This is a genomic window from Marinobacter alkalisoli (genome assembly GCF_045449795.1).
Lineage (GTDB): Bacteria > Pseudomonadota > Gammaproteobacteria > Pseudomonadales > Oleiphilaceae > Marinobacter.
Window position 1 is genome coordinate 1 of the sequence record NZ_JBJJLB010000042.1, and the last position, 230,686, is coordinate 230,686.

Here is a 230,686-nt window from a genome sequence, read left to right on the forward strand (position 1 = left end):
CCTTCAAGATTCCCGGGAGGCGCTCCTGCCGGCTGACCCCAGACTCTTTGCGGGGATTCTATGAAAGCCAGTGATTGCCTCTTTGATGCTCATCCCGACTGGTTGGCCCATACACTCGCCAACTGCACTAATCCGCTTCCCGAAATCAAAACCCAATTGCCAGATGGCACTCGCGCCCTTCGTCGAGCTACTGGAGTTCTCGAACTCTGCCCTCCGGAAGACCGTCCTAATCCCAACCATGAGGCATTGATCATCTCTGCCGGGGTCCACGGCAATGAAACCGCGCCTATTGAGGTGTTGAACGGTCTGGTGACGGAGTTGCTGAACGGACAATGGGCGCTGGCCTGTCCGGTGCTGCTGATTCTGGGCAATCCGCCAGCGATGGTGTCCGGTGACCGGTTTGTCGATGCGAATATGAACCGGCTGTTTCATGGCGCTCATGGAAAAGATGCTTACCAGGGGTTGCCCGAGGCGGCCCGGGCGCAGTTTCTGGAGGAGGTTTGTCGGCAGTTTGCGACGCTGCATCCCAACAATCTGTTTCACTATGATTTGCATACGGCGATTCGGCCATCCCGGCGGGAGAAGTTTGCGTTGTACCCGTTTGTGACGGGGCGGGAAGCGCCCAAGGCGCAGTGTGATTTTTTGCTGGAGGCCGGGGTTGAGACGTTGCTGCTGCAGCACCGGGAGGGGACGACGTTTTCGTCGTTTTCGTCTTCTGTGCTGAAGGCGGAGAGTTTCACGGTGGAGCTGGGGAAGGTCCGGCCCTTTGGTCAGAATGATCTGAGTCGGTTCACCGGCATTGGCGATGCCCTGCGTCGTCGTATGAGTGGACTACCACCGGTTCCACCCAGGCCGCCTCACGATTACCTGGCCATCTTCGAAGTGGTGCATGAGATCATCAATACTGGCGACAGTTTCCGTTTCCACGTTCCGGATGATGTGTCCAATTTCACCGAGTACGCTCCCGGAACGTTGATCTGGGAGGATGCGGAAACGGAGTATCGGGTGGGGCCTTCGCCGGAGTCGATTGTGTTTCCCAACCGGAATGTGCCGGTGGGGCAGCGGGTCGGGTTGCTGATCAGGCCCCGGCAAACGCTCGGGGCCTGATTCCGCCTGTAGTCGTTTATGCCGGTGCGTTCTCGGGTTCGGCGACCCGGCAGCGGATGACCTTGCTGCAGACCGCGGGTATGACCAGCAGGGTCAGCACGGTGGAGGCCAGCAGGCCGGAGATGATGGCCCAGGCCATAGGCGGCCACAGTGTGGAGCTGGAGAATGCCAGCGGCAGCAGGCCAGCCACAGTGGTCGCGGTGGTCAGCAGGATCGGCCGCGTGCGCTGTTCCACTGCGGTGCGTACTGCCTCACGAATGCCCTCGCCTTTTTCCAGTTGTCGGTCCATCACGTCCAGCAGCACGATGGCGTTGTTCACCACGATGCCCACCAGGGCAATCACCCCAAGCAGCGACTGGAACCCGAACGGCGATCCGGACAGCACCAGGCCGGGGAAGATGCCAACGGTCGCCAGCGGTACGGTCAGCAGGATGATGCCCACGCGGCGGAACGAATTGAACTGGATCAGCAGGAAGAACAGCAACAGCAAGATGCCGATCGGAGCGGTTGTCAGCAGGGCATTGTTGGCATCGTCGGAGCCCTCCGCGTCACCGCCCATATTCAATCGCGTTCCCGGCGGCAGCGGGTTGTCTTCCAGTGCGGCTTCCAGCCCCTGCAGGGCTTGACTGAAGCTGTATCCGGTCAGCAGGTTGGCGGTGACGGTGTTCATTCGCACGCCATTGCGCAGGTAGCGCGCTGCCGGCTCCCAGGACGTTTCCACCGACGTCACTGCCGACAGGGGCACGGCGTCGCCCTGATCGTTGTAGATGTTGATCGACAACAGGCGTGACAGCGACAGGCCGGTACCCTCCCTGGATCGCAGCACCAGGGGGATAGGATCTTCCTCCTGGCGGTACTGCTCTGCGACCACGCCAAAACTCTGCCCATAAAGCCCCTGGGCAACATCAGAACGGTTGATACCGTATCGCGCTGCACTCGCGTCATCCACGTTGATAGCAATGCTGGGTACGCCAATATCCAGATCGTGACGCACGTCCACCGTGCCTTCGACTCGTCGCAAAGCCGAAAATACCCGCTCCACGGCTTCCGCTCTGGTGTCATCGTCAGCATGATAAACCCTGACTTCCACCGGTGCGGCGCGGGGCGGCCCCTGCCCCAGGATACCCACCGACAGGTTCAGCTCCGGCAGATGACTGTTGGCGTATTCGCGGATCCACGGAATCAACTCGGTGGTGTCGGCCAGCGTCGGTGTCGACACCACGGTGCGACCCCGGTTAGGCGCCTGGGGTGAACGTTGCAGGTTGTAATAGAAGCTCGGTCCGGTAAATCCGGTGAAGCGGTGAATCCGCACGGCTTCCGGTCGCTCACGGATGGCCCGCTCAAGATTGGCAGCCACGGCGGAGGTGCGTTCCTGGTCAGTGCCTTCCGGCATATAGAGTTCCACGATCACCTGCGGTCGGTCGGCGTTGGGGAAAAACTGCTGCTTCATAAACGGCGTCAACGCCAGGCTGATAAGCACCAGAACCAGGCCCGCCAGCATCAGCTTCCCGGGCATGCGATAGACCAGTCCACCAAGGAACCGGGCCACTCCCACCAGACGTCCCTGCCCTACGGCTTTGCGAGGCTTGAGGAATCGCGCAGCCAGCAATGGCACGGCGGAAATGGCTAACAGATAGCTGACCGACAGCGTCAGCATGATCATCACCGGGACGCCCCGGGTGAAGTCCGCGGTTCCACCCTTGGACAATAATAACGGCGCAAAGGCCGCCAGCGTGGTCCCGGTGGAGGCGCCGAGGGGGCCGGCCAGCTCACGGACCGATTGTCTGAGGGCATCGAGCCGGCGCATGCCATTATCCAGATACCCCTGGATGCTCTCGACGATCACGATGGCGTTGTCGATCAGGATACCGAGGGAGATCACCATGCCAATTACGGCGATCTGATGCAGCACACCACCGCCCAGGTCATACAGGCCAATACTGATCAACGCCACCATCGGCAGGATGGAGGCCACCAGAATCCCCATGCGGATGCCCATGCCGGTAAATACCACGGCAACGATAATAAGCACGGACAACACCAGGCTCCAGGCAAGATTATCCAGGCGCTGCTCCACCTTGTCGGGCTGGAAAAACATTTCCCGTAACTGGTACGGAGCAAAATCACCACGTATGGCGTCCAGCCGTTCCCTCACCCGCTCACCGAAGCGAATGGCATCGGTGGAGTCTTCTTCCATAATGACGGAAACCAGCACTACCCGCTCACCGTCAAACCAGGTTTCGGGCTGCCGTGGTTCTTCCGGCCCGCGCCACACCTCGGCGGCAGCCGCCAGTGGTACCTGTGAGCCGTCCGGGAGTTCGATGGGGGTCGCGCGTATGGCGTCGATATCCGCAAATTCGCTGTTGGGCAATACCGACATGCGACGGCCATCCACCACGACAAAGCCGCCGGGAATGGTCTGGTTTCGCCGTGACAGGGTTTCCATAACCCGGGCTGGGGAGATACCCAGGCGGAACATGGCGGCGTCGTCCAGGGCCAGGGTGATCTGCTCGTCGGCATCCCCCTCCAGTTCAATCCTGGAAACACCGGGGATGTCCGCCAGGTTCCGCTTCAGGCGTTCAGCCACCTTGCTCAGTTCGGTCACCGAGGTGGAGCCGCCCACCGCCAGCACGATGGCGGGGATATCGATCAAGCGGTCGTCCAGGGACATCTGCCCGACATCATCGGGGAAGTCGAGCCTGGCCCGGTCCATGGCCTGACGCACCCGGTCCCAGGCAGAGTCGGTGTCGTATATGGTGTCGTTCAGGCGAACCTGGACGATGGCGACCCCGGTTCGCGCGGTGGCCTGGGTGAAGTCCACTTCTTCCACCTGCCGCAACTCATCCGCCAGGGGATTCAGCACCAGGCGTTCCACTGCATCCGCACTGGCGCCCGGATAGTTCACGGTCACCATCCCGGCACGATAGGGAAACGACGGATCTTCCTGCCGGGGCATGGTGCTGTAGGCCGCAATGCCCAACAGGCACAGCATGACCACCACCATGCCCAGCAAACGCTGGCAGTTCAGCAAGCGGGAAGCCATCAGTGCACCTCCACGGCGTCACCATCGGTTATCCGTGTCATGCCCGCGTATATGACCTGATCGCCCGGCGCAAGGCCTTCGGCATCCACCACCACGCGTTCGCCGATCACCCGCTGGACACTGATTGGCACGCGGTGCGCAATGCCATCCGCCACTCGAAACACACTGGCACCGCTGGGGGATTTCATGACGGACAACAGGGGAACCGTGGTGGCCACCACCTCGGTCGGGGTGATGCCCACTTCAACCGGTTCTCCCGGCTCCAGGGTATCAGCGGGCAGGCTCACCAGTACCGGGTGCAGCTCGCCCCGCATGCCCCCTGCCTGTGCAATTTCAACAATGGAACCGGTTTCCGGCGCCCGGTTCCGGTCCTGTACCGACCATACCGGTAACAGTTGCCCCAGGCTGACGTGGCTCAGCATGTAGGCCGGCACCCGGACCTCCACTTCCCGCCCTTTGGGGGAAGACAGCCTGATCACTGGCTGGCCGGCAGCTACAAACTCATCCCGCTCAACCAGCACCGCCTCCACCCGACCGTTAAACGGCGCCTTCAGCACACTTTCTTCCAGTAAGCGCGACGCCTCCGCCAGGGAAGCGCGGGCGGTCGCGACACTGGCCCGCAAGCCATCACGGCGGGCAGCGAGCTGCTCAAGGGTCTGTTCGGAAACCACCCCCCGTTCGTGCAAACGGTTGGAACGCTCCCACTCCCGTTTGGCCTGGTCGTACTGGGTATTCAGTTCGTCCAGCCGGGCCCGCGCCGAATCACGGGCCGGCTCCAGGGCCGGGTTATACACCCGCGCCAACAAATCACCCTCGGAGACTTCCTGCCCCAGCTCCACATCGCGCTCACGCAGGGTTCCGCTTACCTGGAACGTCAGGGTGGCTCTCTGGGTGGCACGGATAATCCCGGAAAACCTCAGTGGAATTCCCTCGGTCTGGCCGCCCGCCACTTCCGCCGTTCGAACGGAGACAGCCTGAACAGCGCTCCCGGGTGAAGTTTCCTGGGATTTGCAGCCCGCCATGATCAGCACGACGGCCGCAATCAGAAAAGGTTTGATGATGATTCTATTCGGATTCATGGCCGGCCCTTCCTTCCGTGTTTGTAATGTTTGTCTGCCCCGGAATCCCTGCAAGCAATCGTTGCTATAAGACATAATGTCATTCTTTGACAAATTGTCAATAATCAGTTTTTATCTGTCATAAGGTATGATGACAGTGCAGTTTCCACCGACCGGACACGAGAATGAGCGAGAAGTTGAAAACACGCAGGGAGCGGGAAAAGCAGGCCCGTTACGACGCCATCCTGGATGCCGCTGAGTTGGTATTCTCGGAAAAAGGTTACGACCGCACGTCCATGGACGACATCGCCCGCACTGCCAGCCTGAGCCGGGCGTTGCTGTACGTGTACTTCAAGGACAAGGCGGCAATCCAGCGCAGCATCATATTGCGTGCAGGGGAAAGTCTGTGCCGCCGTTTCGAGCAAGCGCGGGATACCGCCACCACGGGCCTGGCACAGATCACTGCAATGGGTGAGGCCTACTACCAGTTTTACCTGGAAGAACCGGATTATTTTTCAGCACTGACCAAGGCCTCCACCGCCATGACAGAGGCCGATGAACAACAAGCCATGGACATGATGTGCTCGGAATCCGGGTTGATGGAGCTTATGGAAGGGGCCATCCGCCTGGGTCTGGAGGATGGCACCCTGAATCGCGACCGGATTCGCAATCCCGAGCAAACCGCACTGTACCTTCGCGGCGCCCTCCATGGCGTGATCCTGTTGTGTCAGAGTGAAATGGCGGAACGGGAAGGCGACGAATCCCCGCACGCGCCTACGGATTTCTCCGCAGACGCATTGATTCGTCACACGATGGACATGCTGACTTCTTCTATTGCCTCTTAAGAATATTGTCGGATTAGCCGCAGGCGTAATCCGACAAAACAACTCAAATCTGAAAGTCGTAGATGGACCCCAGCCCCAGAATACCGGTCAGTTCGTCCAGGGCCTTGCGGACTTCATCCAGCAGCATCGGGTCCGCCAGATCTTCCGTCGCCAGCTCTTCACGGTAATGGGCTTCGACCCAACTGGTCAGGCGCTCATACAGAGCATCGTTCATCAACACGCCGTGATGCATGGCTTTCAGTTCGTCGTCGTTCAGCGCAACTCGCAAACGCAGGCACGCCGGGCCGCCACCGTTGCGCATGGACTGTTTGACGTCAAACACCTCCACCGAGGTGATCGGGCCATCGCCTTTTATCAGGTCATCCAGATAACGGCTGACAGACGGCACCTCACGGCACTCTCCCGGAACCGCCAGCAACATGCCGTCGTTGGTATTCAGCAACTGGCTGTTGAACAGGTACGATTTCACCGCATCCTCAATGGGCACTTCGGTGCTGCTGACGCGTACTGCCTGCAATTCGGCGCCGGTTAACCGGCTTTGGATATCCGCCAGCACCTGCTCCTCCTCCAGAAAGGCCATTTCGTGGTAGAACAGGGTGTTGGCGTTGCCCACGGCAATCACATCGTTATGGAACACGCCGGCATCAATGGCCGCCGGATTCTGCTGCGCAAAGACCACGTGGCTATCATTCAGGCCGTGCAGGCGGGCAATGGCCCGGGAGGCCTCCAGGGATTGCCGCGCTGGGTACTTCACCGGCGCCGGAGCCTGTTCGTTGAACGCCACCTGACCGTAGACGAACAATTCTACGCCCGGCTCACCGTAACGGCTGCACAGACGGGTATGGTTGGCCGCTCCTTCATCGCCAAAGTGGCTGACCGAAGGCAGGGCCGGATGATGGGCAAACCAGGCATCATCCGCAAAAATGGATTTCAGTACCCTGCCGGTCACCACATGCTCGATGGAACGGTGGAACTTGGCACTCAGGTTGGCCGGCGTGAAGTGCACCCGATGGTCGGAGGTATCGGCGCTGGGTGACACGGTGGCCGCGTTGGCGGTCCACATCGCCGACGCAGACGATGCCGCAGCCAGAATTGAGGGATTCTCCCTGGCAACAGCTTCCAGCACGGCCTTATCTGATCCGGTGAACCCCAGTGCCTTCAGGGTGGGAATGTGGGGCCGCTCGTGGGGAGGCAAAACGCCCTGAACGTACCCCCGGTCCGCCAGCCGCTTCATTTTGGCCAGGCCCTGAAGCGCTGCCTCTTTGGGGTTGGACGCAGCATTCACATTAGACTTGGATGCCACGTTACCCCAGGACAAGCCGGCGTAATTGTGAGTGGGGCCAACCAGACCATCGAAATTGGCTTCTACCGCGTGCTTGGGCATGTGTCAGTCCATCAATCGTTGATTAATCAAAGCTCAACCCGGGCGCCAGGCTGTCCGGTACCTCACTCTTCTTCGCTTCCAGCGAGGCCATGGGCCACGCGCAGTAATCCGCCGCGTAATAGGCGCTGGGGCGATGGTTGCCGCTGGCGCCCACACCTCCGAAAGGCGCCGCGCTGCTGGCGCCGGTCAGCGGGCGGTTCCAGTTGACGATACCGGCCCGCACTTCATCCGCTAACCGCTCATAGAGTTTGCGATCGTCGGTGAGAATACCGGCGGACAGGCCGTAACGGGTATTGTTGGCCAGCTCCAGTGCCTCGTCAAAACTCTTGTAACGATAGACCGTCAACAACGGACCGAAAAACTCCTCGTCACTCACGTCCAGACCAGTCGCATCCAGGATACCAGGAGACAACAGGCCGGTATCAGGCTTGAGCTGCTTCATCTCCAGTAGAGAACGGGCGCCTTTTTCAATCATGTTGCCCTGCGCCGCCAGCAGTTTCTCTGCCGCTTCGGCGGAGATGACGGAACCCATGAACGGCTGCGGTTCGGCATCAAATTCACCCACCTGAATACGGGCGGCGACTTCCGTCAATCGCTCAATAAAGCGATCCCCTTTTGTACCCTTGGGAACCAGCAAGCGACGGGCGCAGGTACAACGCTGCCCCGCCGACAGGAACGCGGACTGCAAAGCATGATGAACAGCACCGTCCATGTCAGCCACATCCTGAACAATCAGTGGGTTGTTGCCCCCCATCTCCAGGGCCAGGATTTTCTCCGGCTGACCTCCGAACTGCTCGTGCAGCAAATGGCCAACCGTGGAACTACCGGTAAAGAACAGGCCATCTATGCCCGGGTGACTGGCCAGAGACTTACCGGTTGCCGCTGCGCCCTGCACCAGATTGATTACTCCGTCCGGCGCGCCTGCGCGCTCCCACATTTTCACCGTAAACTCAGCCACCCCCGGGGTTAACTCGCTGGGCTTGAAGACAACGGTGTTACCGGCCAGCAAGGCAGGCACAATATGGCCATTGGGCAGGTGCCCGGGGAAATTGTAAGGGCCGAAAACCGCCACCACGCCATGGGGCCGATGACGCAACACCGCCTGACCGCCGGCGACTTCGGACTCCGAATGGCCGGTGCGCTCATTGTAAGCTTTCACGGAAATGCCGATCTTGCCGATCATCGCCGCTACTTCCGTGCGGGACTCCCACAGCGGTTTTCCGGTTTCCTGGCCGATCAGGTGAGCCAGTTCTTCCTTGTGCTCCTCCAGCTTCTCTCCGAATGCTTCCACCAGAGCCTTGCGTTCAACGAACGACTTGCGGCGCCACTTTACAAAGGCATTGCGAGCCTCGCGAATGGCTGCATCCACATCCTCCAGGCTGGCGCTTCCACCCTCCCATACAGTGTCCCCGGTAACTGGCTGGATCGACTCGAACTGACGGCCGTGGCCTTGCAGCCATAACCCATCAATAAACAATTCACCTGTCAGGTTTGCCATAACGTGCACCTCCCGGTACTTGAATCTTGAATGTGCTGTCTTTTAACGGGGCGAGACGAACCTGATCTCCGGATTCCACCAGCAGGATGTCCGCAACCTCTCGGGACAAAGTGACAGTATCGGGTCCGATACACTCCGCGGGTATGGTGGTTACCCGAAAGTCCCGGAACGAGACGTTGGACACCATTACCCGCCCTGACTCCGCCACATCCAGGTCCATTGGCTTATGGCTGATCAGCACGTGCCGGCTCACAGTCTCCCTGACGGTGCGGATGTTATGGACAAAGGCCTCCACCACGGGCCCGCCATCGAAAATATCCACCAGGCCGTTAAAGTTGAACCCTTCCGCCTGCAACATTTTCAGAGCCGGCGCAGTGTTGTCGTGAACCCGACCCACCACGGCACGGGCCGCGTCCGGCAGCATCGGTAGGTAAATCGGGTACTTCGGCATCAGCTCCGCGATAAAGGATTTGTTGCCCAGCCCCGACAACATGTCCGCCTCGCTGAACTCCATATCAAAAAACTGGCTGCCCAGGGCATCCCACAGTGGGCTACGCCCCTGCTTGTCCGACACGCCACGCATTTCCGCAAACACCTTTTCCGAAAAATGCTTGTGGAAGCTGTCCAGGTACATGAAGCGACAGCGCGACAACAGCAGCCCATTCCCGCCGCCCCGGTGGCTGTCGGACAGCAACAACGAACAGATTTCAGTGGTGTCGGTCATGTCATTGGAAAGATGCAGCGTGGGTGTGCGCACGTGCACCCCCATCTCCCGCGAGGCGTTGACCGTCACGCTAAGCCGGTAGTTATAGAACACCTCATCCAGTCCCACCCGTGCCTGGATGCCGCTGATACCGACACAGCGCCCGATCTCGGTGTCCTCCAGGGCGAACAGGTACAGGCCCGCTTCGGGGGCACACCGCTGGTTAAAGGTTTCCCTGGCGTGGTTAATCTTGCGCTCGAGCAACGCCCTGTCGGCAGGCAGGGTAGTTAACCCCTTTCCCGCGTTCTGGGCCATGTCGTACAACGCATCCAGATCGGATTCCTGCAACGGACGGATTACCAGCATGGACGCCTCCCTGAACGTGTGAACTTCCGGATGGTCATAGCGGTGCAATCCTCACGTCATCGCCGGAGCTGCACTCCAGGTTTTTCCAGGTTTTCACCGGCACCCTGATTTCCTTCCTGAGGGTTTCCCCGACCGGCGTCAAGGTGCAGCGGAACGTGCCCCCGCGCCCTGCGGAAATCAGACAGGTATCGCCCTCATCATCGTGGTTGGCATGGAGCACGGCGCGATGGCTGGTGACCACGGTTCTGAGGCTGTCCGTACGGGCCTCAAGCACCGGGCCGGCATCGAAGATATCCACGTAGCAACCAGCACTGAAGCCTTCATGCTGCAGCAGTTCGTAGGTAGGCCTGGTGAGTTCATGGGGTTGGCCGAGCGCTTCCTGGGCGGCACTGGACAGCAGGGTGACGTAGACCGGGTTCGGCGGCATCAGCTCCGCAATAAAGGTCTTGCTGAGCAGGCCTGAGTGCTGGTCCGCGGTTTCAAAATCCATGTTGAAGAAATGCCGACCGAGACTGTCCCAGAACGGCACTTCTCCGCTGCTGGTCTGGACACCCTGGATTTCCACCACCATGCGACCGCTGAACCACTCCCGGTGCTCGGCGATAAACATCAGGCGGGCACGGGACAGCAGCTCGAAGGCCTCGGTGCCTCTCAGCGTGGGATCGATGGCGAACGCACACAGCAGTGAGGCGTCCGTCAACGCGTGGGACGGGTACAGCACTTCGACCCGCCGGGAAACCCCCAGTTCGTGGGACGCGTGAATCAGCGCATCCCGGCGGTAGTTGTAGAAAGGCTGACCATTACCGGCTCTGGCATCGATACCGGCCACGCCATGAATTCTGCCGGTGTCAGTGTTCTGAAGCACAAACAGAAAGCGCGCGGACTCGCCAGATCCGCTTTTTCCAGCGAAGGAGCGAACGGAATGTTCAATCTTGGCCGCTAACGCGTCTTCCTGTTTTGGCAGGGTCGACGAAAGCCTGGCCCCCTGCTTGCCGGAGATGCCCAGTACACCTTGCAGGTCATCCATTTTAACCGGACGGACCAACCACATAAGGCCTCCCTTATTAATAGCTGACTGTTTTGCAGGCGGTGTTATTTATCGGTCTTGGTCACCTTCTTTACGGCCGCCTCAAAACGCGCCAGGGCATCCTCGATATCAGATTCCGGAATGATCAGGGACGGCGCCAGCCGAACCACATTGGCGCCGGCAATCAGCACCATCACACCTTCGTCCAGACCCGCGTTCAGGAACTCCTTGGCCTTGCCCTGCCACTTCTCGGTGAGAACGCAGCCCAGCAACAAACCGGCCCCGCGAACTTCGCTGAACACGCCGTAACGCTCGCCAATTTCCATCATGCCTTTACGCAAGTGCTCGGAGCGGGCTTTGACGCCTTTGAGAATCTCCGGCTGGCTGACAGTGTCGATGACCTTCTGGGCAACGGCACAGGCAAGTGCATTGCCGCCGTAGGTGCTGCCATGGGTGCCGACACCCAGGCTCGCGGCCACTTTGGCGGTGGTCAGCATCGCCGCCACCGGGAACCCGCCGCCCAGGCCCTTGGCGCTGGACAGGATGTCGGGAATCACGTCATACATTTCATAGGCATAGAGGTAACCGGTACGGCCGACACCACTCTGCACTTCATCGAATACCAGCAGAGCATCGTTCTCGTCACAGAGCTGGCGCAGGCCTTTCAGGAACTCGGGGTCTGCAGGCATAACACCACCCTCACCCTGGATCGGCTCCACCACGATGGCGCAGGTTTTCTCCTTGGAGATCAGCTCGCGGACCGATTCCAGATCATTAAACGTGGCATGCTGAATACCACCGGGTGCCGGTTCGAATCCTTCCCGGTATTTCGGCTGACCACCCACGCTGACCGTAAATAGGGTGCGGCCATGGAAGGAACTGGTGAAAGAGATGATCTCGTTCTTTTCAGGACCGAAATGTTCCCAGGCATAACGACGGGCGAGCTTGAACGCAGCCTCGTTGGCCTCCCCGCCGGAATTGGCGAAAAACACCCGCTCGGCAAAGGTCAGATCACACAGGGTTTTGGCCAGGCGAAGAGCGGGCTCGTTGGTCATGACGTTGGACAGGTGCCAGAGCTTCTCGGCCTGATCCGTCAATGCACCCACCAGCCCGGGGTGGGAATGGCCAAGGCAGGTCACAGCAATGCCGCCCTGAAGATCCACGAATTCACGGCCTTCCTGATCCCAGATACGGGAGCCTTCCCCGCGCACCGGAATAATCGAGCCGGGAGCGTAATTGGGTACCATGACTTCATCAAACAGTTCGCGACTGACGGGTTCTCTGTTCATCGGGTCGGGTTCTCTCTAAAACGGTTCAAAGATAGAAAGCTGTATTTATCATACGCCACTCAGGGCATGAGCACATCCGCCCGGGCAACACCTGACTGTTACCTACTCCTCTCCCACGTGTCAGAAAATAATATCAATTCCGGCGATCCGATCACGATCCGTGACTTCCAACTGACGCCCCCGACATCAGGGGAAGCGAGCGTTATAGCACTCAGATCAGTACTTTTGGAGGTCATAATGCAACGTTACTCTGAACTGCGAATCGCAGATGCCTGTAAAGCAACGAATTACGTGTATAGACATTCGTCTAATTAATGACCAAATTTATTTGAAATGTCACAGATTCGTAACTACTTTGAAGTGGGTCCAACAAAAATAATGTGTGGAGACAACAACGATGCAAAGCAACAAACTGAGAATGGCAATTCGTGCAACGGCAGCAGCAGCGGTATTGGGGGTAGCTGGACAAGCCGGAGCAGTCAGTTTCAACGCTGGCGACTACGAAATGAGCGTATACGGCTACGGTCGTCTTAACGCTTCCTACGACATTGACAGCGATCAGTCACTGAGCACGCGTTCCGGCTCATACGCTGGCCTCGCCAACAATGATGATGCAGCAGACGGCCACTTCGGCGCGGACGCCTTCCAGAGCCGTATCGGCGTAACTACCATGACACCTCAGGGTGTCAAGATTAACGTTGAAGGTGACTTCCGCGGCAGCGGTGGCGGTTCACTGCGCCTTCGTCATGCCTATGGTGAATACAACGGCGTGCTGATGGGTCAGACCTGGTCCAACTTCGGCAGCTTCGTTGGTAACACCTCAACCCTGGACTTCGACTCCCTGCCCGGCCTCGCCGGCTTCCAGGCTCGTAGCGCCCAGGCACGTTACACCTCAGGTCCGCTCTCCGTTTCCCTGGAAGAGCCGAATAGCTCTTTCCTCTCAGAAGCGGCTAACACTGCTCAAAAGGACAGCTTGCCAGCGCTCACAGCTCGCCTGCAGGATTCAGCCGATGGCCTGTCCTACTCAGCGGCCGTTCTGGCTCACCAGGTAGGCTATGACACCGGTGACGATGACGAGAGCACTGTTGGTTTTGCTACCTTTGTTGCGGCCAAAATGGCGCTGTCAGACATGATCACCATCCAGGGTACCGTCAGCTACTCAGATGGTGCCAACAGCTATCTGTATCGCTCAGGTGAGAACTTCGGTGCCGCAAGCGCCTACGTGGATGGAAGTGGCGATGTAGAGTCCATTTCCGGTTACGGCGGCTCTGTCGGTGCCGGCTTCAACCTCGGCGGCGGCCGCAGCATCAACATTGGCTACGGTATCGTTGAAGTGGATTGGGATGATGCCGAAGATGATCTCGGTGCCGCTGCAGTAGCCGGCGAGAGCGAAACCAACTCAGCCGTTATGGCCAACTACCAGTGGACTCCGGTACAGAACGTCATGATGGGCGTTGAATACCAGTTCCTGCAGCGTGAAAACGTCAACGGCGACGACGGCGATGCCAACCGCCTCCTGTTCGCTGCCCAGTACAACTTCTAAGTTCCTTTAGAAGTTAACTCAGGAGAAACCCCGGCCCAGCGCCGGGGTTTCTTTTGGGCGCCCCATCCAGGATCAACCGCACCAAACCGCAGCATCCCCCGCAGCCCTTCCTTCAGCGATAAACCCAATTTTCCCTTCTATTCAGCAGCCTGCAAGCACTCTTGTCTTTTGGCATATCTGATGCAGGTACATCTATTGAAGTCAGAGTGACGGACCACACTCCGCCACTGTTTTAATCCAACAGAGGTGACACCATGAAAACATCAACCGACTACAGCCTGCTCTTCGAACTGACCCACCCCTTCGAAGCCGCCGTCATACAGGATCTCCGCGACTACTTCGAAGGAATGTACTTCGCAAATTAAAAGGACTCCCCTCCCAAGGTCTTCAGGGTGTGGGTGGGGGTGTCTGGCAAAAAACACCGCCTGTCTGAGCGCAGCGAGTTCAAGCGGAGTTTTTTGCAAGACACCCCCACCCGCGCCCTACCACCAAAGAAAGGCTTACTCCCCGGCCCGCAACCGAGTCCGAACCCCACGCGAAGCCATCACCCCAATCACCTCCATCAAAGAAAGCACCCCCCGATCATGGGTACGCGGCGCCTTGCCCTTCCCCATACGGCCAAGCTGCCGGGTATACCAACTCACTTCCATCAACGCCATATCGTCAATCAAACGAATACCCGTCCTGATCGGCTTCACCGCACTGGTAAACGACTCACCAGCCATAATCCGCTTCGGACAATCCGGCTCCACCGCCAGCGGACGCGCGATACCCACCAGGTCCGTAGCACCAGAGGCAATGGCATCCGCCATCCCCGTTTCCGTACGGAACCCACCGGTCACCATCAACGGAACATCCACCCGCTCTCGCACCTTCTCGGCAAACTCCAGGAAATACGCCTCCCGCGCCAACGTGCTCTCTTTCACCTCACCGCCTTCAGCGCCCTTGGCCATCGCCGGATTCTCATAATTCCCCCCGGAGATCTCCACCAGATCAATCCCCTGATCCGCCAGCACCTCAATCACCGCCAGGGATTCTTCCTCGGTAAAACCACCCCGCTGGAAATCCGCCGAATTCAGCTTAATGCCCACATTAAAGCCTTCCCCGGTCACCTCCCGAATCGCCTTATACACTTCCAGCACAAAGCGCATCCGATTCTCAGCCGAGCCACCCCACTCATCCGTCCGCTGATTGTGATGAGGCGACAAAAACTGACTCACCAGATACCCATGGGCACCGTGAATCTGCACCCCACTGAAACCCGCCTTCTCCGCAATCGCCGCACTTTTCGCGAAGCGCCGGATAATGTCCTCAATCTCCGGCCCGGTCAGCGCCCTGGGGGTTGCAAACATACTCCGCATTTCTTTGCGAAACGGCACAGCACTGGGAGACACCGGATCCCGGTTCAGCATCTTCGGACTCTGCTTGCCCGGATGGTTCAGCTGCATCCAGATCTGATTACCCCCAACCTTCCCGGCCTCCGCCCAAGCCTTCAGCAACGCCAGATCCCGCTCATCCTCCAGCACCACATTCTGCGGCTCGCCAATGTGCCGGCGATCCACCATCACGTTTCCGGTAATCGACAGCCCGGTACCGCCCTCGGCCCAGGTGCGGTACAGCGTCACCAGATCCTGGGTGACCCGGTTATCAATGGTGCCCAGGGTCTCGCTCATGGCGGACTTGGCAAAGCGATTGGGAATAACGGAGCCGTTCTTGAGGGTAAGCGATTGCGAAACGATGTCGGCGGGTTTCATGGAGGCCTCTGTAGTAACCATTCGGATGACTGTAGAGGCGATGTTGGATAGTAATCAGGGTTAGAGCATTGGCCCTTATGACAGCGTGGGCGTGTAGTTGCGAACTGTTTCCAGAACTCTGGGAGCCAGGCCGGTGAGGCACTGTTGAAATAACTCGTGGTAAAAACGAGAGAGGCGGGTAATACGCTTCAGGACTGTTGAGGGCCATGGACGGCCCGAAACAAGCGCACATGGATGTGCTCGTAGCGTGTCCTGAAGCGTATTACCCGCCTCTCGCCGCCCCACAACTCACAGGCTGGGGGCGGATCTCCCTGCTTTCAAAGCAACAGGGACCGAATATCCCCAAGAAGCTGACTCAGCAGCGTCGTGAACCGCGCCGCGTCTGCCCCGTTCACCGCACGGTGATCGTAGGACAGCGACAGCGGCAACATCAGCCGCGGCTGGAAATCCTTGCCATCCCAGACCGGCTTCATCGCCGCCTTGGACACCCCAAGAATCGCCACCTCCGGCGTATTCACAATCGGCGTAAACGCCGTACCACCGATACCACCCAGACTGGTAATGGTAAAGCAGGCACCCTGCATCTCCGCCGGCTTCAGCTGCTTGTCCCGGGCCTTCTGGGCCAGATCCGCACTTTCCGCGGCCAGCTCCCAGAGCCCCTTCTTGTCCACATCGCGGATCACCGGCACCATCAGCCCGTGAGGCGTATCCACCGCAATCCCGATATGAATGTACTGCTTACGGATGACCTCCTTGCGCTCCATGTCCAGCGACACATTGAACTGCGGCAGCTCCGCCAGCGCCGTGGCACAGGCCTTCAGCAGGAACGGAAGCGGCGTCATCTTCACACCCTTCTTCTCGCCGGCCGCTTTCTGCGCCTTGCGGAAGTCTTCCATGTCAGTGATGTCCGCATCCTCGAACTGGGTGACATGGGGCACGTTCAGCCAGCTACGCTGCATGTTGTTGGCCGTAGCGAACATCACGCGCGACATGGATTCACGCTCGATGTCACCGAACTGGCTGAAGTCCGGCAGTTTCACGCCGGGAATGCCGGCACCACCGCCGCCTGCCACCGTGCTGCCCTGCTGCGTCTGCTGCAGCTGGCTCTTCACATAGGCCTGCACGTCATCTTTCAGGATGCGGTTTTTCGGGCCAGAACCCTTGATGCGGGTCAGGTCCGCGCCGAATTCGCGGGCCAGCTTGCGCACCGCCGGGCCGGCGTGAACCTTGGCGCCGGGTGTGGGCGGCTCGTAAGTCGCAGAAGCCGGCTCAGACTTCGGTTCCTCACTCTTGCCTTTCGACCCGGCTTTGCTTTCCTGCTTGTCGCCGCCGGAAGACTCTGCCGGTTCAGAAGACGCTTCCTCCTCGCCGCCCTCTTCACTGCCTTCTTCCACAACGGTCATTTCGACCAGGTCATTGCCTTCGGAAAGCTTGTCGCCTTCCTTCACCAGAATCTTCCCGATCTTGCCGGCAAAGGGAGACGGGATCTCCATAGTGGCCTTGTCAGACTCCACGGTAACCAGCGGATCATCCGCCTCAACCTCATCGCCCTCGCTGACGTTGATCTCGATCACCGGTACGTTATCGAAGCCATCCAGAGCCGGAACCTGAACGGTTTCCTTGCGGGAACCGCCGGATTTCTTCGGTGCCGGCTTTGCCTCTTCCGCTTTGTCTTCCGACTTGGCTTCGGCTTTTTCGTCCTTGCCGGAGCTGGCTTCTTCACCTGCGTCTTTATCGTCATCCGAACCACCGGCGTCGCCGCTGGCTTCCATCATGCCGACAACGTCGCCTTCCTTGACTTTGTCACCCACCTTGACGGTGATTTTGGTGATCTTGCCGGCACCGGGCGACGGCAATTCAACAGACGCCTTGTCAGACTCTACCGTCAGTATCGGATCTTCTTCCTCAACCGAATCCCCCTGGCTGACGAGAACTTCAATAACCTCGACCTCGTCTGCACCGCCGAGATCCGGAACCTTGATTTCCTGTTCACTCATGGCGGTCTCCTTAGCTCAGCACCGGGTTCGTTTTGTTGCGATCGATTCCGTACTTGCGCATGGCTTCGAGAACCACGTCCTCCTTGATCTCACCATCCCGTGCCAGAGCCGACAGCGCGGTAACCGCCACGTAATAGCGATCCACTTCGAAGTGACTCCGCAGTTTCTCGCGGGTGTCGCTGCGACCAAAACCGTCGGTACCCAGGGTCAGGTAGGTTTTGGGAATATAGGCACGCACCTGCTCGGACAACAGTTTGATGTAATCCGTGGACGACACCACCGGCCCCTGCTGTTTCTCCAGGCACTGGGTGATGTAGGCCTTCTTGGGCGTGTCATCCGGGTGCAGGCGGTTCCAGCGCTCAATGTGCAGACCCTCGCGGGCCAGTTCGTTAAAGCTGGTCACGCTCCAGACATCGCTGGCTACGCCAAAGTCTTCCTTCAGCAGTTCAGCAGCGGCACGCACCTCGTTGAGAATGGCGCCTGAGCCCAGCAACTGAACCCGCGGGGTTTTCTTGCGCCCTTTGGTTTCAACGGAATCCAGCAGGTACATACCTTTGATGATCCCGTCTTCCACCTTCTTGCCTTTCGGCATGGCCGGCTGTTCGTAGTTTTCGTTCTCGATGGTCAGGTAGTAGAAGACATTCTGGTTGTCCTCAAACATCTCCTTGATGCCATGCTGGATAACCACGGCCATCTCGTACCCGTAGGCCGGGTCGTAAGCCTTACAGCTGGGAATGGTCTGCGCCAGGATGTGGCTGTGGCCGTCCTGATGCTGCAGGCCTTCACCGTTGAGCGTGGTGCGCCCGGCGGTACCACCAACCAGGAAGCCACGGGCCTGAATATCGCCAGACGCCCAGGCCAGATCGCCCACACGCTGGAAGCCGAACATGGAGTAGAAGATGTAGAACGGCACCAGCGGGAAGTTGTTGGTGCTGTAGGAGGTCGCTGCCGCCATCCAGGCCGCCATGGAACCATCCTCGTTGATCCCCTCTTCAAGGATCTGACCTTTCTTGTCTTCCTTGTAGTACATGATCTGGTCACGATCTTCCGGCACATACTTCTGGCCTTCCGACGTGTAGATACCCAACTGGCGGAACATGCCTTCCATACCAAAGGTGCGGGCTTCGTCCGGCACAATCGGGACCACCCGCTTGCCAATGCGCTTGTCCTTGGTCAGGGCCGTCAGCAGGCGCACAAAGGCCATGGTGGTGGAGATTTCACGGCCATTGGAGCCATCCAGCAATGCCTTGAAGGTGTCCAGCGGCGGCGTCTGCAGTGGCTGGCAGTCCTTGCGGCGCTTGGGATAGAAACCACCCAGTTCCTGTCGGCGCTTGTTCATGTAGACAATTTCCGGGCTATCCGGCGCCGGACGATAGTACGGCACTTCCTTGAGCTCTTCGTCCTTAAGCGGCACGGCAAACCGATCACGGAAGGCCTTGAGCTGCTCGATATCCAGCTTTTTCAGGGAGTGCGCGGTGTTCTGTGCCTCACCGGCGGAACCGAAACCATAACCTTTGATGGTATGGGCGAGGATCACCGTGGGCCGTCCGCCATTGTTGTGAATGGCGTGATGGTAGGCCGCGTATACCTTATAGGGATCGTGGCCACCGCGGTTGAGCTTGTTGATGTCCTCGTCGGTGAGGTTTTCCACCAGCTTGGACAGCTCCGGATACTTACCAAAGAAGTGTTTGCGGGTATAGGCCGGACCGTTGCTCTTGAAGTTCTGCAGGTCACCGTCCACGGCTTCATCCATCACCCGCTGCATCAGGCCGTCCTCGTCCTTCTCGAACAACGGATCCCACATACGGCCCCAGACCACTTTCAGCACGTTCCAGCCAGCACCACGGAACACGCCTTCCAGCTCCTGGATAATCTTGCCGTTGCCCCGCACCGGACCGTCCAGACGCTGCAGGTTGCAGTTAACAACAAATATCAGGTTGCTCAGGTTCTCACGGCCGGCCATGGAAATGGAGCCCAGGGTTTCCGGCTCGTCGCACTCGCCGTCACCGATAAAGCACCACACCTTGCGGTCGCCCATATCGATCAGCTCGCGGCTGTGCAGGTACTTCATCACGTGGGCCTGGTAGATGGCCTGAATCGGGCCAAGGCCCATGGATACCGTGGGGAACTGCCAGTAATCCGGCATCAGCCAGGGGTGCGGGTAGGAGGACAAGCCATTGCCATCCACTTCTTCCCGATACTTGTCCAGCTGTGCTTCGTCAAAGCGGCCTTCCAGGTAGGAACGGGCGTAAATACCCGGCGCCGAATGCCCCTGGAAATACACCAGGTCCGACTCCCGTTTTTCATCACCGCCGTGGAAGAAGTAGTTAAAGCCGACATCGTACAGCGTGGCCGCCGAGGAGAAAGAGGACACATGCCCGCCCAGCTCACCCGGGCGCTGATTGGCTCGAAGCACCATGGCCATGGCATTCCAGCGGATCAGTGAACGAATACGGCGCTCCATAAACAGATCCCCAGGCATGCGAACTTCCTGGGTTACGGGGATGGAGTTACGGAATGGCGTGGTGATCGAATACGGTAGCTCGGTGCCGTCGCGGCTGGCTCGTTCGGAGAGCCTTTCCAGAATATACTTGGCGCGGTCCACGCCTTCCTGTTCAATAAGAGATTCCAGTGCATCAAGCCATTCACTGGTCTCGATGGGATCATCGTCCTGGTACATCAAACCCTCCCCTTGGCATCAAAAAGGCCGCTCGGGCCACGATCAGCGGCCTGGCGCCTGCGGTGTTATTCGCTGCGGTGTATTGCAGAACCTGTTGTTTTGGTTATTTCCGCCTGACTAGTGTCATCAAGCATAGAACAGCTTGGCCAACTTTACTGCCCGGACGCCTTTGTAGTAGCGGCTTTTGGCCAAAAGGTATGAGCCCGGCCTGAAACTGCTCAGATTTCGCTCGTCATTATGTAGTTTTTTTACTACAAAACCAGATAGACATGCAACATTAAAGGCTATTTAAGGATTACCAAAACCTTTTCTTGCGATTACTTACGTAATAATGACGGGTTTTCGAGCATCAAACAACCAAGTCTAGACCAAGGTCGTAGTATTCCTATCAGGGGGTAACCTATCCTTATCACGCTAAAAGAATCACCAGCCTGACATTAATGACTTTTCGCCTCACTTCGATGACTTTCCACGAATTTCCCAGAAATTACTTAACAATCCCCGCCATTAGGCCAGGATTTTTTAATTAGACCTGAAAATAAATATCGATTTATGTATACTTGCCTGCCCGTTTTTTAACCAGAGGAGCGTTGGCAACGCCCATCCTCCTGACATTGGCATTCAACCAGAGGGCGATCTATGAACTCCATCGTCACGTTCCCGAACCGCATCCCGACTGCCGAGTTCGAAGAGCGGCGCTTCAAGGTCTATACAGACCGCCAGCTCGACAAGATTGAGGTTATCCAGAATCTCCCTGAAGACACCCTGTTCGAGATGAAGGTCGTCGCCAGCGTACTGCCGTTCCGGGTCAACGAGTATGTAATCAACGAACTGATCAACTGGGACAAGGTACCTAACGATCCGATCTATCAACTTGTCTTCCCGCAAAAAGGCATGTTGAAGGACGAACATTTCGAACGTATGGCAAAGATGCACCGGGAAGGTGCCGACAAGAAAGAAATTCAGGCCGTTGCCAAGGAAATCCGTGACGAGCTGAACCCGCATCCCGCCGGCCAGATGGAAATGAACATGCCGGAGCTGGATGGCGAGGTTCTGGACGGCGTACAGCACAAGTACCGTGAAACCGTTTTGTTCTTCCCGGCCCAGGGGCAGACTTGCCACTCCTACTGCACCTTCTGCTTCCGCTGGGCGCAGTTCGTCGGTGACAAGGACCTGAAAATGTCCAGCACGGAAGCCGAGAAACTGCACGGCTACCTGCAGGAGCATACCGAGGTCACTGACCTACTGGTCACCGGCGGCGATCCCATGGTGATGAAGACCAAAAGCCTGGTGCAATACCTGGAGCCGCTGCTGCAGCCGGAATTCGACCACATCCAGACCATCCGCATCGGTACCAAGGCCCTGACCTTCTGGCCGTATCGCTTCGTGACCGACAAGGACGCGGATGAGCTGATCGACCTGTTTGCCCGCCTGGTCGACGCCGGCAAGCACGTGGCGATCATGGCGCACTACAACCACTGGCAGGAAATCACCACCGACATCGCCGAAGAAGCGATCCGTCGCATCCGTGCCACTGGCGCCGAAATTCGCGCCCAGGGCCCGCTGATCAAGCACGTGAATGACGATGCCGAGGCGTGGGCCAAGCTGTGGAAGAAAGAAGTGCAGCTGGGCATCATTCCCTACTACATGTTTGTGGAGCGGGACACCGGCGCGAAAAACTACTTCGAGGTGCCGCTGGCCGAAGCCTTCCAGATCTACCGCGAAGCCATGAAAAAGGTCTCCGGCCTGGCCCGCACCGCCCGCGGCCCCAGCATGAGCGCTGGCCCCGGCAAGGTAGAGGTACAGGGCATCACCGAAATCAATGGCGAGAAGGTTTTCGTTCTGCGCTTCCTGCAGGGCCGCAACCCGGACTGGGTACAGCGCCCGTTCTTCGCCAAGTACAGTGAGACAGCCACCTGGCTGCATGAACTGGAACCGGCACTCGGGGAAGAGAAGTTCTTCTTTGAGGATGAGTACGAGCAGATGAAGAAGGGGAATGGCTGAGGCCAGCCCCTATCTCTCCTGAATTGAAGGCGCCGCTAGTCCGGCGCCTTCATGTAGTCCCGCGGCGAACAGCCTGTCCAGCGTCGAAACGCGCGACTGAAATTAGTGACATCTGAATAGCCCAACAAATCCGATACCTGACCAATACTTTTCTGCCGGATAGCAAGCAGGCGCCTGGCATGTTGCTGCCGGATCGACTCCACCAATTCCCGGAACACCACACCCTCGGCCTGTAACCTGCGCTGCAACGTTCGCGGAGTCACATTCAGCTTTTCCGCTACCTCCTCCATGGAAGCAAACCCCAGCTCTTCATCAAACACCAGATCCCGCACCTGTTGCACCAGCGAGCGCCCGCCACCCAGCCGCCCGAGCTCTTCCTTGCACTGCTCCCGGGCAACCCGCGCCGCCACCGGGTCCGCCATGACCAGGGGGTAGTCGAGAATCGATGCGTCGAAGATGAAGCCATTGAAATCACCGCCAAAAATGAGCGGCCCCGCGATCAGGTGCTCAAAACGATCCATGTAGGGCGGCTCTGGAAAACGGACCACCCCCTTCCCCTTGAGCCTGCGGCCGGTGAGCGCCTCCCCCATGGCGGCAAACCCGGTGAGAAGGAACTGTGCCCCCACCTCCCCGAGCTGGTAGCGCCCATCCCGCTCACTCAGTGTGAGACGAACCTCGTCACCCTCCCGATCGAGGGACAATGTCAGGTTGGACGATGGGACGGCGAAATAGGCCTGGGCGATATCGAGCGCTTCGCCCAGCGTTTTTGCCACCATGGCAGCCTGCCCGATCACTCCATGACACGACACCTTCATCTGTAATCCCAACAGGAAACCGATGCCGGGCTCACCGGTGAGCGAGATAGCCCGCTGGATAAGCCGTGAAAAACTTTCTCTCGGCAGGCGGAAGCCGCTGCGCAGCAGGTCTTCCAGTGCAAGCCCCTCCTCCGACAACAGCTGCTCCACGGTGACATTCCACCGCTCTACCACGTCTATCAGCAGCAGAACGTAGGTCCCTGGAACAGTAGGCTGACTGGAAACAATGGAAACGGTTGTCATTGTAATGTCGTCTAATGATCGTTTTTTGTCGTGCAATCATACCCGGATTCGGTATGGAGACGGCCACAATAGCATCAGATAACACCAGGTACAGGTGCCTGGTTGCCAACCCTAACCGTTAAAAAGGTCAAATCCATGTCTGTTGATCCAAACACCATGACCGATGCGGAGAAAACCGATTACATCCGCAAGACCATCCTTGAAGAGGGTCGCGCACTTCGCCGCCGCCATCCGTGGCTTGAGAAACACCAGAACCTGATCGGCGCAACGATCATGATCGTTTCGCTGCTGGGCATGATCGCCAGCGGAACGCTCTACGTCATGGGCCACATACCCTGGTGGGCGTGCATTCCGGCAACGGCCATTTTCGCTTCCTTCATTCATGAGCTGGAACACGACTTGATCCATCTGATGTACTTCAAGAACCGCCCCTGGGCCAACGATCTTATGCTGGCGCTCGGCTGGCTGGCACGGGCCAGTACCGTCAATCCCTTTGTACGGCGCAAGCTTCACCTGCACCACCACAAATTCAGCGGCACCGAGAGCGACCTGGAAGAGCGAGGCATTACCAATGGCGAGCGCTGGGGTTTACGGCGCCTGTTGATGACCGGGGACAACATGATGGCGGTATTCCTCCGCCCGTTTACCATGCAACGCGCCGTGCGCCAGTACATCCGCTCCCAGAAGCCCGCATCACGGGGCGAAGCCAGAAAAATGAGCCTGCAGCAGATGTTCGCCTATGCACCGCTGGGCAACATTTATTACCTGCTGTTTCATACCTGGGTGGTCGCCCATGTGGTCCTGTTCACCGCCCAGATCAGCGGCAACCCGCTCACCCTGTCTGCCGAGCTGTCAGCGGCCATGAGCATTCTGAACACCTTTGCCGTGGTGTACATGCTGCCGTCTTTCCTGCGCACGTTCTGCCTGCACTTCATCAGCTCTAACATGCACTACTATGGCGATGTTGAAGCCCGAAACGTGATGCAGCAATGCCAGGTCCTCAACCCCTGGTGGCTGATGCCGATGCAGGTTTTCTGCTTCAACTTCGGCAGCACCCATGCGATTCACCACTTTGCGGTGCGGGAACCTTTCTATATCCGGCAATGGACGGCACCGGCTGCCCACAAGGTGATGCGAGAGATGGGGGTTCGCTTTAACGACTACGGAACTTTCCTGAGGGGGAACCGCTTTTACACGGAAGCTTCTGCAGAGAAGCGCCGGGCAGCGNCGTGAGCCCAACAAGGGCTCACGCTGCCCGCACAGATCAATGCATCAGAGTATACAGCTTACGCCGATAGGTCCGCACATCCGGGTTGTTGTTGCCCAGCTTGTCGAACAGCTCGATCAAGGTGGTTTTGGCGACCTCGTCCTTGTATTTGCTGTCCGACTGCATCAGGCGGATCAGCAATTCCATCGCCTCGGCGTTGTTTTCCCGCAGGATATGGTGCAGCGCCAATTGATGCAGGGCATGGGGATCTTTCGGATCCTGCTCCAGCGCCATTTCCAGATCCTTGACGGGCGGCAACTCCGCGGACTGCTTCAGAAACTTGATGCGGGCCGCCAGCTGCTTGGCCTGGAATTGCAACTTCTCTTCCGGCGGAAGGCTCTCAAGCACCTGCTCGGCGGTTTCCAGATCACCCATTTCCGCTTTCAGCTGCGCCAGGTCAATCAGGACCTTGAGGTCCTCCGGATCTTTCTGGTTCATTTCCGTCAGGATCGCCAATGCGCCCTCGACGTCGCCACCTTCCCAGAGGCGGTGAGCTTTTTCGTAGGGATCCTCCTCAGGGGCTTCCACGTGCTTGTCCAGCACCTTGCGAATCTCACTCTCCGGCAGCGCGCCATTGAAGCCGTCCACGGCCTGGCCGTCTTTTACAAGGATAATGGTCGGCAGGCTGCGTACGCCGAGCGACCCCGTCAGTTGCTGCTGCTCGTCTGCATTCACCTTGGCCAAAAGGAAAGCGCCCTGATACTCCTCCGCCAGCTTTTCCAGCACCGGCATCAGTTGCTTGCAGGGTGCGCACCATTCCGCCCACACATCAACGAGGACAGGAGTGGTTGAGGAGGCTTCCATCACTTTCTGTTGGAAATTCTCCATGTTGGCTTCAAAGATGTAAGGCGAATCGCTCATCAGTAGCACCTGAACAGGTTGGGAAAGTTCGTTGAGTTTGCCATGGTTGTGGGGGCAAACCGTCGGATTTCAAGGTTTACGCACATCTTAAGGGGACATCCTTGAAATACCCTTAACCGACGTTACATAACCTAATATGTGAGACATCGGGGCAATAGCCTCTCCTGCCAAACTTTCCGAATGGATGCTTGCACGGTATGAATGAAGACAACCGTAACGACTCTCTGGAAGAATTCGAGGAAGACGTCACCGAGTACATTGGTAAAGACGAGAACAGTAAGAACCTGGCTCTGCCCCAACAGATGATGCCCCGGCGCATGTACGTACTGCCGGTGTCCAACCGTCCATTCTTCCCGGCCCAGGTCCAGCCGGTGGTGGTCAATCTGGATCCCTGGAACGAAACCCTCAAGCGTGTGGGGGAAACCGACCACAAGGTTCTCGGCATCTGTTTTGTCGACGGCCCGGACCCTGAACGCAACATCCCCGCCAGCGAAGAGCTGGAAACCATGGGCTGCGCCGTCAGGGTTCACCACGCCCAGCAGGAGAACGGCAAAGTGCAGTTTATTGCCCAGGGCCTGCAACGGTTCCGCATTGTCCAGTGGCTGAGGCGCAAACCGCCTTACCTGGTGGAGGTGGAATATCCCAATGAGCCGGAGGAGGAGGCCGACGAACTCAAGGCTTACACCCTCGCCATCATCAGCGCCATCAAGGACCTTCTGCGCACCAATCCGCTGTATGGAGAAGAGGTAAAGCAATACCTGTCCCGCTTCGGTCCGGACGACAGCTCCCCCCTGGCCGATTTCGGCGCCTCGATGACCAGCGCCAAGGGACAAGAACTCCAGGAAGTGCTGGACACCGTTCCCCTGCTCCGCCGCATGGAAAAAGTGTTGCTGCTCATGCGCAAGGAACAGGAGGTCGCACGGCTGCAAGCGGAAATCAGCGAGGAAGTAAACGACAAGGTGCAGAAGCACCAGCGCGAGTTCTTCCTGCGGGAACAGCTGAAAGTGATCCAGCGTGAACTGGGCATGGCCAAGGACGATAAGACCGCCGACGTGGAGCGCTTCCAGGCCCGCATGGAAAAACTGAGCCCGCCTGATCAGGTCAGCGAACGCTTCAACGACGAGATCGAAAAATTGCAGGTGCTGGAACAGGGTTCACCGGAGTATGGCGTCACCCGTAACTACCTGGACTGGCTGACCCAGGTACCCTGGGGACAGACCTCCGAGGACCACTTCGACCTCGCCGAAGCCCGACGGATACTGGATCGTGACCATGACGGACTGGATGACGTCAAGAATCGCATTGTCGAATTCCTTGCCGAAGGCACTTTCAAAGGCGAAGTCAGCGGCTCGATCCTGCTGCTGGTCGGGCCTCCCGGCGTGGGCAAAACCTCCATCGGCCATTCGGTGGCGGATGCCCTTGGCCGCAAGTTCTATCGCTTCAGCGTCGGCGGCATGAGGGACGAAGCCGAGATCAAGGGCCACCGCCGCACTTACATTGGCGCCATGCCTGGCAAATTTGTACAGGCGCTCAAGGACTGCAAAGTATCCAACCCGGTGATCATGCTGGACGAGATCGACAAGATCGGCGCGTCCTTTCAGGGTGACCCCGCCTCTGCCCTATTGGAAACCCTGGATCCGGAACAGAACCGCGAGTTCCTGGACCACTACCTGGACGTTCGCATGGATCTGTCGAAAGTCCTCTTCATCTGCACAGCCAACCAACTGGACACCATTCCCCGCCCCCTGCTGGACCGGATGGACGTGATCCGGCTGTCCGGCTACATCGCCGAGGAAAAGCTGGCCATCGCCAAGCACTTCCTGATACCCCGCCTGCTGAAACGGGTGGGATTGTTGAAAAAACAGCTGAACATCAGCGATGCGGCGGTGAAACAGGTCATTGAAGGCTACGCCCGTGAAGCCGGGGTGCGGAACCTGGAAAAGATGCTGCACAAGATTATCCGCAAGGGCATCGTGCGCTTACTGGACAATCCGGACACACCCGTAAAAGTTGGCGTTGCGGACCTGGCGACCTACCTCGGCCAGCCTTCTTTCCGCAAGGAAAAATCCCTCAGGGGCACCGGCGTGGTCACAGGCCTGGCCTGGACCGCCATGGGGGGCGCTACATTGAGCATCGAAGCGTCCCGCATTCACAGCTCCCAGCGCGGCTTCAAGCTGACCGGGCAACTCGGGGACGTGATGAAAGAGTCGGCGGAAATCGCCTACAGCTACGTGTCGTCGAACCTCAAGCGCTTCAAGGGCGACCCCACGTTCTTCGACAAATCCTTCGTGCACCTGCACGTACCGGAAGGGGCAACACCGAAGGATGGCCCCAGCGCCGGCGTCACCATGGCCACGGCCCTGCTGTCCATTGCCCGCCGGGAAGCGCCACAGCAGAACATCGCCATGACCGGCGAGCTGACGCTGACAGGACAGGTACTACCGGTTGGCGGTATCCGCGAAAAAGTCATCGCTGCCCGCCGGCAGAAAATCAATAACCTGATCCTGCCGGAGGCCAACCGTGGGGATTACGAGGAATTACCGGACTACCTGAAGGAAGGCCTGACAGTGAATTTCGCCAAGCAGTATAGTGATGTGTTTCAGGTGTGTTTTGGCGACAAACCGAAGAAGGGGGCCTCGGTGCATTGATGGATAGGATGGATAGGATGGATAGTTTGTCGGATTACGCTTCGCTCATTGTGCCGTTCACCGGTAAATCCGACCTACGTGGCTGAATGTCTGATCGGTCTCGGGGTGGGATACCTTTTCTGCCGGGATAAAGGTGTCTGAGCGCAGCGAGTTCTTTTCCCAGAAGAAAAGGTATCCCACCCCGGGGCCAGCCCCCGATATCAGGCTTTCTCCTTCCAGCCGTCGTCCTTCAGCACCGGCCCTACATCAAGCACCGGCGAAGCATCGATATCGTCAGCGTCCATCATGTTGGCCACCCGCTGAAGCGACGCAATGATCATGGTCTGCTCCCACTCGTGCAGACTCTGGAACTTCTTGATGAAATCCTCCTGCAGAGGCTGAGGCGCACGGGCCAGAATATCCGCGCCACCCTCGGTCAGGTGCGCATGCACCTTGCGCTTGTCCCGCGTACTGCGGACCCGATAGACCAGTTGACGATGCTCCAGGCGATCCAGGATGGTGGTCACCGTCGCCTGACTGAGGCTGACCTTGTCAGCAATCGTGCCAATGGTCACTTCGCCCAGATCGCGGATCGTCCGCATGATCAGCAGTTGCGGCCCGGTCAGGCCCGCGTGCTTGCTCAGGCGTTTGGAATGCAGGTCAGTTGCACGGATAACACGTCTCAATGCTACCAGTACCTGTTCATAGTTGTTCACGGCACTACTCCGATCCGGGCCCGCTGCCCCATTCTGGTTGAAATCGGAGGCATTGAGCTGTTTCGAGTAAAGCACTTTGTTACCCGCCATCGGCTGAAGCCTCACTGTTCCTGCACGTCATTTATTTATACCACTAACTATTAGAGGTCTTTACTCCTGCAATTGCAAGTCGGCGTTTTTACCCATCCTGTCGGTCTTCCTGCATTTTTTCCGCCAGCCACTATGCTAAGGTCACTGTTTTCAGCAATCCCGTACACGGACAAGGTTCAATGACCACGCATTTTATCCGACAGACACTTCTGGCAAATTCCCGGCTCCTGCCTCTACTCGCAGGTTTCCTGCTCACTGCGCTCATTGCCACCAGCGCCCAGGCACAGCAACCCACGGAGCCGCCCGATGACCTCAGCGCAGAAGATGTTGAACAGCGCATTGAGACTCTTGAAAAACCCATGTACACCCCGTTCGTGGAACTCTATCTGCTGGAAGAGAGCAAAGCCCTGCGCAAGGAGATGCAGAACACCCGGGCGGAACTCATTGAAAAGGTGGTGGACAAGGAACTGTCCGTTGCCGACAAGACCATGTCCTACGCCACCGACACGGTCACTTACTTCTTCTATCTGATTGCCGGCGCTACCTCGATTCTGGTGGTCATTGGCTGGAACTCCATCCGGGACATGCGTAATCAGCTCACCAGCCTGGCCGAAAAACGGGTCAACGAACTGGTGGTTGAATACGAAAAACGGCTGAAGTCCATCGAAGAGCAGCTGCAGCAGAAATCCGACATTATCCACCAGAACCAGGCAGAAATTGAGCGCACCAACGAAGTGCACTCCCTGTGGCTGAAAGCCAGCCAGGAAACGTCCCAGCAGAACAAAATTTCCGCCTACGACCACATCCTCGATTTACGCCCGGACGATGTGGAAGCTCTGAGCTATAAGGCCGATGCAGTGCTGGAAATGCAGGAACCGCTGTGGGCCATCAGCCTGTGTCAGCGCGCCCTGAAGCTGGCGCCGGACAACGGCCACGCGCACTATCAGCTGGCATGCGCCTACGCCGAAATCGGCCGCTGGGAAGACGCTGTCGCCACCCTGAAGAAGGCCATCGACATTTCCGAGGCCTATCGCGACGATGCCTCCGTGGATCCCAGTTTCGAGCAACTACGGGACCACGACAGCTTCAAGACCCTCATTTTCCCGGACACAGAAGAGAACCACCTCGACGATTAATCCGACACCGGCACAGTCTTTGCTCCTGTATTTTCAAGGCTTGATGTTCCTGAGCAAAGACTGGCCCAACCCGCTTGACAAGCAGCGAGGTGTGGTGTTTGTTTAACTATCTGAGAACATAAGAATAACCCTGAACAAAACAGGACGGACCCAATGAGAACTTCAGTAAAGAAACTCGTAACCGCTGTTAGCACCTCCATTGCCCTGATGGGCGCTGGCCACGCCACCGCTGAAATCAAGGTTGGTATTGCCGGACCGATGACCGGCCCCGTTGCCCAGTACGGCGATATGCAGTTTTCCGGCGCCCGCATGGCGATTGAGCGCATCAACGCCGCAGGCGGCGTCAACGGCGAAATGCTGGAAGCCGTGGAAGTGGACGATGTCTGCGATCCAAAGCAGGCGGTCACCGTGGCGAACCGCCTGGTGAACGAGGGCGTTCGCTTTGTGGTCGGCCACCTGTGTTCCAGCTCCACCCAGCCGGCCTCTGACATCTACGAGGACGAAGGTATCCTGATGGTGACCCCGGCCTCCACAAGCCCGGACATCACCGAACGCGGATACGAACTGGTATTCCGCACCATCGGCCTCGACAGCATGCAGGGCCCGGTTGCCGGGGAATACCTCGCCAGCCTCAACCCCGAACGTGTCGCGATTGTCCACGACAAACAGCAGTACGGTGAAGGCATTGCCACGGCAGTTCGTGACACCCTGAAGAACGCAGGCGTCGAAATCGCCATGTTTGAGGGCATTACCGCCGGTGACAAGGACTTCTCGTCCCTGATCACCAAACTCAAGCAAGCCGATGTCGACTACGTCTATTACGGTGGCTATCACCCGGAACTGGGGCTGATCCTGCGCCAGGCAGAGCAGGCAAAGCTGGATACCGTCTTCATGGGCCCTGAAGGCGTGGGCAACAAAGACATTAACACCATCGCCGGCGATGCCTCTGAAGGCCTCCTGGTCACGCTTCCTCCCAGCTTCGACCAACAGGAAGAAAACCAAGATCTGGTCAAGGCCTTCGAGGACAAAGGCGAGGATCCCTCCGGTCCGTTCGTGTTGACCTCCTATACCGCGGTGCAACTGATTGCCGAGGGCATTGAAGAAGCCGGCTCAAAAGACCCCTTCGATGTCGCCGAAGCCCTCCGCAGTGGCTCCTACGAGACCCCCATCGGCACTGTTGAGTACGACGAAAAAGGCGACATGAAGTCATTTGAGTTCATTGTGTACGAATGGCATTCAGATGGCAGCAAAACTCCGGTAAACTGAGCCGAAATCGTTAAAAAACGGTAATAATGAGAGCACCTTCTCACCGCGATCCGGGAGAAGGTGTTTTTCTAGGCTCCTGTTGATCCTTCCCGCACCCGCGCCGGCACCCCGGAGCGTCAGGTGTGGCCAGTGGAGGGGGCAGGCTTTCGGAGTCCCATAACAATGCAAGATCTCCTTTATTTCCTGCAGCAGCTCATTAACGGGCTGACGATCGGGAGCACCTATGCCCTGATCGCCATCGGCTACACGATGGTTTACGGCATCATCGGCATGATCAACTTTGCCCATGGTGAGATCTACATGATCGGCGCCTACACCGCACTGATCGCCATCACCGGGCTTGCCGCCCTGGGTATTGCCTGGCTTCCACTGATACTTATTGTTGCGCTGGTCTGCGCGATGATTGTCTCCAGTTCCATGGGCTGGGCTGTGGAGAGAGTCGCCTACCGGCCGGTTCGTGGGCGCCACCGGCTGATTCCACTGATCTCCGCCATCGGCATGTCCATTTTCCTGCAGAACTACGTCCATCTGGCCCAGGGCTCCCGCAATATTGGCTTTCCAGCTCTGATTGAAGGCGGCTTCCGCTTCGGCAGCGCGGACTCCTTTCAGACATCGATCTCCTACATGCAGATTACGATCTTCATCACCACGCTGATCTGCATGACCCTGCTGTCCCTGTTTATATCCCGCTCTCGTACAGGCCGCGCCTGCCGCGCCGTCTCCCAGGACCTGGGTATGGCCAGCCTGCTGGGCATCGATACCAACCGCATCATCTCCGCCACCTTTGTCATCGGCGCTGCGCTGGCAGCGGTCGCCGGTCTGCTGCTGGGCATGTATTACGGTTCCATCGACCCACTGTTCGGGTTTATTGCCGGGCTGAAGGCGTTTACAGCGGCAGTACTGGGCGGCATCGGCAGCATCCCTGGCGCCATGCTGGGCGGCCTGATCCTCGGCGTGGCCGAGAGCATGACCTCCGGCTATCTCAGTGGCGAATACAAGGACGTGGTGTCTTTCGGACTGCTGATACTCATTCTTCTCTTCAAGCCTACCGGGCTCCTCGGTAAACCGGAGGTGGAAAAGATCTGATGGCTGCACATAATCTGAAACACGCGCTGTTCTGCGCCATTGTCACGTTGATCATTGCATATCCAATTCTTGGCTTTAACCTGGTCGCCTCGGGAACCAATATCATTCTGGAGGGGGCAACTACCCGGACGATGATCTCGGTTCTGCTAGCTGCGGTGGTGGTCTTTCTTTTCCAACTGTTCCGCGACAACATCATGGGATTGCTCGGCAAAGCCCCGGCACTCAACCCCCTGACCAATCGCCAGCCCATGGAACAGAGCAAACGCCTGAAGCTGGAATCCACCTTCCTGACGCTGATCATCATCGGGGCATTGATCTGGCCGTTCTTCATGTCGAGGGGCGCTGTCGATCTGGCCACTCTGGTGCTGATCTACGTCATGCTGGCGCTGGGACTCAACGTGGTGGTCGGGCTCGCCGGGCTGCTGGATCTGGGCTACGTGGCCTTCTATGCGGTCGGTGCCTACACCTTTGCCATGCTGTCCCAGTATTACGGGGTCTCCTTCTGGTTTGCACTCCCCATTGGCGCACTGCTGGCCGCCCTGTTTGGACTGGTACTGGGGTTCCCGGTACTCCGGCTCAGGGGGGACTATCTGGCGATTGTGACGCTCGGGTTTGGTGAAATCATCCGTATCCTGCTGAACAACATGACCAGCCTGACCGGCGGCCCCAACGGCATCGGCGGCATCCCCGACCCCACGCTGTTCGGCATGGAGTTCGGTCGCCGGGTGAAGGAGGAAGGCAACACCTCGTTCCACGAAACCTTCGGCATTGCCTACAGCAGCGAGCACAAAATCATCTTCCTGTACCTGATTGCCCTGGTGCTGGCCGTAATTACCGCGCTGGTCATCCGCCGCCTGATGCGCATGCCCGTCGGTCGCGCCTGGGAAGCCCTGCGGGAGGACGAAATTGCTGCCCGCTCGCTGGGACTGAGCCGTACCGCCGTGAAGCTGTCCGCGTTCACCATCGGTGCGTTCTTTGCCGGGTTCGCCGGGACCGTATTTGCTTCCAAGCAGGGCTTTATCAGCCCGGAATCGTTCGTCTTCCTGGAGTCCGCCATCATCCTGGCCATCGTGGTACTCGGCGGGATGGGCTCGCAGATCGGCGTTATCCTCGCCGCCATTGCCGTCACCATCCTGCCGGAACTGGCCCGGGAGTTTTCCGAATTCCGGATGCTGATCTTCGGCGCCGCCATGGTGCTGATGATGGTCTGGCGCCCTCAGGGTCTGATGCCCATGCGCCGCATCCATATCGAGCTGCAAAAACAGGAGTAACGGACGATGCTTGAAGTACAGAATCTGTCCATGCGCTTTGGCGGACTCCTGGCGGTCGATCAGGTTTCCCTGGACGTTCAGGAACACGAAATCGTATCCATTATCGGCCCCAATGGGGCCGGAAAAACCACCGTGTTCAATTGCATGAGTGGCTTCTACAAACCCAGCGGCGGCAAAATCCTGTTCGAAGGCAGTGAAATTCAGGGCAAACCGGATTTCCGGATTTCCCGCTTGGGAATGGTCCGCACTTTCCAGCACGTGCGCCTGTTCAACCGGATGACCGTGGTGGAGAATCTGCTGGTCGCCCAACACCGGCACCTGAACACCAACCTGATCTCAGGCCTGCTGAAAACACACAGCTACCGTGAGCGGGAACAGAAATCCCTGGATCGTGCCAGCTATTGGCTGGACCGGGTTGGCCTGCTGGACATGGCCAACCGGGATGCCGGCAACCTGGCCTATGGGCAACAGAGGCGACTGGAAATAGCCCGTTGCATGGTCACCGAACCCAAGCTACTGATGCTGGACGAACCTGCGGCCGGCCTGAACCCGGCGGAAACCCGGGAACTGAACCAACTGATCGTCAGCCTGAAGGAAGACTACAACGTGTCCGTCGTGCTCATAGAGCACGACATGAGCCTGGTGATGGATATTTCCGACCGGATCAACGTCATAAACCAGGGCCGCCCCCTGGCCAGTGGCACGCCGGACGAAATCCGCAACAACGACGACGTCATCAAAGCTTACCTGGGTGAGGCCTGAACCATGTCAATGCTAGTACTAGAGGATGTCCATACCCACTACGGCAAGATCGAAGCCCTACACGGGGTGTCCGTCGAAGTTAAGAAAGGTGAGATCGTTTCGCTGATCGGCGCCAATGGCGCTGGCAAGACAACCCTGTTGATGACGGTATGCGGCAACCCCCAGGCCACTTCTGGCCGGATCATTCTGGAAGGGCGGGATATTACCCGCGAACCCACCGCCACCATCATGCGTTCCGGCATTTCAATCGTACCGGAGGGGCGGCGTGTTTTCTCCGGCCTGACCGTAGAGGAAAACCTTCATATGGGGGGATTCTTCAACACCAAGGCCGAAATCCGCAAGAGCCAGGATCACGTCTATGAACTGTTTCCCCGCCTGAAAGAGCGCGAGCACCAGCGTGCCGGCACCATGTCTGGAGGGGAACAACAAATGCTGGCAATCGGTCGTGCGCTGATGAGCAAGCCCAATATGATCATTCTGGACGAGCCTTCCCTGGGGTTGGCACCACTGGTAATCAAGCAGATCTTCGAGATCATTGGTCACTTGAGGGAAGAAGGGATCACCGTGTTTCTGGTGGAGCAAAACGCTCACCAGGCACTGAATCTGGCTGATCGGGGGTACGTCCTGGAAACCGGCAAGATCCGGCTGCACGACACAGGGAAGAATTTGCTGGCCAATCCGGATGTTCAGAATGCTTATCTTGGTGGCTAGCTTAAACCAGAAAAGCCGGAGCGTGACAACACACTCCGGCTTTTCTGTATTGGGCAATCAATGCAGTGCTTACTTCACACTCTTGATGGTGCCCTTGTAACCTTCAACAGTTACATCAATGGTGCCGTACACTACGTAGTCGTTCTTCTTGACGGTGTAGCGAGGAGCCACAATCACGTCAGCACCGGATGCAGAGATGGCGTTGTAGGCAGCTGCTGATTTAACAGCGGATACCGGGTCCAGACCACCCAGACCAAAGGCGCTGCCGCCACCGTTACCGTATTCCATGCCGTCCGCAAATTCGTTGTCATCACTCATGGTGAAGAACAGAACCTTGGTGGCGGAAGACTGGCCGGTAATTTTCTCGCCAACTTCGATATCGGCCTTGATATCAGTAGCTACGGAACCGTTGAGCGGAACCGGGCTGGAGCTGACGTTCAGGGAGGAGCAGCCGGTCATTGCGCCGGCCAGCAGCAGGCTGGATGCGATAAGTGCTTTTTTCACAGAATTATCTCCATGTGTGTGTGTAAGCCTTCATGGCTGCGCGCACTATACCCAAAGAATCTCTATATAACAATATTGATCATTTTTTATTTTCATTAGCTCTTTTTAGAATATGAACACGTGATCATATTTTTACTCTTTCCGGGACAAATCAATAACTCACACCTCTGTAAACTTGCCTTCCACGGATTTGGACTATACTCAACGGAACGGTCAACCTGTCTCCACGGGAAATCAGTCAGGGCCGTTACCGTACCGGCACCAAAAAGGCGTACACGCCGGCGCGGCAAGCGACGAAAGCTCGACCACAACAAGGAGTGGATAATGAAAAAACTGATCGCAGGTGCAATTCTTCTGGGTGCTTCATCCATGGCTTTTGCTCAGCCTGGTTGCGGCGTAGGTGCCATGATCTGGAAGGGCCAGTCCGGCATTGCCCCTCACGTTCTGGCTGCCACCACTAACGGCACATTCGGTAACCAGACCTTTGGTATGACCACCGGTACGCTGGGCTGCCAAACCAACCAGTCCGTTCAATCCATGGCCATGTACATGGACAGCAACATCGACAAGGTTGCCCGTGACATGTCTCGCGGTTCCGGCGAGAACCTGGATACCCTGGCAGTCCTGCTGGGCGTAGACGAAGCGGACCGTGATTCGTTCCGCCAGATCCTCCAGGACAACTTCGCAACCATCTTCCCGAACTCCGAAACCACCTCCGGCGAAGCGGTAGACGCTATCGTAGCGCTGCTGGAAAAAGATGAGGCTCTCAGCAAGTACGTGGCTGCCTGATCTTTACACATCAAGGGACCCACTGCGCCAGGGACGGCGCACTTCCCTGACACCTCCATCCGCCCAACCCGGATTCGACTGACTATTCATGCGCACTACGCTTCAGTACGGGCTGGCCTTGATCTGGCTGGCAGCAACAGGCACCCACACATTCGCCGCCCCCTTACCCGACACCGGACAGCTGCACGAACACCCCGACTGGCTAACCCTGATCCACTACCAGCCCAACCGGTATTCCGACGGATATACCAGCCAGGCTGACGATGATGCCTTTTTCCTCAGTGAGAACGGAAAGCACTCCCCCAAAGCCGAATTGCAAGCCACTGCGGAAGCCATCACCAAACCCGGCGAGGGTGACAACCACGCCCGCTGCCGTTTCCCAGCCAGAGACCGCTGGCTCAGAGAACAGCTGGAGCTGCCCCGAAGCGAGATCGACTGCCCCGGGTACGATGAGTGGAAAGACACCCTGAATACCGAAACCGTCACCCTGGTGTTTGCCGCTTCCTACCTCAACAGCCCGTCCTCCATGTTTGGTCACACCTTTATCCGCCTGGACCCGCCCCAGGACGACGAGGAAACCGATCTGTTATTGGCTGACACCATCTCCTACGCGGCTGATGCCGCGGCCCACGACAGCGAAATCCTGTTCGCCTACAAGGGTATTTTTGGCGGCTACCCCGGCATTACCTCCATCAAACCCTATTACGAGATGGTTCGCCTGTATTCCGACATCGAACACCGGGACCTGTGGGAATACCAGCTCAACCTGACCCAGGACGAGGTTGACGTCATGCTCGCACACGCCTGGGAACTGCGGGAAATCAACTTCGATTACTACTTCTTCGACGAAAACTGCGCCTATCGGCTGCTGGCACTGATCGACGTGGCGCGACCGGGCACCGACCTGCTCGACGAAGTGAGCACTCACGCCATCCCCTCCGATACCGTGCGCTGGGTGGTGGACAAGGAACTGGTACAAGAAGTGAAATACCGGCCCTCCGCGGCAACCAGCGTGACCCATTCACTGGACAACCTGCCTGATGACCACCAGACGCTCGCCGCAGCGATTGCCAACGGCTACGTCGCCGTGGATTCCAGGGAAGTCGAGCGACTGCCCGACGAAGAAAAAGCCCACCTGCTGGATGCCACCTACGATTACGTGCGCTACCAGAGTGAAGCCGAAGCCTGGCCACGGGAGCACGCGGCGCCACTGTCCCACGACCTGCTGAGAACCCGCAGCCAGATACGCGATGTACCCGCCCCGGAAAAACCACCCGAGCCGGAAGTACGGGACGATCAGGGCCACGACACCTTCCGCTTCAGCCTCGCCGGTGGCCGGATGGGAGACCGCAACTTCAGTCAACTGACCCTGCGACCGGCCTACCACGATGTCCTAGACCCGCCCGCCGGATACCGGGGCGGTGCCCAGCTTCAGTTCCTGCGACTGGATGCCCGCTATTACACGGACAACGACGAACTGCAGCTGGAACAGCTCATTGGCGTGGAAATCCGCTCCCTGTCGCCCCGCAACCAGTTCTTCTCGCCACTGTCCTGGCAAGTCGGCTTCGGCGGACGCCGCACCGACACCGAAACCCACCGGGTCTTCACCCCCTACCTGGAAGGCGGCGCCGGTGGCAGCTGGAACCTCGGCGCAAATATACAGGCCTTTGCCCTGGCCACCGCCGACCTGGAAATCGACGACGACCTCAGCAAAGGCTATGACGCCGCGCCGGGGGTTGATCTCGGACTGCTGCATCAGAACAACCGCTTCAGCCTGATGGCCGGGGTAAAAACCAAAGCCTGGATCGTCGGCAACCAACACCGCCAGGATCAACTCTACACCAGAGCCGGCTGGCACATCGGACGGGACTTCAGCCTGTTCGGCGAATACAGCCGGGAAGACCACTACGACAGGTACCGCACCACATGGCAACTGGGACTGCACGCCTACTTCTGAAGGCGCTCACCGGCGTCGGCCTAACCGTGACACTGCTGCTGCAAACCGGCTGCAGCAGCGTGTTCTTCTATCCGGACAAAGTCACCTACATCACCCCGGACAGGCTCAACCTGGAATACGAAGACATTTTCCTGGACACCGCCGACGGCGAAACACTCCACGGCTGGTGGCTGCCCGCAGACGCCCCTGAGAGCACTGCTAAAGGCACAATTTACTTCCTGCACGGTAACGCCCAGAACATCAGCAGCCACCTGATGAACGTCGCCTGGCTGCCCGAGAAAGGCTACAACGTCTTCCTCATCGACTACCGGGGTTATGGCCGCTCCACCGGTGCACCCGACATAGAAGGCACCCTGCACGACAGCGAAACCGGCCTGCGCTGGCTGGTGGAACAACCGCAAACCGAGGGCGGGCCGCTTTTCCTCCTCGGCCAGAGCCTCGGGGGCGCGCTGGGCATTGCCCTGGCCAGCGAATGGGTACAACGGCAGGAGCAACCGCCCCTCGACGGCGTCATACTCGACGGCACCTTTTCCGGCTTCCGCGGCATTGCCCGGGAAAAGCTCGGCAGCTTCTGGCTGACCTGGCCGTTCCAGATACCACTGAGCTGGACTATTACCGACGACTATGAAGGCGTGGACCATATTGGACATATGAGAGCGGTGCCGGTGATGGTTATTCACAGTGTGCGGGATGGGATTATTCCGTTTCACCATGGGGAGGCCTTGTTTGAGGCGGCGGAAGAGCCCAAGGAATTCTTGCCAACGGATACGCCCCATGCGGCTACGTTTGTGATTCCGGCTTATAAAGAGGCTGTGCTTGGGTTTATGGAAGGGAGTTCTGATTAGCCTATACCGATTGTCGGATTACGCCTGCGGCTAATCCGACCTACTGCTACGTTTAGAATACACTGGTGAAGTATGGGCAGGGGTTGGGCCTCTCTTTTCAAAAGTCTTGAGGGCCAAGGATGGCCCGAAAGAAGCGCACATGGATGTGCTCGTAGCGTCTTTTGAAAAGAGAGGCCCAACCCCTGCATGCACCCAAACCCGAAACAATAAAAAACCCGCCAATCCAGAGGAAAGGCGGGTTTTTATCAGGCCCGAAAACTATCAGGCGGAGAAATCGGTCGGCTCGTCGCCTTCCTTGATTTCCTTCATGGACAGCTTCACGCGACCACGGTTGTCCACATCCAGCACCTTGACCAGAACTTCCTGACCTTCGCTCAGCTCGTCAGTCACATTCTCGATCCGGCGCTCGGAGATCTGGGAAATGTGCACCAGACCATCCTTGCCAGGCAGGAGGTTAACGAAAGCACCGAAGTCCACAATGCGCTCAACGCGACCCTTGTAGATAGCACCAACCTCGATCTCCGCAGTGATTTCCTTAACCCGGTTAACCGCCGCCTGGGCCGCTTCCTGGTTGTCCGCGTAGATCTTCACGTTGCCGTCGTCATCCAGATCAATGGAAGCACCGGTTTCGTCGCAGATGGCACGGATGGTAGAACCACCCTTACCGATGACGTCACGGATCTTGTCCGGGTTGATCTTGATCGCAGTGATGCTCGGAGCGCGGGCAGACAGCTCTGCACGCGGCTCGGAGATCACCTTGTTCATCTCACCCAGGATATGCAGACGCGCCTCGTGGGCTTGCTCCAGGGCCAGTTCCATGATCTCGTCAGTGATGCCGTTGATCTTGATATCCATCTGCAGGGCGGTCACGCCCTCTTTGGTACCGGCAACCTTGAAGTCCATGTCACCCAGGTGATCCTCATCACCCAGGATATCAGTCAGAACCGCGAACTTGTCGCCTTCCTTGACCAGACCCATGGCGATACCGGCCACCGGCGCCTTGATCGGCACACCGGCGTCCATCAGTGCCAGGCTGGAACCACAGACCGAGGCCATGGAGCTGGAACCGTTGGATTCGGTGATCTCGGAAACCGCACGGATGGCATACGGGAATTCCTCCAGGGTTGGCATAACCGCCAGAACACCACGCTTGGCCAAACGACCGTGACCAACCTCGCGACGGCCCGGAGTACCCACACGACCGGCTTCACCTACGGAATACGGAGGGAAGTTGTAGTGGAACAGGAACGGATCCTTACGCTCACCTTCCAGGGCATCAATGGTCTGCACATCGCGGGAGGTACCCAGCGTAGTGGTCACAATGGCCTGGGTCTCGCCACGGGTGAACAGGGCAGAACCGTGAACGCTGGGCAGAACACCCACTTCGATTTCAATCGGACGTACGGTTTTATTGTCACGGCCATCGATACGTGGCTTGCCATCGATCACCTGGTTACGGACGATGGACTTTTCCACCTTGCCAAAATACTTTTTGACTTCATCCGCGGCTGGCTGGCCTTCTTCTTCGCCCGCCAGCTTCTCAACCAGCGCGCTCTTGATCTCGCTCAGGCGCGCGTAACGCTCCATCTTGTCGCGAATGTTGTAAGCTTCCTCGATGGCTGCGGACGCCTCAGACTTGACGACATTCAGCAGCTCGGTATTCTCCGGCTCCGGCTGCCAATCCCAACGCGGCTTGCCGGTTTCAGCGGCAAATTCCTTGATCGCGGTTACAGCAGTCTGCATTTCCTGGTGACCATACAGCACGCCACCCAGCATCTGGTCTTCGGTCAGGCCCTTGGCTTCGGATTCCACCATCAGAACCGCATCCTCAGTACCGGCAACAACCATATCCAGCAGGGAGGTTTCCAGCTCTTCGAAGGTCGGGTTCAGGAAGTAGCCACGCTCGTTGGTGTAACCCACGCGGGAGGCGCCGATCGGACCGTCAAACGGAATGCCGGAAATGGACAGCGCGGCAGAAGCCGCCAGCATCGCGGCAATATCCGGATCCTGATTCTTGCTGGAAGACATCACCGTGGTAATAACCTGGACTTCGTTCATGAAGCCGTTCGGGAACAACGGACGGATCGGACGGTCGATCAGACGGGAAGTCAGAGTCTCTTTCTCGGAAGGACGGCCTTCACGCTTGAAGAAACCACCCGGAATTTTACCAACCGCGTAGGTCTTCTCGAAGTAGTTGACGGTCAGCGGGAAGAACGGCTGACCCGGTTTCGCTTCCTTGGCGCCAACAACCGTGCCCAGCACGGAAATATCGTCAATGGTGACGAGGACGGAACCGGTTGCCTGACGGGCAATACGGCCGGTTTCCAGAGTGACGGTCTTGCCGCCGAGCTCAAAGCTTTTCTTTACGGGATTCAGATCCACGGTAACTCCTGAAATTCTCTTGTCCAAATTGACTCAGCCAACCCGCCCCTGCGGGGTGACCGTTATGGCCACAGGATGCTCGTAATGTGATCCGAAGGGTAACCCGCCTGAAAGCTAACAGGCTGTTGTAAAACCCCGTGCACTGACAACCGTTCCCTACGGGAACCTCAGGCCGGGCTTTTCAACAACCTGCTATCAATTTCGGCTTTCCATTACGACAGGGAATCCCTGATGATCACTGACAAACCCACTGCAGCATTGCTGATCTGAGAAAAGCACAACTGGCGGAGCGCACAAGGCACCCCGCCAGTTGATGGCCAGTCCGGTCCGACGTCGGACCGCTGGCCGTCAGGTCGTTTGACGACCGGATTAGCGACGCAGACCAAGGCGCTGGATGAGATCCAGGTAACGGTCGGCGTTTTTACGCTTGAGGTAGTCCAGCAGCTTACGACGCTGGTTTACCATCCGGATCAGACCACGGCGGGAATGATGATCCTGCTTGTTGGTCTTGAAGTGATCCTGCAGTTTGTTGATGTTGTGGCTCAACAGTGCAACCTGCACTTCAGGAGAACCGGTATCACCATCACCCTGCTGAAAATCCTTAACGATCTGTGCTTTCTCGTTGGCAGAAAGTGCCATAACTCACCTCATGGTTTGCGATGCTAATGAATACGGCCGAACCACGCATCTCTACAGCCCGGCTAGCCAGCGTCCGCGATTGATCACCGCGTCAGCTGCTCTTCACCAGTCGGCGAGGCACCAGTTTGGTGTCCTCCCCTTCCGGGAATGCTTCCGCCAACCCGATGAATCGTTCATTGCCGTACAGGCGAACGAACCCATCAACGGGCTGACCCGATATTCTAACTGGTTGTCCGTTAATTATCGATACCAGTGGCTGGCCGCTCAGTTCCTGCTCCGGGAACATCGACAGGGCCGCATCCGGAGCCACCAGCAGGCCATCCAGACTCTCACCACGTTCACGCATTGCTTCAAGCAGATCGACGGGCCTGGCATCCGCCAGGGTAAATCCCGAAGCCATGGTACGGCGCAATGCGGTCACATGGGCACCGCAACCAAGCGCCTCTCCGATATCCTCAACGAGTGAGCGGATGTAGGTACCCTTGGTGCAGCTGACCGCGATATCCAGTTCATCTTCGCGCACGCCCAGCAGCGTCAGCTCGTAGATGGTGACCGGACGCGCAGGGCGCTCCACTTCAATGCCCTCACGGGCGTATTCATAGAGCGGACGCCCCTTGTGCTTGAGCGCCGAGTACATCGACGGCACTTGCTGGATATCACCACGAAACGGTTCCAGCACCGGCTCCAGGGTCGCGGAATCCAGGCCAGCGGGCACGGGCTTTTCCTCAACCACTGCGCCTTCGCTGTCACCGGTTTCCGTGCGCACGCCCAGCTTCGCCGTGGCGATATAGGACTTGTCGCTGTCCAGCATCATCTGGGAGAACTTGGTGGCTTCACCAAAGCAGAGGGGAAGGACACCCGTCGCCAACGGGTCCAGTGCGCCGGTATGGCCGGCCTTGGCCGCACCAAACAGGCGCTTGACCTGCTGCAGGATGCCATTGGATGTCACATCCAGAGGCTTGTCGATCACCAGGATACCGTTAACGTCACGGCCTTTGCGTCTGCGACTCAAGCGTCTCGCTCCGGATCATCCGAGGAAGTATCGTCATCGGAGACCGCAGGTTTGTCACCCACAGCCTGCCGAATCAGGTTGTCCATTTTGCGGCTGTAGCCCTGAAGCGTGTCGAAGTGGAACCTCAGCTGCGGCATGACCCGCAACTTCATGGCGCGACCCACCTGGCCGCGCAGGAATCCGGACGCCTTATTCAGAACCGCCAGGGATTCCTTGACCTCCGGAGACTGCTCCGTCAGCTCTTCAGTGGACAGCAGGGACACATAGATATCAGCGTAACCCAGGTCACGGCTCACCTTGACGGCATTGACCGTGACCATGCCAATCCGCGGGTCTTTGACCTCCCGCTGGATCAGCTGGGCCAGTTCGCGCTGCACCTGATCGCCGATGCGATCAATACGACTGAACTCTCTTGGCATCAGGCCCCCGTGGACTCGAGCTTGCGCTCGACTCTGACACGATCGAAGACTTCGATCTGGTCTCCGACTTTGACGTCGTAGCCCTTAACACCGATACCACATTCCATGCCGTTACGGACTTCCGGTACGTCATCCTTGAAGCGACGCAGGGATTCCAGCTCACCTTCAAAGATAACCACGTTGTCACGCAGCACACGGATCGGCTTGTTACGGTGTACGGTACCTTCAGTCACCATACAGCCCGCCACCTGGCCAAACTTCGGTGAACGGAAGACGTCACGCACGTCCGCAATACCGATGATGTCTTCACGGAACTCGGGCGCGAGCATGCCAGTCAGGGCCGCTTTCACATCATCAATCAGGTTGTAGATGATGCTGTAGTAGCGCAGGTCCAGACCTTCCTGTTCAACCAGGCGCTTGGCCGCTGTGTCCGCACGAACATTAAAGCCAAAGATCACGGCGTTGGTTGCCATTGCCAGGCTGATGTCAGTCTCGGCAATACCACCGACACCGGACGATACGATTTTGACCTGCACCTCGTCGTTACCAAGATCCTGCAGGGCTTTGGAAATCGCTTCCAGGGAACCACGTACGTCGGTCTTGAGGACCACATTGAGGGTTTTGACCTCATCCTTGCCCATGTTCTCGAACAGGTTCTCGAGCTTGGCCGCCTGCTGGCGCTGCAGACGCTGCTCACGCTCGCGGGTCTGACGGAACTCGGCCAGCTCTTTGGCCTTCTTCTCATCGGCTACGGCAAAGAACTCGTCACCGGCATCCGGAGTACCGTTCAGGCCGAGAATCTCGACCGGAATGGACGGCCCGGCTTCCTTGGCCTGCTTACCGGCCTCGTCAGTCATGGCGCGAACCTTACCGAAGTAAGAACCGGCTACAACCATGTCGCCCTGACGCAGGGTGCCGTTCTGGACCAGAACGGTCGCAACGGAACCACGTCCACGCTCGAGGCTGGATTCGACGACCACGCCTTTCGCCGGCGCATCCGGAGACGCTTCCAGTTCTAGGATCTCGGCCTGCAGCACCAAAGCTTCCAGCAGGTCGTCGATGCCCAGGCCGGTGTGGGCGGAAACCGGAACAAACTGGACGTCACCGCCCCAGTCTTCCGGAATCACGTCCATACCTGCCAGCTCGGTCTTGATGCGGTCCGGATCGGCGGCTTCCTTGTCCATCTTGTTGATGGCGACAACGATCGGTACGCCAGCAGAACGGGCATGCTGAACCGCTTCCTTGGTCTGCGGCATGACGCCATCATCCGCCGCTACCACCAGAACCACGATATCGGTGCACTGGGCGCCACGGGCACGCATAGCCGTAAAGGCTGCGTGGCCTGGGGTATCCAGGAAGGACACCATGCCGTGATCGGTTTGCACATGGTAGGCGCCGATGTGCTGGGTGATACCACCAGACTCGCCGGACGCTACTTTGGTACGGCGGATGTGATCCAGCAGCGACGTCTTGCCGTGGTCAACGTGACCCATGACACTGACGACCGGCGCACGCTTGGCCTTTTCCTTGCCCTCGAAGGAGAATTCACTGAGAACCTCTTCTTCAAACGCATCCTCACTGACAGTTTTCGGGGTGTGTCCCATCTCTTCAGTCACCAGGACCGCGGTTTCCTGATCCAGTGGCTGGTTGATGGTGGTCATCACACCCATGCCCATCAGTGTCTTGATTACGTCTGCCGCCTTGACCGCCATACGCTGGGCAAGGTCGCCAACAGTAATGGTCTCGGGAATCTGTACTTCTCTAACCATTGGTTTGGTCGGCCTCTCAAAGCCGTGGCGCTTCTCTTTGGGTTTCTTTTTCGCTCGCAGTGGCTTGCGCAGCGTGGTGTCTTCCTCGTCCTCATTGATAACCAGAGGCTCTTCAACCGGACGGTTGCGAGGTCCGCGGTGACCCGCAGACTTCTTCTTCGGTTTGCCCTCATCCGGCTCATCACCGCGCTCGCGAACCTTTTCCTTTTTCTTCTTCGGCTTGCGGTCTTTGCCTTCGCCTTCTTCAGGCGGCGGAATCGGCATGTCCTCAGGTGCGGGAATGGAAACTTCTTCCTCTTCCTTCTTCTTCGGCTCTGCCTTCGCCGCAGGCTTGTCAGCGACCGGAACCGATTCTTCGGTTTGCGCTGTTTCCGCGGTCGTCGCTTTGCCGGCTTCCGGCTGGGCTGCCTGCTCTGCCGTGACTTTCGGCGCTTCCTGTGCAGCTTCCTGCGGTGCAGGCGCTTCTGCTGCCGATTCTTCCGGCTGGGGTGCTTCCGACTCCGGCGCCACTTCAGCGCGCTTGATGTACGTGCGGCGCTTGCGGACTTCTACATTCACTGTCTTGGCGCGGCCAGCTTTGAGAGTGGTGGTGGTTTTACGCTTCAGCGTAATCTTGTTCGGCTCTGTGCCACCATCACCATGGTTCTTTCTCAGATAAGCCAGCAACTGCTGCTTCTCATCGCTGGACACAGAGTCGTTCTCGGAGCGGGCTTTCAGGCCCGCCTCCACGATCTGCTTCAGCAAACGATCCACGGGAGCGCCTACGTCTGCGGCCAGTTGTTTTACCGTTACTTCAGCCATACAGGTCCTCCTCCCGAATTAGGCCTGGTCTTCAAACCAGGGGGCGCGCGCAGTCATAATCAATTGTCCTGCACGCTCTTCATCCATACCTTCAATTTCGAGCAAGTCATCAACTGACTGCTCGGCGAGATCTTCCATGGTACGAATTCCCATACCCGCCAGCTTGAAGGCCAGGCTACGGTCCATACCGTCCATATTGAGAAGATCTTCCGCGGGCTCAGAGCCCTCAAGCGCCTCTTCACTGGCCAGGGCCTGGTTCAACAGGACATCCTTGGCACGACGGCGCAGCTCAGTGACGGTGTCTTCATCAAATCCGTCAATGGCCAGCATTTCTTCCATGGGGACGTACGCCACTTCCTCAATGGACGTAAACCCTTCCTCGATCAATACGCCGGCAAACTCCTCATCCACATCCAGATTGCTGGTAAAATGCTCAAGCAGGCGATTGTATTCCTGCTCCTGACGCTCACCCGCTTCCTCTTCCGTCATCACGTTCAGAGTCCAGCCGGTCAGCTCGGTGGCCAGGCGCACATTCTGGCCGTTACGGCCTATGGCCTGGGCCAGGTTATCTTCCGCTACAGCCACTTCCATGGTGTGACGATCTTCGTCCATCACGATGGAAGCCACTTCGGCGGGTGCCATGGCATTGATCACCAATTGTGCGGGGTTGTCGTCCCACAGCACGATGTCCACACGCTCACCGCCCAGTTCGTTGGAAACCGCCTGTACGCGGGAGCCCCGCATACCAACGCAGGCACCTACCGGATCAATACGGCGATCATTGGTTTTCACTGCGATCTTGGCGCGGGAACCGGGATCACGGGCAGCGCCGCGAATCTCGATCAGGTCCTCGGCAATCTCCGGAACCTCGATACGGAACAGCTCAATCAGCATCTGCGGATCGGTGCGGCTCAGGATCAGTTGGGGGCCGCGATGATCGGTGCGAATTTCCAGCAGCAGGGAACGAACACGGTCCCCCATGCGGAAAGTTTCCCGCGGAATCAGATGCTCGCGGGGCAGCAACGCTTCGGCGTTGGCGCCCAAATCGACGATGACGTTGTCCCGGGTTACCTTCTTGACGGTGCCGGATACCAGCTCGCCAACACGGTCACGGTAGCTATCAACAATTTTAGTGCGCTCAGCTTCGCGAACCTTCTGGAAAATGATCTGCTTCGCCGCCTGGGCGCCAATCCGGCCAAAAGCCACAGATTCGATCTGTTCTTCGTGGATATCGCCCGGTTTCAGCGCAGTATCAATCTCTTCCGCTTCCTGCAGGGTCAACTCGGTACCCAGGGCCGGCACGGCATCGTTATCGACAACCAGCCAGCGGCGGAAGGTGTCGTATTCGCCGGTGCGACGATCGATGGAGACCCGGATATCGGCCTCTTCATCTTCGTAACGTTTTTTGGCAGCGGTGGCGAGCGCCAGCTCAATTGCTTCAAAAATGACATCCTTCTCGACACCTTTTTCGTTCGAGACGGATTCAACCACCAGCAAGATCTCTTTACTCATTGGATTGCCCTGCCCTTAAAAATAAACTTTGCGTCCACCGACTTATTCAAAAACCGGAACGATGTTGGCTTTCTCGATACTGTCGAACGGCAACAGGTACTCGTGATCGTCGACTACGATTACGATGTCATCGCCCTCCACGCCCTTGATCAGGCCCTGAAACTTGCGACGCCCTTCAAAAGCCATTCGCAACTTCAACTGGACCCGATGACCGGCGAAAGCCTCGTACTGCTCAGGACGAAACAGCGGTCGATCCATCCCCGGAGATGATACTTCCAGGGTATATTCAGTCTGGATGGGATCTTCCACATCCATGACGCCGCTTGCCTGCCGACTGACTTTTTCACAGTCATCTACGCCGATGCCGTTTTCGGCATCGTCAATAAAAATTCTCAACAGGGAGTGATGGCCCTGCGAGCGAAATTCAATGCCCCAGAACTCGTATCCCAGGCCTTCAACGACCGGCCGCAGTAAGTCTTCCAGTTGCTTTAGCTTGGCTGACAAGGTTTTACCGTCTCCATCTCTTGATTTTCCGGACCCCGGAAACAAAAAAAGGGCTGTTGATCAGCCCTTTTTATGCACCAGGGCCTGATGCGCCAGGCCCCTTAATCAAAAAGCCCCGAACGAGTGGGGCCTTTTGTTGCAAGAACTCGCAGGAAACAAACCCATTCTACCGTTTCCTGCTGACAGACACCTGGCCTGTCAGAAGCGGACTGAACACCGTACAGAGCCCGCTCCAATATCCGCCGGAGTATAGAGACGCCGGCCAGACTGGTCAAGGACTGACCAAAAAAAACGGCCTGGAAAATCCAAGCCGTTTTTCTTCTATATGGTGCCCAGGGCCGGACTCGAACCGGCACGGCTTTCGCCACTACCCCCTCAAGATAGCGTGTCTACCAGTTCCACCACCTGGGCAACAACCTTACTCAAGCTCGGGAAGCTCGTCTTCACTTGAAGACTCCCCGCTCTCGGTTTCGCTTTCCTCCATATCCACCGGAGCATCAGACGCCTCGGAAGATTCCTGGACCACCGGAATCCCGGCTTCTCCAGCAACTTCTGCGCGCTGCTTGGCGAAAATGGCCAGCGAAAAACTCGTCACAAAAAACACGACCGCCAGCAAAGTGGTCATGCGAGTCAGAAAGCTACCGCTACCCTGACTGCCAAATACTGTCTGTGAAGCTCCGCCGCCGAAGGCTGCGCCGGCATCGGCGCCCTTACCCTGCTGGATCAGCACCAGACCCACCAGCGCCACCGCGATAACCACGTGCACAACGACAACCAGTGTTTCCAACCAATCCATATCGACTCTCGCGAACCTTTAACTTTCAGAACCTGCCGGCATTGCCTGGCAGATACTCACAAAATCTTTTGCTACCAACGATGCCCCGCCGATCAGACCGCCGTCTATATCCGGCTCGGCAAAAAGAGCGGCTGCATTATCCGCTTTTACACTGCCGCCGTAAAGCAGGGATATCTCTTCCGCTGGCGCACCCATGTCTTCCAGAACCTTGCGGATCGACCGATGCATCGCCTGGGCATCATCCGAGGTGGCAGTCTTGCCGGTCCCTATAGCCCAAACCGGCTCGTAGGCAACCACAATGCTCTGCCAACCGTCTCCGGATACACCCGCCAGACCTTTGCGAACCTGAGCGGATACAATCTCTTCCGCCTGCCCGGCTTCACGCTCCGCGAGGGTTTCGCCCACACAAACAATGGCGTTCAGTCCCTGCGACATCAACTGGGCTACCTTGTCAGCAACCGTTGCGTCGGTTTCAGCAAACAACTGCCGGCGCTCAGAGTGACCAACCAGCGCGTAGTGACATCCGCAGTCTTTCGCCATGACGGCTGACACCTCACCGGTGTAAGCCCCGGATTCCCAGCATGCGACGTTCTGCACACCAACCGAAATCCGATCACCCGCCAGAGACTTCACATCCCGGACATACAGGGCGGGAGGAATAATAACAGCCTCCACACCATTATCAAGAGATGACACCTCTGACCGGACATAGCCAACCAGGTTTTCCACCAGGTCTGTCGACCCGTTCATCTTCCAGTTTCCGGCTACGATCTTACGGCGCATAAAAGCCCCCGAATTCAAGGGAGGGCGAACTATACAGCAGTCCACCCGACCAGACAACTCTCCCGCCCTACAAACTCAGGCGCGGGAATTCTCGACAACCACCGCAAGCTCTTCTGCTACGCGGGTGATTTCTGCGGCATTCTGACCTTCGGCCATCACCCGGATCAACGGCTCGGTGCCAGAAGCTCTCAGCAGAACGCGACCGGCAGCCCCAAGGTCAGCCTCGGCCTTTTGCACGGCAGCGGCGACATCTTCCCGTGCCAGGGGATCAAAACGCTGATCCACCCGCACATTGATCATCTTCTGGGGCAGCTTGGTCATACCCTGACGGAGCTCGGACAAAGCCTTGCCGGAACGGCGAACAGCCAGCAGCACCTGAAGCGCCGAGACAATGCCGTCACCGGTGGACGTACAATCTCTTATCACCATATGCCCTGAACTCTCGCCGCCAAGCAGCCAGCCCTTTTGGAGGAGGCGCTCCATGACGTAGCGATCCCCTACCTTGGCCCGCTCAAATGCGATGCCTTGCTCCTTCAACGCCAACTCTACCCCCAGATTGGTCATCAACGTACCAACCACGCCACCCTGGAGGGTTCCCGCCGCATGCCGCTGGGAGGCGATAACATAGAGCAACTCGTCCCCATCGACCTCGGAACCGTCACGATCAACCATCAGCACCCGGTCGCCGTCACCGTCGAAGGCAATCCCGAGATCCGCCTTCCTGTCCAGAACCGCTTGCTTCAGAGCTTCCAGATGGGTAGATCCGACGCCCTTGTTAATATTGAGACCATCGGGATCAGCACCAATGACCGAGACCCTGGCACCAAGTTCACGAAACACCTTGGGAGCAACATGGTAGGTTGCGCCGTGGGCGCAATCCAGTACTACATTGAGCCCCTCAAGGGTGAATTCATTGGGCACCGTGCTTTTACAGAACTCCACGTAGCGCCCCGGCGCATCATCCACACGGAACGCCTTGCCCAGGTCTGCGGCATCGCACACCCTGATCGGTTCATCCATCCAGCGCTCAATTTCCGCTTCCAGTGCGTCATCGAGCTTGGTGCCGTTGGCAGAGAAAAACTTGATGCCATTGTCATGGTGGGGGTTGTGGGAGGCACTGATAACGATACCCGCAGACGCGCGAAAAGTCCGGGTCAGGTAGGCGATAGCGGGCGTAGGCATCGGCCCCAGCAACTTGACATCAACACCGGCGGCGGACAAACCCGCCTCCAGCGCGGATTCAAACATATACCCGGACAATCGCGTATCCTTGCCTATCAGCACGCTGTTCCGCTGCCCTGCCCGCTTGAACGCCTGGCCGGCAGCCCACCCGAGATGCAACATGAATTCGGGGGTAATCGGGGCATCCCCCACACAGCCACGAATTCCATCCGTGCCAAAATATTTTCTGTCGGTCATCGACCAGCCTCCTTCATGGCCGTCACTACCCTGACGGCGTCCGCGGTTTCCCAGACATCGTGGGCGCGGATAATGGATGCGCCCTTCATGGCGGATATTGTCGCGGCAGCAAGACTTGCCGGCAACCGCTCATTCACTTCGCGACCAGTAATATGGCCCAGCATGCTTTTTCGGGACACACCCACCAGCAAGGGATGCCCGAGAATATGAAGCTGCTCCAGAGAGTTCAGCAACTGCAGATTGTGCTCAAGCGTTTTCCCGAACCCAAAGCCGGGATCAAGAATAATGTTGTCTGGCCGCACTCCCGCCGCCTCTGCCACGCCCATTCGCTCCGTCAGGAACGAACTGACCTCCCGGCGCACATTACGGTACTCGGGGTTGTCCTGCATGGAATCAGGCTCACCCTGGATATGCATGATACAAACCGGAATACCCGCTGCGGCGGCCACTTCCGGCGCGCCATCGCGCTGCAGTGCCCGCACATCATTGATCAGGCCAGCGCCCAACTTGGCGGCTTCAGCCATGACCTCAGGGGCGGAGGTGTCCACCGAGATAACGGTATCCAGCTCCCGGGCAATCGCCTCCACCACGGGGCAGACCCGGTCCAGCTCTTCAGCCACCGATACTTCGGTTGCCCCAGGCCGGGTCGATTCCCCACCAACATCGATAAAAGCCGCGCCATCAGCCACCATCTGACGGGCGCGGGCGAGCGCGGCGTCCGGTCGATTAAAGCGCCCACCATCGGAAAAGGAATCCGGCGTAACGTTAAGAACACCCATGACATGGCAGCGGGACATATCCAACACCCGGCCGGCGAAATTCATTTCCATAGGTCATCCATTCAAGCAGCACACAAAAACAAACGCCGCCCGAAAGGGGCGGCGTCGTCAGATAAAACAGACTGTTATCAGGTTAGCCGCCGTCAGTGTTCGCCGGCGGGGCGACCGACACCCGGCTGCTTCCCGTCATCCGAGCCTTTCGACGCAGGCGCCGACTCTGGCTCGTCAGAGGACACACCACCGGTCGGACCGCTGTCTCCCCAACCTTTCGGCGGACGAGGCTCCCGACCTTCCATGATGTCGTCAATCTGATACCGGTCAATGGTTTCGTACTTCATCAACGCATCGGCCATCAGGTCCAGCTTGTCGCGGTTTTCAACCAGTAGCTGCTTCGCCTTCTCGTAGCACTCATCAATGATGTTGCGAACTTCCTCATCGATGCGTTGCGCCGTTTCAGGCGAGTAAACCGTCTGAGCCTGGCCCGCAGAACGGCCAAGGAACGGCTCTTCGGAGTCAGTATCATACTGCAGAGGCCCCAGCTTCTCGGACAGACCCCAGCGGGTGACCATGTTACGAGCCAGGCTGGTCGCACGCTCGATGTCGTTAGAGGCGCCGGTGGTCACGCCATCGAAACCAAGCGTCAGCTCTTCGGCAATACGACCACCGAACAGGCTGCAAATAGAGCTGATCAGAAAACGCTTGCTGTGACTGTACTTGTCCTCTTCCGGCAGGAACATGGTGACGCCCAGGGCGCGACCACGGGGAATAATGCTCACCTTGTAGACCGGGTCGTGCTCCGGCATCAGGCGCCCGACAATCGCATGTCCGGACTCATGGTAAGCCGTATTCCGCTTTTCCTTTTCACTCATCACCATGGACTTACGCTCGGCGCCCATCATGATTTTGTCCTTGGCGAGTTCAAACTCCTCCATGGACACCAGGCGCTGATTACGGCGCGCTGCAAACAAAGCAGCCTCGTTCACCAGGTTGGCCAGATCGGCACCGGAGAATCCAGGGGTACCACGGGCAATCAGAATCGGTTCCACACCGTCCGCCAGCGGTACTTTTTTCATATGCACCTTGAGGATCTGCTCACGGCCGATGATATCCGGCAGACCGACCACAACCTGACGGTCAAAACGGCCCGGGCGCAACAGCGCGGGATCAAGCACATCCGGGCGGTTGGTCGCGGCAATGACGATAACGCCTTCATTGCCCTCAAAGCCGTCCATTTCCACCAGTAACTGGTTCAGGGTCTGCTCGCGCTCGTCGTGACCGCCGCCCATACCAGCGCCACGGTGACGACCGACCGCATCGATCTCGTCGATGAAGATAATGCAGGGGCTCTGCTTCTTGGCCTGCTCGAACATGTCACGGACACGGGACGCACCCACACCCACGAACATTTCCACAAAGTCGGAACCAGAGATGGAGAAGAACGGCACCTTGGCCTCACCGGCGATGGCCTTGGCCAGCAATGTCTTACCGGTACCCGGCTGTCCAACCATCAGCACACCCTTGGGAATACTGCCGCCCAGGCGCTGGAATTTGCTTGGATCCCGCAGGAAGTCCACCAACTCCTTGACGTCTTCCTTGGCCTCATCAACACCGGCCACATCACCAAAGGTGGTCTTGATCTGATCCTCGCTCATCAGCCGAGCCTTGCTCTTGCCGAACGACATGGGGCCTTTGCCGCCACCACCGCCTTGCATCTGCCGCATGAAGAACACGAACAGCGCGATGATAATCAGAATGGGGAAGGCAGCGACCAGCAGCTGAGTCCAGAGGCTCTGGCGCTCCGGCTCCTTGCCGATAACTTCTACTTGATTTGCCAGCAGGTCATCCATCAACTTGTTGTCGGACACCTGGGGTCGGATAGTCTGGAACTGGGAGCCGTCTCCACGGGTACCCTGAATCTGCAAACCATCAATGGTGACCTGACGGACCTGTCCGTCCTGTACCATTTCGACAAACTGCGAATAATTGACCTGTTGTCCGCTGGTGGTGGGAGTAAAGTTCTGAAACACCATCAGCAGTACGGCGGCTATAATTAGCCAGAGAACCAGATTTTTTGCCATATCGTTCAAGGATCGTCACCTGTGAATTGAAAGGTTGACCGTCTTCAGGGAAACCTTTTTGAACACCTTACACCAATTGTACGCCGCTCCACCACAATCAGCCCATCCGTATCAGCCACAGAGTTCACCGGACACCCGGGCCAACGAGACTTCACGAATCAGCCTCTGAAGCCCTTGCAGACCTGATAGATCTCCCGGGATCTTGCCCTGGAGGAATCGGGCTTGCGACTTACAACCGTATTAAAGCTCTTCCGCATATCAGCCAGCAGCGCATCAAAACCCTCGCCCTGAAACACCTTGGCCACAAACACTCCCCCGGGCCGAAGCACCTGTTGAGCCATATCCAATGCCAGCTCAACCAACCCCATGGCCCTGGGAATATCAACGGCAGCCATACCACTCATATTGGGCGCCATATCGGAAATTACAACGTCTGCCTTTCGATCTCCCAGAATTCCCAACAATTCTTCCAGCACCGAATCCTCGGTGAAATCGCCCTGGACAAAGTCCACACCGGCGATCGGATTCATCGGCAAAATATCGCTGGCCACCACAATACCCTTATCCCCGACACGCTCCATCGCCACCTGGGACCAGCCACCCGGGGCTGCACCCAGGTCCACAACGACCTGACCAGGTCGGAACAGCCGGTCCTTGTCGTCCAGCTCAATCAGCTTATAGCTGGCACGGGAACGATAGCCATCTTCCTGGGACTTTTTGACCCAGACATCATCGAAATGTTCCTTGAGCCAGCGATCACTGGTTTTTGAACGGGCCAAAACAAACCTCCGGAATAAAACAGCAGCAGATGCGCAACGGAACGTCCTGGTACGTGGTAATGGTCATTTCTCCGCCGTTCCGATCTGTTACAATCCGCCGATTATACGATTTTGGCGGCCATTACGCCGCTGACGTTTTGTTAATTGCATCCATTAAGAGATTACATCATGAGCCTTTCACCGGAACAGCGCCGGGAGTACCGGGGCATCGCCCACAACCTGAAGCCCGTCATCATCGTTGGCGACAAAGGCCTGTCCGAGGGGCTCCAGGAAGAGCTTGAGCGAGCCCTGAACGACCACGAGCTGATCAAGGTCAAGATTGCCAGCCCCGACCGGGAAGTACGCCAGGAAGCCATTACCCAACTGTGCAAGGACTCCGGAGCCGAACTGGTCCAGACCATTGGCAAGATCGCGGTCATCCTGCGCCGCGCCAAAAAGCCCAACCCCAAGCTGTCCAACCTGCTTCGCAACAAAAGCTGAGCACACGGAAGCAACAAAAAAGCCGGCAACGAACACTCGCTGCCGGCTTTTTTCATGGATGGAGCCTCAGATGTGCTCTACGTCCTCGATTTCATACTCCACAGTGCCAGACGGCACGCGAATGGCGACAACGTCACCCTCGCTCTTACCAATCAGCGCCCGCGCAATCGGTGAGGAGATCGAGATCTTGCCAGCCTTGATATCGGCTTCGTCTTCGCCACAGATCTGGTAAACCACCTGCTCGTCGGTGTCGACATTCAGCAAATGCACCGTCACGCCGAAGATCACCTTACCGGTATTCTCGATGGTGTTGACGTCAATTACCTGGGCCGCGGACAACTTGCCCTCAATCTCCTGGATCCGACCCTCGATAAAGCTCTGCTGCTCCCGGGCAGCGTGGTATTCCGCGTTTTCCTTAAGATCGCCATGCTCACGGGCATCGGAGATGGCAGCAATCACCCTCGGGCGATCTTCGGACTTCAGCTTCTGAAGCTCCTCGCGGAGGCGGGTTTCACCCGCCTTTGTCATGGGTACTCTGTCAGCCATAATCTTACTTTCCTGCGTGTAGATCCTGAAGGCGGCGAACGGTGCGCTCGGGGCCAAACTTGATGGCCCGACAGAATGCTTCGCCACCCGCCAGAGTCGTTGTATAGGTTACCTTGGACTGCAAGGCGGACTGGCGAATCTGCGCCGAGTCGGAAATGGCCTTGCGCCCTTCGGTGGTGTTAATGATCAGTTGAACCTTGCCGTTCTTGATGGCATCCACAATATGCGGACGGCCTTCACGGACCTTGTTCACCCGCTCGACCTCGATACCCGCCTCTTTCAGGGCTTTTGCGGTACCAGTGGTAGCAATGAGCTTGAAGCCGGCATCCACCAGATCCTGTGCAACCTCGGCAGCTCCGGGCTTGTCCACATCCCGCACGGACATAAAGGCAGTACCCTGGTCCGGCAGGCGCTCGCCAATCGCCAGCGCAGCCTTGGCGAACGCTTCGTCAAAGCTGTCACCGATACCCATCACTTCACCGGTCGATTTCATTTCCGGGCCGAGGATCGGGTCCACCGCCGGGAATTTATTGAACGGGAACACGGATTCCTTCACGGCGTAATAGGTCGGCACAATCTCCTGAGTAAAGCCAAGTTCCGCCAGGGATTTACCAGCCATGACCCGTGCGGCCACTTTCGCCAATGACACACCAATCGCCTTGGACACGAACGGCACGGTGCGGGACGCCCGCGGGTTGACCTCGATCACGTAGATCTTGCCGTCCTGCCAGGCCAGCTGGACGTTCATCAGACCCACAACATCAAGCTCAATTGCCATCTTGCGGACGGCTTCGCGCATTTCGTCCTGCACGTCTTTTGGCAGGGTATACGGCGGCAGCGAACAAGCGGAATCACCGGAGTGAACCCCGGCCTGCTCAATGTGCTGCATGATACCGCCAATCACCACTTCCTTGCCGTCGGAGATGGCATCAATATCCACCTCAATGGCGGCATTCAGGAAGTGATCCAGCAGTACCGGGCTGTCATTGGAAACCAGAACCGCACTGCGCATATAGCGCACCAGCTCGTCCTCGTCATAGACGATTTCCATCGCCCGGCCACCCAGCACGTAGGACGGACGCACCACCAGCGGATAGCCAATTTCACGGGCTGCCAGGATACCTTCCTCGTGGCTGCGCACGGTGGCGTTCTCGGGCTGCAACAGCCCAAGGCGACCAATCATCTGTTGGAAACGCTCACGGTCCTCGGCGCGGTCAATGGCATCCGGGCTGGTGCCGATGATCGGCACGCCAGCCGCTTCCAGACCGCGGGCCAGTTTCAGCGGCGTCTGCCCGCCGTACTGGACGATCACACCCCTGGGCTTCTCGACGTTGATGATTTCCAGCACGTCTTCCAGGGTGATCGGTTCGAAATACAGGCGATCAGAGGTGTCGTAATCCGTTGACACCGTCTCCGGGTTACAGTTGATCATGATGGTTTCATAGCCATCTTCACGCATGGCCAGGGCCGCGTGAACACAACAGTAATCAAACTCGATACCCTGACCAATACGGTTCGGCCCGCCGCCAATGACCACGATTTTATCGCGATCGGAGGCGTCCGCCTCGCACTCTTCCTCATAGGTGGAGTACATATAGGCGGTATCAGACGCGAACTCGGCGGCACAGGTATCCACCCGCTTGTAGACCGGGCGGATATTGAGATCGTGGCGCAGCTTGCGCAGGCTGACCTCGGAAATGCCCAGCAGCTTGGCCAGACGGGCATCGGAGAAGCCCTTGCGCTTGAGGCGGAACAGAGTATCGCGGTCGATATCGGCCTTGCCGGCGGATTTCAGCGCCTGCTCTTCGCGGATCAGGTCTTCAATCTGTACCAGATACCAGGGGTCGACGTGGGTATTGTTGAATACGTCCTCGACCGTCATACCGCACCGGAAAGCGTCGCCGATGTACCAGAGACGCTCCGCGCCAGGCACATTCAGCTCCTGCGTCAGGGTTTCCTGTCCGTCGGTCGTCGCACAATCCACTTTCTCCTCAAAACCTTCAGAGCCTACCTCCAGGCCACGCATGGCTTTCTGCAGGGACTCTTGGAAGGTGCGACCAATCGCCATGACCTCGCCCACAGACTTCATCTGGGTGGTCAGGCGCGCGTCGGCCTGGGGGAACTTCTCGAAGGTGAACCGCGGAATCTTGGTGACCACATAGTCGATGCTGGGCTCGAAGGACGCTGGCGTGACGCCACCGGTGATTTCATTGCGCAGCTCGTCCAGGGTGTAACCAATGGCCAGCTTGGCCGCGACCTTGGCAATCGGGAAGCCGGTGGCTTTCGATGCCAGTGCGGACGAACGGGACACCCGCGGGTTCATCTCGATCACCACCATGCGGCCGGTATCCGGGTTGATACCGAACTGCACGTTGGACCCGCCGGTTTCCACACCGATTTCACGCAGTACCGCCAGCGAGGCGTTCCGCATGATCTGGTATTCCTTGTCGGTCAGGGTCTGGGCCGGCGCCACGGTGATGGAGTCACCGGTGTGTACCCCCATGGCATCGAAGTTCTCGATGGCACAGACGATGATGCAGTTGTCGTTCTTGTCGCGGACAACTTCCATCTCGTATTCTTTCCAGCCGATCAGTGACTCGTCGATCAGCAGCTCGTTGGTCGGGGACAGATCCAGACCACGGGTACAGATTTCCTCGAACTCATCGCGGTTGTAGGCGATGCCGCCGCCGGAGCCACCCATGGTGAAGGACGGACGGATAATGCACGGAAAACCGATATCATCAGCCACTTCCCAGGCTTCCGCCATGGAATGGGCGATGGTGGCGCGCGGACACTCCAGACCGATCTTCTTCATGGCCTTATCGAAGCGGTCGCGGTCTTCGGCCTTGTCGATGGTGTCAGCGTTGGCGCCGATCATCTCCACGCCGTGCTTTTCCAGCACGCCGTGCTTCTCCAGATCCAGCGCACAGTTCAGCGCGGTCTGGCCACCCATGGTGGGCAGAAGAGCATCCGGCTTTTCCTTCTCGATGATCTTTTCGACGGTCTTCCAGGTAATCGGCTCGATATAGGTGGCATCGGCCATTACCGGATCGGTCATGATCGTTGCCGGGTTGGAGTTAACCAGGATGACCCGGTAACCCTCTTCCCGCAGGGCCTTGCAGGCCTGGGCTCCGGAGTAGTCAAACTCGCACGCCTGACCGATCACAATGGGGCCGGCGCCCAGGATCAGAATACTTTTAATGTCGGTACGTTTTGGCATCTCTTGGTAAACCTGTCAGCAACTTAAAAATTCTTGCATCGCAATTTGCGGCGCCCGTTTCACTCAGGAAGCGTTAACCGGGAACAAACCCGGAAGCTTATCGGGCTTCCATCAACCGGATAAATTCATCAAACAGCGGCGCCACGTCATGGGGGCCGGGGCTGGCTTCCGGATGGCCCTGGAAGCTGAAGGCCGGCTTGTCGGTACGGCGAATGCCCTGCAGGGAATCGTCAAACAGGGATTTATGGGTCGCCTCCAGGTTCTCCGGCAGGCTGGCCTCATCCACGGCGAACCCGTGGTTCTGGCTGGTGATCATCACCGTGCCGTCTTTCAGGTTCTGGACCGGGTGGTTGGCACCGTGGTGGCCATGCCCCATCTTGATCGACCGGGCGCCGCTGGCCAGGGCCAGCAACTGATGGCCAAGGCAGATACCGAAGACCGGAATCTCGGTTTCCAGCACTTCGCGGATCGCGGTGATGGCGTAGTCGCAGGGCTCGGGATCACCGGGGCCGTTGGACAGAAAAATGCCGTCCGGATTCATCGCCAACACTTCGGAGGCCGGAGTCTGCGCCGGTACCACGGTGATGTCACAGCCTCGCGCCGCCAGCATGCGCAGGATGTTCAGTTTGACGCCATAGTCCCATGCCACCACTTTGAAGCGGGATTCAGTGCGCTCACCGTAACCTTCTCCCAGAGTCCATTCGCTCTGGCTCCAGGTCCAGGTTTTGCCGGAGGTGACTTCTTTCGCCAGGTCCATGCCTTTCAGGCCCGGGAAGGCGTTAGCCAGCTCCAGCGCCCGATCAGCGGTCGCACCTTCACCGGCCACTACCGCGCCGTTCTGGGAGCCCTTGTCGCGGAGGATCCGGGTCAGACGGCGGGTATCGATGTCTGCAATGCCCACGATATTGTTTGTTCGCAGGTACTCGTCGAGGGTGCCGGTGCTGCGCCAGTTGCTCGCGATCAGGGGAAGATCACGGATGATCAGGCCCGCGGCCTGGACGCGGTCTGACTCTACGTCTTCTTCGTTCACACCGGTGCTGCCGATGTGCGGGTAGGTCAGTGTGACAATCTGGCGAGAATAGGACGGATCGGTCAGGATTTCCTGGTAACCGGTCATGGCGGTGTTAAACACCACTTCGCCGCTGGTTTCTCCCTCAGCGCCAATGGCGGTGCCGTAAAACAGGCTTCCGTCTGCGAGTGCAAGGATTGCAGGTGTGCTCAAGGCTTGTATCCTCATCGAGTGGCGTATAAGTTCGTCACGAACAGGAACGCAAGCGCAAATTCAGGTCGCAAAAAAGCGAGAGGGAGTCTCAACTCCGTCCCGCTTTTTTGTTTCCCCGGGAACGTTTTCGGTTCCCTGACATTTTCAAAGCTACGCTTGGTGCAGTTAAACCGCCTTATTGTAAAAAATATGGCGCTTTATGTCCATCTGAAATCTGCCTCGTAATCCGACAACCCAATCCTCACTTCAACCCCAAAACATCCTGCATATCATAAAGCCCTGCCGGCTTGCCCTGCAGCCACAACGCCGCCCGCATGGCACCCTTGGCAAAGGTCATGCGACTGCTGGCCTTGTGGGTTACCTCGATACGCTCACCTTCGGTGGCAAACAAGACAGTATGATCACCGACCACATCGCCGGCGCGGATGGTTTCAAAGCCAATCTCCTTGCGGGTGCGCTCGCCGGTAAAGCCTTCGCGGCCATACACCGCGCATTCCTTCAGGTCACGGCCGAGGGCATCGGCAACCACTTCGCCCATACGCAGCGCCGTGCCTGACGGCGCATCTTTCTTGTGGCGGTGGTGGGCTTCGATGATTTCCACGTCGTAGTCATCACCCAGCGCTGCCGCGGCGGTGCGCAGCAGGTTGAGGGCCACGTTGACACCAACACTCATGTTGGGCGCAAACACCACGGGAGTGGACTCGGCAACCACGGCCAGCTGCTCTTTTTCAGCATCCGTCATACCGGTGGTGCCGATCACGATCATCTTGCCGTTGGCTTTGCAGAACTCGGCATTTTCCAGGGTCAGGTCCGGGAAGGTGAAGTCGACAAGCACATCAAAGTCGCCCTTCACGTCCGCCAGACTGCCAGCCAGGGTCACGCCGGTTTTGCCAATGCCACTCAGTTCTCCGGCATCCGCACCGATCAGCGAGCTGCCCGGCTCGACGACGGCTGCGCCGAGCTCCAGGCCTTCGGTGCCCTCAACGGCTTCGATCAGAACCTTGCCCATGCGCCCGGCGGCGCCGATGATTGCTACCCTCATGTCATCTGTCCTCAGAATTTCATTTCATCAAAGAAACTTTTCACACCCTCAAACCAGGAGGTTTTCTTCGGAGCATGATGAGTGCCGTTGGTGCCGTCCAGAGTTTGCTGAAATTCTTCCAGCAGCTCTTGCTGACGCTTGGTCAGGTTGACCGGGGTTTCCACGATCGCGCGGCAGAGCAAATCACCTGCCGGACCGCCACGAACCGGGCTGACGCCCTTGTTGCGCAGACGGAAAAGTTTTCCGGTCTGGGTTTCCGGCGGAATCTTGAGCTTCACGCGGCCATCCAGCGTCGGCACTTCCAGCTCTCCACCGAGGGTAGCATCCACGATGCTGATGGGCACTTCGCAATACAGGTTGCGGCCATCACGGGTGAAGATGGAGTGCTCGCGAACGGCAATTTGCACATACAGGTCGCCAGGGGGACCACCATCAATGCCCATTTCACCTTCGCCAGAGAGGCGAATGCGGTCGCCGGTATCCACGCCGGGCGGAACCTTGACGGAAAGGGTCTTCTCTTCCTGCACCCTGCCCTGACCATGACAGGCCTTACAGGGGTTCTTGATGACCTGGCCCGAACCACGACAAGTGGGACACGCCTGCTGCACCGTGAAGAAACCCTGCTGCATGCGAACCTGCCCCATACCGTTACAGGTGCCACAAGCTTCCGGGCGGGAACCTTTTTCCGCACCGCTGCCATCGCAGGTATCGCACTCTCTGTGGCCCGGGATGCGGATCTGGACGGTCTTGCCTTTGACCGCTTCTTCCAGATCCAGCTCCAGGGTGTAACGAAGGTCGGAGCCACGGGTATTGCGGCCACGGCCTCCGCCACCGAAGATATCCCCGAATACGTCACCAAAGATATCGGAGAAGCTGGCGCCGCCGCCTCCGAATCCACCGCCGGCCTGGCCATCAACGCCCGCGTGACCGAACTGGTCATAGGCGGCCCGTTTGGATTGGTCCGCCAGTATTTCGTAGGCTTCGCTGGCCTCTTTGAACTTGTTCTCGGCGTCAGTGTCGTCCGGGTTACGGTCGGGGTGATACTTCATTGCGAGCTTGCGGTAAGCCCGCTTGACTTCCTTCTCGTCCGCATCCCGGGAAATCCCGAGAATTTCGTAATAATCGCGCTTGGCCATGCTTTAAAACCCTGTTTTTAAAACGCGGAAAACGCGGGAGAACCCCCGCGTTTTCCAACTGCCTGATGTACGTCAGAATTTACCGCTTGTCGTCGTCTTTGACTTCTTCGAACTCAGCGTCGACTGCGTCGTCAGAAGACTGGGCCTGGGCACCTTCTTCCCCGCCAGCCTGCTGCGCCTGATCAGCCTGATCTGCGTACATTTTCTGAGCCAGCTCGGAAGACACTTCCGTCAGCTTCTGGGTCTTGGCCTCAATGTCCTCTTTATCGGAACCGGCCAGTGCTTCTTCCAGCTCCTTGATAGAGGCCTCGATGGACTCTTTCTCACTGTCGCTGACCTTGTCACCGGCATCGGTCAGGGTCTTGCGAACAGCGTGCACCATCGCGTCACCCTGGTTACGAACCTGCACCAGCTCTTCGAACTTGCGGTCTTCCTCGGCGTTGGCCTCGGCATCGCGCACCATCTTCTCGATTTCGTCATCGTTCAGACCGGAAGAGGCCTTGATCACGATGGACTGCTCTTTACCGGTCGCCTTGTCCTTCGCGGACACGTTCAGGATACCGTTGGCGTCGATATCGAAGGTTACTTCGATCTGCGGCACACCGCGCGGCGCCGGCGGAATGTCGGCCAGGTCGAAACGACCCAGGGACTTGTTCTGCTGCGCCTGCTTGCGCTCACCCTGAACCACGTGGATGGTCACTGCAGTCTGGTTGTCATCCGCGGTGGAGAAGGTCTGCGACTTCTTGGTCGGGATGGTGGTGTTCTTGTCGATCAACGGTGTAGCCACACCGCCCATGGTTTCAATACCCAGGGTCAGCGGCGTCACGTCCAGCAGCAGAACATCTTTCACATCACCGGACAGCACGGCAGCCTGGATAGCAGCACCCATGGCAACGGCTTCATCCGGGTTAACGTCCTTACGGGCTTCCTTACCGAAGAAGTTCTTCACCTTTTCCTGAACCAGCGGCATGCGGGTCTGACCACCAACCAGGATCACCTCGTCGATTTCGCCAACCTTGACACCGGAATCGTCCAGCGCGGTGCGGCACGGCGCGAGACTGCGCTCGATCAGCTCTTCCACCAGGGATTCCAGCTTGGCACGGGTGACCTTTACGTTCATGTGCTTGGGACCGCTGGCGTCCGCCGTTACGTACGGCAGGTTGACGTCGGTCTGCTGGCTGCTGGACAGCTCGATCTTGGCTTTCTCGGCGGCCTCTTTCAGGCGCTGCATGGCCAGCGAGTCGCCGCGCAGGTCGATACCGCTGTCTTTCTTGAACTGATCGGCAAGGTATTCGATCAGCTTCATGTCGAAGTCTTCACCACCCAGGAAGGTGTCACCGTTGGTGGCCAGCACTTCGAACTGGTGCTCACCGTCCACGTCGGCAATCTCGATGATGGAAATATCGAAGGTACCACCACCCAGGTCGTACACAGCCACGGTACGGTCACCGCTCTTCTTGTCCAGGCCATAGGCCAGGGCCGCAGCGGTCGGCTCGTTGATGATCCGCTTCACGTCCAGACCGGCGATCTTGCCGGCGTCCTTGGTGGCCTGACGCTGGCTGTCGTTGAAGTAGGCCGGTACGGTGATAACCGCTTCAGTCACTTTCTCGCCCAGGTAGTCCTCGGCGGTCTTCTTCATCTTCTTGATGACTTCCGCAGACACCTGCGGGGGCGCCATCTTTTCACCCTTTACTTCCACCCAGGCATCGCCATTGTCAGCCTTGGTGATCTTGTAGGGCACCATCTTGATATCTTTCTGAACCACATCGTCTTCAAAACGACGACCGATCAGACGCTTGATGGCGTACAGGGTGTTGTTCGGGTTGGTGACCGCCTGACGCTTGGCAGACTGACCTACCAGGGTCTCACCGTCTTCGGTGTACGCGATGATCGACGGGGTGGTGCGATCACCCTCAGCGTTCTCGATAACCTTGACCTTGTCACCATCCATGATGGCAACACAGGAGTTCGTGGTTCCCAGGTCGATACCAATAATCTTGCTCATTGATTCACTCCAATTCGTTTGTTCGATCCGATTGCGACATCGCCAATCCGATGTCAGCCAAAACTGTTTCGGGCTGTCAGCCCCGGCAATTCATTCCGGCGCCGCCTGTTTACTGCCTATATTGGCGCCTTAATTCACTTTTCAAGCCTGTTCATCGATTTTTGGTGCGTCCTCGGCCTTGGCCACCACCACCATCGCGGGCCGAACCAGGCGCTCGTTCAGGGTGTACCCCTTTTGCACAACCGCAACGACGCTGTTCGGCTCGGCGTCCGGCGCCGGCACCATGGACATGGCTTCGTGAAGTTGTGGGTCGAACGGCTCGCCGACCGGGTTGACCTGCTCCACGTTGAATTTCCCGAGGCTATTCATGAACAGATTCAAAGTCATTTCCACGCCTTCGCGGATAGACGCCACCAACTCACCAGAGGCTTCCTGACCTTCTATGCTCTCAACCGCCTTTTCCAGACTGTCTGCAACCGGGAGCAGTTCCTTCACGAACTTTTCCAGCGCAAATTTGTGGGCTTTCTCCACATCCAGCTCGGCACGGCGACGAACGTTCTGCATTTCAGCCTGGGCCCGCAGCGCCTGCTCCTGATACTCCTTAACCTGAGCCTGCAAGGCTTCGGTTTCAGAGGGCTCGCCAGCTGAATCACCTTCAGCGTCTTCCGCCGCTTCGGCCTCGGCAGCTTTCAGCTCTTCCTCAACCTGCTCGTTACGATTCTCGTCAGCACTCATGGCTACTCCTGGTCATTCATCCGCGACCGCAAACACGGTCGGTTATACATGTCATCCGGCCACGCCGGGCCGGATTAAAGAGGGTTGCGAACGAATATGGGGCCCGTTGCGTCGGTTTCAACCTTAACGAATGCATTTATGCGCAATTTCACACCTCTGAATTTGCAAACTGGAAAAACCCTGTATATATTCACAGTCACTGTATGTAACCACAGTATTTTCCAGAGCGGAGGTCACCAGCATGCTCACACAGCTCACCGTTTCCAATTACGCCATCGCAGAAAGGGTCGAACTTCAGTTCAGTAAGGGCATGACCGCCCTGACCGGGGAAACCGGCGCCGGCAAGTCCATTGTACTGGACGCCCTGGGGCTGGCGATGGGCGGGCGCGCCGATGCAGGCGCCGTGCGCCACGGTGCGAAGCGGGCCGACATCACCGCCTCCTTCGATGTGTCCCGCATCGACGAGGCCCGGAACTGGCTGGAGCAGCACGAGCTGGACGACGAACATGACTGTATCCTGCGACGGGTGATCAGCAAGGACGGACGTTCACGGGCTTACATCAATGGCCAGCCCTGCCCCCTGGCGCACCTGAAAGACCTGGGCAGCCTGCTGATGGATATCCACAGCCAGCACCAGCACCAGTCCCTGCTTCGCAAGGAAACCCATCGCAAACTGCTGGATGAATACGCCGGTGTGGAAACCCTCGCGGCCGATACCCGCGATGCCTGGAAGACCTGGAACAAGACCCGCCAGCGCCTGACCGAACGCCAGCAAAACGCCGACGAGGCCGAAGCCCGGCTGCAGTTGCTCCGCTATCAGGTGGAGGAACTGGACCGCATGGCGCTGGAAGAAGGCGAACAGGAAAGCCTGGAGCAGGAACAGGAACAACTGAGCCACGCCGACACCGTACTTCAGAACAGCCAGCAGGCCGCCCTGCTCTGCACGGAAGAAGACAATAGCGCTGCAGATCTGGTTCGCCAGGCGCTGCAGCAACTGGAACACCTGCCCACCGAAGTGCCCGCTCTGGCGGACACCATTCAGATGCTGAATGAGGCACAGATCCAGATCAGCGAAGCCGGGGACAACCTGCGCCGCTTTGTCGAGGATTACGAGGCCGACCCGGCACGGCTGACCGAGGTGGAAGAGCGCCTGAGCGCCATCTACCAGATGGCCAGAAAGCACCGCATCACACCGGAAGAACTTCCGGAACTGCACCAGCGCCTGAGCGCCGAACTGGCCTCCCTGGATGACGGCGAAGGCAGCGTTGAGCAGCTGGAAGTCGAGCTGGAAGGCCAGCGCAACCGCTTCAACGAACTGGCCGGCCAGCTATCGGAGGCTCGCCAGCAGGCGGCCGCCAACCTCGACCAGAGGATCGCCGAGGAACTGGCACAACTCAGCATGCCGGCCGTGCAGTTTGTCACCCACTTGAACCGCAACGATGCCGGTGAGCCTGCCCCCCACGGACTCGAAGACGTGGAGTTCCTGGTCAGCGCCAATCCGGGCCAACCGGCACGCCCGCTGGCCAAAGTCGCCTCCGGCGGCGAACTGTCACGCATCAGCCTGGCCATTCAGGTAGTGGTCGCGCAAACCTCAACCACACCTACCCTGGTCTTTGACGAAGTGGATGTTGGCATCGGCGGTGGCACGGCGGAAGTGGTCGGGCGGTTGCTGAGAACCCTGGGCAACGATGGCCAGGTCATGTGCGTAACCCATTTGCCACAAGTTGCAGCCCAATGCCATCAGCACCTGTTCGTCAGCAAGTTTACCGAACAGGACGCGACCTTCTCGAAAATTGAAACACTGGACGATCACGGACGGATCAGCGAAGTGGCAAGAATGCTTGGCGGTGTCGACATGACTGAGCACACCATTGCCCATGCCAAAGAAATGTTCACCAAGGGGCAGGCAACCCACCACTGAGCGACAGAGCACATTCCCCTCTCGACCCTGAGAGCTATTAGGGCGGGTTAACACCCGCCCCTTTTTTGTTCGGTTATTGCGATTACGGAAAGAAAGTTACTTGCCGATCGGCTTGACGTAGAGAATCAGGCTGTGATCAATGATCTCAAAGCCACGCTCTTCAGCAATTTTCTTCTGGCGTTCTTCGATAATGGGATCGCAGAACTCAATGACCTCACCGGTTTGCGTGCAAACCATATGGTCGTGGTGATCATCACCGGCCATTTCGAACACTGCGTGCCCACCTTCAAAGTTGTGGCGAAGCACCAGTCCGGCGGCCTCAAACTGGGTCAGAACCCGGTAAACGGTCGCCAGACCCACGTCATCCCCTTGCTCCAGAAGCTTCTTGTACACATCCTCTGCGCTGAGGTGGTGTTCCTCGGAGTTTTCCAGAATGTTGAAAATCTTTACTCTCGGCAGAGTAACTTTCAGACCGACTTTTCGTAATTCGGCGTTTTCAGATGACATGTTACTATTCACTCGTTGGTGTGCCCCACGGCTTCCGGTATGATGAAGCCGCATTTATACGGTTAGACCGTGTCACACCTGCCCTTGGCAGGCGATTTCAAGATAGAGGATTTCCCCCGGCGATGCAAAAGCTCACAGCTCTCATTCTCACTCTCATCCTGTCTGGTTGTGCTTTTCCCGGCGTTTACAAGATCAACGTCCAGCAAGGCAACATCCTGACCGACGAGGAGCTGACATCACTGACTGAAGGCATGTCCCGCAGCCAGGTGCAATCTGTCCTGGGCAACCCCCTGATGGTCAACCCGGTTGATCCTTCCCGGGAGTACTACATCTACACCTTCCAGCGCCGCGGCGGTGACATCGAAGAGCAACGCGTCATCGTCTATTACGACAATGACCAGTACACCCACTACGAAGCACAGTTACTGGAAGAAACACCGGCCTACTAAGGCCGTTCAGGATTTCTTCTTCGCCCGGTTGAGCCGGGCCTGCTTGGGATCAATCTTCAGCGGCCGGTACAGCTCAACCCGGTCGCCCTCCCGCAGCTCATGTGCGGCGGGTGACTTGATGGCCTTTCCAAAGATTCCCATGTCATTGCTTTCAGGATCAACCTCAGGGAAGACCGCCACGATGCCTGACTGTTTGACAGCTTCCAGCGCGGTGGTTCCATCCGGCACCTCCAGGCTGATGATCTCCTGTTTGTCCGGGCGGGCATAGGCGACCTCCACACGAATCATTCCACCACTCCTGCATAGACCATATCCGCACGCCGGCAGAACGCATCCACCATGGTGTTGGCGGCCTGACTGAACACCGGGCCAAACGTCATGCGGGACAGCGACCCGGAGAATTCAAACTCCAACGTCAGAATCACCTTGCAGGCATTGTCATCCAACGCCCTGAAATGCCAGCGACCGGTGAGATCACGAAACGGCCCATCCACCAGGCTCATTTCGATGGTGTCCGGATGGAACAGCTGGTTACGGGTGGTCAGACGCTGGCGAATACCACCCTTGGCTACGTCCAGGGAGGCGGTAATCTGCTCTTCGTCCCGGTCATGGATCTCCGCACCGGCACACCAGGGCAGAAACTCGGGGTAACGGGCAATGTCGTTGACCAGATGGAACATGCGCTCGGCGGAGTGCATGACCAGGGCTGTCTTGTCGATCTGATGAGGCATTGGAACCGGTTGTCCTGCTATCAATCATGCTTTGAAATCGCTGCCCCGGACGCTGTCACGCGGCAGCCGTATTCAGACGCTATGATAAAGGATATTGTCCTGTTTTGGGGCTTTTTCGGGGAACTGATCACCCCCGGCATCGTCGTCGTGCCTGGCGGGACGCGCCTCACCGCTGCTGGAGGCCGGCTGTGCAGGCTCACTCTGCTGCGGGGCATCGGCTTGCTGGCTCTTGGTGTCCGGCGCTTTGCCAGGGGTGGCAACCACGGGGCTGAGCTGACGGCACCACCTTGCCTTCTCGCCGCTGTCACACAGGTTGTCCAGCGAGAACAGCGTGTAGGATATCCCGATAAATGCCACCACAACCGGCAACACCAGGCGCATTACCCAGTACCAGCTACGGCTGAACAACCAGGGCGTGTTCCCCAGAATGCGGAACGACAGCGAACGGGTCAGGCACCATCCGGTGAACAACGCGATCAGGATTGCCACCAACGGAATCAACAGCCCGCCAGTGATCAGCTCCAGCCAGCGGAACAGCGTTCCCCCCGCAAGCTGGACATCGGCCCAGATGTTGAAAGACAGCAACGTACCCAGCCCGGCAAACCACACCAGCGCACCCATGATAAAGGCCGACCAGCCACGGGGCGAGCCAGTCCACTCCCGGAACCAGCCAATCACCGGCTCCAGCAACGCCAGAGAGGTTGTCCACACCACCAGCACCACCAGCAGGAACGCCGCCGCAATAATGAACTGGCTCCCCGGTAACGGGGCCAGCGCAACCGGCAGGGAAACAAACAACAGGCTGAAGCCGCGCTCGCCATCAAAGCTACTGCCCACCGTCGCCGTTGCGAAAATCAGCACGCCAGCCAGAATGGCAATCAGGGTATCCATCAACACCACCGCCAGCACCGAGCGCTTCAACCTGACCCCGACCGGCGTGTAGGCGCCGAAGATGGACCACACCCCCATACCCAGCCCGAGCGTAAAGAAAGCATGGAACAGCGCCGCCTTGAGGCTGCCGAAACCCACGTCTTCCGGCCGGAACTCGAGAACCGTGGTAACCGCTCCCTCCAGACGACCATGCCACCCGGCCAAGGCAAACAGCGCCAGCAATAACAGCAGGGAAGCCGGCACCAATGCCCGAAAAACACGCTCCAGGCCTTTGACCACGCCCTGGATGGACACCCAGACGACCAGCACCATAAAAAACAGGTGCCACGCCATGAACATTCTGTAGTCGCGGGTATCCGATACCAGGTCCGCCAGCACAGCGGTCGCCTCCGCCTGCCCCGCTCCGCTGAACACCCCGAGCGCGCCAAAAAACACATAGGCCAGTGCAATGGAGCCAAACACCGCGGTATAGGAAAGCACCAGGAAGGCTGCGATTATGCTGAGGCGCCCGGCATACATCCACCAGCGCGAGCAACGCGCACTGCGTATGTAGCCGTCCAACGCCAGCACAATGCCGTGCCGGGAGTGGCGCCCCATGGCGGATTCGGTCACCATCAGCGGCAACGTCACCAGTAACAGGCAGACAAGGTACAGCAGGATGAACAGCCCGCCGCCATGCTGGCCCGCCAGATATGGGAACTGCCACAGGTTGGCAAGCCCCACGGTGGCACCGACTGCGGCCCAGAAAAACGTCGATTTACGGGTCCAGGACCCGATGGGAGTCTCGTATGGTGCAGGCATTCAGCATTCCGACAGAGTTGAACCGCCCATTGTAGCGGATGATTCCGCCCTGCTACGACTACCAACCGGGTCTATCACGCTGATTTCGTGACCGGTCTGGCACTCCTGGGCTACAATGCGCGCTTTCCCGGCGTGTATTATTCCCGGCAAATTCTTTATCCGAACCCGGATTATCGATTCATGAGCAAAAAGAAAACCGGACCCCAGAGCAGTACCATTGCTCTGAACAAGAAGGCAAAACACGAATATCACATCGAAGAGCGCTTCGAGGCAGGCCTGGCCCTCCTGGGCTGGGAAGTGAAATCCCTGCGTGCCGGCAAGGCACAGCTGACGGACGCCTACGTGCTGCTCAAGAATGGCGAGGCGTGGCTGCTGGGCTCGCACTTTACCCCGCTGATTACCGCGTCCACTCACGTCATTGCGGACCCTACGCGTACCCGTAAGCTACTGCTGCACGCCAAGGAAATCGCCAAGATTGTTGGCAAGGTCAACCAGAGCGGCTACACCTGCATTCCCCTGGCCCTGTACTGGAAACAGAACAAGGTGAAATGCGAAATCGCCCTGGTGAAAGGCAAGAAGCTGTTCGACAAGCGCGCCACCGAGAAAGAGCGCGACTGGAACCGCCAGAAGCAGCGCATCTTGCGCGACGCCAACATCTGACTCCGGATGCGGCAAATCTGTGTCGCATCCGCACTCACTTTTACCTTTCACCCGATCGGCCTATACTCTTGGGTCCAATCGCCGATATGCCACAGGTCCGTGGCGAAGTTGTCCGTTCGGCAAATGGATTGCATCCTGAACGGAGGCCTCATGTCCCAGAGTAAAACCACCATGTCAGCCGTGGACAAATCCTGGCTGCGCATGGACAGTCCCGCAAACCCGATGATGATTTCAACGGTCCTGATCTTTGATCAGCCGATCTCCCTCAAGCGCCTGAAACGCACCCTGCACGAACGCTTCCTGTGTTTTCGCCGCTTTCGCCAGCGCGTTGTCCAGGAGGGGGAGCGGGTGTACTGGCAGGACGACCCATTGTTCGATATCGACAACCACATTCATCGCATCGCCCTGCCCGGCGACGGCAGCCAGGGCGAACTACAGGCACTGACCAGTGATCTGGCCAGCACAGCCATGGATCACCGACGCCCCCTCTGGCATATCCACTACATTGACGGTTACGAAGGCGGCTGCGCCCTGGTCGTCCGCATTCACCACTGCATTGCCGATGGCATTTCGCTGGTGCGGGTATTGCTCTCCCTGACCGACAACACACCGGAAGCCAAACTGAGCCGGATCGCTACGACTCACCCATCGACGGACAACTCAGTGGAGAGCAGTCTACGGCGTTTCAGCCAACGCGTGCTGGATAGCGGCCAGACCGCCCTGGAACAGGGCAAGCTCTTCCTGCACTCCATGCGGAAGGAGCCGGGCTACCCCGTCAAGATGGCCACGACAGCAGGCAACATTGCCATGGACCTGGTCAAACTGGGATTCGCCCGGTTCGAACCCAAAACCGGCTTACGCCCGCCCCTGAGTGGCCGCAAACAGGTGGCCTGGGCCGAGCCCCTGAGCCTTGCAGAAGTCAAACTCTGCGCCCGGGCGTTGCGGGGTACCGCCAATGACGTACTGCTTTGTGCGGCTACCGGTGCGCTGCAACGACACTTCCGGGAAATCGGGGAACACATCCCCGAGTGCGGCATTCGCGTTGCCGTGCCCTTTAACCTGCGCCCCCTGACGCAGCCCATCGAGACCCTCGGCAACCAGTTCGGGCTGGTACTGGTGTGCCTGCCGGTGGAGGTGAACTGCCCGCTTATGCGCTTCCGCCAGGTGCAGGAGAACATGAACCGCCTCAAACGTTCCTACCAGGCCCAGGTCACCTACAGCCTGCTGGACCTGTTTGGCCGCGGCCCCGATATCCTCGAGCGGCGGGCGCTGGCACTGCTGAGCAACAAGGCCTCCGCCGTGCTCACTAACGTGCCCGGCCCGAAAGAGGCGGTCTACCTGGCCGGCGCCAAACTCGTCCAGCCCATGTTCTGGGTGCCACAAAGCGGCAACATCGGTATTGGCATGAGCATTTTCAGCTACGCCGGCACCGTGCAGTTCGGCATCACCATCGACCGGGCCATCAACGCCGACCCGAACGCGGTGATGGGCTATTTCCGCGAGAGTTTTGCCGAGTTGAGAGACGTCGCCCTCCAGCGAAACGAGCACGCAACTGCGCAAACGGCCAGCTGATAGGTACAAATCCCCGGGCTGGCGGAAAAACTAAACAAGGAAGTCCTTGAAGTTGAAGGAACCGGCCACATATACTGTGGGCAAGGGGACGACATGGCTTCGACGCTGGTGGCGAACCCTTGGGTGCATGTCGAGATGGCAGCCAATCTCGTTAATCCAAAGCTGCAACGCAATAGTCGCAAACGACGAAAACTACGCACTAGCAGCGTAAGCTGCTAGTCGTCCTGACCGGGTCGCCCGTAGCCCGGAAGCAACATCTCAGGACGTCATCGCTTACGGGATGCTCCGTTATCCAGAGTTCACTGGCTAACGGCTAAGATCTAAAGAACTCGGTTCTTGCACCCTGGCTCTCGGGTCGCTTGAACTTAAATCAATAGAGAGACGCTAAACATGTAGACCTCAAGGCTGAGTACTGGCGGACGCGGGTTCAATTCCCGCCGTCTCCACCAAACTCTCCGAGAAAGCCCCTGATTTCAGGGGCTTTTTTTATGCCAGAACCAACCACACTTCCACACAAAGTAGCGCCCCATCCGCGTTCCGTGCACTCAAGCTAATTCCAGGCCCTTCACCTCCCGCGATGCCGATGGAGAATGATACTGTCTTCCGAGGCACCGGGATGGTAATTTTTAGTTTCCCAGGCAGATCATCAGCATCCGAATCAGCAGCAAGCGAGATACTCTGACTATGAAGGATGGCAACGACCCCACCACCATGAAGCAACTCCTTGACCGTATCCGGGCCTCCGGCGAAGGCGTGGAGCAGGTGTCGGTGGCGGAGATTCTGGAGGCGGTCGGGGAGCGGTCGTTCGGGCCGGTGGTGTTGCTGGCCGGGCTGATCACACTGGCGCCGCTGATCGGGGACATTCCCGGGGTGCCTACGCTGCTAGGCCTTGTGGTGGTATTAACATTGGGGCAACTGTTGTTCCAGCGACATTCGATCTGGCTGCCAAGCTGGATTTCCGGGCGGCAGGTACCCAGGGGCAAACTGGTGAAGGGCGTGGACTGGCTGCAGAAGCCGGCGCGGTTTCTGGATCGTGTAACCAAACCCCGGCTCACATGCTTAGTGAATGGCCCGGGATTCTATGTGATGGCAGTGATCTGCATAGCGGTGGCACTGGCCATGCCCGCTATGGAATTGGTCCCTTTCAGCGCCAATGGCGGCGGTGCAGCACTGACGGCCTTCGGGTTGGCGATTGTCGCCCGGGACGGACTAGTGGCGCTAATCGCGACAACAATCACCGGGCTGACTCTCTGGTTTATTGCCAGCAATTTGATCCTGTAGGCAGGCAGAGCACTTTGTCACTATCCACCCGCTTCTGATTAGCCTAAAAGCGAAGAACTCCTCCGCGAAAAGAACTTCTCAAACTGAGAAATGTTCTGCTGAATGTAATCGATAAACGCCCGCATGGCTGGCGTTGTATGCTTGGCCTGCGGGTAGACCACGCACCAGCTCCTGCGAAGGGGAAAGCCCGCCAGGTCAACAACATGCAGGCTTCCAAGGGCCAATTCCGACAGGATGCTCAGCTTGGGCAACACCGCGACGCCCAACCCGGCCAGAACGGCATGCTTCACCGCGTCATTAGAGCCAAGCTCCATGCTGGGACTCACTCGCAAGCGGTGGTGCTGACAGTGCAGCTCCAGAGCCAGCCGGCTGCCGGACCCTGCCTCCCTCACCAACAGTTCGCTGTCGAGGAATTCCTGGGCACTTACCTCACTCTGATCAAGCAAGGGGTGTCCGTGAGGTGCTACCGGAACCAGTTCGTTGTCGAGAAACGGCAGGGAGGCCAACGGTCGTTCGCTGGGCACCATGCCCATGATGGCCAGGTCGTCGCGATTGTCGTTCAATCGCTGCAGGGCCGCTGCCCGATTCACCACCGTCACCGAAACGCTGACCTGGGGATTCAGGTTCAGGAAAGCCCTTAACAGGTACGGCACGACATACTGGGCAGTATTGACCGCCACCAGTTTGAGCTCCCCGGCGACCTGGCCCTGCATGGCGGCGAGGTTGGTCTGGATCCGTACCAGTTCGCCAAAGATCGCTTTGACGCAGCGCGCCATCTCCTCCCCGGCGGCGGTGCAGTACAGCCGTCGCCCCACATACTCGAACAGGGGCATGCCCAGAGCCTGCTCCAGGTGGCGCACCTGGCTGCTGACTGCCGGCTGGGTCAGACCCAGCAGCTCGCCCGCCTTGCTGTAACTGTGCAGATCGTAAACTGCCTTGAATACCTGAAGCTGCCGGAAGGTCAGGCGGCTGGCCAGTTTTTGGACACTTAACGGCATGAGTACTAGAGCCCTCTCCAGATCTATAAGGCATTACTTATATATAAGCAAAATAATATCAATTTTTACTGCTAACACCTATTCGCTACTCTTTCTTCGACCTTCATTCGGGACGACTTGATGAGGAATCTCCCATGTTGAAGAAAGTTCTGATTGCCAACCGGGGCGAGATCGCTGTCCGCATCGTGCGCGCCTGTGCCGAGATGGGCATTCGCTCGGTCGCCATCTACACCGACCCCGACCGCTACGGGTTGCACGTCAAGCGAGCCGACGAAGCCTTCTCCCTGGGCGAGGATCCACTGGCGGGTTACCTGGACCCCGCGCGCATCGTCAACCTGGCGGTTGAAACCGGCTGTGACGCCATCCACCCGGGCTATGGCTTCCTGTCCGAGAACGCGGAATTCGCCCGCCTGTGTGAGCAGAAAGGAGTGACCTTTATCGGCCCCAAATCAGGGGTAATCCACAAAATGGGTGACAAAACCCAGGCCCGGGACAGCATGCGCGCCGCAGGCGTTCCCATTACTCCGGGATCGGAAGGCAACCTAGACAGTCTCGAGGAGGCCCTGCAACTGGCCAACGACATCGGCTATCCGGTGATGGTCAAGGCTACCTCGGGCGGCGGCGGCCGTGGTATCCGTCGCTGTGATACCCCGGAAGAGTTGAAGACTCAGTATCCCCGCGTCATCTCCGAAGCGACCAAGGCGTTCGGCTCCGCCGAAGTGTTCATGGAAAAATGCATCGTCAACCCTCGCCATATCGAGGTGCAGGTGCTCGCCGACAGCCAGGGGAACGCCGTACACCTGTTCGAGCGGGATTGTTCGATCCAGCGCCGCAACCAGAAGTTGATTGAGATTGCCCCCAGCCCCCAGTTGACCCCGGAGCTTCGGGACTACATTGGTAACCTGGCCGTGCGGGCGGCCACGGCGGTGGGCTATGAAAACGCCGGCACCGTGGAATTCCTGCTGTCAGGCAATGAAGTCTACTTTATGGAAATGAACACCCGGGTGCAGGTGGAGCACACCATCACCGAGGCCATCACCGGCGTGGACATTGTCCGCGAACAGCTACGGATTGCCTCCGGCCTACCGCTGAGCTATCGCCAGGAGGATATCCAGTACCGTGGCTATGCCCTGCAGTTCCGGATCAACGCCGAGGACCCGAAGAACGATTTCCTGCCCAGCTTCGGTCGCATTACTCACTACTACGCCCCAGGTGGGCCGGGCGTGCGTGTGGATACGGCCATCTACACCGGTTATGAGATTCCGCCCTACTACGACTCCATGTGTCTGAAGCTGGTGGTTTGGGCGCTGACCTGGGAAGAAGTGATCGCCCGCGGCAAACGCGCCCTGGACGACATGCGCCTGCACGGCATCAAGACCACGGCCGCTTACTATCAGCAGATTCTGGACCATCCGGACTTCCGGGACGGCACCTTTGACACCAGTTTTGTGCCCAGCCACCCGGAATTGCTGAACTATTCAACCAAGCGCGACCCCGCTGAAATTGCGCTGACCATCGCTGCCACCATCGCCGCCCATGCCGGCTGGTAATCCGCAGGAGGAACGAGATATGAGCAACGTGAAAAAAATTGAAGTCACTGATGTCATCCTGCGTGACGCGCACCAGTCGCTGATCGCCACCCGTATGCGCACCGAAGACATGCTGCCGATCTGCGACAAACTCGATCAGGTGGGCTACTGGTCGCTGGAAGTCTGGGGTGGTGCCACCTTTGATGCCTGCGTCCGCTTCCTCAAGGAAGACCCCTGGGAACGGCTGCGGCAACTGCGCGAGGCACTGCCCAATACTCGCCTGCAAATGCTGCTGCGGGGGCAGAACCTGCTGGGCTACCGTCATTATGCCGACGATGTGGTGGAAGCGTTTGTGCAGAAAGCGGCGGACAACGGCATCGACGTGTTCCGGGTGTTCGACGCCCTGAATGACCTGCGCAATATCGAAACTGCCATGAAGGCGGTGAAAAAAGCCGGCAAGCACGCCCAGGGCACCATCTGCTACACCACCAGCCCGGTCCACACCCCGGCCCTGTTCGTGCAGCAGGCGAAAGACATGCAAGCCATGGGCGCGGACTCCATTGCCATCAAGGACATGGCTGGCCTGCTGACGCCCTACGCCACCTACGATCTCGTGCAAGCCATCAAGGCGGAGGTGGATCTGCCACTGGTGGTGCACAGCCACGCCACTTCCGGCCTGGCCCCGCTGTGCCAACTCAAGGCCGTTGAGGCCGGAGCCGACCGCATCGACACCGCCATTTCGTCCTTTGCCTCCGGCACCAGCCATCCGGCGACTGAGTCACAGGTGGCAGCGCTGAAAGGCACCGAATACGACACCGGCCTGGACCTGGTGCTGTTAAGTGAGATCGCCGATTACTTCCGGGACGTGCGCAAGAAGTACCACCAGTTCGAGAGCGAGTTCACCCGCGAGGACGTCTCGGTGCAGATTAACCAGGTGCCGGGCGGTATGATGTCCAACCTGGCCAACCAGCTCAAGGAACAGAACGCCCTGGACCGCATTCGCGATGTGTTCGATGAAATCCCACGGGTGCGGGAAGACCTTGGGTTCCCACCACTGGTCACACCCACTTCGCAGATTGTTGGTACCCAGGCGGTCTACAATGTACTGGCAGGTCAGCGCTACAAGACCATCACCAACGAGGTCAAACGCTACCTGCAAGGCGGCTATGGTCAGCCACCGGCGGCGGTGAATGCTGACATCCAGAAGAAGGCGATCGGGAATGAATCCGTCAACGAGGGGCGCCCGGCCGATCTGCTTAGTCCCGAGCTGAATAAATTGCGAGAGGACATTGGTAGTCTGGCGAAGTGCGAAGAAGATGTGCTTACCTATGCCATGTTCCCGGACCTTGGGCGCGAGTTCCTGCAACAGCGTCAGGACGGCACCCTGAAACCGGAAGAATTGCTGCCTGCGGAACAAAAAGGCAAGGACCGCATGGGCACGGCGGTCGCCACTGAGTTCCGCATTGATGTACACGGCGAGACGTACGAAGTGGCGGTTACCGGGGTAGGCGCTTCCGGCGCCGGCAAGCGCAAGCTGTACCTGTCCCTGGACGGCATGCCCGAAGAGGTGGTATTCGAATCCCTGAATGAATACGTCGCCGAGGGCGGCAGCGGCCGTAAACGGGCAACTGAGCCGGGTCATGTCACCACCACCATGCCCGGCAATATCGTGGATGTGCTGGTGAAGGAAGGTGATACGGTCACCGCTGGTCAGGCGGTACTGGTCACAGAAGCCATGAAGATGGAAAGCGAGGTCAATTCCAGCGTCGATGGCACGGTACAGGCAATTCATGTGGCCAAGGGTGACCGCGTCACCCCTGGTGAAATCTTGATCGAGATTGGCTGATAGGGGGATTCAACATGGAACATATCGTTCGCGGTGTGCTGGATTTCCGGGAAAATGTCTATCCGGAACGTAAGGACCTGTTCGGTGCCCTGGCAGACGGCCAGAACCCGGAGGTGCTGTTTTTTACCTGCTCGGATTCGCGTATCGATCCCAACCTGCTGACGGGATCCAGCCCGGGGGATCTGTTCATTTGCCGCAACGCCGGCAACATCATCCCGCCCCACAGTAACGAGACCGGGGGCATGACCGCCTCCATCGAATACGCGGTGGCGGTGCTCAAGGTCCGTCACATCATCGTCTGTGGCCATACCGACTGCGGCGCGATCAAAGGCGCGCTGGATGTCGGGGCACTGAAAGGGCTGCCTCACGTCAAGGAATGGCTGGGGCACTGCCGCTCAGCCATGGAAATTGTCCGGGAACGCCACAACATTGCCACCGACGCCTGCCTTGACAGCCAGTACCTGAATGAGGCAATTGAGGAGAACGTGCTGCAGCAAGTCCAGCACCTGCGCACGCATCCAGCGGTGGCAGCCAAGCTGGCAACCCAAAAGGTGCAGATTCACGGCTGGGTATACGACATCAAATCCGGCGAAATCCGATGTTGCGGCCAGGACAGTCTGGAATTCAAGAAGTTCGATGACTTCTATGCCGACATTATCAACCGCGTCAAAGATTGAGACCTGAGAAACCATTGACGTTGGCGGGGCCCTACCCCGCCTCGTTTTCCGATCTCAGGCTGTCTCTCAGATCCTGAAAAAACTCTTCGGAATGTTCACGGATCTCCCGCAGCTTCGCTGCCCATTCATCCCGGTTGCGCTCAAAGGATTCGCTGCTCACGTTCGCGAGCCTCTGGCCGGTTTCAGTCAGGGTGCGGGTCGCATTGGCCAGGGCTTCCAGCGTCGGGTCGGTCAGCTCTGCACTGCCATTTTCCAGATCCTTAGCGGCCTGTTCGAGAGTTTTCCGATCGCCTTCCGGAGCTTGGCGGTTTTCTTTCAGCGCCCGGTTAACGGATTCCTCCAGCTCTTCCATGGAGTCCTGGAGTACCTGACCGTATTCGTTGATGACCTCGTCAGCGCGGCGTGCTACATCGTTGGAGTAAGCCTCAAGCTCGCGGGCGAGGTCGCTCATGCGCCGTTCCATATCATCCGAGGAAGACGAGAAGCTTTCTGTGATGCGGTCGCTGATCTCACTGAGCTGCCCCATCAGACTGCTGAATGGGGACGGATTCATGATGGCTTCACCGGTACGTTCGTAATCCACCAGCCATTGCCCCTGCTGCTCGACCAGATACGTCATCACTTCCCGGCGCTCATTGCCACTGGCGTTCTCAGCCGGCAACCGGGTAACAATGGAAGCCTCAGCGCCATCAATCACCACGCGACCATAAGAGGGCACCACGTCAACCCAATCACGTTCGTAACTGTCGAAGCCAGAGTCACCGTCGAGGGTGGAATATTCCACCACATCGCTGGTGTCGTTGTCGGCCATGGCCTGCCAGAAGGCGGAGGCGACGTCTTGCGGGGTGTTGGGCTTGCTGCAGGCGGCGACCAGAATGACCGCGGACACCCAGACTAAAACTTTCAACGCGGAGCGAACCATTCAACCGTTCCTCTGATGACTGATCGGGTTGCCGATCATACACCGGTTACAGGTTGCAGGTCAGCTCCGCCAGTTCCTCATCGAATACCCGCTTGTTCTCACTGTAATCCACCGGCACATCCACCAGATGCACGCCACCGGCGGACAGAGCGGATTCCAGGGTGGGCCGGAGGTCTTCCGTGCGGGCCACCCGGTGTCCGGTGGCTCCGTAGGATTGCGCATATTTCACGAAATCCGGGTTGCCGTAGTCCAGGCCGAAATTCGGAAAGCCTTCCTGGGACTGCTTCCACTTGATCATGCCGTAGGCATTGTCGTTAATAATCAGCACCACCAGGTTCAGGTTAAGGCGCACGGCGGTTTCCAGCTCCTGGCTGTTCATCATGAAACCGCCGTCACCACACACCGCCATTACTTTCAGGTCGGGATAGAGCATCGCGGCCATCATCGCGCTGGGCAGGCCCGCGCCCATGGACGCCAGGGCATTGTCCAGCAGCACGGTGTTGTTGTCATAGGCCGGATAATTACGTGCAAACCAGAGCTTGTACATGCCGTTGTCGAGGGCAATGATGCCGTCTTCCGGCATGACCTGCCGAACGTCGTGGACAATGCGCTGGGGAATGATCGGGAACCGCGGGTCCTCGCTGCAGGATGCAAGGTGCTCGTCGACCGAGGCCTTCACCTCCATAAAACGGCTGAAATCGTGATTCTCACAAGGACCGCAATGTTCGGCCATGTATTCGACGCTGTTGGCGATATCCCCCACCACTTCGTGCTGGGGAAAGTACACCGGGTCCACGTCGGCAGCGCTGAAGTTGACGTGGATGACCTGTTTGCCACCGGGTTTCATGAAAAACGGCGGCTTTTCCACCACATCGTGACCCACATTAATGACCAGATCCGCATGGTCGATGGCGCAGTGCACAAAGTCCCCGGCGGAGAGTGCGGCGTTGCCCAGATAACGGGGGTGGCGCTCATCCACTACCCCTTTGCCCATCTGGGTGGTGAAAAATGGAATGTTGCTGGTATTGACCAGGTGAATCAGCGCCTGGGATACCCGCTTTCGGTTGGCTCCGGCGCCGATCATGATCAGCGGGCGTCGGGCGCTGCGGATCATCTCGCAGGCCATTTCCAGGCTCTTGGTGCTGGCGGTTGGACGGCGGGCGTCGTTGGGCTGGAAGATGTGAGTGTCCGGCGCGGTCATTTCAGAGGCAATGTCCTCGGGCAACTCCAGATGAACCGCACCGGGGCGTTCTTCCGCGGCCAGCCGGAATGCTTCCCTGACTTTGGCGGGAACCGTGTTGGCGTTACTGATCTGGCGCGTATATTTGGTCAGCGGGCGCATCAGGTCCACCACATCGAGGATCTGGAAGAGCCCCTGTTTGGAGGATTTGATCGGCTTTTGCCCGGAGATCATCATCATGGGCATGGCGCCCAGTTGGGCGTAGGCAGCTGCGGTGACCAGGTTGGTCGCCCCCGGGCCAAGGGTCGACAGGCACACCCCAACGCGCCCGGTCAGCCGGCCATAGGTCGCCGCCATGAATCCGGCCGCCTGCTCATGGCGGTTGAGAATCAGCTGAATATTCGATTCCCGCAGCGCTTCCAGCAGGTCCAGGTTCTCTTCACCGGGAACGGCAAAGATGTATCGCACGCCTTCGTTCTCCAGCGCACGCACAAAGATTTCGGCACCGTTGAGGTTGTCTTTGGCCATGGCGGTCTTTCAATCTCCTGATCCGATGAGTCTTTTATAGGTTGCTTACGCTTCGGACGGCGGGGGCTCCGCCTGTAATGAAATATCATCCGGTATCCGGTCACGCCCCCAGCTGCTGTGTACCCGCTCGATCACCCGTTGCAGTTCTTCTTCGCTAACACCCGCCGGCTCGCCACGCTCCAGGGGGTCGAAATGGAAGATATACAGCCGCGACGCAAATTGCTCAAGCGGCAGAGAGGCTTCACCGAACCGCTCGCCCTTGCGGGCAGTGCTGACCACCACGCCGTCACCCCAGTTCTGTCCACTGTCATTGTTGGGATTGAAGAAGTACACCCGCATCACATCTTCCGGGTCCAGGGTAACCCGCAGGATGGTAATGGCGTGCCACCCGATAAATCGCGCAGCGCTGTCAGTAATGGCCATGCCGGCTGGCTGCGGATGGATCAGCGGCTGGTTCCCATTGTAGAACGGATGGTAGCTGGCATAGAAATGGCGCAAAAAGCCTTCGAGATCCTGAAGCTTACCGGTCGCCACGTCCACATTGATGGCAAAACCACGGCCAGCCGACCAACCATGGAATTCCGGGTTCACCCACTGGTGGGGATCCCCCGGGCGACCAATACACAGGCGCCCCATTTCCGCGTAGATGCGATCCAGATGCGGGACCACCACCAGGGATACAGGGTCCAGGTCCAGGGTGACCATCGAAGCAACTCCGCCTCTACTGTCAGCGGATGAGACCGGTTTGCCCTCGAAGTGCATGATAATTTCATTATCCCGCGCCGCCCAGGCGACCATTTGCAGCAGATAGTCGGGATCGTTGTACGCCCACATGGACAATGCCCGGGCCGACTGGCAGGTGGGGTTATTGCCCTGACCTACGCCCAGGGGCTGGCCGAGCATGTTCAATACCCCCTGGATCAGCCAGGCTTTCGGTTGCGGAGAATAACCATAAGCCAGCTGGATGCGCTCACGCGCCTCGGGACAGATCGCCAGCAACGCCTGCCGCCACAATGCCGGTGCAACCGGTGGCTGATAGAGAATGCCCCGCTCCAGTAACAGCGCCAGGCCATACAACCCCTGGGCTGTCTCAGGAAAGACGCCTTCGGTCACCAGCTCGTGCACCAGCTCCCGGTAGCACAACAGGCAGTCACGCCCGGTGCTGGAGAGCCCAAGCGCCTCGGTCAGCAGAGTGTCCTGTTTTTCCAGAATGTGTCTTACGAACGCTGCGTGGTAAGGGGACACCAGTCCGGTGTCGTGCATGGAGCGGGCAAAGCCGGTGGCCTCGCCCTGCAGCGCCACGGTGTCCATGGACTGCAGCCGTTCCTCGTAGATCGGGATGCCCGGGTCTTCACGACAGGCCTGGGTCGGGCCGTAAAGACTGGAAATCAGGCGCTCCGCGCCCTGCCCCGCGCCACCAAGGTCAATAGTCGGGTCAATCCGGCACAGGGCGATCTGGGTAATCATTCGCCGAACGCTGGTGACCTGAATCGGGCGTTGCTGGAGAATACGCCAGATTTCCTCTATCAGCCGGTCGATGACATGCTCGTAGCCGATTTCAGTGGCCACGTGCTGGATGACCCCGCGGCTGATCAGGGCCAGCTCGCCCTGTTCACGCTCAGCCTCGCCACCCTCGCCGAACAGCAGGCTGAGATTGAGGGCCAGCACCTGAGTCAGGTAATGATGGGCCTGCTCCGAAGATACGGAAGGGTGCCAAAAGTCCCCTTTAGCGACCGCCAGCAATCGCAACTCACTGATGGACTCAATGATGACGGTATCCGCCTGGGGGCTTTGCAGGGCACTGGTGGTCAGAAACGGTAAAAGAATAGAGGGTTCTGCCCAGTCAGTGCCCAGGAAGACACCGGCATTCTCCAGCCATTCCGCCCGCGCGACCATGACTGCGCAGCCCCCCGGCTGCAACAAAACCCGGCGGACGATATCAAACAGCTCGGGTAACTTTGCAGGTTTGGCAAAGGGGGGGCAGCCTTCCAGCCCTTCAATCGCTTCATCCAGTCTCTGGACAAGCGTTTCAAAGTTGACGGCCGGTACAGAGTTGCCAGCGTCGGAGTCGCTCAAACTGTCTTCCTCAGGGCCTGAACCAGACCCACTGTTGGTAATTCCTGATGGAATTATACATAGAAATCCAGTTCTTCCTGATGTTTAAGTAGATCCCGCATCACCTAGGGGGATTCACCGAAGGAGCGATCGACCCTTTATCCGGAATAAACGCTTGCTCACTCACGGCGCACCTCCTTTCAGGGGATGTACCTACTAAGCTAGAGGTTTCAGTGCAAATGGCAAATATTCTGGCCCTGAGAAAACGCGAAAAGCACCGCAAACACGGGTAACTGAACCAGTATTTGTGGTGCTCTTCGCGGCTTTTAGAACAATTATGTATATCAGCCCAACTGCAGCGTTGTCAGCGTTCTGTCCCGCACCTTCCTGAGCAATGGCTCATCATCGACCAGTGACTGACCATAGGAGGGCACCATTTCCTTCATTCGCTCCTGCCACTCAGCGGTCTTGATTTTGTCTGAAAAACAGCGCTCGATGACGTCAATCATCGCGTGTGCCGCGGTGGAGGCGCCAGGGGATGCGCCCAGCAGGGCCGCCAGAGAGCCGTCCTTCGCTGCCACGATTTCAGTGCCGAACTCAAGCTTACCGCCACCGTCCGGCGTCTGCTTGATGATCTGTACCCGCTGGCCAGCGCTCTGCAGCTTCCAGTTTTCCTCTTTGGCATCCGGGAAGAAATTGCGCAGGGACGCCACACGCTCAGAGTGGGACTGGAACACCTCACCGATCAGGTAACGGGTCAGGTCCATATTGGTCCGGCTCACCGACAACATCGGGCGCAGGTTGGTGGGCTTCACCGATCCAAACAGGTCAAACATCGAGCCCTGTTTCAGGAAACGGGTGGTGAACCCGGCAAATGGCCCGAACAGCAAGGCCGGCTCGCCGTTGATGATGCGGGTATCCAGGTGTGGCACCGACATCGGCGGCGCACCGATCGGCGCCTTGCCGTACACCTTGGAGTGATGCTGTTTGACGACCTCCGGTTCCTGGCAGACCAGCCACTGGCCGCTGACCGGGAAACCGCCGTAACCGCGAGCCTCGTCAATGTTGGACTTCTGCAACATCGGCAGGGCGCCACCACCGGCGCCCAGGAATACGAAACCGGCTTCCAGTTTCTTGACCTCACCGGTCTTCTGGTCTTTCACCCGCACTTTCCAGCGGCCATTGTCCCGCTTCGCCAGGTAGTGAACCGGGCTGCTGAGCATCAGCTCAAAATTGGGCGTGCTTTCCAGGTACTTGACCATGCTGCGGGTGAGAGAGCCGAAATCGACGTCCGAACCATGCTTGATCCGCGTTGCCGCCACTGGCTGCATGGGATCGCGGTGCTTGACGACTAGCGGCATCCACTCGGCCAGGTCATCCGGGGATTCGGTGTATTCCATCTCCCGGAACAGGTGATGGGCGCTGAGCTTCTCGAAGCGGCGCTTGAGGAAGGCCACGTCTTTTTCACCCCAGACGAAACTCTGGTGAGGCGTGCGGTTAATAAACGACTTCGGTTCCGGCAATTTGCCCTGCTCGACCAGGTAGGACCAGAACTGCAGCGACACTTCAAAGGAGGAGTTGATCTGAAGCGCCCGTTCAATGGCCACATCGCCATCTTCTGTTTCGGGGGTGTAATTCAGTTCACAGTACCCGGCGTGGCCGGTGCCTGCGTTGTTCCATCCATCGGTGCTTTCATGGGCAACGTGATCGAGACGTTCCACCATGACGATGTCCAGTGATGGGTCCAGCTGCCTGAGCATCATGCCGAGGGTTGCGCTCATGACGCCCCCACCGACCAGCACTACATCTGCCTGTCTTACGGCCATTGGTCTTCACCCTGCTTGGTTTTGAGCCTGTCACCTCTCCACGATCAGCAAAGAGGTCTTTGGGAAGCCTGCAGGGCAACTCGATTCGGGCCCGGCGAAGGCTTCCTGTCCGAATATGTGGCGCAATTATCCCGGTTTTTGCCCCAATAATAAAATGTGATAGTCAACAGATGTGTATTGCACTCCTTACCAGAAGCCATCCGACAGACACAGGTACCAGCGAACAGTGGCCGACGGCGGTGCAAACGTCTAAAATGCGCCCGCATTGATCACAACCCATTTTCAGGATGTCGTATGCCCGGTCTTGAGTCCGTACTGATTTTTCTGGCCATCCTGGCCTTGTTGGGGGTCATTTTCGAAGACGTCATTCACGTCAACAAAGCCAAGATTACGCTGTTCTTCGGTACGCTGTGCTGGGTGCTGTTGTTCCTGTTCAGCGCAAGTTCTGAGGAAACCGCGGCTATCTCGGCCGGACTGGCGGAAAGCATCGCTGAAATTGCCGGGCTATGGCTGTTCCTGGTAGCCGCCATGACGTTTGTCGCCTACCTGAACAAGAAAGGCATGATCGAAAATGTCGTATACCTGATCATGCCGAAACAGGTCAGCGAAAGAAAACTGCTGTTTCTGACCGGCCTTTTCTGTTTTATTTTCTCGTCCCTGGCGGACAATATCACCGCCACTTTAGTCTCGTGTTCACTGATCCTTTCGCTCAATCTGGAACTGAAAAAGCGCATACAGTTCACCACTCTCGTCGTGTTTGCAGTGAACTCTGGCGGCGTATCGCTGATCACCGGCGACGTCACCACACTGATGATCTTCCTGGCGGACAAGGTGGAAATCCTGACCCTGCTGACCCTTGCCATTCCGGCATCCATCACGGTTTTCATTCTCGCCATCTTTATGTCGAGAGGGCTGACCGGAACGGTGACTCTGACGACTTCCGTCAACACCGTTCGACCGGTCGATGCAGTGATCGGCGTCCTGTTTCTGCTGACCATCATCGGCACCATCACGGGCAATGCCCTGTTCAGTATTCCGCCGGTGCTGACGTTCCTCTTCGGCCTCTCGGTCATGTTCCTGGTGTCCCGCTTCATGAGTGATGACAGCGATCTGGATCCGATCCTGGAATACATCCGCGTGATCGAGTTTGAAACCCTCCTGTTCTTCCTCGGCATCCTGTTGCTGGTCGGTATGCTCAAGGAGATTCACGCGTTGCAGTCACTGGTCGCCATCTACGACGTGCTGCCGCCGGTTGCAGCCAACTACCTGATGGGGATTTTCTCCGCCATCATCGACAACGTGCCCCTGACCGCTGCCCTGTTGAAGTCCGGAATCGAGATGAGTGCGGGCGAATGGATGGGGCTGACCTATGCCGTTGGCGTGGGCGGCTCACTGCTGGTGATCGGTTCGGCCGCGGGGATCGTAGCCATGAGCAAAATTCCCGGGCTGACCTTTGCCACCTATATGCGGTATCTTGGCCACCTTTTACTGGCGTACACCCTTGGTTACGCGGGGGTATTCATGCTGGGTCGTTTCATTCACTGAGGTTGATCTATGTTGATGGCAATCGGAGCCATTATTGCCGGTCTGGTTCTCCTGGTCTGGAGTGCCGACCGTTTTGTCGAAGGCGCGGCGGCTACCGCCAAGCATCTGGGTATGCCATCGTTGCTGATCGGTATGGTGATCATCGGTTTCGGTACCTCCGCGCCGGAACTGGCCGTGTCTGCCATGGCGGCCGCTGACGGTAATCCCGGGCTGGCTCTGGGTAACGGCTATGGCTCCAACATCACCAACATCGCCCTGATCGTTGGTCTGACCGCCGTCATCGCGCCGATCGCGGTGCACTCCCAGGTGATTCGCAAGGAACTGCCACTGCTCCTGGTACTGACCGCCATCGCCGGCGTCCAACTGCTGGACGGACAGCTGACCCGCCTGGATGGCTGGGTACTGCTGGGCGTGTTCGCCGCCGTCATGGGCTGGTCAATCTACCAGGGCATCAAGGGTAAAGACGACAGCCTGGTCGGCGACACCGATGCGGAACTCATTGCCCATCCCATGCCGCTGAAAGTCGCCCTGATATGGCTGGTGGTTGGCCTGGTGCTGCTGATCATAAGCTCCCGGATGCTGGTCTGGGGTGCGGTGACCATCGCCCAGGCCCTGGGTGTCAGCGACCTGATTATTGGCCTCACCATTGTTGCCATCGGCACCTCGCTGCCGGAACTGGCGTCAGCCCTGGCGGCCGTCAAGAAGAACGAACACGACCTGATTCTTGGCAACATTGTGGGCTCGGGCATTTTCAACACGCTGGCGGTGGTCGGCCTGGCCGCAGTCATCGAACCCCTGGCCGTTGATCCGGAAGTTCTCTACCGTGACTGGACCCTGATGGCAGCACTCACCTTCGGGTTGCTGCTGATGGCCGTGGGACTGACCGGAAAACGCAAACTGGTGAGCCGCCTCGATGGCGCACTGCTGTTAGTGGTCTACGTGAGCTACACCGGCTATCTGGCCTCCACCATCATCAGCTGACCCCAAAGAGGTGAAGCCGCGATTTCAGGCGGCTTCCCCCCCTCCCCAGAAGTTCCTCCGGGCGTTCACGCGCCTCGGCCAGTTATGACGACAAATTATACTCCGCCCGGCTTGATCATTTTTTAATCAAATCCTATAAGTAATCAGGATACAACCCGGATATTCAGCCTGGGTTAGCGTGCACACTTCTCGACCATTCACTCCAAGGAGACGGACTATGAGCAATGCACCAGAGATCCGGCGGGGCCATGATGATCCCGGACCGGATAACCCCGGCCGGCGCAGGATGCTGATGGGTAGCGCGGGTGCCATGGCCGCTGTCAGCGTACTGGGCTTTATCCCTCTCGCCAGGGCGGATGAGCCAAAATCCCTGCCGGACTATGCCGCCTGGAAAGAACGCAGCGCCCTGATCGTACACAGCACCAACACCATGGAAACCGTGCGGGGCGCTATCGGCAGTGGTGTGGTCACCCCCAGTGATCGCCTGTTCGTTCGCAACAACCTGCCCGCCCCTTCCGATGAAGTCACTGCCAACGCAGACGCCTGGGAAGTCCGCATAGAAGGTGTAAAAAATCCGAAAACGCTGACCGTAGGCGAACTCAAACAGATGGGGGTGGCTACGGTCGCTTCGGTGCTGCAATGCTCCGGTAACGGTCGCGCTTTCTTCCCTCACGGCGCTGGCGGCACACAATGGAGCGTCGGCGCTGCCGGTTGCCTACTCTGGACCGGTGTTCCACTGAAAGACGTGGTGGAAGCCCTGGGCGGCCCCGCGGAGGGCGCCCAATACATTACCAGCACCGGTGGCGAAGCATTGCCCGATGGGCTGGATCCAAAAACCGTAGTGGTCGAGCGTTCCGTCCCAGTCAAAGCGCTGGAAACAGCCCTGCTGGCCTGGGAAATGAACGACGAACCCCTGCCCATCACCCACGGCGGCCCCCTGCGCATGGTGGTCCCGGGCTACTACGGCGTCAACAATGTCAAATACGTGAAGAGCATTGCTCTCACGGAAGCCCAGACCGAAGCCAAGATTCAGGCCTCGGGCTACCGGATCCGGGATGTCGGTGTCAAAGGCGCTCCGGACCAGCCCTCAATGTGGGAAATGAACGTCAAGTCCTGGGTCACCGCGCCACTCGAGACTGGTCACAAGGGGCGCAATATGATCTATGGCGTTGCCTTCGGCGGAACCGTGGCGCTTGATAAGGTAGAAGTATCCGTGGATGGGGGCAGGAACTGGAAAAACGCCCGCTTCCTCGGCCCGGATCTGGGCCCCTTTGCCTGGCGGCCATTTGTGCTGGCAGCGGACCTGGAGCCCGGGGAACACCGCATTGTCAGCCGCGCCACCGATGCGGAGGGCCACACCCAACCCGAGGAGCGTACCGATAACGAGCGCGGCTATGGCCACAACGGCTGGAAGGATCACGGCGTTACCGTCGCCGTCAGCTGACTCTTGATGCGGCAGCGGGGCCCCGCTGCCGCGACTGTTCAATCGGTCAGGACCGAACCATGACAAGAACCGCCGCATTCGCCACCGCCCTGTTGCTGATCACCAGTACCTCCGCATTCGCGGAGGACAAACGGGCAGAGCAAGGCAAAAAAATATTCACGGAACAGGCACAGCCATCCTGCACCATATGCCACACGCTTGAGGATGCCGGGGCAACCGGCGCCATCGGTCCCAATCTCGATGAACTCAAACCATCCCCGAAACAGGTACGCGAAGCCGTCAGGGCCGGTGTTGGCGTCATGCCGGGGTATGAGGACAGCCTGTCCGGGGATGACATCGAGGCCGTGGCCTACTACGTTGCCACTGTCACCGGCAACGCCGGGGAGTAGCAGCCGCGGGCCCGGCCCCCGATCAATGACCGTTATCCCGGAACACCATCGCAATGGAGTTCAGGCAGTAACGCTGTCCGCTGGGCGGTGGCCCGTCCGGAAACACGTGCCCAAGGTGGCTGTCGCACCTGGGACACCGAATCTCGGTGCGGGTCATGCCGAGGCTGTTGTCCTCAATGTAACGGATGTGGTCCGGATCGAAGGGCTGAAAGAAACTGGGCCAGCCGGTACCGGAATCGAACTTGGAATCGGAACTGAACAGCGGCAGGTCACACAGCCGGCAGTGATAGACGCCCGCTTTCTTATTGTCGAGCAACGTCCCGCAGAAAGGATGCTCGGTACCGTGGTCGAGCAGCACCCGGCGCTCTTCCACCGACAGATCCGCTGACATCTCATCGACCTGTGACGGCGTCAGTGGCGTCAGGTCGTACCCCGCTTTGGAAACACTCATGGCAACCTCCTCAGGCTTTGTTGTCGTCACGGTATTCGGGTTTCAGGTAATCGCCATAGGACTTCACCAGCTTCTCCACCTTCGGTGCGGCGACCGCCATGACGTAGGGCTGGAAGGGATTCTGGGCTGCGAAGTTCTGGTGGTAGGCTTCGGCCGGGTAGAAAGCCTCCAGCGGCTCCAGCCGGGTAACGATGGGCTCCGGATAGACTCCGGCGGCATCCAGTTGGCGAATGTAAGCGTCAGCCACACGCTTCTGCTCTGGCGTCTCATAGAACACAGCGGACCGGTATTGGGTTCCGCGATCATGGCCCTGTCGATTTAACTGAGTCGGGTCGTGGGCCACAGAGAAGAATACTTTCAATAACTGACCAAAGCTGACCCTGGACGGATCGTAATGAACATCCACCACTTCGGCATGACCGGTCTGTCCACCGCATACGGCCTCATAATTCGCCGTGTCAGCACTACCGCCGGCATAACCAGACTCAACGTGCGTCACCCCGTCCATCGCCAGGAAAACCGCCTCCACACACCAGAAGCAACCACCCGCCAGTACAATGTGCGCTGCGGAAGAATCGTTGCTCAGATCCTGTTCCGGATCGGGGAACCGGCTGCGCGGCACTTCCAGCCCCGGAATATTGCATGATGTCGTCATAATCGCCTCTGCTTGTCTGGTGAAACATGAACATTGTATCACTTCGGTTGCAACACTCCGGAAGCCAACCATAATGAGGTTAAGGGTTTGCCAACACGCGCAGCGCAGGATTCGGCCATGACCGCCAGGGCACATACACCAGAAAGTCAGGATGAGTTGCTGGAGTACCGCCTGAGCCTTCGGCTCGGTCCCGTCCATGCCCGCCAGAGGCTGGGGATTGAGCGAGAAGCTGAGGCCAGGGTCTTCGGTCCCAATTACAAGTCATTTCACCTGGAGAACCTGACGTCAGCGCCCGGTTTTATCCGCTTTTGCCTGCAAATGGTCGGTCTGTTCCGGCGGGGACAGAATAACAGCCGGCGCCTGAACACCACCAGCAACCACTTTCATATTCCGGATCTGCCGGAATCCTTCGAGGGCTACCGGATCCTTCACCTGACCGACCTGCATGTGGATATGGACGAAGCCAACCTGCAGGCAGTGATTGACCGCATCAGCTCACTGGAATACGACCTGTGTGTGCTGACTGGCGATTACCGGCGGCTGACCTGGGGGCCGGTGGACGAAGCCCTGGAAGGCATGGCACAACTCCGTGATGCCATCCAGGGTGACGCCTACGCCGTGTTGGGAAACCACGACAGTATCCGGATGGTTCCCGCCCTGGAGGACATGGGCTACCGGCTGCTGATGAACGAGCATGTTCCGATTCATCTCAACGGAGAAACCATTTACCTGGCCGGCGTGGATGATGCCCACTTCTACAAGGTCCACAACCTGCACAGGGCCGGCGACGATATTCCCCTTGGCAATATCAGCATCCTGCTGAGCCACACCCCGGAAATTTTCCGGGAAGCCGCGCACGCCGGATACGATATTTTCCTCTGCGGCCATACCCATGGCGGGCAAATCTGCCTGCCCGGAGGCATTCCCGTCACCCTTGATTCTGACTGCCCGAGAGCCCTGGGGCGCGGATTATGGCGGATGAACGGCATGCAGGGTTATACCTCGCCGGGATCAGGCACTTCGGTGATCAACGTGCGGCTTAACTGCCCGCCGGAGGTCACCATTCATACCCTGACCCGGGGCCCGGAATGAACGTTAGTGAGGATGACGGCGGATACCCAGGCGGTAGAGCAACGGCGACAACAGAATATTGGACAGCGTAAACATCACCACAACCGAAATGGACGTCCATATTCCCAGGGGCAACCAGAGGAGCGCCAAGACCATTGGCAATGCTGCCTCCGGTATCTGATCCAGCCATAGTGCCCGGGCGCTGGATTCCAGTCCGCGCCGCCGCTTGATGAAGCTGCTGATCATGTCGCCGGCCAGTCCCAGTAATCCGAACAGGCAGCCAAATATCCCCCCGAGCCCCACCACCATGGCGAACAGGCCGCAACTGACCGTACCGGCGACCACGCCACGCCAGGTCTTGCTCTTTCCCAACAGCGGGTACCCATCGCGCCAGAGCCGGCCACCATCGACCGGAGCCGACCAGTGATGACCAAACAGTTTCCTCGCGACCACTGGGGCGCCGTTAGCCAGCACCAACATCACGAACAGCTCCAGCGCAAGGATCAAGTCAGTCAACCTCCGGTTCAGGAAACCCCGCCACGGGTCAGTTTGAGCGGATCCATCAGTTTCTCCAGCCGGGCCCGGTCCAGCCCGCTTCGCTCTTCAGCCACATCGATCACTGGCCGGCCGGTACGGTATGCCTCCTTGGCGATGTCCGCAGCCAGTTCGTAGCCAATCTCCGGGTTCAGTGCAGTGACCAGTACCGGATTACGCCCGACCCCCGCATTCAGATTATCCACATTGACGGTGATACCCTTGATGGCCTTGTCCGCCAGCAACGTTGCGGCATTGGTGAGCAACGCCACCATATCCAGCAGATTGGCGCCCACCAGCGGCAACATCACATTGAGCTGGAAGTTGCCGGACTGGCCGGCCACAGCATTGGCGTTATCCAGTCCCATCACCTGAGCGCCTACCATGGCCACGGATTCAGGGATCACCGGATTGACCTTGCCCGGCATGATGCTGCTGCCCGGCTGCAGGGCTGGCAGGCTGATCTCCGCCAGACCATGGATCGGACCACTGTTCATCCACCGCAAGTCGTTGGCGATCTTGGTCAACACGAGAGCCGCGCCCCGCAACTGGGCCGACAACGCCACGGGCGAATCCACCGCACTTTGCCCCACAAATTTATGTTCCAGGGAGCGGAAATGGTACCCGGTGTCAGAGCTCAGGAATTTGACGAACTGTTCCGCGAACTCATGGGGCGCATTGACCCCGGTGCCTACAGCAGTCCCGCCCTGCGGTAGTGCCATCAGGTCATCCGCGGCAGCTTCTACCCGCTTTTCTGTCGCCAATAGTTGTTCGCGCCAGGTACGCATCTCCTGACCAACGGTGACCGGCATGGCGTCCATCAGGTGGGTACGCCCGGTTTTCACCTGTTCCGAGAACAGCGCCTCCCGCTCATAGATAACGCCACACAAGTGAGACAATGCTGGCAACAAGCGGTCCTGGACAGCGGTGACCGCACTGACGTGAATCGAGGTGGGAATCACATCATTGGAGCTCTGGCTCATATTGACGTGATCGTTGGGATTCACGGTGACGCCGGCCCGCTCCGCCAATGCGGAAATAACCTCGTTGACGTTCATATTGGTGCTGGTGCCAGACCCGGTCTGATAACGGTCGACCGGAAACTGATCCGCGTACTCGCCGTCCACCAGCTTCAGGCATGCTTCGACAATGGCATCACGCTTGTCGTTATCCAGCAGCCCGAGGCTGGCGTTGGCCTCCGCCGCAGCCTGCTTGACCCTGGCGACGGCAGCGATAAAAGCCTGAGGCATGGGCTGACCACTGACCGGGAAATTGTCCACGGCCCTCTGGGTCTGGGCTCCCCAGAGCGCATCCGCCGGAACACGCACTTCCCCGAGACTGTCTTTCTCCGTTCTGAAATCACTCATGACACCCTCTCCTTTTGCTGTGGTTTCGGAACCGGATCCTGCGGGTTCCTGCGCATGGGGGCGACATCGGCATCAGGGGGATGCTCAGCCCTCATTATGGGATCTTAGCCTCACATGGTCGCAAATCCCCGTAACCTGCTCAAAATTAACAACTAACGTCTGGACTGTGTTGGTGTAGGTATCGTGGAGGTGAAATTTGAACCGGTGTTGTTTTTCGCCCTGTAGAAATCCGTCGTACTCCCTCACGAGTTCGCGGACATCCCCCCCGTTGTCCCGGGACCAGGTTGCATTGAAAGGACCAAGAACAGCACCGCCTGCCAGGCAGATGGTGACTTCGTGGTTAGTCAGGGCATTATCGGTTATGGCCATGGTGCACTCTCCTGAAATTCATGGAATCCCAGAATCAGTGTAGACCCTCGCGTGCAGACTGGTTAACCGGTTGACCCGAGAAGACTGGTCAACAGCGCCCGCAGGCGATTGGGCTTCACCGGCTTGTTGAGGATTGGCAGGTATTGCGCCCGCATGAGCTGCCGGGTGTCATCGCTGCGATCTGCGGTGATGATCGCCGCCGGAAGATCACAATCCAGCTGGCGACGCACGCCATAAATAGCTTCACAGCCGGTCTTGTGATTGTCGAGATGATAATCGGCCAGCACAACCGATGGGGGATCTATTCCCGAGTCCAGCAGCGCCAGGGCCTGCGCTTCGCTCCGGGCCACGGTCACCGAGCAGCCCCAGCGTTCCAGCAACAGCTGCATGCTTTCCAGAACGGCCGGTTCATTATCAATCACCAGTACGCGGGCCCCGTCAAAGCCCTCCGAGAAAGGCGGAAGCGTGCCTTGAAGAGGCGACGTCTGCGCCTTCTGCGTCGCTTCCATTGGCACGGTCAGGACAAACCTCGAGCCCCGGCCCGGTCGGGAGGCAACGTCAATGTCGTAACCCAGTACCCTTACCATGCGCTCCACAATCGCCAGCCCCAGGCCAACGCCCTGACGGCCACCCGTGCCCTGGGGAAGCAACTGATGGAATTCGGTAAAAATCTCCCGCAGCTTGCCCGCTTCGATGCCCACACCGGTATCCCAGACTTCAATGTGGAGCCGATCGCCCCGGGTTCGCAACGCCAGCAGCACGCCACCCTCCCGGGTGTAACGAAACGCGTTGCTCAGCAGGTTGCGGATAATGCGGGTCAGCATGCGCTGATCGGTTTTCACCATCACCGGCGTGGTGCGCACGCGGAAACGCAGGCCGGCATTGGCAGCTACCGCTTCAAATTCTTCCCCCAGCCCCACCGCCAGGGCCGAGACGTCGGTGTAGGCCAGGTCCGGCTTCATTGCCTGCTGGTCCAGCTTTGAAATATCCAGCAGGTCCGCCAGAAGATCCTCCGCGCCCTCCAGGGCGCGATGCACCTGGTGCACCATGCGCTGTTCCTGCTCCGGCAGCTGGCTGTCCTGCAGGGCGGAGATCATCAGTCTGGCGGCATTCAACGGCTGCAGCAGGTCGTGACTCGCCGCCGCCAGGTATTTGTCCTTGCTGCGGTTGGCCTCCCGTGCGGCTTCCATGGCAACCACCAGTTCCCGCTCCACTTTTTCCCGTTCTTCGATCTGGTAGCGCAACCCGACGTTGGCATTCTGTAGCGCTTCGGTGCGCTCCTCCACCCGTCGCTCCAGGTCTGCATTCAGTTGCTCAAGCTTTTGCCGGGCCTGAACCCGCTCGGTGATGTCCGCCACGAAGGCTTCCACCACTTCTGGCCCCAGGTCCGGGCGTCGTAAGATGGTAATCGCGACATGGACCGGCGTGTTGTCCACCCGCCGCAAACAGGTCTCCCGAACACGCAGGTTTCCCTCGTCCAGAAGTTCCTGGCGGATCTTGTCAAACTCGTTGGAACTGCAGAACAGCTGCTCCCGCAGCCGTATGACCCGTTGCGTCAGATCCTCGGCGCTGGCGTAACCGCAGATACGCGCCATCGCCGGATTACAGGCCAGGAAACCGCCACGGAGATTGGCCTGGAAGATGCCATGGAGCGCGTTTTCGAACAGCCACTTGTAACGGTTACGCTCGTTTTCCAGCTCTTCAATCCGTTCCTGCAACGCGGGGTAATAATTCTTGCGGACAGACTGGCTACCCAGTCCCAGCAGGTCGCCAACGCCGTAGCTGCCATCCTGTTTCTCAGAGGGCTTCTTCATAGACGACCTGGACATCCCTCAGCGACGATTTACGAGGGTTGGTAAGTATGCAGGGATCCTGCAGGGCAAAGCCCGACAGGTAGGGAATATCAGAGACGGTCACCCCGAGCTGGGCGAGCCGGGCTTCCAGCCCCACCCTTCGTTTGAGCTCAATGATACGGTTCATCAGCCGTTTCCTGATCTCGGCTTTGCCCATGCCACGGGTATCAATGTCCATCGCCTCGGCAACCCGGCGGAAACGGTCTTCCGCCGAGGCAAAGTTGTAGGCGACAACGTGCTCAAGCAATAACGCATTACACAAACCGTGTGGCAGGTCCAGATAACCGCCAAGGCTGTGAGACATGGCATGGACCGCCCCGAGAATAGCATTGGAAAACGCCAGCCCCGCCTGCATCGACGCCAGCATGATCTGTTCACGCAGGAAGGGGTTCGCGGTGTTCTCTACCAGTGGCTCAAGGTTGCGGTTGATCAGCCGGATCGCTTCCAGAGCGTGGTTATCGGTTAACGGCCCACTGCCGGTGGATACATATGCCTCAATGGCGTGAACCATGGCATCCACCCCGGTACAGGCCGTCAGGTAGGCGTCCATGGTTTCCGTAACTTCCGGGTCAATCAGGGACACATCCGGGACCACGGCCTTGCTGATAATGGAAAACTTGAAGCGCCGATCGGGATCGGAAATGATCGCAAACTGCGAGACATCCGCCGATGTACCCGCGGTGGTTGGTATCAATATCAGCGGCGGCGAAGGATTGGTGATGGTATCCACCCCCTCGAATTCCAGAATGCTGCGGCCATGAGTGGCCACAATACCAATTCCCTTGGCGCAGTCCATGGGGCTGCCGCCGCCAATGGCAACGATGACATCGCACTCACTGGACTTGTACAGTTCGGCCCCCGCCATCACCTCATCCACCTTGGGATTGGGGGAAACTCCGGTAAAGATCGTGGTCCGGATACCGGCTTCCGTCAGCAGCGTGACAATCTCGTTAACCCAGCCAGCTGCCGCCACCCCCGGGTCGGAGACCAGCAGTACATGTCTTGCCCCGAAATTGCTGGCGAAATTAGCGACGGATTTGCGGGCGCCGGCGCCAAATACGATTTCCGGCGAAACAAACTTGCGAAGGGCGGAAATGTCGTGGCTCATAGAGATGTACTCGACGGTTTTTTATTATAGGAATCATCGAAAGTTTACCTCAAGTTCCCACCCTGTTCATTGATCTTCACGCTTTGCCGACGATAAAAACTGAACAGCCATACCAGCATGCTCACCTGGCTGGTCTGGTGCCGGAACCCGTGCCCTTCCTCCTCGAACCAGTGCAACTCCGGCGACAGGCCAACCGCCTGCATCGCGGCAATCATCGCCCGGGTCTGCTGGGGGACCACCACCTGATCCCGACCACCCTGAAAGAAAATCACCGGTGCCCGGATACGGTCCGCGAGGTACAGCGGCGTCCGGGTACGCCAGCGTTCCGGGTGTTGCTGCGGAGCACCGATAAGCCAGTCCAGGTATCCGGACTCAAAACGATGGGTCGCTTCCCGAAGCCGCAATGGATCCGTAACCCCGAACATACTCGCGCCAGCGGCAAACCGCCGGCTGCGAACCAGCGCCATCAGGGCCGTGTATCCGCCCGAGCTCCGGCCCTGGATGAAGATGCGACGGCCATCAACGAGGCCCGAGGAAGACAGATAGTCCGCCGCACGCTCCATGTCTTCGACGTCCGCCTCACCCCACTGCCCCGCCAATGCCAGGCGAAACGGCCTGCCAAAGCCACTGCTGCCGCGATAGTTGACCTCGGCCACGGCAAACCCACGCTGGCACCAGTACTGCACCTGGGGATTGAACACCGGATAGGCCGCCGAGGTAGGCCCGCCATGGGCGACCAGAATCAGTGGCGGGGCGGTGGTCGCCGAGGAGGGTGTCGGTTCGTAAAAGAAACCGTGAAGGCCCGGCTTGCTGTCTCCCACCGCAGGCACTTCAAATGTCAGGGGCAACACCGGCTTTTGTCCGTGCAAGGCGCTTTCGCCACCCGCCATCACCCGAACCTGCCCGGTGCCGGGATCAACCTTCAGGACCGCGTCCAGTCTCGCGGAAGAGCGTGCGATGCAATACAGCTGCCTTCCGGTCACCCCCAGGCAACGGAAATCACTGAATTCTGAGGCCACCCTCTGACTTTCTGGCTGCCCTTCATGAGTTCCGGAGCGATAAAGCCAGAGTTCACCGGTGCCATTGCGGTAATGAACCCGTGCCCAGCCATGACCGGCAAGCGGAACATGATGGGACTCACCCAGTTGCCAGGGAGCGCTGGCGTGATCCAGAGACGGCCCATCACCGGTAACCCAGTCGCCCTTCAATCCATCCGGTTCCAGTCGCCATGGCTGCCACCAGCCACCATGATCGGACAATACCCAAAGGATAGTGCCGACAAAGACTGGCTGCTGAACAGAGGCCCCCGATACGGTTGGCCAGGTTTCACTACCACGCAGCCACCCGGTTTCCGTCACCATCGCCGTCCAGAGTGTCGTACGGAGCCATGGCATGTCGGGCAACTGCCAGCTCACCCAGGCGATATGGCGTCCATCCGCTGACAGGGCCGGAGCACCGTAGAAGTCCTGCCCGGCATGGAGTACCTGAATGCCATGCTCCAGACTCACCGCTACCAGTTGCTGACGGCCACCCGCTTCCCGCACGGCCAGCACACGGTGGCGGCGCGGATCCGCCACCAGCCCGCCAAAGGCGGCACACGGCTCATCCGTCAGTTGATGACAGACACCGGTCGCCAGCTCCAGAAAGTGTACCTGCTGTTGTTCACTGACCAGGAAAACACCGGTATCCGATGCTGCCAGGGCGCCGCCGCCGTAACCATTGACCCGACTGCGGACACTCAACCTTTCCGGCCCAAAGCGCTCGGGGCCTCGTTCCGTTAACCGCCAGAGAGTATTCGCGCCAAGGGATGGATCTGTCTGCAGCCAGAACACGCCCGCCCGCGATACGGAGAGCTCTCCGCGCTGGGTGTAGGTCGCGCAGGCTTGCTCGGCGCTTAATAGCGCCGGTTGCCGGTGCCGTTCCGACACCGCTGACGCGGCAAGAGGCTGGTCAGCCCCTGAAGAACAGTCTTGAGTTATCCGCATTGCGATAGGTCAGCTCTTCAATGCCGGCCGTGGCATGGTCGGCGGCTCTCCTCGCCGCGAGGATCCGGTCATGGTGCGAGGATTTACTGCACACCGGATCGGCGTTGTCGGCATTGCCGGTCAGCAGGTACGCCTGACATCGACAGCCGCCGAAATCCTTGCCCTTTTCATCGCAGGAACGACAGGGCTCCGGCATCCAGCTGTCGCCCCGGTAATGATTGAAACCGGGGCTGTCATACCAGATGGCGTTGAGCTCCATCTCCCGCACATTCGGGAAATCAATGGGCAGCAGTTTTGCGCTGTGACAGGGCAAGGCCGTGCCGTCCGGTGCCACGGTCAGAAACAGACTGCCCCAGCCGTTCATGCAGGCCTTGGGGCGCTCCTCGTAGTAGTCGGGGGTGACGAAAATCAGCTTCATCGCCGAGCCACTGTCCGCCAGCTGCCGTCGATAAGCCTGGACCTCCCCTTCCGCCTTTTCCAGTTGCGCACGGGAGGGCATCAGTCCCTCCCGGTTCTTGAACGCCCAACCGTAATACTGGCAGGTGGCCAGTTCGACGTAATCGGCCCCCAGACGCTCGCACAACGCCATGATGTCGTTCATCTGGTGGATATTGTGGCGGTGGATCACGAAGTTGAGCACCATCGGATAACCCGCTTCCTTCACCGCGCGGGCCATGGCCAGCTTCTGGTCAAAGGCCTTGCGGGAGCCTGCCACAGCATTATTGAGCTCGGGATCAGACGCCTGGAAACTGACCTGGATGTGATCCAGTCCCGCATCCCGGAAGGCGTTCACCTTGGCCTCGCTCAGGCCCAGTCCGGAGGTGATCAGATTGCTGTAGTACCCGAGGTGTCGCGCCTCGGCAATCAGTTCCGGCAGATCCTGGCGCACCAGGGGCTCGCCACCGGAAAACCCCAGTTGCGCGGCCCCCATGGCACGGCCCTGGCGCAGCACGTTCACCCACTCGTCCGTGGTCAGCTCCTGCTCGGTGTTGGCAAAGTCCAGCGGGTTGGAGCAGTAGGGACACTGCAGCGGGCACCGGTAGGTCAGTTCCGCCAGCAACCACAGCGGCGGACCAACACCAGGGCGCTGGCCTGCGGGCATGGTACCGAAATCCTTCATGAGAAAACAATCCAGTGCTGGTGTTCAGCGTCTGCCAGGAACTCGCTGACGTCGCTGGCCAGCGCACCCGCATCCGGAAACCGCTGCTCCAGTACGGTGACGATATCGGCCACTGTGTGCTGGCCGTCAACTTCCGCCAGCACCGCGCCGGCACTGTCATTTAGGCGCACCATGCCTTCGGGGTACAACAACACATGACATCCCTGGGCCGGCTCCCACTGGAAGCGGAAGCCGGGACGCAGGCGGGGCACCCTTGCCATACTGTCCTTCACGAAAGCCCCCGGTGCCAGACCGGTTGATCGGTTACGGTGTGATACGGTGGCGTCCGGTGCAGGTAAGCCATAGTCAGGGCATCCAACATAGACCATAAAATATCCAGCTTGAATTGGAGGATTTCCAGGGCACGGGCCTGTGAGGCAGCCGTAGTGAAACTGTCCAGGGTGATCGTCAGGCCGTGCTCCACATCCCGCCGTGCCTCCGAGAGCCGTTTACGGAAATAGTGGTAACCGCCATCTTCGATCCAGGGGTAGTGTTGCGGCCAGCTGTCCAGCCGGGACTGGTGGATCTCCGGGGCGAACAGCTCGGTCAGGGAGGAGCACGCCGCTTCCTGCCAGGTCGCCCGGCGGGCAAAATTCAGGTAGGCATCCACGGCAAAGCGCACCCCGGGAAGAACGTGACGCTGGTCGATGACTTCCTCCCGGCTTAATCCGACCGCTTCTGCCAGGCACAGCCAGGCCTCAATGCCGCCTTCATCGCCGTCATGACCATCATGACCATCATGATCCAGTATTCGCTGCAACCACATCCGGCGCACGCTGGCGTCCGGGCAGTTGGCCATGATTGCGGCGTCTTTCTGGGGGATGTTGATCTGGTAGTAATACCGGTTCGCCACCCAGCCCCGAATCTGCTCCGGTGTGCATTGCCCACCGTACATGGCTTTATGATAAGGGTGGTGGATGTGGTAATACTGCCCTTTGTCCCGCAGCGCCTGTTCAAAGTCCGTGCGGTTCATGGCGGTGTTGGCTTTGGCGTTCATGGCTGCCCCGACAGATCAATGTGCATTCCGTCCCAGGACACCTCAATACCATGGCGCGTCAGTTCCGCACGCTCTGGCGAGTTCTCGTTCAGGATCGGGTTGGTGTTGTTGATGTGAATCAGGATCTTGCGCTTTGCCGTCATGGTATCGAGCACTTCCATCATGCCGCCGGGACCACTCTGGGCCAAGTGCCCCATGTCCTGACCGGTTTTGGTACCAACTTCCTGACGAATCATTTCATCGTCATGCCAGACGGTGCCATCGACCATCAGCACATCGGCCTTGCGCATCCAGTTCAGAATCCGCTCGTCCGGCTCACCCAGCCCGGGGGCATAAAGCACTGTCTGCCCGGTGCGGGTATCTTCCAGGAACACCCCGATGTTATCGCCCGGATGGGGATTGTCCCGGCGCGATGAATACGGCGGCGCGTTGCTTAACAGCGGAATCGCGGTAAGTCTCAGGGACGGTGCGCAGAGAATGGTAAAGGGTTCACTCTCAGTGGCCGGTATTTCCCGCCAGTTCAGTCCGCCGTTCCAGTGTTCCAGCATGCGAAACAGCGGGAAGCCGGTACTGAGGTCTTCATGGACCTGGGCCGTGCACCAGACATCCAGCGGCAAACCTTCCCGCAGGGTCAGCAAGCCGGTGGTGTGATCCACCTGGCTGTCGATCAGCAACACGGCGCTGATGCCAGTGTCCCGCACCGCCCGACACGGTTGCATGGCGGGGAAAGACGCCAGCTGGGCGCGAATATCGGGGGAGGCGTTAAACAGAATCCAGTGCTCGCCATCCTCACTCACCGCAATGGACGATTGGGTGCGGGCGCTGGCTTTCAGGGTGCCCTTGCGGAACCCGTCGCAATTGGCGCAGTTGCAGTTCCACTGGGGAAAACCACCGCCGGCCGCAGAACCGAGTACATGGATGTACATGAGAAGAACTCCCGAACCAAAACGGCCAGCGTCAGGACGCTGGCCATTTCGGCTTTCAGCGGTTGGCGAAGTACATGGTGACTTCGAAACCGATGCGCAGATCTTCGTAGGCTGGTTTGGTCCACATAATGCTTACCTCTATTGTCATGATTGTTAGCGCATTCAGGGTGAATCAGCGGCATTGCCGATAACTCATTTCTCATCCTAGCGGCGGAGACACAAGACAAACATGGTACTTTGGCACTGGTTTTCAGGTTTTGTGGACGACAAAACTCCTTCTTTCGGACCACGATTCGATCACATGCGGAAAAACCACTATCTAGACGATACCGAGGCCTTCAATCCTGACGACTGGCACGCGCAGGCAGGTTTACGGCCAGGGCCTCAAGAGACTTGCTGTAATTCTGATTAAGGGCCACACCCACCGCGCCGGCTTTGGAATGCTCAACAAGATAAACGGCTTTACCGGCAATCGCCTCAAACTTGGGAATCTCTGAGAGGGCCGGATTGGCGATCAGCAGGCTGTCGGTCAACAATTTGGTCATGGTTAGCTTCCTTGCTCGGGTTGGTTATAAAGTTGGGAGCCTCGTCAGAACTCACCATTCTCGTGTCGCTGGGCGATTTCCTTGAACAGCTCAAACAAACCATCCTCGAACAGCCAGGGGTCGCCCATTTCGAACATTTGGCAAAAGGCACCTTCAGGCAGGAGGGTCGAATGCTCAATGCGATTGAGGTTGTCAAAGGAATAACCAGGAATATGCTCTCCCCCGAACCAGGCGCCCCGGGTGACACCAAGGGTTTCACCATTTACTTCGCCACGCATGTTGAGCTTGCCTCGTGGCACCGCGTCGGGATGATCCGGCGGCAGGAAAAAACGCTCCACGGTATCCACGAACCAGCGGGCTCCGGCAATGGGATATTCATACTGAGTAGTGGCATGCCTGCCAGACCCACCGTTTCGGCCTTCAAGCCATATCTTCTTGACAACAACAAGATATTCGTTAGCAACAAAAAAATGCCAAACCGGAATTAATGCAGTACTTATACGAGCCCGGTCCGTGCTTTCGCCAACCTTTAAATAGCCGTCAGGCGGCGATTCGGGATCAATGAAGGGCCAGGGAGTTAGTTTCGGGTAGCTCATGTCATTCTCCAAACTCGATAGGGGTAAGCTTGACCAACTTCACATAGGCCTCCGGCCCACCATTACCGCCATTGGTCATGGTATGGAAGGTTTGTGGGTTCCTCTCTAACGTATAAGTCTCCAAGGCACCATGGACAACCTTGCCATCCTGAGACAACGCAGTGTGCTTGGTCAGGCCATTGCCCAGGAAATGCTGGTTAGCGCCGGTATCATTCTGGATCTTTAAGCGGGTTTCAAAGATCTTGATCTGCTCTGCATCTAACCCCTCATCAAGCAGAAATGCTCGGCGTGCATCAGCATCTTTCCACTCCATATCCCCCATCCCCTCAACCAGCTTTTCGTACTTCGCCTGGTACTCCGGCGTCATCACCTGGTCCAGCAATGCATCCCTGTCCGCATAGCCATCCACATTATGCCGGACGTGGGCCTTGAGGTTGTCGAACGTTGGAATGAGGGTTTCGGCGTCGGCGACCTCAATGGCCTTATCTTTGTCGATAATCGCCAGCTTGTAAGTAGCCTCCGGGTTGTACTCCACGCCCAGCTGCTGCGCAATGAGTCTGGGACAGGTGTCGGAGGGCTCAATCTGGTCCAGGGTGGTGGACCAGAAGCGTACTTCACCGGCGGGACTGGCTCGCCCCAGGGTGCCGGCCATGGCACCTTCGGGCTGATTGTGACCATCCACATGGCGTTCCTCCACCAGCCGAACGATGAAGCGATCCTTGTCCAGTCCCTGAGTGGCCAAATACGCCAACTCTTCCTGGGTGTACTTGGGGGTAAAACCACCCCGGGCGATGATCCTTCTACGGGATGCCGCCAGGGCGGCCAAAGCCTCTTCGACACTGCTGATGTTCAGGCGGCGGGAGCTGAGGTCTCGGGGTTTGAGGTCCGCACCCTCGGGTTTTGTTCGACAGGTGCTTTCACACAGCCCGCCGGTATCCACGTTGTAGTGGTAGCGGGTCTGGTAGGTGATCTTGAGCCGTGCTGCCAGATTGCGCAGGGACTCACCAAGTGGGGCCAGTTTGCGCAGGTAGCGCGGTGCCGCCGAAGCCACCCCTGCGCCGCCGGCACTCGCCAGCATGATCGCCAGGACGGTTTCAAACACCAGCCCTCCTGCAAAATAGCTGATTTCCGTACTGTCCTGGGCCTGGGCGAAGTCGACAGCGAACTGGCCTAACATGCCACGGGATTCGGAGTCGGCCAATATCAGGTTGGTAGCCTCGTAGGCTTCGACAAGCTGTTCCTTCGTGATGGCGTCCGGATCAAATCCCAGTGCCTCCACCAGCGCCTGCTTGTTGGTTTCGTCGAAATTCTGTTTGAACGCGTCCAGCCAGGCCTGGTCGGAACTGTCCCGGGTAGCGGCCCAGGCGGACTGGAGAGCGCGATTGTAATAACCCACGTGGGTAAGGTTGGCAATGGCAAGGCTATTCGCAATCAAACCCACGGCGCTGTCCCACAAACCCAGGAAACCGTGGGCGAAATGAACACCTGCCTTGATGTTTAATGGCAAGCTGTCAGTGGACGCATCAAGACGTTCCGCCTCCCTGCGCTCGCGGGTGAGGATGGCGTCGAGGCCAGCCTGGAGCTGACGCCGCAGGATGTCGAGTTCGCCAGCAGGCGCCGGTTTTCCGAACCGGACATTCACCACAGGGTCACTCAAACCAGTCACCCGTGCCTTTCCCTCGTTGTCCAGGTTGCCGGACTGGTAACTGTCGAGTCCCTCTACACTGTAGGGAGCCCCCGCCACGCCCGTGCCATCAGGCCATTGGTAGAGTAAGTCCAGCACTCTGGCTCCCTGCTTCGGACTGGTTTTGGGAACAGGTGCTGGCGGCTGGTAGCCCGGCTCAATGGCGGGAGCCAGGCTGTCGCTCTTCAGCGGTGCCGATGCGCCGCCCCCGACATTCTTGCCGTCCAGATGGTCGTTCAGGGCCCGGGTCAACCGGGGCGACAGGTTAGAGACCAGGAAATCCGCCTCAGCGCGGCGGGAACGGAAGATACCAGGGCTGGCACCGCTGGCATCCAACAGCAACCGTTCGCCCACAGCCAACTGGTCCAGCAGATCATCTTTTCGCTGGCGCGAATCAAGGTTTTCAATAGGGTCACTGGCAGTGGTGTAAGGGCTGAGTATACGACTAACAATATCCACCGCACTCAGAGGGTGGACAATCGTCAGCAAGGCGTCGGGCGAACGAGGGAGTTCCGTCACATCCGTGAGACGGTAGCTCATGGGGTTATTTCCTTATATTAATCGCAAGCGGGCTTCCAAGCCGGTGAAGTGGGGCTAAGTTAACGAATCCGCCTATCGTTGGCAAATCCAGTTAATCAACGCCTGATGACAACGTATTTCAGGGCGGAATACCCCACAAAAAAAGGCCCCTGTAGGAGCCTAAGAGAGTGACAAAGAAAAACCCGACTCTCTTCCGAGAGCCCCCCGAGCAGTCGTCGGGGCATGAAAACGCACATCCGTTGTGCTGGCCCATACGCGGGCCCGTGTGGAAGGGCCCGCCCGTCGCTTTCCGATCAGAAGAAGCCAAGTGGGTTGGTATCGTAGCTCACCAGCATGTTCTTGGTTTGCTGGTAATGATCCAGCGCCATCTTGTGGGTTTCACGACCCACACCGGACTTCTTGTACCCGCCGAAGGCGGCGTGTGCCGGATAGGCGTGGTAGCAGTTCATCCATACCCGACCGGCCTGGATCGCGCGGCCCATGCGGTAGGCCCGGTTGGTGTCCCGGGTCCAGACGCCGGCACCCAGACCGAACTCGGTGTCGTTGGCAATGGCCAGGGCTTCTTCCTCGGTCTTGAAGGTGGTCACACCCACCACCGGCCCGAAGATTTCTTCCTGGAACACCCGCATCTTGTTATCGCCCTTGAACAGGGTCGGCTGAATATAAAAACCGTTGTTGAACTCGACGCCGAGATCTTCACGATCACCGCCGGTCAGCACTTCGGCGCCCTCTTCCTTACCGATCGAGAGGTAGGACATGATCTTGTCGAACTGTTCCTTGCTCGCCTGGGCGCCAACCTGCACGTCGGTATCCAGCGGGTTGCCACGCTTGATGGCCTTGGTGCGTTCAACGACCTTGGCTATGAACTCGTCGTACATATCTTCCTGCACCAGAGCGCGGGACGGACAAGTACAGACTTCGCCCTGGTTGAAGAACGCCAGCACCAGACCCTCGATACACTTGTCGACAAACTCGGGCTCGGCCTGCATTACGTCGGAGAAGTAGATGTTCGGCGACTTACCGCCCAGCTCGACGGTGGAAGGAATGATGTTTTCGGCTGCACATTTGAGGATGTGCGAGCCCACCGGAGTGGAGCCGGTAAAGGCAATCTTGGCGATGCGCTTGCTGGAGGCCAGGGCCTGACCGGCTTCAATGCCGTAGCCGTTGACGATGTTCAGCACGCCCGGCGGCAGCAGGTCACCGATGATTTCCATCAGCACCAGGATACTGGCCGGTGTCTGTTCGGCTGGCTTGAGCACGGTGCAGTTACCGGCGGCCAGGCAGGGGCCCAGCTTCCAGGCCGCCATCAGCAGCGGGAAGTTCCAGGGAATGATCTGGCCCACAACACCCAGCGGCTCGTGGAAATGGTACGCCACGGTGTTCTGGTCGATCTCGCCCATATGGCCTTCCTGGGCGCGGATGCAGCCGGCGAAGTAACGGAAATGATCCGCCGCCAGGGGAACATCGGCATTCAGGGTTTCACGAACGGCTTTACCGTTGTCCCAGGTCTCGGCAACCGCGAGCCTTTCCAGGTTGGCCTCAATCCGGTCCGCAATCTTCAGCAGGATGTTGGAGCGTTCCTGGGCTGATGTCTTGCCCCAGGCCGGCGCGGCCTTGTGGGCGGCATCCAGCGCCAGCTCAACGTCTTCCGCGGTGGAGCGCGGAATTTCACAGATAACATCGCCGGTCACCGGCGTGATGTTCTCGAAATACTGACCTTTCACCGGGGCGACCCACTCGCCGCCGATAAAGTTCTCGTAACGGGATTTGAAGGAGACGACGGAGCCTTCCTTTCCTGGTTGTGCGTAGATCATGGTGTCGACCTCTTGTTGTGTTTGTCGCTTGGCAACGCGGCCTTTCGCGTTTACCTATTCAATGTAGACCTACAAACCGGTGAGGTGAATGATTCGATGGAGGGGAAAAACTCATCCCTTGGTAGTAAATGGCCGCGCGCACCGTCGACCGTATCTGATGGAACACTAGCGAAGCGCCAGGGCCCTGAGATGGGATATCACGACCTGCTCGGCGGTCTCGACAATGTGTGGGGGAAACTCTCCTTCCAGGCCCAGGCGACGCAACAGGGGATAACGTCCCACCAGGAAGAACACGATCTGGCCCACCAGGGTGTGGGTTTCAATGATAACCCCCGGTTCTTCGGGAGAACGGTCCATCACCACGGCAATCAGCCGCGTCAGCCGAAGATGGACCCGTTCAAAGGCTTCGTTGTAGAGCACGTCGAAGGCTTCGGTGGGGTTGGCCTGCTCCCGCATCACCAGCATCAGCCAGCGGCGGGCCTCCGGTTGTTCGGCAAACTGGCGCACCATACGCTGCACCACGGTCTCCAGCATCGCCAGCGCCTGTTGGCGGTCCAGGCGTTCCGTCGATGGATCGTCATGGCCGTCTCCGATGCCGAACACCTCCCGCATGCGGCTCGCAATATGGCAGGCAATAGCAAGATAAAGGCCGGTCTTGTTACCAAAATAATAGGCAATGGAACCAATGTTGGAGCCGGCGGCTTCAGCGATCATGCGGGTCGTGGTGCCCTTGAAGCCGTATTGGCCGAACAGGTCCATGCCCGCCAGGATCAGCTTGCCGGCGGTTTCGTCCTCAAAGTTGTCCCGTGGGTCTGGCACTGCGCGTCTCCTGGGTAGCACGTTACGGTTGGTGATCGGTTTGGGCGATCATCTTCCCTGACTCCCGCGCAAAAAAGTAGGTGTACAGCACGGGTACGACACCCAGGCTCATCAGGGTGCCCAGGGCCAGCCCGAAAGCCATGGCGCTGGCCATAGCGTAGAACAGCGGGTCCCGCCCCACGATCAACGGCAGGAAACCAAGGATCGTAGTGGTGGCGGACATGACGATGGGCCGCAAGCGCCGTACCGAGGCCTGGATGACCGCCTCCTCCAGGGCCATGCCGGGATGGCCACGTTCCCGGTCGATCCGTTCGATCAGGACAATGGCGTTGTTGATAATGATCCCCGCCAGGCTGTAGATCCCCAGCAATACCATAAAACCAAAGTCAGCCCGCATCACCAGCAGCCCCACCGATACCCCCAGCACGATCAGGGGAATAGTCACTACAATCAGCAACGGGCGTTTGTAGGAGTTGAACTGGGCCACCAGCAGAATGACGATCAGCCCCAGACACAACGGCAGGTTGGCCTGCATGGCCGCCTGCCCCTCGGCGGATTGCGTCACTACGCCATTGAACTCGATCCAGTGCCCTGGCGGAAGGCCGGCCTCCAGTTCCGCCAGCGCAGGGGCAATCTCAGGCACCATGTCCTCGGCGGTCAGGGCATCGTTCCGGCTCTCGATGGTAATGGCACGCACCATATTGTGACGATCGATACGGAAGTAACCATCCTCCAGTGTCACCTTTGCCACCTGGCTCAGGGCCACCCCGGGACCGCCGGATTCGCTTGGGTAGACCACCAACGAATGCAATCGTTCCACGCTGGTACGCACCTCTTCCTGATAGCGCAGCACTACAGGAATCCGCTTATCGCCCTGCCGTAGGTGGCTCAGGGTGTGGCCATCGATGGCGCCCCGCAGGGAACGGGCGATGTCTGCCGAGGTAATGCCGGCTTGGTGGGCCTGGGCCTGGTTCACCTCGATGGCCAGCGCGGGTATGCGAGCCTCCCAACTTTGCCGCACATCCCGGGTGCCGGGCAGAGACTCAAGCCTTTCCGCCACCTCCCCTGCGGCGGTATACAGTACTTCCCGGTCCGGCCCCTTGACCTGGATTTCCAGAAGATTGGAATCCGACGGTCCCAGGAACATACGGGCAACCTGCGGACTCACCTGCGGAAACTCCCGGGCCAGCAGGCGGCGAGTGGTTTCCATCACCTCTGCCATCCGCTCCCTTTGCGATACTTTCAGCACCAGGAAGCCCTTATTCGGCGCCGGATCAATCGGGGTCAGTGACAATACGAAACGCGGACCGCCGTAGCCGGCATAGGCGGACACCCCGGTCACCCATTGTTTTAGCCCCTCATCCTCCAGAATCGCCCGGCTAACGGCCCGGACCTGCCGGTCGGCGGCGGACGCCGCGGTGTCCGACGGCAAATCCAGATAGACCAACACCTGCTGACGATCAGAGTCCGGGAAGAACTTCTTTGGTACTAGCTGCATCAGGCCAATCCCCAGCACCAGCAACAAGACCACCACCATCAGGAACAGCCGTCGGTGGCGCAACCAGCCCCGTAGCAGTGTTTCATACCCCCCGGACATGGCCCGGAACAGGCGGTCTGACAGCTCGCCGCTCAGGCCATTGCCTGCAGCGGTCGTGTCGCCCTGGACCGGTGCTGTCAGGAACCGGTAACACAACACCGGCACCAGCGTCAGTGACAGCAGCCAGGAGGTCATCAGTGCGATGGCGATCACCAGGGAAATGGAGCGGGTATACTCCCCCGACACATGTTCCGCCAGCATCAGTGGCAGGAACACCAGAATGGTGGTCAGGGTGGAGGACAACAACGGCAACGCCAGCTCGGCGCAGGTCCGTTTCAGGGCTTCATCGCGGGTATTGCCACGGCCCAGCCGCACCTTGAAGTCCTCCGCCACCACGATGGCGTTGTCCACCAGCAATCCCAGGGAAATCACCAGGGTCGCCAGACTCATGCGCTGCAGTGTCATGCCGGCCATCCCCATCACCGCCAGGGTAACCAGCATGACAGCGGGCACGGTGAAACCGACGATCAGTCCGGTCCGCCGGCCGAGAAACAGCACCACCACCGCCATGACGATGACCAGGGTCTGTAATACACTGATGCTGACACCGTAGACCGCGTTGGCCACCTGCTCGGCCTGAAAGGTCATGATCTCCAGACCGTAACCCGCAGGCAGGCTGGCCTGGATCTGCTCCAGCCGTTCACGCACCCGGGCGCCGTATTCCAGTACGCTGTGACCATCCAGCATGGAAATGGCGAAGACGATTGCCCGTTTGCCGTTGTGGTAGGCGGTCCGCCGGGGTGGTTCCACGTAACCATGCTCAATCCGGCCCAGGTCTCCCAAGCGGAGAGTGCCACCGTTCGGGAGGCGGATTTCCGATGCGCGCAGGGCGTCGATGTCCGGGTACTCGCCGGATACCTGCAAGGCCAGTCGCTGGTCACCGGTCTCCATCACTCCGGCGGGGGACAACACGTTACGGGACGCCAGTTGCCCGGCCAGTTGTGCCGGGGTCAAACCCAGGCTGGTCATCCGGGATTCGCTGATATCGATATGGATACGCTGCGGCTGGACACCGTGCAGCTCCACTTTGCGGGTACCCTTGATGCCATAGAGTTCGGTACGGACATGTTCGGCGACCTGCAACTGCTCGGCCTGACTGAATTCATCGGCAGTCAGCGCCACAGTCACCACGGCCACGTCTCCGAAATCGTCGTTCACCACCGGGTCAACGGTACCCTCCGGCAACCCGGAACGGGCCCGCGCCACTTCCTGACGTACCCCATCCCAGATCTGGTCCAGATCGAAGTAACGATCCTGGATTTCGACATGGATCAACGATCGTCCCCGCATGGAGGTGGAGCGGATGTGCTCTACTTCCGGCACCTGGCGGATACCCACTTCCAGCGGTTTGGTGATCAGTTCTTCCACCTGTTCGGCAGGCAAGCCGGGGTGCTCAGTGCTGACCACTGCTTCGCGTACGATAATTTCGGGGTCTTCCCGTGCCGGCAGCGAGACATAGCTGAGCGCGCCATACAACATCGCAATCACCACCGTCAGCAGGACCACGGGACGGAAACGATAAGCCAGTTGCGACAGGTTCATAGCCACCTCAATGGAACCGGTCCGGGCCCTGGCCCAGAACCGCAACGGTCTCTCCCGCTGCCACAAATTCCACGCCCCGCGCCACGATCGATTCCCCGGGGTGCAACTCGCCGGTCACCGTGGCCATGGCATTGCCAACCGAGACAACCCTTACTCCCACCCGCATCAGGCGATTGTTATCGTCCAGTCGCAGCACGTGAGGCTCCCCCTTCCGGTGGTGGACCAACGCGGTCAGCGGAACCCGTACCCCCCGGGCAGACACCCCGGGCAATTCCGGCTCCGCCAGAGTCAGCGTCACCTCGGCTGTCATCCCCGAACGTAAGCCCTCCGGTGGATCGGTAATACGAAGGAGAACCGGATACATAGAGGCGGATTGACTGTGGCTACCAATGTGCAGGATCTCCGCTGCCAGCGGTTGAACGTCAAGGGCCGGCACGCTCACGACCTGGGAATGTCCGGGGCGGAGTTGCTCCACCAGTCCCTCCGGCACATGAGTCAGTACTTCAAATCCGCGGCGGGACGACACCACCTCCACCACCCCCTGACTGGCATCAATACGCTGTTCCTGTTCAACCAGTCGCCGCGCGACGGTGCCACTGAACGGCGCCCTGAGCGCCGTCTGGTCCAGATCACGCCGGGCCAGCCGGCGGGAGGCTACGGCAGATTCAAGCCGGGCCCGGGCCCTGGCCACCGCAGCATCCGCGCTGTCCAGACTGGCCTGGCTGGCATGCCCCTTCTGGCGCAACGCCTTCTGCCGTTGCAAGGTCAGGTCAGCGTCCCGCAGCGCGGTCCGGGCTTCCTCTTCTGCGGCAACACTGCGTTCGTGGAGCAACTGGTGCCGGCTGTTATCCAACGCCGCCAGGACATCGCCCGCCTCGAAACGGTCACCGGCCTCGAGAGCCAGTTGTTCCACCCGGCCAGCCACCTCAAAACTCAGGATGGTACGTTCAGCGGCCTGGATGCGGCCGGACAGGGTAGCGTGGGAGGTCTGTGACGCAGGCAGGACTCTGGCCGCGTCCACCAGGCGGGGCGAGCCACTGCCTTCATCGGGCTCCGCAGACGATGAGCATCCGACCACAGTAACGGCTGCTGCCAGCAGCCAGGCGACGGTACCGTGCTTGCATTCCATGCCTCCCCCTTAGTCCCTGACAAGACTTAATCACTTGATTAAAGCCATCATATAATCATTTGATTAAATCGCCAACACAAAAAAGCCAGCTGCCTGTAGCAAGCCGGCTTTCTCAAAACCCGCCCACGTACGTCTGGACGGGATTCCCTCAACGGATCAGTTGCTGGCAACCCGATCCTTCGGCAATTTGAAGGTCCAGACCATACCGCCCTGGTTGAAGTCCTTGACCACCTTGGCCACTTCACCGCCCCAAAGCGGTACCGCACCACCCCAGCCGGACGCGACGGAGACGTACTGCTCACCGTCCATGGTCCACGTCACCGGCGTGCCGACCACACCGGAGCCGGTATTGAATCGGTAGAGCTCTTCGCCGGTCTTGGCATCAAAGGCCTTCAGGTAACCCTCAGGCGTTCCGGTGAACACCAGGTTGCCGGCAGTGGTCATGACACCACCCCACAACGGCGCAGTGTTCTCATAGCGCCAGACTTCCTTGCCGGTTTTCGGATCCATCGCACGTAGCACACCGATGTAGTCATCGTTGGCCGGCTTGATGGTGAAGCCGGCGCCCAGGAAGGCTGCGCCTTTCTTGTAGGAAACCGGCTCGTTCCAGATATCCATCGACCATTCATTGGAAGGCACGTAGAACAGACCGGTGTCCTGACTGTAGGCCATGGGCATCCAGTTCTTGCCACCGAGGAAGGCAGGCTGGGCTACAACCACTTCACCCTTGCTTCCCTCCATTGCCGCAGGATCACCCGGGCGCCCGCCCTCGGTGTAGATGGGACGACCGGTCTTGGGATCCAGACCCTCGGCCCAGGTAATCTTGTCCACGAACGGGAAGCCACGGATAAAGTCACCGTTCTCACGATTCAGGACGTAGAAGAAACCGTTACGGTCTGCAGTGGCAGCCGCCTTGACGGTTTTGCCCTTTTCCTTGTAGTCGAATGAGATCAGCTCGTTGACACCATCGTAGTCCCAGCCATCGTGGGGCGTGGTCTGGAAGTGCCACTTGATGCTGCCATCGTCCGGGTCGATAGCCAGACGTGAGGAGGAAAACAGGTTGTCGCCCGGCCGCAGGTGCGAGTTCCACGGTGCGGGGTTACCGGTACCGAAGAACAGCGAGTCGGTATCCGGATCGTAGGTGCCACCCAGCCAGGTCGCTGCGCCGCCATTTTTCCACATGTCGCCGGGCCAGGTTACGCCGGCCTTGCCACCGGAAATGCCGTTTTCGATTTTCTTGCCATCTTTGTATACGTAGCCCATGTGGCCTTCCACCGTGGGACGGGTCCACACCACGTCACCGGTATTGGCGTCATAGGCTTCGACCTTGCCAACGATACCGAACTCGCCGCCGGACACACCGGTGATCACCTTGCCCTTGACCACAATCGGTGCGGCGGTGATCGCGTAGCCTGCTTGATAGTCGGCCACCTTCTTGATCCACATCGGCTTGCCGGTGTCCTTGTTCAGGGCAACCAGTTTGGCGTCGAGGGTACCGAAGATCACCTTGTCGTCGTACAGCGCGACACCCCGGTTTACCACATCACAGCAGGGCATGATGCCATCCGGCAGGCGGGCGTCGTACTGCCAGATTTCCTCGCCGGTGCGAGCATCGATGGCGTAAACACGGGAATAAGAGGCGGTGACATACATCACCCCGTCCTTGATCATCGGCTGGGACTCCTGACCGCGCATTTTCTCGCTGCCAAAGGAGAACGCCCAGGCTGGCTGCAGGTGCTGAACGTTGCTGGTATTGAGGTCTTCCAGAATGCTGTAACGCTGCCCCTGCGTTCCCATGCCGTAACTGACGATGTCCTCAGGGGTCTTATGGTCATTCATGATGTCTTTGTCGGTCACCGCATGGGCGCCGTACGACACCGCCAGCGCCAGGGCACTGGTAGCAATGCGAATCCCGAACTTGTTCGTTCTCATGGTTGCGCTCTCCAAGTCTCTTGTTTTCGGTTCTCTAGTTTCCGTTTCAGGGCGAACCGGGAACTTTTCCCGCCTCTAATAAGATTCTTCGCTTCAGGAGAAAAACCGACAATTACCCCCCGGAACAGGTTTTCTCATCACTTGGTACTACTACTTCCCCAAAAAAAAGCCCGCGAGGATGTCGCGGGCTTCGCAATAGGGGGTGGGGATTCAAGGTTCGCCTGCAGCTTTTGCCAATGCGTCCTCACTGAGGAACTCCCGGTAGTACTGAGGCACGCTGTAACGAAGCTCCAGCTGGGCAAACAGGGACTGCAGGTCACCGGACTTGACCAGATCACCGATGATCGCTTCCAGGGCGTACCCCAATTGCCGATGGGTATGCTTGATGGCCATGCCCACATCCCAGACCTGCTTACCAATGGCCGGGAAACCATTGCCAGCGAGCTGGAAATCCCCGTTCTCCGGCCGACTCATCTCATGGTCAATCTCGGCGCGCATGCCCATAACGGCACTGACCTCGCCGTTGCGCATCGCCGCAAAAGCCTCGCGCACATTGGCGTAGTGCCGAACCTGATCCCGCAAGCGCCCCTGCAGACCGGAGCTCAGGTAGAAATCCGGCAGGGTATCGATTTCCACGCCAATAGGGTGATACTGGAACACTGCCACGGTCTCGACGGCATCCAGCTTTTCCGGATTGAACGCAATCTGCCAGGTTTCCTGCTGGTAGGGCCCGAACAACACCACCTGCTCATTGATGTATTCCCCCGTGGAGTCCTGCATGTAGGCGTACTTCTTGTCGTAGGGCACTCGCATCATCACGTCGGCCAACCGACGCTTGGCCAGGTAGTGCCCTTTCCAGACATTATTGCGCAGGTCATCTCCCAGATTTTCATCAGGGACAATCCAGTGCACCCTGAACTCCACCCCCATTTCTTCGGCAATCCGCTGGCCAATCTCAACGTCGATGCCCCGGGGCTCGCCGTCCACCTGGTATGAATAGGGCGGGAAGTTTTCATAGACCCCGACCTTGAGATAACCGGACTCCAGAATAATGTCGTAGGTCCGGTCCGCCGGTCGGTTCAGTAACGGGTCACCATCATCCACTTCCTGGGCAACCCCCAGTTGGCAAAGCAGCAACAATGCGAGGATACGAGACAGTATTTTCATTATTTCCCCCAACGACGTCGGGCCGGCACAAGGCCGGCCCGCAAACAGGCTTCAATACGGAACAGGTGCGGCCATTATTCAGGCTTCGGCAGGGACTCCACATAGGTCCGTATGGCCCATATGGCGTTCTGATCCAGAGTCTTTTTCCAGGATGGCATGCCACGATCGGTGCCATTGAGCACGCGATTCACGTAGTACTCGTCATCCCATTCGGTCAGTTCCCGAAGATCCGGGGTCAGGCCGCCAGACATGGCACGGATGCCGTGGCAGCCGGCACAGTTGCCGGCGTAGGCACTCTCACCCACCTCGACAGCCTGGGCATTGAAATCCCCGTGTTCATTCCCCTCCCGGAAGGGATTTTCGGTACGCACTTCATCCCCCAGTTCGGGCAGATTACCGGTATCTACCTCCTGCGGCGTTACGTTGCCATGGGCCATGACCAGACTGGCGACGCCCATGAGAGTGGCCGCCAGGAGCGTTTTGAGTGAAAAGGAAGTTGCCATTGTTGCTACCTCTGTTTTGATTCCCCGTGCGTTGGCTATTGGATTTATCGGATGCCAACTTGCTGACTTCCAGTCTAGGAATCCCGACTTCGAATCCGAATGCCACTTTGGGGGATTTGGCTTAGTTCCTTGGTAGTAGGTGCGAGGTGCTGCAGAGAAAATCTCATCCTTTCGTACTGAATGATTCCTACTTTCTGAATATTTCGGCTGGCATGAGGCTTCTCTATGCTCGAGAGAATGACAATAAGATTGGAGAGCCTGATGTCACGTCGCTACCTCAACACCTTTATCAGCCTGATCGTCGTCGCCGTAATGCCTGGCAGCGCTCTTGCAGCGTCACTTGAGGTCCGAATCGGCTACATTCAGTGGATTCCGGACCAGGGGCCGGTGCTCTCCAATGTGATTCCGGAACCGGAAGACGCCGGTCTTCGTGGCGCCGAACTGGCCATCGCCGATAACAGTACAACCGGCAAGTTTCTGGGCCAGAGCTATTCCCTTGAGAGTAAAGTGGCTGATTCCGAAGAAGACGCCGTTGCCGCCTTCGAGGCCATGCGCCAGAACGGCACCGAGCTGTTTGTCGTAAATGCGCCGGCCCAGTCTCTGCAAACCATGATGGCCAAGGCCGGCGACAACACCCTGGTCTTCAACGCCGGTGCCAAAGATGATGTTCTGCGTACCGGGCAATGCCAACCCAACCTCCTGCACACCATGCCGAGTTACGCCATGTTGACCGATGCCCTCGGTCAGTGGCTGAACCAGCGACGCTGGGACGAGGTGTTTCTGATTACCGGTCCCACCGAGGCCGACAAAGGCTGGGCCGATGCCTTCCGCCGCTCCGCCAAACGCTTCGGCCTGGAAATTGTCGAGGACAAACCCTGGACCTTTGATGCCGACCTGCGCCGGACCGCCTCGAAGGAGCTGCCACTGTTTACCCAGGCCAGCGATTACGATGCCGTGGTGGTGGCCGATGTGCGGGGGGACTTCGGCGAATACGTTCCCTTCAACACCTGGTTGCCACGTCCCGTCGTCGGCACTCAGGGCATGTCGCCGGTGACCTGGCACCGGGTGGTGGAGAGCTGGGGTGCGGCGCAGTTGCAGAATCGCTTTCGCGACCTCGCCGACCGCGACATGAACAGTGAGGACTATGCCGCCTGGGCCGCGATTCGCTCCATTGGGACCGCCGTAACCGACCTCAGTAGCGCGAACCCGGTCGAGATCCGCAATTTCCTGTTCAGCGACAAGTTCCAGCTGGCTGCCTTCAAAGGTCGCAAGCTCACCTACCGCGACTGGAATGGACAGCTAAGGCAGCCGATTCCCCTGGTCCACCCGCGAGGCTTGGTGGCCCGCGCGCCCTTTGAGGGCTTCCTGCACCCAAATTCCCAAATGGACACGCTCGGTTTCGACAAGCCGGAGAGTGAGTGTCGCATCAACGGCTGAAGTCGCACACATCTGCCTCTCAAAACAAGAAGGAGTTACACCATGAAATCCATGCTCAAGAAGACTGCCCTGGCCGCGATGATCGGCCTGTCGACACCGGCACTGGCCAGTCTGGCCTATGTATCCAATGAGAAGGACGACACTATTTCGATCATCGATACGGACTCCATGAACGTGGTCGAAACCATTGATGTAGGGCAGCGCCCTCGGGGCATCCTGCTGTCCAAGGACCATACCAAGCTGTACATCTGCGCCAGCGATGACGACACCGTGCAGGTGCTGGATCTGGCCACCCGCAAAATCGTCGACACCCTGCCCTCCGGTGAGGATCCGGAACAGTTCTCTCTGCACCCCAACAACAAACACCTGTACATCGCCAATGAAGACGACGCCATCGTGACGGTGGTGGACGTCAACACCAAGGACGTACTGGCCCAGATCGATGTCGGCATCGAACCGGAAGGCATGGCGGTCAGCCCTGACGGCATATGGGCGGTGAACACCAGTGAAACCACAAGCATGCTGCACTGGATCAACACCGAAACCTTCGAGATCGAGAAGAACATCGTTGTTGGCCAGCGCCCCCGCCACGTGGAGTTCAGCAAGGACAGCAAGATTGCCTGGGCCTCGGCGGAGATCGGCGGCACAGTGCACATCATCGATGTGGACAACCTGGAACAGATCCACGAGATGTCCTTCAAGGTGCCCGGCGTCAACCAGGACCGGGTCCAGCCCGTGGGTATCGAACTGACCTCCGACGGCAAGTACGCCTTCGTGGCCCTCGGCCCCTCCAATCACGTGGCGGTGGTGGATGCCCAAACCTATGAGGTGCTGGATTACTTGCTGGTGGGCAGCCGGGTCTGGCAGCTGGATCTCGACAAGGACGAAAAACACCTCTATACCACTAACGGTGTGTCCGGCGATGTGTCGGTCATCGACGTGGAGGACCTGAAGGTGATCAAATCCATCAAGGTGGGCCGCTATCCCTGGGGTGTGGTCATTGATCCCTCTTCATAACACCAGCATGACTATTGAAGCCAGAAACATCAGCTTTCGCTACGGCGACAAGCCTGTGCTCAAGGAGGTCAGCTTCGCGCTGACCTCTGGCCGTTTTCATGCCCTGCTGGGCCCCAATGGCGCCGGCAAGTCAACGCTGTTCGGGTTGCTGACCCGACTGCTGGCACTGCAGCAGGGGGAGCTCCTGTTAGCCGGACAGTCATTGAAGAAGCAGCCGTCCGAGGCGATGCGACAGATCGGTGTGGTATTCCAGCAGAACGCCCTGGACCTGGACCTGACCGTGCGCCAGAACCTGCTCTACCACGCCGCACTCCATGGTCTTTCCCGCAAGGAAGCCCGCAAACGGGGCGATCGGGAGCTGGCGCGTTTCGACTTGCTGGAACGGGCGAACGATCCGGTACGGAAACTCAATGGCGGCCATCGCCGACGGGTGGAAATTGCCCGCGCCCTGCTCCATGAGCCCTCACTGCTGCTGCTTGACGAACCCACCGTAGGCCTGGATGTCGCCAGCCGCAAAGCGCTGAATGATCACGTCCGCACACTGTGTGATGAGGCGGGGCTGACGGTTCTGTGGGCCACCCACCTGATTGAGGAGGTGCGTCAGGACGACCGGGTGCTGATCCTGCATCGGGGGCAGCTACTGGCCGACGGTTCCGGCCAGGCCATTTGCGAGGCCGAGGGCACCCGCGACCTGGCGGAAACTTTCCACACCCTCACCGGAGCCGGATAACCATGAAAGCTGCGCATTACTGGCATTGTTTCGTTGGCATACAGACCCGGGAATGGCTGCGGTTCTGGCAGCAGCGCACCCGCTTTGCCAGCGCCCTGGTACGGCCGCTGTTGTGGCTGGTGGTGTTTGCCGCCGGTTTCCGGGCGGTGCTGGGGATATCCATTATTCCCCCCTACCAGACCTACATTACCTATGAGACTTACATCGCCCCCGGGCTGTGCGGCATGATCATTCTGTTCAACAGCATGCAGGGCGCCCTGTCCATGGTGTATGACCGGGAACTGGGTAGCATGCGGGTGTTGTTGATGAGTCCTCTACCACGGCCGTTTTTGCTGGTGACGAAGCTGCTGGCCATGGGGGTGGTGTCAGTTGGTCAGGTGTATGTGTTTCTGCTGTTGGCGTTGCTGGTGGATGTGGAGCCGCCGTTGTGGGGGTACCTGGCGGTGTTGCCGGCTTTGGTGCTGAGCAGTCTGATGCTCGGCGCACTGGGACTGCTGATTGCGACCTGGATCAAGCAGTTGGAGAACTTTGCCGGGGTGATGAACTTTGTCATCTTCCCGATGTTCTTCATGTCGTCGGCGCTTTACCCGCTGTGGCGGATGAACGAGGCCAGCCCGTGGCTGTATTGGATTTGCCAGTTCAATCCCTTTACCCATGCGGTGGAGGCGATCCGCTTCTCTCTGTATCTGGAGTGGAATCCGATGGCCTTTGGCATTACTGCGGGAGTTACTGTCGTTCTGGCGTTAATGGCGACGGCCGGGTTTAGGCCGCAGCGGACCAAGATACTTGGGACCAAGCCTGCCTGATTGGGTGGTAGTGGTCTGTGGGGACTAGGAGTCCGCCAGGTCAAGCCTTCGCAGCCTCCCCAACAACCCATCAATCAAACCAGCCTCACCGACCACATCATCCCACTGCAACCGCGCCGGCTTCCCATCCAGATACCACAACCGATTCGCCAGAATCTCAGCATCACCACCATCGTGCGTCACACAAATCATGGCCATGCCCGGATTGGCATCCAGAATACCGGCAATCAGTGCTTTTAACTCACCGGCCATCACCGGATCGAGTGACGCAAACGGCTCATCCAACAACAGCAGGTCCGGCTTAACCGCCAGGCAACGGGCAAGTGCAGCTCGCCGGGCCATGCCCAGGGAGAGTTGGTCCGGCAGGTAGTGGTCATATCCTTTCAGCCCCACACTGGCAAGAAGACCTTCTGCCTCTTCCTCTGTTGCGCCCACCAGTTGAAGGTTGGCTCTGAGGGTTCGCCAGGGTAACAAACGATGCTCCTGGAACAGGTAGCCGACCCGAAGTTGGTCGCGGCCGACGATTGCTTCCGAAGGGAGGGTGTTGTCGAGCCCGGCGATGGCGTTCAGCAGGGTCGTTTTGCCAATACCGGAGGGCCCAAGCAGGCAGATGCGATCCCCCCGCTCAATTGTGGCAAAGACTTCTCCCAACACAGGCTGACCAAAATCGCGACCGGCGATCCGCAGTTCAAGCATGGGCGGCCTCCGGCTGGCGCCAGCGGCTGGAGCGGCGTTCCAGGGGCTGCAGGATGGTCAGTTCAATCAGCTGGACCACAGCAATGAACGCCAGGCTGTAGGCCAGGATGGTGGCGACGTCGAAGACTTGGAAGGCGAGGTGGAGCTGAAAGCCGACGCCGCTGGAGCGGCCCAGCAATTCCACGACCAGGACGATTTTCCAGATCAGCGCCAGACCGCCGCGGGTGGCGGCCATCAGGTAGGGAAACAGTTGTGGTACCCACACCTCCCGAAAGCGCTGCCAGCGGGTGAATTCGTAGACGGTGGCCATTTGTTCAAGCCGGTAATCCAGGCTGCGGGCGCCTTCTCGGACCGTAACGGCGACGTTGGGCACCTTGTTGATCACAACGGCCATGACGGCCGCAACTTCAACCAATCCGAACCAGACGTACATCAGGATAATGGTGACCAGCGCGGGCAGATTGAGCAGCAACACCAGCAATGGGTCGAACAGCGCGTTGGTGGTGGCGGAACGTCCCATGCTGACACCAATGACGGTACCCAGGGACATGGCCAGCACAAAGGCCACCGCTACACGACTGAAGGTGGCGCCCAGGTGATGCCAGAGATCTCCGGACGCAGCCTCTCGTACCAGTGTATCCAGCACTTGAAGTGGTGTTGGCAACAGCGGCGACTGGATCAACCAAGCGATGAATGCCCAGATGACTACGAAGCCTGGCAGTACTACCCAGTAACTCCATAAGGGTGGGCGCGCTTTCACAGCATGGCCCTTGAGGTTAGTCATGGCTCACTCCGGTAGAAGAGCGAGGCTGGCATAAGATTGTCTTCCGCAGCGCCGGTGAGCACCAGAAGCCGGCGCAGGTCGGCGGTTCGCTGGTCGGTTTGTGGCGCCGGCGTACCAGCGACGAATCCGTCACGGAGTGCCTGAAAAATGCCTGTGTCCGGGTTACCCATCAGTGGCCGGAGGCGCTCCCAGTGAGCGGGATTCTCAACCAGCTCGGCTTTTGCTTCGCGCAGGGAATCGGCAAAGCGCCGGACCAGAGATGGATGCTCCCGCGCCCAACGCGCCGGAAAGACATAGCCCAGTACGGGAAGGTTGGTATCCAGATTCAGGGCGGTCAGCAGGTCGGCCATCCGGAACGCAGAGCGCCAGCCGCCCTCGCCTTTGAGACGAGCGGCAAAATGCCAGTAGGTGACGATCACATCCACCTGCCCCCGCTTGAGGGCCTGGTTGAGCAGTGGCGGTGCTGCGAACTGAACATCCGCGGAATCTGACAGGTTGAGCCCCTGTTGGGCCGCGACTTTCTGCAGCAGTATCCAGCCCTTGCTGTCCGGACCACCGGCTACGCCGATTCGCTTGCCGGCGAGGTCTGCCACGGATTGGATGGTAGAGCCGTCCGCCACCACAATGTCGCCAATCTGGCTGGAAAACGGAAGATACAGGTAGGGGGTGCCGGCCTGGTAGCGGGATTGCGCCCAGAGCAGATCCGCCACAGCGCCACTCACCGACCCGCTGGTAACCCCAAGGCGGGAGGCCGGCAGGTTGGCCACCGGCGTCAGCTCCAGGCGGTAGCCATGCTTCCGGTCCAGGCCCCGGTGAAGGATATGGTCAAGCTCCCAGTGCGCTGTGCCGAACTGCAATACACTGATCGACACCACCGGGTACCCGCCTGGCGCACCCGCACGAACACCGGGCACGACTGCGGACGCCACCATCAGCGTCAACGCAACGAGCCAGATGGCACGGCAGCTGGCTAATGATGGCTTGGAATGACGCATTGTTACGGGCTGTTGGCTCATCCTTCCACGATACGAAGCCCTTCGCCGCGCAAGAATAGTACTTTGGTGCCTGTTTTTTGGTGCGATGGTCGCATTCAACCAGAGGCGCGGATAGCGTGTAATGAAATCATCACAATAATAAACAGAGGGTCGACTCCGTTTCCGGAGATTCTCTGCACAGGAGGCCGCCATGCTGAATGAGCTCGATGCCGCACTCACGTCCGAAAAGCGCTATCATGATTCGGAAGCACTCCCCGATAATGAAAACAAACAGGTAGAACCATCCATGGAGCCGGCTTACAAGATACTGATCGCCGACGACCACCCGCTGTTCCGTGAAGCTATCAGCAGTGTGATCGCTTCCGGGTTCGAGGGCAGTGAGATCATTGAAACCGATGATCTGGACAGCGCCCTGGACATTACCCGGGAGAATGACGACCTGGACCTGATCCTGCTGGACCTGAACATGCCCGGCATGCACGGGCTGAACGGCCTGATTACCCTGCGCAACGAAGCGCCCACCATTCCCGTGGTGATAGTCTCGGCGGAAGAAGACAAACAGGTCGTGTTGCAGGCCATCACCTACGGCGCGGTCGGTTTTATTACCAAGTCATCGCCAAGAGCCCAGATGACCGAAGCCATCCAGCAGATTCTCAATGGCAATGTCTACCTGCCTTCGGACATCATCCGCACCGGCAAGGAAAGCAACAGCCGCCGCAGCCGCCATGAAGACAACCCGATTTCACCGGAGCTGCTGAACTCCCTGACACGTCGCCAACTGCTGGTACTCGAGCGTATGTCCAAGGGCGAATCCAACAAACAGATTGCCTACAACCTGAATATCGCCGAGACCACGGTGAAGGCCCATGTATCGGCCATTTTGCGCAAGCTTGGTGTGCACAATCGGGTACAGGCCATTCTGTCCGCCAGTGATGTGGATTTCAGTCAGTACCTGAAACGGTAAACCGGTTTATCAGGCTTATTTGTCGGATTACGGCTTTGGCTAATCCGACCTACGTTGCAAACATTTGATCCCATTCCGCGTAGGTCGGATTAGCGAAGCGTAATCCGACATCCACCGCCGATCTCAGCTTCTTAACAGGTGGCTCAGCGCACTGCGCAACTTCAGCGGTTTCACCGGCTTGTTCATCAACAGGTACCCCAGCTCGCGGATATGCTGTTTGAGCTCGTTGGTGTAGTTGGCGGTAATCATCACCACCGGCGCCGGGCAACGGCGGCGGCCGTTGATCTCCGCCACCACATCCACGCCATTTTCATCGTTGTCCAGATGGTAGTCCGCCAGGATCAGGTCCACCGGGCTGTCAGCCGGGTCCATTTGGCGCTCCAGATCCTCCAGAGACACCGCCGTCACCACACGGCAGTCCCAGCCTTCCAGCAAGGTTTTCATGCCCTGGCAGATGGACGGATCATTGTCGATCACCCAGATCCGGGCGCCGCCCAGACCGCTGTCGAAGGACACCGACCGGTTCTGGTCCTCAGCCGGTCGCTTGGGCTGCAGCCGGCCAAGGGGAACCTTGACGCTGAACACGGAACCCTTGCCTTCGGTGGAAGACACACTCACCTCATGGCCGAGCATGCGCGAGATCTTGTCCACGATGGCCAGCCCCAAACCCAGTCCCTTGTCGGGCTGTGAACCGGATGGCCGGATGCGTTTGAATTCCTGGAAGATCTCGGTCAGCTTGTCTTCCGGGATCCCCGGGCCGGTATCCCAGACCTGCAACAGAACGTGATCCTGCCGCCGTCGGCAACCCAGCAGGATGCGGCCATTGCCGGTATAGCGGATGGCGTTGGTGAGAAAGTTCCTGAGAATCCGCGCCAGAAGCTGAGAATCGGACTCCACAATCGCGGAGCTGGCAACGAAATCCAGCCGCAGATCTTCAGCCGTGGCCATTTGCCGGAATTCCCGGGCGATGTTATTGAGCAGGTCCCGCAGATCGAACGCGGTCACGTCGGGCTTGATCACCCCGGCATCCAGCTTGGAGATGTCCACCAGGGTGCCCAACAGGTTCTCCACGTCATCCAGGGAGGTGCTCACCGACCGCACCAGCCCCTCAGCCTTGGGCCCGAACGACTGTTCCAGAAGCGCACTGGTGAACAGGCGGGCGGCGTTCAGGGGTTGCAGCAGATCATGACTGACGGCGGCCAGGAACTTGGTCTTGGACAGGTTCGCCCGCTCCGCCTCCAGCTTGGCGTCCCGCAGCCTGGCTTCTACCGCGGCCCGCTCGGTAATTTCCTGGCGCAACTGATTGTTCAAGCCGGTCAACGCCGAGGTACGCTCCTTGACCCGCCGCTCCAGATTGTCGTAGGCCTGTTCCAGCGCCAGGGCGGTCTTGCGACGATCGGTAATGTCCCGGATCAACACGAAGAACCCGGTGACATCGCCGTCCTCGTCGATGTTGGGTACATAGGATCGCAGCATGTAACGCACATCACCCTGCTCGCCGGTTTCCTCAAACTCGAAGGTGACGCTGTTTCCCGCCAGCGCCTGTCGCATCTGCGGCAACAGGCGCTGGTACAGATCGGGGGAGTGCACCTCATCCAATGGCCGGCCAAGAGGCGACTCGCCGGAGCGGCCATACCAGGACTCGTACACCTTGTTGCAGAACTGCACCGTGAGATCCGCACCCACATAAGCTATCAGCGCTGGCACATGGTCTGTCACCACACGGATCCAGCGTTCACTTTCCTCCAGCGCCTTGATACGACGGGCCATCTCACTGTTCTTGACGTCGGTGATGTCGGAATAGAGCACCACCAGGCCACCCTCACGGGTGGGCCGCTCGGTCATCTGTACCCAGCGGTCGTTGGCGAGCAGGAAGACAACGCCCTCCGAATCCGGGTGGCTGTGCTCCTCAACAACCAGACCGGAACTGACCGCCTGCGCCTTCACATCCACTATGGAGGTGCCCGGCTCTGGCACCTCCACACCGGCGTGGTGCCAGTAGCTGCGAAAACGACTGTTGCTCTGGATCAGGCGGTGCTGGTGATCGAACAGAACAAAGCCGTCGGCAATGCTTTCAATCGCATCGCTGAGGCGCTGGCGGGTGGTTTCGGCTTCGACGCGGGCGCGGCTCAGGGCCTTGTTACTGGCTTTAAGCTCCTCCATGGTCTGGTTGAGGGCCTCGGTGCGCTCGCGCACCTGCTCCGCCAGCACCACGGAATGTTCAAAGGCGGCGTAGGGTTCAGGCTTGTGGGAGGAGCCGGACTCCACCCGAACAATCAGGGCATCACGGATGCGGCGCAGGCGTTCATTCTCCGCTTCCAGCTCGGCGATGCGCCGGTCCCTGTCATCAGCGGCAGTGTCACTCTTGCACGGCACGGGCTTCAGGTTGGCCAATGACCACCCCCGTAAAGGTCTGGTTAATGTGCATACCGTCGAACTGCTCGCCGTATGTGTTGAAACCGATCACCTTGTGATGGCGCAGGAATTCGGACACCGCTTCCACTTCCCCGGTCAGCTCAGCTTCCAGCCGACGCAGAAAGCAGTCACACCCAATGGTCACCAGCGGTGGCCCCACCACCCGCTCGGATGCTTCAATCTGGGCCCGCACACTGTCCAGCAGGCCTTCGGGCTCCATGGCCGTCATCACAATGCCGGTTTCCACGGCACAGTAGAATGTGAGGCTCTTGTCCGGGTTGACCCGCTGAACCGAACGCACAAAGTAATGCCCGCCGATTTTTACGCCCATGGGCCGCAGGGCGAACACCTTACGGTCCAAGGCATCCACATCTACGCCAACGGCACGGGCATACGCATCTGCTGCAGGCTCGGCATTGAGTTCATACACGGTGCGACTTTCCGCGCAGGCATCGGTAACCACCAGTTTTTCAGTGCGTTCAACCATGTGGTGGGTGGAAAAGACTCGGAAATCCAGTGGCGTATTGACCAGTAGAACCGTCGCCGCTCCGGTATGGAACTGGCCGTCATAGTACACGTGGGTATTGGCAAGGCGCTCGTCGTCACCGGCTGATCCGCCGAATTGCGGGATGGTGCCCAGGGCCGCATTGAGCGTCGCCAGCACCAGCTCCTCCCGGCTGGAAAGACCGTCCAGCAAGGTAATCGCAAAGGTATTGCCCTTCACCGGCGCGAGCCTGGCATCGCGGCATGTGGACAGCAGGCCGTCAATGACGCCCTGGGCATCCTGCAGGGTAAACCGGTCGAGCTCGCGAATCAGCGCGCAATCAATGGCAAAGTATCGATTATCGAAGCCAATGGCGGTAATGCATCCGCGGCCATAGCCCTCCGGTGTAATCTCCCCGGCTGACGTACACCCGCACACACGCACGCCCTGAAAAGCATGCTCAAGGGCAATGCCGAGACGGCCGAGATCGTATTCCGCGGAACAAAAGAACAGTACACAACCCAGGTGCTCATGGTTCAACTGACTGGCGAGATTGGTGGCTGCCAGCATCGGGTCGCGAACACTGGAGCTCGCTACCCGGACGGCGGGCAGGGTCGTCGCTGGCTTCATAAATGCGGATCCCGGAAATGGATGACTTTCCACCGATTCTACGGCATCCGCAAACGCAGCCAATGCGACTTCAGTGCTTTTAATGGGCGCGCCAAAATGATCGTAAGCCATTGATTAAAAACCCTCCTGAATCAATGCCTGGCGGCGCGGCCGGTTTGCACGAAGACAAACCGGCACTTTAGTCTTAGATGACCCGGTGCTACGGACGACCTCCCGTCTTCCACAGCAAGGTCTACTGCTTAGAACGTTACGACAGCGCCGAGGGCAAGAGTATCGGCATCCACTGCAGTAGCGCCCGTGGATTTGGCTTCCTGCTCGAACATGTTGTATTCGGCAACCAACTTGAAGTTACTGTTCACATCATGGAACACGGCAAGGGAGGTGTTCTCCGTCTCGAAATCCGCCTGATCAGAATCCGTTTCGCCGTAGGAGGCCACGAAGCGATTGCTACCCAGCGTGTAAGACGCCTGGACCAGATAGCCATCGGCATCTTCTTCCGAAGGCAGTGCGCCATCGGTGAGCAGAACCGGCGCGTCCCCTTCCGATGTGAAACCGGAAGCCGTCAGTGAAAAGCCTGCCACCGCCGCTTTCAGACCGTAGCCGATACCCTGGCTGTCGATCTCGGTGGTCGCATTTTCTGAGCTCTGATGACGACCATTGACCCAACCGGTCAATGCCAGGCCACTAAGGTCGGCGCTGTAGGTGACTTCCGCCTCAAAGCGGGGTGCTGACTGCTCGGATTGGGCACCGGGCGTGGTATCCGCTGGCTCAAAGATACCGGCAGCCACTTTCAGACCACCCATATCGGGAGACCGGTAGGTGATCTGAGCCGACGGATTCGGATACGGGTAGCCGGTGCGGATGTTACCGAAAGAAACGCCGGTGGCCGCACCCGGGGAGCCAAAGCCCATGAGAATTTCGTCGAGGAAGATGTTGGAGCGGGCGTATAAACCGAAGTCCTTACCGATCAGAACCTGACCGAAAGAACCATCCACTGTGGCATACAACTGACGAACATCGATTGCCGTATCGGTTGGCGACTGAAGGCTGTCATTGATCGTGCTCCAGAATGAAGAACGGCCACCCATCGTCAGATCGCCCACTTCCTTACTGAAGTTGAAACCAATGGTGTTCGGCAGAAAGCCCATCTTGACGTCTGAGCTGCGGGTATCGGCCACCTTGTCGTCACGGTTTACATAGAAAGCGTTGAAGTAACCGTCGACGGAAAAGCTGGTGCCGTCTTCGTTGTAAATTTCAACGGCTGCATTGGCGCCGGCGCTTACCCCCATGGCAGCAGCCATCGCAATCGCTAACCCTGACTTTCGAAAATTGTTGTTGTTCATAGTTCCCCCGGTTGTTTTTGGAAATCTGGGATCGGGGTGCCGAGTAATCCGGCCGCCCCAGGCGTAGGTCTGTCGCCTGAATTCCATGGTCGGTTAAGGCTGGAGTGGGGAAAATGCGCCAAGGGGGCAGGTTTTCTGATCTTTTAGGAGGCCTGTAAATCAGGACTTTGGGATTAATACCCGCCAGATACGGGCAATGACAGCGGAATAAAATGGGAAGGCGGGTCAGCCGGTGAGAGCATCCAGTTCTTCGAGGCAATCTGCCAGGAAGCGCGAAGGGGATGCCATGACGGCCTCATCGGCCACGACCCCAAACTGAACCGAGCCAGCGTAACTGACAATACTCACCCCCAGGCCGATGTCCCCGGCCTGGGGTACCCAGAACATCTGCTCAGTGATGCGGCAACCGGCCAGGTAACGCTCCTCACGGGATCCGGGCACGTTGGACACCACCGCGCTGGCCTTGCGACAGAACACATCGGCCACCGGCTGACGCCAAGACTCAGGCACCAGCGAGGCGCTGGCGGTCAATCCCCAGGCAATGCCGGGCTGCCAGCTTTTCTTCAGCCGGCGGGTTTCATGCTTGATCCGGTAGAGCCGCTCCAGCGAGCTTTCGCCGTCCACCGGCAGAGGAACGAAAACCGTGCCGAAACAATTGCCCAGGGTACCGGACTCAGGCTTGATGCCGGCGGGCAGCTGACCGCGAATGTCTACCGGGACAGCCGCGTGGAGCACGGCCTCGTCCAGGTCCACCTGACCGGCGGCCAGCTGCTTGCGCACGGCGGCCGCCACACAGCTGAGCAACACGTCATTGATGGTCACCCCGGTCAGCCGGGCAATCTCCTGGAAGCGTGACAACGCCACGGGGGCCGACCAGCAGCATTGACGCCGCCCCAACAAGTCATGTTTCAGGGAGGACGGCGAGTCTTCCGGTTCCACCAGGAACTGGCTGACCTCGTTCACCAGTTTCAGGCCCGTCTGGGCAACCCGTTCCAGTACTTTGCCAGCATCCTGCAGGCTGCCGGAGGAACCTTCGGCGTGTCCTTCCATGTCACCGGAGCGGTTTCCGGATGCCTCTGCCAGTTCACTGCCGATCAGTTCCCGGAACCAGGCGCCTGCCGCCAGGCTCCAGCGTTGCAGGTCCGGTGTTTCCGGCGCTCCGTAAAGCGCAGGCAGCTGCTGCGGGGACGGCGGGCAAATCCGTTCAAAGATCCCCAACAGCGACAACCCGTCGGCATAGCAATGATGCATCCGCAATAGCAGGGCGGCACCGCCCTCGGCGTTGGGCGCGAGCCAGAATTTCCAGAGCGGTCGGTAGTCCGGCAGGGGCTGGTTCAGCCGGGCGGACACCCATTCCTGGAGCTGATGCGGGGAAAACGCGTCCGGGGTGACGCGCAGGTGGTGCTTCAGATCGAATACCGGGTCGGCTTCCCACCACCAGCCCGGCGCCCGGCGTACAGGCATGTATCGGAACCGCTGCCAGGCCAGCCAGTAGACCTCCAGAAACTCCCGCAGGCGCGTTTCCGTCAGGCCCTCCACCCGCAGCATGACTGTGATGGTCATCGGGTTTTCAGGTCGTTCCAGGGCCAGCCATGCTGAATCCACAGGTAACAGGAGATGTGAGTCCTCTTGATTCAAATCTGGCTGTCCCCGGATGGATTGACGAACGTTGAATGAATGGCCAATCCCGCATTGTGCCAGACAAGTACAAACGTCTCCATATAAGGCGCGCGCGCCCCGGAATTACAAAAAATTACGCGCAGGTAACCTTTCGCCTCTATACTGGTTATAACACTTAATGGAATGGTTATTACTGAGCCCGGGGCGGGTTTCGACGTGCCACCAGACAGTCTATTGGCCGTGGGCCTTCGTATATTGAGTAACCAGTGCCAATAACTCTGGCCCGGGAACGCGTTAAAACAGTGACTATCAGCACACACCAATTCCAAAAGTTGTCTTCGACGGTGCTGACAGGAGAGCGGTTATGAAAGCGAGCCATGTTCGCAAACTGATACAACCGATTGAAAGCGCCTACTCCGAGATGTTCTCGGGGAGAGTCTACCGTGTAGGCAAGGGTGCAGTTTCCGTCCGCAACCACAGCGGCAAGGCGGAACAGACGGTTATTGGTGTGCACGGTTTCCTGGAGAACCACTGTTACTTCACGCAGGCCTATGAGGCGCCCACCACCGAGCTCATCCTGCTGACCTGCAGCAACTACCACATCCCGGTCAACGGCGTGACCCCGGAAACCCCGGAGTGGGAAGTGCCCATCAAGCACCTCGAAGGCACCATCGAGTACGACGCCTGCATACTGAACCAGGCCGTCGCCAACCTTCCCGGCACTGACAATATTCGTGTTCACGGTCATTCCCGGGGCGGCGCCGTCATTCTGGAGGCCATTCGCCAGTGGCCGGAACTCTATGACAACGCGGAAGTCGTCCTGGAAGCGCCGGTGCTACCCCAGGGCAAGCTCCACGGCCTGGTCACCACCATATTGGAGCCGGTCAGCCACGGCATGTGGCCCTGGCTGATCCGCCTGATCAACACCGCGCCGTCTTCTGCCTATGGCCAGACCTTTTTTGGCAAGATGAATCCGCGCAAAAAGCAGTTGCTGAGCAAGCTGTTCTCAGCCACGAAGGATCACCTCACCATCGTGCGCAATATCGAAAACATCATGGACTGGATGGAGCGGACCGATACCAGCGTTTACAACAACGTACGTCACGGTACCTTCCTGATCCCGGGCGTGGACCGCATTCTGGACCGTAACGCAATGCTCGCCAGCGCGCGCCAGAGCCCTACCACCATGCGCATTGTCGAAACCCAGGCTCCCAGCCATTTCATAACCCTCGACAGCAAGGAGTGGGTTCCCGATTTCGAGACCCTGCCCACCGCCGCTCAGGGCTGATACTGCCATCTGATTGCCGGCTCCGGTAAACTCGCAGCTTTCCTGCCACAGGTTTACCGGAGCACCCCCCATGTACCGCGAGCGCCTCGTCGCCACTGAAGTCCACTCTGACAGCGCCCGTCGACTGCAGTACCTGCTGATCAACTATCACGACTTCCGCCAGCACAAGGCGTCTCACCCGCTGCTGGAAGACACTTTCCGGGTTGCCGACTGGCAGGCCGAGCGCCTGAAACGCACCCACCAGGATCTGTACCAACACCCGGGCTACCACACCGGCCTGGAGTTCCTGCTGACCGATCTCTACGCCCCGTCAACCATGACCCGTCGTGACGACAATATCGACCGGGTATTTCCGAAGATGGTGAAGTGGCTCCCCGACAATCTGCTGGATACCTTTGCGGGGCTGGTGGAACTGAACCTGATCACCCAGCAACTGGACCTGGACCTGACGGAAACACTCCAGCGCCATGGCGTGCCCAGCCAGGAATTAACCAACACTCAATACTGTGCGGCTTTTCGCGCCAGCCCCGGCCTGGAACAACGTCACCGCCAGATTGCCCTGGTCGCCGAGGTCGGCCAGCAACTGGATCACTACGTCCGCAACCGCACCCTGGGCTGGCTGCTCAGCATGACCCGCGGTCCGGCGGAAATGGCAGACCTGAGCGACCTGCACAGCTTCCTGCACCGGGGCTATACCGCGTTTCGCAAGATGGAAGACGTTGACGCCCTGATCGAACGGCTGGTCACCCGGGAGGAGCGAGTGCTGGACAACATCCTCAACCGGGTCCCAGAGCCGTTCAATCTCCCCGACGATCTGTGACCCGGGAGACGGCCGCTGGATCAGGCCTTGAGAATCTGATCCAGTTGAGAGTGAATTTCCTGCTCGATCCGTGACTTGAAGGGCCTCAGCAGCATGCCCAGTTCCAGGTGAATGTGCAGGTCATTGTGGTCGATGCTCAATTGGCCTTTCACACCACTGCGTTTAAACCGCATCACATCCCCTTCCCACTGGTAGTTCACATCAAACTGCCGGGACAGATCCTGGGCCAGGGTTTCCGCCGCCTCACGAGCGTGCGCCTTGTCCAGGGAATGAGCGCGATGAACATCGATAACAGACATGAATCGGGATTCTCTTTAAAAATGGGAGGTTTTATAGTTTAAGGGGGTAATAAACTTGTAGCCACCCCCCTAACCGTTAGAATACGGGGTTCAGATTCTGACAGGACACCCCCCATGAGCGAGCAACAAACGCCAGCCAACGAGAAGCCGGTCGGCACCCCGCAGGATGATGTCACTCACTTTGGCTTCCGCAATGTGCCGAAAAGCCAGAAGGCCGGTCAGGTCGCCGAAGTTTTCCATAACGTCGCCGGCAAGTACGACCTGATGAACGACCTCATGTCCATGGGCATCCATCGACTGTGGAAACGCTTCACCATCGAGCTCAGCGGCGTTCGCCCGGGGCACCAGGTGCTCGACATCGCCGGTGGCACCGGTGATCTGACCATGAAGTTTTCCGACCTGGTGGGCCCCACTGGCAAAGTCGTACTCGCCGACATCAATGCCTCCATGCTGCAGGTGGGGCGCGGTCGTCTGATGGATCGGGGTTACGCCGGCAACATTGAATTTGCCCAGGCCGATGCCGAACACCTGCCGTTCCCGGATAACACTTTCAATGCAGTGTCTATCGCCTTTGGCCTGCGTAACGTGACCGACAAGGACCAGGCCCTGCGGGACATGGCACGGGTACTCAAGCCCGGCGGCAAACTGATGGTGCTGGAATTCTCCAAGCCCACCAACCCGCTGCTGAACAAGGCGTACGACATGTATTCCTTCAACGCCCTGCCACTCATGGGCCAGCTGATTGCCGGCGACAGCGAAAGCTATAAGTACCTGGCGGAGTCCATCCGCATGCATCCGGACCAGGACACCCTCAAGGGCATGATGGAGCAGGCCGGACTGGTGAACTGCAAGTACTACAACATGACCGGCGGCATTGTTGCCCTGCACGTGGGAATCAAGCCCTGATGTTTCCCGGCCCTACCCTGCTTTCCGCGGTGACCGCCGTCGTCGAGGGCGCGTTGAACCGCGCCCTGGAACTCGACCCGGCCGGTCGCAAGGCGTTGATGAGCGCGTTGACAGGGCCGGTGGAATTCACCCTGACGGCCCCCGTGCCGCTGACGTTTACCCTATATCAGACCGGTGATCGTGTGCAGGTCAGCAGCCAGCCAGCGGAAGATCCGGCTTTACAGCTGGCCGGCAAGCCCATGGCATTCGCGGCGCTGGCCACCGGGGACGACCAGGTGTTCCGCCACGGCCGCATTCAGGTCAGCGGCGACACCGCCCTGGCCCACCAGTTTCAGCGCGCACTGAACCAGCTGGAACCGGACTGGGAAGCCGCCCTGGCCCGCCATATTGGCGATGTGCCAGCCCACTTTATCGGCCAGCGCATTCGCGGTGCCGTGAAGTGGAGCCGTCAGGCCTTTGGCGCCCTCAACGCCAATATCGAAGAGTACGTGCACGAAGAGAGCCGGACACTGCCCGGGCGCCGCGAGCTCGAAGCCACGTTTGAAGACATCGACCAGCTGAGCCTGCAGACTGACAGGCTGGAGGCCCGTGTCAGCCTGCTGGAACGCCACACCCACGAAGAGCCCCCGGAGACACCGTGACCCGCTTGCAACGCCTGTTCCGAATAGCCTGGGTATTTTGCCGTTACCGGCTGGACACGTTCCTGCCCCTGGCCGAGCTGCCCGGCCCGCTCAAGGTGTTTTTCCTGCTCGCCCCCTGGCACCTGTTTCCGCAACCAAAACTGAGCCGTGGCGACCGCCTGCGCCTGGCGATGGAAGAACTGGGCCCGGTGTTCGTGAAGTTCGGCCAGATTCTGTCCACGCGCCGGGACCTGCTGCCGGATGACATGGCCGAGTCACTGAAGCATCTTCAGGACCGCGTCCCCCCCTTTCCCAGCACCGCCGCGCGGGAGATCATCGAAAAGTCCCTGGGCGCACCGGTTGCGGAGCTGTTCAGCGAGTTCTCCGCCGACCCGATGGCCTCGGCGTCCGTCGCCCAGGTGCACGCCGCCACCCTGCTCAATGGCCAGAAAGTCGTGGTCAAGGTACTGCGGCCGGGCATTGAGCGGGTAATTCAGCAGGATCTGGCCCTGATGTACCTGATGGCCGGCCTGCTGGAAAAATACTGGTCCGAGGGCAAACGCCTGCATCCGGTTGAGGTGGTGGCGGACTATGACTCCACCATCCACGATGAACTGGACCTGCAACGGGAAGCCGCCAACGCCAGTCAGTTGCGCCGCAACTTCGACAATTCATCGCTGATCTATATCCCCTTTATTGACTGGGATTACACCCGCAAAACCGTGCTGGTGATGGAGCGCATCCACGGCATACCCATTGCCGATGTGGCGGCGCTGCGGGAAGCCGGCGTGGACATGAAAGTGCTGGCGGAAAAAGGCGTGGAAATCTTCTTCACCCAGGTCTTCCGTGACAGCTTTTTCCACGCCGACATGCATCCGGGCAATATCTTTGTGGATGTCAGCAACCCGGCGGACCCGAAATACATCGCCATCGATTTTGGCATTGTCGGCACCCTGGCACCGGACGATCAGAGCTACCTGGCCCGCAACCTGCTCGCCTTCTTCCGCCGTGATTATCGCCAGGTGGCGCAACTGCATATCCAGTCCGGCTGGGTACCGCCAGATACCCGGGTCAACGAATTCGAGGCGGCCATTCGCACGGTCTGCGAGCCGATTTTCGAGAAGCCGCTGAAGGACATCTCCTTTGGCCACTTCCTGCTGCGACTGTTCCAGACCGCCCGTCGTTTCAACATGGAAGTGCAACCGCAACTGGTCCTGCTGCAGAAAACCCTGCTGAACGTGGAAGGTCTTGGCCGCCAGCTGTACCCGGACCTGGACCTGTGGAGCACTGCCCAGCCCTTCCTCGAAACCTGGATGCGCAAGCGGATTGGCCCGTCCGGGCTGATCAAGTCCCTGCAATCGCATCTTCCGGCCTGGCTTGAACAGTCCCCGGAAATGCCGCAGCTGATCCACGATACCCTCGTACAGCTGCGCAGCTCCGGCCCCACGGAAGAGCAGAATCGCGCTACACTGGAGCTGCTCCGGGAAAACCAGAAGCGGGCAGAGAAACGCTGGCGACGAACCCTTATTGCCGCAGCCCTGGTGGGCGGCGCCTGGGTCAGCGCCCACTACGAACTGCCCACCCTCGCCCAATCACTGCCCCCGTGGGGCTGGGCCATGCTCGCAGTGGCGGCCGGACTGGTCGCCCGGGGCGGTCGGTAACATTTTTTTCAGGATTCACAGAAATGCAAGATTCATCACCTAAAGTCGACAACCCTGACTGGCTGGACGCCATCCGCTGGAATGCAGACGGGCTGGTTCCCGCCATCGCACAGGACGCCACCACTGGCGAGATCCTGATGATGGCCTGGATGAACCCGGAATCCCTGCGGCTAACCACCGAGGAGGGCCAGGCAGTCTACTGGTCGCGCTCGCGGGGCAAGCTCTGGCGCAAGGGCGAAACCTCGGGCCACCAGCAAGTGGTGCATGAAATACGTCTGGACTGTGATGAGGACGTGATTCTGCTGAAAGTGGAACAAAAGGGCGGTATCGCCTGCCATACCGGAAGGCGCAGCTGCTTCTACCGGAAATTTGACGATGGCGCATGGGTTACCACCGCCCCCGTGGTGAAAGACCCGCATACCATCTATGGACCGATCAAAGGGAGCGAACAGAGTGAGTGACGTACTGGAACGACTTGCCCAGGTGCTGGAAGCACGAAAAGAAGCAGATCCTGACAAGTCCTACGTTGCCAGTCTGCACGCCAAGGGCCTGAACAAGATTCTGGAGAAAGTGGGCGAAGAATGCACCGAGACCCTGTTGGCAGCCAAGGATGCGCAGCAGTCCGGGGACACCCGGGACGTGGTTTACGAAACGGCGGATCTGTGGTTTCACAGCATGGTCATGCTATCGAACCTGGGCCTGGGCCCGAAAGAGGTACTGGATGAGCTGGCCCGCCGCTTCGACTTGTCCGGGCTCGAGGAAAAGGCATCCCGGGACAAGTGATGCCATGGGTACCCCTTCCGGGGGTTTCCGCAATGCTGTCCCGGTAACGTACAATGGCATGCAACAGCAACATTAGAGTGAGGATCCCGTGATGGGTATCAGTATCTGGCAACTTCTTATTGTACTCGGCATCGTTATCCTGTTGTTCGGAACCAAAAAGCTCCGCAACATTGGCAGCGATCTGGGCGGCGCTATCCGCGGCTTCAAAAAGTCCATGAACGACGAGGACAACAAACCCTCCGATCAGAACTCCCTGGAAGACAAGGACAACAAGGAAGAGCCGGTAGCCCACCAGACCAGCCCGGAAGAAAAACCCCGGGACAAAACCACTGGCTGAGACCGGGCTGAATGTTTGATATCGGCTTTGTCGAGCTATTGATCTGTGGCGTGATCGCACTGCTGGTCCTTGGCCCTGAACGCCTGCCCACGGCAGCGCGGGCAGCTGGCCGCTGGATTGGCGGTGCCCGCCGCATGGTTAACCAGTTCACCTCGGAACTGGATCGCCAATTAAAAGCTGAAGAACTGCGTGAGGAGCTACGCAAAGCGGGGGATGTTGGCCTCGACGACGTCGAGAAGAGTGTTCGTGGCGCCCTTGATGAGGCCAAAAAATACGAACACATGATTCTGCCGGAGGATCGGGCAACCAAGCCCAGGCCAGCACCCGCAACCCGCCGGACAGCCGAAACCAAGGCACCTGCGGAGCCTGCCCCACAGCAAAGCCCGGAACCGACACCCGCTACTGAGCAAACCACCAGCGAGCGTCATCCAGAACCCCATCCGGATCAGGAAAACGCGTCGGATAATCGTTCATGACCAACAAGCCTGACGGCAACCACACCCCGGATTCATCAACGGCCCAGCCCGACATGCCCCTGATCGAGCATCTGCTGGAGCTGCGCAATCGCCTGTTGAAAATGGTGCTGGCGGTGGTGATCTGCTTCGCCGCGATCTATCCGTTCGCCAATGAACTTTACCTGCTGATGTCACAGCCCCTGCGGGAACTGCTGCCGGTTGGCCAGACCATGATCGCCACCGACATTACCTCGCCCTTTTTCGCGCCGCTGAAACTGGCGCTGGTATTGGCAGTCTTCGCCGCGATCCCGGTGATCCTCTACCAGATCTGGAGCTTTGTTGCCCCCGGCTTGTATGCCCATGAAAAGCGGCTGGCGTTTCCCCTGCTGTTCACTTCCGTGATCCTGTTCTATCTGGGCGCAGCCTTCGCCTACTTCGTGGTGTTTCCCCTGGTGTTCGGTTTCTTCACCGCCATCGGCCCGGAAGGCATCGTCGAGCTACCGGACATCACCAGCTACCTCAATTTTGTGCTGAAAATGTTCTTCGCCTTTGGCGTGGCGTTCGAAATTCCCATTGCGACCATCCTGCTGGTGCTGACCGGTGCCACCACCCCCGCGGACCTGGCCGCCAAACGGCCCTACATTGTGGTCGCCTGCTTTGTAATCGGCATGCTGCTGACGCCTCCGGATATCATTTCCCAGACTCTGTTGGCGGTGCCCATGTGGTTTCTGTTCGAGATGGGCATCATCTTCAGCAAGCTTGCGGTGCGTAAAACAGACGACACAGAAACCGGTGAAGCGACGGGCGAATGAACCTGGCACTGCTGTTTGAAGAAGATTTTGTTGCCGCAGACCGCGCCGTGCTGTGTGGTCGTCGGCTGTCACACCTCCATGAGGTTTTGAGGGTTGCCGAGGGCGATCTGATTCCCGTGGGCAGAGTGAATGGTGACATCGGTACCGGTCGGGTGCTGAGCCTCACCGACGCGCAGGCAGACATTCTGGTGGAGCTGTCAGAGCCGCCGCCATCGCCACTGCCGTTGACGCTGGTCCTCGCCATGCCCCGGCCGAAAATGTTCCGCCGTGTGCTGCAAACCTGCGCCACCCTGGGTGTGAAAGACATCTGGCTGATCAACAGCTACAAGGTGGAAAAGAGTTTCTGGCAAACGCCCTGGCTGTCCGAAGACAACCTGCGGGAGAACATGGCCCTGGGCCTCGAACAGGCACGAGACACCCTGCTTCCAACGGTGCATATCCGCAAGCTGTTCAAGCCATTTGTGGAGGATGAGTTACCGGCACTGCTACGGGGCAAACGGGCACTGGTGGCTCACCCGGGCACCTCATCACCCTGCCCCACGCACCTGGACCGCCCCACCGCACTCTGTGTCGGCCCGGAAGGGGGATTCACCCCCTACGAGGTCGGCAAGCTGGAAGAGGCCGGGTGCGAGAGCGTCCACCTTGGCCCGCGGATTCTGAGGGTGGAAACCGCGGTACCGGTGCTGGTCAGCCGCCTGTTCGACGCCTGCCGGTAAGTCAGGCGGAGCGCGCTTCCCACCATTTCAGCAACGGCGTGATGATTGCCACCAGCAATCCACCCGCCAGGACACCGAACAGGCCGTTCGCCAGGGTTGGGATCAAGGCGCCGGCAACGCCGCTGAAGCCCTCGGCAACGTGATGAATCGCGTCATAGACCGGGGGCAGACCATGGGTGAGGATACCGCCGCCCACCAGAAACATGGCGATGGTGCCGAGAATGGACAGGGTTTTCATCATATAGGGCGCAAGCCAGAGAATGCCATTGCCCATCCACTGCGCGATGGCACTGTCTCTCTGGCTGAGATACAGGCCGCCATCATCCAGCTTCACGATACCCGCCACCAGGCCATACACACCCACCGTGATCATCACCGCCACAACGGTCAGTACCATAAACTGCATGCCAAATGTCTGGGTGGTCACAGTGCCCAGCGTGATCGCAATAATTTCCGCTGACAGGATAAAGTCTGTCCGTATCGCGCCCTTGATCTTGTCCTTCTCGACCGATTTCATATCGACATCAGGATTCTTCAGCGCTTCGTGGAGGTCGGCTTTGTGTTCGTCGTCTTCCTGCTTGTGCAGGAACTTGTGAGTCAGCTTCTCGAAGCCTTCGAAACAGAGGAAGGCACCGCCGAGCATAAGCAGGGGCGTCACCAGCCAGGGCACGAAAAAGCTGATGGCCAGGGCTGCCGGCACCAGGATGGCCTTGTTGATCATCGAGCCCTTGGCGACCGCCCACACCACCGGCAGTTCCCGGGCCGGTTTTACACCGGTGACCTGCTGGGCATTGAGGGCAAGATCGTCCCCCAGCACGCCGGCGGTTTTCTTGGTGGCGGCTTTGGTCATCAGGGCAACGTCATCCAGCACGGTGGCGATGTCGTCTATCAGTACAAGCAAACTGCTTCCAGCCATGACACGTTCCTATGTCGAGTTGTAAAAGGGTAAGGTTTAACGATCCTTCAGGCGTCCAGCCCCATGGCTTCAGCCGCAATCCGGTTCTTCACCGGCCCGAGCTGGTTCAGCCAGCGCATGCCGGTATTGCGCAACCAGCGCACAGGCAGTTCATCGCGGGCAAAGAGCTGTTTGAAGCCTTCCATGGCGGCCATCATGGTGAGGTTTTCACCCTTGCGGCGGCGCTGATAACGGCCGAGCACCAGGTCATCAGCCGCACTGAGGCCAGCCTTTCTTGCCCGAGCCAGCTCGTCCAGCAACGCCCGCACATCGCCGTAGCCCAGGTTGGCCCCCTGTCCGGCCAGAGGGTGGATTGTGTGGGCCGCATCACCCACCAGGGCAAACCCGGGGGCAATATAGTCCTTGGCATGGCGCTGGCGCAATGGAAACGCGAAGCGGCGGGAAACGGCCTCGACTGCGCCCAGCTCCCGCTCTATGGCCCGTTCCAGCTCGCCGGCAAAGGTGTCATCGTCCAGCGCCATCAGGCGGCGGGCTTCTTCGGTATCCTGGGACCAGACAATTGAGCAGAAATGCTCATCCCCGCCTTCCGTCAGCAACGGCAGGAACGCCAGTGGCCCGGTGGGCGAGAATCGCTGCCAGGCGGTGAACCGGTGGCTCTGGCTGGTTTTGACGGTGCACACGATGGCCAGCTGGTCATAATCCCACTCGCGGGTGGGTAATCCCACCCACTGGCGCAGCCGGGATTGGGCACCGTCAGCCGCTACCACCAGATCCGCCGCCAGGACGCTGCCATCTTCAAGTTCGATGCCACGCAGACCTTCTGGCCGGCCCTCATCCTGCCACCAGCCAGTGACTTTCACGCCATCAATCAGCTCGACATCACTCTCAGCCAACGCCGCCAACAGCCCCCGCACTATGTGGCGGTTTTCAATGATGGTACCGAGAGACCGGGCCTGCAGCTCTGCCGCTTCAAACTGGATGCGACCGGTCCCATCACCGTCCCATACGGTCATGGTCTGGTACGGGCAATGACGACCCGCCACGATGGCTTCCCAGACACCCAGTTCTGCAAGCAGGCGTTGACTGGCTACGGAAATCGCGCTGACCCGGGGTTCAAAATCATCCACACCCTTCGCCGGGGCCGGGGCTTCCAGCAAGACCTGTCGCTCACTGCTTTCCACCAGCGCCACCCGCCAGCCCTGGCGCGACAGGCCCAGCGCCAGAGCGGAGCCCACCATGCCGCCACCGACTACCAATATGTCAAACTTCCGTGGTTCACTCATGCTTTACGGACTCCCTGCTCGTCCGGGCCGGATGATCAATCACTGCGCGGCGGCCGCCGATGCCCATGGCCTTGCGGGCAAACCAGCGTTTGGCGCCCGGCAGCAGGTCGAGCCCCACCAGCCCGGCATCACGGGCGGCCGCCAATGGCGGCGGGGACTGGCCAAAAAGTCGGATCAATGAATCCGAGAACTGAACCGTTTGCTGCCAGTCTTGATGGTGAAGCGTCTGATAGCGCTTGAGAACACCCAGATCACCAATGGGTGTCCCCTGCGCCACCGCCAGACGGAACTGTTCCACCAGCGTCATCAGCCCGCGCAGGGCCAGGTTGAAGCCCTGCCCGGCCACCGGGTGCAAGGCATGGGCGGCATTGCCCACCAAAGCGACGCCGGGGCGTACCGGCTCATCCACGGTGGTCAGTTTCAGGGGGTAGTGGTTGCAGGCGCCCATTCGGGTAAACCGCCCCAAGCGCCAGCCAAACCGTTGCTGTAGCTGCCGGCACCTGTCGTCATCAGGCAGGGCCAGGAGCTCTTCAAGCGCCTCGTCCGTCAGAGTCCACACCAGGGCCGACTGGTGGCCGGCACGGGACGGTGAACCGTGGGGCAACAGCGCCATGGGGCCGGCGTCAGTGAAACGCTCGAAGGCGGTATAACGGTGACTTTCCGCAGTGGAGACGTTGGCGATCAGGGCATTCTGGCCGTAATCGTGCGTGCGGACCTGGAACCCGAGGGTTTCCCGCAAGCCGGAGCGACCGCCATCGGCCACCACCAGGCACTGGGCGGTCAGCTCACGGGTATCTTCGCCGGATTTTACCGATACCCTGACGCCCTCCGGCAGCGGCATCATATCCACCACCTCGGCGGGCGCTTCCCATTGCACATGGGTTTCCAGCAGCTCCCGCATCAGGCACAGGCCCATCCAGCGGTTGTCGGCCACATAACCCAGTGCGGCCTGATCATGCTCGGCGGCATGCAGGCGGGTGGCGCCAAAACGCCCACGATCAGACACATGAATGTGTTCAATGGGCGTGGCATGTTCCGACAACCGCGACCACAACCCCAGCTCCTCAAAGATCAGCCGGGAACCCCAGGCCAGCGCGGTGGAGCGGGCGTCGTAACTGGGCTGGTAGCTGTCCGGCAATGCCTCCGGAGAGAGCGGAAAGGCCTCCACGACAGTCACCCGCAACGAAGGCACGGCCTTCGCCAGCGCGAGCGCCAGGGTTGCACCGGCAAGGCCGCCGCCGGCAATGATCAGATCGGTATCAGGCCTGGTCACCGGGTCAATCCGCCATCAGTGCTTCAATATCGGCGATGGTCTTGGGCACGGCCTCTGTCAGTACGCGACAGCCTTCTTTGGTGACCACCACATCGTCTTCAATACGGATGCCAATGCCCCGCCACTTTTCATCAACATCGGTGTTGTCCGGCGCGATATACAAACCGGGCTCCACCGTCAGCGTCATGCCCGGCTCCAACTGACGCCATGCGTCGCCTACCTTGTAGTCACCGACATCGTGCACATCCAGCCCCAGCCAGTGGCCGGTACGGTGCATGAAGAAGGGCTTGTAGGCTTCCTGTTCAATGGCGTCGTCAACAGAGCCGGACAACATACCAAGATCAATCAACCCCTGGGTCAACACCCGCAGGGCGGCTTCGTGGGGGTGGTTCCAGTGATTACCGGGGCGCACAGCTTCAATCGCCGCGTACTGCGCAGACAGCACCACCTCATACACCGCCTTCTGCTCGGCGCTGAAGCGACCGCTGACCGGGAAGGTGCGGGTGATATCCGAGGCATAGCAATCCACTTCACAGCCTGCGTCGATCAGCACCAGGTCGCCGTCGTTCAACGGCGCGCCGTTTTCGATGTAGTGCAGGATACAACCATTGGCACCGGAGCCGACGATGGACGGATACGCCGTGGAACGGGCACCGTGATCCATGAAGGTATGAATCAGTTCCGCCTCCAGGTTGTATTCGTAACCGCCCTTGCGGGCCCGTTTCATGGCACCGCAATGGGCCTTTGCGCTGATCTCGCCCGCTTTCGCCATCACCTTGATTTCATTGGCGCTCTTGTACAGACGCAAGTCGTGGAGCAAGTGCTCCAGGGCGACAAACTCTCCCGGGGGATGGGCACCGGCGCGCACCTTGCTGCGGATCACCTTGACCCAGTCCATGACCCGCGCGTCAAAATTGTGATCCTTGCCCAGCGGGTAGTAGACCCGGCTGCGACCTTCGATCATGCCCGGCAGGATGTCGTCAATGTCGGAAATCGGGAAGGCATCGTCCAGCCCGAACTTTTCAATCGCCCCTTCCGGGCCCGCCAGGAAACCGTCCCACAGCTCTTTCTCGGGGTTGCGCTCCTTGCAGAACAACACCGACTCCCCGTGCTCGCGCCCGGGGATCAGTACCAGCACCGCTTCCGGCTCGCCAAATCCGGACAGGTACTGAAAGTCACTGTCCTGACGAAACGGGTGGAGCACGTCGCGGTTGCGAACAGATTCCGGAGCCGCCGGCACAATTGCAATGCTGTCAGGAGCCATCAGCTCCATCAGTTTGCGACGACGATCGGCAAATTCTTTAACGGGTATCATTGACGGCATAACCTCTCCCGCAGGCACGTACCTGCTCAGTGCAGTGTCGGAGTATCCGTGGCCGGCTTTTCTGGCGGGTTGAATTCGGTGAACACCGCCAGCGCCCCCAGGCGCACATATTCCACAATTTCCATCAGTTGCTGTTCGCTCTCATCGTCCGCGTCTTCCTCCTCGGACACCTGACTGATGGCCACCATGTCCTCAATCAGCTCGCGAATCTCGTCCGGGGCCTGGCCCAGGGATTCACCTGCGGACAACGCCATGCCCTCCAGGAAACCGCGCACCCAGGAGGTCAGCGCTTCCAGACGCTGATCAATGGCATAGTCATCGTCCGGCATTAGCGGATGAAAACTCATGTCCGTCGCTTTCAGCAAGGCCAGGGTCTGGTCGTAGGCGGCCTGCATGAAATCCTTCAGGTCCGCAGACTCTTCGGCAGCGGTATCCGGCAGCCCCATGTGTTCGCAGACCATGGCCAACCACTCTGATTCATCTATCCGGGCGCCGGCGGCCAGCCGTCCACACAGGACGCCATGAAGTTCGGAAGGGTGACTGAAAGCTTTGTGCGCGGTAAAGATGTTGGCCCAACGCTCGAACGCGGCGGCGCGGGCGGCACCTGAGGTGTCGGTTTCTGACATGAAACGGAACGGTCCTGTATCACTGGATTTAGGGGTCTATCCTAGCATCCGGGCGCGTGGAAGACACTCGCCCTCTTGATTCAGACCGCCAGATGATCAATTATGTTATAACATATCAAAATCAGCGGAATCAGACGCCATGAAGACCATCCCCAGACAAACCCTATCCAGAACAGCCCTGAGCGTTGGTATGGCCGCGCTACTGGTGACAGGCACAGCCGTCGCCGGCGACAATCCCGGCGCTCACCGTCATGGCTATGGGCAACTGCAAATGGCGGTTCAGGGAGGAAGTATTGATCTGCTTTTTACCTCTCCGGCCTACAACCTCGCCGGTTTTGAGCGACAGGCCCAAACCCCGGAAGAAAAAGCCAGGCTGGCAGAGATTGCGGACTGGCTGAGCAACAACCCACTGATCGATACGGCCCCAGGCTCCTGCGTCGTCATGGCCGGTTCGGTTCACCATAGCGGGCCTGCCGGGCAACCTGACAAGGACCATCATCACGAAGACAAACACCACCACGAAGACGAGCATCACCATGAGTCGGAGGACGAAGGCCATCGCGAATACGAGGTCTCTCAGCAACTGGAATGCCAGACCCTGACAGCCGGCCAGGCGTTCTCAAGCCCGCTGAAAGTCAGGTTCCCGAACCTTGAGGTTCTGACGGTGGAATGGGTGGGCCCTGCCGGACAAGGCAGCACACGGCTTGGCGAGGGCGAATCCACATTCCAGTTGGGTGACTAAGGCCGGTATACCGGCCTTACTGCTGGTACCGCTCTACCTTCTCGGCGACCACGGAGTAGGACGATTTGGCAATATCGTTCTCGGTACTCTCGACAACCAGCGTACCCTCGACCCAGACCGGATCGTAAAGCGCCTCGAGGGTAAAGCCCTCTTTGTACTTTACGTGGATGATCTGGTTCGGGGGCGGCGGCGGAACGTGGATACAGGCACCGTAATACGGCACCAGGAAGAACTCGAGAATACGCATGTCTTCGGTGGTTTTCAGGGGCACCACAAAGCCGGGAATTTTTCCGGACACCCCATCCATGCCGGGCACCACACGACCGGTCATGATCTCGTCCGGCAGCGTAGGCGGGCCATCTCCCTCATGGACGATTTCTGGCATACTCTCCAGCAAATTCAGATCTTCTTCCGGCATCAGTTCCAGCCAGTCAATTTCCCGGTCGGCCGCCGTGGCGACACCCAGGAATGCCGCCAGACAAATGGTGACAGCGCCCCGAAGCAAACGACGGGAATACACAGAGAAGATTGAAGACATGCGTGAAGCCGAAAACATAAAACGCCTACCTAAGAGTTTGTGGGCAAATCATACACCGAATCAGCGCAAGCGCACATGACCAACCAGACATCCAGACAGAGCAAGAGTTCCGCAACCGCCGAGCAGGCCGTCACCACCCACAGCCTGTGCTATCAGTGGCCCCACAGCAACGTCGCGCTGCAATTTCCGGACATCACCCTTGAACGCGGTGAGCACCTGTTCATCAAGGGGCCCAGCGGCAGCGGCAAAAGCACACTCCTGAGCCTGCTGGCCGGCATGGTACGGCCGACCTCCGGCTCGGTTTCACTGCTGGGCGAGGATATTACGCCCTTTTCCAATGGGCAGCGGGACCGTTTTCGTGCCGACCACATGGGCGTCATTTTTCAGCAGTTCAACCTTGTGCCCTACCTCACCACGCTGGGCAATGTCACCCTGCCATGCCGGCTTTCCAGCAAACGCCAACGGCTAGCCAGACCGGAACCCTCACAAGAAGCCGAGGGATTGCTGACCGAACTGGCGATTCCCCACAGCCACTGGCACCAGCCGGTCACCCGCCTCAGCGTGGGACAGCAACAACGGGTGGCCGCTGCCCGCGCCCTCATCGGCCACCCCGAACTGATCCTTGCCGACGAACCCACCTCGGCGCTGGATACCGACAACCGGGACCGGTTTATCGAACTACTTCTGACCCTGGCGCACAGAGCAGGCTCCTCGGTGATCTTTGTCAGCCACGACCAGGGCCTGGCCACGCACTTTGACCACGAACTTTTCCTGGAGGTGCACCCATGAAGGCCGGCCTTGCATTTTCCCTGGCCTGGGCCAGCCTGTGGCACCGGCGCCGCGTGCTCGCCCTGGTGACATTGACCCTGACCCTCAGCGTGACGCTGTTGCTGGGGGTTCAGTACCTGCGCACCGAGGTCCGCCAGTCGTTCACCAACACCATTTCGGGCACCGACCTGATTGTCGGCGCCCGCAGCGGGCAACTGAACCTGCTTCTGTACACCGTGTTCCACATCGGCGATGCCACCAACAACATCCGCTGGTCCACCTATCAGGGGCTGACCGGGGATGACCGCATCGACTGGACGGTTCCGCTGTCCCTGGGTGACAGCTATCGCGGCCATCGCGTTGTCGGCACGGACGCGGGCTTCATCCAGCACTTCCAGTATGGCCGGGACCAGGCACTCAAGCTTGGTGATGGCCAATGGTTTGACGATGTCTTCGATGTGGTTCTCGGGGCGGAAGTGGCCCGCAAACACGGCCATTCGCTGGGCGATCAACTGATCCTGTCCCACGGTGGCGGCCGCACCAGCTTCTCCAACCACAAGGACACTCCCTTCACCGTAACCGGCATTCTGGCGCCCACAGGGACACCCGTGGACCAGGCGGTCTACATCAGCCTGGAAGGCATGGAGGCCATGCACATCGGCTGGGAATCCGGGGTGGCGATCCCGGGAAGGACCGTATCCCCCGCTCAGGCCAGGGAGCGCGACCTGACCCCAGATACCATCACGGCAGCCCTGGTGGGTATCGAGCGCAAAGTGATGACGTTCCAGGTGCAGCGCCAGATCAACGAGTCGCAGGTGGAACCACTGTCAGCCGTGCTGCCGGGTGTAGCGTTGAGTGAGCTCTGGCGCATCATGGGGCAGTTCGAACGCGCCCTGTTGGGCATTACCGGCTTTGTGGTGGTGATCAGCCTGATTGGGCTGATCGCCGTGCTGCTGACGCTCCAGGCCCAGCGCAGCCGTGAGATTGCCATTCTCCGTGCCACCGGCGCCTCGCCGGGACTGGTCGCCGCACTGCACGTGATCGAATGTCTTTTCCTCGCCGTTATTGCCTGCCTGCTGGCCGTGCTGCTCGGTGCCGGTGGACTGACGTTGCTCGGCCCCTGGCTGCTGGAGCACTACGGGATACAGATCAGCCTGCGCCCCCTGGCGACGCCGGAATGGATCATTCTCGCCGCAGTGCCGGCCACATCGGCCCTGGTCGGCCTCTTCCCGGCGCTGCAAGCATGGCGACAGGGCCGAAGCCAGGGGCTCAGTCACGGCTCCGGTGAGTGACAGTCATCACGCATCCGGGGCCATGACAACCCTGTAAATTGACCGGGTTGCAGTCCACACTTATAGTTACTTGCATCTATAACCACAGGCGTTGACGCAATCATGGAACAGTCCGAACTACAGGCATTGGCGGACAAACTGGACAAGCTCATTGAGCGCTGCCGCAAACTGGAACGGGATAATGCTGCCCTCAGGGAGTTGCAGGATGACTGGAACCGGGAACGCGCGCAGTTAATGCACAAGAACGATCTTGCCAAAAACAAGATCGAAGCCATGATTGGCCGCCTACGGGCCCTGGAGCACCACTAAATGGCAAAACAGCAGCCCACCACCGTTGAAGTCAAAATCCTCGACAAGGAATATCTGGTTGCCTGCCCGGAGGACGCTCGCGAAGCACTGGTTCAGTCAGCCCACCACCTGGACAGCAAAATGCGGGAGATCCGCGCCAGCGGCAAAGTATTCGGTACCGAGCGTATCGCCGTCATGGCAGCCCTGAACATCACCCACGATTTGCTCGAGCGTGACACCATGTCCGACACCGCCAGCGCTATCCTGGAAGCCATGGACGACAAACTGGATACCGCCCTGGGAGAAACGTCGGGGCAATAGGCCGATAACGTTAGTTCACGATTCAGGTGTTGCAATCGGCCCCGCTGATACCCGTATAATGTCATTAACTTCCTGGGCTGTTCGCTGGTCGGATACGTCCTCGAGCCGATGCGCACTACCCAGGTGGCTACTTCAGGGCATTGTGAGCACGTCCCCTTAGGGGGAAAGCCTAATATGTCACAGCGGCCACCGACCTTGAACTTTGGGTTCAAGGGCCACATCTGATGACGGCAGCCCGGGAAGCTTTATTTTCTAGCCTCTTCAGTCAATTATCCAACGCCTTGCCCTGCCATCTCGTCTCCTGGGAACCTATTAACCTGCGGCAACGCGCCGAACGTTGATCAGCACCGGTTGCCGGGTCTTCCATCAGGTCACAGGTGATGTGGTACAGCGACTGCAAGAGCGACGGCGTCACTACGTCCACCGGACGCCCCTCAGCAACGATGCACCCATCCTTCATCGCCACCAGGTGATCAGCATAACGACAGGCGCTGGCCAGGTCGTGAACCACCATGGCAACGGTTTTGCCGCTATGGGCCAGGCGGCGGATCAGCTCAAACACTTCGACCTGATGACCAAGATCCAGTGCCGACGTAGGCTCATCCAACAATAGCAGCGGTGTCTGCTGGGCCACCGCCATGGCAATCCACGCACGCTGGCGCTGCCCGCCCGACAGGGTGTCCAGGGCGCGCTCGGCCAGATCAGCCACATCCGCCGCCGCAAGCGCGCCCTGCACCGCCTGCTGATCCTCCGGAGACCAATGCCTTAACCAACCCTGATGGGGTTGGCGACCAAAGCGGATCAGGTCAAGCACGGTCATCCCCTCCGGGGCGGACGTCTCCTGCGGCAGCAGGGCCAGCTTACGCGCCACCTCCCGGGAGGGCCGGGTCTGGATATCCCGACCATCCAGGACCACCTCGCCGGAGCGGGGCCGGTGAATGCGTGCCAGGCCATTCAGCAGGGTGGACTTGCCACACCCGTTGGGACCCACGATGGCGGTTACCTTGCCGTCGGGTAGTCTCAGGTCGAGGTTTTCCATCACCCGGTAGTTTCCATGGGCCATGGTCAGTTTCCGTGCCGTCAGGCGATTTGCGGTGCCAGGTGTCATTGCAGGTGTCCGGATGGTCGTTTTAACAGGATCCACAGAAGATAAGGGCTACCGGCCAAAGCGGTGACGATGCCCACAGGAATTTCCAGCGGCGTCAGCATAAGCCGCCCCGACAGGTCCGCCAGCACCATAATGCTGGCCCCCGCCAGGGCCGAAGCCAGCAAAGGCACATAGCCAGGACGGTTCAGAGCCCGCGCCAACTCCGGGGCGATCAGCGCCACCATACCCACCGGACCGGCCACCGCCACAGCCAACCCCGTCAGTACCACCGACAGCGCCAGCCCCCCGGCGCGAATGCGCCCCGGGCGACGGCCCAGACCCACAGCGACCGCGTCCGGGAACTGGAGCGTTGCCAGCCCGCGGGACAACATCAGACAAAGGGGCCATACCAGCAGGCATCCGGCGGCAAGAACCCAGATGGTGGTCGTGTCTCGGGCATTCAGGCTGCCCACAGCCCAGGGGTAGGCGGCATTGGCGTCATCAATCGCGACGCGGCTCAACATCAGTTGGGTCGCAGCACCGGCGATGGCGCCAATGCCCAGCCCGGTGATGATAAAACGGTAACCCCGGGTGCCGCTGCTTCCGGAGAGCCCGAATGCCAGTGCCGTAGCGGTGGCGGCCCCCGCCAGGGCCATCGCCGGTGGCGCCAGGGTGATCCCGGTCCCGACCACTGAGGCCACGGCGAACGCCGTCGCAGCATTGTCGATGCCAATGATGCCAGGAGTCGCCAGCCGGTTGCGGGCAAGGGTCTGCATCAGGCACCCGGCCAGGGCAAAGGCTGCGCCAGTCAGCACGGCCGCCAATGTGCGCGGTAAACGCAGTTCGTTGACCACAAACACGTGCATCGGCGAGCCCTCCCCCGCCAGGGCCCGTGCGGCCTGACCCGGCGTCATCGCCACGGTGCCAAGGGAGAGGCTCGCGATACCGCACAGCAGCAGTATGCCCAAGAGCAGCAGATTGGTTACGGTTGCCCGCCGATACAATTGATTCATCACAGCGTTGGCATCCGTCGTGCGCGAACGATCGCCAGCAATACCGGCGCACCGATCAGGGAGGTAACCACGCCCAAAGGCAGTTCCGTAGGTGCGGCCAACAAGCGCGATATGGTATCCGCCAGCAGAACCACAGCGGGCCCCAGCGGCAGACATAACCACAGTGTCTTGCGGATATCCGCTCCCGCCAGGGCACGGGCCAGGAAAGGCACCACCATGCCCACAAACACCAGTGGGCCAGCCAGCGCGGTGGCACCGCCCACCAGCAGAGCCACCGCAAAGACCACCAACAGACGAATCCTCCCCGGATGGTGGCCAAGACCGGCCGCTACCCGCTCCCCCAGCGCCAGGGAGGCCAGCGGTTGCGCCACCGCCACCACGATGGCGCCCGCAAACAGCAGTGAGGGCAAGGTTGCGAACAGCTGGGACCATGGCCGGCCGGCAATACTGCCAGTTACCCAGAAGCGGATTTCATCCGCAGCCCGCTGGTCCGCCAGCATCAACAGGGAGGTCATGGCCAGCAGCAAGCCGGACAGGGTGGCCCCCGCCAGCACCAGCCGTACCGGATCATTTCCCAAACCCTGCATGCGCGAGGCGGCAATCACCAGGGAACAGCCAGCGAGGGCGCCGCCCTGCGCCACCAGCGTGGTAACGGTGGCCGTGCTGGCGCCCAACAGAATGGCCAGGGCAACCGCAAACGCACTGCCGGCACTCACACCCAGCAACCCAGGCTCCGCCAGCGGGTTGCGTGTCATGGTCTGCAGCAAGGCGCCCGCCACCCCGAGCGCCAGTCCGGTGGTAACACCCACCGCCAGCCTGGGCAATCGCAATTCAGCCAGTACGAAGCGAGCTTCTTCGCTACCGCCACCAGCGAGAACCGACAGCGCATCGCCCACGGTAACCGGCCCGGCACCCAGTAACAGACTGGCCAGGCAAATCAGCGCCAGCACCAACATGGCCCCAATAAAGTTGATGGGCCGGCCCCCGGGAACCCAGTCCATCAGCACTGCGGTCTTTGTCGTCAAAGCTATTGTCCGGTCACCGCTGCCGCTATGTCATCAAGTATCCTGCCGGCCGCAATTGGCCCGGTAGCACTGGACCAGATCTGACCGTCTACCGGGACAACCCGATCGCTATCAACCGCCTGCAACCGGCGGAATGCAGGTAACCGACGCGCCGACTCCAGGGCCTCCTCCCCATCTTCGTTCAGAGTCGCCAGGAACAGCCAGCTGCGGTCAATCATGGCCAGGTTTTCCTGGCTCAGCGGCGAACTGTGGGGTCGGCCTTCCTTGACGATGCCACCGTCACGGACGTCAAAACCGACGGCCTCCAGCAGGGTGGCGGAAAAGATGCCCGGCGCCATAACCAGCGCGCCCTGGGGCATCCAGCGCACCACGGCGGTATCGCGCTGCTCTTCAGGGATAGCGGCGCGGACCAGAGCAGACACCTCGGCGATACGTGCCTGCACCCTGCCAATGGCTTCCTCAGCCTGCTGCTCGCGATTCAGCGCCCGGGCAAACAGGCGGGTTTCGCGGATCCAGCTATCACTCTGGTAGGCGGGGACATCCGGAACAATGGTCGGCGCAATGGCGGACAGCAATCGGTACTGCTGCTCATTGGTGCGGGAGGATGCCAGGATGATGTCCGGCTGCAGGGCGATGACCGCTTCCAGGTTGGTTTCCGCCGGCGCGCCGACGATCTCGATGTCACCAGCCTGCGGCTGAATGTATTCCGCCACCGAAACGCCGCCCCGGGTAATGATCGCACCGACGGGCTCGGCGCCGGAGGCAATGGCGGCATCGAGGGCGCCCTCGTACAGGGTCACGATGCGTTCCGGCATGCCGTCCACCGTGACCTCTCCGAAAGCGGTGCCCAGGGTGCGGGAGCCGGCCTGAGCTACAGAACAGGTCAGCACCAGCAGAGTCAGGGTGAAAAGCTGGCGGCAAAACTGCCGCAAAGGTGTGCTGTTTGCGTGAATCATTACGGGTGAAACTCCATCAGAAACCAACGTTCAGTGCCAGCCAGTAGCGGCGGCCATCTTCGACATAACCGTATTCATCAAAGGTGACGTCCTTATCAAACAGGTTGTAGACACCTGCCCTCACCTCGGTGTTATCGGTCAGGCGATAGCCCAGCCCGGTATCCACCACGGTGTAGGAGGGTGCAATGGTGGCGTCCTGGGACGGGCCGGTGTTGGGCTGACTTTCCTTACCGCGGTAGGTTGCCCGGAGCCACGGTGAAAGCCGGTCGTTGGGGTACCAATTCAGGGAAAGAGAGGCGAGGTGCTCCGGCAGCTGGGTCAACGGCTCGCCCTCGTACTCACCACTTTTTTGCTCCGAATCTGTGTAGGTGTAGCTGGCGCCGACCTCCAGGGTGTTGCCGATCGGGCTGTTCAGGCCGATCTCCACGCCGCGGGTCACGGCTTCATCCACATTGATGCGATACGTGGGATCAGAGCCGAACTGGTTCGGTCCGGCGTCACAGATACTCTGGGGGCAGACAACACGGGTAATCTTGTCGTCAAAATCGTTATGGAAGACGGTGATGTTGCTGCTGAATCCTCCGGGCACCCGGTAGTGCAGTGACAACTCCTTGTTCAGGGAGGTTTCCGGCTCCAGGTCCGGGTTACCGTAAACATCACCACCGCGACTGATCTGGCCCCAATCGGGTGTTATTTCCCGCAGGTTGGGTGAACGGAAGCCAGTCGACACACCCCCTTTCAGGGTCCAGCGTGATGCCAGCCCCCATACGCCGTATAGCCTTGGGCTGACATGGCTGCCGTAGTTTTCATCATCATCCAGACGTACACCGCCGGTCAGCGCAAAACGGTCTGTCATCATCCATTCGTCTTCGGCGAACAGCGCCCACTGGGAACCTTCTACCCGGGTGCGATCGGAGATCTGGTTGGTGGTTCTGTCGTCCAGCTCCTCTTCTTCGTAATTCACCCCGACGGTGAGCATATGATCTGCGATCGGCACCACCAGGCTGGATTTGGCCACGGTGTTGGTGATCTCGATCTCACGGGTCTCATTCTCCACCGTTTCCCGCTGGACATAGGTGTCAGTGGTCCCAAGACTCCAGCGGCCATTGTGGGACAGTGCCAGGTATTTCCTGAAGTGACTGTTATCCACGTCGGAACAACCGCCCCGACAGCCCTCCTCGGGCGCGGACACCCCCATGAATGACCGCCGGCGCTGATCGACAATTCCGCTCTCCACCGTAAAGTCGTGATTCTCGCCGGGAGTGAAGGACAGCCGGCCAGTCACGCTCTGCAGTTCCTTCTCCTCAAAACCGTTGATGATGCCGTCTTCCTCACGGCTGTACTGACGGCCGTAGATCTGCAGCCCCACCAGGTCGGTGGCCAGGAGACCGCCTACCGCGAAGTTGGTCTGGTAGATGTTGCCGGAGTCCTGATCTTCCTGGATGGTGGTATCCAGTTGCAGCTCACCGCCCCATTGCCGGGGAACCTTGCGGGTGATGACGTTGATCACTCCGCCGATGGCATCGGAGCCATACAGGGTGGACATGGGCCCGCGGATGACTTCAATCCGCTCAATCGCGCTCAGCGGCGGTAGCCAGTCCTGCTCAAAACCGGCGCTGCCATTGGGGCGACTCTCCCGACTGGACACCCGCTTGCCGTCCACCAGCAACAAGGTGTAACTGGCCGGCATACCACGCAGGGTGATGTCCGCTCCGTTATCGCCGGCACCGCCGCCGGTGATAATCACACCAGGCACGTCCCGCAGGGCATCGGTAATGTCCCGGTAGGCGCCCTGTTCTATCTTTTCACGGCTGATGACACTGATAGAGGCCGGTGCATCCGTCGCCTGCTGCTCATGCCCGGTCGCGGTAACCACCAGCTCATCCAGGGCCGCGGGTTCCTGGGCAATGACCGCTGCCGGCGCTACGCCCATGGCCACCAACATAGCGTGCGGTACCCACCTGAAACAGTGGAAAGTCCTTGAGTCCATCATGCGCTATCCTTTGATCATTAATCATTATTCGCGAATGATAATACTTCTCATTGGAGGCAAGAAGGTGATAAGGTGGCACGCGTCGTTGCAAATAATGGAACTCGTGCTTTATGTATGACCTGAAGGAGCTCGAAGCCTTTGCCGTAGTGATACGCTCTGGCAGCCTGAGCCTGAGCGCGCGCGAGCTTGACCTGCCAAAATCCACCCTGAGCCGGCGCATTCGGCAGTTGGAAAGCAGCGTCGGCCAACCGCTGCTGAGACGTGAATCCAACCAGCTGATTCCCAATGAAGCGGGCCGGGTCTTTTACAAGTACTGCAACGAAATGCTCGTCCTGGCCCAGCAGGGATCAGAAGCGTTGAACGAACTGCGGGAGAACATCACCGGGGAACTGGTGCTGAGATCACACGAGGCATTTATCCGGGGCTGGTTTGCCCAGGTGGCGGAAACCTTTATGACGCATCATCAGGGCGTCAATATCAGGGTTCACACCCAGACCCAGGCCCCTTCCGACCAGGCCGACGGCGTTTGCCTCTGGCTTGGCGACCCCGGCGAAAGCCCTCTGCGCCAGGAACTTCTCGGCTCCCTGACTCAGGGCGTCTACGGTCACCCTGACTACCTGAACGCCCGGGGGCGACCGCAAAATCCGGGCGACCTGGGGCAGCACACCTGGGTGGACTTACTCGGCAATCAGCCCGGTTCGCCAGCACTGACCCTGCACCACAGCCGACACGGCATCTATCCGCTCCAGCCTCCGGTATCCTGCCTCCAGTTCGACCAGTACTGCCTGCAAGGAGATGCGATTGTCAGAAAACAGGGGCTGGGATTGATGCCCCATTGGATGGTGGAGCGCAGACTACAGGCCCACCCCGGCACCCTGGAATTGTGCCTGCCGGAATGGCGTGGCCCCTCACTGCCGGTGTGGCTGCTGTATCCCCATGGCAGCCTGCCTCGACGGGTCCGGGCATTCCTGTCCCATGTTCGCAACTCGATACCTCAGGGCTGGTGTGACCGACACGCAGCATGACGCTACGGCGCTGACCAGACCGGCGTCGCAAACGGGAACGGATGGGCTGCCCCCGGATCGGTGACCCCGTGTCTGCACCTGAGAGTAACTGCTAGAATCTAACACGACATCTGATCAGCGCCTGGATTCAGGAACCACCCACACGGCAGCCCGGGAAACGTATTTTGAGCCAGTTTATTGCCCCCCAACCGTTCGAAGCACACCCTGACAAGCGGTCCCGCAGGGCCCTGCGCAAGGAACTCCGGCAAAAGCGGCGGTCACTCACCCCGGAACAACAGCAACGGGCCGCTGAGAACCTCGCCCTGAACCTTCTCGGCAACCCGGATCTGCACCGGGCAAGACACATCGCGGTATATCTGCCCAACGACGGCGAAATTGATCCTCACACCTACCTGTCGGTAGCCCGGCGCAAGGGCATTCGTTTCTACCTGCCGGTGCTGCACCCGATTCACCACGGCAAACTGGTATTCAGCCCCTATGACAATGGCGTGCGACTGGTCAGCAACCGTTTCGGCATCCCGGAACCCCCTTTCCACAAGGGCCTCAAACGCCCGGCGTGGGCGCTGGATGCGGTTCTGTTTCCACTGGTCGGATTCGATGAATCAGGCGGGCGATTGGGCATGGGGGGAGGTTTCTATGACCGGACATTCGCGTTCACCAGAATCCGGCCCAGGCTGGCGCCCAAGCTGATCGGTATTGCCCATGACTTTCAGAAGGTATCGGAGTTGCCCATTGAACCGTGGGACGTGCCCTTGCACAGTATCGTCACGGACCGGCGCTGCTACCGGGTTGCTTAGCGGTTATCGCCACGGGTAGCGGGAACCAGTACGACTTCACTGGCGACGGCGCGAGCTTTGGCTTCCTGCTTTTCTTCAGAGGCCTGCAGCGAAGTAAAGCCGGTGATCACAAGGCCAACAGCGAATATCAGCACAAGCGCCCTCAGGATGTCAGGCTTGCGTTCCATGATGCGTTTCTCCAACTCCCGAAAGGGTAAAAACTCGTTAAATCAGTGAGCTATTATTGTTTTTTAAGAATTAGACGAAAGACTAACACGCATCTCGATATTTACAATTTTTGACAGATTAAAGTTTTGTAAGGCCAGTAAATACCAAGCTCTGACGGAACCGGGCCGTGGGTGGGGCTTCCGAAACTGTGCGCGCCCGGGGTGTGCGGGACCATCCTGCCGAAACACGCTCAAGCACATCCCTGTGACGCTTGGGCTCCGCCATCCATGGCTCCGCACAGTTTCAGCAGGATGGTCCCGCACACCCCTAACTTTGGTAGTTACGCCTGGCCATTCCCGGCACCCAGAAACAGCTGATAAGCCTCGTTATCGGTCATGTCCTCGTAACGAAAGCCAACCTTGTCCAGCATTTCCTCGAAGTCGGCCAGATCCTCCTTGTCCACCTGGGCACCCAACAAAACCCGACTGTAGGCCGCGCCGTGGTTGCGGTAGTGGAACAGCGAGATGTTCCAGCGCGTTCCCAGTGACATCAGGAACTTCAGCAGCGCGCCCGGGCGCTCCGGGAACTCGAACTGGTAGACCTTCTCGTTGGTCACCGACGGTGCGTGCCCGCCGACCATGTGGCGAATGTGCTGCTTGGCGAATTCGCTGTCGGTCAGGTCCACCACGGAATAACCCGACTCCCTCAGGTCCTGCACCAGTTCATCGCGGCCGAGGCCGCCGGCCTGGATCTGGATGCCTACGAAAATGGTGGCCTTCTTGCTGTCAGAGTAGCGGTAGTTGAACTCCGTGATGCTGCGCTTGTGCAGGGCTTTAATGAAGGTCTTGAAGGCACCCGGCTTCTCGGGAATGGTGACCGCCAGGATCGCTTCACGCTTTTCGCCGATTTCCGTGCGCTCGGAGACATAGCGCAAGCGGTCGAAGTTCATATTGGCGCCACTGAGGGTGGCCGCCAGATTTTCCCCTTCGATCTTCTCGCGCTCGATGTACTTCTTAACGCCAGCCACGCCGAGGGCGCCAGCCGGTTCGGCGATAGAGCGGGTGTCTTCGAAGATATCCTTGATGGCAGCGCAGATCTCGTCGGTGGAGACGGTGATCACCTCGTCGACGTAATCCTTGCAGATTTCCCACGGATGCTCGCCGATCTGTTTGACCGCGACCCCGTCGGCAAAAATGCCCACTTCATCCAGCACCACCCGTTCACCGGCCTTCAAGGCCGCCTGCAGGCAGTTGGAATCCTCCGGCTCCACACCGATCACCTTGATCTCCGGACGCAGGTACTTGATGTACGCCGCCATACCGGCAATCAGGCCACCGCCGCCGACGCAGATAAAGACCGCATGCAGGGGTTTGGTGAACTGCCACATCAGCTCCATGGCCACCGTGCCCTGGCCGGCAATGACGTCCGGATCGTCGTAGGGAGGGATATAGGTGTAACCATGCTTTTTGATCAGTTCCTGGGCATGGGCCGCGGCTTCGTCAAAGGCATCGCCCTTGAGCACGACCTTTGCGCCATGGTCCCGCACCGAGCGTACCTTGATGTCCGGGGTGGTCTGGGGCATGACAATGACCGCCTTGATGCCCAGATTCTTCGCCGCCAGCGCCACACCCTGGGCGTGATTGCCGGCGGAGGCACAGATCACCCCTTTTGCTTTCTGCTCCTCAGAGAGCTGGGCAATCCGGTTATACGCGCCGCGAATCTTGAAGGAAAACACCGGCTGGAGATCTTCACGCTTGAGATAAATCTGATTATTCAAACGCTTGGAGAGGCTGCGCGCCTCAGTCAGCGGTGTCTCGATGGCCACATCGTACACCCGGGCATCGAGGATTTTCTTGATATAGCGTTGCGGCATGGGTCCGTCCGGAAGTTAAGGAGATTCGTGGGAAAAACGCACAGTGTAGAAACTTTGGCCGCCCTCCGTCTATAAGCGGTGACGCCAGAAAGGCTATAATAGCGCCAAACCTGTTTACTTCCCCAACCGGAGTTCCCCCATGAACCAGGACGAACTGAAAAAAGCCGTTGCCAAGGCTGCATTGGACTACATTGCGCCCCGCCTGGAGCGCAACAGCATTATTGGCGTGGGCACAGGCAGCACCGCCAACTTCTTTATCGACCTGCTGGCGGACATCCGCACTGAGTTCGACGGCGCCGTGGCCAGCTCCGACGCCACCGCTGAACGGCTGAAAAGCCACGGCATTCCCGTGTATGACCTGAACAGCGTCGGTGAACTGGAGTTCTATGTGGACGGCGCCGACGAGACCAACGAGCGCCTTGAACTGATCAAGGGTGGCGGTGGCGCGCTGACCCGGGAAAAGATCGTTGCAGCGGTCGCCAAAACCTTTATCTGCATTGCCGATGAGTCCAAACAGGTCGGCATTCTCGGGGATTTCCCGTTGCCGGTGGAAGTCATCCCAATGGCCCGCAGCCATGTCGGCCGCGAAATTGTCCGGCTCGGCGGTGATCCCGTCTACCGGGACGGCTTCACCACCGATAACGGCAACATCATCCTGGACATCCATCACATGGACATTTCCCGCCCCATCCAGGTAGAAGAAAAACTCAACCAGATTGTCGGTGTCGTCACCAATGGGCTTTTTGCCCGCCGCCCGGCGGATCTGCTGTTGTTGGGTACCAGCGAAGGCGTGAAAAGCATCCCCCGCCAGGGCGCCTGAAACCGCCGCACCGGGGCTTTCTGGCATTTCAGGCCAGCCAGCCCCGACCCTGACCAAGCGCTTGCTTGGTATCTGCAATTGAGCGACACTGCCTCCCATGGTTTCCGATCACTGGGAGATTTGCCGTGTCCGATTACTTCAACGATATCCACGAACAGGCCCGCCTGAGCGCCCGCAAGTTTGTTGCCACCCATGTCCTTCCCCACATTGACGACTGGGAAGAAGCTGGTGAATTTCCCCGCGATCTCTACCGGAAGGCCGGCGACGCAGGGTTGCTCGGCATTGGCTTTCCCGAAGCTCTCGGGGGCACCGGAGAGGGCGATGTATTCCTGAAAGTGGCCGTCTCCGAGGAGCTGATGCGCTCCACCTCTGGCGGCCTGGTAGCCAGCCTGGGCTCGCTGGATATTGGCCTGCCGCCAGTGGCCAGGTGGGCAAAGCCCGAGGTGCGCGAGCAGATTGTGCCGCCGGTACTGCGCGGCGAAAAAATTGCCGCCCTGGCCGTCACCGAGCCCGGCGGTGGCTCCGACGTGGCCAACCTCAAGACCCGCGCCGTCCGTGATGGTGACCATTACATCGTCAATGGCAGCAAGACCTTCATCACCAGCGGCATGCGCGCGGATCACTACACCGTTGCCGTTCGCACCGGGGGCGAAGGGCATGGTGGCATCAGCCTGCTACTGATCGACCGCGATATGCCGGGCTTCTCTACCGGCAAGAAGCTCCGGAAGATGGGCTGGTGGGCCAGCGACACAGCAGAACTGTTCTTTGAGGATTGCCGGGTACCCGCCAACCGCCTGATCGGCGCCGAGAATGCCGGTTTTATCGCAATCATGAGCAATTTCCTGGCCGAACGCCTGATGTTGTCCATCATGGCTTACACCACAGCCGAGATTGCCCTGGAAGCATCGATGACCTACGCCAGACAGCGTCAGGCCTTTGGGCGCGCCATTGGAGGCTTCCAGGTAACCCGTCACAAGCTGGTGGACATGGCCACCCAGGTGGATATCGCCAAGGAGTACACCTACCGTTGTGCTGCCCTGATGCAGGCTGGCAAAAATCCCGTCAAACAGGTCGCCATGGCGAAAAACTTTGCGGTGGAGGTGTGTGAAAAAGTCACCCGGGAAGCCGTCCAGATTCATGGCGGCATGGGCTACATGCGGGAGTCGGTGGTTGAGCGCCTATACCGGGATGCCAAGATCCTGTCCATTGGCGGCGGCACCGACGAGATCATGAAGGAACTGATTGCCAAGCAGATGCAACTGTAGGAGAGAGACCAACGTTTAGTTTCGATCCACAACAGAGTCCCGTATAATTGCGCCCACTTTTCAAGCGCAGTTAAACGTACCTCAGGAAGGATTGCTCATGAACTTTGACAACATCCCGGCAGGCAAGAACCCGCCAGAAGACATCTACGTCGCCATTGAAATCCCGTCCAACAGCTCGCCAGTCAAGTACGAGCTGGACAAGGACATGGGCGCCCTGCTGGTTGACCGGTTCATGGCCACCCCCATGTTCTACCCGGCCAACTATGGTTTTATCCCCCACACCCTGGCTGACGACGGCGACCCCATTGATGTACTGGTTGTCACCCCGTACCCGGTGCAGGCAGGTTCTGTTATCCGCTGCCGTCCGGTTGGCGTTCTGAACATGGAAGACGAGGCCGGTGGCGATGCCAAACTGGTTGCGGTTCCCCACGACAAGCTGACCACCTCCTACAAGAACGTGCAGGACGTCGAAGACCTGCCCCAGTTGCTCCGGGACCAGATCCAGCACTTCTTTGAAAACTACAAGACCCTTGAGCCCGGCAAGTGGGTCAAGGTGCAGGGCTGGGGCAATGCCGAGGAAGCCAAAAAAGCCATCGTCGAGTCGGTGAACGCCTACAAGGGCTGAGCACCACATTCCCATAAAAAAAACCGGGCCATGACAGCCCGGTTTTTTTATGTCCGGATCACCGACGACTGCCGGTGATTCTGGCGTCAGCCGCGGGACAGCAGATCGCGCATATCACTGATCGCAGCACTTGCCCGGGACAGGTAGGCCGCCATGGTCAGCGAATGGTTCGCCAATACACCAAAGCCACTGCCATTCAGGATCACCGGGCTCCACATGGCGCCCTGGGCGCCTTCCAGCTCGATGATGATCTGCTTCACGCTGGCCATGGCATTCTTGTCGTTCAACACCTTGCGGAAGTCTACCTCGACAGCCTTGAAGATATGCAACAGGGCCCAGGAGCTGCCGCGAGCTTCATAGAACACGTCGTCTATCTTGGTCCAGGGGGTCTTGACCTCTTCCCCCGCGGCCTCCTCCGCCAGCGGATCATCGGGATTGATGGTGGCAACCGCGTCGGACACGGATGCCTTGCCCACACTCTCACCCAGCGTACGGGAAAGACTGCCGAGGCGGGTTTCGAGATCCGCCAGCCAGTTATTCAGGTTGTCCGCGCGGGCAAAGAACTGAGCTGACGGCTGATCCGGACGCGACAACCTGTCCAGGTAGCGATACAACGCCTCGACCCCGCGGCGATATTCTGCTTCCGTGGACGGTATCGCCCAACTGCCGCTGTCAAAATGAAACTGGGGTTCCGCCACGATCAGGTCGGGATCTTCCGCCGACTGACTCTGGGAACGGCTGATATCCTTGCGCATTGCCCGGGACAGATCGCGTAACTGCACCAGCACGCCGTATTCCCAACTGGGCATATTGTCCAGCCACAGCCCGGGCGGGAAAATGTCATTGGAAATGTAGCCGCCGGGCTTGTCCAGCAGTGTTTCGGCGATACGGATCATGGTCACGGTGGTGGCAAACCCCGCAACTGGCTCCCGGTCCATTTCAGATGCGACAGTTCGGGTATGCTCCCGCACCGAGTAGATGTCCGGCTCACTGCTCCAGAACATGCCCAGTATCACCGCTACCAGCAGATACACACCCAGTACAATGAGGATGAATTTACCAATCACGCCACTGCCATCGGCGTAATCCTGCACATCGTCCTTACGATCCCTGAAATATTGTCTGATCCTGCCTGGCATTGGTTAATTAACCCCCTGTCATTTATCGTTATCTGCCTCAAACGGTCGACCCAGATGGTATCCCATCGCACCGTCCACCCCCAACTTGTGTAACACCTCATATTCTGAGGCGGTTTCCACCCCGGTCGCGAATACCTTTACTCCCCGACTATGGGCGATGGCCACCACGGACTCCAGGTAGAACCGGTTGTCTTCATGGCTGTCGATACCATGGATAAAGCTATTATCAATACGAAGCCCCTGAAATCTCAGATTTCTGAGGTAACTGAAAGGCACACCGCCGACGCCGAAACGATCGACCAGCACCGCCACATTGAGCCGGTTCAGCGCCCGCACCAGCAAGCCAACCGCCGTCCGGTGATGGTGCACGGTTTGTTCTGAAATACCAACCCAGAGCCGGTGCCGCCGATCCCCGGCAGCCTCCAGTTGTTCCAGCAGATCCTGCCGGAAAGACTCACTGGCCACCGAGGACGTGCCCAATGTCAGCGCCAGACAGTCCTGAGGCTTCCGCCCAAGCATGGCCAGCGCCTCGCGGACCACCAGCCGGTCGATGTCCTCAATCATGCCGAAACGTTCCGCTATGGGGACAAATACGCCTGCCTTGAGCTCTTCCCCGCCACTGCGGATTCGCGAAAACACCTGATGGTAAACCAGTTGGCCATCGCCGTTGAAAACCATCGGCTGCAACCAGAGCGACAGTTGCTTCTGATCAATCGCCTTACGAATAATGGCGCGCCAGGTTTCCAGGGTATGGTGGCCATCACGTTCGGGGTCCGCCGCCTGACAATCGCTCTGGGGACTGGTCTGAGCCTGCCTCAGCGCCTCATCCGCGGCTGCCATCAGCGCTTTTGCGTTACGATCTTCCTGGGCCTGGGCGACGCCCGCGTGAACCATCACCTCCACCGGAGCCGCCAGGTCGGCGTATACGCCATCCATCTCTTCAATCAGTTGATGACACCAGACAATGCCGTCGGCCTGGGTAATGCCCGGCAGAAATATCGCAAACTCGGCGCCGCTACGGCGTCCGGCAAACGCGCCGGTATGGGACCTGACAAACCGGTTGATGACATCGGCAATCCTCAAAAGCAACCGGTCGGCCTCGCCACGACCGTAAGTCTGGTTGTACAGCGCAAAACTAGCCAGTTGAACAAGAAACAGTACACCCGGAGCCGCCCGCTCTTCCGACTCCACTTCCACCTTCAGACGCTGATCGAACGCGCTGCGACTGGCCAGCCCGGTCACGGTATCCTCATTACTGACCCGTCGCAGGTGCTGGATCAGCTTCGCCTGCCCCTCGAACAGCGACCCCAGATCGTCCGCCATCTGGTTCATTGCCCGGGTCACCTGGTTCAGGTCGCGGGTGGAATTGATGTCGACACGCTTGCGAAAATCCCGCTGCCCCAGTGCTTCCGCCTGTTTCTCCAGGGCCTTGAGTGGTTTGAGTATTCTTCGAACTATCCAGAACAACAGAAACAGGCCAACGCCACCGACCACCATCGTGCCGCCAATCATCCCGATGGTCACATGCCACAGATCGCGGTAGGCACGTCCGGGATGACTGACGACTTCCACATGTCCCAGGCGGGACCACCCCCGAACCACTTCCGCCCTTCCCACGGGCAACGGCAAATCCGCCAGGGCCACAAACCAGGACGGCACGCCAGCGCCTGACAGCGTTGCCTGCCGCCCCGCCACCCAGTCGCCCTCGTGGTCCATATACACCACCGACAGGTAGCGGCCGCTGTCGAACACCGAATCAATCAATGATGCCGCGGCCACCGGGTCACGGCCATCAATGGCATTCGAGAGTGATAACCCCACTGCGGTTGCGCCGTCGCGGGCATGGCCTTCAAGCTGGTCCGATACATAATCCCTGAAACGATCAACACTGAAGGCCAGACTGGCAAACAGGATCAGCAACAGCAGGCTGCCGGTATAGAGCAATACCAGGGAGCGAAGGGAAATCAGCCCCCTCTGGTGACTCGGCAAAGTTAGAGACTGCATCCGTGCCATCACTGGCTGCCTCCGGAGCCTTTCCGGCCCTGAAAAATGTGGCCCTGCCGGGGGTGCTGATGTGACCTGCCCCGCAGAGTTGACAAACATTTACAAAGCATGACCTACGCCGACAACATTAAACACTATAGACTCTGAACAGGACCAGTGTCCCGGAGACGGACCCCCGATAACGAGAAAAAGACAGGCCGGAGTACAATGAACGACGAAAGCCAGAAAGAGAAACTCAGACAGCACTTTGCCCGCCGTGTGACGACACAGGCCAGAGTTGTGCTCGACACCTGGCAGAAAATTCACGGCACAAACCAGCAATCCGCGCCGTTTCGCGACGATTTCGCCACCGCCACGGACAAGCTGGTTCGCTACGCCCAGCGTTTTGAAATGACCGGCCATGCCGATGCCGGCAGCAAGGTACTGGCACTCCTCGCGGACTGGCCCGCCGGCGAGAACCTCCCGGAAGCTCTGGAGCGACAACTGCAGGATGCCATCGAATTGCTGTCCCGCAACACGCTCCGCCGGACGGACCAGAACACTCCGGACGCTCCCCAGCAATTCCGCCGGACCCCGGTATACATTGCCCTCGCCAATGACGAAATAGCCAGTCGCCTGATCCGCCAGCTGGAATTTTTCGGCTTTCGCGCTTCGGCCTTCAGCAACGCCGACCAGCTGATTGAGGCCTGTGCCCTGCACAAACCCGAAACCATCCTCATGGACGTCAACTTCGGCCATGAAACCAACGCCGGGATAGCCACCATTGAGCGCCTGCAGGACCGGCACGACACCCCCATTCCCATTATTTTCATGAGTCATGAGGATGGCACGATTGAAACCCGCCTGCGGGCGTCCCGTTGCGGGGGTGAGGAATTCTTCTATCCGGCCGTTGATCCGGGGCAGCTGATCGAGAAGATCGAAAGCTACACCCATGGCAACACGGTGGAGCCCTACCGGGTACTGGTGCTGGATGATTCCCGGGCACAGGCCAAGTTCATGGAAACCGTCCTGAAAAAGGCGGGAATGATCGCCCACATCATTACCGATCCGATGCAGATCATTCACGCCCTGGAAGAATTCTCTCCGGAAATCATCATTCTCGACATGTACATGCCCGGATGCACCGGTATGGAAATCGCCCGGGTGATCCGCCAGCAGGATCGCTTCCACAGCGTACCCATTATCTATCTTTCGGCCGAGGAAGATGTCTCCAAGCAACTGCATGCCATGAGCCTGGGGGGCGACGACTTTCTCACCAAGCCCATTGATCCCAAGCACCTGATCGCCACCATCCACAACCGGGGCCGGCGCGCCCGGTCATTGCTGGCCCTGATGATTCGCGACAGCCTGACCGGTCTTTACAACCACACCCACACCCTGCACCTGCTGGATCAGGAGATCGTGCGGGCAAAGCAGAAGGACCAGCCTCTTTGCTTTGCCATGCTCGACATTGACTACTTCAAGAAAGTGAACGATACCTTTGGCCACCCCATCGGTGATCGTGTTCTACGGAGCCTGTCCATGTTCCTGAAACAGCGGCTGCGAAAAACCGATCACATCGGTCGCTATGGGGGTGAGGAGTTCGCGATCATCCTGCCCGATACCCGTGAAAGCGACGCCCGCAATGTCCTGAACGAGATCCGCGAACGCTTCTCTGAACTGGTCCAGCCCGCAGGCGGCCAGGAGTTCAATGTCACCTTCAGCTGCGGTATCGCTGCCTGGAAGGGCGAAACCTCCCAGGCACTGTGTGAACGCGCTGACCGGGCGCTGTACCGATCCAAGGAGCTTGGCAGGAACTGCGTGACGGCGGCACCGGACTGACGCCCGGTCAGTCCCGCTCCAGCGTCAGGTACACCGCCGTCTGATTCAGCAGCTGATAGGCAACTTCACCGAAGGTGATCGGCCCCGTCAGTTGTGCCGTTCGCCGGCCTTCCAGGTTCGAGTGCAGATAGTTCAATATGCAGTTACAGCTGAACAAAATCTCACCGGGTTCCTCCGGCATGGCGGCCAGAAAAGCTTCCGGATAATTGCCCACCGGTCTGGCGAACCGATAACGAACACCCTCGAAAACCGGGGCATAGAATCTGACAGCCCGCGTCTGTGGATCCACCGACTGAACACTGACATTGACCAGTGCACCGCAGTAATCGGCCACCAGCGGCCAACGGCTGTCGATGCCGGACGACTGGACTGTATCCGCCAGGTTGCCCGGTCGCCCGTCAATCAGGCAATCCTCCGCGGAGAACCCAGTAGCGGCAAATTCCAGCTCCGGTCCGTCGCCCGCCTCAAACAGATTGACCGTGTGCACCGCAACCGATTCGTGCTCGGGCACACGGACATGCTGCACAACGGCGCGGTCAGTGAACAGCTCGCCAGTGCGGCCATCCACCACGGCCGCACTGGCCTGCCCAAGTTCGTCCACATGCACGCCGGATACCCAACCGGCTATGGGCTTGATAAACATATCGAAGTATGTGGGCGCATACCGCGCATAGTCTTCCAGCACCCGGCTGCCAGCAGGCAGGATAATAATGGAGTAGCCATGCTCCGGGGCATCCTCCAGGACATGGGGAAGGTGGTCGCCATCATAATTGCTGATCGATGCATCGATGCCATACAAACACTGGACGTACACTTGCTTGCGGCTACACAAGCCACCCTCACTGGCGACAAAGTAAGGCGTCGTACCGCCGATCCAGTTGCCGCTGGGCAGCTGTAGCAACAGATCCCGGTCACCGGCGATACTGAGCGACCTGCCGGTATTGATCAACTCTGCCGCCTGGTCCGGCGACATCAATCCTTCACGGAAACCGTCACTCATAACTGGCGGCCTCCGGCTGGTCACGGAACTTGTCCAGTTGAGCAATCTCATCACTCAGCTGCTTTTCGTGCCGGATAAAGAAACGCCTGATCGCATTGACCCGTATGATTTTCGCATCCTCGCTGGTCAACCCTGAAAACTCCTGGCGCGTCCGGGCCAGCAAGAGTTTCAGGCCCAGCATGTTTGCGTGGAATGGCTGCTCCGATTCCAGCAGGTTAAACCAGATCGGGTCGCCGGTGGCGGGAATGGACTGCTGTGCCAGCTCCGTACCCTCCTCCGCAGACATCCGGGCTGCAAGCTTGTCGTCAGCACCGGGAAACTGCCCCTCACTGATCCCATGGCGAATCTGCCAGGCAAGATAGACATCGATACCCAACAACTCGCAAACCTGACGATACCCAAGGCCGGCCTGGAGGCAATCAATCACGCGTCGCGCCAGGCCATGGGTGTAATCCTTTCCCACCCGTCCCAGGAACGGCAGGGGCTCATTGGCGATGCCCCCTTCGTCTGGCAGCGTGGCATGGATGTATGTCTTGTACGCGCCCACATTAACGTGCCGCCAACGCCACTTGTGCTGCTCAAATGGCGAGCGGCCGAACCAGGGTTTGCCGGTGGTCAGATAGGCATGCAACTCCTGACTCTGAACATCCACCCGCACCCGGGAAATGCTCCAGGGCTCCTGTAACACCAGCAGTTTTTTGCACAGTTCGGTGTCTCGCATGGGTCCTCCCTGCTCCGGCAGTGTGGAAAAACCCGAGTCTGGCACCGGAGGGAGGCGGTAGAAAGAACACTTACGCCGGAGATCGGCACCACTTCAGTCGTAAACCGAACTTGTTAGACGATGGTCTAAAAGGACTGCCAAACCGTCGGAAATGAAACAAACGTCTTATGGACGTCTGGCCGGCACCCTCCGACAATGATTCGCAATGTGAGACTTCCCGCTGTCACATCCGGAACGTCGAAATGTATTGATCCGAAAGCCATGAGAACGCACCATGAATGGAAAATGACGCCATTTTCGGCGATCCTGTAGAAAATAATGGAAACAAGGCACGTATCATCATGTCGACTATACTCGTACTCCATGGCCCTAACCTGAATATGCTGGGTACCCGGGAACCGGAACTGTATGGCCGTGAAACCCTGTCGGATATTGACGACCGGCTTCACGAACAGGCAGCAGAACAGGGTCATCACCTGCTCCACCTGCAGTCCAACGCGGAGTACGAACTGATTGAACGCATCCATGATGCACGCAATGAAGGTGTCGATTTCATCATTATTAACCCGGCGGCGTTTACCCACACCAGTGTGGCTCTGAGGGACGCCTTGCTGGCATCGGGTATTCCCTTCATCGAGGTGCATCTTTCCAATGTGCATGCGCGGGAAGCGTTCCGCCATCACTCCTATTTTTCCGATATCGCCGAAGGCGTTATCTGCGGGCTGGGCAGCCAGGGGTACGACCTCGCACTTCAGGCGGCCCTGCAGCGAATTCACTGATAGACCACAGACAATACGGGACCTAACTGACTATGGACATTCGTAAGATCAAGAAGCTGATTGAGCTCCTGGAGGAATCCGACGTCGAGGAGCTGGAGATTCACGAAGGTGATGACTCCGTTCGCATCTCCCGTCGCGGTGAACAGACGGCCGCCACACAGTACATGGCCCACTACCCGGCACCCGCACCTGCACCTGCACCGCAGCCGGCTCCGGCCGCCGAAGCCGCCGCTCCTGCTGCCAGTGAGAGCTCAGCTCCGGCTGCGCCGTCCGGTCATGCTGTCAAGTCACCCATGGTCGGCACCTTCTATCGCTCACCCTCCCCGACGGCCAAGGCCTTTGTGGAAGTGGGCCAGCAGGTCAAGGCAGGTGAAGTGGTCTGCATCGTAGAGGCCATGAAGATGATGAACCAGATCGAATCAGACAAGAGCGGCACCGTCACTGAAATCCTGGTGGAGAATGGTCAGCCGGTAGAGTTCGACCAGCCTCTGGTCGTCATTTCCTGAACTCGGTGATTGCATATCATGGCTATGTTAGAAAAAGTTCTGATCGCAAACCGGGGAGAGATCGCGCTCCGCATCCTGCGCGCCTGTAAAGAGCTGGGCATCAAGACTGTCGCCATCCACTCACAGGTCGACCGTGACCTGATGCACGTGCGCCTTGCGGATGAATCCGTCTGTATCGGCCCGAACAGCGCAGCGGACAGCTATCTGAACATCCCCACTATCATCAGTGCGGCGGAAGTGACGGATTCCGTGGGCATTCATCCCGGCTATGGTTTTCTTGCCGAGAATGCTGATTTCGCCGAGCAGGTGGAGAAAAGCGGCTTCCGCTTCATCGGCCCGAGAGCGGAAACCATTCGCCTCATGGGTAACAAGGTTTCAGCCATCAATGCCATGATCCGGGCGGGTGTTCCCACCGTTCCCGGCTCCGATGGTCCGCTGACTGACGACGATGAGCGAACCCTGCGCATTGCCCGCGAGATCGGCTACCCGGTGATGATCAAGGCGGCATCCGGTGGCGGTGGCCGTGGCATGCAGGTGGTTCATTCGGAAGCGGCATTGCTCAAGGGCGTCCAGATTACCCAGAGCGAAGCCCGCAATGCCTTTGGCGATCCGACGGTCTACCTGGAGAAATTCCTGGAGCATCCACGGCATGTGGAAGTTCAGGTGCTGGCCGACATGCACGGCAACTGCATCCACCTGGGAGACCGCGACTGCTCGATGCAGCGCCGTAACCAGAAGGTGATTGAAGAGGCGCCGGCTCCGAACATCAATCCGGAAGCCCGAGAGCGCACTCTCAAGGCGTGCGTCGACGCCTGCAAGGAAATCGGCTACGTGGGTGCCGGTACGTTCGAGTTCCTGTATCAGGACGGCGAGTTCTACTTCATCGAGATGAACACGCGGGTACAGGTGGAGCATCCGGTCTCCGAGATGGTCACCGGCGTAGACATCGTGCGCGAACAGCTCCGCGTTGCCAGTGGCTTGCCCCTGCAATACACCCAGGACGATATCCGCATTTCCGGCCACGCCCTGGAATGCCGGATCAACGCCGAGGATCCCAAGACGTTCGTACCCAGCCCGGGCAAGGTCAAACACTTCCATGCCCCTGGCGGCAACGGTATCCGGGTCGATTCGCATCTGTACAGCGGCTATACGGTACCCCCGTACTACGATTCCCTGGTGGCCAAGCTGATCACCTGGGGCGATGACCGCGAGATCGCTCGCCGGCGCATGAAGAACGCTCTGGACGAATTGGTTGTCGAAGGCATCAAGACCAATCAACCCCTGCATCGAAAACTGGTACGCGATGGTGGCTTTAAACAGGTAGACTTCACCATCCATTACCTGGAAAAACTGATGCGGGATTGAAGCAAATATGCCCTGGATACAACTACAGATCCCGGCTGATCCGGACAACGCGGATCAGCTGGAAGATCTGCTCATGGAGATGGGCGCCGAAGCCGTCTCCATGGAAGATGCAGCCGACCAACCGTTATACGAGCCCGACCCCGGCACCACCCCACTGTGGCACCAGACCAATGTCACCGGCCTGTTCGATTCCGAACGGGACATCGAGCAATTGCGCGCCGCCGTTATCGATGCCTGGCATCAGCAGACCCAGCAATCCCTGCCGGAGATTGCGGTGACGCTGGTGGAAGACAAGGACTGGGAACGGGCGTGGATGGATGACTTCCAGCCTTTGCAGTTCGGCGAACGGCTGTGGATTGTCCCCAGCTGGCATGACGCCCCCGATCCCGACGCCGCCAACCTGATGCTTGACCCCGGTCTGGCCTTTGGCACCGGCACCCACCCCACCACCGCCCTGTGCCTGCAGTGGCTGGACGGCCAGGACGTACAGGGCAAACAGGTGATCGATTACGGTTGCGGCTCAGGCATTCTCGGCCTGGCAGCGCTGTTGCTGGGCGCCGATCACGTTATCGGCGTGGACACCGACCCCCAGGCGCTGGAAGCCAGCCGCGACAACGCCCAGCGCAACGGCGTCGAAAACAGCCGCCTCGACCTGTATCTTCCCGAGCATGAGCCCGATACCAAAGCGGACATCATGCTGGCCAACATCCTGGCCCAGCCCCTGATCGGGCTTGCCCCGCACCTGGCCTCCCTGGTCAAGCCCGGCGGCGACCTGGTGCTGTCCGGCATTCTGTCCAACCAGGCCCGCGAGGTCATGGCGGCGTATGAACCCTGGTTTGTGATGGATGAGCCGGAACAACAGGAAGAGTGGATACGGCTCACAGGACGACGCATCGACAGGTGACGAATCCTTTGTGAACCACTAAACTCCGTGACTCGTAGCGAAGTCGCTTACAGGAACGAAGCATGACCCAAAGCAGCCTGCAGACACGATGCCCCAATTGCGATACCCGGTTCCGGGTAACGGATGAGCAACTCAGTATTGCCAAAGGCAAAGTGCGCTGCGGGAACTGCATGGAAGTCTTCAATGCCGTGGATCACCAGGTCGGACCGTCAGCTTCCGCCGGATCGACGCAACCCTCCCCTGCCCATCCTCCCTCCCGGGAGCCGGATGAACCCGCCAGCGGTTTCTCGGCTGACGATGATTTCGTATTCGCCGACAACCCGGAGGAGGATGCCGTAGAAGGTCGGTATGCGGGCTCCCGGATGACCTTTTCCGAGGAGGAGCTGAGTGACAGCTTCCGCTCCATCAATGAAGAGTCCGGATCAGAATTCGACAACCGGGATGAAGACGACAGCCAGGACATTGATGAAAGCTGGGCCGAGGCGATGCTGGCTGACGATGACCACAAGCACAGCGGCCCGTCCGCCACCCGTGAATCCTCGCCTGCGATTGAATCCGAGCCCGAGCCACGACCGGCCATCGAACCTTCGGTCAAGCCGGAAGCGGTGATCCCGCCCCAGGACGACGAGCTAACGTCCGACAAGGTTTCGGCCGCCACGGACAGCCCGTTAGCACTTGAGCCTACCGATGATCATGCTCAATCGGCGTCTGACAATCTGCCAAAAGAAGACGAGACGGATCGTGACGAGCCCATGACCGCTTACCTGCCCTACAGTGACCTGCGGCGGGAACCGGTATCGGTGCGCGGCGGCTCGGGAGGGCGAGTGCGAACCGTAATCTGGAGCCTGGTTGTACTGGCACTGATTGGCGTACTGGTTGCCCAGGTGACCTGGTTCCAGTTTGACCGGCTGTCATCCATTCCGGAATTACGGCCGTTTTACGAGCAAGGCTGCGAACTGGCCGGTTGCGAACTCAAGCCACTGATTGATGTGGACTCCATCCAGAGCCGCAAACTGGTGGTGCGGACCGATCCGGACAACCGCAGCCAGTTGCTGGTGGAGGCGGTGATTATCAACCGGGCAACGTTTGCCCAGCCTTTCCCCGCGATCGCCCTGACCTTCTCCAATCTGAACGGCGATGTGGTTGCCCAGAGCGTCTTCACCCCCGAGGAATACATAGCCGGCGAAGGCCGTGAGTTATCTACCATGCCAACGGACACACCGGTGCGCATTGCCATCAGCATCCGTGACCCGGGCCGCGACGCGGTGAACTACAACATCGCCTTTCAGGCATATAGCCCGTAAGCGAGCCTTTACTTGCCAAAGACAGCCGAACGCCACCGAACAGACTAAAAGTCAACCAGAAAGCACGAAAAATAATCAATTTTTTCACTGCTTTGCCCCTTCAATCGCTGGCGTCCCGGCGGTATCATTACCGCCCTTCGGATCAGGATCGGTTACTTATTGAGCAATCGTTCCATTCCGACCCTTGCTCAATCCGCTGTGACACGGACTCAGATCATGCTGCCAACGGCAAAAATCGGGCCGTACACGTTGCCCAACCCGCTGATTGTCGCACCCATGGCAGGTGTGACGGACCGCCCGTTCCGCCTGCTGTGCAGGAACATGGGCGCCGGGCTGGCTGTATCGGAAATGGTCATAGCAGACAGCAAGCTCTGGCACACGCGCAAATCCAGGACCCGCATGGATCATGCGGGCGAACCGGAACCCAGATCGGTCCAGATTGCCGGCGGCGATCCCGAAATGCTGGCCCACGCCGCGAAACTGAATGCCGAGTACGGCGCCCAGATCATCGATATCAACATGGGCTGCCCGGCCAAGAAAGTCTGTAACAAGGCCGCCGGTTCCGCGCTGATGAAGGACGAAAGCCTGGTCAGGGAGATACTGGAGGCCGTTGTCGCCGCCGTGGATATCCCGGTTACCCTGAAGATGAGGACTGGCTGGGACCGGGACCATCGCAACGCGCCCCTGATCGCACGCATGGCAGAAGATGCAGGCATCCAGGCGCTGGCGGTTCACGGCCGCACCCGGAAGGACGCCTACAAGGGCGACGCCGAGTACGACACCATCGCGGACGTAAAATCCCGCGTCAGCATACCGGTGTTTGCCAACGGTGATATCACCTCCCCGGAGAAAGCGAAACAGGTACTCCAGCACACCGGCGCCGACGGTCTGTTGATTGGCCGGGCAGCTCAGGGCCGGCCCTGGATCTTCCGGGAAATCCTGCATTTCCTGGAGACCGGAAAACACCTGCAGGCCCCTCCGCTGGCTGAGGTGGAACACATCCTGACGCAGCACCTGGATGCCCTGCACCAGTTTTACGGTGAGTTCATGGGCGTGCGCATTGCCAGAAAACACGTGGGCTGGTATCTGCAGTCCCACGACGAGAGCAAACAGTTCCGCAAACGCTTCAACGCCCTGGACGAGGCGGGGGAGCAGAGAGACAGTATTCAACAGTATTTTGCAGGCTTACGAAATGGAGAGGTATTCGCAGCATGACCGCTGAGACTTTGGCAAACGACAACCTGAGCACATCGGCCAACGATGACATTCATCAGTTGCAGACGGTGAACAGCAGCGGCAACAGCGTCACCCTGCGTGACAGCGTCGAAGTTGCCCTGAAGAACTACTTCGCCCAGCTGGACGGAGCACCGGTCACGGAAGTGTACCAACTGGTGCTGTCCGAAGTGGAGGCGCCCCTGTTGGAGCAGGTGATGAAATACACCCGCAACAACCAGACCAAGGCGTCTACCATGCTTGGCCTGAACCGCGGCACCCTGCGCAAGAAGCTGAAGCAATACGGTCTGCTATAATCCAGACACCCGATTGAAACGAGGGCCTCCCGGACACCATTCGCGAGGCCCTTATTCGTTCATCTCCAGCAAAGAATGTGACCAACCCATGGCAAACCAGGCTAACACCCCCGTCCGTCGTGCGCTGATCAGCGTCAGTGACAAATCCGGCATCGTCGATTTTGGCCGCGCCCTGACCGAGCGCGGTATCGAATTGCTCTCCACCGGAGGCACCTTTCGCCTTCTGAAGGAAAACAACATCCCGGTCACCGAGGTGTCCGATTACACCGGCTTCCCGGAAATGATGGACGGCCGGGTGAAAACCCTGCATCCGAAAATCCATGGTGGCATCCTGGGCCGACGCGGCACCGATGACAGCGTGATGGGAGAGCACAACATCAACCCCATCGACATGGTGGTGGTTAACCTCTACCCCTTCGAAGACACTGTCGCCAACCCCGACTGTGACCTGCCTACCGCCATCGAGAACATCGACATCGGTGGTCCGACCATGGTGCGCGCCGCCGCCAAGAACCACAACGATGTCGCCATCGTGGTGAATGCCTCCGATTACAGCCGGGTGCTGGAAGAGCTGGAAGAAAACGACGGCCAGTTGACCTACAACACGCGTTTTGATCTGGCGGTCAAAGCCTTCGAGCACACCGCCGGCTACGACGGCGCCATCGCCAACTACCTGGGCGGCCGCACCCCGGACAACGACAGTGCCGATTTCCCCCGCACCTTCAACGCGCAGTTCGTCAAGGTTCAGGATATGCGCTATGGGGAAAACCCTCACCAGCGCGCCGCCTTCTACGCCGAGCGCAACCCGAGGGAAGCCTGTGTCGCCACCGCCAAACAGCTGCAGGGCAAGGAACTGTCTTACAACAACGTGGCGGATACCGATGCCGCGCTTGAGTGCGTGAAACCCTTCGCGGACCCGGCCTGCGTTATCGTCAAACACGCCAACCCCTGTGGCGTGGCCATTGGCGCCGACATCCGCCAGGCCTATGACCTGGCGTTTGCCACCGATCCGACATCCGCATTTGGCGGCATTATCGCGTTCAACCGTGAACTGGATGCGGAGACCGCCAGGGCCATCATTGACCGCCAGTTCGTGGAAGTCATCATTGCCCCGACCATTGCCGCAGAGGCGGTGGAACTGGTCGCTGCGAAGAAAAACGTGCGCCTTCTGGCCTGTGGTGAAATTACCGGTGAGCGTGCCAGATCGCTGGACTACAAGCGCGTTACCGGAGGCCTGCTGGTGCAGGACCGTGACCTGGGCATGGTGGCCATGGAAGACGTCAAGGTGGTCACCCAGCGCCAGCCGTCCGAGCAGGAACTGAACGACCTGCTGTTCGCCTGGGAGGTGGCCAAGTACGTGAAATCCAACGCCATTGTTTACGCCAAGGCCGGACGCACCATCGGCGTCGGCGCTGGCCAGATGAGCCGGGTTTACAGCGCGAAAATTGCCGGCATCAAGGCTGCCGATGAAGACCTGGAAGTGAAGGGTTCGGTTATGGCTTCCGATGCCTTCTTCCCGTTCCGGGATGGTATCGACGCTGCCGCAAAAGCCGGCATTACCGCCGTAATCCAGCCCGGTGGCTCCATGCGCGACCAGGAAGTGATCGACGCCGCCAACGAACACGGCATTGCCATGGTGTTCACCGGCATGCGCCATTTCCGGCATTAATCCGACGAGCAGGAAGACGACTATGAATATTCTCGTTATAGGCGCCGGCGGCCGGGAACACGCCCTGGCGTGGAAAGCCGCCCAGTCTCCGGATGCTGACCGGGTCTTCGTTGCACCGGGCAACGCCGGCACCGCCCGTGAAGCGGGGCTGGAGAACATCAACATCGACGTCATGGACCTGGACGGGCTGGCGGATTTTGCTGCCGCCAATAACGTCGGCCTGACCATCGTCGGTCCCGAGGCACCACTGGTTGCCGGTATCGTCGACAGGTTTGACGAGCGCGGCCTGCGGGTTTTTGGCCCCAGTGCAGGCGCCGCGCAACTGGAAGGCTCCAAGGCCTTTTCCAAGGACTTCCTGGCCCGCCATAACATCCCCACCGCCGCATACGCCAATTTTACCGAGGTGGATGATGCCCTCGCCTACGTGCGCGAACAGGGCGCGCCCATCGTGGTCAAGGCCGACGGCCTGGCCGCAGGCAAAGGCGTGATCGTGGCGATGACACTGGAAGAAGCCGAAGACGCCATCCGCGATATGCTGGCCGGCAATGCCTTCGGCGCCGCCGGCAGCCGGGTGGTCATCGAGGAATTCCTCGATGGCGAGGAAGCCAGCTTTATCGTCATGGTGGACGGCGAACACGTTCTGCCCATGGCCACCTCCCAGGATCACAAGCGGGTCGGCGACGGCGACACAGGTCCCAATACAGGCGGCATGGGAGCCTACTCACCGGCCCCGGTGGTGACAGCCGATATCCACCAGCGCATCATGGATGAGGTGATCTACCCGACCGTGCGTGGCATGGCGGCCGAAGGTCACCCCTACAAGGGCTTCCTGTACGCCGGCCTGATGATCGATGGCAACGGCGCTCCCAAGGTGATTGAGTTCAACTGCCGCTTCGGCGACCCGGAAACCCAGCCGATCATGCTGCGCATGAAGTCCGATCTGGTGGAACTGTGTGGTGCCGCCATTGATGGCAAACTGGACCAGTGTGATTCCAAATGGGATGACCGTGCCTCAGTAGGCATAGTACTGGCCGCCGGCGGCTACCCGGGCAGCTACGACAAAGGAGACGTCATCTCCGGGCTACCCGAGTCTGAAACGGCGGGTGAAAAAGTGTTCCACGCGGGTACTCGACTCAATGGTGAGCAGGTTGTGACTAGCGGTGGCCGTGTGCTGTGCGCCACGGCCCTCGGGCAGACCGTCACGGAGGCCCAGCAGCGCGCCTATGAGGTTGCGGCAAGGATCCAGTGGGACGGCGTGTTTTATCGCAAGGACATTGCTTATCGGGCCATTGCGCGAGAACAGTCCTGACCCTGAGATAATAACAAGCCTCTCGTAAAGCCCGGCCCCGCCGGGCTTTTTTTGTGTTTAGGCCCCAGAAATACAGCAATGGATACTCAATAACCTAAATCTACATGATAATTTTTACTTGTTGCAAATACGTATCATTTGCATAGTTCGCATCCTCACCTAAATCAGCTGTAAGGATTTGAAGATGATGCCCCGATTCTCCCGAAGCCTGTTGGCAACCGCCATCGTTGCCGCCGCCACTTCAGCCGGCGCCCAGGAACAGACTCTGAATGAACTCGTCATAATTGGTGACGACAGCTCCGCGTCCGCTTTACCGGGCTCTGCCCACGTTGTGACCAACGAAGACCTGGAAACCATGAAATACACGGACATCCACAAGGCGGTCCGCGAAGTCCCCGGCGTTTACCTGAAGGAAGAGGACGGCTACGGCCTTCGACCCAATATCGGCATTCGTGGTTCCGGTTCCGGGCGTTCGTCCAAGATCACACTGATGGAAGACAGTGTGCTCATCGCACCGGCGCCTTACTCAGCCCCTGCGGCCTACTATTCCCCCACGTTTGGCAGAATGAGCGGTATCGAGGTCCTCAAAGGTCCGGACCTGCTGCGTTACGGCCCGTTCACCGTAGGTGGCGCGATCAACCTGCGCTCCACCCCGATCCCGACATCCGAAGCCGGCCACGTCACTGCTGAGGTGTCCGAAAACGCCGGCAAACGCATCCACAGCTGGTATGGCAACAGCACTGAAAACGCAGCGTTCATCATTGAAACCTTCCAGGAAGAAACCAACGGCTTCAAGGAATTGCAGCAGTCCAGCCGTGACACCGGTTTTGAGAAGCAGGACTACGTGGCCAAGGCCCGCTTCAACTCAGACGCCTCCGCGGACATCTACCACCAGCTTGACCTGAAATTCCAGTACAGCGAAGAATTGAGTAACGAAACCTATCTCGGCCTGACCGATGAGGATTTCAAGCGCAACCCCAACAAGCGCTATTTCCTGTCCCAGCTCGATAACATGGACAACCGTCACAAGGGATACTCAGCTACCCACCTTGTGGAACTGTCCGATGACCTGTCGCTGACCACCACACTCTACCGCAACGAGTTCAAGCGTAACTGGTACAAAGGCAACTTCAACGACCTGATCGAAGCGGCCAACAACGGCGACCAGACCGCCTACAACCAGCTACAGGGTACCGAGGCCGTTGGCCCGTTCACCCTGACCAATGGCGCGCGGGAATATCTGTCCCAGGGCATTGAAGTGAAAGCGGACTACAGCATCGACCTCGCGGACATGCGCCACGACATCACTGTGGGCGCCCGCCTGCACGAAGACGAGGCAGACCGTTTCCAGCCCAAGGATCGCTTCGAACAGGTAGTCAACAACGGACGGCCCGCTTTCGAGTTCGTTGAACAGATTGCCCCCACCGGTGGCGACAACCGGATCGATGAAGCCGAAGCCCTCAACCTGTTTGTGGCTGACCGCATCGCCATCAACCCGGACCTGACAGTGACAGCATTGCTGCGTTATGAGGATATCGAAACCTCACAGACCCGATGGAGCACGCCGGAGCGCACGTCCGCCAGCGAAACTGAAACCGCCAGCAACGATACCAGCGAGCTGCTGCCAGGCCTGGGCGCGACCTACCGCCTGACACCCACGGTAACCCTGATCGGCGGTGTCCACCGCGGTATGGCGCCAGCAGGCTCCGGCGGTACCAATGTCGAGCCGGAACTGAGCACCAACTTCGAAGCCGGCGCCCGATACAATAACGGAGCACTGCGCGCCGAAGCCATCGCGTTCTACAGCGATTACGAAAACACCGTCAGGAACTGTTCCATCGCCAATCCGTGCGATGTAGGCAACCAGACCATCGACTCCGGCACCGTCAGTGAAGGCGAATCCGAAATCCAGGGCCTTGAGCTGCTGGCTTCCTACGAGTTCGCCCTGCCCAACGGACTGACCGCACCGATACAGGCGACCTGGACCTACACCGATGCTGAGGTCACCAAAGACAGCGATGACGGCAGCGTGCTGAAGGGCGACAACCTGAGCGACCTTCCGGAAAACGTCGCGGCCCTGCGTGCCGGCCTGCGCGACGGCGACTTGTGGGATGCCTATATCAACATCGCCTATGTTGACGAAACCTGTGTCGATAACACCTGTGATCGCTCCGGTACCGATAACACCTTCCGTAAGACCGACGCCTACACCGTGGTGGACCTGTCAGGCAGTTATGCCCTGAACACGTCTACCCGGGTTTATGCCAAGATGGACAATGTGCTTGATGATCAGGAAATCGTGTCCCGCAGCCCGCACGGTGCACGCCCCAACCTGCCACGCACCGCATACGTTGGCATCAGTGTCGACTTCTGATCACTGATCACCATAAGGGCTGAAGGAACAGCCCGACTCAGGAAACCTTTGAGCCCGGTCCTTGACCGGGCTTTTTTTTAAGTTACTGTAACCTTTGCCTGATACGGACAGCCCTCCCACAATGGAAACGGAGCCAGATTTTCAATGACATCGACAACCCGACTGCCAGTGATGCTTCTGCTTACCCTTGCCACGCTGCTTTGGGGTTGCTCACGCCAGGACATCTACGACACGGCCATCGACTGGGAGCGCTCATCCGCGGGGCTTGAATCAGACCGGGTAGCGGTTGGCGAAATGGACATTGCCTATCTCCGGAACAAAGAGTCAGCCAATGGCGATAGCGTCGTACTTATTCACGGATTCGGCGCCAACAAGGACAACTGGACACGCCTGGCCGCGGAGCTGACCGATGACTTCAACGTCTACGCCATCGACCTTCCCGGTCACGGTGACAGCAGCAAGGATCTGGATCTCGGCTACCGCTTCGAAGACCAGGTTCAACACGTGTCCCGTATTCTCGACGCGCTCGATATCGACCAGGCCCACATGATGGGCAACTCCATGGGGGGCGCCATCACCGCTCTCTATGCCGCGAGGTTTCCCGAGCAGGTCCGTTCTGCTGTCCTGTTTGATCCCGCAGGCATCTTTGAATATGACAGTGAACTGGTGGACCTGGTGACGGAGGGCGACAACCCGCTGATCCCCCGAAAGCCCGGGGATTTTGATCGCCTCATGGACTTCGCCCTGGAGAAAAAACCCTTCGCGCCCTGGCCGATCCTGGATGTGATGGAACAAAAGGCCATTGCCAACCGGGAAGTCAACGAGGTTATTTTCGCCGCCATTCGCGACACCGGCTACGAACCGGATTTCCGTAACGCCATTACACAAATCCGCGCTCCGGTACTGGTGGTGTGGGGCAAGGAGGACCGTGTGATAAATTATCGCAATGCCGATGTGTTTGTGGAGCGCATTCCAAATGCCCGAAAGGTACTATTGGAAGGCGTGGGGCACGCGCCCATGATAGAGGTACCGGAAGAATCTGCCAGACTGTTTCGGGAGTTTATTCAATCCAGCCACTGATCCAGTAGACGACCACCATGCCAGAAGCAATCTGGGTTTCATTCGCCTTTGGACTCGGGCTGTTGGTAAAAACCGCCGGCCTGCCACCCCTGGTCGGCTACCTGGCGGCCGGATTTGTCCTGAGCGGCCTGGCCGAAACCATCGACATCACCGTGGAGGCCACCAACGCCCTTGAGCACATCGCTCACCTTGGCGTTCTGCTGTTGCTGTTTACCGTAGGCCTGAAACTCAAACTACGCTCGATTATCAGCGCGGAAGTCATCGGCGGCAGCCTGTTCCATTTCGCCATCACCTGCGCGGTATTTACCCCGGGGCTGTACCTGCTGATGGATCTGACCTGGCAGACAGCGCTATTACTGGCCATCGCCCTGTCGTTCTCCAGCACCGTGCTCGCTGCCAAGGTACTGGAAAGCAAGCGGGAATTACGGGCTTTTCATGGTCGCGTGGCCATCGGCATCCTGATCATGCAGGATCTGATCGCCCTGGTGGTAATGAGCCTGGCTTCGGGACAAGCGCCATCCCAGTGGGCGCTCGTTGTCTTTGGCTTTCCACTGCTGCGCCCACTGTTGTTCCGGCTCCTCGATGCCAGTGGCCATGACGAACTGCTGGTTCTACTCGGGTTACTGCTGGCCCTGGTGCTCGGTGGGCTTGGCTTCGAGGCGGTCGGGCTGAGTTCGGAACTGGGAGCGCTGGTGTTTGGCGCCATGCTGGCCAACCATCCGCGCTCCCAGGAACTGGCCAAATCCCTCTGGAGCGTCAAGGAAGTCTTCCTGGTTGGTTTTTTCCTGCAGATCGGCATTAGCGGACTGCCTGACGGCGATGCCCTGATCTTCGCTCTGGTTGCTTCGGTGGTGTTGCCACTGAAAGGCATCCTGTTCTTCTTTTTGCTGCTCGCCTTCCGACTCCGGGCCCGCAGCAGCTTTCTCAGTGCTCTGTCACTCACCAACTACAGTGAGTTCGGCCTGATCGTCGCGAGCGTTGCCCTGCCGGACTGGTTGGTGCCACTGGCACTGACCGTAGCGATATCCTTCATTATTTCCGCTCCGGTCAACCGTTTTGCCCATACCCTTTACGAGCGTTTCAGCGCACGGCTCACGCCCTACGAAGGCCAACGCCACCACCCCGATGAACAACCGATCTCACTGGGAAGCACCAGGATGCTGATCATGGGAATGGGCCGGACCGGCACAGCCGCCTATGATCATCTGGCTGAGTCCGAAGCCCGCGTTATGGGACTGGACTCGGATCCTGCCAAGGTCGCCAAACACCAGAAGGCGGAACGCAACGTGGTCTTCGCGGATGCGGAGGATATGTCCTTCTGGCAAGGCCTTCATATGCCATCGGTTGAAGCAGTCATCCTGAGCATGGGTGACATTGAGGGTAAACTTATCGCCGCCCGGAATCTCCGGAAGAAAGGCTTTTCGGGTTACATCGTGGCTCACACCATGTACGAGGATGAAGCACGACAGATTCGGGAAGCCGGGGCGAATGAGGCCTACCTCACCATGAGCGAAACCGGTGTCGCGCTGGCCAGCCAGTTAAAGAGCCGGCAAAGTGCGGCGCCCGGACACACTGCGGGAGCAGAAACCTGATGTTCGAGCCGGCCGTGTCCGGAGAAAGCCGGATGACCCAGATGACGTCCCTGCACGAGGAACGCCTGGACCAGGTGTACCGCGTGCTGAAGGCAACCGGGGCCACCCGAGTACTGGATCTGGGATGCGGTTCGGGTTCGCTGTTGTACCGCCTGCTCGCGGATGGCCAGTTCCGCTCGATCACCGGGCTGGAGCATTCCGGTCTGTCCCTTCAGCAGGCCCGCGTCAATCTAGCTGCCTACCTGTCTGAAGGCGCTCCCCGGATTCAGTTGATTCGTGGCTCCTACGCCGAGAGCAACCCCGCGTTATCGGGCTACGATGCCGCCGCGATGGTGGAGACCATTGAACACGTTTATCCCGGAGAGCTCTCAAAGGTGGAACTCGCCGTGTTTGGCGAATACAGGCCAGGCTGCCTGTTCATGACCACTCCCAATCGCGAATACAATCCGCTGTTCGATCTTGCCCCCAATGAATTCCGCGAGGAGGATCACAAGTTCGAGTGGGACCGCACCAAGTTCCGCCGCTGGGCTCGCGGCGTGGCGGAGCGTAACGGGTATCAGGTGGAGTTTGGCGGTATCGGTGAATACGATCCCGAAGTGGGCCATCCCACCCAGACCGCGTTTTTTACCCGAACACGCTGAATTCAGCGAATACCCAATTTAGGGGATTTTACCTCACCCGGCTTTTGCCATAGTCACCCGGCAAACACCAAAAACCATACAAGGGTGAGCGATATGCATTCATTCAAGCGGTTAGCATTATTCTCGGCGGTCACGGCCAGTCTGGCGGTTGCCGGCTGCAGCAACTCCTCCAGCAGCGGCAGCGATGATACGGCGGACACACAGGGCACGGAGGTAGGTGGCAAGGCAACTGCGCCGGGCGGCATGGTGGCCCAGCTTGAACCCAAGTCTCCGCTTGAGGTGGCTGTTGCGTTTTTTGTTCCAGGCGCAGCGGCAGCCATCACCGGACTGGAGCCCGTGGAAGGAGCAGACGTCGAGCTCATCCGTGTTGACAACGATGGCAACCAGATCGGCGATGTTCTGGCCCGGACCAGCACGTCCGTCACTGGTGACTACACCCTGACGGTGCCCGATGGCACAAGCCTCGCAGGCAACCTGATCGTGCGCATCACCGGCAGCAATAACCAACAGATACGTGCCCAGGTGGTGGACCAGGAGGTGGACATTGACCCGATATCGGAGTTTGTCCTGCAGAAATTTATCGACAGGGGAGCCGATCTCGACAGCCTGGAAACCGACAAGGTTGTCAAATTGCGAGGCCAGGCCGATGAGTTTGACCTGACCGCGGAGGCGGATCTTTCGTCCATGTTCGCCAAACTGGATGAGGAAATCGGCGACTTCGTGGAAGGCCAGGTGGACTCCATTTCCACACCCGAAGGGGACGTCACCGAGATCGCCGGCGACTTTCGCAGCTCAGCCCTGAACCTGGGACTGCATGATTCCGACGGCCAGGGCTTTGGCACTTTCGCCACCGATACCTACAGCGACGACTTCACGTTTACTGACAACGGTAACGGCGAGGTCGGCGTAACCCTGAGCGCCAATGCCTCTGCTTACGCCTTCCTGGGAGGCGCCGATGATGGCAGCGCCATGGTGGAATACTTCCCGGAACTGGCGGACACCGAGACGGAATCCTTTACCGGCACATACGGCAGCAACGGCGTACTGACCATTGATGGAGAATTCGAGGAGGACATCGACGGCGACTTCGGTTTCCGCTTCCCGCCGGTGACCTATCGACTGCAGAAGACCACAGGCAACAACCTGTTCTTCCTGCTGGCTCAGGAAGCAGCGGTCCGCTACCGCACTATCGATACCAATGAGGACGGCGAAAAAGACGCTGTTGACCCGAACCAGAAGGACGGTGACGAAGTCATGCGTTCCCTGGAGTACTTTGCCCGTTTGCCGGAGAACGCCACGGACAGCGACCTGAGTGGTGATTTTGGTCTGATCAGCCTGTCCACCTACCTGGAAGAGGGCGCCGGCATTCGTGTCGAGAGTGAACAAAGTACGGTCAACTTTGACGGTGCCGGCAACTTTACCCTGACCGGCGGCAATCTTCTTGAAATCAACCGCGACGCTACCGGCGGCACTACAACACTGTCCAGCACCCCTGATGGTGGATCAGGACCTGTCACTCTGGAGGCCGATGGCACCATCAGTGATATCGGGGGTCCCGCCAACGGCTTCGTCAACGATACGTTCGATTTCCTGGCGGTACCGGACTTCGACGGCGCCAACCCGAATGACGGCACTGATTTCGCCGAGATCCAACACTCCCTGATGGTCAAACTGCCAGACGGTTCGGCACCGAGCCTGACTGACCGCACCTATCGGGTATTTATGCTATCGGTGACCTTCAGGGACAATGGCAGCATCTTCCTCAACAACATGGGCTTTGACTCCACCCTGACCTTTACAAGCGAGACGGCGGCAGACATTGCGGGTGATTATATCTCAGTCGTGAAAAGCGGAAGTCTGGCGGCGGAAGTGGGCAAAGAAAGCTTCGCGCTGGAAAACACGCTGGATGTCAGCGTCGACGGTAGCGGTTCGCTGACCATGACCGCGCCCCAGGCCAGCGGCGGCGATGGCGTAACCACCATGGACGGCTTCATCAGCCACGATGGCTCTCTGGGTCTGCTGCGCACGTCGTTCGATCCGGACGGGGCGGGGACAGCCGCTTTCGAAGACCTGGGACTGGTCGTTCTGGTCGAGCTGCCCTGATCATCCCTTAACAACCGGGGGCGCATCGTGCGCCCCCGGTATCCTCAGACTTAATCTTGTCCTGATATTCAGTCCTTTCCAGATTCAGCGAATTCTTCGCCAAGCTGTCAGTTCAGCAATGGTGTGCTGGAATTTCCGCCGGGTTTCGCGAATCACAAACGTCACATCCATCGGGGTCTGAACCAGTTCGAAATGATCGGACAGTATCTCCCGCATGCCATCCAGGACACTCCTTGGCTGTCCATTCAGTTCGAAACCGCCAATCCAGTTGTTGCGGGGCGTAAACTCCTCCATCAGGGTGTAGGGGGAACTGATGACCAGAGTGCCTCCCACCGCCAGGCGTTCGTGGATACCGGCAAGAAACGACCCGGGAGCCTGCAGCCGGTCGATCAGGTTGCCGGCAAAAATCAGGTCATAGTTCTGATGCTCAGCCCCCAGCTGACAGGCGTCATCCATGGCAAACGACACCCGTTCGGCAGCCCTGCGCAAACCCAGATCGTCGAGACTTATGGTCACGCGCTCACCCAGCTCACCTTCATCCCGCCGAAAGTAATCGATTTCACCGTGCTGTTTGAGGTGATGGGCCGCATCCACAAATCGCTGCGAGAGATCGATACCCACGACTTCATCAAACACCCGGCCCAGTTCAAAGGCCGTACGGCCAACGGCACAACCCAGATCCAGTGCCTTGCGCTTGTCCCGCCCGGCCATCATTTCCAGGCAGATGCCGGCACACCGTGCGGGGTAATTACTCACCCCAAAATAGTGATCCCCGAAGTGGAATCCCAAATACTGGCTGAGCAATTCATCGGTTTCATACACGTTCATGGCTGGTCCTCAGCAGTGTTCTGGTCACGCACAACTGCGGAACCCGGTGTATACGTCGCATCTCATGGGCAGGTATGCCTGCCGATAGGTGCCCCTGATCAGCGCGGCCGACGTGGCGCAACTTCCGCCACGTGTGACTTTGTGGTCACCGAACTGCAGGGTCGACATGAACGGGTACATATCGACCCGGAAGCCATCGTAGGGAAAGAACTGGCTACTGGTCCATTCCCAGACGGTACCGATCATCTGACGGCAACCAAACGGGCTCTCACCTTCAGGGTAATCCCAGACCGGATTTTGTGCCATGGCGCGGCCGCTCATATCGGCATGTGCCGGGCTCACCGGGTCGTTCCCCCAGGGGAATCGGCGGAAAGGTTCACCAGGCTGGTTACCCAACGCCGCGACTTCCCACTCGTATTCAGTCGGCAGTCTCCGGCCAGCCCAACGACACCAGGCTTCCGCTTCCCAATAGCTTACATGGGTAACCGGAGCGTCCAGATTCAGCGGCTGCCAGTCATCGAAAAGGCGCTCCTGCCATTGGTTATCGTGCCAGCGCCAGTATAACGGTTGCTTCGGCAGGTGCATCAGCGGACCGGCACAGTTATGGACCAGTGAAACATCGACCTCGGTCTGCAGCCACTTGCGCCCCCCGAAGGACCAGAGTTCCGGGCGCCGGTATCCACCATCCTCGACAAAATCGAGGAATTCCCGATTGGACACAGGTAGACGGGAGATCGCGAAGGATTCCAGCTCCACCTCAAACCTGGGCTTCTCATTATCAAACGCAAAATCGTAGGTGGCGTATCCCGAGGACTCGCCGGGCATCCCGATCACCCAGCGCCCCGCCGGGATGGTGACGTCGCCGGCAATCCGGTCACCGGGCGCAACACGTTCAGGGGTATGGTCGGGAGGCGCTGGATACCCTACCGTCTGCCGGCACCAGATCAATGACTCAATATGCATGTTCTGGTGGAAAATGGCGTAGCGGTACAGGTACAGATCTGCATCTGTCAGTGCCTTACTCTGAATCCGCTCCGCCACACGGTCGTAGATGGTATCGAAATAGCTCAGGGTGTCTTCACGGCCGGGAAACAGCTCCCGACACCAGCGATCCCGGTGGTCAACGTGAAAGGAATCCCACAGATCATCCATAGCGGGATTGTAGCTGGGGGTGCCATCCAGCAGGTTAAACACAAACACTTCGTAGAAAAAAGCGGCATGCCCCATCTCCCACAAGGGAGGATTTACGCCAGGATGATAGGGCACGTCGAGCATGTCATCCGGCAGGGAGGTAATCAATGCCCGGGTACGCCGCCGGGTTTGCTCCAGTTCTGCCAACAGTGTTGCTTTATTCACGCTCATGCTCTCCAAACGCTCGGGTTCGTTAAATACGATAACAAACTGCCTGCCGGATGAGTGCCCTGGCGGCGGATTTTTTGCCGTTTTCCTGGACATCGCATACCCAGTTTGGGGGATTACCATCTTTCCCACACTTGTCATAGTTCCAGGGGAACAAGGTGACAATGGGAGCATGCCCCCAAGGCTGCTGGCAGCCCTTGTGGCTTGTCGGGCCAACCGGATTCTTCCGCCTTGCCCCCCTTATGCGGCTCAACTATAACCCGTACACCCGGACAACTTGACGCTAGGAGCGACATGTCTAAGCAATGGGCTCCATCGAAGGTCTTGTCGACTGGTATCGCCGTCGGTCTGGCCCTGTTTCTTCTTGCCCTTTACTTTGCCACTGGCGTGCCCCGCCTGGGCATCACCACCGTGCCTGGCCAGGAAGGTGCGCGCATTGTCGAAGTTGACCCGGAAGGCCCCCTCGCCAGAATCCTGAAACCCGGCGATGAGCTCGTCGCCGTTCGTAGTGAAACACGGGAAATGGACCTGGAACCGTTTGATGCCATTGCCGAACCGGACGATGCCTCCACCTACGGTCCCTACAACCGATTCTTTGAACGCCAGGATCGCCTCTGGGAAACGCTGCAATCAGACCGCGTCACTTTTGGCTTCAAAACCGCGGAACCCATTCCGGGCTCGGGCACGCAGGCGCTGATTCAGCAAACTGACTGGGTGACCGTTAACCTGACAGCTGACGTTAGCCCGACAGACCTGTCACCCGAGTTCTGGTACCAGGTGATTTGTGGTCTGCTGATTTTCTGGATGGGGGTCGCTGCCTGGGCGTTCGTCCAGAACGAGCGCGGGCCTTTCTTTTATGCCCTTGCCGGTTTCGGCATTGCCGTGGCGATTATCTCCAGCGCGGTGTACACCACCCGCGAACTGAGTCTGCCAGCCGACCTTCTGCTGGCCCTGTCCCGTAGCAACCAGTTCGGTGCCATGCTGTTCGCTGGCGCTGGCACCACTCTGTTGTGGCACTACCCGACATCCCTGTCCAATTTCCGCTTCGAATGGCTGATGCTTCCCCTGGTGGCGCTGATCCTGGCAGCAAACTGGGGGCAATGGATCGACAGCCTCGACATTACCGCCCGCTATACCCTGCTGGCCTGGGCGCTGACGGATGTCATCCTCGCGGTTGTCCAGTGGCGGCGAACCCGGCGGGAGCCAGTGGCGCGGGCACGCCTGAAGTGGTTTGTCTACTCCTGGTTCGGCGGCATCATCAGCTACCTGTCGCTGGTGGTTGTGCCCCAGGTGATCGGCTACCCCTCGCTGATCCATCAGAAATACGCCTGGATCCTGTTCGTCCTCTCCTACCTCGGCATTGCCCTCGGTATCGTCCGTTACCGTCTGTTTGACCTCGACCGCTGGATCCTGGTGGCCTGGTTCTGGTTCCTGTGCGGCATCCTCGTTATTGTGATCGATGGCCTTCTGGTGCTCTGGCTCGACCTGCAATACTCCATGAGTCTGGTGGTGAGCCTGGCTCTGGTGGGCTGGGTGTATTTCCCGTTGCGGCAGATGCTGCTTCGCCGCTTCCTTCCTTCTTCCGCCAGAGAAGACCAGTGGGAGCAACTGCCCACCATGATCAGCGATGCCTTTGAGGTTGGCGGCAGCATCGACCGGCAATGGCAGAAGGCCTTGCACAGGTCGTTCAGCCCACTGCAGACCCGTCGCCTGGAACACGGCTGTGCAATACCGGCTGTCCTGGACAATGGCCTGAAGTTGCGGACGCCTCTGCTGGGCGAATCCGCCTGCCTGGAGATGAGTTACGCCAACCAGGGGCACCGGCTGTTTGACCATCAGGATACGCAGTTTGCCGCCCGGGCAATGGAGCTCTTTCGCTTTGCCCGCCAGTACCGGGACTCCTTCGAGGACGGCATCAGGACCGAGCGTGAACGGGTGGCCCGGGATCTGCACGACGACGTCGGGGCGAGATTGCTGTCCATCATATACCGGGCCAACGACACCGAACTCAGCGGCCTGGCAAGGGAATGCCTGCGGGAGCTGCGCGGCGTTATTCAAGGGCTCCAGAAACAGATCGTGCCTCTGGACCAGAGTTTCTCCCGCTGGCACACCGAAGCTGGTGAACGCTGCCAGTTGTTCGGAATTGATCTGCAGATGACCCTCGCCCCCGACGCCGCCGTCGTGACCCTGACCCCCAGGGTGGAACGTAACCTAATGAGCATTATCCGGGAGTTCCTGAGCAACACCATTCGTCATGCACGGGCGACGGATGTCCGGTTGCACATCAGCTATCAGGAAAGCTGTCTGATCCTCGATGCCAGCGACAACGGCGTTGGCTGGGGCAGTGAACTGACCGCAAACGCCAGCGGCATCGGCCTTCACAGCATTCGCGAGCGATGCGAAGAGCTGGATGGCGACATGCGCTACTACTGTCCGCTGAACAGCGGCGCCGGCATGATCTGCACATTGCCGGTGCCCGGAGGTCCACAATCATGAAACAGGTGTTGATTCTTGAGGACCTGAAAGATGCCCAGCGGTGGCTCACCGGCGCCGTTCTGACCTCTTTCCCGGAGGCACAGGTGCATTGTTGCGATACCCTGGGTTCGGCCCTGGCCTGGCTGGACGGCAAGCAACCCGAGCTGTGCCTGGTCGACCTGCGCCTGCCGGACGGCTCCGGTGTCGACTTCATTCGCCACTGCAAGTCCGTCGCCCCGTCCGCCCATCAGGTGGTCACCACCATTTACGACGATGACATTCATCTGTTTCCCGCCATACAGGCGGGCGCCAACGGATACCTGCTCAAGGACGAGCCGCGCCAGGTGATTGCCGATGCGTTGAAGAATCTGGCCACCGGAACGCCGCCGCTGTCGCCCCAGATCACCCAGCGCATGATGAATTACTTCCAGCAGGTGCGATCAACGCCCCTGGGACAGGAGGGGCGACAGGACACCGCCGGAATGCTCAGCTCCCGGGAGCGGCAGGTTCTGGAGATGATCGCCCGGGGATTCAAGACTGCCGAAGTGGCTGACATTCTGGACGTCAGTTATCACACCGCCGCGCGGCACATCAAGAACATCTATGCCAAGCTTGGCATCAGCAGCCGCGCCGAGGCGGTGCAGGAGGCTATCCGCCTGGGACTTTACAATCCCCATGGCTGAGCTACCCCCAGACCAGCATGATCATCGGCACGGCCACCACCGTCACCAGGATTGACAAGGGCAACCCCAGACGCCAGTAGTCCCCGAACCGGTATCCACCCGGCTCCATCACCAGGGCGTTGGACTGGTGCCCGATGGGTGTCAGGAAAGCGCATGACGCTCCCACGGCAACAGCCATCAGCACGGCGTCGGATGGCATGCCCAGCTCCGCGGACAGACTGAGAGCAATAGGAGCCACCAGTATTGCGGCAGCGGCGTTATTGACCACATTCGACAACAGCATGGTGCCCACCAGCACCACCGCAAGCACAATGGCCGGTGCCAGCCCGTCGCTCAGTGCCAGCATCTGTGCCGCAATCAGTTCGGCGCCGCCGGTGGTTTCCAGGGCCTGACCGACGGGAATCATAGCAGCAAGCAGCACAATGACGGACCAGTCAATCGCCTTGTAGGCATCCGGGGCACTGAGCAGGCCGGTCAGCACCATCGATACGGCGCAAGCCACCAGTGCCACCGGTGGCGCCAGCCAGCCGGCCACAATGGTGACAATGGCGGCCATGAACAGACCACCGGCCAGCATTGCATTGCGCTCCCGCCCCAGTCTGAGGCCACGCTCAGCAAGGGGTAGACAACCGAGTTGTTGCAAAGTACCACCCAGGGAATCCTCGTGTCCCTGTACCAACAGGATATCCCCCGCCTGAATGCGTACATCCCCAAGACGGCGCTTCAACCGGTGCCCCTGACGCGCCATGGCAACGATATTCAGGCCGTGGTATTCCCTCAGGTTCAGACGATTGGCGGTCTGTCCCACCAGGCTGGATTCAGGGGTAACCACCACTTCCGAAAGCCGGACTTCACCAGAGGCCAGTTCCTTCCGGGAGGGTGTTTCATCCCCGTCGTCCCGGGATTCATCACCCTCGTCCTCACTGGCACTGGCAAGCGCCAGACCCGTGTGATCGAGAAAATCCTGAAGGCTCTCCGTGTCAGCTTCCACCAACAGGACATCCCCTTCTCTCAAAACCTTGTAGGTGGATGGCGCCAGCGACCGGCTATCCTCACGGATCAGCGCCAGCACGACCACATCGTCCTCACTGTCAGCGTCGGTTAACAGGTTGTGGAGCGTGGCCCCGGCGTAGGACGATTCCTCTGGCACCCGCAATTCGGTGACATAATCACCAACACTGAACAGCTTGCCGCCATCATCGCTGTCTTGCCGCTGAGGCGTCAGGCGCCAGCCTGCCAGGGTAATGAAAGCGATGCCGACAAGCGTGATTGCACCGCCGACGGGAGCGAAGTCAAACAAACCAAAGGAGCCGGTTTCGCGGTAGCTGGCTATGATGATATTGGGCGGCGTCCCGATCAGCGTCATGGTGCCTCCCAGCAGGGAACCAAAGGCCAGGGGCATCAGCAGCAAAGAGGGCGACCGGCCCGCTTCCCGAGACATCCATACCGCCACCGGCATCAGCAAAGCCAGTGCGCCGACGTTGTTGATAAAGCCGGAACAGAGTGCAACCACTGCGGTCAACATCAGCACCTGCAAGGTTGGACGATGCCCGACCCGCCCCAGTAAACGGGCAATGGCATCGACCACGCCACCATTCACCAGGCCCTGACTGATCACCAGGACAGCAGCAACGGTGATCACCGCCGGGTGGCCGAACCCGGAGAACAGTTCATCGCCGGGTATCAATCCCGCCACTGCAACTGCCAGCAAGGCCAGCATTGATACCACATCAAAGCGCAGCCTGTTCCAGATGAACAGCCCCAGCGTGGCCACCAGAACCCCAAAAACAATGCCCTGCTCCGTACTCACCCGGCTCTCCCATGTCGGCAAAATTTACAGATTCCTGTGTATACGCGGATTAACTCGATACAACCCACTGAAAACAGGCTCGCTGCCTTAACTGGCACATTACATGTATATCATCCCGGGAAGGGCCCCCATCCCGAGGAGACTCACCATGCAAGACAAACGACCGCTCGTCTGGTTGTCGGCGGCTAACATCGACAAACAACCCGACTCGGCACTCTTACCACAATGGAGCATACACCGTTTTGACATGACAGAACCGCCCCCCTTCGGCCTGGCCAGCGCCGGCAAGGCCAAGGTCGGCGTGCTGGACCTGAGCATCTACCCCGAACAGGGAACGCCTTATCTGGATCAGTGGACGGAAGCCTTCCAGCTTCCCTATTGGGTTGGCATATTGCCGTCCGCCCCCCATCAGAACACACCGCTGGGAACGCTCATTTCCCGGCACTGCACGGATTACCACACACTACCACTGGACCCGGAACGCCTGAATACGGTGCTGGGCCACCTGTGGGGCATGGCCCAGCTGCAAGATCAGGGTGACTCCGAGCACCACGACAGTTATCAAGACGTGGCACTGGAAGGCGCATCCCAGGCCATCCGTCAGGCACGGGCCATGTTGCGTCGGTTTGCCAAAACCCATGAGCCCGTGCTGATTGTCGGAGAAAACGGCACCGGCAAGGATGCCGCCGCACGCTTCATCCATGCGCACTCGTCCCGGAGTACCCAGCCGCTGGTGACGGTCAATTGTGCTGCATTACCGGTATCCCTGACCCAGAGCGAGTTGTTCGGTTATGAGAAAGGTGCATTCACCCATGCCCTGAACAGTCGCCGGGGCCGTCTCGAATCCGCAGACGGAGGCACGCTGTTGCTGTCCGGCATTGATGAACTGGTTCCAGAACAGCAATCCGCCATCCTGCGTTTCCTGCAGGAAGGCCAGATTGAGCGTATCGGAGCCAGCCAGCCCAAAAAAGTGGACGTCAGGGTCATTGCCACCAGTGCGCGGCCGCTGAGAAAACTGGTGGAGACAGAGGAGTTCCGCAGCGACGTGTACTACCGCCTGGGCAGCCTGGAGGTCCGGTTGCCGCCGTTACGGGACCGTCCCGAGGACATACCGATCGTTGCCAACAGGATACTGGCCAGTACCCACACGGCTTTCGGCGTGCGCAAACTCAGCAATCAGGCCATGCAAAGCCTCGCCCAGCATGACTGGCCGGGTAACCTGCGCGAACTGCAGAACCGGCTGCGTCAGGCCATGCTGCTGAGCGAGTCGGCCATGATCGAACCGGCGGACCTGGGTCTGCCGGAGCTTGCACTGGCCATTCCCGGCCAGTCTGGCCTCAGCCTTGAGGCATTCCGTGCCAGGGCCGATCGACAGGCACTGTCCTGCAGCCTGGCCCTGTCACATCAGAACGTGTCCGCCGCGGCGCGCATTCTCAATATTTCCCGGGTGTCTTTCTACCGGTTAATGGATAAACACGGCCCCCACAGCCACGCACGCGGCCACAAGCCATTAGGGAACCACCAATAAAAAGGAACAGCAAGAATGGGTTACAGGCACCTACACTCCCTGATAGTGGCAACGTTGCTTTTACCCACAGGTGCCATGGCCGCACCAGATTACGATGACTATGGCGGGCCACAAGCCACGGAGACCGAATCATCCGGCGATACCGCGACAGACATTGCCTCCATCACCTCGGATCGGGGAATTGTCACTCGTCCTGGCCGCCTGACCATTGAGCCGGCTTTCTCCCACGCCCACAGCAACTCAACGGTTGTGGCGGTGGAAGGGTACACCGTCATACCAGCCCTGCTGGTCGGATTGATTAATATCTCGGAAATACAACGGGATATTTTTGTCGGCGCCCTTTCCCTGAAGTACGGATTCACCAGCAAGTTCGAAGCCGCGCTACGAGTACCGTACCTGAGCATCAATGAAGACCTGCGGGAGCGGCAGGCATTCCAGGGAACGCCCGTGGATACCGTGAAGGAATCATCCGGGGAAGGTTTGGGGGACGTAGAGCTCTCGCTCCGCTATCAGCTGAACGACGGCCTGGATGGCATGCCCTACATTATCAGTGTCTTGCGGATAAAATCACCCACAGGAGACGGTCCCTACGATGTGGATCAGCGCGTGGTCGAGGACAGCCAGGGCAACCCCATCGGCGTCGAGCTCAGTGAACGCCCCACCGGGTCCGGTTTCTGGGCTTTTGAACCCGGCTTCTCCTTTATTTATCCAACCGATCCCGCGGTGCTGTTCGGCAATCTCAGTTACGTCTGGACGCTCGAGGACGACCAGGGGTTTGAGAACGGCGGCACGGTGGACCCCGGCGATGTGGTGCGCTTCGGTTTTGGCATGGGGTTCGCGTTCAACGAGAAGACATCGTTCAGCCTGGGCTATGACCACTCAGTCATCCGCAAAACGACCATCGAGCACGACAATAACCTGTTTGATGCACGCTTTGACCGGATCCAGGTCGGCTCCCTCTCCTTCGGGCTGTCACAGCGCCTGTCCAGCAGCACCAGCCTGAATCTGACCGTCAGCGTTGGGGTGACCGAAAACGCGCCGAACAGTGAGATCACGCTGAAACTGCCAATCAGTCTCTGACGGTCAGTCAGCGCCCCAGGAACTGTAACAGGTGGTCATTGAGGTGGGCAGGGAGCTGAACGCCGCTGCCGATATTGTTCAGCTCGATATTCAGTTGCTGAACATTCTGGATCACGGTGCTGTCGAAATTGTTCTGGATCATCGTCATCCAGCCCGAGGAATCACTGAGATTGCCCGACACCCTTGGCCCGGTCTGCTGGTTGGGCCCAACCACCTGCAACACGGTTTCCAACTGGTGTTCCACGGCACCACCGTGGACTGACTGGTTCAGATTGGGGATATTCAGGCGGTTCACCACCATCGTGTCACCGTTCACAGATACGATTTGCTCCAGGCCGATGGCGATTTCCAGGTTATCCAGCACAAACCCTCCCCTGAGCTCGGCCAGTTCCGGATTGGCCAGGGGCGTCACCGGCAACGCGAGCTCCGCAACAGCCGGTCGGAACAACGCAGATCCCGCCAGGGAAGCCACCAACAACAGTGTTTGTAATCTCATGTCACCACTCCCTCGATGAAGGCCAGTAAGGCAGTGTATGCCCCAGTGACGGGCCACCCTGCCCTTTCTCCAGAGGCGCCCGGGCTACCTGGGGCCAATTGCCGTCTCCCAGGAATGCGCTTCGACCCTGCTGAAGATGGCTGCGGATAATAAACGCCGTGCCGTCCCAGTAACGTTCGAACTCTCGGTATGAGTACACCTTGAGGCCACGGGCAGGGTCACCCACCAGCACCTCGCTTTCACTGATCCCCTTGATCACCACAAAGTGCCGGAAACCATCCAGGTTCAGCAGCACGATCATGGGCAGACGCACCTTTTCCCTGAGCCCTGACAGCGGCAGCCGGAAACCATCGGCCTGATAGCCTTCGGCCTCCAGGAACCGTTTCATGTCCAGCATGGAGAAACCTTCACGGCGGACCTTTTCCGCGTCCGCGAGACTTAGCATGGACAGGAACACGTCCTGCTCGGACACCTCGTGGTCATAGTGATAGGACAACAGCGAAGCCAGCGCTGCAGAACCGCAGCTGAAGTCGTATTGCTGGCGCATCACATTGTCAAAGCGTTGCGCCTGGAAGCTGGTCACACCGACCCGCACATCCCCTCCAATGCCCGGCACCGTCACCGAGCCGGCGAAGGCAGTGGACCACAGCAGTCCGACACCCGCACACAATGCAGTAAAGGCGCGCGCAGCCATGATCCACCTCCTTTGCCCTAGTGGTTGATCAATATGTTGATCTGGGTGCTGTCCTGAATCACCACCTGATTACCGGTGTTCTGGATCACCGTGGCGATGCCGCTCATGTTATCGAACGCGTGGTCAGAGATTGTGTTATCCCCCGTGACCACGTTGCCCGACAGCATGTTGTCGGAGACGCTGGCGTTCTGCTGGTTGTCGTTGATCTGCCACTGCAGCGGGATACCCTGGCGCCCGCTGGCATCCGACAACTGATCCGCAGAAAGCGGCTCGGCCGTCAACCAGTCCTCGGCCTGAACCTGAACTCCCCACCCCAGTGTCAGCGTCAGCAGGGCCGCGCCCAGTTTCCACCTGATGACATTACCCATGTCCGTTCTCCCGGGTAACGGGGCCGCACCCGATACGGGCGCGGCCAGTTACCATCAGTTGCCGGCGGTACTCAGGTTGGACATCACACTGACGTTGGCCTGGGTCACACTATTGGCACCAGCGTTCTGGGAAAACGCCCCAACGCCGGTGAAGTTTGCGGAACCACCGGAAATCTCGTTATGACTGGTCGCAGAGGCCATGCCACCGTGATCACCATCGAGATTGTAAGTGGCCGAAACTCCGGAGACTGAACCATCCAGGTCTGCTTCGTTCAGGAACACATGCAGATCCAGGTCGGTGGTGCTGTTATCGGAATTGTCCGAATTGTCATTACCGCTGTCTGCAATATTGAACGAATCGTTGATGCTGTTGTCGGAGTTGTCGTTACCGCTGTCAGCAACATTGGTGCTGTTGTCGGAGCTGTCGTTGCCGCTGTCCGCAACATTGGTGCTGTTATCGGAGCTGTCGTTGCCGCTATCCGCGACATTGGTGCTGTTGTCCGAATTGTCGTTGCCGCTGTCAGCAACATTGGTGCTGTTATCGGAGCTGTCATTGCCGCTGTCAGCAACATCAATGCTGTTATCCGAGTTATCATTGGCACTGTCAGCAACGTTGATACTGTTGTCTGAATTATCCGTGGAGTTGTCGTTTCCGCTGTCCGCAACGTCCAGCTGGGTGGAGTTGTCCGAATTGTCGTTAGCGCTATCGGACACGTTGGCGGCTGTGCTTCCATCATCGGCGTTGGCGTTCGGGCTGCCATCCCCGCCCTGGTCGGCCACGGCGGTTCCATACAGTCCGAGTCCCATAGCAACAGCGATCGCTAGCAAGCTTTTTCTGGTTTTCATGACGTACCTTCCTTATCCATGGTTTCAGCTACGAAGGGATCCGCCCCAGCTTTCTGACTGCTGACAAGCCATGGTTCAGACCCGCCTGATGACTACAGCGATTAACATGCCAGTTTTGCCCGGGGTACGGCAGACTGTTGTAAGACAAGGTTTTATTCAGAAAAAGGAGAGGGAACAGCAATGAACAGGCAATCGAGATCGTTTCGTATCTGAAACAGCGATTGAGGGAGGAACTCTGACTTCCCGGAGCTTTACTTGAAAATTCAGATACCTGTAGGGAAATCTTAGTGTCAAAAAACAAAACCCCGCACCAGGGCGGGGTTTTGGGATGCAACCAGGGGCTTTTGCCCCCGGCCGACAGACAACCTGAACGTTCGATTAACCGAACTGGTTCATGGTGTTGTCTTTACCACCAGCTTTCAGAGCCGCATCACCTGCGAAGAACTCTTTGTGGTCGTCACCGATGTTGGAACCAGCCATGTCCTGGTGCTTAACGGTGGCAATACCCTGACGGATTTCCTTACGCTGTACGCCTGCAACGTAGGCCAGCATGCCTTCGTCACCGAAGTAGCCCTTGGCCAGGTTGTCGGTGGACAGGGCCGCAGTGTGGTAAGTCGGCAGCGTGATCAGGTGGTGGAAGATACCGGCTTCGCGTGAACCGTCACGCTGGAAGTTACGGCACCACTCGTCAGCCAGCTGACCCAGCTCGGTGTTGTCGTACTCTTCGCTCATCAGCTTGGCACGCTCGTAGGCAGACACGTCCTTGCCTTCTTCCTGCCATGCGTCGAATACCTGCTGACGGAAGTTCAGGGTCCAGTTGAAGGACGGGCTGTTGTTGTAAACCAGCTTGGCGTCGGGCACCACTTCCTTGATGCGGTTAACCATGGAAGCGATCTGGCCAACGTGCGGCTTCTCGGTTTCGATCCACAGCAGGTCGGCGCCGTTCTGCAGGCTGGTGATGCAGTCCAGAACAACACGGTCTTCGCCAGTGCCCGGCTTGAACTGGAACAGGCCAGAAGCCAGACGCTTCGGACGAACCAGCTGGCCCTTCTGCTTGATGACAACGTCGCCGTTGTTGATGTCTTCAGCCTTCTCGATAACTTCGCCATCGATGAAGCTGTTGTACTGGTCGCCCAGATCGCCCGGCTCGTTGGTCACGGCGATTTTCTGGGTCAGGCCTGCGCCCAGGGAATCAGTACGGGCAACGATAACACCGTCGTCCACACCCAGTTCCAGGAACGCCAGACGTACGGCGTTGATCTTGGACAGGAAGTCGGCGTGAGGAACGGTGACCTTGCCGTCCTGGTGACCACACTGCTTCTCATCGGAAACCTGGTTCTCGATCTGGATACAGCAAGCACCGGCTTCGATCATCTGCTTGGCCAGCAGGTAGGTCGCTTCGGCGTTACCGAAACCAGCGTCGATGTCGGCAATGATCGGCACAACGTGAGTTTCGTGGTTGTCGATCTGCTTGATCAGCTCTTCCGCCTTGGCGTTGTCACCGGCATTCTCGGCTTCTTCCAGGGCACGGAACAGGTGGTTCAGTTCCCAGGCATCCGCCTGACGCAGGAAGGTGTAAAGCTCTTCGATCAGACCGGAAACGGCAGTCTTCTCATGCATGGACTGGTCAGGCAGCGGGCCAAACTCAGAGCGCAGGGCCGCAACCATCCAGCCAGACAGGTACAGGTAACGACGCTTGGTGGTACCGAAGTGCTTCTTGATGGACAGCATCTTCTGCTGACCAATGAAGCCGTGCCAGCAGCCCAGGGACTGGGTGTACTGGGAAGTGTCGTTGTCGTAGTTCGCCATGTCTTCGCGCATGATCTTGGCGGTGTACTTGGCGATATCCAGACCGGTCTTGAACTTGTTCTGAGCGCGCATGCGGGCTGCGTGCTTCGGATTAATGGCGTTCCAGGTCGGGTTTTGCTTCAGGATAGAAGCAATGGCGTCAACGTCTTTTGCGTATGGCATGATCTCAGTCCTGTCGTTTAGGGTTTGAGGTGCTCTTCATCAGAAGCAGAAAACTACTCCGGTGAGCCAGCAACCCGATCAAAAATCGTTCAGGTCGCTGACGATGGAAGCTACTTTAGTATCTTTGAATTTATAATTGAAATTTATATTATCTATTCTCATCATTTTTACCATGAATACCAAATCTGATTTGGCGTCATCGCCAAACGTCTGCGGTCAGGTATTGGCAAGAACGACCAGTCGATCCCCCGGCTGTAACTCCAGATAGGTTTTGCGGGGCGGATTCAGCATCAGGTGGCGCCCCCGGTCATCCGCCTTGTGCCGGAACACTCCTAACGCCAGCTCACCCCGGACTGACAGGATCTTTTCCAGCAACTGGAAATCAACGCTCGCCGGTAACGGGTAGTTCTGCGGATCACGGAACTGAATTTCGGCGCCACCGCAGGTAAACAGCTCATCAAGCACGACCCGCAGCTCCCGACGCAGGGCCACCTGTGCCAGCACATGGCTGAGAATCATCGGGCTGATCAGCATTTCGCTCTGGTGACCATACAGTAAGTGGCGATTGTCGGGGTCGCTCAGCTCCATAATCAGCTGAGGTCTGTGGTTAGCCTCGGCAAGAATGTCTTCCAGCTGCAGATACCCCACCATGGTCCGGGCATCGGCCTCCTCACCTGATGCCAGCCGGTCACTGCTCAGCAGGATCACGGCGTCGTAATCGGTGGGGCGCACTTTGCGCAATTCATCCTCGACCATGTAGTCCGCCTCGATATGGCGACAGGTTACGTCGTGGCTATCCTGAACGTACCTGGCGATGTCCCGCTCCCTTTCGGCAGCCGGCACCACGGATACGATATCGACATTGAACGCCTGCCCGGCGTAACTGCCAAACTCGGCAATCAGGCTGGGCACCCGGCGATTCCAGCCCAACACCAGGATCGTGCGTGGACGGTCCGCAGCATTGCGAAGATAGCGACCGGCTTCTCCGCGGGTGACAACCGGCAGGGGGGCCAGCTTGAGGTTGGCCTCAGTTTCCGAGTAATCCCGGGCCAGCATGATAACTCGGTCAGCCATCTCCACAGGCGTATCCGAGGGCGCCATCAACCGCACGTCCCAGCCGCTGCCCCTGGGTTTCAGAATCCCCAGCACAATAGCGTGGGGGCGCTGGGCGGCCAGTTGCCCCAGGGACATGCCTGCAACGGTTTCGCCACCGCGTACATAAATTTCATTGCCTTCACCAGCCGTCAGCAACTCGTTATAGACTTCGGACAACCCGGGGTGAAGAATATTCTGAACCATGAGCCGACTGATGGTGGCGTCACCACCCACGACCTCCACGGCGCCGGGATAGGCGCGCTCGATGACCGGAAGCTTACGTATATCCTGGATCTCCGCCACCACGAATGGCAGGGGCGCGTTCAGGTGTCGGGCCTGGGCGGCGATCGACAGCAAGGCTTTCACCGTTTCGACATCGGAGGTCACCAGCGTACCGGCCTCATGGGCGGCACTGGGCACGATAACCGCTGACGCGTCCAGGCAGGCGACCCGATGCAATGCGTCTGGTTGAATCGCCAGGCCGGAACGCAGAATAACCTGGCGAGCCTTGCGCCTGATGCCCGGCTCGTTCCGCAGCTCATGGACCTGTCCCGCAGAGGCATGTTCTGAGAGCACAACCAGATTAAGGGTCTGGGTATCGTGCTTTTCCAGAAACCGGCGCATACGCCCCGACGATCCCAGCAGTTCTGACAGCAACGGTAAGGTCTGACTGCTCCAACCCAGCACCACGATGTGATTTTTCAGGGTAACCGGCGTTAGCCCGCGCTCCAGATCGGCCATCTTGGCGATCAACCACCGGGTCAGGATCGCCACCAGGGTGCCCATGAAGACCACGTAACCGCTGATGGTCAGCAGCGTGGATACGAACCGCTGCCAGGTACCGACATCGTCGCCCAGATACCCGGGATCGGTCAGGCGCAGGAACGCCCACCAGATCGCCGCGCCGATATCATCGAATGCTCCGTCCTGGGGGGCCACCAGCAGGCCGCCCACCAGAGAGATCAGGCCGATGAAGACACCCACCACGACTAACTGGAAGCCAGCGCCCTTTACCAGTTGACGTTCTACAATGAATTTAATTCTGTCGATAATACGAAATGGCAGCATGCGGCTCCCTTTTGCCCCTGAATGCAAAATACCCGTAGCATAGCGTAATAACGCGGATGAAGGCCCTGACAACCATGACACGGTATCCAATCGCTCTTGGCATCACCCTGACGCTTTCGGTTGTTCCGGGCCCCGGTCCTCAAGCCAGCAACAACCACCTTCCCCAGCCCTGGCGCCAGGACGCCGTCGTCCAGGGGCGGGATGAAACCTACAACACGGAACGGTTTCTCCACGAACGGACCTTCGATCATCTCCAGGCCGTTCCCGGCCCCACCGATAACGGCATCCGGGGAACGGGAGGCAGTGTCAGCAGTCGACGGCTGTACTTTGATTTCCGCTTCCGCAACGACTTTGGCTTCAATGACAACCGGCAAGGCTTCCTGCTTGATATCCAGCGCAGCGAAGATCTCGATGGCGCCTATCAGCGCCAACTGGTGGGCTTCCGTCATAACCTGACCGACACGACGGAACTCTGGCTTCAGGGCGATGTGTTCTCCGACAAATCAGAATCAGACGTTTACTTCAGTGTCCGCCAACACCTGCCCGGAAACAGCTGGATCCACGGCAGCTGGATTCTGCCGGACACGTATTTCAATAACAAAACCGATACCAACGACGAGTTCATCCGCAAGCCCCAGAGCTTTTTCCTGCAATGGCATCAGGCACAGGACGCAACACACCCGCCCCTTGGCACGACCGCGTCACTCACGGTGTCACCAACATCAGAGTTATTGAGCCGAACGGAAAACCTGCAAGTGGAAAGCGAATCGATCAAAGCCGCGCTGACCCATCGCTTCCGCCGGGATAACTGGCTATGGCGCCTGGAAGTCAGTGGCGAACGAACCCGCCGGAACTACCGGTTGTTCGAGGGGGATGGAGCAACGTTCCCGGATTTTTCCCGCGATCACTTCACGCTGGATGCCCGCGTAACCGACACTGAACGGCGTTACCAACCTCGTCTCGGCCTGTCTTATCTTGACCTTGATGAAGAGGGGTTCTTTGGTCGGGAACTCAATGATGAGGGAGCCATCCGGCGCCGGGAACCCACAGTGTACGGCGGTCTGTCATTCCCGGTGTCGTCGCGGACCACACTGTCGCCGGGACTTTACCTGAGTGCTCCCGATATCAGCCAGACCTTTTCCGAGCACCGGAACCGCCGCCATCACGGCTTTACCGGTAAGCTGACATTGCCTTTTGAAACGGTGATTTCCAGGCAGGACCACGCCGTACTGACGTTGAACCCGACATTCTACCTGCACAAATTCGGGTTCGGCGGCGGTAACCTGCAATTGCACTGGCCGATGTAAGAGCCCCCGGGAACTATCGGTTGGGCCAGGCCCTGACCGCTGACAGGGCGGAGTCCAGAGAGGGATAGAAACTGCTGACACCATCAACAGGTCCCACCCCGGCCCGCGCCAGGGTTTTCAACGGCTGGAACTGAAGGTCGGCGACGACGATGCGGGTGCCTTCTGCCTGGCAAGTCTCAACCAGCTTGTTCAATGCGGACAACCCGCCAGCGTCCAGGACCGTTACGCCGTCCATGTAGAGAATAAAGCCCCGGGCGTTGCGGGACAGGCCGGCCAGTTCGCCGAAGATACGATCAGCTGCGGCGAAGAACAGCGGACCATTAATCTTGAACACCTGCCATCCATCGGGAAGTCCGGCACTGACTATGCGCTTGTTTCCGGTGATATCCGTGACTCTGGTCATCTGAGCCATTTCCCGCATGAACAGGACCGCCGCCAACAGGATACCGGTGGTAATCGCGATCACCATATCCAGCGCAACGGTCAGGGAAAAACAGGTGAGGAAAACCAGCACATCGCTCTTGGGAGCGGTTTTCAGCAAGTGGACCGATTTCGGCGCTTCACTCATGTTCCAGGCCACCATGATCAGCAGCGCGGCCATGGCTGCCATAGGCAGGTACGCCAATAACGGAGCAAGATAGACCAGCGCCAGCAACACCACACCGGCGTGAATCATCGCGGCCACCGGGGACTCCGCGCCGGCCTTGTAGTTGGCGGCGGAGCGGGCAATGGCCGCCGTTGCCGTGATCCCCCCAAAGAACGGGGTGACGATGTTGCCGATGCCCTGGCCGAGCAACTCGCTGTTGGCGCTGTGGCGCTTTCCGGTCATGCCATCGAGAACCACCGCGCACAACAGGGATTCGATGGCGCCAAGCATGGCAATAGCAAACGCCGCTGGCAGCAGCTCATGCACCATGGACCAGCTGATTCCCAGCGGTATGCCATCGACATCCGGACGTTGCCATGGCCAGGCAAACTCGGGCAGGAAGGGAGGAATGCCTGTCCCGGCAGAACCGTCGGGCATCAGATAGCTGAAACGGGAGCCGATGGTTGCGATATCAGCACCGTTGGCATTCAGAAAGAGCGCCAGCAAACTGCCAAGCAGAACAGCGGGGAGATGTGGCGGGATGGGCGTTTTCAAACGGGGCCACAGCAGCATAGTGGCCAGCGTTGTAACGGCCACCAGTGTACTCATGGCATCCACCCCCGGCAGCGCCTGGGCCAACGCAGCGATTTTGTCCCAGTAATGCTCGGGCATGGCTTCAAGGTTCAGCCCGAAAAAGTCCTTTACCTGCAGGGTTGCGATGACCACGGCAATACCGCCGGTAAACCCCAGCGTGACGGACTCCGGGATATACTCGATAAAACGCCCCAGGCGCATAAACGCCATGATGACCAGCAGGATACCGGACATCAGCGTTGCCAGCAGCAGACCTCCGAGGCCGTGGGATTGCGCAATCGGATAAAGGATGACAACGAACGCGGCGGTCGGGCCGGAGATGCTGAACCGGCTGCCGCCCAACAGGGCGATCAGAAAACCGGCGATGAATGCAGTGTAGAGTCCATACTGGGGCGGTACACCGCTGGCGATGGCCAGCGCCATGGCCAGCGGGATCGCAATAATACCCACCGTCAGACCGGCCATCACGTCCCGTGAAAAGCGCCGGCCAGTATATCTCTCATCGAGGCAGGCTTCGCGGAAGCCGTGGGCCAGTCGCAGGGAAAACAGGTGGGCGCGGTGCGGCATGAACGTTCTCAGCTATTGAAACAGTGTTGTTCGCATTATATTCTCACTAAAACATCATTCAATGTTAATCTGGTTAACATGCGACAGGCACGCTTCCAATCAACGATTTCAGGAGAATGACTAACAACCATGGAAAACCGTACAGCCCGTCTGACCCTGCTGATAGATCCACAAAAGAAAGCCGCCTTTGAAGCCCTGTGCAAGGAGGAGGATGTCACGCCATCACAGAAGGTCCGGCAGTTCATTCGCGAATACGTGGAAGCGAGGCTTGGTGAAAACTGGCGGGAAAATCCACCCAAAAGCTGACAACCGACTGTGTTCCGTGGTCGTATATTAGGTCATGAATTCCTTATCCCTTGCCGTGCTATTGCTTACATCCCTGCTCCTTTCGAGCTGCACATCCCTGCCCGACCATCGGACGCAGGTGCTGCCCCCGCATACGCAATACGATGCCATCATCACTGACAATAGAGGAACGCAGCTTTCCATCAACCAACTGGCCAGCCGGTTGCGTTCCGCTGATGTGATCGTTATTGGCGAGTACCATGGCCATCACGGTGCCCACCTGCTGCAATCGCTGCTCCAGTCCGCGCTATACCAGCAGCGCCCGCAACAGGTGCTGACCATGGAGCAGTTCGCCCTGGATGACCAGCAGGAGCTGGACCGTTATCTGGCCGGGAAATCCGGTGAGTCCGAATTGATTGCCGATACCGACGCCTGGCCCAATTACAAGGCCTCCTACCGCCCCCTGGTGGAGTTTTCCAGGGCCAGGAACATTCCGGTTATTGCCGCCAATGCGCCTGCCGATATCGTTCGCTGTATCGGCCGCACGGGTGAGGACTACCTGGAGTCCCTGGAGCCGGCCGCACGCAATCAGCTACCCGAAACGCCATTCCTGGATACTCCGGGCTACCGGGAAAAGTTCTTTAAAACAATGGGAGCAAACCACGGCGGTGCCAGTGAAGGAGTGGAGAACAGCTACAAGGCGCAACTGTTAAGGGATAACACCATGGCGGATCAGGTTATCAAAGCGCGGCAAAAATACCCCGGGCATCACGTTATTCACCTCACCGGCACCTTCCACGCTGAAAACCGCCTGGGCATGGTGGCGGTGCTGGAGCAGAAACGCCCCGACCTGTCCGTGACTGTCATCAGCCCGGTGTTCTGGCACTCTGGGGATACCTTTCCGAGCCTGGTCGAATCCCATCAGGAGAAAGGGGATTTCCTGTACTTCCTGCAACCCCTGCCGCAGGAATACGCTGACAACGAACGCCATCGCAATGCCATTATGGCGCAGTTCCGCCAGGCCGCCGACATTTCCTGTGACTGATATGATGGAACACTGCAGTACTGGCCGGTTGCCTACGCCCGGACCTGGACTTACGTACGATCCAGGATCGCCTGACACACTCGCCGATCACTCTCGCTGAACAGCACAAATCGCACCTTGCGCACCCGGGGGCACTCCGGGGCAGACTCACGAAGCGCGCGCACGGCAACGACAAGCGCGTCTTCAAGCGGATAACCGAACGCCCCGGCGGAGATGGCGGGAAACGCCACGGACTCGAGCCCGGCCTGCTCGGCCAGCTTCAGCGCGTTACGGTAGCAATCCGCCAGCAATCGGTCTGAAGGTTCGTCGACACCGTAAACCGGCCCCAGACAATGAATAATGTGGGTATTCGGCATGTCATGGGCGGCAGTAATCACCGCTTCACCGGGCTTTATCGGCGCCTTGGCACGACACTCTTCCGCCAGCCCCGGCCCGGCGGCAGCGTGAATCGCGCCGGCAACGCCACCGCCAGGCATAAGACGGGCATTGGCGGCATTAACCACCGCGTTCATGTCAGGCTGATGGGCAATATCGCCCTGAATACATTCAATGGAGAAATCCGTCATCGCTGTTCTCCTCTCCTGTCATGTCGGCAGCTCCCGGTGGACTATTGGGTCTGCACCATTTCGTCCGTTACCTGATAGCCACCCGACAACCAATGGACAATTTCCTCAGCACCGGCGTGGGAATACCCCCGGTACTTTTGCAAAAGAGCCTGCGTTTTTTCTTCGCTGAGCCGATGGAGGCCTGCATCCTGCAGAAGCAGCAGGTCCGCCATCACCTCGTCGGCGAGATCCATGCCCAATACTTCTCGCGCGGCATGGCGTAAAGCCTGCCCATACTGGTAATCCGGCCCCTGGCGGTAGCTTTCCGCCAGGGTAATGGCGGGAATGCCGGTGAGGGTTGGCTGCAGTGCGGGGTTGATGGCATGACCTGCCAGATAAGCAGCATTCGCCGCGGGCCGGCCAGTAAACCCCCGAAGGTGCAGGTGCCGCGACATACGGTCGCCGTCATTGACCGGGTAGTTATCCCACAACAAGGGCTTACGACCGAGAGCCTTGCCGATCCGCTTAAGGTGCCCCGGCGACACCTCCCGCGAACAGACCTCTTCCCCGGTCCAGAACACCCGGATTGCGGGGTCCAGCCTGTCGCCCAGGGTGGTCAGATAATCGCTGGGGCGCTCTCCGAACACCCGGTCCAGTACCGGGTCATCGGAATAGTAGCTGGGGCAGATAGTCAGCAATTCCGCATGGGTCCGGTCACGGATCCAGTGCACGATGTCTACCTGCCGGGATGCCAGGTCCGGGGTGTCGCTGCGCATGTCATCAAACAGGATGGCCAGTTCCTGAACTCCGATTTCATCCAGGAACGCCAGCTTTGTTGTCAGGGCCTGCCGCGCCGCATCATTGAAGTCGTTGAACACTTCAAACGGGCTCAGGCCAACCCCGAACCGTACCCCATGCCTGCGGCAAAAATGGGCAAAATCCGCCAGCGCGACCGCCGTGTCCTGAGGATGAGGCTCATCCCAGCGCCGACGCAGGAAGGCGTCGGCCTTGGGGGCATACAGGTAAAACCGGTAACCGTGAGGTTCCAGCGCCATCACCAGCTCCTTCCGCTCCTCCCAGCTCCACAGGGGACCGTAAAAACCTTCGATGATTCCAAGTTCCGTACTCATGGTTCCCTCCCGATACAAGCAGGTTAATGCATCTTAAGCCGGTGGCAAGGCAATGGTATATCTGACTAGTACTGCAATGCCCCAAAGCAGGCTACTATAGCCTGAAGCTCCACGGAATCGTGATTATGGCGGAATCCTCACAACGGCTGGCTGCGCTTGATGCACTCCGGGGCATCGCTGCCCTCGGCGTGGTGCTGTTTCATTACCTGCCCTATTACGACCAGCTGTACGGCCATACGTTCAGCCCGCCGTCCGTGCTGGATGTCGGCCGCTACGGCGTCCACCTGTTCTTCATCCTGAGCGGTTTTGTGATCTTCATGACCCTGGAACGAACCCGCACCGCTGGCTGGTTCGGACTGGCACGGGCCTTCCGGCTAATGCCGGCGTTATGGGCCGGCATCGCCATCACCTTCCTACTGGTTCACACCCTGGGGCCGGCGGACCGTGCGGTCAGCTTCGGCAGTGCTTTGTTGAACGTCACCCTGCTGCACGAGTACCTGGAATATCCGCATGTTGACGGTGCCTACTGGAGCCTGGTGATTGAAGCCACCTTCTACTGCTGGATCGCACTGCTGTTCTATGGACTGAAGGCATGGGAACGCATGCGCATCGCACTCTGGCTCTGGGTGGCGATCAGCTATGCCGGCGTCATCTGGTGGAAAGCCATCCCCGATGCCCTGGATTTCCTGGTCAAGGATCTGCTGTTCGTGAAGTACGCACCGCTGTTTGTCAGTGGCATGCTGATCTACCGCTGGCATCAGCACGGCAGGCCCGCCGCGCCGGACCTTTTGCTGTTAGGCCTGTCAATCGGCCATGCCGTTTTGGCGTACAAGGCACCATTCAATATCTTCGTGCTTGGCTGCTACGGGGTCTTCGCGCTCGCCGTGGCGGGCTACCTCAATGCGCTGGCCAACCGCCCCATGCTTTGGCTAGGCAGCCTGTCCTATGCCCTGTACCTGGTTCATCAGAACATTGGCTATGGCGTCATCGCCTGGGGGTACAATGCGGGCCTGCCCGGCTGGGCCGGTGTCTGCCTGGCGCTATTACTGGCGCTCACACTGGCCGCCGCCATCCACTACACCATCGAAAAGCCTGCCCTGGCGTGGTTCCGGGAGATGCGCGGGCGGTCCCCGAAACATTTACATTCGTTACCCTAACCCCCTACGACCTATGTCGTAGGGGGAGGGTATTTCCGTTCCGTTTCCTAACGATTACTGCTACTTTGAACTAGAGTTAAGAGCTGTTGATCCCAAACGGATAACGCTCCGGCAACACCCTAAAAAGACAATAACCAAACCAGAGGATAGAAGAGCAATGAAGATCCGTTCTGTTCTTTCCGCTACTGTGCTGGCAGTCGCAACTACCCTTGCCTCCGCACAGGCGCTCGCCCAAGACACCTTCACACTCCGTCTCGCCGAAACCTGGGGACCAAACTTCCCTATTTTCGGTGACACCACCAAGCGCTTCGCCGAAACCGTTGAGAAAATGTCCGACGGTCGACTGAAAGTCCGCATTGACTCCGCCAACAAGCACAAAGCCCCGTTCGGTGTCTTTGACATGGTCAAGGCTGGCCAGTACGACATGGGCCACTCCGCGTCCTATTACTGGAAAGGCAAGGTTCCTGAAACCCTGTTCTTCACCAGCATGCCCTTCGGCATGAATGCCATGGAGCAGTACGCCTGGTTCTACCACGGCGGCGGCATGGAGCTGATGCAGGAAGTGTATGAGCCCCACAACATGCTGTCTTTCCCAGGGGGTAACACCGGCGTGCAGATGGGCGGCTGGTTCCGTGAGGAAATCAAATCTCTGGAAGACCTGGAAGGCCTTAAAATGCGCATTCCCGGGTTCGCCGGCGAGGTCTTTGCAGAGGTGGGCGTCAACCCGACCAACATCGCCCCGGGCGAACTCTATACCGCCCTTGAGCGCAACACCATCGATGCGGTTGAGTGGGTAGGTCCAGCTCTGGATCTGCGTTTAGGCTTCCAGCAGATTGCCGACTATTACTACACCGGCTGGCACGAACCCGCGACCGAACTGCAGTTCCTGGTGAACAAGCGCGTATGGGAAAAACTGCCGGCGGATCTGCAGGAAATCATGCGTGTGGCCATGCGCACCGCGTCCTACGACATGTTGGTGCACTCCCAGCATGAAAACGCCAAAGCCTGGGCAAACATCAAGGAAGAATATCCGAACGTGCAGATCAAACAGTTCCCGGATGACATTTTCCAGGCGATGTACGATGCCAACAAGAAACTGCTGAAGGAATCCGCTGAAGGCAGCGAGATGGCGGCCAAAATCATCGAGTCCCAGCAGAACTACCTCGAGCAGAGCCGCGCCTATACAGATATTTCTGAGCGTGCGTACCTCAACACCATGACCGAAGTTGAGTAAGATATAGGCATTAACAAAGCCGGGATCGCTCGAGCGGTGATCCCGGCTTTGTCGTTTATAGCAACGAAAAATCGCCAGGCCATCTGGCGGAGGATCATCAATGCGGTGGATTATCAAACTGGACGAGGGCCTGGCCCGTCTGTCCATTCTCTGCGGCTGGATTGCCTGTGTCGCAATGATACTGATGGCAGCCAACGTTTTTTACGATGTTGTTGCCCGCTACGCTTTCAATGACGTTTCAATCGGCATGCAGGAAATGGAATGGCACCTTTATTCGGTGGTCTTTCTGTTCGGCATTCCCTACGCCCTGCGCACAGACGGACACGTGCGGGTGGATGTGTTCTACACCCGCTGGAGCAATAAAGCCAAAGCATGGGTCAATCTGGTGGGGGCGTTCATTTTTGTCATCCCGTTCGCCTACCTGATTGGCACCTATGGCTACGAATTCGCCCTGGACTCCTACAACATGGGTGAAGGCAGCGGCGATCCCGGCGGTCTTCCCCATCGCTGGATCATCAAGTCCGTTATCCCCCTGACGGCCATATTCACCGCCATCGCCGGCCTTAACATGGCGACCTTCGCACTGCGCGTGATGTCCGGTGAAAAAGAATACGAAGGCGAACACAGCGCAGGGGGACTGGCATGATCGGTATGATAATGTTTGGTGTGGCCCTCATCATGCTGATGCTGGGCTTCCCCGTAGCGTTCACCTTTGGTGGTGTGGCGCTCTTCTTCGGCATATTTGCCGAGGGCATGGACCTGTTTGCCTTCATGCCCTACCGCATCATGAGCGTGATGCAGAATACCGTGCTGATGGCTGTGCCCCTGTTCATCTTCATGGGTGTTGTGCTGCAGCGCACCCGGCTGGCGGAACAGCTGCTCACGTCCATGGGGCGCCTGTTTGGCGGCCTGCCCGGCGGTCTGGCAATCTCCACCATCCTGGTGGGCGCACTGCTCGCCGCCTCGACCGGCGTCGTTGGTGCAAGCGTTGTGGCCATGGGTCTGATCTCATTACCGGTAATGCTGGCTCACAAATACGACAAGCGTCTTGCGACCGGAACCATTTGCGCCTCCGGTACTCTGGGACAGATCGTGCCACCCTCGATCATACTGATCATTCTGGGTGACGTACTCGGCCTGCCGGTGGGCGACCTGTTCAAGGCCGCAGTTTGGCCCGGCGTCGTGCTGATCGGCCTGTACATTGGCTACATCCTGATCATGACGCGCTTCAAACCGGAAACGGCACCGGCCATGCCTGATGAAAGCGGCGTATCCCGTAAACAGGAAGTTTTCAATGCGCTGCTGGCCATCATTCCGCCGCTGGCACTGATCGTCGTGGTGCTAGGTTCAATTTTCACCGGTATTGCCACACCCACTGAATCCTCTGCACTGGGCGGCGTGGGAGCTGTCGTTCTGGCGATTATCTATCGGCAGTTTTCCTTCAAAATGGTATGGGATGCCTCCAAGGATACCGTCAAGGTCACTGCCATGGTGTTCGCCATCCTGATCGGTGCGACCGCGTTCTCCATGGTATTCAGCTACACCGGCGGCGACTACCTGCTGGAAGAATGGTTGCTGCAGCTGCCGGGCGAGAAATGGGGCTTTATCATCCTGGCCATGCTGGTCATTCTGGTACTGGGTTTCTTTATCGATTTCGTGGAGATATCGTTCATCATCGTGCCGATCCTGGCGCCGGTGGCTGAAGCCCTGGGCATCAACATGCTGTGGTTTGCCATCCTCATCGCCATGAACCTGCAAACCAGTTTCCTGACCCCCCCATTCGGGTTCTCGTTGTTCTACCTCAAGGGAGTCGCCCCACCCAATGTCCGGACAACAGACATTTACAAAGGGGTTCTTCCCTTCATTCTGCTGCAGATGCTGGTACTTGCGCTCATCGTCATCTTCCCGGAAATGTTCGGGATGAGTTCTTCCTACTGACCCAGACCAGGGCCGGAGCCTCTCCGGCCCTTCTCCTTCTGCCATTCCAGGCGCTTGATCAACCGACAGCTATTCGGTTGATCAATATCTTTAATACCCCCTCCACATGACAAAACCTGATCGTTTTCTATACTGAATCAATAAGAAGGCGCTTCTCCGCTATGATTTCGGGACACGCCCTGTCCGCTGAACCATCATTTTATGAGGTCGGACGAACCTCGTGATAAACCGGCAACCAAAGGGAGACGGGAATTCATGAATCAGAGCACTGCCCGGAAAACGGACGATTCCAGTCAACAGAACGATGAGAAAGCCCACGTTCTGAAGCTCCCCCTGGAAGAGCTCCAGGTTGACCGTGAACCTCATTCCTATGAACTCTGGCTGGTCGCCAAGTTGATGCGCATGGCCGGCTCACCTCCGGTCCGGCTCCGGCTTTGGAATGACGAGGTCATTGAACCGGAGGCCGGTGAAGCCCGCTTCACCATTCGTCTGACCGATCCGAAAGCTCTGTATTCCCTGGTGACCAACCCCAATCTGGCATTTGGCGATCTCTATAGCGCCGGTCGCCTTGAGGTCGAGGGCGATCTGCCAGACCTGATGGAAGCACTTTACCGCGCTGTTCACCAGGCCCGCCAGCGCTGGCCCAAGTGGCTTGATGCGCTATGGCGCAATCATAATCCTCGGCCGACCGGCATTTCCGAGGCCAAGGAGAACATCCACCACCACTACGATCTCGGCAACGAGTTCTACCGGCTTTGGCTGGACGAGGCCGAGATGCAATATACCTGCGCCTATTACGAACGTCCTGATCTCACCCTGGAGCAGGCACAGCTGGCCAAGCTGGAACATGTCTGTCGCAAGCTCCGCCTGAAGCCCGGCATGACCGTGGTGGAAGCTGGTTGCGGCTGGGGTGGCCTCGCCCGCTACATGGCCAGGAATTACGGTGTGAAGGTGCATGCCTACAACATTTCAAAGGAACAGCTGGCCTATGCCCGCGAAGAGGCCGAGCGCCAGCAACTGGATCACCTGATTGAGTATGTGGAAGACGATTACCGAAACATTCAGGGTCAGTACGACGCCTTTGTGTCCATTGGCATGCTGGAACACGTCGGCAAGGACAACTACCCGGCACTGTCGGAGCTGATCAAGCGCTCCCTGAAACCGGACGGCATTGCCCTGCTCCACAGCATTGGCCGAAACCGTCCGATGCTGATGAATGCCTGGATCGAAAAACGCATTTTTCCCGGGGCCTACCCCCCCAGCATTGGCGAATTCATGACCCTCTGCGAACACGGAGATTTTTCCGTTCTGGATGTGGAAAACCTGCGCCTGCATTACGCCCAGACCCTGACCCACTGGATGGATCGTTTCACCGGAAGGGAAAACCAGGTAACCGATATGTACGACGAGCATTTCACCCGCGCCTGGCGTATGTACCTGGCCGGTTCCATTGCTGCTTTCCGTGCCGGCTCACTACAGCTGTTTCAGGTGGTATTCACCCATGGCGACAATAACCGGTTACCTCAGAACCGGCAGGATCTCTACACTTTCCCGGCAGCTCCGGAGGCCCGTTAATGGATTACTACGACCTGATCATTGTTGGTGCCGGCCCGGCCGGGTCGACCCTGGCCCATTCACTGCAGGACAGCGGCAAGCGCATTCTTGTCATCGACAAAAAAACCTTCCCACGGGACAAAACCTGCGCGGGCTGGGTCACCCCGGCGGTGATGGCTAGCCTTGGCATCGATACAGCCGACTACGAACAGGAGCGAACCCTGCAACCCATCCGTCGTTTCCGCATCGGTATGATGGGCCAGCCAGCGGTGGAGAATAATCATGGCGACGTGGTCAGCTACGGCATTCGCCGCTGCGAGTTCGACCATTACCTGCTGAGCCGGGTGACCGCTTCACAGGAACTCGGCACCCCGGTCAAATCCATTACCAGGAAAAACGGCAACTGGGTGGTCAATGACACCTGGGAGGCACCACTCATTGTCGGCGCCGGTGGCCACTTCTGCCCGGTTGCCAAGCTCCTGGGCGATGGCCCAGGAGGCCATGAAACTGTGGTCGCCGCCAAAGAAGTCGAGTTTGAAATGACGCCGGAACAATCCGAGGTTTGCGAGGCCCGGGGAGACACACCGGAACTCTGGTTCTGCCGGGACCTGAAAGGTTATGCCTGGGTCTTCCGCAAGGGCAATTTCCTGAATATTGGCCTGGGCCGCGAAGACAACCACAAGCTCACCGAGCACCTGGAACGATTTGTGGAGGAAATGAAAGCCAGCGGACGTATCCCGGCAGATTTGCCCGGGCGCTTCAAAGGCCATGCCTATCTATTGTACGACCACGCGGAGCGCCCCCTGGTGGACGATGGCGTGATATTGATCGGGGATTCCGCCGGCCTGGCTTACACCCAGAGCGGGGAAGGTATCCGCCCGGCCATCGAATCCGCACTGATCGCCGCCCAGGTTATCCGCGATGCCGATGATTATTCAGCCCAGACACTGCAGGCCTATGGTGAAACCATCGCCCAACGGTTTGGCAACCGCGTATCAGAGACGGAACAGGGCTGGCAGTTACCGGAATGGGTCAAAGTACCACTGGCCAGCACTCTGATGCGCTCACACTGGTTTACCCGCAAGGTTGTGACTGAGAAGTGGTTCCTGCATCAGGAGGTGCCGCCACTGGATGTCGCGGTTTAAGAGCGGAGACAAAAAAGCCGGGGCAATTGCCCCGGCAAACAATGACGCCAACACGATACAGCGTTTCTTTACTTCAGCACTTCGGTCTTACATAGAGAACTTGTGTTCAAAGCCCACACCGAAGGTGGTGTCTTCCTGATCTCCGATGTCCTGTTCTACCTGTGAGAAGTAGGCGTAGACCTTGCTCTTCTTGGCAAGCCTGTAATCAGCACCAACGCCAATAAGAGTCAGCTCTTCGTCTGAAAGGTCCGCTTTGGTCAGGCCATACTGGGCTTTCAGTTTCACCCGGTCGAACTTCACGGCACCGCTAATCAGATAGCTGTCTTCCTCACCTTCACCGTCTTCCTCTTCAGCCAACTGGTACAAGGCGCCAAGCTCGAACATGTCGAGCCGAACCAGGCCAGTGGCACGCAGAATGTTCAATCGACCATCCATCGTGGAATCAGCAACCAGCTCATCCTCAATCTCGGAGTCATAGGCAAGGGAGCCGTAGAACATGCCCTGATCAAATACGATGGAACTGGAGACCGCGTCGGCAACACCATTCTCGTCTGTACCCTCGTCCTGATCTTCACCCGGAATCAGGGCCACGTTCACGGACAACGCATCTGCAAACCTGGGAGTGCTGTATTGCACAATGTTGCTGGTGCGGTTCTCACCGGCCATGATGTTCTTGATGTCACCCTGCAGGTCATTGAACTGGTCGACTTTGCCTTGAGCTACTTTTAGCGGTGTATCAAATTTACCGGCAATCAGAGTGCCCATGGCGTCATGGGTAAAGCCGCCATAGATGTTGCGCTGGCTGAAGGTCTCACCGTCCTTGTCACCATCATCAACCGAGATTTCGAATTCTGCCTTGTAGACCGCCTTGATCTGGTTGAAATCAAGATCCAGGTCACCTTTGACACCCAGGCGCGATGCATTGCTCTGAAGCTTCCAGGCATCTTCTACATCGTTATCCTGGTTTTCGTAGGACACGTTGGCCTTGCCGTATACGATCGGTCCCTTGTCAGCCATTGCAACGGAGGGCGCAACAACCATGGAACCGATAGCCAGAGCCAGCAATTGCTTTTTCATTCGTTTGTTCTCCATCAGTGATCACGTTTGATCGGTGTTGAATTTCGTGATCACACTATGGAGAGGGTTTATTAACTATTTGTTAATCAAATATGGCGGTTTAGTGACCATTGCTGCCAACGGAGGCTCAACGGACCGGCAAAAAAAATGGCGGCCCGGGGCCGCCACCAATTCAATGTACCTAACGCTGATTACTGACCGAGATAGCTGCGGTACATCCAGACCGTTTTTTCCTGCTGCGAGATGTAATCGCTCATCAGCGCAACCGTACCTTCGTCGTCCGCATCGCCGGCGAGGCTCAGCAGTTCACGCTGCTTGCCGATCAGTTTGGCGAAGCTTTCCACAATGTTCTCCATGGCCACCTTGCCATCGGAGACGTCCTTGCGCTCAGGCACTTCGGATTTCTCGATGTAGGTGCTGTATGCGTGTGCCGGGCGATGTCCGAGAGTCAGCACGCGCTCGGCGATCTCGTCGATCTTCAGTAGCAGATCGTCGTACAGCTCTTCGAATTTCACGTGAAGCTCGAAGAAGTTGTCACCTTTAATGTTCCAGTGATAACCACGAACGTTCATGTAGAAGATTTGGTAGTTCGACAGCAGATCGTTCAGGGCGTTGGCGAGTTGTTCGGTCTTTGCCGTGTCCAGACCAATGAAATTTTTACCCATAACATGCCTCCTTGACAGTTACTGAAATAAATCTGACTCCAAATATAAGCCAGAAGATTGAAATTAGTGAAGTTTAGAGTCCCAATTCATTCGATAGCCAAACTTTATCATTATCGATACGATCAGAACCACAAACTATTAATAGGTGACGACTATCAAAACCCCATAGATAATTTATTTAAAAATGATTATCACTTCCCTTTAAATGGGCATATCAACATCACCTACGCGGAGTTGAACATGAGCGCGCTCAAACTGTTTATCCACGACCACGGAGCAAAGGGCGACAACTCGCTGATGAAAACGATCACCTTTGCAATCACTCATTTTACCGTGGCCTTCAGTGTTGCATTTGTGCTGACCGGTGACCTCGTCATCGGCAGCCTGATTGCCATGGTGGAGCCGGCTATCAATACCGTTGCCTACTTCTTTCACGAGAAAATCTGGGCGCGCCGTACTCAGCTTGCACAACAAGTGGCTACCCACCGGGGCCACAGTCCATGCAGCGTGTGATCACCTCCGGGCCGATATTGAGGTTGCGATTGAGAGCCCGCAGTGCGGTTCTCACCCCCTCCTCAATAACCGGGTGGTAGAACGGCATGTCCAGCATCTCGCTCACCGTCATCCGTCTCTGCACGCACCAGGCCAGGAGATGGCCGATGTGTTCTGCGGCGGGACCAAACATTTCTGCTCCCAGAAACTGGCCACTGCCCTGTTCGCCATAAACTCTCAGTAGTCCGGCATTTTTGCCGATCACCCGGCTACGCCCCTGATCCTCGAACGACACCTCGCCTACCGCGAAACAGCCCTGGCAACGCTGGTCCACCTGATCAATGGTCATACCTACCGTTGCAATCTGCGGGTCGGTAAACACCACCGCCAGCGGCGTGCGCCGTAATCCCGCGCGGACATCCGGATAGCGCCCGGCATTGCCACCGGCAATTCGGCCTTCATCCGCGGCTTCATGGAGCAGCGGGGTGTCGTTATTGGCGTCACCGGCAATAAAGATATGACTGTCGCCACACCTCATGGTGTACTGATTGAACAGCGGCGCACCGCGCTCATCCAGCTCCAACCCGGCATTCTGGATATCCAGGTGGTCCAGATTCGGTTTCCGCCCGGTGGCTGCCAGTACGTAATCAAAGGTTTCAGTCGCCTCGCCTTTGTGCTGATCCGCGAAGGTGATAGCGACCCCATCGTCGGTTCGGACCACGGCTTTAACGTCTGCATCCGGGTCCAGCGGAAATTCCCGGTTGAAGGTTGCCAGGGCATAATCGCGGATTCGCTTCTCGTGAATCGGGCCCACGGCGCCGCCAACACCGAACATGCGCACGCGAACACCCAGCCGGCTCAGCGCCTGCCCCAGCTCAAGACCAATAACCCCCGGCCCGAACACCGCAACCGACGCCGGCAACTCCTCCCACTCAAAGATGTCATCGTTGACGATCAGGCGGTCCTCTGCCTCTTTCAGGAAACCCGGAATATTGGGGCGGGATCCCGTCGCCAGAACGATCCGGTCCGCGACAACTTCAACCGTTTCATCAACGACCAGGCGACGAGCATCCACAAACCGGGCATGCCCCCAAAGCCGGTGGGCTTCCGGCATCTCGTCGATGGTTTCCTGGACAAACCCGACAAAACGGTCACGCTCGCGGCGCACCCGCTCCATGACGGCCTTGCCATCAATACGCACTTCGCCGGGATAAATACCAAAAACCGGTCCCTGCGTCATACCGTAGGCGCTGTCCGCTGCGGCAATCAGCAGCTTGCTGGGCATGCAGCCAACGCGGGCGCAGGTAGTGCCATACTGACCGCCCTCAATCAGCACCACGCTGTCGGTGTGACCACGTGCCGCGCGATAGGCCCCCATGCCGGCAGTGCCGGCCCCGATAATCGCAACGTCTACCGTGAGTCTGTCCATCACTGCGCCTCCTGCTGACTATCCGTTCACTATGGTCTTCGTCAGTATAGCCGGCAAATTTTGTTGCCTTTCACACAGGATATTTTCCGCGATCGCTTATATCCTTACCGGCACTCAGAAAAACTTTTACCTCTATCCGGCTTACCAGAGGAGTACATCGAATGCAGACATACGGTGCCGAATTCGCAACCGTGGCGCTGGTTCACCTGTTGGCGGTGGCCAGTCCGGGCCCCGATTTTGCGATCATGCTTCGCCAGGCGTTGTGTCAGAGTCGGCGTAATGCCCTGCTCTGCGCTACCGGCATTGGCCTCGGCATCCTGGTGCACGTCACCTATTCACTGTTGGGGATTGGCATTCTGATTCAACAGTCGTTGCTGTTGTTTAATGTTCTCAAGGTGATTGGCGCGCTGTACCTGACGTGGATAGCGGTGCAATGCCTGAGATCCCGGGCGGGCGGCATTCATGTTGAAGCGGGCAACCGAACGTCACAAACCGGATTTGCAGCGTTCAGGCTGGGGTTCCTGACCAACGCACTGAACCCCAAGGCTACCCTGTTCTTCGTATCACTGTTTTCAGTGGTGATCAGTCCCGACACGCCCATCGCACTGCAAACCGCCTATGGCCTCTACATGGCCGTGGCCACCGGCCTGTGGTTTGCCCTCGTCGCCACATTCTTCACCCTGCCCAGGGTAAGGCGCGGCTTTAACCGGTTCGGCCACTGGCTCGACCGGATGATGGGTGGCGTATTGCTGCTCCTGGCCGGGCAACTGCTGTTTTCTACAGTGAGCGGATCAGAGCCTCCGTCTGGGCCCAGCCAATACACGGATCGGTAATGGAGCAGCCGTATTTCAGATCGGCGCCGTCATCCTGACGCCCCGGCTCCAGGAAGCTTTCCAGCATCAGACCGCGAATGCAGGCGTTGCCGGCGGCCTTCTGGGCCATGACTTCCCGGGCAATGTCCAACTGACGATCCGCCTGCTTGCGGGCATTATCGTGACTGCAGTCCACCATCACTGCGGTGGATACACCGGCACCGGACAGCGACTCAATCGCCAGACCAATGCTATCGGCGTCGTAGTTGGTGATGCCCCGCCCGCCCCGCAGGACCAGATGAGTATCCGGATTGCCCTCGGTGGTGATCATTGCCGGGACGCCGGTGCTGGCAACGCCCAGAAGATGATGGGAATGAGCAGCGGATTTCATCGCGTTGATGGCCACTGTCACGCCCCCATCGGTGCCATTCTTGAAACCGACAGGCATAGGCAGACCACTGACCAGCTCCCGGTGAACCTGGGACTCCGTGGTGCGGGCGCCAATGGCGCTCCAACTGATCAGGTCACCCAGGTAATCCATCGCAAGGGGGCTAAGCGCCTCGGTCGCCAGCGGCAGGCCGGATTCCGCCAGATTCAGCAACAGCCGGCGTGACCGCACCAACCCCTCGCTGAGATTACCGGCCCCGGTACGATCCGGGTCGTACAACAGCCCTTTCCAGCCCACGGTGGTTCTGGGTTTTTCCAGGTAGGCCCGCATCACAATCAGGAAACGGTCACTGACGGCCTCCGCCAGGCCGCTAAGCTTGTCCGCGTACTCCAGAGCAGCCACCTCGTCATGAATCGAGCAGGGGCCGATCACAATCAAAGTGCGCGGGTCTTCGCCACGGAGTACCCGGCGAATAGCGCTGCGGTGGCGGAGAATCTGGCGTTCGATGGCGGGAGTCACTGGCAGGTGCGTTCTCAGCTCTGCGGCTGTCGGGAGAATGTCTTCCCTGCGGCTCGCCGCCGTGGACGTATCCTCGCGGCCCTGTTCACTCAGGGTGTCGATATTCAGTGGCATGTTCATGTCAGTTTTCCGTTTCCCTGTGTCAGAATCAAAAAAGCCCCGGCTGGGTGGGCTACCAGTCGGGGCTTCTTCGAGTCCGGTGGCAGCCTGGGTTTTGCCGGGCTGCCTTCCTCGTAATTCAGTCGATGAAGATCTTATGGGCGGCCCTGGCTCTGGCTAAAATAAAAGCCATAACCAAACCACCAGAAAAACACAGCAGCGACCGCAGCTGCCGGTTTCGCACCGAAAGCTTGCAGAACATTCAATTGACAGATCGCGTGTGTAGTCTTCATGCTTTTCAATATATACCCCGGCTTTTCGGCTTTGCAACCCGCAAACCCGATTTTAATGGAATCTTTTACCGTGACCGCGATAAAAACCAAACAGACTTCCCACCGGACCGGGGCAATCATGGCCCTGTGGCTACTACTGTTCGCCCCCCCTCTCTCCGCACTGGCGGCAACAGAGGCTCGTACCTACCAGTTCAACAACCGCTCCTCGGAGCAGGTGGCCGCGCAAGTCAGGGAGTTGTACCCGGATGGCCAGGTTGCCATCACCGCCAGGGGGCGGCAGATGATCGTGCGGGGAGAGCCGGAGGTGTTGGACGAAATTGGATCCCTGGTGCAAACCATGGATGTCGCCCCGGTACAGATGCAGATCACCGTGCGGACCCGCAGCAACCTGGATGCCAAAAGCGGAGGTGGCGGCATCACCGTGAACAACGGCCATGCCCATGCCCATGTTGAGCGCAAAGTCACGACAACGCGCCGCAACCAGGAACGTACCCTGGTGGTACAGGATGGTCAGTCAGCCCACATCCATTCCGGACAGGTACAAACCGTTCCCATCGCCATCCGGGGTGGGCGCAACCCCGCAGCCATCCTAGGACAGGTAGAGACACGCAGTGGCTTCCTGGTCAGCCCACAGGTTATTTCCGACCAGACCATTGAACTCAATATTGTCTCATTCGAGGAAGACCCGGCGGATGATATCCCCGGCTATGAAACCGAAGCCCTGATGACCATTCGGCGGGTGGATCCCGGGCAGTGGGTCGAGCTCGGCAGCACCCGACGCAGTCAGTCCGGCAACCGTTCCGGCATCACCTATCGGGTTGGCGGCGACCAGAGGGAAAACCAGACCGTTGAAGTTCGGGTAGAGATACTCTGACCCATCAGGCGGCCGTTTTGCGTGATGTAAGCAACGTCGCTTTTGCTTCATTCACCTTGGCCGCCAGGTAATCATTACCGCCGCGATCAGGATGGAGCTTCTGCATCAGTCGCCGATGAGCCATGATCACCTCATCCTCTGAACACTGCGGAGACACCCCGAGGATATCGCAGGCTTCACGCACGGACATCGGCCCGACTCCGCCCCCCTGCCCCACACCACCGGACCAGGCACCACCGGCGCTGGTCCCGTCATTGCCCGAGGGTTTCTGTTGGCGGTATATCCGGTTCACCAAGAGCGCGAACTTCAACAACACTGGCAATTTTCGTAATAAGGGAACCAGCGCCGCCACGACCGCTGTCAGGACATGGACACGTCCGGTTAACACCAGAATGAGAAGTACAGCACCACCAACTACCAGCAGCACTTTCCAGATAGCAGCCTTTCTTCCCTCGGGTGACAGCGATCCCCATTGCTTCAGAACGACAAAAACCGCCACCGCCAGGGCAATACCCAATATCCAATGCATAGTGTAATCCCTTACGATTCACTGGCCGTATTCTGGCATTCAACCGGTGACAAAACACCCCGTTTTTGTATAGGATGCTATTCTATTAATCGCTGTTAAGAATCAGTTACATACTCTCCCCATTAAAGATAAACAGGGACAATCGCCAACAAGCCTGACTGGCCACATTTGGCGATTTCCAAATGGACACTGATACCCAGGACCTGAATTATGCGCACGGCTTCCCGTTTCCTGATCGTCATTATCTTCCTTGGCGTAGTGCTTGGTGGCATTTTCGGCTACAAGTTTTACCAGTTTGGTCAGCTCAAAGAGCAATTGTCGCAGCCACAACCGCCCGCCCAGATTTCCACCACCAAGGCACAGAGCGGGCAGTGGACACCCGCCGTCAAGGCCGTGGGCAGCGTCGAGGCCATCAATGGCATTGAAGTGGCCAACGAAGTGCCAGGGGTCATTGAAAGCATCGGTTTTGAATCCGGCGACACCGTCAGCAAGGGCGATATCCTGATCCGCCTGGACGCCGCCATCGACGAGGCCGCACTGCGGACCCGTCGTGCAGAGGCGCAACTGGCGGAACAGGAGTTCAAGCGGATATCCGACCTGCTCCCGAAACGCGCGGTGTCACAATCCCAGTTCGATGAAGCCAAAGCCAACGTCGATGCTGCCCGTGCCCGGGTCAACGAAGCGGAAGCCCAGTTGAACAAGAAAGTGATTCGCGCCCCTTTCGATGGCACCCTCGGCCTTCGCATGGTCGACCAGGGCGAGTACATCCCTACCGGCACGCCGATTGTCGAAATCAACATGCTGGATCCCATCTATGTGGATTACACACTGTCGGAGAAGGACCTTCCGAGAATCGCAACCGGTTATGACGTTACCGCTACGGTCGCCGCGATTCCGGGGCAAACTTTCGATGGCCAGGTCAGCGCCATCAACACCTCGGTCAACCCGGAAACCCGAACCGTGCGCATTCGCGCCACGCTGGCGAATCCTGAAAATGCCCTGCGGCCCGGTATGTTCACCACGATCCTGACCAAACAGCCAAAGGATCGCGACGTGGTCACCGTGCCCCGGACTGCGATTTCCTATAACACCTACGGCGATTTTGTCTTCGTAGTGGAAGAGAACGACGATGGCAACCTGGTCGTGAACCGCCGGACCGTCCAGACCGGCGAAGTCCGCAACGGCCGTGTTGCCGTAGAGGATGGCCTGAAAGAGGGCGAAGAAGTCGTCGCCAAGGGCCTGCTGAGACTCCGCGCCGGACAGCGGGTGGAAGTACAGGAAAGCAATGACCAGCTGGCGGAGGCATCTGACTAATGCGTTTTACCGACATATTCATTCAGCGCCCCGTCCTGGCGACGGTGGTCAGCCTGCTGATCCTGCTGCTCGGCACCCGGGCAGCCATGGAAATGGAAGTTCGCCAGTATCCCCAGCTGGAAAGCACGACCGTTACCGTGACCACCGCCTATCCGGGCGCCAGCTCGGACCTGGTTAAGGGCTTTATCACCACCCCACTGCAACAGGCCATCGCCGAAGCCAGTGGGATCGACTACCTGACCTCCACCAGTTCCCAGGGTGTTTCCACCATCGAAGCCAAGATGGTGCTTAACTACGATGCCAACGCGGCGCTGTCGGAAATCCAGGCCAAGGTGGCGAGCCAGCGCAACGTATTGCCGGCAGATGCCCAGGACCCGGTCATTTCCTCTACCACCGGGGACTCAACGGCCCTCATGTACATTGCGTTCTACGGCGATGAACTGGGCGTCCCACAGATTACCGACTACCTGACGCGGGTTGTCCAGCCCAAGCTCCAGGCGCTGGCCGGCGTCGGCAAGGCCAACTTGCTGGGGCGCAAGTTTGCCTTGCGCGCCTGGCTTGACCCGGAGCGACTGTCCGCAGTCGACATGACACCCCAGGAAGTGGTCCAGGTACTGTTACAGAATAACTACCAGGCTGCCGTGGGTAACACCGAGGGCAAGTACACCAAGATCAGCATGACCAGCGATACCGACGTGGGAAGCCTGGACCAGTTCCGGGAGCTGGTGATCAAGGAATCCAATGGCTCCCTGATTCGGCTCAAGGATATCGCCAGGGTTGAACTGGGATCGGAATCTTACGATCAATTGGCGTTGTACAAGGGCCAGCCCGCCACCTATGTCGCCATTGAACTGTCTCCCGGGGCCAACCCGCTGACGGTTGCCAAGCTGGTGAAAGACCAGTTGCCGGATATTGAACGCCAGCTGCCATCAGGCCTGGACGTTCGACTGGCCTACGATGCGTCAGACTTTATCGAGAGCTCCATCAACGAAGTCATCCAGACTCTGGTGGAAGCACTCCTCATCGTACTGGTTGTGGTGTTCCTGTGTCTGGGTTCCGTCCGTGCAGCAATTGTGCCTTCCGTTGCCGTGCCACTGTCCCTGGTCGGCGGCGCCTTCGTCATGTTGATGATGGGTTTTTCCCTGAACCTGCTGACACTGCTGTCGATGGTACTTGCCATCGGCCTGGTGGTGGACGACGCCATTATCATGGTGGAGAACGTGCATCGTCACATCGAACAGGGGGAATCCCGGTTTGACGCCGCCATCCACGGTGCCCGGGAAATGGCCGTGCCCATCATCGCCATGACCACCACCCTGGTGGCAGTCTATGCCCCCATTGGGTTTATGGGTGGGCTGGTCGGCTCGCTGTTTACCGAGTTTGCCTTCACTCTGGCGGGCACTGTGGTGATTTCCGGCGTCGTCGCGCTAACACTGTCACCGATGTTGTCCGGAAAGATTCTCAAACCCCATGGCAATCCCGGACGTTTTGAAAAACTGGTGGAGCACTCGTTCAACGGGCTCGCCAACAGCTATAAAGCGGCACTGAGCTCGCTGATGGCAACCAAGTCCGTCGTGATTTTCTTTGCCCTCGTGATATTGGCCTCGATTTACTTCATGGTGATGATGAGCCAGAGCGAACTGGCCCCCACCGAGGACCAGGGCATCCTGTTCTATCAGGGCCTGGCGCCCCAGACGGCGACCCTGGACTACCTTGAGGAGCACGGGGAAGAAGCGCTGGAACGCATGGAACAGGTTCCCGGCTACAGCGAAGACTTCATGATTCTGGGGATTACGGCTCCCAATGCCGTGTTCGGCGGCTTCAAGATGGAAACCTGGGAAAACCGTGATCTGAGCATGTTCGAAGTACAGCCTCAGCTGGACGGTGCGCTCAAACAAATCACCGGTTTGCAGACGGCGGTATTCCCACCGGCATCGCTGCCAGGTTCCGGTGGCGGCCTGCCGTTTCAGTTCGTGATCACCACCGGGGAAGACTACAACCGCCTGAACGACGTTGCCGATGAAATGCTTGGCAAGGCCATGGCCAGTGGCAACTTCATGTTCCTGCAGAAATCCATTGACTTCGATCGTCCGGTGACCCAGATCAAGGTCGACCGTGACCGGGTCGCCGATCTGGGTCTGTCGATGCAGGATGTGGGGCAAGCCATGTCCAGCATGCTCGGTGGTGGCTACATCAACCGCTTCAATATGGAAGGCCGCTCCTACCAGGTCATTCCGCAGGTTGAGCGGGATTTCCGCCTGAGTCCGGACGCACTCAACGACTACTACATCCGCGCTGATAACGGTGAGCTGATCCCACTCAGCAGTGTCATCAGTTTTGAAGACAAAGTGGAACCGTCCCAGCGTACCCAGTTCAACCAGCTGAACTCGCTGACACTGCAGGGCGTAGTGATGCCAGGGGTGACCATGGGGGATGCCATGGCGTTCATGGAATCCACCGCGGACGAGATATTCCCCCAGGGCTTCACCTCCGATTACACCGGTGAATCCCGACAGTTCGCCAATCAGGGCAGCGCCTTGATGGTCACCTTCTTCCTGTCACTGTTGGTGATTTACCTGGTGCTCGCCGCCCAGTTCGAAAGCTGGCGCGATCCGATCATCATCCTGGTCTCGGTACCCATGTCCGTGGCGGGCGCGATGGCGTTCATTGTGCTCGGATTTGCCACCATGAATATCTACACCCAGGTGGGCCTGATCACCCTGATTGGCGTGGTGTCCAAGAATGGCATCCTGATTGTGGAGTTCGCCAACGCCCTGCAGCTCGACAAGGGACTGAACAAGCGCGAAGCGGTGATCGAAGCGGCGGCCATCCGGTTACGGCCCATCATCATGACGTCACTGGCACTGATCTTTGCCATGGTGCCGCTGCTGATCGCCATCGGCCCGGGTGCGGAAAGCCGCTTTGCCATCGGCCTGACCATCAGCGCCGGTCTCGGCATCGGCACACTGTTCACCATTTTCGTGTTGCCGGCATTCTACATCCTGCTGGCCCGTGACCATCACGGTTCCGCTGCGGAAGAATACGGTAACGGGGACAGTGACAAGGCATCGGCCCCCGCCCAATGACCCTGGGCACGCTGTTCTGGCTGTTTGTCGCGGGGTTCGCCATCTGGTACTGGTGGCGGGCCAAGGCGATCAAGGACTTCGTCCTGCAGGCAGCCAGGAACTATTGCAAGAAAATGGATGTAATGCTGTTGGACGACGCCGTCTACCTGCGAGGACTGTGGTTCAAGCGGGATGAGGCCGGGCGCCTTCGCGTGTGGCGGCGTTTTCTGTTCGATTTTACCTCTACCGGAGAGGAAAGGTACGTGGGCCGCGTCATCATGCTCGGCCCGCGCATCCTGCATATGGAGCTGGAACCACACCGACTTAACTGATTTATGCCCCCTGCTGTACCATGCCGTGCAGAAAACGGGCAGGATGGCTATACTGCAACCGCCGGTAAGACACTCACACGACTTGAGACCCCACACCCCCGATGCTGTTGCAATTGACGTCCGGAATACTCTTTCTGATGCTCTCAAGCCCGTTGCTTGCAGAGAGGCCCAGTCTCAACATTGCCACCTCCCAGTACCCCCCGTTCGAATACCTTGAAGAAGGGAAGCTGGTCGGCGAAGACGTGGAAACCATCCAGAACGTTGTTGAGCGCATGGGTATGGAACCGTCGTTTGTTGTACTCCCCTGGATCAGGGCGGAAGCGAGGGTCAGAAGCGGCAAGTCGGATCTTCTGTTTACCCTGACCCGCTCGGAACAGCGCGAACGCCACTACTACTTTACCGCCCCCATCAACACCGCCCGTGACGTCTTCTTCAAGCGTTCAGACATGGAGTTTGAGTGGCAGACTTTCGATGACCTGGAAGGCATGAGAGTGGGACTGTCGTCGTCCTACAGTTACGCACCCGAATTCATGGCCTGGCTGGACACCGCAAACGTGGAGGCCATCAGGATCAGCCAGGAGAGGCCGGACCTCACAGGACTGCGGATGCTCGCGTTTGACCGGATTGACCTGTTCATCTGTGAACATTCAGTGTGCAACTTCCTGCTGAAGAAACATCAGGACACCCAAACAGAACTGAAAACCATTGAGGCGGTTCCGGGAACAATTGGCAAGGAGCGAGCGTTCCGTGCGGCGTTTTCACGGCAAAACCCCGAGGGCGAGCAACTCAGGGACCGCTTCAACCAGGCGCTGGCCGAACTCAGGCAGGAAAGCATCGACTGAAGTCGCCACCTGTCTTCGGCAATCACCTACAAGCAAATACTCACAGACATGCTCAGGTTTCCTATACTGCGAGGATCACCCTCAGAGTCATCCTCAACCAGCAGACCGGGACCATGGACATCAAGACAGATCACCGCTACGCGATTAATCTCAACGTTCGGGGCATTCAGCCTTCCGCCACCCTTCGCATTAATGAGCTGAGCAACCAGCTCCGTTCCGAAGGCCGGGACATCATCAAGCTGGGTCTCGGGCAATCACCGTTTCCGGTGCCGGACCGTGTAGTGAAAGCACTGCAGTATCACGCCCATGAAAAGGACTATCTGCCGGTCAAGGGCCTGAAGGCCCTGCGGGAGTCCATTGCCGGCTACATCAACCGGAGCGAGCGCATGCGCTGCACCTGGGAAGATGTGCTGATTGGGCCGGGCTCCAAGGAACTGCTGTTTATCCTGCAGCTGGCCTACTACGGTGACCTGCTGATTCCGCGCCCGAGCTGGGTGTCCTACGCACCCCAGGCGCGCATTATCGGCCGTTCGGTACACTGGCTGCCAACCCACGCGGAGAACAACTGGCAGCTGACCGCCGAGGAACTGGATATCATCTGCCGGGACGACCCTTCACGTCCGCGCATCCTGATCCTGAATTACCCGTCCAACCCCACCGGCTGCACCTACACCGACGACCAGTTGCTGGCCATCGCCAATGTGGCGCGCAAGTACAACCTGATCCTGCTGTCGGATGAGATCTATGGTGAAGTGCATTTTGAAGGCAAGCACAAATCCATTGCCCGCTATTACCCGGAAGGCACCATTATCAGCACCGGTCTGAGCAAATGGGCCGGCGCCGGTGGCTGGCGTCTGGGGACGTTTATCTTCCCGCCGGAGCTGCGCCCGCTGCAGGACGCCATGGCCATCATCGCCAGTGAAACCTACACCGCCACCAGCGCCCCGATTCAGTATGCCGCCATTGCCGCCTTCAACGGTGGCGACGATATGGACGAATACCTGAAACAATCGCGGCGGGTGCTGAAGGTGGTGGGTGAATACATGCACCGCCGACTGAGTGAGATGGGCGCGGTTGTCCAGAAGCCGGAAGGGGCCTTCTACCTGTTCCCGGACTTCAGCAGTTTCCGCGACGTGCTGGCCAGCAAGGACATCAAGACCAGCCAGGCTTTCTGCCAGGCACTGCTGGAAAACACCGGCGTGGCGATTCTGCCCGCCAGTGATTTCGGTTTCGTTCCGGATCATCTGGGGGCGCGATTGGCGTTCGTCGATTTCAATGGCGCGGAGGCATTGAACCTGGCGGGTGGCGACTACGCAGAACAGGATCTGGACGACGCATTCGTTAAACAGGCCTGTCCCCGCCTCGTCACGGCCATGGACAAGACAGAGAATTGGCTGAGCAGTCTTTCTGATTAGATCTCTGGCTCCTTGCATACCATCGCCTGACGTGGGCGATGGTATGCAGGCTCTTTATCTCAGGCTTTTTGCCAATTTCTCTACGGCATTCCGGCTCAGCGTATGGAGCAATCCCAGATTGGCGTCTGCAGAGGCAATAACAGTAAGTACTAACTTTTCCTTGAGCTTCAGCGTCAGAATAAAGCCATCACTGTTTTCAACAATGACATAACGACAACGCTCCTGCTGAGCTTCCTTGGCAATGGTTTCCCCCAGAGCCAGTACAGAGCCCATCATGGCCGCCAGCTTGGCAGCAGGCATTTCCCTTTTGAAGCGTTTAGTGACGTCGTGTCCATCTACCGTTGAGATGAGAACGCCATACACCGCATGGCTCTGTTCCATCATGTGTCCAAAGACTTCCTGGCAGAAATTCTCTCCACTCTCACTGATTCTAGGCTGGTTCATGATTCCATTCCGGTCCAGAGTCTTGCTCATGCAAACTCGATAGTTGAAATAAGTGCGTTGATCATCAGGCTGACATCCTCTTTTTTCCGAACATCCACTTCCAGAATCGGAAAAACAGTGCCCCATCGATCCAGCCTCTCGTAAAAGTCATCGAGGCTGGGAGAATCAAATTCGTCCCGTCTTGTCAGGCCGATAACCACCCCGGTTTCTTCAATAAAATCGGCAAAATTTTCCAGATACATGTCCATATCGGCCAGCGGGTCATCCCGGCTGCAATCAACCAGTAAGATCAGGCCGAGGCCGCCCTGCACCAGGATTTTCCACATAAACTCAAAGCGGCGCTGGCCGGGGGTGCCATATAGAAACACTTTCTGCCCGTCTTCCAGCGTCAGGTCCCCAAAGTCCATCGCAACGGTCGTTTCTTCCTTCAAGTCGGCAAGATCATCCGTTGTTGCCTGATCCGTTCTGACCGGCGGCGTTTCACTGATGGCCGCAATGGCAGTCGTTTTCCCCGCGCCGGGCGCTCCGGTAATAATCAGTTTTATTTCCGACACAAAAGACAGCCTCTTGTTGACGTCAGACCTTCAGACGAGAACGAATTTTTGCCAGCAGTCCCTTGCTCACACCAGAGGCAGAAGGTGCCCTGCCTTGCGCCGATTCAATGTTCACCGGTGCGGCAGCGATAGTCCCGATGAGCGACGCCGCATTGATGAAGGCAATGGCGCGACCTCGGGAAACCTCTGACGAGGCAACAATCTCCTCCAGGGTGACTCCGGACTTTCGGCTCATCAGGGCGCACAAGGTCATGAAATCCTGTGACCGGCGAATCAATACCGGGGAAGGCCAGCGCAGCAGTTTGAACCGGCTATCGGGGGCCCACCCCGCCAGCAGCCGCCCTTCTGACCCCGAGATACCAATCAGCCATAAAAACTGCTTGTCAGACACCCACTCCATGCCGGTCTCTTCATCGGGAAATGCTGATTCACTCTCGGTTATCTCAACATCCTCCGATAGCTCCGCAATGAGTTCAGAGATCTGTTCAAGCGACAAAGACGTGGCACAGAGACGATTCTGACGATCAAGAAAAACCTTGCCGCGATGAAAAGCCACCTTCACAAAGCGGGCATCACACGACTGGATTCTCTGGGCAAGTGAGCCTGTGCCCTCAGCGTCGACATCATCCGGGGCACTCTCCTGCTCAAATCCCCGGGACTGTCCCATTGCAGACTGTTGCCCGTGCTCCACAATCAGGTTGAGTACCGAAATCAATGGCGCCGCACGCAAGGGTTTAGGCAAGTGGTAGGATGCAGAGAGGCTTGAAGCCTCTCCGGATAAAGCAATCGGGATCCGGCGCTTCATCTCATCACTGCCGCGCCACTGAGCTACCGCTTCCGAATTGTCCATATCCAGAACGATAGCGTCAGCATGGTCCCAGGTGGCATAAACCCAGTGATCCCGGGTCTTTGTGCCAAACAGATCGAGCAAAGATTTCAACACGGTCTCGTCTTTGGAAGACAAACCAACGCTGGCAAGTGTCTTCAAAACGCAGATCCCCATCTGTCGTTAAACTCAGTGGATTAGAGGCTAGACATATCCACAGTCTGCTCAACTTTCTTGGTGACCATCCGGGCCATCCCCAGATTTCCCCGCGCCTTGTCGAGCACAACGTAAAGGAAAACCGCATCGTTGCTGTTCAGCAGCCGGATAAGGTGATACTGGTCATCCAGCGTAATCAGAATATCCTCGATCCTGCCAGAAATATCCAGAGCTGACATGGTCTTACGCTTGGCACGCACGACTTCCGTATTACCTGCCGCCGCGGTATCGAGGTCAAAGTCCTTACCTCCTTCCTTGCCAAGAACCATTCCCGAGTCAC

At 58.8% G+C, this 230,686-nt stretch carries 203 protein-coding genes, 1 tRNA gene and 2 other RNA genes (1 of these 206 cut by a window edge); 93 read left to right on the forward strand and 113 right to left on the reverse strand.

Going from position 1 to position 230,686, the window contains the following annotated elements:
* The first annotated feature begins 60 nt into the window (after nt 1–60).
* Nucleotides 61–1,107, forward strand: a complete 1,047-nt coding sequence (gene astE, locus ACJO3M_RS17210) for a succinylglutamate desuccinylase (RefSeq protein ID WP_407002619.1) — start codon at nt 61–63, stop codon at nt 1,105–1,107.
* A 16-nt stretch (nt 1,108–1,123) separates the two neighbouring features.
* Here astE and ACJO3M_RS17215 read toward each other — a convergent pair whose 3' ends face one another.
* Nucleotides 1,124–4,150 carry an efflux RND transporter permease subunit gene (locus ACJO3M_RS17215; protein WP_407002620.1) on the reverse strand — a complete coding sequence of 1,009 codons (3,027 nt, stop codon included), beginning with the start codon at nt 4,148–4,150 and terminating at the stop codon, nt 1,124–1,126.
* The gene (locus ACJO3M_RS17220) at nt 4,150–5,229 is read right to left on the reverse strand and encodes an efflux RND transporter periplasmic adaptor subunit (protein ID WP_407002621.1); all 1,080 of its coding nucleotides are present in this window, start codon (nt 5,227–5,229) and stop codon (nt 4,150–4,152) included. The genes ACJO3M_RS17215 and ACJO3M_RS17220 overlap by 1 nt, the downstream gene beginning before the upstream one ends.
* Nucleotides 5,230–5,393: 164 nt before the next feature.
* Here ACJO3M_RS17220 and ACJO3M_RS17225 point away from each other — a divergent pair, with 164 nt between their 5' ends.
* Complete coding sequence (locus ACJO3M_RS17225; RefSeq protein WP_407002622.1) at nt 5,394–6,053, forward strand: TetR/AcrR family transcriptional regulator; 660 nt, start codon at nt 5,394–5,396, stop codon at nt 6,051–6,053.
* Between the two features lie 43 nt (nt 6,054–6,096).
* On the opposite strand, the gene astB is transcribed toward ACJO3M_RS17225, so the two are convergent.
* From astB to ACJO3M_RS17250, 5 genes are read right to left on the reverse strand one after another with little or no spacing between them, the layout of a single operon-like run.
* Entirely contained in the window at nt 6,097–7,437 is a 1,341-nt protein-coding gene (gene astB, locus ACJO3M_RS17230; protein ID WP_407002623.1) for an N-succinylarginine dihydrolase, read from the reverse strand.
* A 22-nt stretch (nt 7,438–7,459) separates the two neighbouring features.
* Entirely contained in the window at nt 7,460–8,935 is a 1,476-nt protein-coding gene (gene astD / locus ACJO3M_RS17235; protein ID WP_407002624.1) for a succinylglutamate-semialdehyde dehydrogenase, read from the reverse strand.
* Nucleotides 8,916–10,004 carry an arginine N-succinyltransferase gene (gene astA / locus ACJO3M_RS17240; protein WP_407002625.1) on the reverse strand — a complete coding sequence of 363 codons (1,089 nt, stop codon included), beginning with the start codon at nt 10,002–10,004 and terminating at the stop codon, nt 8,916–8,918. Before astA (ACJO3M_RS17240) ends, astD begins: the two co-directional genes overlap by 20 nt.
* A 34-nt stretch (nt 10,005–10,038) precedes the next feature.
* Entirely contained in the window at nt 10,039–11,055 is a 1,017-nt protein-coding gene (astA, locus tag ACJO3M_RS17245; RefSeq protein ID WP_407002626.1) for an arginine N-succinyltransferase, read from the reverse strand.
* Between the two features lie 41 nt (nt 11,056–11,096).
* Nucleotides 11,097–12,320, reverse strand: a complete 1,224-nt coding sequence (locus ACJO3M_RS17250; RefSeq protein ID WP_407002628.1) for an aspartate aminotransferase family protein — start codon at nt 12,318–12,320, stop codon at nt 11,097–11,099.
* Nucleotides 12,321–12,717: 397 nt separating this feature from the next.
* Here ACJO3M_RS17250 and ACJO3M_RS17255 point away from each other — a divergent pair, with 397 nt between their 5' ends.
* Nucleotides 12,718–13,863 (forward strand): DcaP family trimeric outer membrane transporter, encoded by a 1,146-nt coding sequence (locus ACJO3M_RS17255; RefSeq protein ID WP_407002629.1) that lies wholly within the window; start codon nt 12,718–12,720, stop codon nt 13,861–13,863.
* A 500-nt stretch (nt 13,864–14,363) separates the two neighbouring features.
* On the opposite strand, the gene ACJO3M_RS17260 is transcribed toward ACJO3M_RS17255, so the two are convergent.
* The 3 genes from ACJO3M_RS17260 to aceE form a co-directional block, all read right to left on the reverse strand.
* Entirely contained in the window at nt 14,364–15,617 is a 1,254-nt protein-coding gene (locus ACJO3M_RS17260) for an NADH:flavin oxidoreductase/NADH oxidase family protein (protein WP_407002630.1), read from the reverse strand.
* A 317-nt stretch (nt 15,618–15,934) separates the two neighbouring features.
* Nucleotides 15,935–17,614 carry a dihydrolipoyllysine-residue acetyltransferase gene (gene aceF, locus ACJO3M_RS17265; RefSeq protein ID WP_407002631.1) on the reverse strand — a complete coding sequence of 560 codons (1,680 nt, stop codon included), beginning with the start codon at nt 17,612–17,614 and terminating at the stop codon, nt 15,935–15,937.
* Nucleotides 17,615–17,624: 10 nt separating this feature from the next.
* Nucleotides 17,625–20,294, reverse strand: coding sequence for a pyruvate dehydrogenase (acetyl-transferring), homodimeric type (aceE, locus tag ACJO3M_RS17270; RefSeq protein WP_407002633.1), 2,670 nt, complete (start codon nt 20,292–20,294; stop codon nt 17,625–17,627).
* A 639-nt stretch (nt 20,295–20,933) separates the two neighbouring features.
* On the opposite strand from aceE, the gene ACJO3M_RS17275 reads away from it, so the two are divergent.
* Nucleotides 20,934–22,298 carry a KamA family radical SAM protein gene (locus ACJO3M_RS17275; RefSeq protein WP_407002635.1) on the forward strand — a complete coding sequence of 455 codons (1,365 nt, stop codon included), beginning with the start codon at nt 20,934–20,936 and terminating at the stop codon, nt 22,296–22,298.
* A gap of 35 nt (nt 22,299–22,333) precedes the next feature.
* On the opposite strand, the gene ACJO3M_RS17280 is transcribed toward ACJO3M_RS17275, so the two are convergent.
* Nucleotides 22,334–23,356, reverse strand: coding sequence for an AraC family transcriptional regulator (locus tag ACJO3M_RS17280; protein WP_407002636.1), 1,023 nt, complete (start codon nt 23,354–23,356; stop codon nt 22,334–22,336).
* 135 nt (nt 23,357–23,491) lie between these two features.
* On the opposite strand from ACJO3M_RS17280, the gene ACJO3M_RS17285 reads away from it, so the two are divergent.
* Complete coding sequence (locus tag ACJO3M_RS17285) at nt 23,492–24,589, forward strand: fatty acid desaturase (RefSeq protein WP_407002637.1); 1,098 nt, start codon at nt 23,492–23,494, stop codon at nt 24,587–24,589.
* Nucleotides 24,590–24,620: 31 nt separating this feature from the next.
* On the opposite strand, the gene trxA is transcribed toward ACJO3M_RS17285, so the two are convergent.
* The gene (gene trxA, locus ACJO3M_RS17290; RefSeq protein WP_407002639.1) at nt 24,621–25,484 is read right to left on the reverse strand and encodes a thioredoxin; all 864 of its coding nucleotides are present in this window, start codon (nt 25,482–25,484) and stop codon (nt 24,621–24,623) included.
* A gap of 197 nt (nt 25,485–25,681) precedes the next feature.
* On the opposite strand from trxA, the gene lon reads away from it, so the two are divergent.
* Nucleotides 25,682–28,132 carry an endopeptidase La gene (gene lon, locus ACJO3M_RS17295; protein ID WP_407002640.1) on the forward strand — a complete coding sequence of 817 codons (2,451 nt, stop codon included), beginning with the start codon at nt 25,682–25,684 and terminating at the stop codon, nt 28,130–28,132.
* A gap of 200 nt (nt 28,133–28,332) precedes the next feature.
* Here lon and ACJO3M_RS17300 read toward each other — a convergent pair whose 3' ends face one another.
* Entirely contained in the window at nt 28,333–28,827 is a 495-nt protein-coding gene (locus ACJO3M_RS17300; protein ID WP_036190703.1) for a MarR family winged helix-turn-helix transcriptional regulator, read from the reverse strand.
* Between the two features lie 269 nt (nt 28,828–29,096).
* Here ACJO3M_RS17300 and ACJO3M_RS17305 point away from each other — a divergent pair, with 269 nt between their 5' ends.
* From ACJO3M_RS17305 to ACJO3M_RS17330, 6 genes are all read left to right on the forward strand, one after another.
* Nucleotides 29,097–30,053 carry a TPR end-of-group domain-containing protein gene (locus ACJO3M_RS17305; protein ID WP_407002641.1) on the forward strand — a complete coding sequence of 319 codons (957 nt, stop codon included), beginning with the start codon at nt 29,097–29,099 and terminating at the stop codon, nt 30,051–30,053.
* Between the two features lie 153 nt (nt 30,054–30,206).
* Nucleotides 30,207–31,319: a branched-chain amino acid ABC transporter substrate-binding protein gene (locus ACJO3M_RS17310; RefSeq protein ID WP_407002643.1), complete on the forward strand. Its 1,113-nt coding sequence runs from the start codon at nt 30,207–30,209 to the stop codon at nt 31,317–31,319.
* Nucleotides 31,320–31,481: 162 nt separating this feature from the next.
* A complete protein-coding gene (gene livH, locus ACJO3M_RS17315; protein WP_407002644.1) occupies nt 31,482–32,405 on the forward strand; it encodes a high-affinity branched-chain amino acid ABC transporter permease LivH in 924 nt (307 codons plus the stop codon).
* Complete coding sequence (locus ACJO3M_RS17320) at nt 32,405–33,676, forward strand: high-affinity branched-chain amino acid ABC transporter permease LivM (protein ID WP_407002645.1); 1,272 nt, start codon at nt 32,405–32,407, stop codon at nt 33,674–33,676. Before livH ends, ACJO3M_RS17320 begins: the two co-directional genes overlap by 1 nt.
* A gap of 6 nt (nt 33,677–33,682) precedes the next feature.
* Nucleotides 33,683–34,438 (forward strand): high-affinity branched-chain amino acid ABC transporter ATP-binding protein LivG, encoded by a 756-nt coding sequence (gene livG / locus ACJO3M_RS17325; protein ID WP_407002646.1) that lies wholly within the window; start codon nt 33,683–33,685, stop codon nt 34,436–34,438.
* A gap of 9 nt (nt 34,439–34,447) precedes the next feature.
* Entirely contained in the window at nt 34,448–35,149 is a 702-nt protein-coding gene (locus ACJO3M_RS17330; RefSeq protein ID WP_407002872.1) for an ABC transporter ATP-binding protein, read from the forward strand.
* Between the two features lie 69 nt (nt 35,150–35,218).
* On the opposite strand, the gene ACJO3M_RS17335 is transcribed toward ACJO3M_RS17330, so the two are convergent.
* Nucleotides 35,219–35,653 (reverse strand): hypothetical protein, encoded by a 435-nt coding sequence (locus ACJO3M_RS17335; protein WP_407002648.1) that lies wholly within the window; start codon nt 35,651–35,653, stop codon nt 35,219–35,221.
* 324 nt (nt 35,654–35,977) lie between these two features.
* On the opposite strand from ACJO3M_RS17335, the gene ACJO3M_RS17340 reads away from it, so the two are divergent.
* From ACJO3M_RS17340 to ACJO3M_RS17350, 3 genes are all read left to right on the forward strand, one after another.
* Nucleotides 35,978–36,442, forward strand: a complete 465-nt coding sequence (locus ACJO3M_RS17340) for a DUF3015 domain-containing protein (protein WP_406987569.1) — start codon at nt 35,978–35,980, stop codon at nt 36,440–36,442.
* Nucleotides 36,443–36,530: 88 nt separating this feature from the next.
* Nucleotides 36,531–38,399 (forward strand): Lnb N-terminal periplasmic domain-containing protein, encoded by a 1,869-nt coding sequence (locus tag ACJO3M_RS17345; protein WP_407002650.1) that lies wholly within the window; start codon nt 36,531–36,533, stop codon nt 38,397–38,399.
* A complete protein-coding gene (locus ACJO3M_RS17350; RefSeq protein ID WP_407002651.1) occupies nt 38,369–39,244 on the forward strand; it encodes an alpha/beta hydrolase in 876 nt (291 codons plus the stop codon). Before ACJO3M_RS17345 ends, ACJO3M_RS17350 begins: the two co-directional genes overlap by 31 nt.
* Nucleotides 39,245–39,505: 261 nt before the next feature.
* On the opposite strand, the gene pnp is transcribed toward ACJO3M_RS17350, so the two are convergent.
* The 14 genes from pnp to rlmE form a co-directional block, all read right to left on the reverse strand.
* On the reverse strand, nt 39,506–41,620 hold the full coding sequence (gene pnp / locus ACJO3M_RS17355) for a polyribonucleotide nucleotidyltransferase (protein ID WP_407002873.1): 2,115 nt from the start codon (nt 41,618–41,620) through the stop codon (nt 39,506–39,508).
* Nucleotides 41,621–41,995: 375 nt separating this feature from the next.
* Nucleotides 41,996–42,265, reverse strand: coding sequence for a 30S ribosomal protein S15 (rpsO, locus tag ACJO3M_RS17360; RefSeq protein ID WP_406987574.1), 270 nt, complete (start codon nt 42,263–42,265; stop codon nt 41,996–41,998).
* A gap of 91 nt (nt 42,266–42,356) precedes the next feature.
* Nucleotides 42,357–43,277: a tRNA pseudouridine(55) synthase TruB gene (gene truB, locus ACJO3M_RS17365; RefSeq protein WP_407002652.1), complete on the reverse strand. Its 921-nt coding sequence runs from the start codon at nt 43,275–43,277 to the stop codon at nt 42,357–42,359.
* A complete protein-coding gene (gene rbfA, locus ACJO3M_RS17370) occupies nt 43,274–43,696 on the reverse strand; it encodes a 30S ribosome-binding factor RbfA (RefSeq protein WP_407002653.1) in 423 nt (140 codons plus the stop codon). Before rbfA ends, truB begins: the two co-directional genes overlap by 4 nt.
* Nucleotides 43,696–46,266 (reverse strand): translation initiation factor IF-2, encoded by a 2,571-nt coding sequence (gene infB / locus ACJO3M_RS17375; protein ID WP_407002654.1) that lies wholly within the window; start codon nt 46,264–46,266, stop codon nt 43,696–43,698. The genes rbfA and infB overlap by 1 nt, the downstream gene beginning before the upstream one ends.
* 18 nt (nt 46,267–46,284) lie before the next feature.
* Complete coding sequence (gene nusA / locus ACJO3M_RS17380) at nt 46,285–47,778, reverse strand: transcription termination factor NusA (RefSeq protein WP_406987581.1); 1,494 nt, start codon at nt 47,776–47,778, stop codon at nt 46,285–46,287.
* 42 nt (nt 47,779–47,820) lie between these two features.
* The gene (rimP, locus tag ACJO3M_RS17385) at nt 47,821–48,282 is read right to left on the reverse strand and encodes a ribosome maturation factor RimP (protein WP_407002655.1); all 462 of its coding nucleotides are present in this window, start codon (nt 48,280–48,282) and stop codon (nt 47,821–47,823) included.
* Between the two features lie 326 nt (nt 48,283–48,608).
* A tRNA-Leu gene (locus ACJO3M_RS17390) sits at nt 48,609–48,693 on the reverse strand.
* A 7-nt stretch (nt 48,694–48,700) separates the two neighbouring features.
* The gene (secG, locus tag ACJO3M_RS17395; RefSeq protein ID WP_407002656.1) at nt 48,701–49,078 is read right to left on the reverse strand and encodes a preprotein translocase subunit SecG; all 378 of its coding nucleotides are present in this window, start codon (nt 49,076–49,078) and stop codon (nt 48,701–48,703) included.
* 18 nt (nt 49,079–49,096) lie between these two features.
* On the reverse strand, nt 49,097–49,861 hold the full coding sequence (gene tpiA, locus ACJO3M_RS17400; protein WP_407002657.1) for a triose-phosphate isomerase: 765 nt from the start codon (nt 49,859–49,861) through the stop codon (nt 49,097–49,099).
* 75 nt (nt 49,862–49,936) lie between these two features.
* Nucleotides 49,937–51,280, reverse strand: a complete 1,344-nt coding sequence (gene glmM / locus ACJO3M_RS17405) for a phosphoglucosamine mutase (protein WP_407002658.1) — start codon at nt 51,278–51,280, stop codon at nt 49,937–49,939.
* A complete protein-coding gene (gene folP, locus ACJO3M_RS17410) occupies nt 51,277–52,110 on the reverse strand; it encodes a dihydropteroate synthase (RefSeq protein ID WP_407002659.1) in 834 nt (277 codons plus the stop codon). Before folP ends, glmM begins: the two co-directional genes overlap by 4 nt.
* Nucleotides 52,111–52,202: 92 nt before the next feature.
* Nucleotides 52,203–54,146, reverse strand: coding sequence for an ATP-dependent zinc metalloprotease FtsH (gene ftsH / locus ACJO3M_RS17415; protein ID WP_407002660.1), 1,944 nt, complete (start codon nt 54,144–54,146; stop codon nt 52,203–52,205).
* A 149-nt stretch (nt 54,147–54,295) separates the two neighbouring features.
* Nucleotides 54,296–54,916, reverse strand: coding sequence for a 23S rRNA (uridine(2552)-2'-O)-methyltransferase RlmE (rlmE, locus tag ACJO3M_RS17420; protein ID WP_297790788.1), 621 nt, complete (start codon nt 54,914–54,916; stop codon nt 54,296–54,298).
* Nucleotides 54,917–55,084: 168 nt separating this feature from the next.
* On the opposite strand from rlmE, the gene yhbY reads away from it, so the two are divergent.
* The gene (gene yhbY / locus ACJO3M_RS17425; RefSeq protein WP_407002661.1) at nt 55,085–55,396 is read left to right on the forward strand and encodes a ribosome assembly RNA-binding protein YhbY; all 312 of its coding nucleotides are present in this window, start codon (nt 55,085–55,087) and stop codon (nt 55,394–55,396) included.
* A 66-nt stretch (nt 55,397–55,462) separates the two neighbouring features.
* Here yhbY and greA read toward each other — a convergent pair whose 3' ends face one another.
* The 7 genes from greA to grpE form a co-directional block, all read right to left on the reverse strand.
* Nucleotides 55,463–55,942, reverse strand: coding sequence for a transcription elongation factor GreA (greA, locus tag ACJO3M_RS17430; protein WP_407002662.1), 480 nt, complete (start codon nt 55,940–55,942; stop codon nt 55,463–55,465).
* Between the two features lie 4 nt (nt 55,943–55,946).
* Nucleotides 55,947–59,162 carry a carbamoyl-phosphate synthase large subunit gene (carB, locus tag ACJO3M_RS17435; protein ID WP_407002663.1) on the reverse strand — a complete coding sequence of 1,072 codons (3,216 nt, stop codon included), beginning with the start codon at nt 59,160–59,162 and terminating at the stop codon, nt 55,947–55,949.
* A gap of 97 nt (nt 59,163–59,259) precedes the next feature.
* Entirely contained in the window at nt 59,260–60,384 is a 1,125-nt protein-coding gene (gene carA, locus ACJO3M_RS17440) for a glutamine-hydrolyzing carbamoyl-phosphate synthase small subunit (protein ID WP_407002664.1), read from the reverse strand.
* 241 nt (nt 60,385–60,625) lie between these two features.
* Entirely contained in the window at nt 60,626–61,426 is an 801-nt protein-coding gene (gene dapB / locus ACJO3M_RS17445) for a 4-hydroxy-tetrahydrodipicolinate reductase (RefSeq protein ID WP_407002665.1), read from the reverse strand.
* 11 nt (nt 61,427–61,437) lie between these two features.
* Entirely contained in the window at nt 61,438–62,562 is a 1,125-nt protein-coding gene (dnaJ, locus tag ACJO3M_RS17450; RefSeq protein ID WP_407002666.1) for a molecular chaperone DnaJ, read from the reverse strand.
* Between the two features lie 79 nt (nt 62,563–62,641).
* Nucleotides 62,642–64,567, reverse strand: a complete 1,926-nt coding sequence (gene dnaK, locus ACJO3M_RS17455; RefSeq protein ID WP_407002667.1) for a molecular chaperone DnaK — start codon at nt 64,565–64,567, stop codon at nt 62,642–62,644.
* A gap of 141 nt (nt 64,568–64,708) precedes the next feature.
* Nucleotides 64,709–65,302: a nucleotide exchange factor GrpE gene (gene grpE / locus ACJO3M_RS17460; RefSeq protein WP_407002668.1), complete on the reverse strand. Its 594-nt coding sequence runs from the start codon at nt 65,300–65,302 to the stop codon at nt 64,709–64,711.
* A gap of 241 nt (nt 65,303–65,543) precedes the next feature.
* Here grpE and recN point away from each other — a divergent pair, with 241 nt between their 5' ends.
* Nucleotides 65,544–67,223 carry a DNA repair protein RecN gene (gene recN / locus ACJO3M_RS17465; RefSeq protein WP_407002669.1) on the forward strand — a complete coding sequence of 560 codons (1,680 nt, stop codon included), beginning with the start codon at nt 65,544–65,546 and terminating at the stop codon, nt 67,221–67,223.
* Nucleotides 67,224–67,319: 96 nt separating this feature from the next.
* Here the strand turns inward: recN and fur are convergent, their stop codons facing one another.
* The gene (gene fur / locus ACJO3M_RS17470) at nt 67,320–67,730 is read right to left on the reverse strand and encodes a ferric iron uptake transcriptional regulator (RefSeq protein WP_407002670.1); all 411 of its coding nucleotides are present in this window, start codon (nt 67,728–67,730) and stop codon (nt 67,320–67,322) included.
* A 122-nt stretch (nt 67,731–67,852) separates the two neighbouring features.
* On the opposite strand from fur, the gene ACJO3M_RS17475 reads away from it, so the two are divergent.
* Nucleotides 67,853–68,179, forward strand: a complete 327-nt coding sequence (locus tag ACJO3M_RS17475) for an outer membrane protein assembly factor BamE (RefSeq protein WP_406987610.1) — start codon at nt 67,853–67,855, stop codon at nt 68,177–68,179.
* A 6-nt stretch (nt 68,180–68,185) separates the two neighbouring features.
* Here ACJO3M_RS17475 and ACJO3M_RS17480 read toward each other — a convergent pair whose 3' ends face one another.
* The 3 genes from ACJO3M_RS17480 to ACJO3M_RS17490 all read right to left on the reverse strand — a co-directional run bounded on the left by ACJO3M_RS17480 (nt 68,186) and on the right by ACJO3M_RS17490 (nt 70,602).
* A complete protein-coding gene (locus ACJO3M_RS17480; protein ID WP_407002671.1) occupies nt 68,186–68,467 on the reverse strand; it encodes an RnfH family protein in 282 nt (93 codons plus the stop codon).
* Nucleotides 68,464–68,910, reverse strand: coding sequence for a type II toxin-antitoxin system RatA family toxin (locus ACJO3M_RS17485; RefSeq protein WP_407002672.1), 447 nt, complete (start codon nt 68,908–68,910; stop codon nt 68,464–68,466). The genes ACJO3M_RS17480 and ACJO3M_RS17485 overlap by 4 nt, the downstream gene beginning before the upstream one ends.
* 72 nt (nt 68,911–68,982) lie before the next feature.
* On the reverse strand, nt 68,983–70,602 hold the full coding sequence (locus ACJO3M_RS17490; protein ID WP_407002673.1) for a sodium-dependent transporter: 1,620 nt from the start codon (nt 70,600–70,602) through the stop codon (nt 68,983–68,985).
* Nucleotides 70,603–70,782: 180 nt separating this feature from the next.
* Between ACJO3M_RS17490 and smpB the strand changes: the two genes are divergently transcribed.
* The 4 genes from smpB (at nt 70,783) to ACJO3M_RS17510 (ending at nt 74,115) form a co-directional block, all read left to right on the forward strand.
* Nucleotides 70,783–71,262 carry an SsrA-binding protein SmpB gene (gene smpB / locus ACJO3M_RS17495; RefSeq protein ID WP_406987614.1) on the forward strand — a complete coding sequence of 160 codons (480 nt, stop codon included), beginning with the start codon at nt 70,783–70,785 and terminating at the stop codon, nt 71,260–71,262.
* 150 nt (nt 71,263–71,412) lie between these two features.
* Complete coding sequence (locus tag ACJO3M_RS17500; protein WP_407002674.1) at nt 71,413–72,834, forward strand: wax ester/triacylglycerol synthase family O-acyltransferase; 1,422 nt, start codon at nt 71,413–71,415, stop codon at nt 72,832–72,834.
* 84 nt (nt 72,835–72,918) lie between these two features.
* Nucleotides 72,919–73,283, forward strand: a transfer-messenger RNA (tmRNA) gene (gene ssrA, locus ACJO3M_RS17505).
* 235 nt (nt 73,284–73,518) lie between these two features.
* Nucleotides 73,519–74,115 (forward strand): exopolysaccharide biosynthesis protein, encoded by a 597-nt coding sequence (locus ACJO3M_RS17510; RefSeq protein ID WP_407002675.1) that lies wholly within the window; start codon nt 73,519–73,521, stop codon nt 74,113–74,115.
* A gap of 38 nt (nt 74,116–74,153) precedes the next feature.
* Here the strand turns inward: ACJO3M_RS17510 and ACJO3M_RS17515 are convergent, their stop codons facing one another.
* Entirely contained in the window at nt 74,154–75,113 is a 960-nt protein-coding gene (locus ACJO3M_RS17515) for a LysR family transcriptional regulator (protein ID WP_407002676.1), read from the reverse strand.
* A 134-nt stretch (nt 75,114–75,247) separates the two neighbouring features.
* Here ACJO3M_RS17515 and ACJO3M_RS17520 point away from each other — a divergent pair, with 134 nt between their 5' ends.
* The 3 genes from ACJO3M_RS17520 to ACJO3M_RS17530 are packed head-to-tail and all read left to right on the forward strand — an operon-like array spanning nt 75,248 to nt 79,165.
* The gene (locus ACJO3M_RS17520) at nt 75,248–76,663 is read left to right on the forward strand and encodes an acetyl-CoA carboxylase biotin carboxylase subunit (RefSeq protein ID WP_407002677.1); all 1,416 of its coding nucleotides are present in this window, start codon (nt 75,248–75,250) and stop codon (nt 76,661–76,663) included.
* 19 nt (nt 76,664–76,682) lie between these two features.
* Complete coding sequence (gene oadA, locus ACJO3M_RS17525; RefSeq protein WP_407002678.1) at nt 76,683–78,488, forward strand: sodium-extruding oxaloacetate decarboxylase subunit alpha; 1,806 nt, start codon at nt 76,683–76,685, stop codon at nt 78,486–78,488.
* A 14-nt stretch (nt 78,489–78,502) separates the two neighbouring features.
* Nucleotides 78,503–79,165, forward strand: a complete 663-nt coding sequence (locus ACJO3M_RS17530) for a carbonic anhydrase (RefSeq protein ID WP_407002679.1) — start codon at nt 78,503–78,505, stop codon at nt 79,163–79,165.
* 31 nt (nt 79,166–79,196) lie between these two features.
* Here the strand turns inward: ACJO3M_RS17530 and ACJO3M_RS17535 are convergent, their stop codons facing one another.
* The 4 genes from ACJO3M_RS17535 to mqo all read right to left on the reverse strand — a co-directional run bounded on the left by ACJO3M_RS17535 (nt 79,197) and on the right by mqo (nt 85,676).
* On the reverse strand, nt 79,197–80,087 hold the full coding sequence (locus ACJO3M_RS17535) for a hypothetical protein (RefSeq protein ID WP_407002680.1): 891 nt from the start codon (nt 80,085–80,087) through the stop codon (nt 79,197–79,199).
* A 46-nt stretch (nt 80,088–80,133) separates the two neighbouring features.
* Nucleotides 80,134–81,795, reverse strand: a complete 1,662-nt coding sequence (locus ACJO3M_RS17540; RefSeq protein WP_407002681.1) for an acetolactate synthase large subunit — start codon at nt 81,793–81,795, stop codon at nt 80,134–80,136.
* A 45-nt stretch (nt 81,796–81,840) separates the two neighbouring features.
* The gene (locus ACJO3M_RS17545) at nt 81,841–83,871 is read right to left on the reverse strand and encodes a hypothetical protein (protein ID WP_407002682.1); all 2,031 of its coding nucleotides are present in this window, start codon (nt 83,869–83,871) and stop codon (nt 81,841–81,843) included.
* A gap of 323 nt (nt 83,872–84,194) precedes the next feature.
* On the reverse strand, nt 84,195–85,676 hold the full coding sequence (gene mqo, locus ACJO3M_RS17550) for a malate dehydrogenase (quinone) (RefSeq protein WP_407002683.1): 1,482 nt from the start codon (nt 85,674–85,676) through the stop codon (nt 84,195–84,197).
* Between the two features lie 294 nt (nt 85,677–85,970).
* Here mqo and nhaD point away from each other — a divergent pair, with 294 nt between their 5' ends.
* From nhaD to sorU, 4 genes are all read left to right on the forward strand, one after another.
* Nucleotides 85,971–87,221 carry a sodium:proton antiporter NhaD gene (gene nhaD, locus ACJO3M_RS17555; RefSeq protein WP_407002684.1) on the forward strand — a complete coding sequence of 417 codons (1,251 nt, stop codon included), beginning with the start codon at nt 85,971–85,973 and terminating at the stop codon, nt 87,219–87,221.
* A 9-nt stretch (nt 87,222–87,230) separates the two neighbouring features.
* Nucleotides 87,231–88,202: a calcium/sodium antiporter gene (locus tag ACJO3M_RS17560; protein ID WP_407002685.1), complete on the forward strand. Its 972-nt coding sequence runs from the start codon at nt 87,231–87,233 to the stop codon at nt 88,200–88,202.
* A 217-nt stretch (nt 88,203–88,419) separates the two neighbouring features.
* Entirely contained in the window at nt 88,420–89,646 is a 1,227-nt protein-coding gene (gene sorT / locus ACJO3M_RS17565; RefSeq protein WP_407002686.1) for a SorT family sulfite dehydrogenase catalytic subunit, read from the forward strand.
* Nucleotides 89,647–89,705: 59 nt separating this feature from the next.
* A complete protein-coding gene (gene sorU / locus ACJO3M_RS17570; RefSeq protein ID WP_407002687.1) occupies nt 89,706–90,035 on the forward strand; it encodes a SorU family sulfite dehydrogenase c-type cytochrome subunit in 330 nt (109 codons plus the stop codon).
* Nucleotides 90,036–90,057: 22 nt separating this feature from the next.
* Here sorU and msrB read toward each other — a convergent pair whose 3' ends face one another.
* Nucleotides 90,058–90,486: a peptide-methionine (R)-S-oxide reductase MsrB gene (gene msrB, locus ACJO3M_RS17575; protein WP_407002688.1), complete on the reverse strand. Its 429-nt coding sequence runs from the start codon at nt 90,484–90,486 to the stop codon at nt 90,058–90,060.
* Between the two features lie 10 nt (nt 90,487–90,496).
* Nucleotides 90,497–91,141: a peptide-methionine (S)-S-oxide reductase MsrA gene (msrA, locus tag ACJO3M_RS17580; RefSeq protein WP_407002689.1), complete on the reverse strand. Its 645-nt coding sequence runs from the start codon at nt 91,139–91,141 to the stop codon at nt 90,497–90,499.
* Between the two features lie 117 nt (nt 91,142–91,258).
* Between msrA and ACJO3M_RS17585 the strand changes: the two genes are divergently transcribed.
* Nucleotides 91,259–92,233 carry a metallophosphoesterase gene (locus ACJO3M_RS17585; RefSeq protein WP_407002690.1) on the forward strand — a complete coding sequence of 325 codons (975 nt, stop codon included), beginning with the start codon at nt 91,259–91,261 and terminating at the stop codon, nt 92,231–92,233.
* A 3-nt stretch (nt 92,234–92,236) separates the two neighbouring features.
* On the opposite strand, the gene ACJO3M_RS17590 is transcribed toward ACJO3M_RS17585, so the two are convergent.
* From ACJO3M_RS17590 to pedF, 21 genes are all read right to left on the reverse strand, one after another.
* Nucleotides 92,237–92,728, reverse strand: coding sequence for a CDP-archaeol synthase (locus ACJO3M_RS17590; protein WP_407002691.1), 492 nt, complete (start codon nt 92,726–92,728; stop codon nt 92,237–92,239).
* 8 nt (nt 92,729–92,736) lie between these two features.
* A complete protein-coding gene (locus ACJO3M_RS17595) occupies nt 92,737–94,113 on the reverse strand; it encodes a class II fumarate hydratase (RefSeq protein ID WP_407002692.1) in 1,377 nt (458 codons plus the stop codon).
* An 84-nt stretch (nt 94,114–94,197) separates the two neighbouring features.
* Nucleotides 94,198–94,482 carry a hypothetical protein gene (locus ACJO3M_RS17600; RefSeq protein ID WP_407002693.1) on the reverse strand — a complete coding sequence of 95 codons (285 nt, stop codon included), beginning with the start codon at nt 94,480–94,482 and terminating at the stop codon, nt 94,198–94,200.
* 62 nt (nt 94,483–94,544) lie between these two features.
* Nucleotides 94,545–96,296: a PAS domain-containing hybrid sensor histidine kinase/response regulator gene (locus tag ACJO3M_RS17605; protein WP_407002694.1), complete on the reverse strand. Its 1,752-nt coding sequence runs from the start codon at nt 96,294–96,296 to the stop codon at nt 94,545–94,547.
* Nucleotides 96,280–97,443, reverse strand: coding sequence for an alcohol dehydrogenase-like regulatory protein ErcA (gene ercA, locus ACJO3M_RS17610; RefSeq protein WP_407002695.1), 1,164 nt, complete (start codon nt 97,441–97,443; stop codon nt 96,280–96,282). The genes ACJO3M_RS17605 and ercA overlap by 17 nt, the downstream gene beginning before the upstream one ends.
* Nucleotides 97,444–97,487: 44 nt before the next feature.
* On the reverse strand, nt 97,488–99,428 hold the full coding sequence (locus ACJO3M_RS17615) for an alpha/beta hydrolase family protein (RefSeq protein ID WP_407002696.1): 1,941 nt from the start codon (nt 99,426–99,428) through the stop codon (nt 97,488–97,490).
* On the reverse strand, nt 99,394–100,548 hold the full coding sequence (pqqE, locus tag ACJO3M_RS17620) for a pyrroloquinoline quinone biosynthesis protein PqqE (protein WP_407002697.1): 1,155 nt from the start codon (nt 100,546–100,548) through the stop codon (nt 99,394–99,396). The genes ACJO3M_RS17615 and pqqE overlap by 35 nt, the downstream gene beginning before the upstream one ends.
* Nucleotides 100,545–100,808, reverse strand: coding sequence for a pyrroloquinoline quinone biosynthesis peptide chaperone PqqD (gene pqqD / locus ACJO3M_RS17625; protein WP_407002874.1), 264 nt, complete (start codon nt 100,806–100,808; stop codon nt 100,545–100,547). Before pqqD ends, pqqE begins: the two co-directional genes overlap by 4 nt.
* Nucleotides 100,809–100,816: 8 nt before the next feature.
* Nucleotides 100,817–101,584 carry a pyrroloquinoline-quinone synthase PqqC gene (gene pqqC, locus ACJO3M_RS17630; protein ID WP_407002698.1) on the reverse strand — a complete coding sequence of 256 codons (768 nt, stop codon included), beginning with the start codon at nt 101,582–101,584 and terminating at the stop codon, nt 100,817–100,819.
* Nucleotides 101,581–102,510 carry a pyrroloquinoline quinone biosynthesis protein PqqB gene (gene pqqB, locus ACJO3M_RS17635; protein WP_407002699.1) on the reverse strand — a complete coding sequence of 310 codons (930 nt, stop codon included), beginning with the start codon at nt 102,508–102,510 and terminating at the stop codon, nt 101,581–101,583. Before pqqB ends, pqqC begins: the two co-directional genes overlap by 4 nt.
* 55 nt (nt 102,511–102,565) lie before the next feature.
* Nucleotides 102,566–102,637 (reverse strand): pyrroloquinoline quinone precursor peptide PqqA, encoded by a 72-nt coding sequence (gene pqqA / locus ACJO3M_RS17640; protein ID WP_007153157.1) that lies wholly within the window; start codon nt 102,635–102,637, stop codon nt 102,566–102,568.
* A 211-nt stretch (nt 102,638–102,848) separates the two neighbouring features.
* Nucleotides 102,849–103,055 carry a YqgE/AlgH family protein gene (locus ACJO3M_RS17645; RefSeq protein WP_407002700.1) on the reverse strand — a complete coding sequence of 69 codons (207 nt, stop codon included), beginning with the start codon at nt 103,053–103,055 and terminating at the stop codon, nt 102,849–102,851.
* 44 nt (nt 103,056–103,099) lie between these two features.
* Nucleotides 103,100–103,651, reverse strand: coding sequence for a hypothetical protein (locus ACJO3M_RS17650; RefSeq protein WP_407002701.1), 552 nt, complete (start codon nt 103,649–103,651; stop codon nt 103,100–103,102).
* A 1-nt stretch (nt 103,652) separates the two neighbouring features.
* Nucleotides 103,653–105,875 carry a hypothetical protein gene (locus tag ACJO3M_RS17655; protein WP_407002702.1) on the reverse strand — a complete coding sequence of 741 codons (2,223 nt, stop codon included), beginning with the start codon at nt 105,873–105,875 and terminating at the stop codon, nt 103,653–103,655.
* A 293-nt stretch (nt 105,876–106,168) separates the two neighbouring features.
* On the reverse strand, nt 106,169–107,689 hold the full coding sequence (gene exaC, locus ACJO3M_RS17660) for an acetaldehyde dehydrogenase ExaC (RefSeq protein WP_407002703.1): 1,521 nt from the start codon (nt 107,687–107,689) through the stop codon (nt 106,169–106,171).
* A 165-nt stretch (nt 107,690–107,854) separates the two neighbouring features.
* Nucleotides 107,855–108,508, reverse strand: a complete 654-nt coding sequence (locus ACJO3M_RS17665) for a CerR family C-terminal domain-containing protein (RefSeq protein ID WP_407002704.1) — start codon at nt 108,506–108,508, stop codon at nt 107,855–107,857.
* A gap of 22 nt (nt 108,509–108,530) precedes the next feature.
* Nucleotides 108,531–111,647, reverse strand: coding sequence for an efflux RND transporter permease subunit (locus ACJO3M_RS17670; protein WP_407002705.1), 3,117 nt, complete (start codon nt 111,645–111,647; stop codon nt 108,531–108,533).
* Between the two features lie 7 nt (nt 111,648–111,654).
* Nucleotides 111,655–112,776: an efflux RND transporter periplasmic adaptor subunit gene (locus tag ACJO3M_RS17675; protein WP_407002706.1), complete on the reverse strand. Its 1,122-nt coding sequence runs from the start codon at nt 112,774–112,776 to the stop codon at nt 111,655–111,657.
* A 156-nt stretch (nt 112,777–112,932) separates the two neighbouring features.
* Nucleotides 112,933–114,708, reverse strand: a complete 1,776-nt coding sequence (locus tag ACJO3M_RS17680; protein WP_407002707.1) for a PQQ-dependent methanol/ethanol family dehydrogenase — start codon at nt 114,706–114,708, stop codon at nt 112,933–112,935.
* Nucleotides 114,709–114,918: 210 nt separating this feature from the next.
* Nucleotides 114,919–115,875 (reverse strand): substrate-binding periplasmic protein, encoded by a 957-nt coding sequence (locus tag ACJO3M_RS17685; RefSeq protein WP_407002708.1) that lies wholly within the window; start codon nt 115,873–115,875, stop codon nt 114,919–114,921.
* 74 nt (nt 115,876–115,949) lie between these two features.
* Nucleotides 115,950–116,378 carry a cytochrome c-550 PedF gene (pedF, locus tag ACJO3M_RS17690; RefSeq protein WP_407002709.1) on the reverse strand — a complete coding sequence of 143 codons (429 nt, stop codon included), beginning with the start codon at nt 116,376–116,378 and terminating at the stop codon, nt 115,950–115,952.
* A 312-nt stretch (nt 116,379–116,690) separates the two neighbouring features.
* On the opposite strand from pedF, the gene pedA1 reads away from it, so the two are divergent.
* The 4 genes from pedA1 to pedC are packed head-to-tail and all read left to right on the forward strand — an operon-like array spanning nt 116,691 to nt 120,368.
* A complete protein-coding gene (gene pedA1, locus ACJO3M_RS17695) occupies nt 116,691–117,815 on the forward strand; it encodes a lanthanide ABC transporter ABC transporter substrate-binding protein PedA1 (protein WP_504362682.1) in 1,125 nt (374 codons plus the stop codon).
* A 42-nt stretch (nt 117,816–117,857) separates the two neighbouring features.
* Nucleotides 117,858–118,832, forward strand: a complete 975-nt coding sequence (locus ACJO3M_RS17700) for a YVTN family beta-propeller repeat protein (RefSeq protein ID WP_407002711.1) — start codon at nt 117,858–117,860, stop codon at nt 118,830–118,832.
* A gap of 7 nt (nt 118,833–118,839) precedes the next feature.
* Nucleotides 118,840–119,562 (forward strand): lanthanide ABC transporter ATP-binding protein PedB/LutE, encoded by a 723-nt coding sequence (gene pedB / locus ACJO3M_RS17705; protein WP_407002875.1) that lies wholly within the window; start codon nt 118,840–118,842, stop codon nt 119,560–119,562.
* A 2-nt stretch (nt 119,563–119,564) separates the two neighbouring features.
* On the forward strand, nt 119,565–120,368 hold the full coding sequence (gene pedC, locus ACJO3M_RS17710; RefSeq protein ID WP_407002712.1) for a lanthanide ABC transporter permease protein PedC: 804 nt from the start codon (nt 119,565–119,567) through the stop codon (nt 120,366–120,368).
* A gap of 24 nt (nt 120,369–120,392) precedes the next feature.
* Here the strand turns inward: pedC and ACJO3M_RS17715 are convergent, their stop codons facing one another.
* From ACJO3M_RS17715 to ACJO3M_RS17725, 3 genes are read right to left on the reverse strand one after another with little or no spacing between them, the layout of a single operon-like run.
* The gene (locus ACJO3M_RS17715; protein WP_407002713.1) at nt 120,393–121,064 is read right to left on the reverse strand and encodes an ATP-binding cassette domain-containing protein; all 672 of its coding nucleotides are present in this window, start codon (nt 121,062–121,064) and stop codon (nt 120,393–120,395) included.
* Nucleotides 121,057–121,848 (reverse strand): ABC transporter permease, encoded by a 792-nt coding sequence (locus ACJO3M_RS17720; protein ID WP_407002714.1) that lies wholly within the window; start codon nt 121,846–121,848, stop codon nt 121,057–121,059. Before ACJO3M_RS17720 ends, ACJO3M_RS17715 begins: the two co-directional genes overlap by 8 nt.
* Nucleotides 121,845–122,843, reverse strand: a complete 999-nt coding sequence (locus ACJO3M_RS17725; RefSeq protein ID WP_407002715.1) for an ABC transporter substrate-binding protein — start codon at nt 122,841–122,843, stop codon at nt 121,845–121,847. The genes ACJO3M_RS17720 and ACJO3M_RS17725 overlap by 4 nt, the downstream gene beginning before the upstream one ends.
* Before the next feature lie 286 nt (nt 122,844–123,129).
* Here ACJO3M_RS17725 and ACJO3M_RS17730 point away from each other — a divergent pair, with 286 nt between their 5' ends.
* Entirely contained in the window at nt 123,130–123,807 is a 678-nt protein-coding gene (locus tag ACJO3M_RS17730; protein WP_406987710.1) for a response regulator, read from the forward strand.
* Nucleotides 123,808–123,930: 123 nt separating this feature from the next.
* Here the strand turns inward: ACJO3M_RS17730 and ACJO3M_RS17735 are convergent, their stop codons facing one another.
* From ACJO3M_RS17735 to ACJO3M_RS17750, 4 genes are all read right to left on the reverse strand, one after another.
* A complete protein-coding gene (locus ACJO3M_RS17735) occupies nt 123,931–126,201 on the reverse strand; it encodes a NahK/ErcS family hybrid sensor histidine kinase/response regulator (protein ID WP_407002716.1) in 2,271 nt (756 codons plus the stop codon).
* On the reverse strand, nt 126,167–127,336 hold the full coding sequence (nosP, locus tag ACJO3M_RS17740) for a nitric oxide-sensing protein NosP (protein ID WP_407002876.1): 1,170 nt from the start codon (nt 127,334–127,336) through the stop codon (nt 126,167–126,169). The genes ACJO3M_RS17735 and nosP overlap by 35 nt, the downstream gene beginning before the upstream one ends.
* Nucleotides 127,337–127,575: 239 nt before the next feature.
* Nucleotides 127,576–128,679: a porin gene (locus ACJO3M_RS17745; protein ID WP_407002717.1), complete on the reverse strand. Its 1,104-nt coding sequence runs from the start codon at nt 128,677–128,679 to the stop codon at nt 127,576–127,578.
* Nucleotides 128,680–128,904: 225 nt separating this feature from the next.
* Nucleotides 128,905–130,317, reverse strand: coding sequence for a WS/DGAT domain-containing protein (locus tag ACJO3M_RS17750; RefSeq protein ID WP_407002718.1), 1,413 nt, complete (start codon nt 130,315–130,317; stop codon nt 128,905–128,907).
* A 346-nt stretch (nt 130,318–130,663) separates the two neighbouring features.
* Between ACJO3M_RS17750 and ACJO3M_RS17755 the strand changes: the two genes are divergently transcribed.
* Nucleotides 130,664–131,587, forward strand: coding sequence for an alpha/beta hydrolase (locus ACJO3M_RS17755; RefSeq protein WP_407002719.1), 924 nt, complete (start codon nt 130,664–130,666; stop codon nt 131,585–131,587).
* Nucleotides 131,588–131,657: 70 nt separating this feature from the next.
* Nucleotides 131,658–132,407 (forward strand): DUF8198 family protein, encoded by a 750-nt coding sequence (locus tag ACJO3M_RS17760; RefSeq protein WP_407002720.1) that lies wholly within the window; start codon nt 131,658–131,660, stop codon nt 132,405–132,407.
* 20 nt (nt 132,408–132,427) lie between these two features.
* On the opposite strand, the gene ACJO3M_RS17765 is transcribed toward ACJO3M_RS17760, so the two are convergent.
* Complete coding sequence (locus ACJO3M_RS17765; protein WP_407002721.1) at nt 132,428–132,706, reverse strand: polyhydroxyalkanoic acid system family protein; 279 nt, start codon at nt 132,704–132,706, stop codon at nt 132,428–132,430.
* A 114-nt stretch (nt 132,707–132,820) separates the two neighbouring features.
* On the opposite strand from ACJO3M_RS17765, the gene ubiE reads away from it, so the two are divergent.
* The 9 genes from ubiE (at nt 132,821) to ACJO3M_RS17810 (ending at nt 138,996) form a co-directional block, all read left to right on the forward strand.
* Nucleotides 132,821–133,612, forward strand: coding sequence for a bifunctional demethylmenaquinone methyltransferase/2-methoxy-6-polyprenyl-1,4-benzoquinol methylase UbiE (ubiE, locus tag ACJO3M_RS17770; protein WP_406987672.1), 792 nt, complete (start codon nt 132,821–132,823; stop codon nt 133,610–133,612).
* Entirely contained in the window at nt 133,612–134,253 is a 642-nt protein-coding gene (locus ACJO3M_RS17775; RefSeq protein WP_407002722.1) for a ubiquinone biosynthesis accessory factor UbiJ, read from the forward strand. Before ubiE ends, ACJO3M_RS17775 begins: the two co-directional genes overlap by 1 nt.
* Nucleotides 134,250–135,893, forward strand: coding sequence for a ubiquinone biosynthesis regulatory protein kinase UbiB (gene ubiB / locus ACJO3M_RS17780; RefSeq protein ID WP_407002723.1), 1,644 nt, complete (start codon nt 134,250–134,252; stop codon nt 135,891–135,893). The genes ACJO3M_RS17775 and ubiB overlap by 4 nt, the downstream gene beginning before the upstream one ends.
* Before the next feature lie 23 nt (nt 135,894–135,916).
* On the forward strand, nt 135,917–136,354 hold the full coding sequence (hisI, locus tag ACJO3M_RS17785; RefSeq protein ID WP_407002724.1) for a phosphoribosyl-AMP cyclohydrolase: 438 nt from the start codon (nt 135,917–135,919) through the stop codon (nt 136,352–136,354).
* The gene (locus ACJO3M_RS17790) at nt 136,347–136,676 is read left to right on the forward strand and encodes a phosphoribosyl-ATP diphosphatase (protein ID WP_407002725.1); all 330 of its coding nucleotides are present in this window, start codon (nt 136,347–136,349) and stop codon (nt 136,674–136,676) included. The genes hisI and ACJO3M_RS17790 overlap by 8 nt, the downstream gene beginning before the upstream one ends.
* Before the next feature lie 91 nt (nt 136,677–136,767).
* Complete coding sequence (gene tatA / locus ACJO3M_RS17795; protein ID WP_407002726.1) at nt 136,768–137,013, forward strand: Sec-independent protein translocase subunit TatA; 246 nt, start codon at nt 136,768–136,770, stop codon at nt 137,011–137,013.
* A gap of 11 nt (nt 137,014–137,024) precedes the next feature.
* Nucleotides 137,025–137,489 (forward strand): Sec-independent protein translocase protein TatB, encoded by a 465-nt coding sequence (gene tatB / locus ACJO3M_RS17800; RefSeq protein WP_407002727.1) that lies wholly within the window; start codon nt 137,025–137,027, stop codon nt 137,487–137,489.
* The gene (tatC, locus tag ACJO3M_RS17805) at nt 137,486–138,280 is read left to right on the forward strand and encodes a twin-arginine translocase subunit TatC (protein WP_407002728.1); all 795 of its coding nucleotides are present in this window, start codon (nt 137,486–137,488) and stop codon (nt 138,278–138,280) included. Before tatB ends, tatC begins: the two co-directional genes overlap by 4 nt.
* Nucleotides 138,277–138,996, forward strand: coding sequence for a 16S rRNA (uracil(1498)-N(3))-methyltransferase (locus ACJO3M_RS17810; RefSeq protein ID WP_407002729.1), 720 nt, complete (start codon nt 138,277–138,279; stop codon nt 138,994–138,996). Before tatC ends, ACJO3M_RS17810 begins: the two co-directional genes overlap by 4 nt.
* Nucleotide 138,997: 1 nt before the next feature.
* Here the strand turns inward: ACJO3M_RS17810 and ACJO3M_RS17815 are convergent, their stop codons facing one another.
* Genes ACJO3M_RS17815 through ACJO3M_RS17835 form a run of 5 tightly spaced genes read right to left on the reverse strand, consistent with a single transcriptional unit; the run spans nt 138,998 to nt 144,418 of the window.
* Entirely contained in the window at nt 138,998–139,912 is a 915-nt protein-coding gene (locus tag ACJO3M_RS17815) for a DUF808 domain-containing protein (protein ID WP_407002730.1), read from the reverse strand.
* Between the two features lie 47 nt (nt 139,913–139,959).
* Nucleotides 139,960–141,195 (reverse strand): UbiH/UbiF/VisC/COQ6 family ubiquinone biosynthesis hydroxylase, encoded by a 1,236-nt coding sequence (locus tag ACJO3M_RS17820; protein WP_407002731.1) that lies wholly within the window; start codon nt 141,193–141,195, stop codon nt 139,960–139,962.
* The gene (ubiH, locus tag ACJO3M_RS17825) at nt 141,188–142,468 is read right to left on the reverse strand and encodes a 2-octaprenyl-6-methoxyphenyl hydroxylase (RefSeq protein WP_407002732.1); all 1,281 of its coding nucleotides are present in this window, start codon (nt 142,466–142,468) and stop codon (nt 141,188–141,190) included. The genes ACJO3M_RS17820 and ubiH overlap by 8 nt, the downstream gene beginning before the upstream one ends.
* Before the next feature lie 4 nt (nt 142,469–142,472).
* Entirely contained in the window at nt 142,473–143,792 is a 1,320-nt protein-coding gene (gene pepP, locus ACJO3M_RS17830; RefSeq protein ID WP_407002733.1) for a Xaa-Pro aminopeptidase, read from the reverse strand.
* A 26-nt stretch (nt 143,793–143,818) separates the two neighbouring features.
* Nucleotides 143,819–144,418 carry a UPF0149 family protein gene (locus tag ACJO3M_RS17835; RefSeq protein WP_407002734.1) on the reverse strand — a complete coding sequence of 200 codons (600 nt, stop codon included), beginning with the start codon at nt 144,416–144,418 and terminating at the stop codon, nt 143,819–143,821.
* Between the two features lie 139 nt (nt 144,419–144,557).
* On the opposite strand from ACJO3M_RS17835, the gene ACJO3M_RS17840 reads away from it, so the two are divergent.
* On the forward strand, nt 144,558–145,160 hold the full coding sequence (locus tag ACJO3M_RS17840) for a ZrgA family zinc uptake protein (RefSeq protein WP_407002735.1): 603 nt from the start codon (nt 144,558–144,560) through the stop codon (nt 145,158–145,160).
* A 16-nt stretch (nt 145,161–145,176) separates the two neighbouring features.
* Here ACJO3M_RS17840 and ACJO3M_RS17845 read toward each other — a convergent pair whose 3' ends face one another.
* On the reverse strand, nt 145,177–145,698 hold the full coding sequence (locus tag ACJO3M_RS17845; RefSeq protein WP_406987696.1) for a DUF3299 domain-containing protein: 522 nt from the start codon (nt 145,696–145,698) through the stop codon (nt 145,177–145,179).
* A gap of 75 nt (nt 145,699–145,773) precedes the next feature.
* On the opposite strand from ACJO3M_RS17845, the gene ACJO3M_RS17850 reads away from it, so the two are divergent.
* The 5 genes from ACJO3M_RS17850 (at nt 145,774) to ssrS (ending at nt 148,613) form a co-directional block, all read left to right on the forward strand.
* The gene (locus ACJO3M_RS17850; RefSeq protein WP_407002736.1) at nt 145,774–146,487 is read left to right on the forward strand and encodes an ABC transporter ATP-binding protein; all 714 of its coding nucleotides are present in this window, start codon (nt 145,774–145,776) and stop codon (nt 146,485–146,487) included.
* On the forward strand, nt 146,484–147,758 hold the full coding sequence (locus tag ACJO3M_RS17855) for an ABC transporter permease (protein ID WP_407002737.1): 1,275 nt from the start codon (nt 146,484–146,486) through the stop codon (nt 147,756–147,758). The genes ACJO3M_RS17850 and ACJO3M_RS17855 overlap by 4 nt, the downstream gene beginning before the upstream one ends.
* A 102-nt stretch (nt 147,759–147,860) precedes the next feature.
* Entirely contained in the window at nt 147,861–148,067 is a 207-nt protein-coding gene (locus tag ACJO3M_RS17860; RefSeq protein WP_012136985.1) for a TIGR02449 family protein, read from the forward strand.
* Complete coding sequence (locus ACJO3M_RS17865) at nt 148,068–148,367, forward strand: cell division protein ZapA (protein ID WP_407002738.1); 300 nt, start codon at nt 148,068–148,070, stop codon at nt 148,365–148,367. It abuts the gene before it with no gap.
* Nucleotides 148,368–148,433: 66 nt separating this feature from the next.
* Nucleotides 148,434–148,613, forward strand: a non-coding RNA gene (ssrS, locus tag ACJO3M_RS17870) — 6S RNA.
* A gap of 19 nt (nt 148,614–148,632) precedes the next feature.
* Here the strand turns inward: ssrS and ACJO3M_RS17875 are convergent.
* The 5 genes from ACJO3M_RS17875 to ACJO3M_RS17895 are packed head-to-tail and all read right to left on the reverse strand — an operon-like array spanning nt 148,633 to nt 154,393.
* A complete protein-coding gene (locus tag ACJO3M_RS17875) occupies nt 148,633–149,475 on the reverse strand; it encodes an ABC transporter ATP-binding protein (RefSeq protein WP_407002739.1) in 843 nt (280 codons plus the stop codon).
* Complete coding sequence (locus ACJO3M_RS17880) at nt 149,472–150,467, reverse strand: FecCD family ABC transporter permease (RefSeq protein WP_407002740.1); 996 nt, start codon at nt 150,465–150,467, stop codon at nt 149,472–149,474. The genes ACJO3M_RS17875 and ACJO3M_RS17880 overlap by 4 nt, the downstream gene beginning before the upstream one ends.
* The gene (locus ACJO3M_RS17885) at nt 150,467–151,492 is read right to left on the reverse strand and encodes a FecCD family ABC transporter permease (RefSeq protein ID WP_407002741.1); all 1,026 of its coding nucleotides are present in this window, start codon (nt 151,490–151,492) and stop codon (nt 150,467–150,469) included. Before ACJO3M_RS17885 ends, ACJO3M_RS17880 begins: the two co-directional genes overlap by 1 nt.
* 2 nt (nt 151,493–151,494) lie before the next feature.
* Nucleotides 151,495–152,448, reverse strand: coding sequence for an ABC transporter substrate-binding protein (locus tag ACJO3M_RS17890; protein ID WP_407002742.1), 954 nt, complete (start codon nt 152,446–152,448; stop codon nt 151,495–151,497).
* A gap of 16 nt (nt 152,449–152,464) precedes the next feature.
* Nucleotides 152,465–154,393 carry a ligand-gated channel protein gene (locus tag ACJO3M_RS17895; RefSeq protein ID WP_407002743.1) on the reverse strand — a complete coding sequence of 643 codons (1,929 nt, stop codon included), beginning with the start codon at nt 154,391–154,393 and terminating at the stop codon, nt 152,465–152,467.
* Between the two features lie 158 nt (nt 154,394–154,551).
* Between ACJO3M_RS17895 and ACJO3M_RS17900 the strand changes: the two genes are divergently transcribed.
* Together ACJO3M_RS17900 and ACJO3M_RS17905 are read left to right on the forward strand one after the other, a co-directional pair.
* The gene (locus tag ACJO3M_RS17900) at nt 154,552–155,466 is read left to right on the forward strand and encodes a LysR family transcriptional regulator (RefSeq protein WP_407002744.1); all 915 of its coding nucleotides are present in this window, start codon (nt 154,552–154,554) and stop codon (nt 155,464–155,466) included.
* A 164-nt stretch (nt 155,467–155,630) separates the two neighbouring features.
* Entirely contained in the window at nt 155,631–156,263 is a 633-nt protein-coding gene (locus ACJO3M_RS17905; protein WP_407002745.1) for a 5-formyltetrahydrofolate cyclo-ligase, read from the forward strand.
* On the opposite strand, the gene ACJO3M_RS17910 is transcribed toward ACJO3M_RS17905, so the two are convergent.
* Both ACJO3M_RS17910 and ilvA read right to left on the reverse strand, forming a co-directional pair.
* Nucleotides 156,260–156,430, reverse strand: coding sequence for a hypothetical protein (locus ACJO3M_RS17910; protein WP_407002746.1), 171 nt, complete (start codon nt 156,428–156,430; stop codon nt 156,260–156,262). The two genes, ACJO3M_RS17905 and ACJO3M_RS17910, sit on opposite strands and share 4 nt — an antisense overlap.
* A gap of 320 nt (nt 156,431–156,750) precedes the next feature.
* Complete coding sequence (ilvA, locus tag ACJO3M_RS17915; protein WP_407002747.1) at nt 156,751–158,283, reverse strand: threonine ammonia-lyase, biosynthetic; 1,533 nt, start codon at nt 158,281–158,283, stop codon at nt 156,751–156,753.
* Nucleotides 158,284–158,422: 139 nt separating this feature from the next.
* Here ilvA and rpiA point away from each other — a divergent pair, with 139 nt between their 5' ends.
* The 3 genes from rpiA (at nt 158,423) to ppa (ending at nt 160,993) form a co-directional block, all read left to right on the forward strand.
* On the forward strand, nt 158,423–159,103 hold the full coding sequence (gene rpiA, locus ACJO3M_RS17920) for a ribose-5-phosphate isomerase RpiA (protein WP_407002748.1): 681 nt from the start codon (nt 158,423–158,425) through the stop codon (nt 159,101–159,103).
* 125 nt (nt 159,104–159,228) lie between these two features.
* Nucleotides 159,229–160,368, forward strand: a complete 1,140-nt coding sequence (locus ACJO3M_RS17925) for an acyl-CoA dehydrogenase family protein (RefSeq protein WP_407002749.1) — start codon at nt 159,229–159,231, stop codon at nt 160,366–160,368.
* A 97-nt stretch (nt 160,369–160,465) separates the two neighbouring features.
* Nucleotides 160,466–160,993 (forward strand): inorganic diphosphatase, encoded by a 528-nt coding sequence (gene ppa / locus ACJO3M_RS17930; protein WP_407002750.1) that lies wholly within the window; start codon nt 160,466–160,468, stop codon nt 160,991–160,993.
* Nucleotides 160,994–161,079: 86 nt separating this feature from the next.
* Here the strand turns inward: ppa and ACJO3M_RS17935 are convergent, their stop codons facing one another.
* Nucleotides 161,080–162,132 carry a DUF2333 family protein gene (locus ACJO3M_RS17935; RefSeq protein ID WP_407002751.1) on the reverse strand — a complete coding sequence of 351 codons (1,053 nt, stop codon included), beginning with the start codon at nt 162,130–162,132 and terminating at the stop codon, nt 161,080–161,082.
* A gap of 18 nt (nt 162,133–162,150) precedes the next feature.
* Entirely contained in the window at nt 162,151–164,145 is a 1,995-nt protein-coding gene (locus ACJO3M_RS17940; RefSeq protein ID WP_407002752.1) for a bifunctional diguanylate cyclase/phosphodiesterase, read from the reverse strand.
* 198 nt (nt 164,146–164,343) lie between these two features.
* Between ACJO3M_RS17940 and ACJO3M_RS17945 the strand changes: the two genes are divergently transcribed.
* A complete protein-coding gene (locus tag ACJO3M_RS17945) occupies nt 164,344–165,957 on the forward strand; it encodes a diguanylate cyclase (protein WP_407002753.1) in 1,614 nt (537 codons plus the stop codon).
* A gap of 7 nt (nt 165,958–165,964) precedes the next feature.
* On the opposite strand, the gene ACJO3M_RS17950 is transcribed toward ACJO3M_RS17945, so the two are convergent.
* Nucleotides 165,965–166,957 (reverse strand): DUF6976 family protein, encoded by a 993-nt coding sequence (locus ACJO3M_RS17950; protein WP_407002754.1) that lies wholly within the window; start codon nt 166,955–166,957, stop codon nt 165,965–165,967.
* Complete coding sequence (locus tag ACJO3M_RS17955; RefSeq protein WP_407002755.1) at nt 166,950–167,678, reverse strand: hypothetical protein; 729 nt, start codon at nt 167,676–167,678, stop codon at nt 166,950–166,952. Before ACJO3M_RS17955 ends, ACJO3M_RS17950 begins: the two co-directional genes overlap by 8 nt.
* 341 nt (nt 167,679–168,019) lie before the next feature.
* On the opposite strand from ACJO3M_RS17955, the gene aroQ reads away from it, so the two are divergent.
* From aroQ to ACJO3M_RS18025, 14 genes are all read left to right on the forward strand, one after another.
* Nucleotides 168,020–168,457, forward strand: a complete 438-nt coding sequence (gene aroQ / locus ACJO3M_RS17960) for a type II 3-dehydroquinate dehydratase (RefSeq protein WP_406989231.1) — start codon at nt 168,020–168,022, stop codon at nt 168,455–168,457.
* Between the two features lie 32 nt (nt 168,458–168,489).
* Nucleotides 168,490–168,963: an acetyl-CoA carboxylase biotin carboxyl carrier protein gene (gene accB / locus ACJO3M_RS17965; protein WP_407002756.1), complete on the forward strand. Its 474-nt coding sequence runs from the start codon at nt 168,490–168,492 to the stop codon at nt 168,961–168,963.
* An 18-nt stretch (nt 168,964–168,981) separates the two neighbouring features.
* Complete coding sequence (accC, locus tag ACJO3M_RS17970) at nt 168,982–170,328, forward strand: acetyl-CoA carboxylase biotin carboxylase subunit (RefSeq protein WP_406989235.1); 1,347 nt, start codon at nt 168,982–168,984, stop codon at nt 170,326–170,328.
* 7 nt (nt 170,329–170,335) lie between these two features.
* Nucleotides 170,336–171,232, forward strand: coding sequence for a 50S ribosomal protein L11 methyltransferase (gene prmA / locus ACJO3M_RS17975; RefSeq protein ID WP_407002757.1), 897 nt, complete (start codon nt 170,336–170,338; stop codon nt 171,230–171,232).
* 62 nt (nt 171,233–171,294) lie between these two features.
* Nucleotides 171,295–172,536: a DUF3426 domain-containing protein gene (locus ACJO3M_RS17980; RefSeq protein ID WP_407002758.1), complete on the forward strand. Its 1,242-nt coding sequence runs from the start codon at nt 171,295–171,297 to the stop codon at nt 172,534–172,536.
* A gap of 219 nt (nt 172,537–172,755) precedes the next feature.
* Nucleotides 172,756–173,751: a tRNA dihydrouridine synthase DusB gene (gene dusB / locus ACJO3M_RS17985; RefSeq protein WP_407002877.1), complete on the forward strand. Its 996-nt coding sequence runs from the start codon at nt 172,756–172,758 to the stop codon at nt 173,749–173,751.
* Nucleotides 173,748–174,065, forward strand: coding sequence for a DNA-binding transcriptional regulator Fis (gene fis / locus ACJO3M_RS17990; protein ID WP_297790569.1), 318 nt, complete (start codon nt 173,748–173,750; stop codon nt 174,063–174,065). The genes dusB and fis overlap by 4 nt, the downstream gene beginning before the upstream one ends.
* Before the next feature lie 88 nt (nt 174,066–174,153).
* Nucleotides 174,154–175,734 (forward strand): bifunctional phosphoribosylaminoimidazolecarboxamide formyltransferase/IMP cyclohydrolase, encoded by a 1,581-nt coding sequence (gene purH, locus ACJO3M_RS17995; RefSeq protein ID WP_407002759.1) that lies wholly within the window; start codon nt 174,154–174,156, stop codon nt 175,732–175,734.
* A 22-nt stretch (nt 175,735–175,756) separates the two neighbouring features.
* Nucleotides 175,757–177,043 (forward strand): phosphoribosylamine--glycine ligase, encoded by a 1,287-nt coding sequence (gene purD, locus ACJO3M_RS18000; protein WP_407002760.1) that lies wholly within the window; start codon nt 175,757–175,759, stop codon nt 177,041–177,043.
* A 184-nt stretch (nt 177,044–177,227) separates the two neighbouring features.
* On the forward strand, nt 177,228–179,417 hold the full coding sequence (locus ACJO3M_RS18005) for a TonB-dependent receptor family protein (protein WP_407002761.1): 2,190 nt from the start codon (nt 177,228–177,230) through the stop codon (nt 179,415–179,417).
* A gap of 144 nt (nt 179,418–179,561) precedes the next feature.
* Nucleotides 179,562–180,497 (forward strand): alpha/beta fold hydrolase, encoded by a 936-nt coding sequence (locus tag ACJO3M_RS18010; protein WP_407002762.1) that lies wholly within the window; start codon nt 179,562–179,564, stop codon nt 180,495–180,497.
* Between the two features lie 17 nt (nt 180,498–180,514).
* Complete coding sequence (locus ACJO3M_RS18015) at nt 180,515–182,089, forward strand: cation:proton antiporter domain-containing protein (protein ID WP_407002763.1); 1,575 nt, start codon at nt 180,515–180,517, stop codon at nt 182,087–182,089.
* Complete coding sequence (locus ACJO3M_RS18020) at nt 182,089–182,730, forward strand: methyltransferase domain-containing protein (protein ID WP_407002764.1); 642 nt, start codon at nt 182,089–182,091, stop codon at nt 182,728–182,730. The genes ACJO3M_RS18015 and ACJO3M_RS18020 overlap by 1 nt, the downstream gene beginning before the upstream one ends.
* 93 nt (nt 182,731–182,823) lie before the next feature.
* Nucleotides 182,824–184,833: a hypothetical protein gene (locus tag ACJO3M_RS18025; RefSeq protein ID WP_407002765.1), complete on the forward strand. Its 2,010-nt coding sequence runs from the start codon at nt 182,824–182,826 to the stop codon at nt 184,831–184,833.
* Nucleotides 184,834–184,917: 84 nt separating this feature from the next.
* On the opposite strand, the gene ACJO3M_RS18030 is transcribed toward ACJO3M_RS18025, so the two are convergent.
* Both ACJO3M_RS18030 and senA read right to left on the reverse strand, forming a co-directional pair.
* On the reverse strand, nt 184,918–185,661 hold the full coding sequence (locus ACJO3M_RS18030) for a putative 4-mercaptohistidine N1-methyltransferase (RefSeq protein ID WP_407002766.1): 744 nt from the start codon (nt 185,659–185,661) through the stop codon (nt 184,918–184,920).
* Between the two features lie 24 nt (nt 185,662–185,685).
* A complete protein-coding gene (gene senA, locus ACJO3M_RS18035) occupies nt 185,686–187,023 on the reverse strand; it encodes a selenoneine synthase SenA (protein WP_407002767.1) in 1,338 nt (445 codons plus the stop codon).
* A 291-nt stretch (nt 187,024–187,314) separates the two neighbouring features.
* On the opposite strand from senA, the gene ACJO3M_RS18040 reads away from it, so the two are divergent.
* Both ACJO3M_RS18040 and ACJO3M_RS18045 read left to right on the forward strand, forming a co-directional pair.
* On the forward strand, nt 187,315–189,516 hold the full coding sequence (locus ACJO3M_RS18040; protein ID WP_407002768.1) for an ATP-binding protein: 2,202 nt from the start codon (nt 187,315–187,317) through the stop codon (nt 189,514–189,516).
* Complete coding sequence (locus ACJO3M_RS18045; protein WP_407002769.1) at nt 189,513–190,178, forward strand: LuxR C-terminal-related transcriptional regulator; 666 nt, start codon at nt 189,513–189,515, stop codon at nt 190,176–190,178. Before ACJO3M_RS18040 ends, ACJO3M_RS18045 begins: the two co-directional genes overlap by 4 nt.
* 1 nt (nt 190,179) lies before the next feature.
* Here ACJO3M_RS18045 and ACJO3M_RS18050 read toward each other — a convergent pair whose 3' ends face one another.
* Nucleotides 190,180–191,988 (reverse strand): SLC13 family permease, encoded by a 1,809-nt coding sequence (locus ACJO3M_RS18050; protein WP_407002770.1) that lies wholly within the window; start codon nt 191,986–191,988, stop codon nt 190,180–190,182.
* A gap of 148 nt (nt 191,989–192,136) precedes the next feature.
* Here ACJO3M_RS18050 and ACJO3M_RS18055 point away from each other — a divergent pair, with 148 nt between their 5' ends.
* Nucleotides 192,137–193,516, forward strand: coding sequence for a sigma-54 dependent transcriptional regulator (locus tag ACJO3M_RS18055; protein ID WP_407002771.1), 1,380 nt, complete (start codon nt 192,137–192,139; stop codon nt 193,514–193,516).
* 75 nt (nt 193,517–193,591) lie between these two features.
* Nucleotides 193,592–194,596: a transporter gene (locus tag ACJO3M_RS18060; RefSeq protein ID WP_407002772.1), complete on the forward strand. Its 1,005-nt coding sequence runs from the start codon at nt 193,592–193,594 to the stop codon at nt 194,594–194,596.
* Between the two features lie 7 nt (nt 194,597–194,603).
* On the opposite strand, the gene ACJO3M_RS18065 is transcribed toward ACJO3M_RS18060, so the two are convergent.
* The 6 genes from ACJO3M_RS18065 to ACJO3M_RS18090 all read right to left on the reverse strand — a co-directional run bounded on the left by ACJO3M_RS18065 (nt 194,604) and on the right by ACJO3M_RS18090 (nt 201,134).
* Entirely contained in the window at nt 194,604–195,092 is a 489-nt protein-coding gene (locus tag ACJO3M_RS18065; RefSeq protein WP_407002773.1) for a hypothetical protein, read from the reverse strand.
* A gap of 1 nt (nt 195,093) precedes the next feature.
* Nucleotides 195,094–195,786 carry a C39 family peptidase gene (locus tag ACJO3M_RS18070; protein WP_407002774.1) on the reverse strand — a complete coding sequence of 231 codons (693 nt, stop codon included), beginning with the start codon at nt 195,784–195,786 and terminating at the stop codon, nt 195,094–195,096.
* A gap of 17 nt (nt 195,787–195,803) precedes the next feature.
* Nucleotides 195,804–196,154, reverse strand: a complete 351-nt coding sequence (locus tag ACJO3M_RS18075) for a hypothetical protein (RefSeq protein ID WP_407002775.1) — start codon at nt 196,152–196,154, stop codon at nt 195,804–195,806.
* Between the two features lie 54 nt (nt 196,155–196,208).
* Nucleotides 196,209–197,000, reverse strand: a complete 792-nt coding sequence (locus ACJO3M_RS18080; protein WP_407002776.1) for a dentin sialophosphoprotein — start codon at nt 196,998–197,000, stop codon at nt 196,209–196,211.
* A gap of 378 nt (nt 197,001–197,378) precedes the next feature.
* The gene (locus ACJO3M_RS18085; RefSeq protein WP_407002777.1) at nt 197,379–198,971 is read right to left on the reverse strand and encodes an isocitrate lyase; all 1,593 of its coding nucleotides are present in this window, start codon (nt 198,969–198,971) and stop codon (nt 197,379–197,381) included.
* A gap of 216 nt (nt 198,972–199,187) precedes the next feature.
* Nucleotides 199,188–201,134: a CASTOR/POLLUX-related putative ion channel gene (locus ACJO3M_RS18090; protein ID WP_407002778.1), complete on the reverse strand. Its 1,947-nt coding sequence runs from the start codon at nt 201,132–201,134 to the stop codon at nt 199,188–199,190.
* A gap of 74 nt (nt 201,135–201,208) precedes the next feature.
* Between ACJO3M_RS18090 and ACJO3M_RS18095 the strand changes: the two genes are divergently transcribed.
* Nucleotides 201,209–202,441, forward strand: coding sequence for a hypothetical protein (locus ACJO3M_RS18095; protein ID WP_407002779.1), 1,233 nt, complete (start codon nt 201,209–201,211; stop codon nt 202,439–202,441).
* A gap of 13 nt (nt 202,442–202,454) precedes the next feature.
* Here ACJO3M_RS18095 and dauA read toward each other — a convergent pair whose 3' ends face one another.
* On the reverse strand, nt 202,455–204,188 hold the full coding sequence (gene dauA / locus ACJO3M_RS18100) for a C4-dicarboxylic acid transporter DauA (RefSeq protein ID WP_407002780.1): 1,734 nt from the start codon (nt 204,186–204,188) through the stop codon (nt 202,455–202,457).
* 129 nt (nt 204,189–204,317) lie between these two features.
* Between dauA and ACJO3M_RS18105 the strand changes: the two genes are divergently transcribed.
* Both ACJO3M_RS18105 and ACJO3M_RS18110 read left to right on the forward strand, forming a co-directional pair.
* The gene (locus tag ACJO3M_RS18105; protein ID WP_127333859.1) at nt 204,318–204,494 is read left to right on the forward strand and encodes a ribbon-helix-helix protein; all 177 of its coding nucleotides are present in this window, start codon (nt 204,318–204,320) and stop codon (nt 204,492–204,494) included.
* A 118-nt stretch (nt 204,495–204,612) separates the two neighbouring features.
* Complete coding sequence (locus tag ACJO3M_RS18110) at nt 204,613–205,518, forward strand: ChaN family lipoprotein (RefSeq protein WP_407002781.1); 906 nt, start codon at nt 204,613–204,615, stop codon at nt 205,516–205,518.
* Nucleotides 205,519–205,568: 50 nt separating this feature from the next.
* On the opposite strand, the gene ACJO3M_RS18115 is transcribed toward ACJO3M_RS18110, so the two are convergent.
* On the reverse strand, nt 205,569–206,084 hold the full coding sequence (locus ACJO3M_RS18115; RefSeq protein ID WP_407002782.1) for a macro domain-containing protein: 516 nt from the start codon (nt 206,082–206,084) through the stop codon (nt 205,569–205,571).
* Between the two features lie 41 nt (nt 206,085–206,125).
* A complete protein-coding gene (locus ACJO3M_RS18120; protein WP_407002783.1) occupies nt 206,126–207,193 on the reverse strand; it encodes a beta-N-acetylglucosaminidase domain-containing protein in 1,068 nt (355 codons plus the stop codon).
* Between the two features lie 125 nt (nt 207,194–207,318).
* Here ACJO3M_RS18120 and ACJO3M_RS18125 point away from each other — a divergent pair, with 125 nt between their 5' ends.
* The 6 genes from ACJO3M_RS18125 to ACJO3M_RS18150 all read left to right on the forward strand — a co-directional run bounded on the left by ACJO3M_RS18125 (nt 207,319) and on the right by ACJO3M_RS18150 (nt 214,221).
* Complete coding sequence (locus ACJO3M_RS18125) at nt 207,319–208,350, forward strand: acyltransferase family protein (RefSeq protein WP_407002784.1); 1,032 nt, start codon at nt 207,319–207,321, stop codon at nt 208,348–208,350.
* Nucleotides 208,351–208,507: 157 nt separating this feature from the next.
* Complete coding sequence (locus tag ACJO3M_RS18130) at nt 208,508–209,584, forward strand: TRAP transporter substrate-binding protein (protein ID WP_407002785.1); 1,077 nt, start codon at nt 208,508–208,510, stop codon at nt 209,582–209,584.
* 100 nt (nt 209,585–209,684) lie between these two features.
* Nucleotides 209,685–210,230, forward strand: coding sequence for a TRAP transporter small permease subunit (locus tag ACJO3M_RS18135; RefSeq protein ID WP_407002786.1), 546 nt, complete (start codon nt 209,685–209,687; stop codon nt 210,228–210,230).
* On the forward strand, nt 210,227–211,522 hold the full coding sequence (locus ACJO3M_RS18140) for a TRAP transporter large permease (protein WP_407002787.1): 1,296 nt from the start codon (nt 210,227–210,229) through the stop codon (nt 211,520–211,522). Before ACJO3M_RS18135 ends, ACJO3M_RS18140 begins: the two co-directional genes overlap by 4 nt.
* Before the next feature lie 255 nt (nt 211,523–211,777).
* Entirely contained in the window at nt 211,778–213,097 is a 1,320-nt protein-coding gene (locus ACJO3M_RS18145) for a class I SAM-dependent methyltransferase (RefSeq protein ID WP_407002788.1), read from the forward strand.
* The gene (locus ACJO3M_RS18150; RefSeq protein WP_407002789.1) at nt 213,097–214,221 is read left to right on the forward strand and encodes an NAD(P)/FAD-dependent oxidoreductase; all 1,125 of its coding nucleotides are present in this window, start codon (nt 213,097–213,099) and stop codon (nt 214,219–214,221) included. Before ACJO3M_RS18145 ends, ACJO3M_RS18150 begins: the two co-directional genes overlap by 1 nt.
* Nucleotides 214,222–214,308: 87 nt before the next feature.
* On the opposite strand, the gene ACJO3M_RS18155 is transcribed toward ACJO3M_RS18150, so the two are convergent.
* A complete protein-coding gene (locus ACJO3M_RS18155) occupies nt 214,309–215,298 on the reverse strand; it encodes a porin (RefSeq protein WP_407002790.1) in 990 nt (329 codons plus the stop codon).
* A gap of 191 nt (nt 215,299–215,489) precedes the next feature.
* A complete protein-coding gene (locus ACJO3M_RS18160) occupies nt 215,490–215,963 on the reverse strand; it encodes a Dps family protein (protein ID WP_407002791.1) in 474 nt (157 codons plus the stop codon).
* 240 nt (nt 215,964–216,203) lie between these two features.
* Between ACJO3M_RS18160 and ACJO3M_RS18165 the strand changes: the two genes are divergently transcribed.
* Nucleotides 216,204–216,476 carry a DUF2061 domain-containing protein gene (locus ACJO3M_RS18165; RefSeq protein WP_407002792.1) on the forward strand — a complete coding sequence of 91 codons (273 nt, stop codon included), beginning with the start codon at nt 216,204–216,206 and terminating at the stop codon, nt 216,474–216,476.
* On the opposite strand, the gene ACJO3M_RS18170 is transcribed toward ACJO3M_RS18165, so the two are convergent.
* Complete coding sequence (locus ACJO3M_RS18170; RefSeq protein WP_407002793.1) at nt 216,442–217,884, reverse strand: dihydrolipoyl dehydrogenase; 1,443 nt, start codon at nt 217,882–217,884, stop codon at nt 216,442–216,444. The two genes, ACJO3M_RS18165 and ACJO3M_RS18170, sit on opposite strands and share 35 nt — an antisense overlap.
* Before the next feature lie 161 nt (nt 217,885–218,045).
* Between ACJO3M_RS18170 and ACJO3M_RS18175 the strand changes: the two genes are divergently transcribed.
* Nucleotides 218,046–218,717 carry a LysE family translocator gene (locus ACJO3M_RS18175; RefSeq protein ID WP_407002794.1) on the forward strand — a complete coding sequence of 224 codons (672 nt, stop codon included), beginning with the start codon at nt 218,046–218,048 and terminating at the stop codon, nt 218,715–218,717.
* Here the strand turns inward: ACJO3M_RS18175 and ACJO3M_RS18180 are convergent.
* The gene (locus tag ACJO3M_RS18180; protein ID WP_407002795.1) at nt 218,662–219,723 is read right to left on the reverse strand and encodes a 3-deoxy-7-phosphoheptulonate synthase; all 1,062 of its coding nucleotides are present in this window, start codon (nt 219,721–219,723) and stop codon (nt 218,662–218,664) included. The genes ACJO3M_RS18175 and ACJO3M_RS18180 overlap by 56 nt on opposite strands.
* Nucleotides 219,724–220,065: 342 nt before the next feature.
* On the opposite strand from ACJO3M_RS18180, the gene ACJO3M_RS18185 reads away from it, so the two are divergent.
* Nucleotides 220,066–220,869 carry a secretin N-terminal domain-containing protein gene (locus tag ACJO3M_RS18185; RefSeq protein WP_407002796.1) on the forward strand — a complete coding sequence of 268 codons (804 nt, stop codon included), beginning with the start codon at nt 220,066–220,068 and terminating at the stop codon, nt 220,867–220,869.
* A gap of 4 nt (nt 220,870–220,873) precedes the next feature.
* On the opposite strand, the gene ACJO3M_RS18190 is transcribed toward ACJO3M_RS18185, so the two are convergent.
* On the reverse strand, nt 220,874–221,398 hold the full coding sequence (locus ACJO3M_RS18190) for a DnaJ domain-containing protein (protein ID WP_407002797.1): 525 nt from the start codon (nt 221,396–221,398) through the stop codon (nt 220,874–220,876).
* Between the two features lie 210 nt (nt 221,399–221,608).
* On the opposite strand from ACJO3M_RS18190, the gene ACJO3M_RS18195 reads away from it, so the two are divergent.
* From ACJO3M_RS18195 to ACJO3M_RS18215, 5 genes are all read left to right on the forward strand, one after another.
* On the forward strand, nt 221,609–222,712 hold the full coding sequence (locus ACJO3M_RS18195) for an efflux RND transporter periplasmic adaptor subunit (protein WP_407002798.1): 1,104 nt from the start codon (nt 221,609–221,611) through the stop codon (nt 222,710–222,712).
* Nucleotides 222,712–225,798, forward strand: a complete 3,087-nt coding sequence (locus ACJO3M_RS18200; RefSeq protein WP_407002799.1) for an efflux RND transporter permease subunit — start codon at nt 222,712–222,714, stop codon at nt 225,796–225,798. The genes ACJO3M_RS18195 and ACJO3M_RS18200 overlap by 1 nt, the downstream gene beginning before the upstream one ends.
* Nucleotides 225,795–226,109, forward strand: coding sequence for a DUF3301 domain-containing protein (locus ACJO3M_RS18205; protein WP_407002800.1), 315 nt, complete (start codon nt 225,795–225,797; stop codon nt 226,107–226,109). The genes ACJO3M_RS18200 and ACJO3M_RS18205 overlap by 4 nt, the downstream gene beginning before the upstream one ends.
* A gap of 137 nt (nt 226,110–226,246) precedes the next feature.
* Nucleotides 226,247–226,951 (forward strand): substrate-binding periplasmic protein, encoded by a 705-nt coding sequence (locus ACJO3M_RS18210; protein ID WP_407002801.1) that lies wholly within the window; start codon nt 226,247–226,249, stop codon nt 226,949–226,951.
* A gap of 113 nt (nt 226,952–227,064) precedes the next feature.
* Complete coding sequence (locus tag ACJO3M_RS18215) at nt 227,065–228,366, forward strand: pyridoxal phosphate-dependent aminotransferase (RefSeq protein ID WP_407002802.1); 1,302 nt, start codon at nt 227,065–227,067, stop codon at nt 228,364–228,366.
* A gap of 54 nt (nt 228,367–228,420) precedes the next feature.
* Here ACJO3M_RS18215 and ACJO3M_RS18220 read toward each other — a convergent pair whose 3' ends face one another.
* The 4 genes in view from ACJO3M_RS18220 to ACJO3M_RS18235 are tightly spaced (at most 35 nt apart) and all read right to left on the reverse strand, a layout consistent with a single transcriptional unit that may run on beyond the window.
* Entirely contained in the window at nt 228,421–228,810 is a 390-nt protein-coding gene (locus ACJO3M_RS18220) for a roadblock/LC7 domain-containing protein (RefSeq protein WP_407002803.1), read from the reverse strand.
* 26 nt (nt 228,811–228,836) lie between these two features.
* The gene (locus ACJO3M_RS18225; protein WP_407002804.1) at nt 228,837–229,364 is read right to left on the reverse strand and encodes a GTP-binding protein; all 528 of its coding nucleotides are present in this window, start codon (nt 229,362–229,364) and stop codon (nt 228,837–228,839) included.
* Between the two features lie 22 nt (nt 229,365–229,386).
* Nucleotides 229,387–230,352 (reverse strand): hypothetical protein, encoded by a 966-nt coding sequence (locus ACJO3M_RS18230; protein ID WP_407002805.1) that lies wholly within the window; start codon nt 230,350–230,352, stop codon nt 229,387–229,389.
* Between the two features lie 35 nt (nt 230,353–230,387).
* On the reverse strand, nt 230,388–230,686 hold the 3' portion of the coding sequence (locus ACJO3M_RS18235; RefSeq protein ID WP_407002806.1) for a roadblock/LC7 domain-containing protein. 61 nt of this gene lie beyond the right edge of the window; only the last 299 of its 360 coding nucleotides appear in the window; its start codon lies off the right edge, out of view — the gene reads right to left on this strand; its stop codon occupies nt 230,388–230,390.

Bases quoted from the DNA above. Each gene is read 5' to 3' on its own strand.
- astE (WP_407002619.1), top strand. From the start codon at position 61: ATGAAAGCCAGTGATTGCCTCTTTGATGCTCATCCCGACTGGTTGGCC.
- ACJO3M_RS17215 (WP_407002620.1), bottom strand. From the start codon at position 4,150: ATGGCTTCCCGCTTGCTGAACTGCCAGCGTTTGCTGGGCATGGTGGTG.
- ACJO3M_RS17220 (WP_407002621.1), bottom strand. From the start codon at position 5,229: ATGAATCCGAATAGAATCATCATCAAACCTTTTCTGATTGCGGCCGTC.
- ACJO3M_RS17225 (WP_407002622.1), top strand. From the start codon at position 5,394: ATGAGCGAGAAGTTGAAAACACGCAGGGAGCGGGAAAAGCAGGCCCGT.
- astB (WP_407002623.1), bottom strand. From the start codon at position 7,437: ATGCCCAAGCACGCGGTAGAAGCCAATTTCGATGGTCTGGTTGGCCCC.
- astD (WP_407002624.1), bottom strand. From the start codon at position 8,935: ATGGCAAACCTGACAGGTGAATTGTTTATTGATGGGTTATGGCTGCAA.
- astA (WP_407002625.1), bottom strand. From the start codon at position 10,004: ATGCTGGTAATCCGTCCGTTGCAGGAATCCGATCTGGATGCGTTGTAC.
- astA (WP_407002626.1), bottom strand. From the start codon at position 11,055: ATGTGGTTGGTCCGTCCGGTTAAAATGGATGACCTGCAAGGTGTACTG.
- ACJO3M_RS17250 (WP_407002628.1), bottom strand. From the start codon at position 12,320: ATGAACAGAGAACCCGTCAGTCGCGAACTGTTTGATGAAGTCATGGTA.
- ACJO3M_RS17255 (WP_407002629.1), top strand. From the start codon at position 12,718: ATGCAAAGCAACAAACTGAGAATGGCAATTCGTGCAACGGCAGCAGCA.
- ACJO3M_RS17260 (WP_407002630.1), bottom strand. From the start codon at position 15,617: ATGAAACCCGCCGACATCGTTTCGCAATCGCTTACCCTCAAGAACGGC.
- aceF (WP_407002631.1), bottom strand. From the start codon at position 17,614: ATGAGTGAACAGGAAATCAAGGTTCCGGATCTCGGCGGTGCAGACGAG.
- aceE (WP_407002633.1), bottom strand. From the start codon at position 20,294: ATGTACCAGGACGATGATCCCATCGAGACCAGTGAATGGCTTGATGCA.
- ACJO3M_RS17275 (WP_407002635.1), top strand. From the start codon at position 20,934: ATGAACTCCATCGTCACGTTCCCGAACCGCATCCCGACTGCCGAGTTC.
- ACJO3M_RS17280 (WP_407002636.1), bottom strand. From the start codon at position 23,356: ATGACAACCGTTTCCATTGTTTCCAGTCAGCCTACTGTTCCAGGGACC.
- trxA (WP_407002639.1), bottom strand. From the start codon at position 25,484: ATGAGCGATTCGCCTTACATCTTTGAAGCCAACATGGAGAATTTCCAA.
- lon (WP_407002640.1), top strand. From the start codon at position 25,682: ATGAATGAAGACAACCGTAACGACTCTCTGGAAGAATTCGAGGAAGAC.
- ACJO3M_RS17305 (WP_407002641.1), top strand. From the start codon at position 29,097: ATGACCACGCATTTTATCCGACAGACACTTCTGGCAAATTCCCGGCTC.
- ACJO3M_RS17310 (WP_407002643.1), top strand. From the start codon at position 30,207: ATGAGAACTTCAGTAAAGAAACTCGTAACCGCTGTTAGCACCTCCATT.
- livH (WP_407002644.1), top strand. From the start codon at position 31,482: ATGCAAGATCTCCTTTATTTCCTGCAGCAGCTCATTAACGGGCTGACG.
- ACJO3M_RS17320 (WP_407002645.1), top strand. From the start codon at position 32,405: ATGGCTGCACATAATCTGAAACACGCGCTGTTCTGCGCCATTGTCACG.
- livG (WP_407002646.1), top strand. From the start codon at position 33,683: ATGCTTGAAGTACAGAATCTGTCCATGCGCTTTGGCGGACTCCTGGCG.
- ACJO3M_RS17330 (WP_407002872.1), top strand. From the start codon at position 34,448: ATGCTAGTACTAGAGGATGTCCATACCCACTACGGCAAGATCGAAGCC.
- ACJO3M_RS17340 (WP_406987569.1), top strand. From the start codon at position 35,978: ATGAAAAAACTGATCGCAGGTGCAATTCTTCTGGGTGCTTCATCCATG.
- ACJO3M_RS17345 (WP_407002650.1), top strand. From the start codon at position 36,531: ATGCGCACTACGCTTCAGTACGGGCTGGCCTTGATCTGGCTGGCAGCA.
- ACJO3M_RS17350 (WP_407002651.1), top strand. From the start codon at position 38,369: ATGGCAACTGGGACTGCACGCCTACTTCTGAAGGCGCTCACCGGCGTC.
- rpsO (WP_406987574.1), bottom strand. From the start codon at position 42,265: ATGGCACTTTCTGCCAACGAGAAAGCACAGATCGTTAAGGATTTTCAG.
- rbfA (WP_407002653.1), bottom strand. From the start codon at position 43,696: ATGCCAAGAGAGTTCAGTCGTATTGATCGCATCGGCGATCAGGTGCAG.
- infB (WP_407002654.1), bottom strand. From the start codon at position 46,266: ATGGCTGAAGTAACGGTAAAACAACTGGCCGCAGACGTAGGCGCTCCC.
- nusA (WP_406987581.1), bottom strand. From the start codon at position 47,778: ATGAGTAAAGAGATCTTGCTGGTGGTTGAATCCGTCTCGAACGAAAAA.
- secG (WP_407002656.1), bottom strand. From the start codon at position 49,078: ATGGATTGGTTGGAAACACTGGTTGTCGTTGTGCACGTGGTTATCGCG.
- tpiA (WP_407002657.1), bottom strand. From the start codon at position 49,861: ATGCGCCGTAAGATCGTAGCCGGAAACTGGAAGATGAACGGGTCGACA.
- glmM (WP_407002658.1), bottom strand. From the start codon at position 51,280: ATGACCGACAGAAAATATTTTGGCACGGATGGAATTCGTGGCTGTGTG.
- folP (WP_407002659.1), bottom strand. From the start codon at position 52,110: ATGGAAATGAATTTCGCCGGCCGGGTGTTGGATATGTCCCGCTGCCAT.
- yhbY (WP_407002661.1), top strand. From the start codon at position 55,085: ATGAGCCTTTCACCGGAACAGCGCCGGGAGTACCGGGGCATCGCCCAC.
- greA (WP_407002662.1), bottom strand. From the start codon at position 55,942: ATGGCTGACAGAGTACCCATGACAAAGGCGGGTGAAACCCGCCTCCGC.
- carB (WP_407002663.1), bottom strand. From the start codon at position 59,162: ATGCCAAAACGTACCGACATTAAAAGTATTCTGATCCTGGGCGCCGGC.
- dapB (WP_407002665.1), bottom strand. From the start codon at position 61,426: ATGAGGGTAGCAATCATCGGCGCCGCCGGGCGCATGGGCAAGGTTCTG.
- dnaJ (WP_407002666.1), bottom strand. From the start codon at position 62,562: ATGGCCAAGCGCGATTATTACGAAATTCTCGGGATTTCCCGGGATGCG.
- dnaK (WP_407002667.1), bottom strand. From the start codon at position 64,567: ATGAGCAAGATTATTGGTATCGACCTGGGAACCACGAACTCCTGTGTT.
- grpE (WP_407002668.1), bottom strand. From the start codon at position 65,302: ATGAGTGCTGACGAGAATCGTAACGAGCAGGTTGAGGAAGAGCTGAAA.
- recN (WP_407002669.1), top strand. From the start codon at position 65,544: ATGCTCACACAGCTCACCGTTTCCAATTACGCCATCGCAGAAAGGGTC.
- fur (WP_407002670.1), bottom strand. From the start codon at position 67,730: ATGTCATCTGAAAACGCCGAATTACGAAAAGTCGGTCTGAAAGTTACT.
- ACJO3M_RS17475 (WP_406987610.1), top strand. From the start codon at position 67,853: ATGCAAAAGCTCACAGCTCTCATTCTCACTCTCATCCTGTCTGGTTGT.
- ACJO3M_RS17480 (WP_407002671.1), bottom strand. From the start codon at position 68,467: ATGATTCGTGTGGAGGTCGCCTATGCCCGCCCGGACAAACAGGAGATC.
- ACJO3M_RS17485 (WP_407002672.1), bottom strand. From the start codon at position 68,910: ATGCCTCATCAGATCGACAAGACAGCCCTGGTCATGCACTCCGCCGAG.
- ACJO3M_RS17490 (WP_407002673.1), bottom strand. From the start codon at position 70,602: ATGCCTGCACCATACGAGACTCCCATCGGGTCCTGGACCCGTAAATCG.
- smpB (WP_406987614.1), top strand. From the start codon at position 70,783: ATGAGCAAAAAGAAAACCGGACCCCAGAGCAGTACCATTGCTCTGAAC.
- ACJO3M_RS17500 (WP_407002674.1), top strand. From the start codon at position 71,413: ATGTCCCAGAGTAAAACCACCATGTCAGCCGTGGACAAATCCTGGCTG.
- ACJO3M_RS17510 (WP_407002675.1), top strand. From the start codon at position 73,519: ATGAAGGATGGCAACGACCCCACCACCATGAAGCAACTCCTTGACCGT.
- ACJO3M_RS17515 (WP_407002676.1), bottom strand. From the start codon at position 75,113: ATGCCGTTAAGTGTCCAAAAACTGGCCAGCCGCCTGACCTTCCGGCAG.
- ACJO3M_RS17520 (WP_407002677.1), top strand. From the start codon at position 75,248: ATGTTGAAGAAAGTTCTGATTGCCAACCGGGGCGAGATCGCTGTCCGC.
- oadA (WP_407002678.1), top strand. From the start codon at position 76,683: ATGAGCAACGTGAAAAAAATTGAAGTCACTGATGTCATCCTGCGTGAC.
- ACJO3M_RS17530 (WP_407002679.1), top strand. From the start codon at position 78,503: ATGGAACATATCGTTCGCGGTGTGCTGGATTTCCGGGAAAATGTCTAT.
- ACJO3M_RS17535 (WP_407002680.1), bottom strand. From the start codon at position 80,087: ATGGTTCGCTCCGCGTTGAAAGTTTTAGTCTGGGTGTCCGCGGTCATT.
- ACJO3M_RS17540 (WP_407002681.1), bottom strand. From the start codon at position 81,795: ATGGCCAAAGACAACCTCAACGGTGCCGAAATCTTTGTGCGTGCGCTG.
- mqo (WP_407002683.1), bottom strand. From the start codon at position 85,676: ATGGCCGTAAGACAGGCAGATGTAGTGCTGGTCGGTGGGGGCGTCATG.
- nhaD (WP_407002684.1), top strand. From the start codon at position 85,971: ATGCCCGGTCTTGAGTCCGTACTGATTTTTCTGGCCATCCTGGCCTTG.
- ACJO3M_RS17560 (WP_407002685.1), top strand. From the start codon at position 87,231: ATGTTGATGGCAATCGGAGCCATTATTGCCGGTCTGGTTCTCCTGGTC.
- sorT (WP_407002686.1), top strand. From the start codon at position 88,420: ATGAGCAATGCACCAGAGATCCGGCGGGGCCATGATGATCCCGGACCG.
- sorU (WP_407002687.1), top strand. From the start codon at position 89,706: ATGACAAGAACCGCCGCATTCGCCACCGCCCTGTTGCTGATCACCAGT.
- msrB (WP_407002688.1), bottom strand. From the start codon at position 90,486: ATGAGTGTTTCCAAAGCGGGGTACGACCTGACGCCACTGACGCCGTCA.
- msrA (WP_407002689.1), bottom strand. From the start codon at position 91,141: ATGACGACATCATGCAATATTCCGGGGCTGGAAGTGCCGCGCAGCCGG.
- ACJO3M_RS17585 (WP_407002690.1), top strand. From the start codon at position 91,259: ATGACCGCCAGGGCACATACACCAGAAAGTCAGGATGAGTTGCTGGAG.
- ACJO3M_RS17595 (WP_407002692.1), bottom strand. From the start codon at position 94,113: ATGAGTGATTTCAGAACGGAGAAAGACAGTCTCGGGGAAGTGCGTGTT.
- ACJO3M_RS17600 (WP_407002693.1), bottom strand. From the start codon at position 94,482: ATGGCCATAACCGATAATGCCCTGACTAACCACGAAGTCACCATCTGC.
- ACJO3M_RS17605 (WP_407002694.1), bottom strand. From the start codon at position 96,296: ATGAAGAAGCCCTCTGAGAAACAGGATGGCAGCTACGGCGTTGGCGAC.
- ercA (WP_407002695.1), bottom strand. From the start codon at position 97,443: ATGAGCCACGACATTTCCGCCCTTCGCAAGTTTGTTTCGCCGGAAATC.
- ACJO3M_RS17615 (WP_407002696.1), bottom strand. From the start codon at position 99,428: ATGCGGATAACTCAAGACTGTTCTTCAGGGGCTGACCAGCCTCTTGCC.
- pqqE (WP_407002697.1), bottom strand. From the start codon at position 100,548: ATGAAGGATTTCGGTACCATGCCCGCAGGCCAGCGCCCTGGTGTTGGT.
- pqqD (WP_407002874.1), bottom strand. From the start codon at position 100,808: ATGGCAAGGGTGCCCCGCCTGCGTCCCGGCTTCCGCTTCCAGTGGGAG.
- pqqC (WP_407002698.1), bottom strand. From the start codon at position 101,584: ATGAACGCCAAAGCCAACACCGCCATGAACCGCACGGACTTTGAACAG.
- pqqB (WP_407002699.1), bottom strand. From the start codon at position 102,510: ATGTACATCCATGTACTCGGTTCTGCGGCCGGCGGTGGTTTTCCCCAG.
- ACJO3M_RS17645 (WP_407002700.1), bottom strand. From the start codon at position 103,055: ATGACCAAATTGTTGACCGACAGCCTGCTGATCGCCAATCCGGCCCTC.
- ACJO3M_RS17650 (WP_407002701.1), bottom strand. From the start codon at position 103,651: ATGAGCTACCCGAAACTAACTCCCTGGCCCTTCATTGATCCCGAATCG.
- ACJO3M_RS17655 (WP_407002702.1), bottom strand. From the start codon at position 105,875: ATGAGCTACCGTCTCACGGATGTGACGGAACTCCCTCGTTCGCCCGAC.
- exaC (WP_407002703.1), bottom strand. From the start codon at position 107,689: ATGATCTACGCACAACCAGGAAAGGAAGGCTCCGTCGTCTCCTTCAAA.
- ACJO3M_RS17670 (WP_407002705.1), bottom strand. From the start codon at position 111,647: ATGAACCTGTCGCAACTGGCTTATCGTTTCCGTCCCGTGGTCCTGCTG.
- ACJO3M_RS17675 (WP_407002706.1), bottom strand. From the start codon at position 112,776: ATGGAATGCAAGCACGGTACCGTCGCCTGGCTGCTGGCAGCAGCCGTT.
- ACJO3M_RS17680 (WP_407002707.1), bottom strand. From the start codon at position 114,708: ATGAGAACGAACAAGTTCGGGATTCGCATTGCTACCAGTGCCCTGGCG.
- ACJO3M_RS17685 (WP_407002708.1), bottom strand. From the start codon at position 115,875: ATGAAAATACTGTCTCGTATCCTCGCATTGTTGCTGCTTTGCCAACTG.
- pedF (WP_407002709.1), bottom strand. From the start codon at position 116,378: ATGGCAACTTCCTTTTCACTCAAAACGCTCCTGGCGGCCACTCTCATG.
- pedA1 (WP_504362682.1), top strand. From the start codon at position 116,691: ATGCCTGGCAGCGCTCTTGCAGCGTCACTTGAGGTCCGAATCGGCTAC.
- ACJO3M_RS17700 (WP_407002711.1), top strand. From the start codon at position 117,858: ATGAAATCCATGCTCAAGAAGACTGCCCTGGCCGCGATGATCGGCCTG.
- pedB (WP_407002875.1), top strand. From the start codon at position 118,840: ATGACTATTGAAGCCAGAAACATCAGCTTTCGCTACGGCGACAAGCCT.
- pedC (WP_407002712.1), top strand. From the start codon at position 119,565: ATGAAAGCTGCGCATTACTGGCATTGTTTCGTTGGCATACAGACCCGG.
- ACJO3M_RS17715 (WP_407002713.1), bottom strand. From the start codon at position 121,064: ATGCTTGAACTGCGGATCGCCGGTCGCGATTTTGGTCAGCCTGTGTTG.
- ACJO3M_RS17720 (WP_407002714.1), bottom strand. From the start codon at position 121,848: ATGACTAACCTCAAGGGCCATGCTGTGAAAGCGCGCCCACCCTTATGG.
- ACJO3M_RS17725 (WP_407002715.1), bottom strand. From the start codon at position 122,843: ATGCGTCATTCCAAGCCATCATTAGCCAGCTGCCGTGCCATCTGGCTC.
- ACJO3M_RS17730 (WP_406987710.1), top strand. From the start codon at position 123,130: ATGGAGCCGGCTTACAAGATACTGATCGCCGACGACCACCCGCTGTTC.
- nosP (WP_407002876.1), bottom strand. From the start codon at position 127,336: ATGAAGCCAGCGACGACCCTGCCCGCCGTCCGGGTAGCGAGCTCCAGT.
- ACJO3M_RS17745 (WP_407002717.1), bottom strand. From the start codon at position 128,679: ATGAACAACAACAATTTTCGAAAGTCAGGGTTAGCGATTGCGATGGCT.
- ACJO3M_RS17755 (WP_407002719.1), top strand. From the start codon at position 130,664: ATGAAAGCGAGCCATGTTCGCAAACTGATACAACCGATTGAAAGCGCC.
- ACJO3M_RS17760 (WP_407002720.1), top strand. From the start codon at position 131,658: ATGTACCGCGAGCGCCTCGTCGCCACTGAAGTCCACTCTGACAGCGCC.
- ACJO3M_RS17765 (WP_407002721.1), bottom strand. From the start codon at position 132,706: ATGTCTGTTATCGATGTTCATCGCGCTCATTCCCTGGACAAGGCGCAC.
- ubiE (WP_406987672.1), top strand. From the start codon at position 132,821: ATGAGCGAGCAACAAACGCCAGCCAACGAGAAGCCGGTCGGCACCCCG.
- ACJO3M_RS17775 (WP_407002722.1), top strand. From the start codon at position 133,612: ATGTTTCCCGGCCCTACCCTGCTTTCCGCGGTGACCGCCGTCGTCGAG.
- hisI (WP_407002724.1), top strand. From the start codon at position 135,917: ATGCAAGATTCATCACCTAAAGTCGACAACCCTGACTGGCTGGACGCC.
- tatA (WP_407002726.1), top strand. From the start codon at position 136,768: ATGGGTATCAGTATCTGGCAACTTCTTATTGTACTCGGCATCGTTATC.
- tatB (WP_407002727.1), top strand. From the start codon at position 137,025: ATGTTTGATATCGGCTTTGTCGAGCTATTGATCTGTGGCGTGATCGCA.
- tatC (WP_407002728.1), top strand. From the start codon at position 137,486: ATGACCAACAAGCCTGACGGCAACCACACCCCGGATTCATCAACGGCC.
- ACJO3M_RS17810 (WP_407002729.1), top strand. From the start codon at position 138,277: ATGAACCTGGCACTGCTGTTTGAAGAAGATTTTGTTGCCGCAGACCGC.
- ACJO3M_RS17815 (WP_407002730.1), bottom strand. From the start codon at position 139,912: ATGGCTGGAAGCAGTTTGCTTGTACTGATAGACGACATCGCCACCGTG.
- ACJO3M_RS17820 (WP_407002731.1), bottom strand. From the start codon at position 141,195: ATGAGTGAACCACGGAAGTTTGACATATTGGTAGTCGGTGGCGGCATG.
- pepP (WP_407002733.1), bottom strand. From the start codon at position 143,792: ATGCCGTCAATGATACCCGTTAAAGAATTTGCCGATCGTCGTCGCAAA.
- ACJO3M_RS17835 (WP_407002734.1), bottom strand. From the start codon at position 144,418: ATGTCAGAAACCGACACCTCAGGTGCCGCCCGCGCCGCCGCGTTCGAG.
- ACJO3M_RS17840 (WP_407002735.1), top strand. From the start codon at position 144,558: ATGAAGACCATCCCCAGACAAACCCTATCCAGAACAGCCCTGAGCGTT.
- ACJO3M_RS17845 (WP_406987696.1), bottom strand. From the start codon at position 145,698: ATGTCTTCAATCTTCTCTGTGTATTCCCGTCGTTTGCTTCGGGGCGCT.
- ACJO3M_RS17850 (WP_407002736.1), top strand. From the start codon at position 145,774: ATGACCAACCAGACATCCAGACAGAGCAAGAGTTCCGCAACCGCCGAG.
- ACJO3M_RS17855 (WP_407002737.1), top strand. From the start codon at position 146,484: ATGAAGGCCGGCCTTGCATTTTCCCTGGCCTGGGCCAGCCTGTGGCAC.
- ACJO3M_RS17860 (WP_012136985.1), top strand. From the start codon at position 147,861: ATGGAACAGTCCGAACTACAGGCATTGGCGGACAAACTGGACAAGCTC.
- ACJO3M_RS17865 (WP_407002738.1), top strand. From the start codon at position 148,068: ATGGCAAAACAGCAGCCCACCACCGTTGAAGTCAAAATCCTCGACAAG.
- ACJO3M_RS17875 (WP_407002739.1), bottom strand. From the start codon at position 149,475: ATGACACCTGGCACCGCAAATCGCCTGACGGCACGGAAACTGACCATG.
- ACJO3M_RS17880 (WP_407002740.1), bottom strand. From the start codon at position 150,467: ATGAATCAATTGTATCGGCGGGCAACCGTAACCAATCTGCTGCTCTTG.
- ACJO3M_RS17890 (WP_407002742.1), bottom strand. From the start codon at position 152,448: ATGATTCACGCAAACAGCACACCTTTGCGGCAGTTTTGCCGCCAGCTT.
- ACJO3M_RS17895 (WP_407002743.1), bottom strand. From the start codon at position 154,393: ATGTTGGTGGCCATGGGCGTAGCGCCGGCAGCGGTCATTGCCCAGGAA.
- ACJO3M_RS17900 (WP_407002744.1), top strand. From the start codon at position 154,552: ATGTATGACCTGAAGGAGCTCGAAGCCTTTGCCGTAGTGATACGCTCT.
- ACJO3M_RS17910 (WP_407002746.1), bottom strand. From the start codon at position 156,430: ATGGAACGCAAGCCTGACATCCTGAGGGCGCTTGTGCTGATATTCGCT.
- ilvA (WP_407002747.1), bottom strand. From the start codon at position 158,283: ATGCCGCAACGCTATATCAAGAAAATCCTCGATGCCCGGGTGTACGAT.
- rpiA (WP_407002748.1), top strand. From the start codon at position 158,423: ATGAACCAGGACGAACTGAAAAAAGCCGTTGCCAAGGCTGCATTGGAC.
- ppa (WP_407002750.1), top strand. From the start codon at position 160,466: ATGAACTTTGACAACATCCCGGCAGGCAAGAACCCGCCAGAAGACATC.
- ACJO3M_RS17935 (WP_407002751.1), bottom strand. From the start codon at position 162,132: ATGCCAGGCAGGATCAGACAATATTTCAGGGATCGTAAGGACGATGTG.
- ACJO3M_RS17940 (WP_407002752.1), bottom strand. From the start codon at position 164,145: ATGGCACGGATGCAGTCTCTAACTTTGCCGAGTCACCAGAGGGGGCTG.
- ACJO3M_RS17945 (WP_407002753.1), top strand. From the start codon at position 164,344: ATGAACGACGAAAGCCAGAAAGAGAAACTCAGACAGCACTTTGCCCGC.
- ACJO3M_RS17950 (WP_407002754.1), bottom strand. From the start codon at position 166,957: ATGAGTGACGGTTTCCGTGAAGGATTGATGTCGCCGGACCAGGCGGCA.
- ACJO3M_RS17955 (WP_407002755.1), bottom strand. From the start codon at position 167,678: ATGCGAGACACCGAACTGTGCAAAAAACTGCTGGTGTTACAGGAGCCC.
- aroQ (WP_406989231.1), top strand. From the start codon at position 168,020: ATGTCGACTATACTCGTACTCCATGGCCCTAACCTGAATATGCTGGGT.
- accB (WP_407002756.1), top strand. From the start codon at position 168,490: ATGGACATTCGTAAGATCAAGAAGCTGATTGAGCTCCTGGAGGAATCC.
- accC (WP_406989235.1), top strand. From the start codon at position 168,982: ATGGCTATGTTAGAAAAAGTTCTGATCGCAAACCGGGGAGAGATCGCG.
- prmA (WP_407002757.1), top strand. From the start codon at position 170,336: ATGCCCTGGATACAACTACAGATCCCGGCTGATCCGGACAACGCGGAT.
- ACJO3M_RS17980 (WP_407002758.1), top strand. From the start codon at position 171,295: ATGACCCAAAGCAGCCTGCAGACACGATGCCCCAATTGCGATACCCGG.
- fis (WP_297790569.1), top strand. From the start codon at position 173,748: ATGACCGCTGAGACTTTGGCAAACGACAACCTGAGCACATCGGCCAAC.
- purH (WP_407002759.1), top strand. From the start codon at position 174,154: ATGGCAAACCAGGCTAACACCCCCGTCCGTCGTGCGCTGATCAGCGTC.
- purD (WP_407002760.1), top strand. From the start codon at position 175,757: ATGAATATTCTCGTTATAGGCGCCGGCGGCCGGGAACACGCCCTGGCG.
- ACJO3M_RS18005 (WP_407002761.1), top strand. From the start codon at position 177,228: ATGATGCCCCGATTCTCCCGAAGCCTGTTGGCAACCGCCATCGTTGCC.
- ACJO3M_RS18010 (WP_407002762.1), top strand. From the start codon at position 179,562: ATGACATCGACAACCCGACTGCCAGTGATGCTTCTGCTTACCCTTGCC.
- ACJO3M_RS18015 (WP_407002763.1), top strand. From the start codon at position 180,515: ATGCCAGAAGCAATCTGGGTTTCATTCGCCTTTGGACTCGGGCTGTTG.
- ACJO3M_RS18020 (WP_407002764.1), top strand. From the start codon at position 182,089: ATGTTCGAGCCGGCCGTGTCCGGAGAAAGCCGGATGACCCAGATGACG.
- ACJO3M_RS18025 (WP_407002765.1), top strand. From the start codon at position 182,824: ATGCATTCATTCAAGCGGTTAGCATTATTCTCGGCGGTCACGGCCAGT.
- ACJO3M_RS18030 (WP_407002766.1), bottom strand. From the start codon at position 185,661: ATGAACGTGTATGAAACCGATGAATTGCTCAGCCAGTATTTGGGATTC.
- senA (WP_407002767.1), bottom strand. From the start codon at position 187,023: ATGAGCGTGAATAAAGCAACACTGTTGGCAGAACTGGAGCAAACCCGG.
- ACJO3M_RS18040 (WP_407002768.1), top strand. From the start codon at position 187,315: ATGTCTAAGCAATGGGCTCCATCGAAGGTCTTGTCGACTGGTATCGCC.
- ACJO3M_RS18045 (WP_407002769.1), top strand. From the start codon at position 189,513: ATGAAACAGGTGTTGATTCTTGAGGACCTGAAAGATGCCCAGCGGTGG.
- ACJO3M_RS18055 (WP_407002771.1), top strand. From the start codon at position 192,137: ATGCAAGACAAACGACCGCTCGTCTGGTTGTCGGCGGCTAACATCGAC.
- ACJO3M_RS18060 (WP_407002772.1), top strand. From the start codon at position 193,592: ATGGCCGCACCAGATTACGATGACTATGGCGGGCCACAAGCCACGGAG.
- ACJO3M_RS18065 (WP_407002773.1), bottom strand. From the start codon at position 195,092: ATGAGATTACAAACACTGTTGTTGGTGGCTTCCCTGGCGGGATCTGCG.
- ACJO3M_RS18070 (WP_407002774.1), bottom strand. From the start codon at position 195,786: ATGGCTGCGCGCGCCTTTACTGCATTGTGTGCGGGTGTCGGACTGCTG.
- ACJO3M_RS18075 (WP_407002775.1), bottom strand. From the start codon at position 196,154: ATGGGTAATGTCATCAGGTGGAAACTGGGCGCGGCCCTGCTGACGCTG.
- ACJO3M_RS18080 (WP_407002776.1), bottom strand. From the start codon at position 197,000: ATGAAAACCAGAAAAAGCTTGCTAGCGATCGCTGTTGCTATGGGACTC.
- ACJO3M_RS18085 (WP_407002777.1), bottom strand. From the start codon at position 198,971: ATGCCATACGCAAAAGACGTTGACGCCATTGCTTCTATCCTGAAGCAA.
- ACJO3M_RS18090 (WP_407002778.1), bottom strand. From the start codon at position 201,134: ATGCTGCCATTTCGTATTATCGACAGAATTAAATTCATTGTAGAACGT.
- ACJO3M_RS18095 (WP_407002779.1), top strand. From the start codon at position 201,209: ATGACACGGTATCCAATCGCTCTTGGCATCACCCTGACGCTTTCGGTT.
- dauA (WP_407002780.1), bottom strand. From the start codon at position 204,188: ATGCCGCACCGCGCCCACCTGTTTTCCCTGCGACTGGCCCACGGCTTC.
- ACJO3M_RS18105 (WP_127333859.1), top strand. From the start codon at position 204,318: ATGGAAAACCGTACAGCCCGTCTGACCCTGCTGATAGATCCACAAAAG.
- ACJO3M_RS18115 (WP_407002782.1), bottom strand. From the start codon at position 206,084: ATGACGGATTTCTCCATTGAATGTATTCAGGGCGATATTGCCCATCAG.
- ACJO3M_RS18120 (WP_407002783.1), bottom strand. From the start codon at position 207,193: ATGAGTACGGAACTTGGAATCATCGAAGGTTTTTACGGTCCCCTGTGG.
- ACJO3M_RS18125 (WP_407002784.1), top strand. From the start codon at position 207,319: ATGGCGGAATCCTCACAACGGCTGGCTGCGCTTGATGCACTCCGGGGC.
- ACJO3M_RS18130 (WP_407002785.1), top strand. From the start codon at position 208,508: ATGAAGATCCGTTCTGTTCTTTCCGCTACTGTGCTGGCAGTCGCAACT.
- ACJO3M_RS18135 (WP_407002786.1), top strand. From the start codon at position 209,685: ATGCGGTGGATTATCAAACTGGACGAGGGCCTGGCCCGTCTGTCCATT.
- ACJO3M_RS18140 (WP_407002787.1), top strand. From the start codon at position 210,227: ATGATCGGTATGATAATGTTTGGTGTGGCCCTCATCATGCTGATGCTG.
- ACJO3M_RS18145 (WP_407002788.1), top strand. From the start codon at position 211,778: ATGAATCAGAGCACTGCCCGGAAAACGGACGATTCCAGTCAACAGAAC.
- ACJO3M_RS18150 (WP_407002789.1), top strand. From the start codon at position 213,097: ATGGATTACTACGACCTGATCATTGTTGGTGCCGGCCCGGCCGGGTCG.
- ACJO3M_RS18155 (WP_407002790.1), bottom strand. From the start codon at position 215,298: ATGAAAAAGCAATTGCTGGCTCTGGCTATCGGTTCCATGGTTGTTGCG.
- ACJO3M_RS18160 (WP_407002791.1), bottom strand. From the start codon at position 215,963: ATGGGTAAAAATTTCATTGGTCTGGACACGGCAAAGACCGAACAACTC.
- ACJO3M_RS18165 (WP_407002792.1), top strand. From the start codon at position 216,204: ATGAGCGCGCTCAAACTGTTTATCCACGACCACGGAGCAAAGGGCGAC.
- ACJO3M_RS18170 (WP_407002793.1), bottom strand. From the start codon at position 217,884: ATGGACAGACTCACGGTAGACGTTGCGATTATCGGGGCCGGCACTGCC.
- ACJO3M_RS18175 (WP_407002794.1), top strand. From the start codon at position 218,046: ATGCAGACATACGGTGCCGAATTCGCAACCGTGGCGCTGGTTCACCTG.
- ACJO3M_RS18180 (WP_407002795.1), bottom strand. From the start codon at position 219,723: ATGAACATGCCACTGAATATCGACACCCTGAGTGAACAGGGCCGCGAG.
- ACJO3M_RS18190 (WP_407002797.1), bottom strand. From the start codon at position 221,398: ATGCATTGGATATTGGGTATTGCCCTGGCGGTGGCGGTTTTTGTCGTT.
- ACJO3M_RS18195 (WP_407002798.1), top strand. From the start codon at position 221,609: ATGCGCACGGCTTCCCGTTTCCTGATCGTCATTATCTTCCTTGGCGTA.
- ACJO3M_RS18200 (WP_407002799.1), top strand. From the start codon at position 222,712: ATGCGTTTTACCGACATATTCATTCAGCGCCCCGTCCTGGCGACGGTG.
- ACJO3M_RS18205 (WP_407002800.1), top strand. From the start codon at position 225,795: ATGACCCTGGGCACGCTGTTCTGGCTGTTTGTCGCGGGGTTCGCCATC.
- ACJO3M_RS18210 (WP_407002801.1), top strand. From the start codon at position 226,247: ATGCTCTCAAGCCCGTTGCTTGCAGAGAGGCCCAGTCTCAACATTGCC.
- ACJO3M_RS18215 (WP_407002802.1), top strand. From the start codon at position 227,065: ATGGACATCAAGACAGATCACCGCTACGCGATTAATCTCAACGTTCGG.
- ACJO3M_RS18220 (WP_407002803.1), bottom strand. From the start codon at position 228,810: ATGAACCAGCCTAGAATCAGTGAGAGTGGAGAGAATTTCTGCCAGGAA.